Origin of the sequence: Brumimicrobium glaciale, assembly GCF_004152935.1 — a bacterium.
Lineage (GTDB): Bacteria > Bacteroidota > Bacteroidia > Flavobacteriales_D > Crocinitomicaceae > Brumimicrobium > Brumimicrobium glaciale.
The window spans coordinates 1-230,686 of the sequence record NZ_SETE01000002.1 but is presented as its reverse complement, the minus strand read 5'-3'; the positions used below and the strand labels follow the sequence as shown (position 1 = coordinate 230,686).

181 protein-coding genes, 1 other RNA gene and 1 pseudogene (1 of these 183 cut by a window edge) are annotated in these 230,686 nt (G+C 33.2%); 101 read left to right on the top strand and 82 right to left on the bottom strand.

All coding sequences use genetic code 11. The features are described from left to right. A protein-coding gene (locus tag ERX46_RS04645) for a S46 family peptidase (protein ID WP_130092677.1) crosses the window boundary here: on the bottom strand, positions 1 to 1,294 show its 5' portion. The gene continues 851 nt to the left of window position 1, outside the view; 1,294 of the gene's 2,145 nt are visible here — the first part of the coding sequence; its start codon is at positions 1,292 to 1,294; its stop codon lies off the left edge, out of view. A gap of 282 nt (positions 1,295 to 1,576) precedes the next feature. Between ERX46_RS04645 and secD the strand changes: the two genes are divergently transcribed. From secD to ERX46_RS04630, 3 genes are all read left to right on the top strand, one after another. Continuing rightward, complete coding sequence (secD, locus tag ERX46_RS04640) at positions 1,577 to 4,663, top strand: protein translocase subunit SecD (protein ID WP_130092676.1); 3,087 nt, start codon at positions 1,577 to 1,579, stop codon at positions 4,661 to 4,663. A 1,192-nt stretch (positions 4,664 to 5,855) separates the two neighbouring features. Continuing rightward, on the top strand, positions 5,856 to 7,151 hold the full coding sequence (locus ERX46_RS04635) for a DEAD/DEAH box helicase (protein WP_130092675.1): 1,296 nt from the start codon (positions 5,856 to 5,858) through the stop codon (positions 7,149 to 7,151). A 213-nt stretch (positions 7,152 to 7,364) separates the two neighbouring features. Next, positions 7,365 to 8,678: a DEAD/DEAH box helicase gene (locus tag ERX46_RS04630; RefSeq protein ID WP_130092674.1), complete on the top strand. Its 1,314-nt coding sequence runs from the start codon at positions 7,365 to 7,367 to the stop codon at positions 8,676 to 8,678. 405 nt (positions 8,679 to 9,083) lie between these two features. Here the strand turns inward: ERX46_RS04630 and ERX46_RS04625 are convergent, their stop codons facing one another. The 20 genes from ERX46_RS04625 to ERX46_RS04530 form a co-directional block, all read right to left on the bottom strand. After that, a complete protein-coding gene (locus ERX46_RS04625) occupies positions 9,084 to 10,313 on the bottom strand; it encodes a M20/M25/M40 family metallo-hydrolase (protein WP_130092673.1) in 1,230 nt (409 codons plus the stop codon). Next, positions 10,313 to 10,789, bottom strand: coding sequence for a c-type cytochrome (locus ERX46_RS04620; RefSeq protein WP_130092672.1), 477 nt, complete (start codon positions 10,787 to 10,789; stop codon positions 10,313 to 10,315). The genes ERX46_RS04625 and ERX46_RS04620 overlap by 1 nt, the downstream gene beginning before the upstream one ends. Positions 10,790 to 10,872: 83 nt before the next feature. Continuing rightward, positions 10,873 to 12,384, bottom strand: coding sequence for a DUF4153 domain-containing protein (locus tag ERX46_RS04615; RefSeq protein WP_130092671.1), 1,512 nt, complete (start codon positions 12,382 to 12,384; stop codon positions 10,873 to 10,875). 813 nt (positions 12,385 to 13,197) lie between these two features. Further along, positions 13,198 to 14,553: an NAD-dependent succinate-semialdehyde dehydrogenase gene (locus tag ERX46_RS04610; RefSeq protein ID WP_130092670.1), complete on the bottom strand. Its 1,356-nt coding sequence runs from the start codon at positions 14,551 to 14,553 to the stop codon at positions 13,198 to 13,200. A 23-nt stretch (positions 14,554 to 14,576) separates the two neighbouring features. Further along, positions 14,577 to 15,746: a C45 family autoproteolytic acyltransferase/hydolase gene (locus tag ERX46_RS04605; protein WP_130092669.1), complete on the bottom strand. Its 1,170-nt coding sequence runs from the start codon at positions 15,744 to 15,746 to the stop codon at positions 14,577 to 14,579. A 21-nt stretch (positions 15,747 to 15,767) separates the two neighbouring features. Further along, a complete protein-coding gene (locus tag ERX46_RS04600) occupies positions 15,768 to 16,961 on the bottom strand; it encodes a C45 family autoproteolytic acyltransferase/hydolase (protein ID WP_130092668.1) in 1,194 nt (397 codons plus the stop codon). 24 nt (positions 16,962 to 16,985) lie between these two features. Continuing rightward, on the bottom strand, positions 16,986 to 18,611 hold the full coding sequence (locus ERX46_RS04595; protein WP_207214122.1) for a biotin carboxylase: 1,626 nt from the start codon (positions 18,609 to 18,611) through the stop codon (positions 16,986 to 16,988). Between the two features lie 32 nt (positions 18,612 to 18,643). After that, positions 18,644 to 21,388, bottom strand: a complete 2,745-nt coding sequence (locus tag ERX46_RS04590) for an aminotransferase class I/II-fold pyridoxal phosphate-dependent enzyme (protein WP_130092667.1) — start codon at positions 21,386 to 21,388, stop codon at positions 18,644 to 18,646. Between the two features lie 3 nt (positions 21,389 to 21,391). Further along, positions 21,392 to 21,793, bottom strand: a complete 402-nt coding sequence (locus ERX46_RS04585; RefSeq protein WP_130092666.1) for a VOC family protein — start codon at positions 21,791 to 21,793, stop codon at positions 21,392 to 21,394. Between the two features lie 213 nt (positions 21,794 to 22,006). Continuing rightward, positions 22,007 to 22,951 carry a carbon-nitrogen hydrolase family protein gene (locus ERX46_RS04580; protein ID WP_130092665.1) on the bottom strand — a complete coding sequence of 315 codons (945 nt, stop codon included), beginning with the start codon at positions 22,949 to 22,951 and terminating at the stop codon, positions 22,007 to 22,009. Positions 22,952 to 22,953: 2 nt separating this feature from the next. Then, on the bottom strand, positions 22,954 to 24,267 hold the full coding sequence (locus ERX46_RS04575) for an aspartate aminotransferase family protein (protein WP_130092664.1): 1,314 nt from the start codon (positions 24,265 to 24,267) through the stop codon (positions 22,954 to 22,956). Between the two features lie 1,222 nt (positions 24,268 to 25,489). Next, positions 25,490 to 27,178, bottom strand: a complete 1,689-nt coding sequence (locus ERX46_RS04570; RefSeq protein ID WP_130092663.1) for a hypothetical protein — start codon at positions 27,176 to 27,178, stop codon at positions 25,490 to 25,492. A gap of 233 nt (positions 27,179 to 27,411) precedes the next feature. Beyond that, on the bottom strand, positions 27,412 to 28,116 hold the full coding sequence (locus tag ERX46_RS04565) for a hypothetical protein (protein WP_130092662.1): 705 nt from the start codon (positions 28,114 to 28,116) through the stop codon (positions 27,412 to 27,414). 90 nt (positions 28,117 to 28,206) lie between these two features. Further along, positions 28,207 to 28,500: a hypothetical protein gene (locus ERX46_RS04560; RefSeq protein ID WP_130092661.1), complete on the bottom strand. Its 294-nt coding sequence runs from the start codon at positions 28,498 to 28,500 to the stop codon at positions 28,207 to 28,209. 40 nt (positions 28,501 to 28,540) lie between these two features. Then, a complete protein-coding gene (locus ERX46_RS04555; protein ID WP_130092660.1) occupies positions 28,541 to 29,959 on the bottom strand; it encodes a T9SS type B sorting domain-containing protein in 1,419 nt (472 codons plus the stop codon). Beyond that, the gene (locus tag ERX46_RS04550) at positions 29,887 to 31,350 is read right to left on the bottom strand and encodes a hypothetical protein (RefSeq protein ID WP_130092659.1); all 1,464 of its coding nucleotides are present in this window, start codon (positions 31,348 to 31,350) and stop codon (positions 29,887 to 29,889) included. The genes ERX46_RS04555 and ERX46_RS04550 overlap by 73 nt, the downstream gene beginning before the upstream one ends. A gap of 345 nt (positions 31,351 to 31,695) precedes the next feature. After that, positions 31,696 to 32,544, bottom strand: coding sequence for a hypothetical protein (locus tag ERX46_RS04545; protein ID WP_130092658.1), 849 nt, complete (start codon positions 32,542 to 32,544; stop codon positions 31,696 to 31,698). Positions 32,545 to 32,722: 178 nt separating this feature from the next. Further along, on the bottom strand, positions 32,723 to 32,917 hold the full coding sequence (locus ERX46_RS04540) for a hypothetical protein (protein ID WP_130092657.1): 195 nt from the start codon (positions 32,915 to 32,917) through the stop codon (positions 32,723 to 32,725). A 361-nt stretch (positions 32,918 to 33,278) separates the two neighbouring features. Then, positions 33,279 to 35,198, bottom strand: coding sequence for a WG repeat-containing protein (locus ERX46_RS04535; RefSeq protein WP_165366150.1), 1,920 nt, complete (start codon positions 35,196 to 35,198; stop codon positions 33,279 to 33,281). A 163-nt stretch (positions 35,199 to 35,361) separates the two neighbouring features. Next, entirely contained in the window at positions 35,362 to 36,867 is a 1,506-nt protein-coding gene (locus ERX46_RS04530; protein WP_130092655.1) for a glycosyltransferase family 39 protein, read from the bottom strand. Between the two features lie 118 nt (positions 36,868 to 36,985). Between ERX46_RS04530 and ERX46_RS04525 the strand changes: the two genes are divergently transcribed. Continuing rightward, positions 36,986 to 37,843 (top strand): OmpA family protein, encoded by an 858-nt coding sequence (locus ERX46_RS04525; protein ID WP_130092654.1) that lies wholly within the window; start codon positions 36,986 to 36,988, stop codon positions 37,841 to 37,843. A 1,439-nt stretch (positions 37,844 to 39,282) separates the two neighbouring features. On the opposite strand, the gene ERX46_RS04520 is transcribed toward ERX46_RS04525, so the two are convergent. After that, positions 39,283 to 39,912, bottom strand: a complete 630-nt coding sequence (locus ERX46_RS04520) for an NUDIX hydrolase (RefSeq protein WP_130092653.1) — start codon at positions 39,910 to 39,912, stop codon at positions 39,283 to 39,285. An 8-nt stretch (positions 39,913 to 39,920) separates the two neighbouring features. On the opposite strand from ERX46_RS04520, the gene pyrE reads away from it, so the two are divergent. From pyrE to ERX46_RS04470, 10 genes are all read left to right on the top strand, one after another. Beyond that, positions 39,921 to 40,562 carry an orotate phosphoribosyltransferase gene (gene pyrE / locus ERX46_RS04515; protein ID WP_130092652.1) on the top strand — a complete coding sequence of 214 codons (642 nt, stop codon included), beginning with the start codon at positions 39,921 to 39,923 and terminating at the stop codon, positions 40,560 to 40,562. 9 nt (positions 40,563 to 40,571) lie between these two features. Next, positions 40,572 to 40,973, top strand: a complete 402-nt coding sequence (locus ERX46_RS04510; RefSeq protein ID WP_130092651.1) for a hypothetical protein — start codon at positions 40,572 to 40,574, stop codon at positions 40,971 to 40,973. A 104-nt stretch (positions 40,974 to 41,077) separates the two neighbouring features. Continuing rightward, positions 41,078 to 42,982, top strand: a complete 1,905-nt coding sequence (locus ERX46_RS04505; RefSeq protein ID WP_130092650.1) for a polysaccharide biosynthesis protein — start codon at positions 41,078 to 41,080, stop codon at positions 42,980 to 42,982. Beyond that, positions 42,979 to 43,380 (top strand): acyl-CoA thioesterase, encoded by a 402-nt coding sequence (locus ERX46_RS04500; RefSeq protein WP_130092649.1) that lies wholly within the window; start codon positions 42,979 to 42,981, stop codon positions 43,378 to 43,380. The genes ERX46_RS04505 and ERX46_RS04500 overlap by 4 nt, the downstream gene beginning before the upstream one ends. Then, entirely contained in the window at positions 43,380 to 44,468 is a 1,089-nt protein-coding gene (locus ERX46_RS04495; RefSeq protein ID WP_207214121.1) for a toxin-antitoxin system YwqK family antitoxin, read from the top strand. The genes ERX46_RS04500 and ERX46_RS04495 overlap by 1 nt, the downstream gene beginning before the upstream one ends. 25 nt (positions 44,469 to 44,493) lie before the next feature. Further along, positions 44,494 to 45,252, top strand: coding sequence for an NYN domain-containing protein (locus ERX46_RS04490; RefSeq protein ID WP_130092647.1), 759 nt, complete (start codon positions 44,494 to 44,496; stop codon positions 45,250 to 45,252). A gap of 107 nt (positions 45,253 to 45,359) precedes the next feature. Next, positions 45,360 to 47,627, top strand: a complete 2,268-nt coding sequence (locus tag ERX46_RS04485; RefSeq protein WP_130092646.1) for an aconitate hydratase — start codon at positions 45,360 to 45,362, stop codon at positions 47,625 to 47,627. Between the two features lie 685 nt (positions 47,628 to 48,312). Then, positions 48,313 to 49,005 (top strand): RadC family protein, encoded by a 693-nt coding sequence (gene radC / locus ERX46_RS04480; protein WP_207214120.1) that lies wholly within the window; start codon positions 48,313 to 48,315, stop codon positions 49,003 to 49,005. 165 nt (positions 49,006 to 49,170) lie between these two features. Further along, a complete protein-coding gene (gene parS / locus ERX46_RS04475) occupies positions 49,171 to 49,671 on the top strand; it encodes a type II RES/Xre toxin-antitoxin system antitoxin (RefSeq protein WP_130092644.1) in 501 nt (166 codons plus the stop codon). Further along, positions 49,671 to 50,138, top strand: coding sequence for an RES family NAD+ phosphorylase (locus ERX46_RS04470; protein ID WP_130092643.1), 468 nt, complete (start codon positions 49,671 to 49,673; stop codon positions 50,136 to 50,138). The genes parS and ERX46_RS04470 overlap by 1 nt, the downstream gene beginning before the upstream one ends. Positions 50,139 to 50,262: 124 nt before the next feature. Here ERX46_RS04470 and ung read toward each other — a convergent pair whose 3' ends face one another. From ung to ERX46_RS04455, 3 genes are read right to left on the bottom strand one after another with little or no spacing between them, the layout of a single operon-like run. Continuing rightward, complete coding sequence (ung, locus tag ERX46_RS04465; protein WP_130092642.1) at positions 50,263 to 50,928, bottom strand: uracil-DNA glycosylase; 666 nt, start codon at positions 50,926 to 50,928, stop codon at positions 50,263 to 50,265. Further along, positions 50,925 to 51,791: a diacylglycerol/lipid kinase family protein gene (locus ERX46_RS04460; protein WP_130092641.1), complete on the bottom strand. Its 867-nt coding sequence runs from the start codon at positions 51,789 to 51,791 to the stop codon at positions 50,925 to 50,927. Before ERX46_RS04460 ends, ung begins: the two co-directional genes overlap by 4 nt. Next, entirely contained in the window at positions 51,788 to 53,674 is a 1,887-nt protein-coding gene (locus ERX46_RS04455) for an LTA synthase family protein (protein WP_130092640.1), read from the bottom strand. Before ERX46_RS04455 ends, ERX46_RS04460 begins: the two co-directional genes overlap by 4 nt. An 818-nt stretch (positions 53,675 to 54,492) precedes the next feature. Between ERX46_RS04455 and hemB the strand changes: the two genes are divergently transcribed. From hemB to ERX46_RS04395, 12 genes are all read left to right on the top strand, one after another. After that, positions 54,493 to 55,464, top strand: coding sequence for a porphobilinogen synthase (gene hemB, locus ERX46_RS04450; RefSeq protein ID WP_130092639.1), 972 nt, complete (start codon positions 54,493 to 54,495; stop codon positions 55,462 to 55,464). A 130-nt stretch (positions 55,465 to 55,594) separates the two neighbouring features. Beyond that, positions 55,595 to 56,470 carry a T9SS type A sorting domain-containing protein gene (locus tag ERX46_RS04445; protein WP_130092638.1) on the top strand — a complete coding sequence of 292 codons (876 nt, stop codon included), beginning with the start codon at positions 55,595 to 55,597 and terminating at the stop codon, positions 56,468 to 56,470. 194 nt (positions 56,471 to 56,664) lie between these two features. Continuing rightward, positions 56,665 to 59,004, top strand: a complete 2,340-nt coding sequence (locus ERX46_RS04440; RefSeq protein ID WP_130092637.1) for a TonB-dependent receptor — start codon at positions 56,665 to 56,667, stop codon at positions 59,002 to 59,004. Position 59,005: 1 nt separating this feature from the next. Beyond that, positions 59,006 to 59,800, top strand: a complete 795-nt coding sequence (locus ERX46_RS04435; protein ID WP_165366149.1) for a DUF4249 domain-containing protein — start codon at positions 59,006 to 59,008, stop codon at positions 59,798 to 59,800. Positions 59,801 to 59,906: 106 nt separating this feature from the next. Next, a complete protein-coding gene (locus ERX46_RS04430; RefSeq protein ID WP_130092635.1) occupies positions 59,907 to 61,688 on the top strand; it encodes a T9SS type A sorting domain-containing protein in 1,782 nt (593 codons plus the stop codon). Between the two features lie 132 nt (positions 61,689 to 61,820). After that, the gene (locus ERX46_RS04425; RefSeq protein ID WP_130092634.1) at positions 61,821 to 62,600 is read left to right on the top strand and encodes an MBL fold metallo-hydrolase; all 780 of its coding nucleotides are present in this window, start codon (positions 61,821 to 61,823) and stop codon (positions 62,598 to 62,600) included. 126 nt (positions 62,601 to 62,726) lie between these two features. Further along, a complete protein-coding gene (locus tag ERX46_RS04420) occupies positions 62,727 to 63,473 on the top strand; it encodes a hypothetical protein (protein WP_130092633.1) in 747 nt (248 codons plus the stop codon). A 235-nt stretch (positions 63,474 to 63,708) separates the two neighbouring features. Beyond that, a complete protein-coding gene (locus ERX46_RS04415; RefSeq protein WP_130092632.1) occupies positions 63,709 to 64,170 on the top strand; it encodes an FKBP-type peptidyl-prolyl cis-trans isomerase in 462 nt (153 codons plus the stop codon). Positions 64,171 to 64,296: 126 nt separating this feature from the next. Continuing rightward, a complete protein-coding gene (locus tag ERX46_RS04410; RefSeq protein WP_130092631.1) occupies positions 64,297 to 64,530 on the top strand; it encodes a hypothetical protein in 234 nt (77 codons plus the stop codon). Positions 64,531 to 64,640: 110 nt separating this feature from the next. Beyond that, a complete protein-coding gene (locus ERX46_RS04405; protein WP_130092630.1) occupies positions 64,641 to 66,071 on the top strand; it encodes a tetratricopeptide repeat protein in 1,431 nt (476 codons plus the stop codon). Beyond that, the gene (locus ERX46_RS04400; RefSeq protein WP_130092629.1) at positions 66,058 to 66,873 is read left to right on the top strand and encodes a phosphosulfolactate synthase; all 816 of its coding nucleotides are present in this window, start codon (positions 66,058 to 66,060) and stop codon (positions 66,871 to 66,873) included. The genes ERX46_RS04405 and ERX46_RS04400 overlap by 14 nt, the downstream gene beginning before the upstream one ends. A 5-nt stretch (positions 66,874 to 66,878) precedes the next feature. Next, positions 66,879 to 67,778 (top strand): WD40 repeat domain-containing protein, encoded by a 900-nt coding sequence (locus tag ERX46_RS04395; protein ID WP_130092628.1) that lies wholly within the window; start codon positions 66,879 to 66,881, stop codon positions 67,776 to 67,778. Positions 67,779 to 68,736: 958 nt separating this feature from the next. On the opposite strand, the gene ERX46_RS04390 is transcribed toward ERX46_RS04395, so the two are convergent. The 8 genes from ERX46_RS04390 to ERX46_RS04355 form a co-directional block, all read right to left on the bottom strand. Next, complete coding sequence (locus ERX46_RS04390) at positions 68,737 to 69,351, bottom strand: L-threonylcarbamoyladenylate synthase (protein WP_130092627.1); 615 nt, start codon at positions 69,349 to 69,351, stop codon at positions 68,737 to 68,739. Between the two features lie 646 nt (positions 69,352 to 69,997). Next, positions 69,998 to 70,483 carry a DUF2141 domain-containing protein gene (locus ERX46_RS04385; RefSeq protein ID WP_130092626.1) on the bottom strand — a complete coding sequence of 162 codons (486 nt, stop codon included), beginning with the start codon at positions 70,481 to 70,483 and terminating at the stop codon, positions 69,998 to 70,000. Positions 70,484 to 70,634: 151 nt separating this feature from the next. Next, a complete protein-coding gene (gene yidC / locus ERX46_RS04380; protein WP_130092625.1) occupies positions 70,635 to 72,596 on the bottom strand; it encodes a membrane protein insertase YidC in 1,962 nt (653 codons plus the stop codon). Between the two features lie 48 nt (positions 72,597 to 72,644). Continuing rightward, positions 72,645 to 74,255, bottom strand: coding sequence for a CTP synthase (locus ERX46_RS04375; protein WP_130092624.1), 1,611 nt, complete (start codon positions 74,253 to 74,255; stop codon positions 72,645 to 72,647). A 778-nt stretch (positions 74,256 to 75,033) separates the two neighbouring features. Next, positions 75,034 to 75,126: signal recognition particle sRNA small type (gene ffs, locus ERX46_RS04370), an RNA gene on the bottom strand. A 53-nt stretch (positions 75,127 to 75,179) separates the two neighbouring features. Further along, positions 75,180 to 76,409 (bottom strand): 4-hydroxy-3-methylbut-2-enyl diphosphate reductase, encoded by a 1,230-nt coding sequence (locus ERX46_RS04365; protein ID WP_130092623.1) that lies wholly within the window; start codon positions 76,407 to 76,409, stop codon positions 75,180 to 75,182. Between the two features lie 111 nt (positions 76,410 to 76,520). After that, positions 76,521 to 78,827 carry a S9 family peptidase gene (locus ERX46_RS04360; protein ID WP_130092622.1) on the bottom strand — a complete coding sequence of 769 codons (2,307 nt, stop codon included), beginning with the start codon at positions 78,825 to 78,827 and terminating at the stop codon, positions 76,521 to 76,523. Positions 78,828 to 78,929: 102 nt separating this feature from the next. Further along, entirely contained in the window at positions 78,930 to 80,033 is a 1,104-nt protein-coding gene (locus ERX46_RS04355; RefSeq protein WP_130092621.1) for a hypothetical protein, read from the bottom strand. Positions 80,034 to 80,183: 150 nt separating this feature from the next. On the opposite strand from ERX46_RS04355, the gene ERX46_RS04350 reads away from it, so the two are divergent. The 3 genes from ERX46_RS04350 (at position 80,184) to ERX46_RS04340 (ending at position 82,458) form a co-directional block, all read left to right on the top strand. Next, the gene (locus tag ERX46_RS04350) at positions 80,184 to 80,720 is read left to right on the top strand and encodes a hypothetical protein (RefSeq protein ID WP_130092620.1); all 537 of its coding nucleotides are present in this window, start codon (positions 80,184 to 80,186) and stop codon (positions 80,718 to 80,720) included. A gap of 139 nt (positions 80,721 to 80,859) precedes the next feature. Next, complete coding sequence (locus ERX46_RS04345) at positions 80,860 to 81,054, top strand: hypothetical protein (RefSeq protein WP_130092619.1); 195 nt, start codon at positions 80,860 to 80,862, stop codon at positions 81,052 to 81,054. 963 nt (positions 81,055 to 82,017) lie between these two features. Then, entirely contained in the window at positions 82,018 to 82,458 is a 441-nt protein-coding gene (locus ERX46_RS04340; protein WP_165366148.1) for a helix-turn-helix domain-containing protein, read from the top strand. On the opposite strand, the gene mnmA is transcribed toward ERX46_RS04340, so the two are convergent. Next, positions 82,448 to 83,629 carry a tRNA 2-thiouridine(34) synthase MnmA gene (gene mnmA / locus ERX46_RS04335; protein ID WP_130092617.1) on the bottom strand — a complete coding sequence of 394 codons (1,182 nt, stop codon included), beginning with the start codon at positions 83,627 to 83,629 and terminating at the stop codon, positions 82,448 to 82,450. The two genes, ERX46_RS04340 and mnmA, sit on opposite strands and share 11 nt — an antisense overlap. 241 nt (positions 83,630 to 83,870) lie before the next feature. Here mnmA and ERX46_RS04330 point away from each other — a divergent pair, with 241 nt between their 5' ends. Beyond that, entirely contained in the window at positions 83,871 to 84,587 is a 717-nt protein-coding gene (locus ERX46_RS04330) for a hypothetical protein (RefSeq protein ID WP_130092616.1), read from the top strand. 1,027 nt (positions 84,588 to 85,614) lie between these two features. On the opposite strand, the gene ERX46_RS04325 is transcribed toward ERX46_RS04330, so the two are convergent. From ERX46_RS04325 to ERX46_RS04315, 3 genes are all read right to left on the bottom strand, one after another. Continuing rightward, positions 85,615 to 86,085 carry an RNA recognition motif domain-containing protein gene (locus ERX46_RS04325; RefSeq protein ID WP_130092615.1) on the bottom strand — a complete coding sequence of 157 codons (471 nt, stop codon included), beginning with the start codon at positions 86,083 to 86,085 and terminating at the stop codon, positions 85,615 to 85,617. Positions 86,086 to 86,191: 106 nt separating this feature from the next. After that, positions 86,192 to 86,926: a LytR/AlgR family response regulator transcription factor gene (locus tag ERX46_RS04320; RefSeq protein WP_130092614.1), complete on the bottom strand. Its 735-nt coding sequence runs from the start codon at positions 86,924 to 86,926 to the stop codon at positions 86,192 to 86,194. After that, positions 86,907 to 87,959, bottom strand: coding sequence for a sensor histidine kinase (locus tag ERX46_RS04315; protein WP_130092613.1), 1,053 nt, complete (start codon positions 87,957 to 87,959; stop codon positions 86,907 to 86,909). The genes ERX46_RS04320 and ERX46_RS04315 overlap by 20 nt, the downstream gene beginning before the upstream one ends. A 140-nt stretch (positions 87,960 to 88,099) precedes the next feature. On the opposite strand from ERX46_RS04315, the gene ERX46_RS04310 reads away from it, so the two are divergent. The 4 genes from ERX46_RS04310 (at position 88,100) to ERX46_RS04295 (ending at position 94,572) form a co-directional block, all read left to right on the top strand. After that, entirely contained in the window at positions 88,100 to 88,546 is a 447-nt protein-coding gene (locus ERX46_RS04310; RefSeq protein WP_130092612.1) for a MarR family winged helix-turn-helix transcriptional regulator, read from the top strand. A gap of 102 nt (positions 88,547 to 88,648) precedes the next feature. After that, positions 88,649 to 91,066, top strand: coding sequence for a TonB-dependent receptor (locus ERX46_RS04305; protein ID WP_165366147.1), 2,418 nt, complete (start codon positions 88,649 to 88,651; stop codon positions 91,064 to 91,066). A gap of 183 nt (positions 91,067 to 91,249) precedes the next feature. Continuing rightward, positions 91,250 to 92,479: an NAD(P)-dependent oxidoreductase gene (locus ERX46_RS04300; RefSeq protein WP_130092610.1), complete on the top strand. Its 1,230-nt coding sequence runs from the start codon at positions 91,250 to 91,252 to the stop codon at positions 92,477 to 92,479. Between the two features lie 8 nt (positions 92,480 to 92,487). Beyond that, positions 92,488 to 94,572 (top strand): vWA domain-containing protein, encoded by a 2,085-nt coding sequence (locus ERX46_RS04295; protein WP_130092609.1) that lies wholly within the window; start codon positions 92,488 to 92,490, stop codon positions 94,570 to 94,572. A 236-nt stretch (positions 94,573 to 94,808) separates the two neighbouring features. On the opposite strand, the gene ERX46_RS04290 is transcribed toward ERX46_RS04295, so the two are convergent. The 5 genes from ERX46_RS04290 to ERX46_RS04270 all read right to left on the bottom strand — a co-directional run bounded on the left by ERX46_RS04290 (position 94,809) and on the right by ERX46_RS04270 (position 99,581). After that, positions 94,809 to 95,996, bottom strand: a complete 1,188-nt coding sequence (locus tag ERX46_RS04290; RefSeq protein WP_130092608.1) for a vWA domain-containing protein — start codon at positions 95,994 to 95,996, stop codon at positions 94,809 to 94,811. A 12-nt stretch (positions 95,997 to 96,008) separates the two neighbouring features. Further along, complete coding sequence (locus ERX46_RS04285) at positions 96,009 to 96,824, bottom strand: AAA family ATPase (RefSeq protein ID WP_242494532.1); 816 nt, start codon at positions 96,822 to 96,824, stop codon at positions 96,009 to 96,011. 90 nt (positions 96,825 to 96,914) lie between these two features. After that, entirely contained in the window at positions 96,915 to 97,388 is a 474-nt protein-coding gene (locus tag ERX46_RS04280) for a DUF4442 domain-containing protein (RefSeq protein WP_207214119.1), read from the bottom strand. Further along, the gene (locus tag ERX46_RS04275; RefSeq protein WP_130092607.1) at positions 97,375 to 98,349 is read right to left on the bottom strand and encodes an NAD(P)H-dependent flavin oxidoreductase; all 975 of its coding nucleotides are present in this window, start codon (positions 98,347 to 98,349) and stop codon (positions 97,375 to 97,377) included. Before ERX46_RS04275 ends, ERX46_RS04280 begins: the two co-directional genes overlap by 14 nt. Before the next feature lie 119 nt (positions 98,350 to 98,468). After that, positions 98,469 to 99,581, bottom strand: coding sequence for an outer membrane beta-barrel protein (locus ERX46_RS04270; protein ID WP_130092606.1), 1,113 nt, complete (start codon positions 99,579 to 99,581; stop codon positions 98,469 to 98,471). A gap of 176 nt (positions 99,582 to 99,757) precedes the next feature. Between ERX46_RS04270 and ERX46_RS04265 the strand changes: the two genes are divergently transcribed. The 3 genes from ERX46_RS04265 to ERX46_RS04255 all read left to right on the top strand — a co-directional run bounded on the left by ERX46_RS04265 (position 99,758) and on the right by ERX46_RS04255 (position 107,616). Next, on the top strand, positions 99,758 to 101,641 hold the full coding sequence (locus tag ERX46_RS04265) for a DNA topoisomerase IV subunit B (protein ID WP_130092605.1): 1,884 nt from the start codon (positions 99,758 to 99,760) through the stop codon (positions 101,639 to 101,641). Between the two features lie 3 nt (positions 101,642 to 101,644). Then, entirely contained in the window at positions 101,645 to 104,863 is a 3,219-nt protein-coding gene (locus tag ERX46_RS04260) for a DNA gyrase/topoisomerase IV subunit A (RefSeq protein WP_130092604.1), read from the top strand. Between the two features lie 395 nt (positions 104,864 to 105,258). Beyond that, complete coding sequence (locus tag ERX46_RS04255) at positions 105,259 to 107,616, top strand: PKD domain-containing protein (RefSeq protein WP_130092603.1); 2,358 nt, start codon at positions 105,259 to 105,261, stop codon at positions 107,614 to 107,616. Positions 107,617 to 107,796: 180 nt separating this feature from the next. On the opposite strand, the gene ERX46_RS17460 is transcribed toward ERX46_RS04255, so the two are convergent. From ERX46_RS17460 to ERX46_RS04245, 3 genes are all read right to left on the bottom strand, one after another. Beyond that, a complete protein-coding gene (locus ERX46_RS17460) occupies positions 107,797 to 107,967 on the bottom strand; it encodes a hypothetical protein (RefSeq protein ID WP_165366146.1) in 171 nt (56 codons plus the stop codon). 21 nt (positions 107,968 to 107,988) lie between these two features. After that, positions 107,989 to 111,234 (bottom strand): hypothetical protein, encoded by a 3,246-nt coding sequence (locus ERX46_RS04250; RefSeq protein ID WP_130092602.1) that lies wholly within the window; start codon positions 111,232 to 111,234, stop codon positions 107,989 to 107,991. A gap of 358 nt (positions 111,235 to 111,592) precedes the next feature. Next, positions 111,593 to 113,950 carry a P-loop ATPase, Sll1717 family gene (locus ERX46_RS04245; protein ID WP_130092601.1) on the bottom strand — a complete coding sequence of 786 codons (2,358 nt, stop codon included), beginning with the start codon at positions 113,948 to 113,950 and terminating at the stop codon, positions 111,593 to 111,595. A 322-nt stretch (positions 113,951 to 114,272) separates the two neighbouring features. Here ERX46_RS04245 and ERX46_RS04240 point away from each other — a divergent pair, with 322 nt between their 5' ends. After that, complete coding sequence (locus tag ERX46_RS04240) at positions 114,273 to 114,722, top strand: KTSC domain-containing protein (RefSeq protein ID WP_130092600.1); 450 nt, start codon at positions 114,273 to 114,275, stop codon at positions 114,720 to 114,722. A gap of 234 nt (positions 114,723 to 114,956) precedes the next feature. Here the strand turns inward: ERX46_RS04240 and ERX46_RS04235 are convergent, their stop codons facing one another. The 4 genes from ERX46_RS04235 to ERX46_RS04220 form a co-directional block, all read right to left on the bottom strand. Then, positions 114,957 to 115,409, bottom strand: coding sequence for a cold-shock protein (locus ERX46_RS04235; protein WP_130092599.1), 453 nt, complete (start codon positions 115,407 to 115,409; stop codon positions 114,957 to 114,959). 174 nt (positions 115,410 to 115,583) lie between these two features. Next, positions 115,584 to 116,123 (bottom strand): glutathione peroxidase, encoded by a 540-nt coding sequence (locus ERX46_RS04230; RefSeq protein WP_130092598.1) that lies wholly within the window; start codon positions 116,121 to 116,123, stop codon positions 115,584 to 115,586. A 268-nt stretch (positions 116,124 to 116,391) separates the two neighbouring features. After that, positions 116,392 to 116,928 carry a Smr/MutS family protein gene (locus ERX46_RS04225; protein WP_130092597.1) on the bottom strand — a complete coding sequence of 179 codons (537 nt, stop codon included), beginning with the start codon at positions 116,926 to 116,928 and terminating at the stop codon, positions 116,392 to 116,394. Next, positions 116,909 to 117,817 (bottom strand): site-2 protease family protein, encoded by a 909-nt coding sequence (locus tag ERX46_RS04220; protein WP_130092596.1) that lies wholly within the window; start codon positions 117,815 to 117,817, stop codon positions 116,909 to 116,911. Before ERX46_RS04220 ends, ERX46_RS04225 begins: the two co-directional genes overlap by 20 nt. 107 nt (positions 117,818 to 117,924) lie before the next feature. On the opposite strand from ERX46_RS04220, the gene ERX46_RS04215 reads away from it, so the two are divergent. The 21 genes from ERX46_RS04215 to ERX46_RS04125 all read left to right on the top strand — a co-directional run bounded on the left by ERX46_RS04215 (position 117,925) and on the right by ERX46_RS04125 (position 139,146). Further along, entirely contained in the window at positions 117,925 to 118,575 is a 651-nt protein-coding gene (locus ERX46_RS04215) for an ABC transporter ATP-binding protein (protein WP_130092595.1), read from the top strand. Continuing rightward, the gene (locus tag ERX46_RS04210; RefSeq protein ID WP_130092594.1) at positions 118,559 to 119,341 is read left to right on the top strand and encodes a TIGR02757 family protein; all 783 of its coding nucleotides are present in this window, start codon (positions 118,559 to 118,561) and stop codon (positions 119,339 to 119,341) included. Before ERX46_RS04215 ends, ERX46_RS04210 begins: the two co-directional genes overlap by 17 nt. A 187-nt stretch (positions 119,342 to 119,528) precedes the next feature. Beyond that, complete coding sequence (locus ERX46_RS04205) at positions 119,529 to 120,686, top strand: T9SS type A sorting domain-containing protein (RefSeq protein WP_130092593.1); 1,158 nt, start codon at positions 119,529 to 119,531, stop codon at positions 120,684 to 120,686. 235 nt (positions 120,687 to 120,921) lie between these two features. After that, complete coding sequence (locus tag ERX46_RS04200; RefSeq protein ID WP_130092592.1) at positions 120,922 to 121,635, top strand: hypothetical protein; 714 nt, start codon at positions 120,922 to 120,924, stop codon at positions 121,633 to 121,635. Further along, positions 121,632 to 122,510: a hypothetical protein gene (locus tag ERX46_RS04195; protein ID WP_130092591.1), complete on the top strand. Its 879-nt coding sequence runs from the start codon at positions 121,632 to 121,634 to the stop codon at positions 122,508 to 122,510. Before ERX46_RS04200 ends, ERX46_RS04195 begins: the two co-directional genes overlap by 4 nt. A 129-nt stretch (positions 122,511 to 122,639) precedes the next feature. Continuing rightward, positions 122,640 to 122,774 (top strand): hypothetical protein, encoded by a 135-nt coding sequence (locus ERX46_RS17765; protein WP_262708078.1) that lies wholly within the window; start codon positions 122,640 to 122,642, stop codon positions 122,772 to 122,774. A gap of 122 nt (positions 122,775 to 122,896) precedes the next feature. After that, on the top strand, positions 122,897 to 123,391 hold the full coding sequence (locus tag ERX46_RS04190) for a DNA alkylation repair protein (RefSeq protein ID WP_207214118.1): 495 nt from the start codon (positions 122,897 to 122,899) through the stop codon (positions 123,389 to 123,391). Between the two features lie 110 nt (positions 123,392 to 123,501). Then, positions 123,502 to 124,665, top strand: coding sequence for a T9SS type A sorting domain-containing protein (locus ERX46_RS04185; protein WP_130092590.1), 1,164 nt, complete (start codon positions 123,502 to 123,504; stop codon positions 124,663 to 124,665). A gap of 407 nt (positions 124,666 to 125,072) precedes the next feature. Then, positions 125,073 to 126,230, top strand: a complete 1,158-nt coding sequence (locus tag ERX46_RS04180; RefSeq protein ID WP_130092589.1) for a T9SS type A sorting domain-containing protein — start codon at positions 125,073 to 125,075, stop codon at positions 126,228 to 126,230. A gap of 1,212 nt (positions 126,231 to 127,442) precedes the next feature. Beyond that, on the top strand, positions 127,443 to 128,600 hold the full coding sequence (locus tag ERX46_RS04175; protein WP_130092588.1) for a T9SS type A sorting domain-containing protein: 1,158 nt from the start codon (positions 127,443 to 127,445) through the stop codon (positions 128,598 to 128,600). Positions 128,601 to 128,871: 271 nt separating this feature from the next. Further along, a complete protein-coding gene (locus ERX46_RS04170; protein WP_130092587.1) occupies positions 128,872 to 129,573 on the top strand; it encodes a coiled-coil domain-containing protein in 702 nt (233 codons plus the stop codon). Between the two features lie 144 nt (positions 129,574 to 129,717). Next, complete coding sequence (locus ERX46_RS04165; RefSeq protein WP_130092586.1) at positions 129,718 to 130,191, top strand: DMP19 family protein; 474 nt, start codon at positions 129,718 to 129,720, stop codon at positions 130,189 to 130,191. A 350-nt stretch (positions 130,192 to 130,541) separates the two neighbouring features. Next, positions 130,542 to 130,706: a hypothetical protein gene (locus ERX46_RS17455; RefSeq protein ID WP_165366145.1), complete on the top strand. Its 165-nt coding sequence runs from the start codon at positions 130,542 to 130,544 to the stop codon at positions 130,704 to 130,706. Positions 130,707 to 130,909: 203 nt separating this feature from the next. Continuing rightward, complete coding sequence (locus tag ERX46_RS04160) at positions 130,910 to 132,670, top strand: N-acyl-D-amino-acid deacylase family protein (protein WP_130092585.1); 1,761 nt, start codon at positions 130,910 to 130,912, stop codon at positions 132,668 to 132,670. Between the two features lie 68 nt (positions 132,671 to 132,738). After that, complete coding sequence (locus tag ERX46_RS04155; protein ID WP_130092584.1) at positions 132,739 to 134,751, top strand: heavy metal translocating P-type ATPase; 2,013 nt, start codon at positions 132,739 to 132,741, stop codon at positions 134,749 to 134,751. A gap of 40 nt (positions 134,752 to 134,791) precedes the next feature. Continuing rightward, on the top strand, positions 134,792 to 135,439 hold the full coding sequence (locus ERX46_RS04150; protein WP_130092583.1) for a lysoplasmalogenase: 648 nt from the start codon (positions 134,792 to 134,794) through the stop codon (positions 135,437 to 135,439). Positions 135,440 to 135,461: 22 nt separating this feature from the next. Further along, positions 135,462 to 136,397 (top strand): alpha/beta hydrolase, encoded by a 936-nt coding sequence (locus ERX46_RS04145; RefSeq protein ID WP_130092582.1) that lies wholly within the window; start codon positions 135,462 to 135,464, stop codon positions 136,395 to 136,397. A gap of 68 nt (positions 136,398 to 136,465) precedes the next feature. Then, positions 136,466 to 136,723, top strand: a complete 258-nt coding sequence (locus ERX46_RS04140; protein WP_130092581.1) for a hypothetical protein — start codon at positions 136,466 to 136,468, stop codon at positions 136,721 to 136,723. A 195-nt stretch (positions 136,724 to 136,918) separates the two neighbouring features. Then, the gene (locus tag ERX46_RS04135) at positions 136,919 to 137,416 is read left to right on the top strand and encodes a CIA30 family protein (RefSeq protein WP_130092580.1); all 498 of its coding nucleotides are present in this window, start codon (positions 136,919 to 136,921) and stop codon (positions 137,414 to 137,416) included. A gap of 136 nt (positions 137,417 to 137,552) precedes the next feature. Continuing rightward, positions 137,553 to 138,554: a DNA topoisomerase IB gene (locus ERX46_RS04130; RefSeq protein ID WP_130092579.1), complete on the top strand. Its 1,002-nt coding sequence runs from the start codon at positions 137,553 to 137,555 to the stop codon at positions 138,552 to 138,554. A gap of 79 nt (positions 138,555 to 138,633) precedes the next feature. Further along, positions 138,634 to 139,146, top strand: a complete 513-nt coding sequence (locus ERX46_RS04125; protein ID WP_130092578.1) for a rhodanese-like domain-containing protein — start codon at positions 138,634 to 138,636, stop codon at positions 139,144 to 139,146. A gap of 255 nt (positions 139,147 to 139,401) precedes the next feature. Here ERX46_RS04125 and ERX46_RS04120 read toward each other — a convergent pair whose 3' ends face one another. The 7 genes from ERX46_RS04120 to ERX46_RS17760 all read right to left on the bottom strand — a co-directional run bounded on the left by ERX46_RS04120 (position 139,402) and on the right by ERX46_RS17760 (position 147,711). Continuing rightward, complete coding sequence (locus tag ERX46_RS04120; protein ID WP_130092577.1) at positions 139,402 to 139,965, bottom strand: REP-associated tyrosine transposase; 564 nt, start codon at positions 139,963 to 139,965, stop codon at positions 139,402 to 139,404. Between the two features lie 311 nt (positions 139,966 to 140,276). Continuing rightward, positions 140,277 to 144,776 (bottom strand): excinuclease ABC subunit UvrA, encoded by a 4,500-nt coding sequence (locus ERX46_RS04115; RefSeq protein WP_130092576.1) that lies wholly within the window; start codon positions 144,774 to 144,776, stop codon positions 140,277 to 140,279. An 869-nt stretch (positions 144,777 to 145,645) separates the two neighbouring features. Further along, complete coding sequence (locus ERX46_RS04110) at positions 145,646 to 145,921, bottom strand: type II toxin-antitoxin system YafQ family toxin (protein WP_130092575.1); 276 nt, start codon at positions 145,919 to 145,921, stop codon at positions 145,646 to 145,648. A 2-nt stretch (positions 145,922 to 145,923) separates the two neighbouring features. Further along, entirely contained in the window at positions 145,924 to 146,139 is a 216-nt protein-coding gene (locus ERX46_RS04105; protein ID WP_130092574.1) for a hypothetical protein, read from the bottom strand. Positions 146,140 to 146,425: 286 nt separating this feature from the next. Beyond that, on the bottom strand, positions 146,426 to 146,836 hold the full coding sequence (locus ERX46_RS04100) for a hypothetical protein (RefSeq protein WP_130092573.1): 411 nt from the start codon (positions 146,834 to 146,836) through the stop codon (positions 146,426 to 146,428). Positions 146,837 to 147,139: 303 nt separating this feature from the next. Continuing rightward, on the bottom strand, positions 147,140 to 147,580 hold the full coding sequence (locus ERX46_RS04095) for a hypothetical protein (RefSeq protein WP_130092572.1): 441 nt from the start codon (positions 147,578 to 147,580) through the stop codon (positions 147,140 to 147,142). A gap of 8 nt (positions 147,581 to 147,588) precedes the next feature. After that, a complete protein-coding gene (locus ERX46_RS17760; RefSeq protein WP_262708077.1) occupies positions 147,589 to 147,711 on the bottom strand; it encodes a hypothetical protein in 123 nt (40 codons plus the stop codon). Between the two features lie 209 nt (positions 147,712 to 147,920). Between ERX46_RS17760 and ERX46_RS04090 the strand changes: the two genes are divergently transcribed. From ERX46_RS04090 to ERX46_RS04075, 4 genes are all read left to right on the top strand, one after another. Further along, positions 147,921 to 148,592, top strand: a complete 672-nt coding sequence (locus ERX46_RS04090; protein ID WP_165366144.1) for a phosphoglycolate phosphatase — start codon at positions 147,921 to 147,923, stop codon at positions 148,590 to 148,592. 1 nt (position 148,593) lies between these two features. Further along, positions 148,594 to 150,027, top strand: a complete 1,434-nt coding sequence (locus tag ERX46_RS04085; RefSeq protein ID WP_130092570.1) for an FAD-dependent oxidoreductase — start codon at positions 148,594 to 148,596, stop codon at positions 150,025 to 150,027. 388 nt (positions 150,028 to 150,415) lie between these two features. Continuing rightward, entirely contained in the window at positions 150,416 to 151,459 is a 1,044-nt protein-coding gene (locus ERX46_RS04080) for a hypothetical protein (RefSeq protein WP_130092569.1), read from the top strand. Beyond that, on the top strand, positions 151,422 to 153,680 hold the full coding sequence (locus ERX46_RS04075; protein ID WP_130092568.1) for a hypothetical protein: 2,259 nt from the start codon (positions 151,422 to 151,424) through the stop codon (positions 153,678 to 153,680). The genes ERX46_RS04080 and ERX46_RS04075 overlap by 38 nt, the downstream gene beginning before the upstream one ends. Positions 153,681 to 153,951: 271 nt before the next feature. Here ERX46_RS04075 and ERX46_RS04070 read toward each other — a convergent pair whose 3' ends face one another. Then, a complete protein-coding gene (locus ERX46_RS04070) occupies positions 153,952 to 154,539 on the bottom strand; it encodes a DnaJ domain-containing protein (RefSeq protein WP_130092567.1) in 588 nt (195 codons plus the stop codon). A gap of 385 nt (positions 154,540 to 154,924) precedes the next feature. Here ERX46_RS04070 and ERX46_RS04065 point away from each other — a divergent pair, with 385 nt between their 5' ends. Together ERX46_RS04065 and ERX46_RS04060 are read left to right on the top strand one after the other, a co-directional pair. Further along, a complete protein-coding gene (locus tag ERX46_RS04065) occupies positions 154,925 to 155,908 on the top strand; it encodes an FISUMP domain-containing protein (RefSeq protein WP_130092566.1) in 984 nt (327 codons plus the stop codon). A 25-nt stretch (positions 155,909 to 155,933) separates the two neighbouring features. Continuing rightward, a complete protein-coding gene (locus tag ERX46_RS04060) occupies positions 155,934 to 156,935 on the top strand; it encodes a fibrobacter succinogenes major paralogous domain-containing protein (protein ID WP_130092565.1) in 1,002 nt (333 codons plus the stop codon). Here ERX46_RS04060 and ERX46_RS04055 read toward each other — a convergent pair. Next, positions 156,932 to 159,946: a T9SS type A sorting domain-containing protein gene (locus tag ERX46_RS04055; protein WP_130092564.1), complete on the bottom strand. Its 3,015-nt coding sequence runs from the start codon at positions 159,944 to 159,946 to the stop codon at positions 156,932 to 156,934. The two genes, ERX46_RS04060 and ERX46_RS04055, sit on opposite strands and share 4 nt — an antisense overlap. A gap of 446 nt (positions 159,947 to 160,392) precedes the next feature. Here ERX46_RS04055 and ERX46_RS04050 point away from each other — a divergent pair, with 446 nt between their 5' ends. The 6 genes from ERX46_RS04050 to ERX46_RS04025 all read left to right on the top strand — a co-directional run bounded on the left by ERX46_RS04050 (position 160,393) and on the right by ERX46_RS04025 (position 166,042). Beyond that, positions 160,393 to 161,058 (top strand): hypothetical protein, encoded by a 666-nt coding sequence (locus tag ERX46_RS04050; RefSeq protein ID WP_130092563.1) that lies wholly within the window; start codon positions 160,393 to 160,395, stop codon positions 161,056 to 161,058. A 32-nt stretch (positions 161,059 to 161,090) separates the two neighbouring features. Continuing rightward, positions 161,091 to 161,492 carry a hypothetical protein gene (locus tag ERX46_RS04045; protein ID WP_130092562.1) on the top strand — a complete coding sequence of 134 codons (402 nt, stop codon included), beginning with the start codon at positions 161,091 to 161,093 and terminating at the stop codon, positions 161,490 to 161,492. 45 nt (positions 161,493 to 161,537) lie between these two features. Further along, complete coding sequence (locus tag ERX46_RS04040) at positions 161,538 to 162,485, top strand: hypothetical protein (protein ID WP_130092561.1); 948 nt, start codon at positions 161,538 to 161,540, stop codon at positions 162,483 to 162,485. A gap of 196 nt (positions 162,486 to 162,681) precedes the next feature. After that, positions 162,682 to 163,575 carry a hypothetical protein gene (locus ERX46_RS04035; protein ID WP_130092560.1) on the top strand — a complete coding sequence of 298 codons (894 nt, stop codon included), beginning with the start codon at positions 162,682 to 162,684 and terminating at the stop codon, positions 163,573 to 163,575. Positions 163,576 to 163,607: 32 nt separating this feature from the next. Further along, entirely contained in the window at positions 163,608 to 164,099 is a 492-nt protein-coding gene (locus ERX46_RS04030; RefSeq protein ID WP_130092559.1) for a hypothetical protein, read from the top strand. Between the two features lie 479 nt (positions 164,100 to 164,578). Next, on the top strand, positions 164,579 to 166,042 hold the full coding sequence (locus ERX46_RS04025; protein WP_130092558.1) for a catalase: 1,464 nt from the start codon (positions 164,579 to 164,581) through the stop codon (positions 166,040 to 166,042). A gap of 155 nt (positions 166,043 to 166,197) precedes the next feature. Here the strand turns inward: ERX46_RS04025 and ERX46_RS04020 are convergent, their stop codons facing one another. From ERX46_RS04020 to ERX46_RS03990, 7 genes are all read right to left on the bottom strand, one after another. Continuing rightward, positions 166,198 to 167,382, bottom strand: a complete 1,185-nt coding sequence (locus ERX46_RS04020) for an ABC transporter permease (RefSeq protein WP_130092557.1) — start codon at positions 167,380 to 167,382, stop codon at positions 166,198 to 166,200. 8 nt (positions 167,383 to 167,390) lie between these two features. Continuing rightward, entirely contained in the window at positions 167,391 to 168,350 is a 960-nt protein-coding gene (locus ERX46_RS04015; protein WP_130092556.1) for an HlyD family secretion protein, read from the bottom strand. Positions 168,351 to 168,385: 35 nt separating this feature from the next. After that, positions 168,386 to 169,759, bottom strand: coding sequence for a TolC family protein (locus tag ERX46_RS04010; protein ID WP_130092555.1), 1,374 nt, complete (start codon positions 169,757 to 169,759; stop codon positions 168,386 to 168,388). Positions 169,760 to 170,151: 392 nt separating this feature from the next. Beyond that, positions 170,152 to 170,754, bottom strand: coding sequence for a Crp/Fnr family transcriptional regulator (locus tag ERX46_RS04005; protein WP_242494531.1), 603 nt, complete (start codon positions 170,752 to 170,754; stop codon positions 170,152 to 170,154). 89 nt (positions 170,755 to 170,843) lie between these two features. Continuing rightward, complete coding sequence (locus ERX46_RS04000) at positions 170,844 to 172,826, bottom strand: O-antigen ligase family protein (RefSeq protein ID WP_130092554.1); 1,983 nt, start codon at positions 172,824 to 172,826, stop codon at positions 170,844 to 170,846. Positions 172,827 to 172,851: 25 nt separating this feature from the next. After that, positions 172,852 to 173,481, bottom strand: a complete 630-nt coding sequence (locus ERX46_RS03995) for a T9SS type A sorting domain-containing protein (RefSeq protein WP_130092553.1) — start codon at positions 173,479 to 173,481, stop codon at positions 172,852 to 172,854. A 220-nt stretch (positions 173,482 to 173,701) separates the two neighbouring features. Continuing rightward, positions 173,702 to 174,259, bottom strand: coding sequence for a 1-acyl-sn-glycerol-3-phosphate acyltransferase (locus ERX46_RS03990; RefSeq protein ID WP_130092552.1), 558 nt, complete (start codon positions 174,257 to 174,259; stop codon positions 173,702 to 173,704). 294 nt (positions 174,260 to 174,553) lie between these two features. Between ERX46_RS03990 and ERX46_RS03985 the strand changes: the two genes are divergently transcribed. Next, positions 174,554 to 175,816 (top strand): YCF48-related protein, encoded by a 1,263-nt coding sequence (locus ERX46_RS03985; RefSeq protein ID WP_130092551.1) that lies wholly within the window; start codon positions 174,554 to 174,556, stop codon positions 175,814 to 175,816. A 129-nt stretch (positions 175,817 to 175,945) separates the two neighbouring features. Here ERX46_RS03985 and ERX46_RS03980 read toward each other — a convergent pair whose 3' ends face one another. Together ERX46_RS03980 and ERX46_RS03975 are read right to left on the bottom strand one after the other, a co-directional pair. Further along, positions 175,946 to 176,401, bottom strand: a complete 456-nt coding sequence (locus ERX46_RS03980) for a hypothetical protein (RefSeq protein WP_130092550.1) — start codon at positions 176,399 to 176,401, stop codon at positions 175,946 to 175,948. Further along, positions 176,401 to 176,913, bottom strand: coding sequence for a hypothetical protein (locus ERX46_RS03975; protein ID WP_130092549.1), 513 nt, complete (start codon positions 176,911 to 176,913; stop codon positions 176,401 to 176,403). Before ERX46_RS03975 ends, ERX46_RS03980 begins: the two co-directional genes overlap by 1 nt. A 217-nt stretch (positions 176,914 to 177,130) precedes the next feature. On the opposite strand from ERX46_RS03975, the gene ERX46_RS03970 reads away from it, so the two are divergent. The 5 genes from ERX46_RS03970 (at position 177,131) to ERX46_RS03950 (ending at position 182,909) form a co-directional block, all read left to right on the top strand. After that, on the top strand, positions 177,131 to 179,170 hold the full coding sequence (locus ERX46_RS03970; RefSeq protein WP_130092548.1) for a BatA domain-containing protein: 2,040 nt from the start codon (positions 177,131 to 177,133) through the stop codon (positions 179,168 to 179,170). Position 179,171: 1 nt separating this feature from the next. Then, a complete protein-coding gene (locus tag ERX46_RS03965) occupies positions 179,172 to 180,434 on the top strand; it encodes a dihydroorotase (RefSeq protein ID WP_130092547.1) in 1,263 nt (420 codons plus the stop codon). A 5-nt stretch (positions 180,435 to 180,439) separates the two neighbouring features. Next, on the top strand, positions 180,440 to 181,006 hold the full coding sequence (locus ERX46_RS03960; protein ID WP_130092546.1) for a class I SAM-dependent methyltransferase: 567 nt from the start codon (positions 180,440 to 180,442) through the stop codon (positions 181,004 to 181,006). A 225-nt stretch (positions 181,007 to 181,231) separates the two neighbouring features. After that, positions 181,232 to 182,041 (top strand): universal stress protein, encoded by an 810-nt coding sequence (locus ERX46_RS03955; RefSeq protein WP_130092545.1) that lies wholly within the window; start codon positions 181,232 to 181,234, stop codon positions 182,039 to 182,041. A 37-nt stretch (positions 182,042 to 182,078) separates the two neighbouring features. Further along, positions 182,079 to 182,909: a CvfB family protein gene (locus tag ERX46_RS03950; RefSeq protein WP_130092544.1), complete on the top strand. Its 831-nt coding sequence runs from the start codon at positions 182,079 to 182,081 to the stop codon at positions 182,907 to 182,909. Between the two features lie 118 nt (positions 182,910 to 183,027). Here ERX46_RS03950 and gyrB read toward each other — a convergent pair whose 3' ends face one another. From gyrB to ERX46_RS03925, 5 genes are all read right to left on the bottom strand, one after another. Then, a complete protein-coding gene (gene gyrB / locus ERX46_RS03945) occupies positions 183,028 to 184,989 on the bottom strand; it encodes a DNA topoisomerase (ATP-hydrolyzing) subunit B (RefSeq protein WP_130092543.1) in 1,962 nt (653 codons plus the stop codon). Positions 184,990 to 185,650: 661 nt separating this feature from the next. Next, positions 185,651 to 186,025: a hypothetical protein gene (locus ERX46_RS03940; protein WP_130092542.1), complete on the bottom strand. Its 375-nt coding sequence runs from the start codon at positions 186,023 to 186,025 to the stop codon at positions 185,651 to 185,653. Beyond that, positions 186,026 to 187,417 (bottom strand): dicarboxylate/amino acid:cation symporter, encoded by a 1,392-nt coding sequence (locus tag ERX46_RS03935; RefSeq protein ID WP_130092541.1) that lies wholly within the window; start codon positions 187,415 to 187,417, stop codon positions 186,026 to 186,028. 3 nt (positions 187,418 to 187,420) lie between these two features. Next, positions 187,421 to 188,488, bottom strand: a complete 1,068-nt coding sequence (gene aroC, locus ERX46_RS03930; RefSeq protein WP_130092540.1) for a chorismate synthase — start codon at positions 188,486 to 188,488, stop codon at positions 187,421 to 187,423. A gap of 3 nt (positions 188,489 to 188,491) precedes the next feature. Further along, positions 188,492 to 189,904, bottom strand: a complete 1,413-nt coding sequence (locus ERX46_RS03925) for a phosphohexomutase domain-containing protein (protein ID WP_207214117.1) — start codon at positions 189,902 to 189,904, stop codon at positions 188,492 to 188,494. Between the two features lie 323 nt (positions 189,905 to 190,227). Here ERX46_RS03925 and ERX46_RS03920 point away from each other — a divergent pair, with 323 nt between their 5' ends. Then, positions 190,228 to 191,064: an outer membrane beta-barrel protein gene (locus tag ERX46_RS03920; RefSeq protein ID WP_130092539.1), complete on the top strand. Its 837-nt coding sequence runs from the start codon at positions 190,228 to 190,230 to the stop codon at positions 191,062 to 191,064. 307 nt (positions 191,065 to 191,371) lie between these two features. Here the strand turns inward: ERX46_RS03920 and ERX46_RS03915 are convergent, their stop codons facing one another. Both ERX46_RS03915 and ERX46_RS03910 read right to left on the bottom strand, forming a co-directional pair. Next, positions 191,372 to 192,220 (bottom strand): transglutaminase family protein, encoded by an 849-nt coding sequence (locus tag ERX46_RS03915; protein WP_130092538.1) that lies wholly within the window; start codon positions 192,218 to 192,220, stop codon positions 191,372 to 191,374. 221 nt (positions 192,221 to 192,441) lie between these two features. Then, positions 192,442 to 192,723, bottom strand: coding sequence for a hypothetical protein (locus tag ERX46_RS03910; RefSeq protein ID WP_130092537.1), 282 nt, complete (start codon positions 192,721 to 192,723; stop codon positions 192,442 to 192,444). 127 nt (positions 192,724 to 192,850) lie between these two features. Between ERX46_RS03910 and trmD the strand changes: the two genes are divergently transcribed. The 15 genes from trmD (at position 192,851) to ERX46_RS03840 (ending at position 209,991) form a co-directional block, all read left to right on the top strand. Further along, positions 192,851 to 193,528: a tRNA (guanosine(37)-N1)-methyltransferase TrmD gene (trmD, locus tag ERX46_RS03905; protein ID WP_130092536.1), complete on the top strand. Its 678-nt coding sequence runs from the start codon at positions 192,851 to 192,853 to the stop codon at positions 193,526 to 193,528. Positions 193,529 to 193,809: 281 nt separating this feature from the next. Further along, positions 193,810 to 194,892: an MraY family glycosyltransferase gene (locus tag ERX46_RS03900; RefSeq protein WP_165366142.1), complete on the top strand. Its 1,083-nt coding sequence runs from the start codon at positions 193,810 to 193,812 to the stop codon at positions 194,890 to 194,892. A gap of 353 nt (positions 194,893 to 195,245) precedes the next feature. Then, entirely contained in the window at positions 195,246 to 196,118 is an 873-nt protein-coding gene (rfbA, locus tag ERX46_RS03895) for a glucose-1-phosphate thymidylyltransferase RfbA (RefSeq protein ID WP_130092534.1), read from the top strand. Positions 196,119 to 196,163: 45 nt separating this feature from the next. Beyond that, positions 196,164 to 197,597, top strand: a complete 1,434-nt coding sequence (locus tag ERX46_RS03890; protein WP_130092533.1) for a lipopolysaccharide biosynthesis protein — start codon at positions 196,164 to 196,166, stop codon at positions 197,595 to 197,597. 47 nt (positions 197,598 to 197,644) lie between these two features. Next, positions 197,645 to 198,433 (top strand): glycosyltransferase family 2 protein, encoded by a 789-nt coding sequence (locus ERX46_RS03885; protein WP_130092532.1) that lies wholly within the window; start codon positions 197,645 to 197,647, stop codon positions 198,431 to 198,433. 138 nt (positions 198,434 to 198,571) lie between these two features. After that, positions 198,572 to 199,804 (top strand): O-antigen ligase family protein, encoded by a 1,233-nt coding sequence (locus ERX46_RS03880; RefSeq protein WP_130092531.1) that lies wholly within the window; start codon positions 198,572 to 198,574, stop codon positions 199,802 to 199,804. Next, entirely contained in the window at positions 199,797 to 200,738 is a 942-nt protein-coding gene (locus tag ERX46_RS03875; protein ID WP_130092530.1) for a hypothetical protein, read from the top strand. Before ERX46_RS03880 ends, ERX46_RS03875 begins: the two co-directional genes overlap by 8 nt. 30 nt (positions 200,739 to 200,768) lie before the next feature. Continuing rightward, positions 200,769 to 201,908, top strand: a complete 1,140-nt coding sequence (locus ERX46_RS03870; protein ID WP_130092529.1) for a glycosyltransferase family 4 protein — start codon at positions 200,769 to 200,771, stop codon at positions 201,906 to 201,908. Between the two features lie 91 nt (positions 201,909 to 201,999). Further along, entirely contained in the window at positions 202,000 to 203,007 is a 1,008-nt protein-coding gene (locus ERX46_RS17585; protein WP_207214116.1) for a glycosyltransferase family 2 protein, read from the top strand. 3 nt (positions 203,008 to 203,010) lie between these two features. After that, entirely contained in the window at positions 203,011 to 204,225 is a 1,215-nt protein-coding gene (locus tag ERX46_RS17580) for a DegT/DnrJ/EryC1/StrS family aminotransferase (protein ID WP_207214115.1), read from the top strand. Between the two features lies 1 nt (position 204,226). Continuing rightward, positions 204,227 to 204,820 carry a sugar transferase gene (locus ERX46_RS03860; RefSeq protein WP_207214114.1) on the top strand — a complete coding sequence of 198 codons (594 nt, stop codon included), beginning with the start codon at positions 204,227 to 204,229 and terminating at the stop codon, positions 204,818 to 204,820. Positions 204,821 to 204,845: 25 nt separating this feature from the next. Further along, a complete protein-coding gene (locus ERX46_RS03855) occupies positions 204,846 to 205,400 on the top strand; it encodes a hypothetical protein (protein WP_130092528.1) in 555 nt (184 codons plus the stop codon). Positions 205,401 to 205,580: 180 nt separating this feature from the next. Continuing rightward, positions 205,581 to 206,750 carry an ATP-binding protein gene (locus ERX46_RS03850; protein WP_130092527.1) on the top strand — a complete coding sequence of 390 codons (1,170 nt, stop codon included), beginning with the start codon at positions 205,581 to 205,583 and terminating at the stop codon, positions 206,748 to 206,750. A 545-nt stretch (positions 206,751 to 207,295) separates the two neighbouring features. Beyond that, the gene (locus ERX46_RS03845; RefSeq protein WP_130092526.1) at positions 207,296 to 208,270 is read left to right on the top strand and encodes a ribonucleotide-diphosphate reductase subunit beta; all 975 of its coding nucleotides are present in this window, start codon (positions 207,296 to 207,298) and stop codon (positions 208,268 to 208,270) included. Between the two features lie 32 nt (positions 208,271 to 208,302). Then, complete coding sequence (locus ERX46_RS03840; protein ID WP_262708083.1) at positions 208,303 to 209,991, top strand: ribonucleoside-diphosphate reductase subunit alpha; 1,689 nt, start codon at positions 208,303 to 208,305, stop codon at positions 209,989 to 209,991. Between the two features lie 509 nt (positions 209,992 to 210,500). On the opposite strand, the gene ERX46_RS03835 is transcribed toward ERX46_RS03840, so the two are convergent. The 4 genes from ERX46_RS03835 to ERX46_RS03820 form a co-directional block, all read right to left on the bottom strand. Next, a complete protein-coding gene (locus tag ERX46_RS03835; protein WP_130092524.1) occupies positions 210,501 to 211,727 on the bottom strand; it encodes a DEAD/DEAH box helicase in 1,227 nt (408 codons plus the stop codon). Between the two features lie 273 nt (positions 211,728 to 212,000). Then, complete coding sequence (locus ERX46_RS03830; RefSeq protein ID WP_165366140.1) at positions 212,001 to 212,969, bottom strand: deoxyhypusine synthase family protein; 969 nt, start codon at positions 212,967 to 212,969, stop codon at positions 212,001 to 212,003. Continuing rightward, a complete protein-coding gene (gene speB, locus ERX46_RS03825) occupies positions 212,969 to 213,814 on the bottom strand; it encodes an agmatinase (RefSeq protein ID WP_130092522.1) in 846 nt (281 codons plus the stop codon). Before speB ends, ERX46_RS03830 begins: the two co-directional genes overlap by 1 nt. Continuing rightward, positions 213,814 to 215,205, bottom strand: coding sequence for a type III PLP-dependent enzyme domain-containing protein (locus ERX46_RS03820; RefSeq protein ID WP_130092521.1), 1,392 nt, complete (start codon positions 215,203 to 215,205; stop codon positions 213,814 to 213,816). The genes speB and ERX46_RS03820 overlap by 1 nt, the downstream gene beginning before the upstream one ends. A gap of 160 nt (positions 215,206 to 215,365) precedes the next feature. On the opposite strand from ERX46_RS03820, the gene ERX46_RS03815 reads away from it, so the two are divergent. After that, entirely contained in the window at positions 215,366 to 215,818 is a 453-nt protein-coding gene (locus tag ERX46_RS03815) for an Lrp/AsnC family transcriptional regulator (RefSeq protein ID WP_130092520.1), read from the top strand. 163 nt (positions 215,819 to 215,981) lie between these two features. Here ERX46_RS03815 and ERX46_RS17905 read toward each other — a convergent pair. Then, positions 215,982 to 216,101: pseudogene (locus ERX46_RS17905) on the bottom strand (XRE family transcriptional regulator); the annotation flags it as partial. A 254-nt stretch (positions 216,102 to 216,355) separates the two neighbouring features. Next, positions 216,356 to 216,526 (bottom strand): hypothetical protein, encoded by a 171-nt coding sequence (locus ERX46_RS17450; RefSeq protein ID WP_165366139.1) that lies wholly within the window; start codon positions 216,524 to 216,526, stop codon positions 216,356 to 216,358. Between the two features lie 351 nt (positions 216,527 to 216,877). Between ERX46_RS17450 and ERX46_RS03805 the strand changes: the two genes are divergently transcribed. Further along, on the top strand, positions 216,878 to 217,480 hold the full coding sequence (locus tag ERX46_RS03805) for a DUF6088 family protein (RefSeq protein WP_130092519.1): 603 nt from the start codon (positions 216,878 to 216,880) through the stop codon (positions 217,478 to 217,480). Then, positions 217,470 to 218,510, top strand: a complete 1,041-nt coding sequence (locus ERX46_RS03800) for a nucleotidyl transferase AbiEii/AbiGii toxin family protein (RefSeq protein ID WP_242494530.1) — start codon at positions 217,470 to 217,472, stop codon at positions 218,508 to 218,510. Before ERX46_RS03805 ends, ERX46_RS03800 begins: the two co-directional genes overlap by 11 nt. Before the next feature lie 268 nt (positions 218,511 to 218,778). Here the strand turns inward: ERX46_RS03800 and ERX46_RS03795 are convergent, their stop codons facing one another. Next, a complete protein-coding gene (locus tag ERX46_RS03795; protein ID WP_130092518.1) occupies positions 218,779 to 219,552 on the bottom strand; it encodes an XRE family transcriptional regulator in 774 nt (257 codons plus the stop codon). Between the two features lie 52 nt (positions 219,553 to 219,604). On the opposite strand from ERX46_RS03795, the gene dinB reads away from it, so the two are divergent. From dinB to ERX46_RS03780, 3 genes are all read left to right on the top strand, one after another. Then, complete coding sequence (gene dinB / locus ERX46_RS03790) at positions 219,605 to 220,819, top strand: DNA polymerase IV (protein ID WP_130092517.1); 1,215 nt, start codon at positions 219,605 to 219,607, stop codon at positions 220,817 to 220,819. A gap of 4 nt (positions 220,820 to 220,823) precedes the next feature. After that, positions 220,824 to 223,781 carry a DNA polymerase III subunit alpha gene (locus tag ERX46_RS03785; protein WP_130092516.1) on the top strand — a complete coding sequence of 986 codons (2,958 nt, stop codon included), beginning with the start codon at positions 220,824 to 220,826 and terminating at the stop codon, positions 223,779 to 223,781. Positions 223,782 to 224,100: 319 nt separating this feature from the next. Beyond that, complete coding sequence (locus ERX46_RS03780; protein ID WP_130092515.1) at positions 224,101 to 225,363, top strand: T9SS type A sorting domain-containing protein; 1,263 nt, start codon at positions 224,101 to 224,103, stop codon at positions 225,361 to 225,363. Positions 225,364 to 225,648: 285 nt separating this feature from the next. Here ERX46_RS03780 and ERX46_RS03775 read toward each other — a convergent pair whose 3' ends face one another. Beyond that, the gene (locus tag ERX46_RS03775) at positions 225,649 to 228,546 is read right to left on the bottom strand and encodes an AsmA-like C-terminal region-containing protein (RefSeq protein ID WP_130092514.1); all 2,898 of its coding nucleotides are present in this window, start codon (positions 228,544 to 228,546) and stop codon (positions 225,649 to 225,651) included. A 99-nt stretch (positions 228,547 to 228,645) separates the two neighbouring features. Here ERX46_RS03775 and ERX46_RS03770 point away from each other — a divergent pair, with 99 nt between their 5' ends. After that, the gene (locus tag ERX46_RS03770) at positions 228,646 to 229,380 is read left to right on the top strand and encodes an outer membrane beta-barrel protein (protein ID WP_130092513.1); all 735 of its coding nucleotides are present in this window, start codon (positions 228,646 to 228,648) and stop codon (positions 229,378 to 229,380) included. A gap of 162 nt (positions 229,381 to 229,542) precedes the next feature. Next, entirely contained in the window at positions 229,543 to 230,589 is a 1,047-nt protein-coding gene (locus tag ERX46_RS03765; protein WP_130092512.1) for a T9SS type A sorting domain-containing protein, read from the top strand. The last annotated feature ends 97 nt before the right edge of the window (positions 230,590 to 230,686 follow it).

Sequence of the window (230,686 nt, the reverse complement as noted above, 5' to 3'; positions counted from 1 at the left end):
AAGTCATCATGCGCTCCTTAAAGCTAGCATAAGCTCTATCACCCATTCCTTGTTCTAAATAACCTTCTAAAAGAACGAAACGGAATACATTTAAGTTAAGATCAACTGAGTAAATAAATTCACTTTGGTAAACATCAGCATAAACTTGTTTGTCCGTCAATTTGTATGTTTCCTCAATAGTTTTCATGATAGAAGCATATTCTGGATTTCCACTAGAGAATTCATTAAATCTTGCTTCTAATTCACGTTTCTTATCCGCTACTTTGTTGTTTTTCAATTGCTCTGATTGACCAATAAAATATTTCCAGTAGTTAGCAACTTGTGCATGTTTAGAAGAATAATTTAAACGATCTACAGTGCTTTCGTTCATGTATTTCTTCATGATATCCAACTTCACTCTACGAATTTCAACTCTTTTTGGTTGCTCAATATTAACTGCTTGTTCAACACCGAAAGAAGAAAGGTAACGATCTGTTGATCCAGGGAAACCAAATACCATTGCGAAATCTCCCTTTTCATATCCTTTAATAGAAACAGGTAAAGAGTGCTTAGGTGAATAAGGAATATTCTCTTCGTTATAAGCTGCTGGTTTGTTGTCTGAACCAGAATAAATTCTGAACAAAGAGAAATCTCCAGTGTGACGAGGATACATCCAATTATCTGAATCATGTCCAAATTTCCCTATAGATTCTGGAGGTGTTCCCGCTAAGCGAACATCTTCATAAGTTTCAGTAACGAAAATATAAAATTCGTTTCCTTCAAAGAAATCACGAACAAATGCTTTGTATTTAGAATCTCCAATTGCTTCTTTAGTTAATTCAGCAGAAATTTCTCTAATTTTTATAGCACGTTCCTCCTCAGACATATCGTCTGTAAGGTTTCTTGTAATTTGTTCTGTAACATCAGCAATAGAAATTACGAATGTTGCAGTTAATCCTGGGATAGCGATTTCTTGTTTTAAATCTTTTGCCCAAAATCCATTGTCTAAATGGTTTTCTTCTTCACTTGAAGCATCTGCAATTGCATCATAACCACAGTGGTGATTTGTCAATAAAAGTCCTTTTTTTGAAATAACTTCTGCTGTACAGAAACCTCCAAATGAGACAATCGCATCTTTAAGGGAGGAATTGTTAATACTATAGATTTCCTCTTGTGTAAGATTCAACCCATGTTTTTTCATGTCTTCATAGTTTCTACCCAATAGAAATGGTAGCCACATTCCTTCGTCAGCTCTAGCAAATCCCGAAAAAAGTAGAGTGCTAATAAAGGCAAGCGCAATAATTTGATTTTTCATAACTAATTTTACTTAATAATTTAATGGTAATTCTGAATCTATTTGAGATTTCAGATGGCTGCAAAAGTAATAAATTCTCCTTAATAATTTAATAATAGAGGTATAACTCAGTATATTCTATTGTCACAACTTACCTTTTTATCGACGAATACAGTAAAGCTTCGACGAGCGAATATTTATGTAAATTAAAATAAATGAATAACATCTTAACTTTAGGTTGTGATTAATAAATGATAATTCTATATTTGCCAGCTATTAAATAATAAACGACACTTTAAAATTATGCGTAACAAAGGATTTTTTTGGTTTTTTACTATCTTACTGCTGGTAGTAAGTATATACCAAATCTCATTTTCTTTCATTGGAGGTGGTATTGAAAAGGAAGCTGAGCAATTGGCAATTGAAAGAGTAGAAGCACTTAAAGCTAGTGCAAAAGAGGACTCTGTAAAGTTGCCTAACGGTACTTTCGTTAATTTCAATACTGATAACGAAGCTTATGCCTTGGCAAAAGCTGCTTTTATCAATGAGATTTTAAAAGAGAAAAATGATGAAGTAGTTTACTTAGGTAACACTTTCAATGAAGTAAAAGGAAAAAGCGTTTCGCTAGGACTTGACCTTGAAGGAGGGATGTCTGTGACACTTGAGTTATCAATGTCTGAATTAGTGAAAAATGCAGCTTTAAATTCTAGAGATTTGCATTTCAAAAAACCTTATGAAAGCGCATTAGATCAGTTCAACTCTAAAGGAGGTGACTTTATTGACATTTTCGTGGCTAAACACCAAGAGATGTTCCCAGATCGTTTGTTGATTCGTGAATTTTCATCTGATGATGTTGTTTCTAAAATCACCAATAAAGCAACTGACGAAGCTACTAAGGCTTATTTAAGAGGTCTTTCTGACGGTGCATTGGATGGTGTGGAAACGATTATGGAAAATCGTATTAACCAATTCGGTGTTGCTCAACCAAACATTACTAAGGACAATAATGCAAATCGTTTGTATATTGAACTTCCTGGTGTGAAGGATCAAGCAACGGTAAGACAACGTTTACAAAGTACTGCCAACCTAGAATTTTACCTTGCTTATAAAGGTGAAGAGTTAGGTGGATTCTTTAACGAATTGTTAATCGAACGTTCTGATGATGTTAGTAATGACGAGTTTGATGACCTATTTAGTGATGATGTAGACACAACAGTTACTGAAAATACAGAAATCGTTAAAAAAGAAGATTCTTCTGCATTAAGTTTAGAAGAAGAATTAGCAATTGAAGAAGATGCAGCTAAGGACACAACTTTTAAATTATCATCTTTTGGTAGAATGTTCCAAGTGAACATTGATGCTGAAAATAGATTTCAAAATAGTCCACGTTTAGGTTTTGCAAAAGCAAATGATACTTCAAAAGTAAATACTATCCTTAATGACAAGGCTGAAGAGTTGATGTTAGAAAACATTAAATTCGTTTGGGGTTCTAAAGGAGAAAATATTGGAATAGCTGATACAACGTATTATACTTTGTATGCAATGAAAATTCCACAAGCTTTAAAAGCTAGAGTAGGTGGTACTGATATTGAAAATGCACGTTTATCTTTTGATCCAAATCAATCTGATCGTGGAGTAAGTATTGAAATGAGTGACCGTGGTGCTGAAGAATGGGGTAAAATGACTTCTGAAAACGTTGGGAACTTTATCGCTATTACGATGGATGAGAAAGTGTATAGCGCACCAATCATTAACGGACCAATTACAGGTGGACAAACATTAATTTCTGGAGACTTTACAGTTGCGGAGGCACAAGCATTAACTAACTTATTGAATGCAGGAGCACTTCCAGCACCATGTATTATTGTTGATGAAGCAGTTGTAGGACCAACTATTGGTGCTGAAAACTCTCGTTCAGGTTTAATCTCATTCGCTTTTGCTCTTGCATTGGTATTGATTTACATGGTATTCTACTATGGTCGTGCTGGTTTAGTTGCTGATATCGCTTTGGTTATTAACATCGTTTTAATCGTTGGTTTCTTAGCTGCTTTTGGAGCTGTTCTTACACTTGCGGGTATTGCTGGTATCGTTCTTACAATCGGTATGTCGGTGGATGCAAACGTACTTATCTTCGAGCGTGTTCGTGAAGAATTGCGTGAAGGTAAAGGAATGAAATTGGCTATTAAAGATGGTTACGGAAACGCATTATCTTCAATTATTGATGCCAACGTTACTACTTTATTAGTGGCTATTGTTTTGAAAACATTCGGAACAGGACCAATTGAAAGTTTCGCAACGACATTAATCATCGGTATTTTTACTTCTGTTTTTGCAGCGGTTGTTATTACTCGTTTGATTTTTGAATCTCAAATTGATAAAAAGAAAACTTTTGCTTTCTCTACACCAATGACGAAAAATGCATTTACTAACGTAAATATTGCATTCATCAAGAACCGTAAGAAATTCTATATCTTATCTAGTATTTTAGTATTAGGAGGAATTATTGCAATCTCTACACGTGGTTTAAAACCATCTGTTGAATTCTCTGGTGGTAGAACTTACGAAACTGTTTTTGACAAGCCAGTTGGACAAGATGTTGAACAAATAAAATCAATACTTAGAGACGGATTACAAGTAGACGGAGCACCTGCTTCAGTTGAAGTAAAAATCAGAAATTCTGATTACCGTGTTGAAATCGCTACAGATTATTTGCAAAATGTGCCTAACTCTGAAGCAACTGTTCGCAAGGACTTGTTGAAAGCATTAGAAATAGCCGAAGCACAATTCGGAACAGCAACAATTGAAAATAGCCGTTCAGTTTCTCCAACAGTTTCTGAGGAATTACAAAGATCATCTTCTATTGCAATTATCTTGTCATTAGTAATTATCTTCGTTTATATCCTGATCCGATTCGGAAAATGGCAATATGGATTGGGTGCAATTGTAGCGATGGGACATGATGTTATAATCGTACTTGGAATCTTTGCATTATTGCACGGTGTACTTCCTTTCAATATGGAAGTTGACCAGGCATTCGTTGCTGCGATTCTTACTGTTGTAGGTTATTCCATAAATGATACCGTGGTTGTATTCGATAGAATTCGTGAATTCTTGAATAAGTACAGAAGAAAAACTCAAAACGAAATCATCAATGACGCGATTAACTCAACGTTAGGTCGTACTGTTAATACATCTTTGTCTACATTTATCGTATTGTTAACTATCTTCATCTTTGATGGTGGTGCAATTAAAGGATTCGTGTTTGCATTGATGATTGGTATTGTTGTAGGTACTTACTCTTCTGTATGTATAGCAACACCAATAGTAGCAGACTTAATGAAAAGTAAAAAACACATTCATGAGGAAATAGAGACAGCAGAGACTGTTTAATTTCTTAACTATAAAATATATAAAAGCCCAGGCATTATTGTCTGGGCTTTTTTGTGTTATTTATTTTATTAGGTTACCCACTTAAATCGCAAAACCTTTTCTTATATTTAATTGCTTTTTGTATAGGTTTATAGATCTGTTAAAATGGCAATTGAAAATTGTTAAATTCACATATTAGGGAAGTCAAATAGATCCTTCGGAAAACATAAAAACAAATTTTTATATTTTCGCATTGAAGTATTTTTTTTATCTGCTCATTAATAATTGTTTGTCAAGGTGGAGGTATTTAAATGAAAATTGAATTATATCCTGAGATTTAAATGGTAAGCATATTATTTTATATGATTCTATATGATTTTGTGTGGGTAGATTTAAAATCTATGGTTTTAATTGAAGCTAAACGATTGTTAATTTGATTCTACTTTTATTTAAATGGATACTTTCTATTAAAATACATTTCGCTTAATTTTATAAGCCCCTGTTATTTAAGCATTGATTGTTCGAAGTTCCAGAGGGACGGCATGATAATAGGGATGGACGTAAGTCCATCCGCCAAACGATACAAACCGAAACAAAACCCAACAAAATCGACCTAATTGCATGTAATTAGGTCGATTTTGTTGGGTTTTGTATTATATCTATTTGTTTTAAACCAAGGACTTACGTCCTTGGCTATTAATATGCCGTCCCGACGGGACTAACCATCTGAAATACAGACCCCCATATGCTTGCTTGTGAAAATGAAATGAATTTGGATAAATACTTTAAAATACAACTCGTGCAGGTTACAGTTAAATACGTATCATACTATTAATTTTTCAAATGATTAAAATTGATTACCCACAGTATTTCATATAGAGCCTTTTATATTTATAAAGTTGATGAAATCTTATTATATGGATTTTAAGAATTTTTCAACTGGAGGAATATATTCTGTTGGTTTCACAATCTCATGTCATTATGTAGAATGTAGCTTCAAAATATACTTCTCAGTTTTGAGCTCAAGCTTTTATTTAATCGTGATAATCTTAAACCATCGCCAACTCGATATTTATTATCCTATTTCTTATTTAGTCTTGAATTAGCGAAATTCCTGATTCATTTCATTAAAATAATAGTGAAATTTTCTAATTAAACTACCACAACCACCAATTCACAAAAAACTGTACCTATCTTTGCTGAAAAAATAGCAATGTCCAGACTTTTATCCGAATTAGGAATCAATCCACAGATTCAACAAGCATTAAACGAATTAAAAATAACTGAAGCAACAGATATTCAAGAACAAGTTATTCCAATAATTCTCAATCAAAATGAGGATATCGTAGCGCTTGCGAAAACTGGAACGGGTAAAACAGCTGCTTTCGGATTGCCATTGTTACAAATGGTCGATACGGAGAACGATAGTATTCAAACACTTATTTTATCTCCAACACGAGAATTGAGTCAGCAGATTTATACGAATCTAGTGGACTATGCTAAACATTCTCCAGAAGTTTCAATCACACTACTTTCGGGTGGAGCACCGATAAAAACGCAGGTTGAAGAATTGAAATCACCTACGCACATTGTAGTGGCAACTCCAGGTCGTTTTTTAGATTTGTTGGAGAAAAATGCGTTGGACATTAAATCTTTGAAAAACTTAGTTTTAGATGAAGCTGATGAGATGTTTCAAGCATTGAAAGATGACTTGATGCCAATTCTTAAAGCATTGCCTAAAAAACGCAGAACGCTATTGTTCAGTGCCACAATGCCGGGCGATTTGAAAGATATTGTTCATAATTACATGTCAAAAAGTGCGGTATCTGTAAATTCAGATATGGCAACAATAGGTCATGAAGGAATTGATCATCAATATTTAGTTGTTGAACCAATTGAGAAGTTGGATGTGCTTTTACATTTCTTAAGTACACAAGAAGGAGGCAGAGGAATTATATTTTGTAAAACCAAAGCAGCAGTTAACAAATTGGCAAAGAACTTAGCAATTCGTAAGATTTCTTCAGGAGCATTGCACGGGAGTTTATCGCAAGGAATTCGTGATCGAATAATGGATCAATTTCGTGAAGGTCACATTGATATTCTTGTTGCAACTGATTTAGTAGCTAGGGGAATTGACGTTAAAGAATTGGCTTATATCGTAAATTATCATCTTCCTGATACGCACGAAGCTTATGTTCACAGAAGCGGGAGAACAGGAAGAGCAGGAGCTAAGGGGCTTTCAATGACAATTATTCAAAAGGAAGAAGTTGAAGAAATTGCTGGTTTTGAAAAGGAACTTGGAATTCACTTCAAACCCGTTGAAAAAGCAAATGCGGATGACATTGAAGAAAATAATACTTTGGTTTGGGCCAAAAAAGTTTTCAAAACTAAACCCAATCGTCAAATGCCCGAAGAATTAAAAACACAGGTTAAAACTATATTTCATCATTTAACGAAAGAAGAATTGATTGAAAAGGTATTGGCGAATTATTGGAGAGAGAATAATTAATCTTCGTTAGAAAATTTAAAATCCTGCGTTATGCTCGTTTTAAAATTCAGTTGTTTATAAAGATAAACGCCTAAATATTTAAAATCCGATAGTTATCGGATTCGCAAGCCTTGTCTTTTAAACTTTCTAATTGAAGATGTATAGTTTGTTTAAAGACCAAGAAACTAGTAAAAAAAGACATTTTTCACATTATTTTAAATTAAACATATTTAAATGGCCAATATTATAAAATCGCAACAAGATATTTTAGATAAATTGAATATCAACGGATTAAATCCAATGCAACAGGATGCCAAGGAGGTGATTGAGAAGACGGAAAATACAATCGTGCTTTCACCAACTGGAACAGGGAAAACCTTGGCTTTTTTACTGCCTTTGTTTAGAATGTTAGATCCTAAAATTGAGGGACTTCAGGCATTAATTGTTGTTCCTTCACGTGAACTAGCCATTCAGATAGAACAAGTTTTTCGTCACATGGGAACAGGTTTTAAATTGAATGCTGTTTATGGTGGTCGTTCAAAATCAAAAGACAGAACTGAGCTGAAACATACGCCATCAGTACTTATTGGAACGCCAGGGAGAATTTTAGATCATTTCACAGATGAACGAATGGATACAGATACAATCAAGTATTTGGTGTTGGATGAGTTCGATAAAATTCTTGAAATTGGCTTTGAAGAGGAATTAACTCAGATTATTAGCTTCTTACCGAATTTAAAAAAACGTATTTTAACTTCTGCTACGTCAAATATCAAAATTCCGACATTTGTAAAAATGAGTGAAGCTTCAACTTTAAATTATTTAAAAGACAGGCCAAATAATAACTTAGAAATTAAAGTTGTTGAAACTTATGCTGCTCAAAAATTAGAGACTTTAGTTAAGCTTTTAAAGCATGTTGGAAATCAAAATGGGATTGTGTTTTGTAATTTCAAAGCAACTATTGACGAAGTAAGTGAATATTTAGAAACTTTTAAAATTAGTCACAGCTGTTTTTCTGGTGGAATGGAACAAATTGACCGAGAACGTTCTTTGATTAAATTTAGAAATGGAAGTACACAAGTTTTGGTTGCCACAGATTTAGCTGCACGTGGTTTGGATATTCCTGAATTAAGTTATATTATTCATTATGAGTTGCCACATGCAAACGAAGAATTTACACACAGAAATGGGCGTACAGCCCGTGTTACAGAAAAAGGAACAGCATATATTATAAAAGACAGAACCAAGAATTTACCTGACTTTATTAGAAATACAAGCGCTTTAGATCAATTAAAAACGGCAGGAATTACAACTTCATTTTTCACCACCTTATTTATTTCGGGAGGAAGAAAAGATAAGATTTCGAAAGGTGATATCGCTGGTGTATTTATGAAAAAAGGAGGTTTAACAAAAGACGAGCTTGGAATGATTGAATTGAAACAAGATTGTGCATTTGTGGCGGTTCCACTTAAAAAAGCCGATGAATTGGTTGATAAATTGAACAACACTTATTTTAAGAAAAAGAAAGTTCGGATTTATGGGATTTAAGGAAATATAAGGGAATTAAGAATTTTTAATTACGAATTGTCAACTTTTGATAAGACTTTTGGTTTAGGAAAAGATTAAGGAGTTATATTGGGTTTAGTTGGATGAAGTTTTTGGGAATAGAATGAGTTTTAATCACAAAAGGACTAAAATTTTACTTTTAGTCCTAATTGCCTTTTCAGCTAATTGTTAACTAAGATGGTAGATTGGCACAAACTGTATTTGTTCCGGAACCATTATTGAAATTACCTATTGTCAAATATTGATGCGCTTCAATTGCTATTGGTATAAACAGCTACATGAATCCTATTTTTAGTTTCCGAAATTATACTGTTAGCAACTGTTAGCGGTGTTTATTTCAAAATTCCAATAGATTGAAATAGTTAGAACCGAAAAATGCATTTAGATTTAGAACTTCACTTTAACGACCATTTCTTTTTCATCTCTAGTGAATTTAACTTTATAACTTTTGTCTGCTTTCAGTTTTGATAAAGCTTCCATGTAAGAATAAATATCTGAAACATCAGTTTTTCCAATTTTTGTAATTATGTCACCACTTTTTAATCCATACTTTTCAGCGGTTCTATTTTCGATTACTTCTTGAATGTGTAATCCATCTCCATAATTTTTATACTCTGGAAAAATACCTAATGAATATTTATAAGTCTTTGACCTTTTCTCTATTTTTAGTTTGGTTTTGGTAAAAGGTAAATTAGGAGAAAACGCCAGTGAGTCAACTATTGCTTTTGAATAATCAATAATATCATTCATTTTTGAGTAGTTAATTTTATGCTCATCATCACTCGGTTTGTGATAATCTGTATGCAAACCAGTGAAGAAAAATAGCACTGGAATGTCTTGATAATAGAATGAACTGTGGTCAGAAGGGCCAACACCGCTAGAATCTAGTTCAATATTAAAGTCTATTGGCTTTTTACTTTTCACAACATCATTTAGTATTGGAGAAGTTCCAATTCCTCCAATATTCAAATTATTAGTCGAATCCATGCGACCAATCATATCGAAGTTGATCATTAAGGATGTGTTAGGGAATTCACTTTTAATGGTTTTTGCCAAAGCATTTGACCCTACCAATCCTAATTCTTCGCCAGAGAAACAAGCGAAGATGAAATTTACAGATTCCTTTATATTATTGGAACTATAGATCTTCGCTAATTCTAATACAGCAGCAACTCCAGATGCATTGTCATCAGCTCCATTGTGTATAAATCCAGTTCCATTTGGATCTGTTGAAAGATTATATTCATTATGACCTAAATGATCGTAATGTGCTCCAAATACAAATGTATGTTTTGCTCCATTATCAATATAGGCAACAACATTTTGACCTTTTATGGTATCATAACTAATCTCATAACTGTGAGGATTTTTATTGTAAGTAAAAGAGAAATCATGTTTATAGGAATGATTCGGAAGAGGGGAGAGTTTTAATTCTTCAAATTGAGATTGAATGTAGTCAGCAGCCATTTGCTCTCCAATCGTACCAACAAGTCGACCTTGCATTGAATCAGAGGAGAGTATTTGAATATGTTGTTTTAACTTATTGTCTTGTGCCTTAGCAGGTAAATGGACAATAAAAAGTAACAAAAGAGCACTTAATTTGATTGTGTTTTTCATTACTTACCGTGTTTTTCTTCAAAATGTTCTTCAAACCATTCAGGAGATTCAATCTCGTTATTGTAGATATATTGAACCAATTCTTGAACTTCTTTTTTAGATAAAGCAGTTTTCGGCATTACTCCAAATCGTTTTACAGGACCCTTCATTAATGCTTCTTCCTTTGTTGGTGAATCAACAAACTCCGTCATTTGAGTAATGAATTCTTGTTCATTCGGATAATGCTTTTTGTATTTGTGCTTGATTCCAGCTAATGGTGGCGCAAGAATATCATCGTGAGATTCAGAGTTTGGATTATGACAAGCAAAGCAATTATTTGAAAGTCGATCAAGTGCAACTTCATTGGAAATTACAGTAATATTTTGAGTTTCTGAATTTGGATTTATATTTACCGCTGAAATATCTTTGTTTGGTTCATTGCCACAACTAAATAAGAAAATAGTGCTGAACAGACCGATAATATGAATTTTATTCATCGTTTGTGTTTAATAAGTTTGGGAAAGTTAGTATTATTCAACTTCAATTTCTGCAACAAAAGTCACATAAGCCTTATTATCAATCAATCTTTAAACAATTTCTGATAAGCTTTATATTCCGGATAATTCCATGAGAGAAATCCTTTTGATTCCCATTTGTCCCTGAAATTCTCTTTCCGCATTTCTATCACATTAAAATACCTTTCAGAAGTCATATAGTCTCTTCCAAATGGAAACTTTTCATTTTGAATTATTTCAATTTGCTCTAATTCTAAAAGTGTTTTATCCAGATAGGGCAATGATTTATCTGAAAGTGTTGACATATAATTGAGGTGTAAAAATGAAGTGTCTGAATTCCTGAAATTGTATTTAGCAATGATTGAATCCCAATTGAACAGTGAACTGATGACCAAAACCAGAACAAAAGCATTGAAGTTTGTTTTAAAAAGATAAAATCTAGATTTTCTGTGTTTAACTTTCATAAAAACAGTGTACAATCCATATAAACAAAGAATGAGAAAAATGATTACGCCAATTCTTTTGTAAGCCAATGCAAAATAATTGATGTACCAGAAATTCCTAACTGCAACAGAAATCGTCAATATTCCATTTTGAATTAACCAAATATAGCTCAGGTATTTAAGGAGCTTATTGTTTTTGTAAAAATTCAAATTCTTACGGAAATAAAACAATACTAAAACTATAGAAATAATGATAGAAAAGATGAGAAGATAAGTTCCTTCATGTACAAATTGCTTTAAATATTGACCTTCCCATTCGAAGTTAAACCAAACCCATTTGATATCAATGAAGTTCAAAACCAGAATCATTAGATTTAGAATAACCAATAAGAATACACCAGATTTGTATTCATTGATAAGTCCATTGGGTCTGAAATATTTAAGTTCTATTCTTCTTTTCCGCTGAAGTTTTTCATTTGCATTTTTATCTAGCTTAATTAGTTCCTTATTTGGAATTCTAATCAACAAGAATATGCTGATAAATAAACAAATAATAAAAGTCATGAATAATAGAAAATCAAAAGTTGCGAAGATTGAATTCAATTTATCTCCAATGAAATTCCATGTATCATTGACTAGCCCATCAAAAACAGGATTTGAATTTCTATAAATATAAACGAAGAAAAGTATGATTAAAATTGGAATAACAAAAATGCTAGCTTTTCGAGTATAAGTACTCAGTTTCCGACCTTTTATCCTTGAACTTGTTAGTTTTCTAAAGAATTGACCTTGAGATTCAAAAATATTTGAAAAAGCTTGACCAACAGAATTCAATAGTGATTTAGTTTGAGGATAAATGATCAATCCAATAAAGATGAAGAAAACTATAAAATGAAGAATATAAGAGAATAGGGAATGAGTGAAAATGGTTGCTAAGGAAGTAATAACAAATCCTATTCCCACAGAAATGGGATATAATCCTTTAAATTGGAACTGCTTAGAAAAGACTAACCAAGAAATCAATACGACTTCGGCAATGAGTAAGTTTAAACCTAATGCTTTTTGGTGAAACAGGAAGGTGAATAGAATTGAAAATAGTATTACTGCTAAAATATCTCTTTTGTTGCTCGTCATTTATCTATGGAATTTATTCCAAAACGGACATTATTTGAGAATATTCTTTTGTTGGGATTTATTGGGAATTGAGTTTAAATTCAAATGAGTAGGGTGGTGGTTCAGGGAAAGAACTTGACTAATGTAAAGGTGTAAAGTTTCTTAAATATTTAATTGAAGATACAGATATTAAGTTTTATCTGAATGTGAAAACAGAAGGATTTATAGTCTAATTGTCAAAAAGTTAATTGAATACAGGTATTCTGTCAATTTAAATCAAGTAAAGAATTCCTTGAAAAAATCATAATTAAAAAATAGGCAAGCACTATTCTTATTTGATTTTTGGTAGCTTTTCCTTCGAGTAGTTTACCAATTAGAACTTTGCTTACTCATGTATCACGTTTTTTCATACAGTCCAGCAATAAAAGAAATCCAGCTAAACATTTCCTCATCTAGCTGGATTAATAAATTCTATAAAAATTTCACCCATGAATTCTTAATTATTTGAATCTCTCAATTTTTGAATCCTTAAATCACATAATTCTTTGACAATGATAAGGACGTTTTCAAAACGTACCTACATTATCACTTCGTACAATGTTCATCCTTTTGAAATTTTGAATCTCTCAACTTTTGAATCCTTAAATCACATAATACTTTGGAAATGATAAGGACGTTTTCAAAACGTCCCTACATTATTCCTTCGTACAATGTTCATCCTTTTGAAATCTTAAATCTCTCAATTTTTGAATCCTTAAATCACATAATACTTTGACAATGATTGAACCCTGAAAAATTCATAATTCATCTCTCATAATTCATCATTAAAAAACCCTACTTCACATAAACTGTCTTCCTATTCACAAATTCCATCATTCCATCTTTTGACAATTCTCTTCCGTATCCTGAAAGTTTAGTTCCTCCAAATGGTAAACGTGGATCTGATTTTACAAGTTCGTTGATGAAATATGCACCATCGCTTACTTTGTCAACGTGGCTTAATGCTAATTCTATGTTTTTTGTGCAAACTGTAACACCTAATCCGAATTTTGAGTTTTCAGATAATTCGAAAGCATGTTCAATCGATTTTGCTTTAATCATTGCTGCTAAAGGCCCAAAACTTTCTTGATCAAAGGCATCCATTCCTGGTACAACATCTCCTAAAACTGTTGGTTCGTGGGAACAACCATTTTGTTTCCCACCGAGAATTAATTTTGCACCTTGATCTATAGAATTCTTCACTTGTTTTTGTAATTCATCTGCTAAATCTATTCTTGCTAAAGGACCTAATGTTGTATCATCATCCATCGGATCACCAGATTTTAATGTTTTTACCGCTTCTGTAAATTTCTCTACAAATTCATCGTAGACACCTTCTAGAATGATAAATCTTTTAGCAGCAATACAACTTTGGCCACAATTCATCATTCTTGCAGTTAATGCAATTTTTACGGTTTTATCAATATCAGCATCCTCCCAAACGATGAAAGCATTGCTTCCTCCAAGTTCCAATAATGATTTTTTAATGTGTTTACCTGCCAAAGACGCAACTGCAGAACCAGCTCTTTCGCTTCCCGTTAACGTAATTGCTCTTACACCTTCATGCGATACAATTTGTTCCGTAACATCGTGGTTAACAACCAAACTTTGGAATACGTTTTTAGGATATCCAGCTTTTGTAAAAACATCCTCAATCAATTGAGCACAACCAAAAACGTTTGAAGCATGTTTCAATAATCCAACATTTCCAGACGTTAGAGTAGGAGCGGCGTATCTTAATACTTGCCAAAAAGGAAAATTCCAAGGCATAACAGCAAATACTCCACCTAAAGGCTGATGTGAAACAAAACTCTTTGATGCATCACTTTCAATCACTTCGTCTGCAAGAAAACTTTCTGCATTGTCAGCATAATAATCACAAACCAAAGCACATTTCTTTACTTCTCCTCTTGATTCAGAAATTGGTTTCCCCATTTCAAGGGTAATCATTTTCGCATATTCCTCAACATTATCGCGTAAGATTTGTCCAGCTTTTTTAAGAAGGGCACAACGCTCAGCAAGTGGCACTTTTTTCCAAGATTGAAATGCAATTTGACTGTTGTCTAGTTTTTCTGCTAATTCTTCTTTAGAAATTGAATGATAAACTGCAATTTCTTCTCCGTTATAAGGATTGATACTTTTAAATTCCATATTTATTTTTAATTAGATTTTTATTATAAGATTGGTTCATTCCAATAATTCGTGATCGCATCCCAAGCAATTTCTCCTTGAGGCATAAGCTTTTCACGCAATTCTTTTTGTTTTTTTATTGAAGCTCTGCTGTCCAAACTTTTAACCAAGGAATCAACAACAGCTTCTTCCCATCTGTAGGAGATTTCTTTTGATTGTGCTAAGTTATCAGTATGACTTTTTTGATCATATTGAATCACTAGCTTTTCTTCCTTAAAATTATCAAAAGTTCTTTCTAATGAAGCATTAGGCCATAAAAGCTGCATGCTTAATTTTTCAGGATGATAAACAGCTGTATAAAGTGTTCCAAATCCTTCTTTGAATTTTGTATTGTACAAAGGAGGGTGTAGAAAAGCTTTTGCTAATTCTTCTGATCGAATGTCTTTCGAGTTTAAGTAATTCTTGATGAAATTATAACGCTTTACAGTTTGATTAAATTTAGCGTTTTCTGGCCAATAAACAGCGCCTTGGTGATTTGTAGCGAAAGCAGCTGTTGTAGTCAAAGTTTTTTTATTGGGCGCCAACATTACAGTTTTAAATTCACCAATTTTGTCTACCACTGTTACATTGTAGGACATGTGTGAAGGAATGCTTTTCAAAACCAGCACTGCTTCTTGGGTTGTATTGCAGAATTCTAGCACATATCTTAAGATCAAAGAAATACCAAATCCCCAACCTACTTCTTTTCGTCCACCAAAAGTGAGCGATAAACAAAGTCCAGCATCATTCATACCGTCTATCAAACCAATTAAACAATCGGAAGAACCAATAACTTTTCTATTGTTCCATTTGCTCAACAATAAAGTACCTTCCAATAAGTCAGGGTGATAATCATAATTTCGAACAAGTTGAATTTCGTTAGTATTGATAACCGCTTGGGCGCAAGCACTAACATAAGCTGGCGGTCTAAAACCGGTCAAGAATCGGGCAACATCCGCATCAGCATTTGTTAACTTGCACAAATGCTGATACGTTGCCCAAAATTTTGGCATAAATTGTTTAAGCGCTTCCTGAGAAGTCTTAAGGTCTGGCGTAGAAACAGAATTATTTGACAAAAACCACTCCTTATAACCAGGCCAGTAGGCATCAAATAACTTTTTCCATTTTTCCCCAGCTTTTGTAGGCTCAGAAACGGTTTTAAACTGTAATTGCATTAATTGTTTTACGTTCTAAAATTAATATGTAGTGGGTTCATTCCAGAAATTAGCGATTTCTTCCCAAGCAATAATACCATTAGGCATTAATTTCTCACGCAATTCTTTTTGTTTCGCTTTCGATTCTTTTCCAGCCATACTTTTCACTAATGAATCCACAACAGCATCTTGCCAGTTGTAAGCTCCATCTGCAGTTGCTTTTTGAGTAGGAGCAGAAATTGCTGGTGAAGTTTGAACAGAAGATTGCTCATAATAAATAGTGACTTGCTCTTCAACAAAATTATCGAAACTTTGAACCATTTTTACATTTGGCCATAAAAGTTGCATTCTTAATTTCTCTGGATGATAAACCGCAGTATAAAGCGTTCCAAATCCTTCTCTAAATTTCGTGTTGTAAAGTGGAGGGTGCAAGAATGCTTTTGCCAATTCCTCTGCTTTAACATCTTTCGATTTTAAATAGTTCTTAATGAAGTTATAGCGCTTTACTGTTTGATTAAAAACAGCATTTTCTGGCCAATCCACTGTCCCTTGATGATTCGTAGCAAAAGGAATATTAGAAACCTTAGTTTCTTTGTCTGGTGCCAACATTACAGTTTTAGTTTCTCCTGTTTTATCAACAACCGTCACATTATAAGACATGTGAGATGGAATGCTTTTCAAAACTTTAACAGCTTCTTTTGTCGTTGTACAAAATTCTAAAACATATCTTAATATGAATGGAATTCCAAACCCATATCCAACTTCTTTACGTCCTCCAAAAGTTAGAGAAACGCAAAGCCCTGAATCATTTATTCCGTCAACTAATCCGATTAAACAGTCGGAAGTCCCCATAACTTTTAGGTCGTTCCATTTGCTTAGTAGAAGAGTTCCTTCCAGTAATTCAGCTGCGTAGTCGTAGTTTCTAACCAATTGAATTTCATCAGTATTAATTACAACTTGAGCACAAGCGCTAATGTAAGCTGGTGGTTGAAAACCCGTCAGGAAACGAGCGATATCAACATCTGCATTCGTTATTTCACATAAATGGACATAAGTTGGCCACATTTTAGGCATATATTTTTTCAACGCCTCCTGAGATGTTTTTAAATCTGGAGTTAGCGCAGTGTTCTGTGACAAAAACCACGTTTTGTAGCCTGGCCAATAAGCATCAAATAAATGTTTCCATTTTGCTCCAGCTACTGATGGTTCAGAAACAGCATCAAATCGTAATTGCATCTTGTTTTTATATTTAGTTCTTAATTATTTAGTTAAACTTCCTGTAAGCGCAACTCTTTCTCTTTTATCTTCTATTAAATGAGATACATATTGTCCTCGAATAGCTTTAATCCAATTTTTCGCACGTTTGTTTAGCTTGAAATCATCAGTCATCATTCTGCCTCTAGAAACTATGATTCCCATATCTGCTCCTTCGTACAAGTAATCTCCTTTTTTGGAAATGTGCAAGAAGAATGCTTCACTTTCTGATTCAACTGCTCTTCTGTGGCTGTCCATTCTATCATATTGAATGTGTCCATTGTCAAACATTTTCCAAATTCCAGATCTTGGCGCTTCAGAAATATATTCGATTGTATCTTCAGTATGTTTGATAATCAATTGACTCCAACCATCAAGGTTTTCTTGTTTTGCCCAACGTTTATTGATTTCGTTTACATTCAAATTATATTCAACACCCATCCATTCCAAAATATGGAATATAAATAATGGAGCATCCGCTAATGCAAAAACAGCGTGGTTAGTAATAGAACTTGCACCAGTAACACGAGGATTTAATTCTCCTAGATAAATTTCACCGTTGTCTTGGTCAATTAAGAAATCTAATTCAAAATAACCTTTGTAACCTTCTTTTCTTAATTGATCACCAAATAACTGAGTGTATTTGGCTGCTTTCTTTCTAATTTGTGGTGTAAATGCATCTGGATAAATTTCATTTCCACACCAACCCCCTTTGTAAGGAGTCATTTCTTTAAAACCAACCAATTCTGTCATCAAAGGAGCAACGATTGTTCCGTGTCTAGTAACACAAGCCTCAATAGCAGAACCTTTACAGTTAATTCGCTTCATGATTTTAACTTCGTCTTCTTTTATAATCTCTTCTTCATGCTTTTTGAATTCTTCTTCATTGGTAATGAAAAAAGTAGTGTGTCCAGAATCTCCAAATGGAGTTTGAATTACTAAATCTTTTCCTAATTTCTTAGAAACTTCACTCAAATGCGCGTAGTTCTCAACTTTTGAAAGGACATAAGGAACACAAGCGACACCCGCTTTTTCAGCCAATCTATTTGTGTTTACTTTATTGTCCATCATTGTTCTCATCTTTGCAGGAGGGAACATGATTTCTAATCCTAATTTTTTTGCTAATTTCTCAGTTTCTTCATCAAACATTAAGAACATCGCTTTACCAACAGTTTTACCTTTTTTACGGATGTTAATATAATCCTGTACTTCTGGGTGTTGTAATAAATAGTTGTTAATATCCTCAATACCTGTGAAATCATCGTGCGGAATTTCTTCTTTCGGTGAAAAAACATTAGGATGCTCACCATCAAAACATTCAATATGACTTATAAACTTGAATCCTTTAATCCATTCATCAGCTCCCAACATATTAAAGTTTGTAGCGCTAATAAAATAGAGTGGTGTTTCATTTTTATGGAAAAATCTTCTAATATCTGGAATTCCATTAAGCACTTCAGGAGTATTGCTCTTTTTTGCCGCTGGTTTTTTCACAGTTACCTTTTTCGCAGTTGGTTTACTATCAGATGCTTTTTTCGCAGTAGTTTTCTTAGCTGATGCCTTCTTCACTGTTGCTTTTTTAGCAGTTGGTTTTGTAACTTTCTCTGTTAATGATGTTTTTTTTATAGCCATATTTCTTTATTTTAATCTGTTAATGCAATTGTTTATTTCTTAGTCTTACCCTTACCCGTGGACATTCCACCAATTGAGGTAATCACTTTATGTCTGTCAAGCACTTTCTCTTTAAAAACTCTAATTCCTAAGTCTGCTCGGTAACCATGAATTTCACTGACATCTAATGCAGTCATAAAATTGACGATTTCCTTACTTATTACTTGACCTGGAACGAGAACTGGAAATCCTGGTGGATAAGGAATCACAAAGGTAGAAGCTACTAAAGCTCTTCCTGTTTCCATAACTTTTAAGCATTCATTTAAAGGAACATATTCATAATTATCTTCTTCGTAAGCCAAGAAAAATGCTTCACGCAAATTTCCTCCAGGAACACCCGGTACAGCGCGGAAAGAGTTGTGGAAATAACTAAAATCGGGGAGAGGTGGAACTTCTTTTGTTAAGGAATAAATCCTTTTCTCTCTTATTTCTATTTCCTTATCGTTCAATGATTTGTATTCTTCATCCAATTCATCAGCAATTCGCAACAAAGCATTGGTTAAGTAAGTTATACTTCCTTTTGTTGTTCCAATATTGGTCATGAAAAGAACGGTATTACGTGATGTCTTGTTAATTTGGATATTAAATTTATCCATTAGATACTTATTTTTAAAAGTATCACCATCAACACCAGTTTTCCCTATGTATAATGTGATTTTAGTTGGATCTAAAACGAATTCATCACTTTTCCAAGCTTCGTACATTCTGTTCCAACCTGATTTTTGCGTATAATACTCATTGAGTCCAGTTTGGCGAAATTCATTTGGAATAAAATCACTCACTGTCAATACTTCGAAATACTTACTTAATTGAGGATTATCCGTGATTTTTGCACGCAAAACCATTGCCATTTCTATACTTTTCTCCACCAACTCAAATCCTTCGAGTTGAACTTGTCGTCTTCCAATGTCCAAAGAAGCCAACATTTGGTAATTTGGTGAGGTAGAAGTGTGCGTCATATAAGCTTCTAAGAAAGTATTCTCTGTTTTTCTTCTGAAATCTTCATCCCAAATATGAATCATAGAACCTTGTCTGAAACTACTCAATGTTTTGTGAGTACTTTGAGTTGCATATACGCGGATTCTAACTTTTTCTGGATCCGGCATCAGAGCTTGTTCACCTTCTTTTAATCCTTTAATGTGTTCAGCATATTGTCTTTTATAAGCTGGTGTACTGTATTTTTTGCGTAATTTTTTGGCAACAAACATTCCAGTTCTTTGACGATAATCATAACCAAAACCAGCGAATGCAAACCAAGCTTCATCCCATAAGAATATCATGTCAGGCTTAATGGCAAGTACTTGTTCCATTACGCGCTCAACATTGTACACTAGACCGTCAAAAGTACAATTCGTTAAAAGCAACATTTTGACTTTATCTAATCTTCCAGCATCTTTCAGCTGAAGCATTTTAGTTTTAATTTGTTCTAAAGGAACAGCTCCATACATCGAGTATTCTTCGATAGGATAGGAGTCTAAATAAACTGGATAAGCGCCTGCTAAAACCAATCCATAATGGTGAGATTTATGACAATCTCTATCAATTAACACAACATCATTGGGTTTAACCAATCCTTGCATTACGATCTTATTTGCGGTTGATGTTCCGTTAGTTACGAAGTATGTATTGCAAGATCCATAAGCATCTCTTGCCATCTCTTGCGCTTTCTTTATTGGCCCAGTGGGTTGCAATAAAGAATCAAGTCCCCCAGTTGTAGAAGATGTTTCTGCTAAGAACATATTTCGTCCGTAGAATTCACCAAAATCACTAATCCACCTAGATTTAAAAACGGAATTCCCTCTCGAAATAGGCATTGCGTGAAAAATTCCAGTTGGCTTTTTACTGTATTCTACAAGTGCAGAAAAGAACGGTGTATTGTAACGCTCTGCAATTCCTCGCATGATTGTTAAATGCAATTCTTGAATGTCCTCAGTTTGGTAAAAAATTCTTCTAAAATCTTTAATGGTACTGTCTTTAAGCTGACCCAAAGAAGTATCGGTCACATAATAAGTATCTAGTTCAGGACGAATTTCTTTTATCAATTCACCCATAATAGGGCCTAAATCAGTTTCAGATTTTAAAGAATAATCATATTTACCAATTTCCTCAATGTAAGGTTTAATTAAAGGTGAAATATTCTTTGAACGATAGGGTGGAGCATAGCGCACAACAACTGCTTGAATGTTGTGATTGAAAAGCAAAGCTATGAGTCCATCCTGAAACGATCGCTGAACGACAACGCCATAAGTGAAATTATCACTAGGATTTTGAAGCTTTTTTAGCGTATCCTTTAATTTTACTTCTTCTTTTTCAGATATATTATCAATGAAAAGCACTTCAAAATGATTTTTTCTTACGCTGTTATGCTGTTCATGATTTTCAACGGAATCCATGCTGTGTTCATCAAAATCAATGAATTCAGGATTACTTCTGTAACCATCACCAACTAATTGTTTAGTTGTTTCTTGAACTAAATTCGCCAATGAAGTAAACTCTTCATTTATATATGCTTTTTCCAACTTACTAAGCCGTTCTTTTCCTGGAGATGCAAAAAAACATTCGACACCTTTTAGATCTTTTAGAAGCTCTTTAATCCTTTGTTTGTGATCTTTTTCATTTACCGACCCTTTATTGCAACGGGAAAGTTCAGAAGTTTGGATTTTTAGTTTATTCCAAAAATCAACCCTTAGTTGTCCTATGTTGTAATAAGGAGCACTCTTTGTTTTGTTTTTAGCCACAAATTAGTTTTTAGAATGTAATGCGAGTTTATTACCCTGAGAATCAATGAAAATAGCAAAATAACCTTCGTCCTCACTAATGAGAGTTTTGGACATAATTATTCTACCACCAGCGTCTTCCACTTTATTTAAAATAGTATTCAAATCCTTTCCGCCATTTAAATAAATCAACGGTCCTTTGTCTGAAGGAATGGATCCTGGACCTGAAATAACCGCTCCACCAATTCCTGATGTTACAGGGAAAAATGCCATAGCATTCACATCTGTAATGTTTTGTGTCATTTCTATACCAAAAATTTCATTGTAGAAACTCACTGCTTGATCAAAATCAATGGCAGGTATTTCAAACCAACTCACGTAATCTTTTATTGCTACTCTCTTTTTACTAATTGATTGTCCTCCCATTGTTTATTTCGTTTTTAGTGGTTAAACTCTCTACATTTAGCTTTTCTTGCTTTCAGCTATTTCTTTTCCTTTTTCTTTGCTTTAAAATTTAAAACCTTAACTGATGCTATGATTGGAAATTTTGTCTTGCAAAAAGAAAATAAACTCATTTAATTGCTCGAAAACCTAAATGCATTGAGTACTTGTAATTTTATTTATGAATTTTCTGTGTTCTTATATTATTCCATCTCCTTTATAATGAATTGAATCTTCTTCTTTATGAATGAGCTCATTTTCTTTTATTGTTAATTCTGTTATTGTATCAAGTCGAGTTGGCTTAATTAATGGTCCTAGGGAGTCCAAATAAGGCGTTGCGACATTAGGTTGATAGATATTGAATAATCCTGTCTTCAAATGATCTCTAAAGCTCTTTAAAGGCTGACCTAATCTCAATATCCCCAATTCACGACTTCTTCTCGCTCTTTCAATATTGAGTTCTAAAGGAATAATTTCCTCTGTTCCTTCTGATTGATGTAAAACTCTTCCGTCTGGTCCACAAACAATTGAACGTCCACATCCTCCTGTATCTAAACCGTTTACATCGAATAAATAACATTGGTTGATGGATGCCATTGCTCTAACAATCGACAATTCAATATCTCTGTCAATTGTTCCCGACATCGTAGGGTGCATAATTACTTCAGCTCCCATTGTAACTAATGTTCTTATTGTTTCAGGGAACCACATGTCATAACAAATAGAGACTCCAAATCTGGCAACACCTGGCACATCGAATACACAATATTCATTACCAGGAGTCACTCCTGTTTCATAAGGATAGAATGGGAACATTTTTCTGTAACGCTTGATTATTTCTCCTTCTGGATTGATAACACAAGCAGTATTGTAAATTTTATCTTCACTTTTTTCGAAGATAGAACCCGGTAGTAACCAAATACCATATTGTTTGGCTTTGGCTTGCATTTCTGCTTCAAAATTGTTTGGAATCGCTTGTGCATGGTGCGTCAAAGGACCAAAAGCACATAATTCACTAAACATGATCATTTCTATCCAAGGATAGAGATTCATGGTAATATCAATTTTAAGTTTCATCATTTCCACATTGGAAGCGACAGCGGATACCTTCATTTGGATCCCGGCAATTGCGAATGGTTTCATAATTATTTGTTTGAAGCTTTTTTAATTTGGTTTTCGAATATCGATAACCCTTTATCTAGTTGTTCTGGAGTGATTACCAATGGTGATAATATGCGAATAATATTTTTATGTGTACCTGCACTTATCATGATTAATCCGTTTTCTGAACATCCTTTTATGATTTCTGTGCATATTTCGGCATCTGGCTGTTTAGGATCATTGTTTTTAACAAATTCAATTCCTATCATTGCTCCAACGCCACGCACATCACCAATTGAGGGATATTCTTCCTTTAATTTATTTAGTCGATCCATGATTGTTTTACCAACAACCAATGCTTTTTTGTTCAGATCGATTTCTTTCATGTATTTTATGGTTGCTAAAGATGCAACACAGCAAATTGGACTTCCGATATAAGTTCCTCCAATGGATCCACCAGCTGCAGCGTCCATAATCTCAGCGCGTCCTAAAACTGCTGCAATTGGAAGTCCAGAACCCATAGATTTCGCATAAGTACTTATGTCTGGAGTAATACCATAATGTTGCCAACTTGCCCAATGACCAGTTCTGCAGAATCCACTTTGCACTTCGTCCATGATTAACATAACTCCGTATTGATCACAAAAATCACGAAGTCCTTGCAAATACCTTTTTGGAACCGGATTAAAACCACCTTCTCCTTGAATTGGCTCTATAATTATAGCAGCAAGGCAGTTAAAGTCAACTGTGTTAAGTATACTTTCATGTAACCTGTGTAATTCGTCATCTATAAAAGTGTCTTCATCTCTTTGTCCTTTATAACGGTATACGTTTGGAAAGGGCAGGCGGTAAACTTCTGGAGCAAATGGACCACAATCTGGTTTGTAGGTTATTTTACTCGTTAAAGACATCGCCATCATTGTTCGACCGTGATAAGCACCAGTAAAGCAGATTACTGCTTGGCGTTTAGTGGCTTGTCTAGCTATTTTTATAGCATTCTCAACTGCTTCAGCGCCTGTACTCACTAACATCGCTTTGGTATGTTCTCCGTGTGGAAGAATTTCAACCAATTCTTCACATAATTCAATGTAAGGCTCGTAAGTCACCACGTTGAAGCTCGTGTGTAGAAATTTCCCAGCTTGTTCTCTAATCGCAGCAACAACTGGTTCTGGACAGTGACCAGCATTGACAACTCCAATTCCACCAGCAAAGTCTATAAGTTCATTGCCATCAAGATCTGTAATGATTGCTCCTTTAGCGTGTGCAACGGTTGCTGTATTGAATACTCCAACTCCGTTTGCTACTATCTTTTTTCTCCTCTCAAGTAATTCAAGAGAATGTGTTTTATCATTTTTCATTTATTAAATCTGTATTATAATTCATATTAAGCTTTAAATCGACAGGCCATGCTTTTTAAATGTATGGAACTAAAATGTACTTTTTAAAGGCAAAAAAAAGAGCTATTTGTATAGCTTTTCAAATGGTTTCATTTTATAATTGGATTCGGAAACTTCTATAAAATTTCGGAAGTTTGAAGTTTAATTATTTAAAAATCTGTGATTTTAAAAATTAAGCTGGAAGCCAATCTATAAGTATAGTGTTTCAGTAAATATATGATTCGAATACAATACTTTATCCCTTTAAAAGTAACTAAAATTAATTATATATTGAATATTTATTTTAAGTTTTATTCAAAAATATTTGTTTTTAACTTAAATTATAAAATTCAGTGATGGCTTAACTTATAGGAGATTTGTGATTTAAAAGTAGTCAAATAATAAGTTTTATATTTTTATTTATGAAGTCTAAAATTGTTAAATTATTTTCAGAATAAATACTTAATTTTATAGTTTATATAACTTGTCCTTTTATTTTGATTATCAATGAATAAGTGTAATTTTTGTCGCTCATTTTTTTTACTGTGAAGTGCTTTTGCGATCTTACTGAATTTACTGTCTAATTTATCTCCTTTTTCAAAATTGGTTTCAAATTCTACGGATGCTTCTATTTCACAAAATTCTTGCAGTTTCCTTTGTAATATTTAAAAGTACTAAAATGCCGAGGAATCTCCTTTTTTATCGATTTACTGGTTAAAATATCGATAAAAATTTCATTGGTACCAGAAATAGTTATAACCATGAGCACATTTGTGCATCTAGTATTAGCTTCTAAAAAGCTTTATATCTAACAATAGAATTTAGATCATAGACAAAGGACATAATATTCAATTTTCTAAAATCTAACATCTAAATATTTTGACAGTTATAGAATTTTATTCTCATTTGAACTTATGGTGATTTCAGTCCATAGTGGCTCAGTTAGTGACTCAATATTAAAAAATGAAGAAGATATATAAACTAAACTGATACTGAATTCTCAATCCGTGATTTCGATTGAAAACTTAATGCGTAAGCTTTAGTAATTTGCTTGACAGTTGCAGAAGTAATAAGTATCGTCAATAGGAGCATTTTTTTTACCTTATTATTAATCAGTTCTTTGAAGTTGGCTTTACTATTCTTGAGATAAATCAAAAACCTCGTGTTAATTACAAAATAGAATTGAAATTATAGAATCGACACTCTAATAAAATTCATAAACATATTGAGTAACAAAACCATCACTTCCTCTTTCAAAAATCTCTTCGATGCAAAGGCCCATTTCATTGTAAATGAATGTCATCGTTCCTTTATCTGATCCTTTATAGCTTTCCCATTCTTGCTTTAGTATTTTTCCTTCTGCATCAAATTGATGTAAGATTGGATTGTTTGGATTTTTATTTTCTTTGTCTGAATAAGTTAATTTCACCTCATAATTTCCTGAAGTATCATATTTATAAGTGAAAAACGCAATCATATTCTCATAGATACTGTCCGAGTAATATGCTTGTTTTGTAAGTACTGAATCTGTTGAGTTGTAATAATACTTCCAGTAGAGTCCGTTATATTGATATTCAACAAGTGATCCGTTTTCTGAAAAAGTATATGAGGTGTTTTGGTCTGCTTTTCTTGACTCCAAATACGATTTTTCGTTGATTTGGCGATTTTTCGAATCAAATTTAGCAACTGTTACTTTCTCAGGATCATTAGGATATATTCCTTCTTCTAAACAATACCTTTCTTTTGTTACAGTGTTTAATAATGAATCATAGGTCGTAATCGTTTTACATTCCCATTGTTGAAGAAAGGATTCAACTGATAATTCTAGTCTTGGGTTTTTATTAATCAAAACATAAGATCTAGATTTTTGATTCAAATCAATACGCTTTTGTCCCTGATTTTGCTTGTAACTTACTATTGTTGTGTCTGGCTTATTGAAATTGATAGTGGTTTTCTCAACCAATTCATTTACATAATTATATGTGAAATTGATTTCAGCCATCTTATAAACCTTATCTCCATTTATGTAGGCTTGAACTGATTTGATTAAATTTCCACCTTTATAACTGTGATCTATATTCATTAAGTAATTCTGATCATCTTTTTTACGGTTTATATTTGTGACAATCGAAAATGTAGTTAGTGGGGTTTCTAAATCTTTTAAAGCTTCAGCATAAAGAATAGGAGAGTACAAGTATCCATTTGGGGTAGTATAATAGATTGAAATTTTTTCGTTAATCAATTCTCCATCAATATTATAAGAAGATATAGAAATAGTGTCGCCATTCTCTGTGATTTGTGAAACAATCTTCATACTTCCATTCTCAAAATACTCAAATTCTTTTTTGAAATAATTTTGAGTTCCTTCATCACCAAAACCTAAAGTTTGAAGCGTTTTTAACTTTTTATCGGAATTGTAAGTATAATTGTATTGAAAGAGCTTTCTTTTCTCTGGAAGTTCATATACAATAATGCTTTTGTTTGAACCATCCTTGTTATAAATGTATTTTTCTGAAAATCCTTCATAATACATTGGCAGCGGGAGATTATAAATTACTGAATCTACTTTTCCAGATTGATTTAGAACTATTTCCCTTTTGAGGATGATTTCATAGTTAAGACCAGTGGCTATTTCCTTAGTTAGATATCCATTTGGGTCATAGTCTAATTCAAATTCAATAATTCTATTGTCTTCTTTAAAGTAAATTTGATTTCCTTGTTCGTCATACTTTCCAAACTTTACCAATGCATTATCACCGTCATATTCCGTTATTTTTTTAACCTTTTTTTCTTTGATTTCAAAGTTGGATAATTCAAATGGATTGGCATTGTTTTGACCGAAAGAAAAAGTTAAAAAGAGAGAGAAAAGGAATATTAAAGTTATTGATTTCATGGTAAAATTAATGTTTATAGATAATCTTCAAAATTAGCGTTTTATAACGAAAAGTAAACTAAGAATACTTGTCTATATCCCTTACAAAGTTTTTTACTTTCTCTACTTTGTTCATAGTTTGTTAGTAGTTAATGAATTGTATTTAAGTTTATTGATTTCAATTTGAACATGAATTTTTAATGTCTGCAACTAAACTCATCATATTTATACTTTCAACTCTTTAATTGCAAAGACTAAACATCATAAAACGTTTCAATATCGGGGCCATAATAATAACTATCTTCTTCAATGAGACCATTAACTACTTTCTCATCAATAGGCTTTAAATTTTCGATATTTGCAATTTCTACTGCTCTTTCTATTTGTTTAGCAATGTCTTCAGTGCTCGTAAATAGTGTATAACCTCTACTTACTTTCAAATAGGAGGCTTCTAGCTTGATTTCAGACTTTGAGACAAAGATTCCTTTGTCTTTATATTTTTCATTCAGTTTGTCTAATAGTCGAATGTCAAACGAATCATCGGAAGTCAAAAGCGGTGAAAAATAAAGCATAATGCAAATTTCTCTGTAAATATTTCTGTTTGATATTGAGGTATTCCAATCGTAATATATCTTAAAGTAATACTCTTTATAAACACCTTTCAAACCCTTGTATTTATTGTTATTCAGACGCTCAATGTCTAAATTCATTTTGTCTTTAATTTCACGAAAGACCTTACCATGTACAAAAGAGATGTGTTTCTTTTCTCCAAAATGATCGTTTAAATAGGCGAAGATGAAAACAACGATAAATATCACAAGACCAACAATCAGAGATAATTTTATATCTCCGTCCGTCGAAAACAGTAATATCACTGTAAATACAACTGCAAAAAACAAACTTACTGATAAGTAGATTCTAAGGCTTGAACTAAGAAAATATTTGTATAGAAATCCCATTTTTTAAATCATTGAAAAGGTATTTATAAAAAGAGAGAGAAAATGCTTTTGTAATTTTATTTTCATGAGTTTAGGAATAATAGTTTTCCACTAATCCCACCTGTTATAAACAACATTAATATGATCTACCATATCTCTCATGATAAAGAAAAATCCAGGCTGATTTGTAGCCACATAACAGACTTCTGAATATCTATTTGATTCATCTAGCTTTTGACATGCATATTTAGAGAATGTTACTTTATCGACATCACCTTTATAATTCAACACTTTAAGTGCTTCTTTAATAATTAATTGCACATAATCTTCGCTCCATCCATTAAAGCAATTTGGATGATTTTCAAAAATATCTTCCCTGAATGTAATTGTTTGAGTGTCTCCCATAGTTTGGATTTTAAGTTGCGACAATTATAATGATTTATTGTCATTTCAACACATTCACAAAGCCATGAATTTTATTTTCACCTTCATTCAAATCAATATATTCAATAATCCAAAAATAAGTTCCATCGTTTACATTTTGTCCATTCCAATTGATCAAAAGGTCGTCTGTTTCAAAAACAACATTTCCCCATCTGTTGACAATAACAGTCTTCATTGAAGCAATTCCTTCACTTTTTACAGGAACGAAATAATCATTAATTCCATCTCCATTTGGCGTGAATATGTTTGGAATTTCGAGGATGGATTCGCATTTATAATTAATTGTAATGTAGTCTATTGCCGTACATTCGTTAACAGTTACTTCAACCCAGTAATTACCAATTTGTGTAACATATAATATTGAATCTGTAGAATTGTCTTGCCATAAATAAGTTGCATTTGAAGTGGTAGCATCTAGCACTAATGTATCATTTTGACACATTTCAGCATCAAGGCCAAGATTGAAAATTGGTGAAGGTTTGAAGTTTATTGTTATCGTGTCTGAGACACTACAATTATCTACAGTAACTTTTACCCAATAAGTTCCTTGTTGATTTACATTAAATGTAGAATTGGTTGAATTATTTTGCCAGATGTAATTAGCGTTTGAAGTTGTAGCATCTAGTTCTAAAATTTCACCTTGACACAATGTTGTATCTGCTCCTAAATTAATAATTGTCAAAGGATTATAATTTACTATAATGGTATCTGTGGAACTACAATTATTTACAGTCACTTCCACAGAATAAGTTCCTTGCTGAGTGACATTAAATATCGGGTTTACTGAATTGTCTTGCCATAAATAGTTAGCATTTGGAGCAGAAACATCGAGATTTAATGATTCTTCGTGACATAAGGTTGTGTCGTTTCCTAGGTTTATAGCCGGTACTGGAATAAAATTCACCATCATTGTATCGATGGAACTACAATTATTTACATTTACATCAACCCAATATGTTCCAGATTGAAACACATTTAAAAATGGACCTGTCGAATTATCTTGCCATGAATAAATAGCATTTGGCGTTGTCGCGTCAAGAATCAAATTTTCTCCTTGACAAAGAACTGTATCTGTTCCTAAATCAATGATTGGAATCGGATTATAATTTACATTAATTGTATCTTTGGAACTACAATTATTTTCAGTTACTTTTACCCAATAAGTACCTTGTTGAAAAACGTTCAAAGTTGGGTTAATGGAATTGTTTTGCCATAAATATGTTGCATTTGGAGTAGTAATATCAAGCAACAAATTTTCCCCTTGGCAAAGCACTGTATCAGTTCCTAAATCGATGATTGGTGCTGGACTAACATTAATTTGGATAGTATCTGAAACTATACATGCATTTAAAGAAACTTCCACCCAATAAATCCTGTTTGGGTGATGTTTAAAGTTGAATTCGTTGAATTGTCCTGCCATAAATAAGTTGCATTTGAAATGGAAGCATCTAGAATATAATTCGATCCTTGACAAATCGTTGTATCTGCTCCTAAATCTATGAATGATGTTGAAATATAATTTACCACTATTGTATCCATGTAACTACAATTGTTTGCAGTTACTTCAACCCAGTAAGTTCCTTGCTGCGAAACGTTTAAAGTTGGGTTTGTTGAATTGTCTTGCCATAAATAAGTAGCATTTGGAGTAGTAACGTCAAGAAGTAAATTCTGACCCTGACACAAAACCGTATCTGCCCCAAGGTTAATGTTAGGAGTAGGAATATAATTTACAAGTATTGTATCAGAGGAACTGCAACTGCCTACATTTACTTCTACTGAATAAGTGCCTTGCTGGTAAACATTAAATATTGAATTACTTGAGTAGTCTTGCCATATATAATTAGCATTTGGAGTGGTTACATCTAGAGTTAAATTTTGACCTTGACATAATAGCGTATCATTCCCTAAATCTACAACCGGATAATCCTTAACGCTTACAGTTCGAGAAGCTGTGTCACTTGAACTGTAAACAAAGTATGTAGTTGTTACTAATGGCGCCACTGTAATGGAGGATGAAGTAGATATAATGCTGGAAGGATTAGAGCTATCTGCCCAGCCCAATGCTGTTCCATTTGCTACAGTTAGAGTTGTAGAGTCGCCCGTGCACAGTGAAATGTCGCCATGAATTTGTAAAGTTGGCAAGGGGATAAGCTCAACATCATCTATAAAGTAATAAGCATCTCCAACACCAGTTTTTGCTGTATTCGCGTCGAGAGCGAAATTACCAATGGTTATATAATTAGATGTATTATTTGCAATAAATGTAAATGTGTATTGTTGCCAAAAATCAGGAATAGTTAAAATTCCAGGTATTACAACTTGAGGGACAACTGGAATTGCGGCAGGTATATTTTGAATATCGGGTTGTACTAATTGTTGCTCCGAAAAATGTACTCCAAAATTGTCTGAGTTTCCTGTATGTATCGCTTGTCCTTGGGTAAGAAAAAAGCTTATTTCATATTCTTGCCCTATTATAAGTGTTGAACTAAGTTGTCTTGAAATATACTCCCGAGAATTTTGGTGACTATAGGAGTAAGTAATCATACCCATCTGACCTGCACCATTATTTGGCATACCAGTACCTAGCATTGTTACTCCCATATAACCTGAAGTGTGAAGATAATCAGGAGTTGCTACTTGTCCTATGTAAACGCCATTCACGTTATTCCATCCTGTAGCCAAGTAGGGCTGCGATAAAGAAGTTGGTATACTTGTATAAGTTTCAAAATCTCCATTTGGAATTAGATTCTGTGAGTTTGAAGAAATTGAGACAAACATGAATACAAGTAATACGTAGCTTCTATTTTTCATTGTGAGCAGTGTTTTAAGTTAAGAAAACAACAATAACAAGATGATTTTCTTTGCTTATTGCACTTTCATAAGTTACTAATCTGAGATAGTAAAATATCAAAAGTAAATTCACAAGATTAACGTGGTAAGATGAAATGAGTTGCCTTTTTGTACTTAATATTTAATGAAAATCAGAAAGTTAGAGGTAGAGTTGAAATTCGAAAAGAATAGATTTAATTTTTGTAGAATTTAATTTCCATCAACATTCAGATTATCATCGTTTCTTCGATGCAGAATGCTTTAGAATAGCAGATAAAGTGCAATGCGCCGAACGATGCTAGTAAATCTATGCGCCATAATGAAAATCTATTTAATCTCAGTAATTTGTTCAGATTTCGTTTTCACTTTCAGCTTCATTGATATTTCCTCATTGATATCCAAAGTCATATCCATTGGCAATTCAGTGATGAATTTTGTTAAAAACCCTTCTTTAATATCAAAAATAGCACTTCCTGATCCTGTTCCTTTTGCAGACATATTAAATTGTTCTCTACTCATGTCGAGTCCAACAGTTTGAACAATATCAAAAAACGCTTTTTCCTCTTTAATTTCTTTAAGGTAGTATTCAATACTAATGTTAATTAATACAGGATTCATTCCATCAATAGGAATAGACATTGGAACTTCACTTTTAAAAGTATCGCCAACTTTCATTGGTTGCTCAGGAAATTTGATTGATTGCTGAACACTTTCGATTGTGGTGATCAAGTTTCTTTTCGTTTCTACTGAAATATTTTCTCCATGTATCGAGTCAACATGAAACATGAAGTCTTTATCATATTTACCTGTAATTTTCGATCCTGAAAGTGGTAATTTTTCAGTTTTTGTTTCACCATTTATCGTATTTGTAGAAATCATCTCACCATAGTTCATTGTAGCAGGAGTTTCACCATTCTCATTTATATTGTCCGTGAAGATGTTCGATGAGATTTTCACTTCGCTATTCACAATCATTGGCATGTCAATACCATTGTCTTTTAGTGCTTTTATTATTTCTTCATCCGCAACAAAATCAACTTCAGAGAGTGAGGTTGTTGTCGTTTTAGTTATGTAATTTTTATTTGGCTTGTATTGAATTTCAAAAAGAACACTCTCTTGTGCAAAGTTTGTGAATGATATCAAAATCAATAGTATGAAAGTTAAATTCTTAGTCATTGGGTTTCTTTTTAAGTTTATAGTAAAGTGTTTCGTGTAATTTTGGACTAAATTAAGTAATTAATCTTATTTTAAGAATTTTGAGTCAAGATTGATTTAGAATCTAATTTATCATCTAAAAGGAGACCAAAAAACATCATATCCTTTCCCTGTTTTTTAAATACATCCCTTTCTAATTCTATTTTTGAGGATTTTGTGAATCATTTAAATCAAAAATTTGATTATAAAGCTCAAAGCATTGATCAGTAATATCTTTAAGGAAGAGTTGTTCCGCTTTTCTACATTTTTTATGATATTCAATGTAAGAATTTCCCTCTTGACTGTTTCCAATGCGGCTAACCATTATAAACAATAGGATAAATGCAGTTTTCATTTTCTAAATATTGTGAATTTTGGTCAATGATCTCCATTGCAAATCTAAAACCTCTTTCATCAGACGCATAATTTGTTGAGTCGTATTTTTCTTCTAGCGTTTTGAATAAGAACACCAATCCGAAATGACTCAAACTCCCCTTCGAATTTCTCTCGGTTTTTTGTTCCTATCACTCCGCATTTTGTGTCAACGTGTTCTTTCCCGCTTTTAGAATTCTCTTTTGTTTTCATAATTAGCAGTTGAAAAATGTGTTTAAGTTGTTGACAATAATTTGAGTAGGGCAGTAGTGTAATTTTTAGAATGATGATCAAATGTAAATAAATGATTTTATTTTACTTAGAATTTTTATAATCACAATATCCTATTTGTTTCCCCTTTCCTCATCACTAATCCAAGCATCCAGAGGATCATCTCCATAACTTCTTTCCTCTAAAGGAATAATTATTCTTCCATTCATATCTGCTATTCCGATTTGGTAATTATCCTCTTGGTATCCATCAATTAATTCTCCTTCAGTTAGTTTTGTTAATGAAATTATTCCAGAACAGAATTTTATTAAATCATATTCAATTGGAATTACAATTTCATTTTTAAGGTTAATTACGCCCTGAAATCCATCAAGCGTAACAGTAAATAAATTACGAGGTGCACATTGAACCATTTGAAAAAAAGATTCAGAATCTTCAACTGAATTGTAAATAATTTCATCATAGCGCATCGGAACAACAAATTCACCATTTGCATTTATGATTCCTTTGGTATAGCTGGGTAATTGAAGTGTGAGTAGTTGTATATTATAATTATTCGGGGTTTCCTTTTTGACTCCCACTATTTTAAATCCGTTCTCTAATTGTTGAACAAAGTTGTATTTATCTGATGCTACAGCTTCGTTAATTGACCGTTTTTCAAACCCTGAGAAAGGAACAAAAGTATTGTGACCCATTCTTATCACATGCGCAGAATTATGATTGTCACCAACCATTTCTATCGTTTTTGAAAATGGCGAATTTTTATTCATTAGTCTCCCAGTTGCATCAAAAGTAAAATATTCACCATTGTAAACATACCTGGGCACACCTGTATTGAGAGAAAAGTCAGATTTGTGTACGGATGCAATTCCAGTGCTGTCGTTCAATTGCATAATACCGTCATGGTTAAAAGAAAGGATTTTTTTACCTGAATAATTAACAACGCCCCATTTCTCGCCGTTATTGGTAATGAACATTCCATCAAATAGATATTTTAAATATGGATAATCGATTTTTAGTAGAATTTCTTCGTTTTCATTGATGACTCCAAAACGATTATTTTTAGCGACTATGAAATTATTATCTGGAATCATTTTAATAGATTCATAATTCATAGGAAGCAACGTATCACCATTTCGATTAACAATTCCATACTTTTCATTCTTCGAAATAATGAAGTGATTTGCATCAATTACTTTCACTGATTCATACGTACAAGAAAGAATGATTTTACCATTTTTATCTATGACACCCCATAAGTTTTTTTGTTTCACAACTGCAAATCCATTTTCAAATGGTTCAATGCGATCAAAAATAATCGGTACAACAATATTGGCATTGCTATCAATACAACCAAATTTAATCGAACCTTTAACCATATCGAAAGTTACTGCGCGGCCATCATTGAATTCAAATAAATTACAATAATCGGCATTGTCTAAAACCAAACCTGCTCCATAATGTGCATAATGAACTAAATCTCCATAGACATTTCTGTCATAGTTTTCAATCACCACTAATTCTTTTCCTTGAGGTGTCAAAAGCCCGAAGTTGTTTTCTCTTATAAATGTAAAACGACCATTATTCATAGCACTTATGTAGTCGTAAGCGAATTCATTAATGAAATTTCCTTGGGTATCAATAATTTTAGTTTCCAGATAATTGATTTTACACTTGGCAAATCCGTCAATAAAGTCTTCTATTTCATAAGCAAAAGGTTCAATGAGTTCATTTCCAAATCGGTCTATCAAACCAATTTTTCTATGAAGACTGACTTTCGCTACATCTCCTTCAAAATCATAAATTTGATCATATTTTGGCTGAATTAACACAAGTCCTGTGCTGTCCATTAGTCCAATGTATCCAGACTGATAAATCCGAGCAACACCATTTTTAAAGAAATCAATGTGATAGGTTGAGTCAGTTGTCTCAAACAGCTTATAATTGGCGTTGTAGTTTCCTTCTATTTTATTCTGACCAAAGCTTTGTAGGGCAATAAAAATAAGTGAAAGCGTGTAGATATATTTATTCATAAGTGTGATGTACAGTTGAGATTGTGATTGGTTCATTTTGGGTTGGAATGGGATTTTATGTGAACCTGAAAGCCTACACAATATTTTCTATAAATAATAACCCAAAAACGGACTTGTAAATTATAAAGACGTTTTTCTATTTACTAACCTATTGTTAATAGTGTTACTTTTTCACCTGAAATTCAGAAATTGTATAAATTTCATAAACCTCGTATTGATTTTGTTTATCGTACTTTTCATTCAGTACATTATTGATATTGTTGTTCGGATTATTAAAATCAGCAGAAGCATCCAAGTAGATAACACGCTCCCAATTTGATAAATCAATTTCATCAATAGAATTTATCCCATGAATGTTTTCCATTCTCAATCCTTTGTCAGCATTGGCATAAATGTCTTCGGTATTGTAATCCTTAAAGAGCTTTTGGTCATGATAATAAGAGAAATCTAAAATGAAATTCTTTGGAGAAATAATAACCAGCGTATTTGAATTATTAATGGATTCAACTAATTCAGTCGCTTCTTCAGCATTTCTTTTATTCGATTTGTTAGGTTTGACAGTTACAATTAGTAAAATGCAAATTATAGCGGGAATAATGTATCTGAATTTTGGTTTTTTGATGAGATAATCCATACTGATTCCAACCACAAAACAAAAAGCGATGGCTGCTGGCATTAAATAGCGATCCAAGAACATAGGAACTGCATAAGAAATTCCAAACATGAAAAAGAAGATAAATACAAACCAAAAAATCATTAGTTGAGCGGGGAGAAGTGACTTTTTATTTTTTCTCACAATAATATACTTAATCAACCCAGAAACCATTACTGTAATTGCCAATGCCGCAACAATTGGCGCATTGGTAAACTTCCAAATCATATTGTAGAGGTCAACAACGCCATCAGGTTCTTTCATCCAAGTTCCTTCTCCAGAAGATGCTATGAAGCGATTAAAAAACACGATTAGATTTGGGAGGTAAAGCATTGCAATGATTAAAGTAATCAATAATAACTGTTTCCAATATTTTGAAATTAATGAACGATTAAAAACGAAGAATAGGAATTGCACAACAAGAACAAAGAATCCAAAATAATGCGCATAAATGATGAGTGTATTGGTTAAAATCAGAAGAATCAATTTTCTAATTATTACCTTTTTAGAAAGCTCTTTTGTTGATTGATTAACACTTGAAAGCAATTTAATTATTTCCAAATATAAATACATTGACATGGTAGTCAACATTCCCAAGAGAGCATAAACACGCGCTTCGTGAGCGAATATCACATGATAATTAGAGAAAATGAATAGAATACTAGCATAAATTCCAATTCTATGATTTAGGTGTTTTCTTCCCAATTGATAAATAAAGAAAACCGTAATCGAGCTAAAAATCAACGAAGGAAAACGAACAGAGAATTCTGAAATTCCAAAGAGCTTAATCCAGAAATGCAAGAATACCTCATAAAAAGGTGGATTATTTCCTTTAGACAGCAACTCAATAATCGAAGAAACATCCATTTGAGCAAAATAGACACTGAAAGGTTCGTCGCCACCTAACGAATTGGATGCGAGGAATATTCCTTTAAGAATAAAGTTTGTTAAAATCAGGATAAATACAATAATTGCATTTTGTTTCTGAGAAGGATGAATTGTTGAAATTGAGTTCAAAATAGTGTTATCGGTATTGTTTATTCTTCAAAAATAATCAAAAACTAAAACCAATAACATTATAAAATCACTCAACTTCTTGTTAAATGGAACATTTTTTGAATCTTTGCGCTTATCCATGAAGAAAAAACTACTTTTTATCCTATTCTTAATTGCAGTAAATGCAATGGCACAAGATCTTTCTGGAACTTGGTCGGGAATATTAATAACCAACGGTCAAGAATTAGAAAAAGCGGATATCATCTATTTGAAAATAGAACAGAGCGGAAAACAGATCACTGGAATAGCTAGGGTGGAATTACTAGATGATGCTGAATTTGCAGTGAAATCCTTCGAAGGAAAACAGGATGGAAGTGCTTTAACTTTAACCGAAAAATTAGGACGTCGCTCATCGAATACCAGGAACTCTCCAATTTGCAAACTAGATTACACTTTAGAATATAACGATTCAACTGCCTATCTAAAAGGAACTTTTAAAAGCTCTGATTGTCGAAATATTCAAGGAGAAGTCGTTATCTTCAGATCTGATCACAAAGTCAACATGGAAAAAGAGTCGGCATCAACACATCTTTGGAAACACAGATTTGTAAAAGCCTACAAAAAAGGATATCCTGCTCCAGAAATCATGAAACTTGAACAACAAAAGTTCAAATTTCAACCTATATTTTTTGACCATGACATGTCTGAAATCAAACCTGAGTTTAATGAATATCTAAATAGAATGGCAAGAGTATTAGACGGAATCCATGATTTACGTGTTGAAATAACCGGTCACACCGACGCTGTTGGAACAGATCAATACAATATTGGACTTTCCGAACGCCGCGCAAATGCAATTAAAGACTATTTCAAAAAACAAGGAATAGAACCCGAAAAACTAGAAATAGATTTTAAAGGGAAAAGACAACCGATTGATACGAATAAAACGAAAGCCGGGAAACAGAGGAATAGGCGAGTGCATTTTAAATTCATCTAATTTCTGAGCTAGAAAGCTCAATAACTGCGTTGCATCTAGTTTTGAAAACAGTCACTGACAAAAGTCAGCTCCTTGGATTTCAAAACAAGATGCGCCTTGATCTAGAGCTTTCTAGCTCAGAAATACCACTTTTAATAATTAGTCTTCAAAAGAAAGTTCAATATCTGCGTTGCATCTTGTTTTGAAAACAGTCACTGACAAAAGTCAGCTCTTTGGATTTCAAAACAAGATGCGCCTTGATCTAGAGCTTTCTAGCTCAGAAATACCACTTTTAATAATTAGTCTTCAAAAGAAAGTTCAATATCTGCGTTGTACCGAGTTTTAAAAACAGTCACTGACAAAAGTCAGCTCCTTGGATTTCAAAACAAGATGCGCCACATTCGACAGGCTTAGTGCATCGCTTGCTCTAGAGCTTTCTAGCTCATAATATCTACTTCACAGAGTGAATGACTTTTTTACCTCTTTTGCAACAGCAAAAGCACTGCGACTGTTACGGACGATTTGCAAATCGTCCCAAGTACATCGACTGATCTAATGCTTTCTAGCACAGAAATATCTACCTCACAGAATGAATGACTTTTTCACCTCTTTTGCAACAGCAAAAGCACTGCGACTGGTACGGACGATTTGCAAATCGTGCCAAGTGCATCGACTAATCTAATGCTTTCTAGCACAGAAATATCTGCTTCGCAGAATGAATGACTTTTTCACCTCTTTTGCAACAGCAAAAGCACTGCGATGGTACGGACGATTTGCAAATCGTCCCAAGTGCATCGACTGATCTAATGCTTTCTAGCACAGAAATATCCGCTTCACAGAATGAATGACTTTTTCACCTCTTTTGCAACAGCAAAAGCACTGCGACTGGTACGGACGATTTGCAAATCGTCCCAAGTACATCGACTGATCTAATGCTTTCTAGCTCATAATATCTAATTTACAGTATGAATGACTTTTTCACCTCTTTTGCAACAGCAAAAGCACTGCGACTGGTACGGACGATTTGCAAATCGTCCCAAGCGCATCGACTAATCTAATGCTTTCTAGCTCATAAATATCTACTTCACAGAATGAATGACTTTTTCACCTCTTTTGCAACAGCAAAAGCACTGCGACTGGTACGGACGATTTGCAAATCGTCCCAAGTACATCGACTGATCCAATGCTTTCTAGCTCATAATATCTACTTCACAGAATGAATGACTTTTTCACCTCTTTTGCAACAGCAAAAGCACTGTGACTGGTACGGACGATTTGCAAATCGTCCCAAGTGCATCGACTGATCTAATGCTTTCTAGCTCATAATATCTACTTCACAGAATGAATGACTTTTTCACCTCTTTTGCAACAGCAAAAGCACTGCGATGGTACGGGCGATTTGCAAATCGCCCCAAACCAAATCGCCAAATATTCAAAAGACATAATCTTTTCAGAAATTTCTAATCGAGGGTGGCTGAGTGCAGCCTTAGCCATTCCTCTAAAACCTCAAGAATTGAGGCGAAAGTATTCGCTTTCACAGCTGCCAAATCATCAAAATCAAACCATTTCACCTCAGTAATTCCTTCTTCAGTTTGTGGCTCCACATTAACGTCATTTGTTTCTAAAGTAAACCAATGTGTTTTCTTGATAAAATGCTTTCCATAGGCAAAATAGATATGGTAAGTAGGGGAGAGTTCACCGGTTATCGTTAGGTCTTTTAAACCACATTCTTCTTGGATTTCTCGAATAGCACCTTCTCTGGGATTTTCACCTTCCTCAATTTTACCTTTTGGAATATCCCATAAACCATTTCTAAATATGAATAATCCTTTTTTACTTTCTTTGTTTTGAACAATTCCACCAGCTGCTTCAATCCATGTGAAATTTCCAAAAAGAGTCAGTATTTGAGCCATCGGATCAGTACTTTGAACGAATATTTGCTCTTTAACTTTTATTCTGCCGATTTCCTTTAAAAAATAATTATACTTGTTAGTTGAAATAGATGGAAAGAAATCTTGTGAAATATTACTTTTAAAGAAAATGTCTTTTTGAAAGTAAATCGAGATATTATCGACAAAAACTTTATACATTTGCGATTATGATTAATGATATTGATAACGCTGCAAAGATAGCAGAATATTTATTGCAAATTAAAGCAATTAAGCTTCAACCAAATAATCCATTTACTTGGTCTTCTGGTTGGAAATCTCCAATTTATTGTGATAATCGCAAGACACTTTCTTATCCTAAAATTCGTACTTTTATCCGTCAAGGGTTTTCCAAAGCAGTTTTAGAAGAATACGGTAAACCAGATATTATTGCTGGTGTTGCCACTGGTGGAATCGCAATGGGAGCATTGGTTGCGCAAGAATTAGGCGTTCCTTTTGTATATGTTCGCTCATCTGCAAAAGGTCACGGACTGGAAAATATGATTGAAGGAGATTATTCAACAGGTTCTAGTGTTGTGGTAATCGAAGATTTAATTTCAACAGGTGGAAGTAGCTTAAAAGCAGTTGAAGCTTTGCGTTCTGCAGGATTGAATGTGAAAGGAGTCGTGGCTATTTTTAATTACGGTTTTGAAACAGCAACAAAAGCTTTCGAAGCAGCAAATTGTCAATTGAATGTACTTTCAAATTATGATGTGATGGTTGACATTGCTTTAAAACAAGGTACAGTTACAGATAAAGATATGGGATCACTTCGTGAATGGCGAATTGCGCCTGATACATGGGGTAAATAATAGCAGAAAATGAAAATAGATAGCAATAAGTCAATCGTTAACGCACCAATCGATAAGGTGTTCGAATATTTAAAAAACACTGAGAATCTTGGTGAATTGTTGCCAAAAAATGAGGTGAAAGATTTTAAAGGAACAGCTACAGATTGCTCTTTTAAAGTGCAAGGAGGAATTACAATTTCTTTGATCCAAAATGGTTTGAGTTCAAACAAAGAAATTCAAATGGTTTCTGGTGAAAAATCTCCTTTTCCATTTAAGTTATCTATTCATTTAAATGACTTAGACGGTAAAACAGAAGGACACATCGCCTTTGATGGTGAAGTAAATGCCTTTTTGAAAATGATGGTTAAAAAACCACTTACGAATTTATTCAACCACATGACAGGTGAATTGAAAGAAGTTTTTGAATCATAATTAATGTATTTCAACACTAATTTTATATTTTAATACTCCGCCGGAAATAAATAAAATTTGGTTTTATAAGATTAAAAGGCTGCAGTCATTAATTTATTAAAAATATGAATAGAATTAAATTTACTGCTAGTATCCTAAACATTGACAATACTCCTCGTTGGGTTGTTATGATGATGGATATTTTCATCGCTATCATAGCTTTGACTTTAGCTTATTTAATTCGTTTCGATTTTTATGCTGATCAGGAAACTGTAGCAATAGAATGGAAAAATCTTAAAAACGTTCTATTATTCGTCATTCTTCTTAAACCTGTCGTATTCTACATTTTTAAAATACACAAAGGCATAGTACGGCACACTTCGCTAGAAGATGTGAAAAGAATATTTTTCGCTTTACTGGCCTACAGTTTAACTATTGCTGTTGCTAGTGTTGTTCGCTTTAACTTTTTTGATGGAAAGTTTGTGCTGCCTATTTCAATCATTATTGTTGAGTTTCTAGCTTCATTGTTATTAATGATTGGACTTCGTTTTACGGTCAAGATATTGTATTATGAACTAACCAAACCCAAGGACGAAGAGCGAAAGAATATTATTATCTATGGTGCTGGAGTATCTGGATTAATAACTAAAAGAACAATTGAAAAGGATCCAAAAATTCATTCTAAAATCATTGGTTTTGTTGATAATAACAAGAAGCTAGAAGGAAATAGACTTGAAGGAACTTCAATTTACTATACTAAAAACTTAGCTTCACTTATTGATAAACACAATGTAACAGAATTGATTGTAGCAATTCAAAATCCTGATAAAAATAGTATTACAGAAATTGTTGAATTGTGTTTAGAAAAGAATGTTGACATAAAACGTGTTCCTAGTTTCCAGAAATGGATCAATGGTGAATTCAGTTTAAATCAAATTCGTAAAATCAACATCGATGATTTGTTGGGCAGAGATCCGATAAGTTTAGAAGTTGAAGTGGTAAAAAATCAAATCAAGGATAAGGTAATATTAATTACAGGAGCTGCTGGCTCAATCGGAAGTGGAATAGCTAGACAAGTAATTAATTACAAGCCAAAAAAAATAATTTTATTGGATCAATGGGAGTCTGGACTTTACGATTTACATATTGATTTAATTTCAAATGGATTGGCCGATAATGTTGAAATCGTTATTGGTAGTGTTTATGACCACAATAGAATGAAGAATCTTTTTAAAACGCTTCAGCCTAAAATTGTATTTCATGCCGCTGCTTATAAGCATGTACCTTTGATGGAAGACAACCCGTCTGAATCGATTAAAACCAATGTGTTAGGGACGAAAACTATCGTTGATTTAGCAGATGAATATAAGGTAGAGAAGATGGTGATTATTTCTACAGACAAAGCGGTAAACCCAACAAATGTGATGGGCGCTTCAAAAAGAATAGCAGAAATATATGCCCAAAGAAAAAATGAAAATTCTGAAACGCAATATGTAACCACTCGATTTGGGAATGTCTTGGGTTCTAATGGTTCTGTAATTCCTTTGTTTAAAAAACAAATTGAACAAGGAGGGCCTTTAACAGTGACGGATATCAATGTTACCCGATATTTCATGACCATTCCAGAAGCTTGTCAATTGGTGCTAGAAGCTGGAGCAATGGGAGATGGGGGAGAAATATTTGTTTTCGATATGGGTAAACCAATCAAGATTATTGATCTCGCTAAGAAAATGATTCGCTTATCAGGCTTAGAACTTGATAAAGATATAGAAATCAATATTTCAGGATTAAGACCCGGTGAAAAGCTATATGAAGAGCTTTTAGCTGATCAAGAAAATGCATTACCGACACATCATGCTCAAATTTTAAGAGCAAGAAATCGTCCTAGTCCAGATGGTGTGATTGATGAAATAGAAAAACTAATAGTTTTATTTGAAGATCAGAATAATGAAGCGATAGTAAAACAGATGAAACATATAGTACCTGAGTTTATTAGTAATAATTCAAAATACACAAAATTAGATAAATGATTAAGCCAACAAAAATTCAAGTTAGATTTGCAGATTGCGACATGATGGGACACGTTAACAACGCGGTTTACCTCAGTTATTTCGAACAAGCAAGAATGCATTATTTTGGTCAATTAGTAGGAGCTGATTGGGATTACAAAAAGCAAGGAACATTACTCGTGAAAAATGAGGTTACTTATTTAAAACCAATTTTCTTACATGATTTTCCTGAAATTTCTCTACATTTAATTGAAATTGGAGATAAAAGTTTCACATTTGGATATAAAGTTACTGTAGAAGGCGAATTGCGCACAACAGGAGCATCAAAATTGGTTTGTTTTGATTTTAGAAGTAAGTCTAGTGTGAAAGTTTTTCCAGAATTTATTGAAGCATTTAAACAACTCGAAGAAACAGCATGATGAAAAGTAGTCTTACATTCCTAATTATTATAATATCATCAGTAGTATTTTCACAAATTGGTGATGTTAGAAGAGCTCCTTGTTTTACTAAAGCTGCCGAAAGACTAGGTAAAAAATATGTCAATTGGGAATGTAAGGATGGCGACAATATTGTAGATTGTAACGAAAACCTTGAAGTAGATCAAGATTCAAAACTTGTGCTTACACGTACATCTGGGAATCCATACTCAGGAGATTGTGAAACATGCCACATGAATGGTTTACGAGAGCGTTTGGTACATTTTTCAGGTGGAAAAGTAGACGGAATTGATACAACTTATTACCAATCTGGTTGTCCACAAGTAGTAAGAAATCATATAGTTGGTCAAGAAAATGGAAGATGGACTTTCTATAATGACACAAGCGGATTGGTTGCTTGGCACATCAACTATTTGAATGGTGCAAAACATGGACAATCTATTTTTTACAGACAGTACAAAACAGGAACTGAAAAGTTTAAAATAACCATTGATAATGCCGATAGATTTATTGAATATGCTGTCTACCAAAATGATACATTTAAAATAGAAAACTATGCAAATGGTTTATTGGATGGTTTAAAAACAGATTATTATTTAGATTCAAGAGTAAAGACTGAAATAAATTATAAAGCTGGACTTTTTGACGGTGCATATATTGAATACACTTACGAAGGGAACATTCTTCAAGAACGACTTTATAAGCAAGGTAAAAAAGAAGGGGAATGGAAATATTACTATAATGACGGAAACCTTTTAAAAACTGAAAACTGGGCTGATGACGTTAAAGAAGGTACATTCAAATCCTTTTATATCCAGGGTCACATTCAATCGCTTGAAACATATAAAAAAGGAATGAAGCATGGTGAGTTTATCGAACGTTTTCCTGACAATAAACTCAAAAGACAAGCCTATTATAAAAAAGATGAATTAATTGAAAATCATGTTTTTGATGAATATGGTAATGAAATAGAAACATTTGGAGGAGATAAATCTAAAGGTAAAACTGAAGATGATGAAGTTCCAACAACAAAATCAAAGAAATGGTGGCAATTCTGGAAAAAGGGATAAGCATTTCTAAATCAAATTAAAATATATGAAAAAAGACTCAAATTTAGCCGTACTGATAGACGGAGATAACGTACCTAGTAGATACATCAAGGAAATGATGGAAGAAATCGCAAAGTATGGAACACCATCAATTAAAAGAATTTACGGAGATTGGACAAAGCCGCATTTATCAAAATGGAAAAATCTTCTATTAGAAAATGCCATTCAACCGATACAACAATATGGTTATACACAAGGTAAAAACGCCACCGATTCAGCAATGATTATCGACGCTATGGATATTCTCTATGGCGGTAAAACGGATGGTTTTTGTATCGTGTCTTCAGATTCAGATTTCACCAGATTAGCCACTCGATTGAGAGAGTCTAGTCAATACGTGATTGGAATAGGGGAGAAAAAAACACCAGAACCTTTTATTGTCGCTTGTGATAAATTCATCTATTTAGAGATTCTAAAAGCAGATGAAGTTGATGAAAAAGATGAAAAGAAAGGAAAAGGTAAAGTTAAGGCGAAAGCGAAAAAAACAGTTCAAAACTTAACTCCAGAAGTTACACGTTTAATTCGTCAATCAATCTACGATTGTGCAGATGATGATGGTTGGGCATTTTTGGGTGATGTTGGTTCTTTAATTAATAAGAAACAGCCTAATTTTGATCCACGTAACTTCGGTTTTTACAAACTGACACCTTTGATGGATTCTATAGGAACAGTTCAAATTGAAGAACGTCAAGCACCAAATAGTCGCTCAAAACACATATTTGTAAAGAATATTCCGAGCAGCTAAAAATAATAGTTTTTCATAAAAGCACTACGTAGCTTGCTATTAAAGCCTTAATTTGCTATCTTCGCAATGCTTAAAAAAATTAAATTTTAATTATAAAATAATAGATTATGGCCTTTGATATTGATATGATTAAAGCCGTTTACGAGCGATACCCTGAACGTATAGCTGCGGCAAGAAAGATAGTAAACAAACCTTTGACTTTGTCAGAGAAAATTCTTTACACTCACCTTTGGGATGGTGCTGCAGATACAGAATTCAAACGTGGAGGTTCTTACGTTGATTTTGCACCTGACAGAGTGGCTATGCAAGATGCAACAGCTCAAATGGCTTTATTGCAATTTATGCAAGCAGGAAAAAGTAAAGTTTCTGTACCTTCAACTGCACATTGTGATCACCTTATCCAAGCCAAAATTGGAGCTGACAAGGATTTACAAGAAAGCTTAAATAAAAATCATGAGGTATTTAATTTCCTAAGTTCTGTATGTGATAAATACGGAATTGGATTTTGGAAGCCAGGCGCAGGAATTATTCACCAAGTAGTTTTAGAAAATTACGCATTCCCAGGTGGAATGATGATTGGTACAGATTCTCACACTGTTAACGCAGGTGGTTTAGGAATGGTAGCAATTGGTGTTGGTGGTGCTGATGCTGTTGATGTTATGGCAGGAATGCCTTGGGAATTGAAATTTCCAAAATTAATCGGAATTAAATTAACTGGAAAACTGAGCGGTTGGACAGCTTCTAAAGATGTTATTCTTAAAGTGGCTGGAATTCTTACTGTAAAAGGTGGAACTGGTTGTATAGTAGAATATTTCGGAGAAGGTGCTAAATCACTTTCTGCAACAGGAAAAGGAACAATTTGTAACATGGGAGCTGAAATTGGAGCAACAACTTCAACTTTTGGTTACGATGATTCTATGCGTCGCTATTTAACAGCAACTGGACGTGCAGACGTTGTTGAGTTGGCTGATAAAGTAGCTGAACATTTAACAGGTGATGCTGAAGTTTACGCAGAACCAGAAAAATATTTCGACCAAGTAATTGAAATTAACTTGAGCGAATTAATGCCACACGTAAATGGACCGTTTACGCCAGATTTAGCAACTCCAATTGACAAATTAGGAGAAGTAGCTAAGAAAAATGGTTGGCCATTAGATATCGAATGGGGATTAATTGGTTCTTGTACGAACTCTTCTTACGAGGATTTAACACGTGCAGCTTCAATTGCAAAACAAGCAGTCGATAAAAAATTAAAAACGGTTTCTGAATTAGGAATCAATCCAGGTTCTGAGCAAGTAAGATTTACTGCAGAACGTGATGGTTTATTAGGTGTATTTGAAGATTTAGATGCAACTATCTTTACAAATGCTTGTGGACCTTGTATTGGACAATGGGACAGAGCAGGTGCAGATAAGCAAGAAAAGAATACAATTATTCATTCTTTCAACAGAAACTTCTCTAAGCGTGCTGATGGAAATCCAAATACTCATGCTTTCGTTACATCACCAGAATTAGTTGCTGCAATGGCAATCGCTGGTCGTTTGGACTTTAATCCTTTAACGGATACTTTAACGAATGCAGATGGAGAAGAGATTAAATTGGATCCACCAACTGGAATTGAATTACCAGAAAAAGGATTTGATGTAGAAGACAACGGATATCAAGAACCAGCAAAAGATGGTAGCGGAATCAATGTGGTTGTAAATCCAGATTCAGATCGTTTACAATTATTGACTCCTTTCGAGCCTTGGAATGGTGAAAACATCACTGGAATGAAGTTGTTAATCAAAGCATTCGGAAAATGTACTACTGACCATATTTCTATGGCTGGACCTTGGTTACGTTACCGTGGACACTTAGATAATATTTCAAATAACTGTTTAATTGGTGCGGTTAATGCATACGGTAAAGCGACAAACTCAGTAGTGAATCAATTGACTGGTGAAAAGGGAGAAGTTCCTGCAACAGGTCGTGCATACAAAGCAGCTGGAATTCAATCAATCGTTGTGGGTGACCATAATTATGGAGAAGGTTCTTCTCGTGAGCACGCAGCAATGGAGCCACGTTTCTTAGGTGTGATTGCAGTAATCGTAAAATCATTTGCGCGTATCCACGAAACTAACTTGAAAAAACAAGGGATGTTAGGTTTAACGTTCGCAACTGAAGCAGATTATGACAAAATCAAAGAAGATGATACTTTCAACTTGACTGATTTAAATGAATTCGCACCAGACAAACAATTAACGCTAGAGGTTGAGCATAAAGATGGTTCAAAAGATCAAATCAAATTGAATCATACTTATAATGCACAACAAATTGAGTGGTTTAGAGCGGGTTCTGCGTTGAATTTAATCAGAAGAAAAGCAAACGCTTAGTTTGTTTAGAATGTCCGTTAACTTCGTTGCAATTGATTTTTAAAAAGACATTGACAAAAGTCAACTTACTTTCTAAAAATCTTCATGCGTCTAGCTAACGAAAATTCTAATTCAAACAATTAGAAATATATTTAAAATGCTGTTCCAATATGGAGCAGCATTTTTTTTTGGTTTATAGTTGTCTTTTAGGGAGCAGTTCTAATTATTCTCATCATGTTGTTGGTTTTATTTTCACTTCAATAAGTTTTTAAAAAGATGTCCTGACGTATTATAAAGCACAAGGGCTAAGTTCTCCAACAAAAGCTCTCCGTCAACTGAAGGATCCTTCAATCACTACAATCACAGATTTTTTGATTAAAGGATGACATGTCTTGCTAAAATTATTTTGCGAACTTGTTGCAAATAAATTTTAATGAGTGATCTTGCTGATATTAAAGGTTTACTCTTTTTAGGAATGAACAGAGCTTGCAGAATCGGATCATTATTTTTTTGAAGTCTTAATAATTAAAGTATCACCAATAAAAAATATGACGAGGAATAGAAATGAGCGTTTTATAGTTATAGAATGTTGTGGTTTTAAATATGTCTATTTTTTGTGAATCCACGAATTCACAAAAAAACAAATTCTCAAAAAAATTGTCAATCTCACATATTTCACTACCTTAATATAACCTAAATCAAAATTATGTATGTAAATAACACAACAATCAAGTCTTGGGCTGAGGAAGATAGGCCAAGAGAGAAGCTTCAAAACATTGGAAGAGCATCTTTAACAAATGCTGAATTAATAGCAATTGTACTGGGTTCTGGAACAAGAAACAAATCTGCTGTTGAATTAGCAAAAGAAATTTTAGTAGCCAATGATGACAGTCTTTATAAACTGGGAAAAATGAGTCAGGTTGATCTGATGAAATTCTCAGGTGTTGGAGATGCCAAAGCCATTAGTATTATCGCAGTGATGGAATTAGGTCGCCGAAGAGCTTCGGATGAAATTCCAATACCTCCAAAAGTCAGTCAGGCTATAGATGCTTACAATTACGTTAAATCAGATTTCCAAGACTTAGAACATGAAGAGTTCAGGGTTTTAGGTTTATCACGAAGCAATAGAATATTAGGAAATAAACTCGTTTCAAAAGGAGGGAGATCAGGAACAGTAGCCGATGGAAAACTAATATTTAAAGAACTCTTAGACATGAAAGCGTCTTCTTGTATTCTGCTCCACAATCATCCTTCAGGAAGATTAATGCCAAGTAGTCAAGACCTCGATTTAACCAAAAGATTAATTCAATTTGGGAAATTAATTGATTTGCCTATCATAGATCATTTGATAATCGCAGATACTGGATATTATAGTTTTGTGGAGAACGGAAAAATTTAAGGACAGGAAGATGAAAAATTTTTGTGAGTGCGGAGCCTTCGACTTCGCTCAGTCACCGCGGAATAACTTCGTTTCAAACTATTCTGTTGACTTTGGCAAACGCAGTCATTGGTATGAGCTATTAATATTGTATATTTACCACTAGATACTTGTAAAAATACAATCATGGATTCGAAATTGTCAAAATCTTCTAAGAGGCTAAGCGCTCAACGAAAAGGTAAGAAATCAAATTCTGATATCAATGCGCTTAATTTTTCAAAATTCTCACCTTCTTGGGTGGTTGAAAACTCTAAGGATTCCCCAGAATACAAATTAGAATTAATCAACCGTATTAGAGAAGGTGTGAAAAAACCGGAATGGAAGCATTTATTAGCCATAATTGGGTTATCAGAAAAAGAGCTGGAATTCATTTTGCCTACATCGATAAGTAGCATGCAGAAAAAATCTATTTATGATAAAGAAACATCTGAAAGAATTTATAAGCTAGCTCGTTTATTTGGTCAAGGTTATGAGGTTTTTGATGCTAAAGAAAACTTTAAAAACTGGTTAATGACTCCATCAAAGGCCTTAGGTAATAAGAAACCTTTTGAATTATTGGACAGTAGTTTTGGATTTGAAATTGTCGAGAATGAGATAGTTAGAATTCAATATAATGTGTATAGCTAATGATTGTATATCGAATTGCTAATGTGAAGTATAAGGAGGCGACACTAACTGGGATTGGAGCTGAAAAAGTTGGTGGGAGATGGAATGAAGTGGGTACTCGTGCTGTTTATTGTTCAGAAAACATTTCTTTAGCTTTGTTAGAATATTATGTACACTCTGAAAATATTTCAAACTTACCCAAAGAATTATTAGTTGCTAAAATAAAGTTTCCGAATGAATTTTTAATTCAAGAATTAAAAGAACTTCCAGAAAGGTGGAGTCAATATCCTTACTCTTCTAGTACTACTGAATTATTTACAAACCTTGCAAAAGATCGAAATATGTTTGCATTAAAAGTACCGTCCACTATTGTTAGCTTGGAATCTAATATTATCTTGAATCCTTTGTACAAAGATTTTGGAAAAGTTGAAGTAGTAGACTTTATTAGACTAAACGTTGATGAAAGATTAAAACGAATACAGCATTAAGTCTTTTCAAAACTTTTTTCTATTTGCCTACATTGCCTTCGACAGGCTAGTCAACGGATTATTCTTCGGTGACTAGCTTGTCGAAGGCGACGAAATCATCGGTAGCGTATTGATATTCAATTCTCTACCATTCAATCTTATCTTCTCCCAATCCCTTCAAAATTTCATTCACCTGACTAAAATGTTTGTTTCCCAACCAATATCCTCGGTTAGCGCTTAGTGGCGAAGGATGTCCGCTCATTAAAACAGGGTGTTTCTCGGAATCAATAAGTTTTGCTTTCTTTTTAGCGAAACCTCCCCAAAGTAGAAAAATCACATTTTCTTTTTCATCGGATATCGATTTTATAACTTGATCTGTGAAGGTTTCCCAACCTTTTTTCTGGTGTGAACCTGCTTCATGAGCTCGCACAGTTAAAGTTGCATTCAATAAAAGTACGCCTTGTTTTGCCCATCTTGATAAATCTCCATTGTTTGGAATTGGAACTGCAAGGTCTTGATTTAATTCCTTAAAAATATTGATTAACGATGGAGGAGGAGCGATGTCAGGATTAACTGAAAAACACAATCCGTTGGCTTGACCAATTCCGTGATAAGGATCTTGACCAATGATCACGACTTTTACTTTATCAAGAGGTGTAAAATTAAATGCAGCGAAAAGATCTTCTTTTTTAGGAAAGCAAGTGTGTAATTTGTATTCCTCGTCTATTGATTTTTCTAAAGCTTCAAAATAAGGTTTAGAAATTTCTTCACTGAGTACTTTTTTCCAAGAAGAATGTAATTTTTCTATCATACTATAACAGATAAAGAAGCCGGATTACTTTTTAAATTAATCGATAAATCTTTAAAGTCTATGGGTTCACCATCTATATGCGCAGTGCTACTTTTAACACGAATACTGGCTTCATTAGTTTGAACTAATTTCACATATTTCGATTTATGAACCGTTCCACGAATAGACGAAATAAGTAATCCAACAAATCCAAAAATAGGAGGAAGCTCTATAAAAACGATATCAAATTGACCATCTTTAATGTCTGCTTCGGGTGAGATATAAAATCCGTTACCGAATTGGGAAGTATTGGCGATACTACAAAACAATAGGTTCGAGTATTCTTCATTATCATTTAAAACCACGCTTATTCCTTCGTAATGTCTGAATTCTTTTAAAACAAGCTTAGCATAACTTAAAAATCCACGGGTATGATATTCGTCAAATCTTTTGGCAATTAAAGCATCAAAACCAAACCCCGAAACGCCAATTGCCTTTCTACTATTGAGTGATACCGTGTCAATAGTATCTAATTTATATTCATTGATGCGCTGAATCATCGACTTTAACTTCAATGATAAACCCAAGTGTCGTGCAATTCCATTACCGGATCCTGTTGGCAGAATTGCTAAGGCTGTTTTTGTGTTAATCAAAGCTGTGCCGGCTTCATTTACTGAACCATCACCACCTGCAACGCAAACAATGTCAATTCCTTTTTCAGCAGCTTCTTGGCTCAATGTCCTCGCGTGACCTCTGTGTTCCGTGAATACAATGTCGTAAGTAAACGCTGAATGATCCAAATGTTCTTGAATCAATTCTGGTAAAATATTTTTCTTACCAATCCCAGAGATAGGGTTTATTATAAAACGAATACTTTTTTTCATTTTAACTTCATGGTATTGTGAATCAAGTCGTGGTTATAACGCTGAATAATTCCTTTTAATTGTTGTGTCATTTCTTTCTTTACTTCTGGGTAGTAAGAAAGTGAATCAAATTTCATTAAGGTGTCTGATTTGTAATTGTATAATCCAGTAGGTTTATCTAAAACAAAATTCAACATATAATCACCTTTAAAAAGCATGTGAGAATTGGCAATATAATTTATTGAAAAAGGAACTTGATTATCATTGGATAAATAAGAATTCCCAAAAGTATAAGTATCCTTTGAATATCCTGTTAAATCTAAAATGCTTGGCATTATATCAATTTGATTAAACAGTTGACTATTCACTTCGGGTTGTATTTGACCTTGAGGATCATAAAAAGCAATCGGAATTTGATACATACCAATTCTTCTGTTATAGCGAACGGATGTTCCGGCTGGTGTATGATCTGCACAAATCACAAAAACAGTATTCTCATACCAAGGTTGTTTTTTTGCTTCCTGAAAGAATAAGCGCAAACTCATGTCTGCATAAGCAATAGATTTCGCCATAGGATGTTTTCCGCTCGGTAATTTAGCTCTGTATTCTTCTGGCACAAAATAAGGGTGATGAGATGACAAAGAAAATAAGCCAGCCAAAAAAGGTTCTTTTAATTCCTTGGTAATTGATTGTGCCGTCCATGGCATAAAATACTCGTCCAAAACTCCCCAAGTTTCATCTGTATGGTCTTCATTTCCGTATTCTTTTCTACCAAAATAATGATCAAATCCTAGATGAGCTGCGAAAACATCAAACTTCATTGAACCATTTGTTGCGCCATGATAAAATGCTGAAGAATATCCTTTTTCTTTTAACAATTGAGGCAATGCAGTAATAGAATTCGTTCCGTATGAAGAAGAAATATATGGATTATCCAACATACTTGGTATTCCAGCAAAAATGGCCGGAACAGCTTCTATTGACTTCTTTCCATTGGCAAATGCATTATCAAAATAAAGCGATTGATCCAATAAGGAATCTAAGAATGGAGTGAATTCTCCCCCTGTCTTTTTCCCAATCCATTCATTGCCAAAACTCTCTAGTATAATTACCATTACGTTCACGTCCTTTCGCAATTGGTGTTTGGTTGTTCCCTTGCGTATCGGTGAATATATTTTACTACTTCCTTCTTCAAAGAAGTTTTGTTCGATTAAGGAAGATTTCCCAATTGTTTTTATAATCGAAAGTGGAGTATTGGCTACAAGGGCTGTTTTATCAGGATTCGTTAATTGAGAAGCTGTTAACATATCAGCTGGTCGGTAAGCTAATCCGCCTCTTCCAACTATGAAAATAGCTGCAAAGACAATAATGAAATTCAATATATCAACATACAGATTTCTCTTTTTCTTTTCGTAGTTTATTGTTTTGTTATACAGCCAATTACTGATGAAAATCAGTGTGATAAACAATAAAATCAACCACCAAAAATCAACCATAAATGTCACAAGTAGTTGATTCATGTCATTTCCCGTTGAAACCATAGAAAATAAGTCTGCTGTACTTCTTTTTGCAGTGAATTTAAAATACTCAACATCAATCAAATTCAAAGCAATCATGATTGAATTTGTGATATGAAAGATTGTTTTTAAAACGATTTGATACCATTTTTGATGATAATAAGGAAGGGGCAAAAGAGATAATATATAAAAAGGAATGGTGTACATTCCAATTGCAATTGAGTCCATCCAAATTCCGACGAAAAAATCATATAATTTCACATCTGTAAAAGCATCTGAATTTACAAAGTAAAAGACAAGACGCGCAATGGTCATCATCAACAAAATAATCCCTAATCGCTTAAGTAGTTGTATATTCTTTGTGAGAAACAATGCGTTACTATTCATTCAAAAGGGAAATTACTTTTTTTTAGGACACTAAACTACTAAAATTGGGAGGTGTCCCCGTGAAATTATCACAAAATTAACGAATGATTTGGATTAACTCGAATAATACTTATTTAGTGTCCAGTCGTAATTGATAATTTTTACGGTTCTATATGATTTTGTGGGGTTTTGTATTATATCTATTTGTTTTAAACCAAGGACTTACGTCCTTGGTTACTAATATGCCGTCCCGCCGGGACTAACCAACTGAAAAACAGGGTGCCATATACTTGATTGTAAAAAATAAATGATGATTTTGATAAATGCTTTAAAACACAACTCGTTTAGGTTACAGTTAAATTCGTAGTAGAACTTTTAATTTTTCGAAGGATTAAAATTGATTACTCATAGCATTTCATATAAAGCTAATTTCTCAAATTGATATCTTTTGAAGGTTTTAATTAGTGTTAACTAGACTTGAAATAATTATGAAATTTATTATGAATTAAAATATTTATTTTTAAAATGCTTATCGGGCATCTTACCCCTAAAAAAGTTATACTCTTAATTATTATTTTCTTCCTACTTTTTGAATGCACACCTCTATTAGTCTGTCATCCTTCAATCGATAAAATCTTTAATTTTTCGATTGAAGGATTTCTTATGTATTCCTAAAATTGTTCAGCTTGTAAATATTTAGGGGTAAAGAAAAGGATAGGCATATTCTTTAATTCAGAAAGGAATCATTTTGAATTTCTTTACTGTTAAAACTAGTAACGATGTCTTTTAATCTTAAATTTGTAATCGAAAATAATTGTATCACAAAATAATATTTAGATATGTATCAGCGTCCACGTAGAAACAGAAAATCAGCTGCCATTAGAGGAATGGTGGAAGAAACGAATTTAAGCGTTTCTCATCTAATTTATCCTTTGTTTGTTGCTGAAAACCCAAATGAAAAATCTGAGATTATTTCTATGCCTGGTATTTTTCGTTGGGGGACGGAAAAAGTTCTAGCAGAAATCGAAGAATGTATCGAACTAGGAATACAAAATTTCGTTCTTTTTCCAGTCGTTCCAGAAAAATACAAAACGAAAAGGGGAGAATACAGTGCAGATGAAAATAATTTTTACCTTAAAGTAGCTACTGAAATTAAAAAACGTTTTCCAGAAATCGCTTTGATGAGCGATGTTGCTTTAGATCCATACAGTACTGATGGACATGATGGAATTGTTGAAAATGGAATTATATTGAATGATGAAACGCTTCCTGTTTTGGCAAATATGAGTTTGGCACAAGCACAAGCAGGGTTTGATATCATCGGACCTTCTGATATGATGGATGGTAGAATTAGAGCAATTCGTGAAATTCTAGATGACAATAGTTACGATCAAACTAGTATAATGGCATACAGTGCAAAATATGCAAGTGCTTTTTATGGTCCTTTTAGAGATGCATTAGATTCTACGCCTAAATCTGGTGATAAAAAATCGTATCAAATGAATCCAGCCAATAAAAAAGAAGCCATTCTTGAAGCGATTCTGGATGTTGAAGAAGGAGCTGACTTTTTAATGGTTAAGCCTGCCCTTTCTTATTTAGATGTTATTCATGTGCTAAGTGAAAACTTTGTTCTTCCAATTACTGCATATAATGTTTCTGGAGAATATGCTATGGTAAAAGCAGCTTCGGAAAAAGGTTGGCTAAATTATGATGCTACAATGCAAGAAACACTTTTAAGTATGAGAAGAGCAGGAGCAAATGCTATTTTGACTTACCATGCTAAGGATTTTGCACAATTGCATAAAAAGTAATTCTAGTTTTATAAACTTTCTGGTCGAAAACAGTATGGAATTTATAAAGTCCGCCTGTTTTCGATCAGAAACTATATAATTCAATTTATTGGTATTTAGTATTCTATAAATTGTTTCTTATATTTACTAAATGAAAGAATTACTACTCGCCTTAACAGTTTTATCTTCTTTTGTTGCTTATAGTCAATCTGTTTTGACCAGAGGTGAGGTTTGGGATTTTGAAATAGGGGATGAATTTCATTATAGTTTTAATAATTACCCTGGTACAATGGTCGAGCGAAACACGATTATTGATAAGCACTTCTCTCAAAATAATGACACTATTTTCTACACCCAAAGTGAATCAAATTATTCAAACGGACCAGATGGAAATGGTGGAACAGCGCATTATTATTCTTACGACACAACAAACTATTACATTACAAACCTAAATAATCCAATCTCTCAATTTGGCGGTAGTTTTGAAATCTATGATGAGTACCTAGATTCCACATATTTTTATTTTCCAGACACGATTATAGATTACGATGTCAATTTATGCAATTTGGAAATTAACGGATATGATAGCTACCCACCTGTATTCGAATCTAATCATATCATTAGACTTTCCGGCAGAGGAGTAGGAACGGTTTGGACTTATCATTATGATCCCAGCAGCCCTTTTCCCTATTTAGAAGACAGAAAACTATATTATTACAAAAAAGGAAATTTCACATGCGGAACACTGAATACTGTTTCAATCGATTTAAATGAAATGCCAAATACAGAAATTAAAGTTTATCCACTTCCAGCCAATCAACAAGTGAATATTGATTTTGGAGCGCTTGAGTTAGTTCTTGATTTTCAACTAATCGATTTAAATGGAAAGCTCATTCCTATTGAGATGAATAAAGATTTCAATACTATTTATAGCTTTAGTTCGAAAGATATTCCAAATGGAATTTACTTTATTCATGCGTCTACTAAAAACACATCATTCAAAAGAAAGGTCATAATTACTCATTAGTATTTAGGTTAAAATTTAAATAAAGAGTTCTCTATCAATAATATTGTAAAGCATTTCTGAATTTAAACTACATTTGTACTTCTTGGATTTTAGAAGTAAATCAGCATATTGACGAAATAAGGATATGTATAAATTTAATTCGACCGAACATTTTAGAAATTTAGTTGTCTCCTATATTAAATAAACATCAAACAATGAAACAAAAAAGCTTACTTATTTTAGCATTTTGTATTACTACTGCATTACACTCATTTTCCCAAAACATAACCATCAGTGGAAGTATAACTGATGGAAGAAATGGTGAAGACCTTTTTGGAGCTTCTGTAATTGTATCGGATATGAGTAATACCGGAGCAAGAACAAATATTTATGGGTTCTATTCGCTTTCCATTCCTGCAGGAAAACATCAATTGATTTACAGAAATTCAGGTTTTGAGGAACAAGTGCTAGATTTAACTTTTACACAAGACACCTTAATAAATTTGGAGCTTTTCCTGTCTAAAGAAATTCAAGAGCTTGAAGAAGTAGAAATTACATCCAAAAGAACCAATGAAAATATTACTTCAGCTCAAATGGAAGTAACGCGTTTAGATCCCCAATCAATTAAAACAATTCCTATCTTATTCGGTGAGCAAGATGTTATGAAAACATTGCAGCTTACACCAGGTGTAAAAGGTGGAGGAGAAGGAAGTACAGGATTCTACGTTAGAGGGGGAGGTGCAGATCAAAACTTAATACTTCTGGACGAATCTACTGTTTACAATGCATCACACTTATTAGGGTTTTTCTCTGTTTTTAATTCTGATGCTATCAAAGATGTTTCATTGTATAAGTCTGGAATTCCAGCCGAATATGGTGGTCGTGCTTCTTCTGTTATGGATGTTAGAATGCGTGATGGGAACAATAAAAATTTCGCAGCTTCTGGTGGAATCGGTCTAATTTCATCCCGTTTAACGCTTGAAGGTCCAATTGTTAAAGACAAAAGCTCATTCATAATTTCTGGAAGAAGAAGTTATGCCGATTTATTTTTAGTTTTTGCTCCAGATGAAGACATTAGAGATGCAAAATTGTTTTTTTATGATTTGAATGCAAAGGTTAACTATAAAATCAGCGATAAAGATAGAATCTATATTTCTGGATATTTTGGTAGAGACAAATTTGCGGTTAATGAAGATTTTGGTTTCAATTGGGGAAATAAAACAGGGACTTTAAGATGGAATCACTTGTATAACGACAAGCTATTTGTGAACACCTCATTTATTTATAGCTCTTTCGATTATGAATTCAGCATTGGACAAGGTGAAGATGGATTTGGAATAAGATCTTCCATAAGAGATTTTAACTTAAAACAAGATTATAGTTATTTCTTGAACTCAAACAATAGTTTAAAGTTTGGTTTTAATGGAATTCACCATACTTTCGAACCAGGTGTCTTGGAGAGTGGAGCCAATATAGGTTTTAATCAAATCAATTTACCCAAAAGACATGCATTAGAAATCGGAGGTTACCTTCAAAACGAACAGACTGTTGGAAATCGCTGGGCGTTTATGTATGGTTTGAGATATTCAGGTTTCAACTATATGGGAACAGGAACAGCTTATGAATTCGCTGAAAATGGAGAGGTTTTATCTGAAAAAACCTATGATTCTTGGGAATCTATAAAGTATTATCAAGGTTTTGAACCTCGACTTTCAGCAAGTTTTATAATCAACGAAAGCAATTCTATTAAGGCAGGATACAATAGAATATTTCAATACATTCATCAATTATCGAATGCTACTACAAGCAGTCCAACAGATGTTTGGGTTCCTACTTCAAATAATGTTAAACCGCAAATTGGAGATCAATTGGCCTTAGGATATTACAAAAATTTCAAAAAAGATGAGTACCAAGTTTCTGTTGAAACATATTACAAATGGTTACAAAATCAAATTGACTACAAACCAAACGCTAACTTATTGCTGAATAGTCAAATCGAAAGAGAGTTAGTTTATGGTGAAGGAAGAGCTTATGGCGTGGAGTTTCAAATAAAGAAAACAAAAGGAAAACTTACAGGATGGTTCAATTATACTTTATCTCGCGCTTTAAGATCATTTGAAGATATTGATGGAGGAACGGAGTTTTCTGCAAGACAAGATAGAATTCATGATTTGAACTTAGTATTAACTTATGACATTAATAAAAAACTTGTTGTGAGTACAAGTTTTGTTTATTACACAGGTGATGCTGTAACTTTTCCAAGCGCTTTATATGAAATGGATGGTTATGAAGTACCTTATGTTGGAAAGCGAAATGCAAATAGATTACCAGATTATCACAGGTTAGATTTAGGTTTGACTTGGTATTTGAAAGAACGCAAGAACTACAAACACAATTTAAGCTTCTCAATTTACAATGTTTACAATAGAGAAAACGCTTTCTCTATAAGGTTTGTTGATGATTTTGAAGACAATCAAACTGGGCAAACACAAGCTGTTCAAACCGCATTGTTTAAAATTATACCTTCAATTACTTATAACTTTAACTTTAAATAAGATGAAAAATATATTTTATATCTCCATTCTTTTTCTTTTGGCAACAACTTCATGTCAAAAGGTAATTGATTTAAAAGTAGACGATGCAGAACCAAAAATGGTTATTGAAGCTAAATACGACGTTATAAAACAAGAAGTTTTCGTTAAGCTTTCAAAAACTATAAGTGTATTTTCAGCTGATAATTATCCTCAAATTAATAGTGCAACTGTTGAAATAACGGATGCAAACGGAGTTACCACATTACTAAGTAATCAAGGGGATGGAACTTATCTTTTAGAAAACTATGTTCCAATATTTGGCAGTCAATACAAAATTAGGATAAATGTTGCTGGTGATATCTACGAAGCATCTGATGATTTAGTAAATGTTGTTCCATTAGATTCTTTAAATGCAGAGTTTCAAGAAGAATCACCATTTTCTGAAGAAGGTTATGTCATTTTTATGAATGCAACAGATCCCGTAGGTCCAAACTTTTATCGTGCAATACGTAAGGTAAATGGAGAATATAAGCGAGAAATTAGAGATCAGTTTTTGTTTGATGATAGTTTCTCAGAAGGAAATACGCAAAGCGTTCCAATATTCACAGAATTATATCAAGTGGATGATACTGTGAGTATAGAGTTAATTTCTTACAGTAAAAAATCTTACACTTACTTTCAAGAGTTGCAGGATATTGCATCAGGTTCAGGAGCTTCAGCCGCACCTGCAAATCCAACATCTAACTGGTCTAAAGAAGCACTGGGACATTTTACTGTTTTTGGATATGACACCAAAACAATCATCATTAAAGAGTAATGATTTAATTTATTGTTAATAACTATTGGATAAGACTTAACGTTTCCTTAATGTGATTAAGGATAAGTTATTATATTTTTGTAAAAAATCATTTAAAAAAATAACTATGAAAAAAATTTACTTATTAATGATGTTGTTTATAACATCAACCGTAATGGGACAAACTCCAATCATTACCATGATTTTGGATGGTGATTGTACAGGAGGAACTCCAAAAGTACTTGAAATCTATGCACAAGGAACTGTCGATTTCTCAAACTATACTTTAGAAAAACAAGGGAATGGTAATCCATGGGCAGATGCATTTGATTTAACGCCTCTTGGAACTATAACAGATGACTTTGTCTATTTATATGCTACCAATACAACAGCTACAAATTTTTCAACTGAATTTCCTAACGTAACTAACTCTTATGAGGTTACAGGAAGTGCAATGAATTTTAATGGTGACGATGGTGTAAGAATTATCGAAACAACTACATCTAATGTTATAGATACTTATGGTGTTGAACTTATTGATGGAACTGGTGAAATATGGGAATACAAAGATGGATACGCAAAAAGAATGGACTATACAGGTCCTGATGGAGTTTTTGTACCAGGAAATTGGACATTCGCTAACGGTGGTGTAGACGGACTTTGTGGAACAACAACTTTCGAAGTTATTGCAAACGCAGGATCTTACATTTATACTGCATCAGGAACTCCAACAGTAACTGCTTCTGCAGGTGTTGTTGCTGGATTCACTCAAATTGTTGGTGCGCCATCAGATGAAGAATCATTTGATGTATCAGGAATTGACTTGACTGCTGATATTATGATTTCTGTTAATTCAGGAGACTATGAGATTTCTTTAACTTCAGGTACTGGGTTTGGTGCTTCTGTAACAATTCCTTTTGGAACTGGTGTAGTTGCTGCGACTCCTGTTTATGTTCGTTTGAATGGTGCAGTAATTGCTAATCCATCAAATGGTGATTTATTAATTACTTCTACCGGATCTACTGACGTAACTGTTACTTTGGAAGGTCAAGTTGTTGACTTTACTGCTAGTACTGTTGCTGCTGTAACAGGTATTGATGCTGACGGTGTTGGTACTTCAAATGGTGAGTTTGTAACTTTAACTGGTGTTCTTCACTGTGATAACTTTAGAGGTACAGGATCTGGATACGATCTAACTTTGATTGATGACAACAATGATGGAATAATGGTATTTAGCTTTGATGATATCGGTACTTTCATGCCAACAGAAGGTGATGAAGTTACAATCGATGGTGAAATCAGCCAATTCAACGGAATAATTCAAATTAACCCAATCACTATCACTGTTGTTTCTCAAGGTGCTGCTTTACAAGCTCCAACTGTTGTAACAATGTTAGATGAGTCAACTGAAAGCCAATTTATTAAAATTGAAAACCTTACACTAGTAAATGGTGAAGCTACATGGCCAGATAATGGTAACATTGATGTAACAGACGGAACTACTACTTTTATGGTAAGAGTTACTTATGCTTCTTCTTTAGCTAATGCAGCTACACCATTAGGTGCATTTAACATGATGGGTATTGGTAAACAATTTGACAACAGTAATCCATTTACAGAAGGTTACCAAATCTTCCCATGTTCTGTTGAAGATGTTGTTGGTTTATCAGATAATGAGTTTACAGGTGTTTCTGTATACCCTAATCCTGTTACTGATGTATTGAACATTACAAACGAGAATGGTTTACTTGAAACTGTAGAAGTTGTTTCTGCATCAGGAAGTGTTGTTTATACTTCTTCTGTTTCTTCAGCAAACGTTACTGTAAATACTGCAAATTTAAATGCTGGTGTTTATTTCGTAAACGTTCGTACTGCAAACAGTGTGAAAACATTTAAAGTGATTAAGTAATAACTTAACCTTATATATAGAAAAGTCCAGGCGTTATCGTCTGGACTTTTTTTATGCCTAATAATTACAGTAAATGAAATTTTATCCATCAATTGAAAGATAAATTGGTATTAGTTTATAATTTTAAGGAATATGAAAGAAAAGCTTACTGTAAAAGTTTTAGGATCGGGAACCTCGCAAGGAGTTCCGGTAATTGGATGTCAATGTGAAGTCTGTACTTCAAAAGATGCAAAAGATAATCGGTTAAGAAGTTCAATTTTATTTACTTGGAATGATCAAAACTTTGTCATTGACTCAGGACCTGATTTTCGTCAGCAAATGCTCAGAGAGGACGTCCGAAGTTTGCGTGCTGTTATTTACACACATGAACACAAAGACCATGTTGCAGGAATGGACGATGTTAGATCTTTTAATTTTCTAGAGGGCAGGAGCATGGAGCTATTTTGTACCGATGCTGTTTCAGATGCTTTAAAAAACGAATTTCATTATGCTTTCGGAACCAATGTTTATCCAGGAGCGCCGCGTGTAAACATTAATATTATTGAGAACAAACCTTTTCAATTGCCAGATGGACCAATGATTACACCGATCCTGACTTATCACTATAAGATGCCAGTTTTCGGTTATAGAATAGGGGACTTTGCCTACCTTACAGATGTTAAGACCATTCCGGTTGAAGAATTGAAAAAACTAAAAGGAGTGGAGACGTTAATTATCGACTGTTTAAGAGAAGAACCACATATTTCTCATTTGAATTTGGAGGAAGCCCTAGATATTATCAACTACTTACATCCCAAGCAAAGCTATTTAACCCATATTTCTCATTTATTTGGAACCCATGAGCAGATAAAAGCTAAGCTTCCGAGGTCCGTTTCACCTGCTTTTGATGGTTTAACTATTAAGATTGAATAAATTTAAGTCTATAAGTCTATTGATTGAACGGTTATTAACATTTAGCTATTGAAAAATATGACGTAAAAAGTATGATTAAATCTAAAGTCTTGTTATCTTTAAATCGAATTATTAAAACTTATAATTATGAAAAAAGTTATTTTAACAGGTTGCCTAGCAATGTCTGCTTTATTTGTAAGCAGTGTTAACGCACAAACTTATGCAGAAGTAGAAAAAGCAACTGACGCAACTCCATTTTCTATAGAGACGACTCTAACAGAGAATTTTGGAAACGGTATTACTTGGACAACACCTGCTTTAAGAGGTCGTTATTTCGTAAATGAAAACATAGGTGTACGTCTACAAATTAGTCTAGGAGACAATTTAGGAAGTGCAATGAATACAACTACTCGTTTTTCTGAAAATGCAGATGGTACTGGAGAAGAAGGAACATTAGAAGTAGATAGAATGGCTGCAATTTTCCAAGTAGGAGCAGAATACCATTTCTTAGGAACTCAAAAATTAGATCCATATTCTTACATTGGAATTAATTTTGGTTTTGGTAAGCAAACGACTACTGGAACTGATTATAATGACGGTGCTTTAGGGGTTCCTGGTACAGGTTATAACGCTGATTACAATTACGAAGCAATGGGTGGTTACTCATTAATTGGTGGTACTATCGGTCTAGGTATGGATTTCTACTTTGTAGAGAATGTATATGTAGGTGTTGAATTAGGTGTTGGTATCACTGGTTACAACTTCAAAGACAGTGAAAGAACTGATAATTTCTTATTAGGTGGAACTCCAACTGAAAATAAATTTACTGCACTTGGTGGTAGTGAGTCTTATTTAGGTACTCAAGGTTCTTTACGTTTAGGATGGAGATTCTAATCATATAGGAATTATATTATTAAAGAAGGGATTGGCGGAAACGTTAGTCCCTTTTTTTTGGTATCAGAAATAGTTTAAACCATGCACTTTAATGCATCTAGCTTAAGCTTCTGAAAATGTCAATATCTAACATCTAATGTCTAAATTGGTGTAAATTTAGGAAAGTGCTATAATCATTTATGGAATTTTTCGAATATATCATTTAGTATTCCTTAATTTTGAAAAAAAATAAAACATGAAAAAGATTATATTATTTGCTTCTATAGGTATATTGTTATTTGGAACTTCTTGTGAGAAAAACTTAAGTGCAGAAGATCAATTTGATAAGGACACGAAAGAAATAGAAGAATATATTTCAAATAAAAAGCTAGACGCAGTTAAAACATCATCAGGATTATATTATGTAATAACTGATGATGGAACAGGAAATCATCCAGTATCAAATGACAATGTTACAGTAAGGTATAAAGGATACACGACTGATGGAAACGTTTTTGATCAAAGTGATGAAGAAGGAATAACTTTTAATTTACAACAAGTTATTAAAGGTTGGACAGAAGGAATTCCATATTTTAAAGAAGGAGGAAAGGGTGTTTTATTGATTCCTTCAAAGTTAGGCTATGGAGAAAGTGGTTCTGGTTCTATTAAGCCAAATACTGTGCTCGTTTTTGATGTAGATTTGTTAGAAATTAAATAATCGCTGTTAAATATTTCGCTTTAGACATCAGCTTAAGGTGGGGGTTTGAATCAAAACACTTTGCATTTTTTAACTTTCAAAATTTTATATTTCAGCGTATTATTTCTACTTTGATAAAAAAAAGATATGAAATATACACCACAAATGTACGAGCAAAAGTTAAATGAATTTTTTGACAGACACGATCCGGGAAATAAATATCTATCACCGAAGATCGCTCAAGATTTCCCCGACAGACAAAGGGAAGTATTTGACCATCTCACAGCGGTTTATGCAAACAGGGAAGGGACTTTAGAAGGTGTTATGAATAAAGAAACGATATTAACCATTCCACCAAAAGCAAATACAGGTGTAGGTTAGAAAAATAGAAGATGTGCTAGACTTATTTAGTGCATCTTTTTGTTTAAAACAAAGGCGTGTTTCAACGTTATTTTAAATACATTTGAATTAGAATTTCGTATCTTAGCGCTATGTTTGAAGAAGAAAATGAAGAAGATTGGTTAAACCATGATTATCAACGAAGTTTAGCCAACTTTGATGAGATGTATGAGCGAAATGAATATATTTATATAGATTCAGAAGATGTGGAATTCATCTTGGATCATTTAATGATTTCAAACCAATTAAACAAAGCAGAATGGGCCGCTGAAAAAGCGCTTCAGCATTTCCCTACTAACAGCACAATTATTATTCGTCAAGCGCAAGTGATGTCCATGACAGGCAACACAAATACGGCGTTAAAAAAATTAATTAATCTTGAGCAAATTGAACCTAATAATTTAGATGTTCTATTGTCGATTGCTTCATGTTACAGTCAATTGAAACACAGCGATCAATCTGTAAAATATTTCCGTAAGGCTTTTCTAGTTGCAACAGGTGACGAGAAAATAGAAATTGCGATTGATTTAGCGATGGAGTTAGAAAGCAAGGAAGATTATCAATCTGCAATTAATATTTTAACGAGTACCATCAAAGAAGGATTTATTAGTGATTTAATGGCTTATGAATTAGCGCATTGCTATGAAAAAATAGGCGATTACGAAAATGCTGTAAAGAGCTTTTTAAGTTATATTGATGAAGATCCGTATTCGTATACTTCTTGGTATAATTTAGGAAATACGTATTCGAAAATGGATAAAACCGAAGAAGCTATATGGGCTTACGAATATGCTATTGTTATTCAAGATGATTTTGTACCTGCACTATATAATATTGCAAATGCCTATTTAGATGCCAATAAAATTGAGTCCGCTCTAGAGTATTATAAAAAATGCCTTGAATTAGACAAAAATGATCCAATGGTATTTTGTTCTATGGGAGAGTGTTATGAAGAATTAGCTAACTATGAAAAAGCTTATGAAATGTACCATAAAAGTACAGTTCTTTTGCCTCAATTATCAGATGCCTGGTTGGGTAAAGGAATCATGAGTGATTTAATGGAAAAATATACACGTGCGGTTCAAGAGTTATTAGTAGCTGTTGATTTAGAACCGGATAGAGGAGATTATTGGAGAGCATTAGCAAATGCTTACGAAAATAAAGAACAAAATGAACAAGCGTTAAAAGCCTACGAAAAAGCCATTAACTTAGAACCTAACGATAAAGAAATAATCATTGATTATCTTTCTTTTTTAGCTGGTCAATCTATGGAATTAGTTTTTGAAGCGGTTGAAAAGAATAAAGAATTAATTAATAATAATGTAACCAAAATGGTACTTTGTTATTGTCATTGGATGGTTGGAAATCAATCTGAATCCATGATAATTTTTGATGAAGTCTTGGAAAATGATATTATTTTAGCGAAAAGTTTATTTTTACATTTCCCTGAAATGAATAAAGCGTCATATTTTATAGACCGGTTACATGAACTTGATGAAAGTAAAGACAATGAAGAATTTTAGTTTACCATTTATCCCTGAAAGACTCGACAAACCTCGGGAAAAGGGATTGACAATGATGATGGATAAAGGCTTAAGCCTTTCCCAAACAGCAGACTTTATAGAAGCCAATGAACACCTTACAGATATTGTGAAGTTTGGATTTGGTACTGCTTTCGTGACCAATGATTTGGAAAAGAAAATAGCACTATATAAAGCACACAATATTCGTCCATATTTTGGGGGAACACTTTTCGAAGCATTTTATGCTAGAGGAATGTTTGAAGACTACCTTAGGTTGGTTGATAAATATGATTTGGATTTGGCTGAAATTTCAGATGGTTCAATCATTATTCCTCACGATGAAAAATGTGAGTTAATTAGAACAATGGCAAAAGATAGAACTGTTCTGTCTGAAGTTGGTTCTAAGGATTCTGGAATTTTAATTTCACCTAATAAGTGGATTAAAATGATGAGTACTGAGTTAGAAGCTGGTTCTTGGAAAGTGATTGCTGAAGGTAGAGAGAGTGGGAATGTTGGTGTCTTTAGGCCTAACGGAACTGCGCATACTTTCTTAATTAATAAGATTATTGCAAAGATAGAACCTAATAGCATCCTTTGGGAAGCGCCAATTAAAAATCAACAAGTTTGGTTTATTAAGTTGTTTGGAGCAAATGTTAACCTTGGAAATATAGCACCTCACGAAGTTATTCCATTGGAATGTTTGCGTATTGGATTGCGTGGAGATACTTTCTTTGAAAACCTTCCTGCTGATTATGCAGATCGTTTAAAGCAAGTAAATTCTGATGATATTGATGAAGATTAATAAAAATGGAAAAGATTAAGGGGTTAGAAAATATTCAATCGATAAGTGGTCACAATGGTGCTATTTATGATGCGATATTTTGTGACCCTTTTATTTTTACTACAAGTGCCGATAAATTTGTAGCGCAATGGGATCCAAATACTGGTGAACAAACTAATTTTGCTGTAAAATTAGAACGCTCGGCATATAATATTGCTTTTTCTCCTGAATCGAAACTATTGGCCGTTGGGTCTAATAATGGTGGTATTCATGTTATTGATACTGAAAAAAGAGAAGAGGTTAGATTACTAACACAACACAAAGTTGCAGTTTTTGCGCTGACTTATAGTAAAGAAAAGCAACATTTTTACTCTGGTGATAATGATGGCGTTTTCTGTGTTTGGGATGCTAAAACTTTTGATTTACTAATTACCTTGCCTTACAATTGCGGTAAGATTCGTGAGATTTCCTTGAGTAAAAATGGAGAATTTATCGCAATCTGTGGTCAGGACGGATATATTAGAATTCTTGAAACTTCATTTTTTAATCTTATTCATGAATTTAAAGCACATAAAGACGGAGCAAATTGTGCTTTGTTTGATGGTGACTTTTTATACACCGGAGGAAAAGATGCACACATCAAAAAATGGAATTGGAAAGAAGAGAAACTTCTGCTGAGTATTCCTGCACACAATTATGCAGTTTACGATTTAGATTTTTTTGACAATAAACAAAAAATGGTTTCTGTAAGTTTCGATAAAAGCATTAAACTTTGGAATACTGAAGATATTTCAATTATTGAAAGAATAGAATTTAAAGACAGAGGTCACAGACATACAGTGAATCGAATTGTGAAAATTTCAGAGGAATCTTTTGCTACTGTTGGCGATGATCGAAAAATTAAGGTTTGGAGGTTGAAAGAATAATTTCTGTTTTAAGTAAAAGATCCTATAACGAATAAATAAAGCTTTAGGATTACTCATTTAGAGCGCAGGAATTAAACCAGCATAATACATACTTTCCAAACCGGCAATAATGGCCATAAATCAGTAATCTAAAATCGATCCTTCAATCCAAAAGGTCATAGATTTTATCGATTTTTAGGATGACCATTTCATCCACCCATTTTTTAACCCCTACCTATAACAATCACGCGTTGCACAGCGTTGCAAAGAGCTTGTCGTGGTGAGCTTATCGAAATGTCATCCTTCGGAAAACAATAAAACTTGTTTTCCGAAGGATCTATTTTATTTATGCAAGATGATTACGCACGCCTTTGACTTACTCATTTGTAAGAATTTTATCCGCATTCTAAAGGAGGCAATATTTAAAAGAAAAGGTTCTGCGATTTAAATGGATAACACTATAAAGTTTTAAGTTCTACTCTGATTTTAATGGTTTATTGTAAATAACAAGCTTTATGCAAAATGAAGACCCAAGAGCTTTGATTGATCTTTTTGGCTGCGCTGTAATGGAACGAGGATGACACGGGCCTTCGACAAGCTCAGTCACCGAAGAGCAATCCGTTGACTGAGCCTGTCGAAGGAAATGCGGCAAATGGAAAACGTTTTTAAAAGAATGAAAATTACATCAAAATATTTAGGTTATATCTTAGAATACTCAGTCACCGTTTTAGCAACGCGGATGATCGTGGATTTTTTCACCTGTGGTGTTTTCGGATAATCGCGGATTTTAAAAAAAAAGTATATTTTTAGAAAAGTCTTTAAGGTTTATTCTCAATGGCACGCGATATTCCACTAAATTCGTGGTAGATCCAAGTTTTATTATCGTAAATTAAATTAACCACACTTTTCTATATTGAACAAAAAAAAAGGGCTGCTGGCAAAACCGCCAACAACCCTTTTACATTACTAAAAAAAACATTTAATCTAATTGTCCAACACCTTGACGAATAATTTCAGGTGCATCACCAGTACAATCAATAACTGTAGAAGCTTCTAGTTTCCCAGGTCCTCCATCAATAATTGTATTTACTTGTTCATCGAATTGTTCGTATATCTTATAAGGATCAATAAAGTATTCCAACATTTCATCTTCGTTATTATTCAAAGAAGTTGTTACCAAAGGATTTCCTAAAGCTTCAACAATTGCCAAAACGATATTGTTATCTGGAATTTTTATCCCTAATTCGGTTCTATTTGTATCAAATAATTTTGTGACTTCACTTGAAGCATTTAAAATGTAGGTGAATGGACCAGGTAATGATTTTTTCATCATTTTAAACGTAGGCTGGGGCAAGTGTTTAACATATTCAGAAACCTGACTAAGATCTTTGCAGATAATTGAAAACTTAGATTGTTTAAGCTTCATACCTTTAAACTTAGCTAACTTTTCTAAAGCTTTTTTGTTTTTTAAATCACATCCAATTGCATAAACTGAATCGGTTGGATAAATAATGATTTCGCCTTTTCTCAACTCTTTTACAATGTCATCGATTAGTCGTTTATCGATGTTGTTGTTATTAATTTCTATTAACATAGATTCATTTTTTAGATTACTCAAGTAAGTTAGTCAAAAAAATGAAATGTAAAATAATTTATGGGCCAAAAATAGACAATCTTTAAAAAGATATTGGCTCTATATGAAATACTGTGGGTAATCAATTTTAATCCTTTGAAAAATTAATAGTTCTAGTACGAATTTAACTGTAACCTACACGAGTTGTATTTCAAAGTATTTATCAAAATTAACATTTAATATTTACAAACAAGGACATAGATGTCTGTATTTCAATAGATTAGTCCCGGAGGGGCGGCATATTAATAGCCAAGGACGTAAGTCCTTGGTTTAAAACAAATAGATATAATACAAAACCCAACAAAATCGACCTAATTGCATGCAATTAGGTCGATTTTGTTGGGTTTGTATCGTTTGGCGGATGGACTTACGTCCATCCCTATTAACATGCCGTCCCTCTGTGACTTCGAACAATAAACACTTAAATAACAGTAATTTATGAAGTTAAGCGAAATGTATTTTAATAGAAAGTGTCTATTTAAATAAAAGTAGAACCAAATTAACAATCGTTTAGCTTCAATTAAAAGCATAGATTTTAAATCTACCCACACAAAATCACATAGAACCGAGATATTTATTGTTCAGGCATCATTGTTTTCCTAGTATTCTAGTAATAAACCATATTGATCTGAATAGCTTGATTATTTTTTGAAAACTTAAATTTAGCTTGTTCAAAATTGGGAGGTCCAAAAGTTCCTTTTGCGTCATTACTCATTCCAATTCCTTCATTAGGAATTCCTAAAAAATTTGTTTCTAGTTTATTATTTTCATTCTCATCATGAATTATACTAACGGCATATTCACCAAAAGGCATGTTTTCTATTTCAATACGAGAAGCATTCCCCGCGATATTACCCAGAACTAAATATTTCGCTTTATTAGTAGCGTTTGGAAAACCATCAGATGAATTAAATACACTCACTCCAATCTTGCCTTTGTTATTATTGGTATTACTGACTTCAATAATTAGTTTACCTGAATTATTATTTTGTGTTAATGAAACGGAAGCAAAGAACAATCCAAATAATAAAAATAAGAAGTACTTTTTAAAGTTGAATGTTTGAAGGAGTGGAGCAGCGCCAGATTTATACATTTATAAGGAATTAAGATTTATTAATTAATCTCAATAAATATAGTAATAAAAATATTTGGAGTTTGTCCATAATTAACTAATCAGCAAAAAAAATCAGCCTTACTCAAAAATGAATAAGGCTGATCCTGTATTTTGTAAAGTAAAACAGTGTTTATTTCTTACCGTTTTTCAATTTTTCTTGTTGTGCTTTTTGCATTTGCTCCAAACGTTCTTGGAATTTTGACTTTCCTTTTTTCTTCCCACCATCTTTTTTGCTTGCCACTTGGCGAGCAGCCATTTTAGCTTTCAATTTATCTTCATTAACAAAGAAGTTTTTAATCATTACCATTGTTAAAATAGACATCAATGTAGAGATAAAGTAATAATAACTCAATCCAGATGCATAATTATTGAAGAAGAAAATCATCATAAAAGGGAAGAAGTACATGATGACTTTCATGTTTGGCATTCCAGGTTGTGATGGTTGTTGCATGTTACTACTGTTCAAAACAGTGTAGAATAAAGTAGTCACAGCCATTAATAACGTAAATAAACTTACGTGAGCTCCATAGAAAGGAATGTTAAAACTCAAGTCTAAAACAGAGTCATAACTAGATAAATCCTCTGCCCACAAGAAACTTTCTTGACGCAATGTAAATGTACTTGGGAAGAAACGGAATACCGCAAATAAAATTGGCATTTGAATTAACATAGGAACACAGCCCGCAAGTGGACTAGCGCCAGACTCTCGGTAGAGCGACATCATTTCCATTTGTTTTTTCATTGCGTCATCTTTCTCTGGAAATTTCTTGTTAATTTCTTCAACTTCTGGTTTCAAAATTCTCATTTTAGCAGAAGAAGCATACATTTTCCATTGAATAGGAGTTAAAATTAACTTTATACCTACTGTCAATAATAAAATTGCAATCCCTAAGTTCATTCCAAAAGCAGCCAACCAAACAAATAATGGTTGAATAGCATAGATATTGATCCATCTAAACAATCCCCAACCGTAGTTGATAATGTCTTCCGTTCCGTTCGCATAAGACTCTAATAAATCGTAATCGTTAGGACCAAAGAACCATTTCATCTCAGCGCTACCGTTACCAGTATTGCTAATTGCTAGATTTAAACTAGAATTGTATACTTTAATATGTGATGAATCTTTCTCAGAACCTTCAGCATAATTAGTCACTTTAAATGAAGTACCTTCTTTTTTGAATCCTTTCTCAGGCATCATGATAGAGGAGAAGTAACTTTGTTTAAAGGCTACCCAATCAACATCAGTTTCAGCGTTGAACTCATCATCAGAATGTTCAGATAAATAATCGTATGAACCATTTTTCTCTTTAAAGAATACCGTTGAAATCCTACGTTGTTCAGTTAATAAACGTTCTGTTTTTAATAGCTCAACGTGCCAGTCTAAAAATACTTTCTCAGGATTTACTTCTCCTTCAAAACCATTCATCTTTACCTCATAATTAATGTGGTATTGATCTGGAGTTATAGAATAAATTTGTTCAATTGATTTTCCTCCTTTAAAGTTAGCAATAAATGAAATGTAACTATCCGTGTTTTTCGAAATCTCAAAAGCAATTCCTGAAGTGTTTTGCTCCCCATCATCAGTGTTAAAAACTAGTCCGTTAGAAGCAACCTCTTCATTGAATAGTTGAAGTGGTTCAATCTTATCTGTCCCCTCGTTTTTTCTGAAGTCATCATAAGTTTGATGATCTTTTAAATAAACACTTTTAACACCACCACCTTTGTTCGTTAAAACAACTTTTAACTTTTCGTTTTCTAGGAAGTAAGTTTCCTCTTCAACATCTCGGGCTTTAACAATACCCTCTTTTTTGACTGGAGTTACTTCTGTTGTGTAAACAACATTTCCTAAACTATCAAGAACAGGTTCACCTTTTAAATCTAATTTCGCAATAGGTTCTGTTTTTTCAACAGCCTTTTTCTCAACTTTTTCTTTTTTGTCAGCTTTTTCAACTGCATCTTTTTGACTTTGTGCAATTTGTTCTTGCTGAGCCATTCTTTCTTTAAGCTCTTCTTCTGAAGGTTGGTTAAAGAAGGTAAAAAGTGCAAGTATTACACCAATTAAACCTAAACCAATAATTGTATTTTTATCCATTACACTTTATTTCTAAAACTATATTTCTATACCTTATTTATGTTTATTCTACTTTTTATTATCCATTACCGCCTTTATAAAACTTTTGAATAGGGGATGTGGGTTATCTACTGTACTTTTATATTCAGGGTGGAATTGAACACCAACAAACCAAGGATGATTCTCAGCTTCAACAACTTCAACAAGTCCAGTTTCAGGGTTAAATCCTGTTGCCTTCAATCCATTTTTCTCGAAATCTTCTAGATATTCGCTGTTAAATTCAAATCTGTGACGGTGGCGTTCCTTAATCACTTCCGTATTGTAAGCTTCGTAAATTTTAGAACCTGATTTCAACTCACATTTGTAAGAACCCAAACGCATGGTGCCTCCCATATCAGAGACAGATTTTTGTTCTTCCATTAAACTAATCACCGGACGTTTAGAGTCTGGAGATATTTCTGCAGTATGTGCATCTTCCCATCCCATAACGTTTCTAGCAAATTCAATAACGGCACATTGCATTCCTAAGCAAATTCCTAAAAATGGAATTTTACTTTCTCTAGCATATTGTACAGCATTAATTTTTCCAGTAATTCCTCGTGAACCAAAACCTGGCGCAACTAGAATACCATCTAAATGGCCTAGAAATTCTTCAGCATTCGTTTTAGTGATTTTTTCTGAATGGATCCATTCGATATTCACTTTACATAAATTCGCTGTTCCACCGTGAATAAATGCTTCGTTTATTGATTTATAAGCGTCTTTTAACTCAACATATTTACCAACCAATCCTATAGTTACTTCAGAAGTTGGATTTTTTAAATTGTGCAAGAATGAATTCCAAGTTGTTAAATCTGGTTTAGATTTACGAGAAAGGTTCAATCGTTTTAAAACAATCTCGTCTAATTCTTCTTCTTGCATCATTAATGGAACTTCATAAATAGAAGTAGCATCCATTGCTTCGATTACAGCTTCTGGAACAACATTACAAAATCTAGCAATCTTTTTACGAATTTCTAAATCCAGTTTATGTTCAGTTCTACAGCACAAGATATCAGGTTGAACACCCAATTCTAACAATTGCTTTACAGCATGCTGCGTAGGTTTTGTTTTTAACTCACCAGCTGCTTGAAGATAAGGGACTAGTGTTAAGTGGATTACCAGACAGTCGTCTGCAAATTCCCATCTCATCTGGCGTAAAGCCTCAACAAAAGGTAAAGATTCAATATCTCCAACAGTCCCACCAATTTCAGTGATGATGATGTCGTATTTCCCGTCTTTTCCAAGACTTTGAATATTTTCCTTGATTTCGTTTGTGATGTGTGGAATAACTTGAACTGTTTTTCCTAGATATTCACCTCTTCTTTCCTTATTAATAACAGATTGATAAATTCGACCTGTAGTAACATTATTCGCTTGAGAAGTTGTAACATTTAAGAAACGTTCGTAATGACCCAAATCCAAATCGGTTTCTGCACCGTCATCCGTCACATAACACTCACCGTGTTCATAAGGATTTAAAGTTCCAGGATCGATATTGATGTATGGATCTAGTTTCTGAATTGTTGTTGAATACCCGCGCGCTTGAAGAAGCTTGGCTAATGAAGCCGCTATAATTCCTTTCCCTAATGAGGATGCAACCCCACCAGTTACAAAGATATATTTTGTTGAATTTGACATTATAAAATAGATTTGTAACTACGGGGGGCAAAGATACAACAATACTTAGGAGTTGTATGAAATCTTTATTTTTTTTTGAATATGTTCACGGTAGTGTGGTATAAAATCCTTTATTCATGAAACATAACTGATTAACTTTTTTTTGTTTTAGGCTGATTTTAAAAATTAAAATAAAACAATACAATTATTAAAACTCACTCAAGAATAAGAAGGTTAGTTAAAATTCTTAACAGGAATGCAGTAGAAACAGGGAGTTGACATTATATAAAACAACAAGAGGAAAAAACGAGCGTCTTTTCCTCTTGCATATCAACCTAACTTAACCACCTAAATCGTTACAAAAGTACTTTATTATGTTTGCATAACCTAGGTATCTTGAATTAAATCATGAAATTTAACACTTTTAAACACTTGTATATTAAATTGTTAGAAGTTAATGGTGTGGAATAAAATTATATCAGGGTCAGTAGGAAACCGAGTAGAGCACCGCCAAGAACAATGAAGGCACTGCTCTCTTTCTTAAAAACCAAAACACATAAATTCATAGTTTTTAAAATAGTTTTGCAACTTCTTTAATTTCGTGTTTCAAAATCAGTTAAATTAATTTTAAAATTGATTTTGACGCAAATTCAAAGATTAAGAATATATAATAAAGATTGTGTAATGTAAAGGCTGTATTAAATGACGCGGTTAGATTACCAATCATTGACAGTGACTTGTTGTATTTTTGAAGCGAGAAGATTTTGGAAATGGTGGTGGAGAGGAAAAAAAAGTGGGGTAAGCTTAATGCATCGCACTGCTACAACTTCTTACCCTTGCTACGTTCCCGTCCTGGGGGGTTCAGAAGGAGCTAGTCGTACATGACTTACCCCGCCGCAAAAGTAGTAATTACATTTCAGTCTGCAAGCAATATTCTAAAAATATTTAAATATTCTTTGCTGATGCTGAAATCACTTCTTCAATTGACTTTGTATCACTGAAATACGATAGTACTTGATGCAGAACACGATCCACGACAGCGTCTGGACAAGATGCTCCAGAAGTAAGAACGATATCTAAAACATCTTTTTTTGGAAGGTATTCATGTGAAGTTTCAACTTCTTTTGAATGAATGTTGAAGTGTTTAATTTCTGTTTCACTTTTAATATCTTCCTCTGTATTGATAAAGTAGCTTGGATATTTTTCTTCTAATAATTCAACTAAATGTGTTGTGTTTGAACTATTATAACCGCCTACAATAATCGCTAAATCAGCATTTGACTCCATTAATGCATAGGTAGATCTTTGATTGTCATTGGTCGCATAACACAAAGTATCGCGGGTGTCTGCAAAATGATTCTTGATTTTATCCTCCCCGTATTTATGAATCATCGTGTCTTTAACAAAATCTGCAATTTCTTGGGTCTCTGTTGCCAACATTGTTGTTTGATTCACGACACCTAGTTTGTCTAAATGTTTGTCAACATCAAATCCTACAGTATGTTTATCTTTGAAATAAGTATAAAAATCTTCTTTTGGCTTATTCCCCAACACGATTTCCATCAAATAAACAGCATCTCCAATATCACGAACAACAACAGAAGGGGAGCTGGCCGAACTATGGGAAAAAGTAGCTCTTGTTTCTTCATGGTTGTGTTTTCCGTGAATAATAATACTGTGTTCTGTTTCTCCTAAACTTTTTGATCGGTTCCAAACTTTCTCCACAAATGGACAGGTTGTATTGTATGCTTTCACATCAACACCTTTATTTTCAAGTCGAACAATGGTTTCAATTGGAGCTCCAAACGCAGGGATAATTACAACATCTTCGGGTTTCAATTCATCAAAACTGATCAATTCATTTCCTTCTGTATCTTGTAAGAACTGAATTCCGTTGTCAAGTAAATCGGCATTAACATTAGGATTGTGAATCATCTGACTCAACAAGAAGATACGTTTCCCTCTATTTTCTACAATTGCTTTATATGAAATTTCAATTGCATTCTCTACACCATAACAAAATCCAAAATGGCGCGCTATATGGAAACGAACTGGACCGAAGTCCAATATCGTAGGGGTAAAGTCTTTTTTTCTAGGATCTGCAACTTTGCGCAGATTTTTAACTTTGGATATAATAGGAGAGCGGTAAAACTCTGGGATATCAAACTCTTTCATCTTACTATTCTATTTTACAATTCAAAGATAATGCTTATTTATTGATTCAGACATATCAATTGGATAACACCTAAATAATGTCTTTGTTTTACTTCGTTTTTAATTATTTGACTATTTACCCAACAACTCCTCATCAAACATTTTAAGTAACCTACTGTATTCGTCTGTCCAAGAACTTGTTGATTTAAAACTATGTCTTTCGAATGGGTAACTCACTAAATTCCAATTTGTTTTACCTAATTCAATAAAGCGTTGGTTTAATCTAATTACATCTTGATATTGAACATTGTCATCTATCATTCCATGAAATAAAATCAAACGATCTTGAAGTCCATCTGCATAATAAATTGGACTGCTTTTTCGATAAGCCATTGAATCTAATTCAGGTGTATTTAGAATGTTGGATGTATATTCGTGATTATAATGTGCCCAATCCGTAACAGAGCGCAAGGCACCACCACAAGCAAAAACACCTGGATGCTTCAGCAATGCCATCAAAGTGATGAATCCACCATAAGATCCACCGTAAATCCCTACTTTTTCTGGATCAATTCCATGTTCTTTAATAAGGTAAGAACGTCCATCTATGTTATCACTTAAATCTAATCCTCCCATCTCCCTGTAAATGTCGGTTCTGTGTTCTCTACCATAACCTTCACTTGCACGATAATCAATATCTAAAACTGTATATCCTTTTTCAACGAGCAGATTATGGAACATATATTCACGATAATAAGAGCTCCACCAATTGTGTGCGTTCTGCAAATATCCAGCGCCATGAACGAAGATTACAGCAGCTTTATTTCCATTAGATTCGGCTGGTTTATATACTCTAGCATTAATATTTTTTCCGTCTTTTGATGTGAATGTTATTAACTCAGGTTCAATCCATTTAGTGTTTTTAAATGAATCTTTTGTTGAAGTGGTAATTTGAGTTAATACAGCATTTTCTTTCAATGGAGCGATGTATACTTCCCAAGGTTTATTCTTGTAAGAATAACGGACGGCCATCCACTTTTCATCTGGACTTAAAGTCACCTCATGATTTCCATCTTTTGAAAGAAGTGGAGTTAATTCTTTGGTGGAAATATCCAACTTATAAAAATCTCTATTTCCAGGATGTGTTTTATTAGCTGTAATGAAAAGATGCTTTCTAGATTTACTTAATTCTACATTATGAATTTCAAAATCACCACTTGTCAATGCCTTTGTTGAATTGGATTTCATATCATAAAGGTAAAGATGACTGTAACCAGATTCCTCACTTTGAAAGTAAACTTGATACTCATTTATCCAACCCATATTTCCTTTAATGAAATTCCAGCCTGAAATTCCTGGTCCACCAATCCAAGCTTCATTGTGCTGATGTTCAATCTCTTTTAGTTTTTTTGCTTTAAAATCATAAATTGCTAACCACCGGTCTTTATTGTCTTGACTTTTTATGGAAATCAAAGCAAAATTACCCGACTTTGAAAAGTCAACTTCATGAATGACTAAGATTTTGTCATTTTCAAGCTCGCCAGTAAATCCATATTCATTTTGATAAGCAGGACGCTTACGAATTCCATTTAAAAAACTAAAATCTAGTCTATAAATGCTGTCTTTACTGATGTTGTAAATATTTAATTCTATATCAGTCAGTGTTTTTGTTCCTACTTTTGCACGGGCATTTTCTATTTGTGTGTATCCATCTTTGGCAATATAATGTGGAACTTTTGTGAATTTATCTTTTGATTTATCTGAAGTTCTGTAAACTATAAACTCTTCATTAGGGGAGATTTGAATTGAGTTTAGATTTTTATCATTTAATGAAATAGCGAAATCTTCTTTTTTAGGTAAATTTTTTAGCTTCTGTTGATCTTTGTAATAATCAAACAAAACAGATTCTTCTTTTGAATAGTAGTCATTTTTTTCTTCATTATTTTTTGACTTCATTTCAAAATTGGTGACTTGTTTCAATTTTCCAGTAGAATAAGCGTAGGAGAAGAGGTTGTTATTTTGTCTGAAGTAGACTTTCTGATTATTATTTACATGTTGTAATTCGCTTTTCTGATCTCGGGAATCAATAACTGAAATTCTCTGCTTTGATTTTGAATCGAAATAATACAATTCATTATTATTAAGTAATAAAGAAGAGTTAGCGTAATAATTCAAACCATTTCGTTGGTCTAATCCAATCAATGTGGTCTCTTTCGACTTTAAGGAATATTCATAAATCTGAGCGTAATCTGTTGAATCGGTATCTTTTGAATAAAAAATTGAATTACCATCAACAGACCATTTTATATCAAAAGGTTGGTGACCGATAAAAGAATTTCCTGACATGATTTCTTTGAGCTCAATTCCAGCTTCGATTTGAGCTAATAAATGAAATTGAAAACCCATCAATAAAGAGAGAACTAAGAATGTATTTTTCATGAACTAATGATTTCATACGAATATATCAATAGCATTGAAAATAATGGATTTATGAGTTAAAGAGTTGTCCCGACTTTTCAACAAGAATTTATCCAGGTGTTTCTAAGAAGCGTTACTTATCGAGTTAATTGACTGATCTAGAATTGAAATTGGTCGAATTTCTTTTCGAATGTTTGACCATTTTTCTGGATATTGCTGAAGTAAATAGGCGATTTTCGTTTTCTTCTTTTTAATCGCATCTGTAATGGCAGGCGGAGTAACTGGTGGATCCAATTGAGCGGCAACATTCTTACCGTTGATGACCATACCAAATGCAGAAGCACGAATTGCAGCTTCTTCATATTTGTCAAGCAGAGTAGCGGTTCTGCCATCATTTACGATTGTTGCAGAAGCAGGTTTATTTTTGATTTGTTGCAATTTATCCAATTGAATGTGATCCACTGTAATTTGAATAGAGTCTTCCGAAACGCTCAAGTTATAAGCTAGGTAAACCGCATTTTTAATCGCCAATTCTATATTTTCAATTGTCAATCGCTCTTTGGCTAATTTATAAATTACATGATTGTTAATCACAAATGTCTTGTTGAGTTGCTTTTCCAGTTTATTTTTAAAATCGTTGATAATATTACGAATCGAAGAACTGTATAATTGTTCAGTAGATTTTAAATCATCAGTCAATTGCTTAATTCGTGCGTCTTTTTTGCGATTAATATATTCCACACTAGAAAGAAACTCTCTTTCTTCAATTACCCTTTTGTGTTCAGCAGAGAAAATAGAACTTAGAATATTACTTAGAATATGTTTCTCTTGCGTACTAATTCCTTTGAATTTAGCATTCAAACTTTTAAGAAAGACATTTTGCGGAAAAGCAATTAAGATTAAGTCTTTAAAATCATCAACAGGAGAAGGGAAGTACAGTTTTAGTACATTCATAGCGTCTTCATCTTCGAAAGTCAGCTGGTTTTTCGACTTCTTTATCTCTGAAAATGGCTCTGATTGATTAGACCATTCTGAATTAAGCTTTGTATTTCTGATGTTTTGCGCCTTAACTTTTAGGTAGTCATTCAGTGAGTTAGCGTCATTTGTAGTGTAAATTTGCTTGTCAAAATCTACCCAAATAGCAGATGTGACCGTGACTCCGGGCAGAAACTCAGTTATCCTTTCTATAAGATAAGGAATGGGGTGATATGTGCCAGCAAGTCTCATGAATTAGCAAAAATAGAAAAACTTAACTTAATCTACAGCTTAATCTGCTTAATTAAGTTTAATGAATTCACTTAATATATGTATACCGCTTAATTGCTCCAAAAGTTACAGTGAACTTCAAGATATTTGTACCGAACAACAATTATAGTCATGTACATAACGATTTCACAGGAGAACAGAATTGCAATAGAAGAACTCAGGGAAGAGGCAATTCAGATTAAGCAAGAAGCTACCGAGTTAAGTATTTCATTACTTATTCAGTTAAAGACAGTTATGTTTCAGTTTTTATTAAGCTATAAAGAATATTCTTTGACAAACATTAGGGAATATGGACTTGCTGAAATATTGATGAGTCGGGCGAATAGATTCTTCAAACTAGATCAAGGAGATGAAGGACCAAAAAAATCAAAAGAAAAATCTAAATCTAAATTTCGTTTTAGAATAAAGTCAAAAACTTTAATCCATAAAACAAAAGTCAATTCTAGAGTAGAGGTAAAGTCAAAAACAAATTCAAACATTAAGTCAAAAGTAAAGTCCAGAAGAGGGTATAAGTTCATAATAAAGAGAGTATTTAAAGTCATTTTATTTCCATTTTACATCCTTATTTTAATACTTGGAATGCTCTTAGGGTCAGAAAGTAATGAGAAGTCGAATAAAAATGTAAAAAACAAATACAACCCTTACTAGTCTATTATTCAGTAATTCAGTTCCAGTTAATTGAATGAATTATTCATAAAATAATTTAAATATGTCAATTATATTTCGAAAATTGTAACCTCTTGATTAATTGCGCGTAACAAGGAGAAGTTATTTTAATCAGAAAGATATGATGAATCGATATGTAATAGCACTTAATCGTTTGAATATTGCCAAAGAGCAATTAACAAAGCACCATAATCAAGGAATTGAAAGTAAGTTAACGATATTTGAAGTAGCCCAATTAATGGATGTTGTAAGAAAATATCCATCACAAAAAATTGAACATGATGATCTATTTACTTGTGGATTCTCAAAAAACTAATTGCAATATGCTTTTGTTCAATAGTTTATAGTTTAACGTTGTTTTATTTAATCAAAGAGGAGTTATGGCTCCTCTTTTTTTGTTGAACTGTCTGGTTTCGACTCCGCTCAGCCAGCGTAACTAAGCGTTGACACAATAGGCACAGTAGACACGGTAGCTAAACTTTAGTAGCTGAAGAACCAACAAAACCAGCATAAACAACATAACTTACTTAATTTACCTTCCCAGTATTAGGTACTCAATCCATAAATTAGTATCAAAATCAGAATATATATCACGATCACATTAATTATCTGAGTAAAAGAAGTCCAAAGAGAATTTTTAGGTTCCCTAAATAGTTTAGTTATATTTTCACAACGCTATTTTTAATAGGAGTGAAGGAGTGAATCAATTCCTTAGTTTAATAACAAAGTTCTACCCTGACTTTAATGGAATTTTGAAATTACTCAGTTAAAAAAACCTAGAAATTAACATTAGAATGTACTTAACATAAAACGTAAAATCACGTTTTATGAAATAAAAGAAGGGATTCCGCCAGAGGTAGGAGAGCTTCTCAGTAGTTGCATTCTGAAATGATAAGTTTTAAGATCTATAGGTCGGGGAAAGTGTTGTTCTAGCAGAGATTGAGCAACACTGTACCCGAGAGACTCCCAAATTGACTGTCATTCCACAAAGATATTAACTGGTTAGTCGTTTAGAATATTATTCTGAAGTCTACCATTAACAACAGGGAATAACCAATTGTAATCAACTCTATTGGTTTTTAATTTTTTTCATCGTCAATACACAGGGAATACTAGCGAATACATCTTTATCGACTTGGATAATGATGTAAATACTGTTTACAAAAGTAACTATCTGGAATTTATCCAAGGTTACAAAAGTAAACCTATTCAAAAATAATATATTCACTTATGTAACTCTTAGATTAAAAAATGTTACTTTTACAATAAACAAATGTATATGTCGATAAGCGAAAGATTACAAATGGTAATAAAAATGAACGGAATGACCAACGCATCTTTTGCAGATGAAATTGGAGTTCAGCGTTCTAGTATTTCACATGTATTGGCTGGACGTAATAAACCCAGTATAGATTTTATTCAAAAGATCTTGGTAACTTTTCCTAAAGTAAACGCAGATTGGCTGGTAACAGGGAAGAGAATAGGTAAAATAAGTGGATCGACGGAAGAAATAGAAGTTAAAGAAGAACGAAACGTTACCACTGAAGTGAATGCCCCAATTCAAACCATTCATGAAGAAGAACCTGGCGAATATAAGGGTGTGTCGCGCGAGAAGCCTGTCGAAAATAGAGAACCCGACCTAGATAGTCAACGCAAGATTACAAAAATCCTAGTTTTTTATGATGATGGTACATTTGAAGAGACAGTTCCTAAACACTAATTACTCCAGAACCCAATAATTCGTCGTTATTGTCATAAAAAGCACAAAACTGTCCTGGCGTTATGCCGCGCTGTAATTCATCAAACAAAACATAAGTAAAGTCATTTTTACGTAAAACTTTCGCTTTTTGTAATGACTGACGATAACGAATTCTAACCATTACATCTGTGACCTTATTGATATTAAACTCATTATTTAGATTAGCATAAATAATAGACTCATTATCAATTTTTAAAGCAGGTTTATTCAAACCAAGATGAGTATCATTTTGTCCACTGAAAATCAGGTTATTTGTAGTATTAACTTCAAGTACAAACGACGGATTTGGTCTACCGCCAATTGCCAAACCTTTTCTCTGTCCAATCGTGTAAAAGTGAGCTCCTTGATGCTCTGCAACTACAATTCCGTCTTCCTCCTTAAAATGAATAGGAGCAACTAGCTCTTCAATATGATCAAAATCACGAGGAATTTCATGGAATTTGGTTAGAACAGGCAAACTTTCAGGTACTTCAATAACTTTACCTTTCATTACTTTAAGTTGCTGCTGTAAAAACTCTGGAAGACTGACTTTACCAATAAAACAAAGACCTTGAGAGTCCTTTTTATCAGCAGTAATTAAATCTTGTTCTTTCGCTATCCTTCTTACTTCATCTTTTTGCAAATCACCAACAGGGAAAAGTGCTTTACTCAACTGATCTTGGTTTAACTGACATAGAAAATAAGACTGATCCTTATTGCGGTCCAGTCCAGCCAACAAACTAACACTACCATCCGGATTGTCTTTGCGTCTGCAATAATGTCCAGTAGCTACGTAATCAACACCCAATTCAAGCGCGCGTTCCATAAAAACATCGAACTTGATTTCACGGTTACACAAAACATCTGGGTTAGGAGTACGTCCGGACGCATATTCATCAAACATATACTCAACAATACGTTCCTTGTATTCCTTACTCAAATCAATCACCTGAAAAGGGATTCCGAGTTTATTGGCTACAAGTAAAGCATCATTTGCATCATCAATCCACGGACATTCATCAGAAAGCGTAACAGACTCATCATGCCAGTTCTTCATGAATAAACCAATAACATCATAACCCTGTTCCTTCAACAGATAGGCCGCTACACTTGAATCTACACCTCCAGATAATCCTACTACTACACGTTTCATTCTATAAATTTAAGAGTGCAAATTTACGTAAGTTTTATGGCTAAACAAAATGAATAAATGTTACAATTGTAAACATCGTTTATCCATGTGAATTTGAGTTTAAGTTACAAATGTATATAGTTGAATTTTCTCAGACTTTATAGTTAATTACAAAAGTAAACATTTGGATTTTGTATTCTTTTAACAAGGTTACAAATGTAACATCAGCAAAGAACAACATTTTTTCAATATATTTACCAGCATGAAAAAAACAGTACTCACTTTCGGTTTAGCATTAGCGAGTTGGACAATGGTTCAAGGTCAATGTGAAGAAATCTATTTAAAAGGATCTGTCCGTGATACTGCAATGGTGCAAAGTTTTTACAACTTGATGGTTATTAATGTAACCACACAACAAGGTGTATTTGGTAGACCAAATGGCGAATTTTCTGTTTATGTACGACCTGGAGATAAGATTGCATTCTCTGTAAAAGGTTATGGGAAGAAATTTATTGATATTCCTGCTCAAAACAAATGTTCGATTGACACAATCATTTATTTAAGTCCAAATATTCAGAACTTTAAAGAAATTCAGGTATATCCGATTAAATCTTTAGAGAAAATTAAGGAAGAACGTGAAGCATTGAGTCAGAGAGAAACAAGAACAGTAACAGGAATAGATATTTTTAAGAGTCCGATTACAGCATTATACGAAAGGTTTAGTGACAAAGCGCAGTCCAAGCGACTCGTTGCTGAAATGGAGCACAAAGACAACATGACGAATGTTGTAAAAGAACTTTTGCGTACTTATGTTTCTTATGATGTTGTTTATTTGGAAGAAGAACAGTTTACTGCTTTTATAAACTTCTTAAATATTGACGAGCATTTTCTTAAAACAGCCTCAGACTATGATTTAATAGTTTATATTCAGGATAAGCTGGAGCATTATAAATTCTTACATCCAGATTTGTTTAAGTAGCGCTTGGTTTAGCTTAGAATCTGATTTTTAACTCATCTTTTAAATGGTATTCCTTTTAATAAACACGCAGTATCCGGGATAATTTTATGGCTCTTTATGAAATACTGTGCGTAATCAATTTTAATCCTTCGAAAGATTAATAGTTCTACTACGAATTCAACTGTAACCTACACGAGTTGTATTTTAAAGTATTTATCAAAATTATCATTTCATTTTCACAAGCAAGCATATGATAGTCTCTATTCCAGTTGGTTAGTCCCATCGGGACGGCATATTAATAGCCAAGGACGTAAGTCCTTGGTTTAAAACAAATAGATATAATACAAAACCCCACAAAATCGACCTAATTGCATGCAATTAGGTCGATTTTGTGGGGTTTTGTTTCGGATTGTTTCGTTTGACGGAAGGGCTTTAGCCCATCCCTATTAACATGTCGTCCCTCTGGGATTTTGAATAATAAATACTTAAATAACAGGGATTTATCAAATTAAGCCAATTGTATTGTAAAAGAAAATTTCCATTTAAATAAAAGTAGAACCAAATTAAGAATCGTTTGGCTTCAATTAAAACCATAGATTTTAAATTTACCCACACAAAATCATATAGAACCAATTATATTTTGGTGCGCTAAATCCTCGTGTAAGATAATTAGTGTTCTGTTTTTAAGATCTAGTCGTCAAAGATTAGCAAAATCATTACTTTATTAATTTTAGATGGTTTTGACTAAAAAAAAATAATTTGCTTTTTCAGGGTGCTGGATTATATTACTTATTCAGCAGGACGCGCTGTATCCTGCTGATTTGAGCTGGGCTTTCTGCCCGCATAGAAACTTAGTCTTTTCAAGAAATATATTCGAGTGCACAGTAAATAGGGATGTTCGTAAAAGAGGAATCTAATTTACAATTAATTATTAACCACATCTGTACTGAGCTTGTCGATGTGAGGTTAAACCCAAAGCATTTAAAGAATACTCAGTTTGTTGGATAAAAGATGAAAATAGATCTGATTTAGGAGTCAGGCAGAGTTATTAATCTTCTTTCTTTTTTCTCCTTGGTCTCATCACCCTTTTTTCAACGGTCTTAACTTCCTTAACTTCTTTTCTTTCCACGTTATCTTCTCTAGGTGGACGAGGAGCTCTTGGCTCTCTAACTTCTCTCGGCTCTCTAGGCTCTCTAGGTTTTCTCGTTTCTCTTGAGGTTTTCGGGGCAAAAGTTTCTTTCGGCTTTGGATTATCGATAGTTTGTGGACGCTTTTCTTTTGGAGTAGCTAGTTTCACATCTAAAACTCTTCCGTTCACATCCATTCCATTCAAAGAATTGATAGCAGTATTTGCTTGTGAAAGGTCTTCCATCTCAATGTAACCAAAGCCTTTTGACTTTTTTGTTTTATTGTCATAAACCACATGTGCGTAAGTAACTTCACCAAATTGCGAAAAAGTAGCCCTAAGGTCATCAGAAGTTATACCAAAATCTAGGTTGGCGATAAAAATATTTGTCATGTTTAAATTGTTTCTCTCAATATTATTAGCAAAATTACATTTTACATTTCAAAAATCACAATGAAATGATAATTTATACTTATAATTTGTTAAAATAATTTTTCAACTACAACATCATGATGTCCTTGAACCTTATTGTTTGTCGCCTAGAGACTTCAATTTCGATATCATCTGAAAGTTTCACTTTTAATCCTCCATTGAACCAGTTTTCGATACTTTCTATGTGATGAATGTTAATTAAATATTTTCTATTGGCCCTAAAAAAGTCTTCTGTAGATAATCTATCTTGTAAAGCATTCAAACTTCTTAAAATCATCGGACGTTCATTGTTAAAGAAGACACGAACATAATTGCCTTGACTCTCGAAGTAACGGACATCTTTCAATTCTGGGAAAAAGCACTTTTCACCATCTTTAAGAAAAATATGGTCTTGAATTGTGAGTTTTCTCTCCGACCGATGATTTTCATCAGATGAAAAGAAATCTTCTTCGCTATGATTCACTAATTTCTCTATTGTTCCCTTCAATAACTCAGGTTCAACTGGTTTTAGGAGATAATCCAAAGCATTAACTTTAAAAGCATCTAAAGCATGGTCATCATAAGCCGTAACGAAAATAACTTTAGGAATTTCCTCCAGCTGTTTCAACATTTCAAAACCATTCATTTCAGGCATTTGAATGTCTAGAAAAACCAAATCCGGTGATAATTCTTTAATTAATGCAATTCCTTCTTTCCCATTAGTAGCTTCTCCAATAACAGTGATAGTGTCTTTGTGAGCCTCCAACAAGTGTTTTAATTCCTGGCGGGCCAATCGTTCATCGTCAATTATTATTGCTTTCATAATTTGTTTCTATTAATTTGACTTTATTAATCCAAATATAAGAATGGACTTTGTTTTCCTTGTTATTTATTTCAAATCCTGCTGATTGTCCATAAATAATTTCTAATCTTCTTTTGGTGTTTTTAATACCTATTCCGGAATTTTGATTCTCATTATATTTTCCGTCGTTGATTACTTCCATGATGAGATTGTCCTTATCAAAACTAATAATCACATAGATCTCACCACCTTTAACTTTTTTTGAAATTCCATGTTTAATAGCGTTTTCAACCATACTTTGAACTAAAAATGGAGGAATATGAATTGTGTTTTTAATTTTATTTTCAAGTGTATAACTTAATCTCTCTTCGTAACGGATCTTCTCTAGTTTTAAGTATTCTTCAACAAGTTGCATTTCTTCCTGCAGACTTATAAAAGATTTTTTACCCAACAATAATGAATTTCGCAATAAACTAGAGAGTGTCGTAATTGCTGATTTTGCAGTATTCGGCTCAATTTCTATTAATGCACGAATGCTGTTTAAAGAATTGAATAAAAAGTGAGGGTTCAGCTGATCTCTTAAAGTCTTTAACTCGTTTTGCGTTTGACTGGCTTGCAATTTCAAATTATTAATTTCTTGAAGTCGGGATTTTTGAAGCAAATGATAAGTCAGGTAAACAGCACTCCACATGATTAAAAACAAGGAGTAGAGTAGGGTATTGACTAAAAACTCAGAAAATGTAAGCCAATTTTCATCATAAAAAGCAACGTTAGTTAGATTGGTAATCAACATTAACAAGGCTGAAAGAAGTAAAGAAAACGTCATTACTCTAGGGATTAAAGGAGCCAACTTGAAGTTAAGCCAATTTCTTCGAATAAAAACCCAACGAATACTGTTCGAGAAAAGAATCAGTAAAATATACAACTCAAGCAACTTGAGCCCCGTTTGGAAGTTAAATTCACCTTGAATAACAGCTGCTATTCCAATAATACCGCATAAAAATCCCCAAGCGATAAGTTGAACGATCCAATAGAGCAGTTTATGTTTTCCCATTTTTTAAAACTAATTATTAATTTTTAGAAGTCGTGTTTAACTTTTAATTAAAATCTCAATTCATAAAACTCTAATTTAGAATGATTCAATAAAAGCATTTAATTTTGAATATGTTACCAAGGTATTTATATTTGCAGAATATGAAGAAAATTGAGGAGATTATAACCGCTAATTTTAAAGATGAACACCACAAAGCAATTATCAATATTAGATATACATCTAATTACATTGGGGTTTATTACAACAATCAGTTAGAAGCTTTTGATTTAACATTAGCACAATTCAATATTTTAAGAATTCTGCGTGGAGCAAAAACAGAACTCAGTATTAAGACTGTTAAAAATAGAATGGTTGAAAAATCACCTAATACAACGCGATTAATTGATAAGTTAATTATAAAAGACTTTGTGAAAAGAGCCCGAAGCAATGAGGACCGAAGAATAGTGAATATTGAAATCACTGACCTAGGACTTGAAACCCTATCGCAACTAGATGTTCAATTTGAAGATAATTATTTCGATAAAAATTTAACCGAGGTTGAAGTAAACACTTTGAATCATTTACTGAATAAGTTTAGAGAACAATAAACAACTCTTCATTTCATCTGTTCTCACACAGACGTTACTATAACGTTAATTTAAACAATAATCCGAATGCAATTTTATAATTTCGTAGCTCAATTTTTTTCTATGCGTATTTTACTCAGTTTATCTTTAGTACTTATTGGATTTACAACATTTTCACAAGGGCAAATTTCCTTGCGGGTTATGGATGAAAATAATGATCCCATCGAATATGCAAACTTTCGTTTGTTCTCACCAAAAGACTCATCAGTTGTGTCAGGTGAATATTCCGCTGCATCAGGTAAAATAGCGATGAGCGATGTACCTCAAGGAAATTATTATGCAATTCTGTCCTTTTTTGGATTTGAAGATTTGACTCTTAAAGGCATCAATATAACGAAGCCAAATCAAAAAGAAAACCTAGGAACGATTACCATGATTTCTTTAAAAAGTCAAGAATTTGAAGAAGTTGTCATTAAAGGAGAAACTTCTTTAATGGAGTCAAGTATTGACAAAAGAACTTACAATGTTAGTGAAGACATGACTGCTGTTGGCGGTGGATTGACCGAGGTTTTAAACAATATTCCATCCGTTGAAGTAGACAATGATGGAAATGTTTCCTTAAGAGGTAGTGGAAGCGTAACAATTCTAATCGATGGCCGACAAAGTGCATTATCGAGTGGAGATGGAGCATTAGACGGAATTCCAGCAAGTGCAATAGAGCGCATAGAATTGGTAACCAATCCATCTGCAAAATACAATCCTGAGGGAACAGCTGGAATCATCAATATCGTTTTGAAAAAGAAAAAATTGCGTGGAATCAATACCAACGTGCAATTATCAGCAGCAAGTGAAAACCTATACAGTGCATCAGTTGGATTCAATATCAGAAACGAAAAAATGAATTTCTACACGAATTATTCATACCGTTACCGAGAAGGATTTAGAAATAACTTTAATGAAAGAACATCAAGAATTGGAGATACAATTGAATTTTTAAATCAAAAACGATTAGGAACTGACTTTAGAGAATCGCATACTGGAAAAGTTGGTGCAGATTTCTTTATTAAAGAGAATCAAGTAATCGGAATTTCTGCATCTGGAACCTATACAGACAGAATTAGAAATGGAAAACAAACCAATGAGTTGTATTATAATGACGAACTTTATCAATATTGGGACCGTGAAGTTTATGATCCAAGAAATCGTAATTCAATAGATTTGAATGCCAATTATAAATTAGATTTTAATGACAAAAAAGGAAATTTAATACTCGCAGCAACGCAATCTATTGGAGATGAAAGTTCGATAGGAGAGTTTGAGGAATATTATTTTAATCCAGATGGAACGCCAGCCGCAAATAATTACAGATTCCAGAATCAAATTCGTGAAGATTACAACAGCAAATTTACTTTAACAGCAGATTTAGTAAGGAACATAAACGATAAAATGAAGTATGAGACAGGACTTCAAGCAATCGTAAATAGACAAAATGAATCCAACTTTCTTGAATATTATGACACGTTAACGGGTGGCGTAATTCCAGATCCAAACGTAAATAATGAACTTCAGTTTAACGAAGACATATTTTCAGCCTATGGAATATTTGGTCACCAAGTCACTAAAAAATTGAAATACCAAGCAGGAGTGAGGTTAGAACAAGCGTTTACAGAACCTCGTTTACTCACCACAAATGAATCTTTCAAAAACGATTACTTCAGCTTTTTTCCATCAGTGCACGTAGTTTATGGAGGAAAAGATAAGGGAGAGCTTTTTGCTAGTTATAGCCGCAGAATTAACCGTCCAGGATCAAGAGAACTAAATCCTTTTCCAACTTATAGTGATCCTTTAAATTTAATGAGAGGAAATCCGGAAATCAGACCAGAATACATCAATTCTTATGAATTAGGATATGAGAAAATGTGGAAGAAAGTAAGTTTAACAAGCACATTATACTTTAAAGAAACAGTTGATAGAATTCAACGTATTCGTCAGTTTTACGAAAGTGGGCTAAGTGTAACAACTTTCGCAAACGTTGACGAAAGCTATGACTATGGAGTAGAATTAATCGGAACATATTCACCTTTTAGTTGGTGGAGAAATATGATTTCTGTAAATGCTTACGAAAGCCGTATATCAGCAAACGTAGGAGGAACACAACTGAGCAACAAAGGCGTTAGTTGGGATGCAAAATTGAATTCAACATTTTCATTCTTCGATAACACAACCGCAATTCAAGTGAATGCGCAATACATTGCACCACGTTACACAGTTCAAGGATTCTATCAAAGAAATCCAGGAATTGATGTAGGCTTTACGCGTACTTTAATGGACAAGAAATTAGTTTTAGGAGTGCGGGTTTCTGATATATTTGATCAAATGGGATTCTACTTTGAAATAAACGATGGAGATGTAGTACAAAAAACAGATTACAAATGGACAACACGTCGATTATATCTGACATTGTCTTACAAATTTGGGAATTTAACAACAAAAGATAAAGTCTTACGCGAGAAGGTTAAGGAGGCTGAAATGGATGAGTAATTTTATTTAAGAGCTCCTACCAAAAGAATAGTATTGAAAATTAGTTTAAATAATCAGAATACAGCCTTCATATACAAAGAGATATAAAGTCTTTTATCAATTCGGAAAAGACAGCATATAGTTTTCATGTAATCCAAATCCTAAAGTCGTTTTATTCTGTTATTTTTGTAAAAACACATTATAATGACAACAAAAATTGGTATCATAAAAGAGGGGAAAGTTCCATCAGACGCACGTGTCCCTCTATCTCCAGAACAGTGTCTTCGCGTTATGGAAGAGTATCCAAATGTTGAATTAGTTGTACAAAGAAGTTCTGTAAGGGCTTTTAAAGACAGCGAATATTCTGATTTGGGCGTTCCACTTGTAGACTCTTTGGAAGATTGTGATATCATAATGGGCGTTAAAGAAGTCAATATCGAAGACTTAATTCCCAACAAACAGTTCTTCTTCTTTTCTCATACATTTAAGGAGCAACCTTACAACAGAGATTTATTAAGGGCGATTATTGATAAAAGAATTCAATTAACAGATTACGAAGTATTAACCGACAAAACCGATAAAAGAATTATTGGATTTGGTCGTTATGCTGGAATTGTTGGTTGTTATAACGGTTTTAGAACATACGGACTTAAACATTCACTTTACAACTTAAAACCTGCTCATCAGTGCGCAGATCGTAAAGAAATGGAAAGTGAATTATTAAAAGTTAAATTACTAAAGGACACTAAAATAGTCATTACAGGATTTGGTAGAGTAGGACATGGCGCTTTAGAAGTGATCAATAAATTACCGATATCAGAAGTTACGCCGGAAGAGTTTTTGGAAGACTCTTTTGATGAACCCGTTTTTACGCATTTGGGAACAGCAGATTATGTTGCACGAAATGACGGAAAAGAATTTGACAGAGATGTTTATTTCGAAGATGGTTCTGGTCATCACTCAACATTCCCGCGTTATTTAAAAGAAGCAGATTTATACATTGCTTGTCATTATTGGGAAAACAGCTCACCGTTTTTAGTAACCCGTGAAGACCTCAAAAGTAAAGACATTCGTGTTTCTGTGATTGCAGACATTTCATGCGATATTGATGGCCCAGTTGCTTCTACAATTCGTCCAAGCACAATTGCAGACCCTATTTATGGATATGATCCTGAGACAGAAGAAGAAGTTGATTTCGAAAATCAAAATGCAATTGCTGTAATGGCGGTTGATAATTTGCCTTGTGAATTACCTAAAGATGCTTCAAAAGACTTTGGTAATGAGTTGATAAAAGGTGTTTTTCCAGCTCTTTTTGGTGAAGATCCACACAGTATTATTGAAAGAGGTTCTCAAACATCAAAAGATGGAAAGTTAACCTACGATTTTAAGTATTTGTCAGCTTATTTGGCTGGTAAAGAAGTAAGCCAGCATTAATCTATAAAATGACAGAATTATTTAGCGACATACCAATGTGGACGCTTCTCCCATGGGCAGTTGTGGCGGTTGCTTTATCACTTTTATTGTACAGAAAAAAATCTTGGGTTAAAGAGATTTCTAACTTCAAACGTTTTCTTTTAATCAGTTTGCGCAGTTTAGGATTATTCCTTTTGGGGGTTCTTTTATTGGGAATTCTGATTAAAGGAATGGATAGCGAAATCGATCAACCACTCATAATTACGATAGTTGATGATTCTGAATCAATGCTGAATTATTCTGACAGTGCAGAAGTCAAAAACCAAACAAAAGCATTTTTAAATACGGCTAATTCTAGTTTTAATTCTGATTATAATCATTCAATATTTACTTTATATAATGATTTAGAAAGTGTTGATTCATTGGTTTTTAATAATTCGGAAACGAATCTAAGTAATGTCCTTAATAAAGCTTATGATAATTACTACGGTAGAAATATAGGAGCAATTGTTTTACTTTCAGATGGGAATTTTAACGCTGGTTCAACACCACTTTTAGTTGCAGAGAAATTTAAGAAGACTCCAGTTTATACATTAAGTGTAGGAGACACAATTCAAAAAGTTGATCATCTTGTAAAAGGTATAGTTGCCAATGAAATTGCATTTTTAGACAATAAATTTCCAGTTGAAATAAGTATCGAAGGAAATAAAACTCCATCTACATCTTTTGAATTACAACTAAAAGAAGATGGAAAAGTAATTGCTTCAAAGTCGCTTAAACACCAAGAAAGTGAATACAGTTTAGTAAAAGCAGACTTTCTTTTAGATGCAAAATCAATTGGAGTTCATGAATATACTGTAACTATTAGTTCAATAGCCAATGAATTTAACCTTGATAATAACGAAAAGACGTTTTATGTTGAGGTTTTAGACGACAGAAGCAATGTCTTAATCATCGCAGAAGCTTTAAATCCGGACGTTGGAGCAATAAAAAGTGCATTGATTACTGAAAACAACTTAGAAGTAAAAACTGTTACAGCGAATGAATTACCTACAGATTATTCTCCTTTTGATTTAATTATTTGGCATAATCCTGGAGTTTCAAAAAATCAAAAAGCATTTGACCAAATTACAGCGGAGCAAATTCCGGCTTGGTACATTATTACAACCCAAACCTCTCGACTTGATATAGGCAAACTTCAATTGTCTGCAAATATTAACACAACAGGCTCAGCTGATAATTTTGGCGCAGCTTACAATCAAGGCTTCAGTTTATTCAAATTATCTCCAGAAACGAGAAAAATGATGGATAATTTTCCTCCGTTGAATGCACATTATGGCAATGTAAATTATGCGAACACCGCTTCAATTCTTGCATTTCAAAGATTAGGAGCGATAAAGAAATCAGATCCTTTGTTCTTTTTTGGAGGAAAGCAAGACAAAAAGTTTGCAGTTACTTATGGAAGTGGACTTTGGAGTTGGAGATTAGCAGATTATCAAACCAATCAAAATCAAGAACATTTCAATGAAATCGTTCACAAAACGGTTCAATACCTGATTCTAAAAGAAAATACATCAAGATTAAGAATTCAATTGCCTTCATTGGTGAGCAGTACAGAAGATTTGATCATCAAAGCATCGTTTTACAATGAAAGTTATGAAGCGATTACTGATCCAACAATCGATTTAGAATTAAGTAAACCCAACGGAGAAAAATTTGAATACTCGTTTCTGCCATTAGACAAAGAATACAGCTTAGATTTAGGTCAATTATCCGCTGGAAGGTATTCTTGGAAAGCTTCAACGACATACAATGGATCAACATTCGCCAAAGAGGGAACATTTGGCGTGAAGGATTTGGCATTAGAAAAACAAACCACGAAAGCCAATCACCAATTGTTAAAACAAATGGCGGAAAATGGTCAAGGAAAATTTGCAATGTTAGCCGATTACCAAGCGATTTTAGATGATATTAATCAACGAGAAGACATCGTTCCAGTGGCTTATGAGTCGAGCACTTACCACAAGTTAATTGATTATGTTTGGCTGATGTTGGTTATTGTGGCGTTGTTTACCACGGAGTGGGTAATACGTAGATATTCGGGAGCTTATTAATGTTTTAACCGCGGAGGGCGCAAAGGACACGCAAAGTTCGGAAAGAAAAAAGAGTAATTATTAAGGTTTAATTATTAATGTTTAACACGGTTGGGTATTGAATTCCTTCTTTTTCCTTCTCTGTGGGCCTCTGTAAAAAACCTCCGTGAATCTCTGTGAAAAAATACCAAATGCCGCAGGTGCTCTCTGCGTCCCAACAGCTCTGCGGAACTCAGCTCCTCTGCGAAAACTCCGCGTCACTTTTTTTTCCTCTTCAAAACATCCACTGCTTCCTCAATCCCTTTAATCGTCAACGGAAACATTCTGTCTTTCATAATCTTTTGAATCATACCAATAGACTCCGTATATTTCCATTCAGATTTTGCGACTGGATTCAGCCAAACAAAATAGGGAAATTGTGCTATCATTCGCTGCAACCAAACTTGACCTGCTTCGTCATTGTAATGTTCAACACTTCCCATGCGTGAAAAGATCTCATAAGGCGACATAGAGGCATCTCCAACGAAAACAACACGGTAATCTTCATTAAATGTGTTGAAAATGGTTTCTGTGGGTGTTTTATCATCCCAACGGCGTTCATTTTGTTTCCACACGTTTTCGTAAAGGCAGTTGTGAAAATAGAAAAATTCTAGATGCTTAAATTCATACTTCGCGGCAGAGAATAATTGTGAACACAAAGCAATGTGATCATCCATGGAACCACCAATATCAAAGAGTAGTAGCACTTTTACCACATTCTTTTTAGAAGGAACCATTTCGATTTCTAACATTCCACTGTTTTTGGCGGTGCTTTTAATTGTTTTGCCTAAATCAATTTCTTCCGTTCTTCCTTCACGACTTAAAATGCGCAACTTACGAAGCGCCATTTTCATGTTTCGGGTGTCCAGTTCCTCATCTTGACTCAAGTCTTTAAAGCTGCGTTTATCCCAAACTTTTACTGCTTTTCTGTGTCTACTTTTATCTTGTCCAATACGAACACCTTCAGGATTATAGCCGTAAGCACCGAAAGGAGAAGTTCCACCAGTTCCAATCCATTTATTTCCACCTTGGTGACGCTCTTTTTGTTCTTTTAGAAGCTCCGCCATTCTATCCAATAGACTCTCTAAATCACCTTGACTTTTAATCTTTTCCAATTCTTCACGAGAGAATAAACGTTCGCCATTCTTGCGTAACCATTCATCTGGAATGTTTAAAATATCTGACGATTGAATTTGTTCAATTCCTTTAAAATAAACACCGAATATTTGATCGTACAAATCTAAATGTTCTTCATTTTTCACCAAAACTGTTCTAGAAAGAAAATAGAAATCATCCACATTATATTCAGCAACGTTAGCATCTAAAGCAGCCAATAAATCCAAATATTCACGTAAAGTAACAGGAATACCTTTTGCCTTAAGCAATAAGAAAAAGTCTAAAAACATAGTCTTTGGGTTTTAGCGAATCATGGCTTTGTCGTGCTCATTCTTTAGCAAAGCACCTAAAAATGGAGTTGCACTTTTTCCTTCCATAACATCATCTAGCTCTTGTGCATTGATTTTTCCAACCAATAAAAGCTTAATCCAATCGATTAATTCACTTGTAGAAGGTTTTTTCTTGATGTTGCGTTGATTTCGGATTTCATAAAACAATTTCATCGCGCTTTCAACCAATTGTTCTTCTAAATCAGGATAATGAACCGCTACAATTTCTTTCAGCGTTTCACGGTCAGGAAAAGAAATGTAGTGGAAGAAGCATCGACGCAAGAAAGCATCCGGTAACTCCTTTTCATTATTGGAAGTGATAATAATTATTGGTCGGTGCTTGGCGATAACTTCTTCTCCCGTTTCATAACAGAAGAACTGCATTTTATCGAGTTCGAGCAATAAGTCGTTTGGAAATTCAATATCGGCTTTATCAATTTCATCAATCAATAAAACAACCTTTTCATCTGCTTCAAAAGCTTGCCATAATTTCCCTTTGTTGATGTAATTAGCGATGTTATCCACTTTGTCATTCCCCAATTGAGAATCACGTAAACGAGAGACTGCATCGTACTCGTAAAGACCTTGTTGAGCAGTTGTGGTAGATTTAATGTGCCAAGTATAAAGTGGCTTATCCAATGCTTTAGCAATCTCGTGCGCCAATAAAGTTTTCCCCGTTCCTGGTTCTCCTTTAATCAATAATGGCTTTTCTAATGTAATTGCAGCATTTACAGCTACTGACAAATCGTGTGAAGCTATGTAGTCGGCTGTTCCTTGAAATTTAATCATGATTCTTGTAATTTGTTGCGAAAATAGGAAATGTTTGGGGATTGTTTGCAGTAGGGTCGATTTGCAAATCGCCCTTACTGCAAACCGCCCCTACCGCACCTTCACCGAAATCTCCATATCAAAAACCGCAACAATCTCGTTGTCCGTATTCTTCGCCTCAACCTTAATCCATTTATTCACTCTTTCTTTTGTCGACATTGCTTCATCAAAAGCTTTTTTAACAATCTGACCTTCATCAGAATTAAAGTAAACATCTGACATTGCGCGTTTCAAGAACTCCGCTTTTACAGCTTTGAAGGCAAATGAAACTTTAACACCGGATTCTTCTGCAAAGTAAAAAGCATGTAATCCAGCGGCCATATCTGCTCCGACAGCTAAACTTCCAAAGTACATTGACTTTAAATGATTTTTTGTGCGTCTTTTGAGTTTGATTCTGATTTGAGAACTGTTCTCATCCAACAACATCAACTTTGGTCTGACAAAAGCAATCATAGGAATTTTAAACATTCCCATTAACCACAACAAGCGACGCATTTTGCTTAGTGAAATCTTATTTTTCTTCATGGTATTCTGCTACAAGTTGATCAATAATTTCTTTAATTGGACGAATAGATTTCACGTCTTCAATTGTTGGTCCGGCGCACCAAAGTGTCTTATATGTCGCACTAAACGCAGCTTTTTGCAATCTTTTCATTCCACGTAAGAAAGTAAAGGCTTTAAACCATTTCTTTAGACTTTTATTCTTATTTAAAACCCTTTCTAGCCAATTTTGGTCTGTACCGATTTTCTCAACATAAGGAGTTTTGATAACGGTACAAGGTGTTCCAGAAAGTTTTGTTGTCATTACGATATCATCTTTTCCATAATCGACACAAGCTTGTTTGTATTCCTGACTTACATCAGATTCATCCGTGGCAATAAAAATAGATCCGATAGAACAACCATCAGCACCTAATTCCATAACATCTTTCATTTCGTAGCCATTTCCAACACCACCAGCAGAAATTACTGGAATTTTACAATGTTTTTTCAATTCTGGAACTAAATCCTTAATCGAAATATTACCAGCGTGACCACCAGCTTCTTTGTTAACGGCTATAACAGCATCAGCACCCAAAGATTCCACTTTCTTAGCGAACTTTAGATTGGTAACATCACAGAAAACTTTGATTCCATGTTTATGCGCTTGATTTATCGTTTCTTCAGGAGAACCTAAACTTGTAATGATGAAATCAACTTTCTCCTCACAAATGACAGCCAATTGCTCCTTATAAGTAAAGTTACTTTTGTTGACAATCAAATTGATTCCAAATGGACCTCCAGCTTTTTCTTTGATTTCTCGAATAGCAACCCTGAGTTCGTCAGTAGTTCTGTAATTCATCGCAGGAACAGCAGCTGTAGCACCAGCTTTAACACCAGCGATTATCATTTTGGTATTGGATACCAAAAACATAGGCGCAATTATGATAGGGTAGCGGATGTTGAGCATTTCACTCAATGCCGCTTTGATTTCATTGTTTTCCATACGCTAAACTAATAAATGTTTTTATGTATGCATAGAAAAAAGGTGGATAATTTAGATTGTATTTTATTTTACGTATTGTAGAGACGTACGGCAGAGCGTCTCTACAATACGTAAAATAATTATTGTTTCCACATACTAATCACAACCGCGCCACCCAAATAAAAATTACTCTTCGAAGGTAAATCATTCATCATATAATACGCTTCTTTTCCGGCTAACATTCGTCCTTCAACTCTCAGTAAAATCGCTCCGCCTATTTGATAGTCTATATTCAACGAAGTTCCAAAATTTTCAAATCCATAGATATTATCAATTTTCGCAACGCTATTGCTTGGGTCTAGGAAATATTCTGCCCTTACTGCGCTTGACCATCTTTTATTGAATTTATACTTGAAAACAGCTGTCGTACTCATCCAGCTTCCAACATCATCGCGGTTTTCTACCAGTTGATCTATTCCAAAGTCGAATCCTGCTATAAAACCGTATTTATTATTTTCATATTTCGCATAAAGATTATGGAAAATTCTAAATTCTTCTCTTGTTAAAATGGGCACAATTCCAGGCAATTTAACTCTTCCAATAAATGAACTGCTATTGATTAACCAGTCATCTTTTGGTTTATATTTTAGTGTGTGTCCGACAGAAGGGAAGCCATTTACCATTTGTTGCCAACCGTTTGAGAAAAGCAATTCCATTTCCCATTTTTTATTCTTTGTGGTATATCCTAATTTTGCTGCGGTCAAATAATATGGAGAACCCTCAGCCATTAAACTTCTGGTTAAAGTAAAACATTCATTGCTTCTCACATTCTCAAAACCAATATTGGATTCCATAATTCCGAAGTCAAACCATAAAGCATGGTTTTTTAGTAATTTAACTCCAAATTTGGCTTCGTAAACATGATTGAAAAACTTAGGTTCACCTGCTAAATTTTCATTTGCATAAGTCCCACCAATGAAAGAAAGTGTAGATCGAAAATAAGTTCCACGATAATCAATACCAATAATTCCTGTATTGATGTTAATTTTATTGTGATCAGTGAAATTATACAAAACAGTGGGACGTCGATTATTTTCTGGTTGAGCAAAATCATAACCATAATACGTTTCTAAATAAGCATTTAATGCCAATTTTGGAGTAATATTTATACTGTTGCTATTTTGAGCAATCAGTTGATTACTAGTGATTAGAATAACTATATGTAAAGTAAGAATTAAAGACCTGAATTTCATAATCGAGTCGGTTTATTATTTTGAAAAAAAATCCTTATATTGGTCACTTTAAGAACATAAATTAAATAGATTTTACTATTAACTATGCATCGTGTATAACCTTAACGTAAAGGTGCTAAAATACTAAGAAATAGATAGTATATTTGCTTGCATACTCAAAAATTCGCGTTACAAATATGGCTCAAGAGAATAATTATACAGAAGATAATATACGTTCACTCGACTGGAAGGAGCATATCCGCTTGCGTCCAGGGATGTATATTGGAAAGCTGGGGGACGGAGCTTCTGCCGATGATGGGATTTACATCCTCATGAAAGAGGTTATCGATAACTGTATCGATGAGTTCGTGATGGGGAATGGAAAACGAATTGACATCAAAACCAAGAATGGAATGGTTACGATTCGTGATTACGGTCGTGGAATTCCATTGGGAAAGGTGGTTGATGTTGTTTCAAAAATAAATACCGGAGGGAAATATGACTCCAAAGCTTTTAAGAAATCTGTTGGTCTAAACGGAGTAGGTACCAAAGCTGTAAATGCTTTGAGTAGTCATTTCAAGGTTTATTCTGTACGTGAAGGAGACTTGAAAAGTGCTTCGTTTGTGCGTGGAGTATTGACAGAAGACCCTAAAATGGAAAAAACGGAGGAACGCAACGGAACTTTTGTTGAGTTTTATCCAGATGAACAAATATTTAAGAAATTCGCTTTTAAAATTCCATACATCGAGAAGATGATTTGGAATTATTGTTATTTGAATAGGGGACTTGCTATTTATTTGAATGGCGAGAAATTCGAATCAAAGAACGGACTTAAAGATTTATTAGAAAACAACCAAGATGGTGATCCTTTGTATCCAATCGTTCACCTAGAAGGGCACGATATTGAAGTGGCTTTTACGCATGGTCGAACTTACGGAGAGGATTATTATTCTTTCGTAAACGGTCAGCACACAACGCAAGGAGGAACGCATCACAGTGCTTTTAGAGAATCTGTAGCACGTGTAATCAAGGATTTTTACGGAAAGAATTACGAGTCTTCAGATATTCGTCAATCGATTGTTGCTGCTGTTGCTGTAAAGGTTGTTGAGCCAATTTTCGAATCTCAAACAAAAACAAAATTAGGTTCTCAAGAAATTGAACCAGGAGGAAAGTCAATGCGTGCTTTCATTAATGATTTCCTGAAAACAAATCTTGACAATTACCTTCATAAGAATACACAAACGGCTGATATTCTAGAAAGTAAAATCAAGCAATCTGAAAAAGAGCGCAAGGAACTTTCCGGAATTCGTAAAATTGCCCGTGATAGAGCGAAAAAATCGAATTTACACAACAAGAAATTACGTGATTGTCGTGTTCATTTAACCGATTTAAAGCATGACCGACGCGATGAAACAACTTTGTTCATCACTGAGGGAGATTCAGCTTCTGGTTCGATTACCAAATCGCGAGATGTGAATACCCAAGCGGTTTTCAGTTTACGAGGTAAGCCTTTAAATACTTATGGTTTAACGAAGAAAGTTGTTTACGAAAACGAAGAATTTAACCTTGTTCAAGCCGCCTTAGACATTGAGGATGACATGGACAATTTGAGATACAACAAGATTGTAATTGCAACAGATGCCGATGTCGATGGAATGCACATTCGTATGTTATTGTTGACATTCTTCTTGCGCTTCTTCCCGGATTTAGTCAAACGAAATCACGTTTATGTGCTTCAAACTCCATTGTTTAGAGTTCGAACTAAGAAAAAAACGAGGTATTGTTATTCTGAGGAAGAACGTAGAAATGCATTAGAGGAATTGGGGAAAACATCTGAAATTACTCGATTTAAGGGACTTGGGGAGATTTCTCCTGATGAGTTCAAGTATTTTATCGGAGAAGATATTCGTTTGGAACCTGTTATGTTAAGCAAAGGCGCTTCAATTGAAGAAGTTCTTTCTTTCTATATGGGTAAAAACACACCAACACGACAAGAATTCATTATTGATAATCTCCGCGTTGAGAAAGACATTGGGGAGGAAATCAAAAATGATAAAGAAAAAATAGAAAAAGCATCATAAAATATGGCGGAAGATAATAATCATGAAGACGAAGAGAACAAGGATGTTCCAGGTTCTGAAAATGATGATACAAATGAAGAAACCAATGACGAAATCAATGATGATAACAGTGATGTAAATGGAATCAAAAAGGTGGATGAGAATATCATTTCACTGGATGGACTTTATGAAAATTGGTTTCTAGATTATGCATCTTATGTAATCCTTGAACGTGCTGTTCCTGGGTTAAATGATGGTTTAAAACCTGTGCAACGCCGAATTCTTCACTCCATGAAGGAATTGGAAGATGGCCGTTACAATAAAGTAGCGAATATCATCGGAAATACCATGAAGTTTCACCCGCACGGAGATGCTTCAATTGGTGATGCTTTGGTTCAATTGGGACAAAAAGAATTGCTAATTGACATGCAAGGAAACTGGGGTAATACGCTGACTGGTGACGGTGCAGCTGCTCCACGTTATATTGAGGCCCGATTATCTAAATTTGCTTTACACGTTGCTTTTAACGCAAAAACTACCAAATGGCTTACGAGTTATGATGGTAGAAATAAGGAACCGGAAGATCTTCCGATGAAATTCCCATTATTACTTGCTCAAGGTGCTGAAGGAATTGCAGTTGGATTGGCTTGTAAGATTTTACCACATAACTTTATTGAATTAATTGATAACTCGATTAACCATTTACGTGGAAAGAAAGTTGAGTTTTTTCCTGATTTCCTAACAGGAGGGATGGCTGATTTCACTAACTATAACGATGGTTTACGTGGTGGAAAAGTCAGAGTTCGTGCGAAAATCAATAAGATTGACAACAAAACATTAACGATTACAGAAATTCCTTTTGGAACGAATACTTCGTCTTTAATTGATTCTATTTTACGTGCCAACGATAAAGGGAAAATTAAAATTCGCAGGATTGATGACAATACCGCTGCTGAAGCTGAAATCATGATTCACTTAGCGAGTAATGTTTCGCCAGATAAATTGATTGATGCGCTTTATGCTTTTACAGATTGTGAGGTTTCTATTTCTCCAAACTCGACTGTAATTGATGGCGATACACCTCGCTTCATGGGAATGAGCGAAATCTTAAAAGACAATACTGACAACACAGTTCGCTTATTAAAGCGTGAACTTGAAATTCGCAAAGAGGAACTAGAAGAGCAATGGCATTTCAGTTCGTTGGAAAGAATATTCATTGAAAATAAAGTCTATAGTCTAATTGAAGAGGAGGAAACCTGGGAAGGCGTTCTTTCTGCAATTGAAAATGGATTAAAACCATTCACTAAACATTTAAAAAGAGAAGTAACCAGAGATGATATCATTCGCTTAACGGAAATCAAGATAAAGCGTATTTCCAAGTTTGATAAATTCAAAGCAGATGAGATTATTTCTAAGATTGAAGAGGAATTAACTGTTGTAATTAATAATATTAAAAACATTATTGACTTCTCAGTAGATTACTTCAAGGATTTGAAAAAACGTTTTGGTGAAGGAAAAGAAAGAAGAACAGAAATTAGAGTATTCGACAATATCAATGCTTCGAAAGTAATTATCGCAAACGAGAAATTGTATGTGGATTACAAAGAGGGATTTGTTGGATATAAGCTGAAAAAAGCTGAATATATTGAAGACTGTTCTGAAATTGATGATGTAATTATCTTTTTCGATACAGGTAAAATGATGATTACCAAAGTCGCGGATAAGAAATTTGTCGGTAAAGGAATTGTGCATGCTGCCGTCTGGAAAAGAGGGGATAAGCGTACAATTTATCATGTGATCTACAAAGACGGTAAGACTGGACACGCATTTATGAAGCGTTTCTTCGTGAATTCCATTACCCGAGATAAAGAATATGATTTAACGACGGGTAAAAAAGGTTCAACTTTACTTTATTTCTCAGCGCATAAAAATGGGGAAAGAGAAGTAGTTACTATAAATTTAAGAGCAAGAACACATTTGAAAAAATTACGTTTTGACTTAGATTTAGGGGAGCAAATTATAAAAAGTCGTTCTGCGAAAGGAAATATCGTAAGTAAAGAAACAGTTTCTAAAGTTATTCAGAAAGAAGTTGGAGGTTCAACACTTGCAGCGCGTAAAATCTGGTACGACGAAATCGTTGGACGTTTAAATGATGATCAAAGAGGAAAATTCCTTGGTCAGTTTAGAGGAGACGATAAGATTTTGACCTTATATAAGAATGGAGAATACCGTTTGTCTACTTTTGATTTAACAACGCATTTTGACGATGACATGATTCACATTGAGAAATGGAATCCAGAACACGCACTTTCTGCAGTTTATTATGATGCAGAAAAAGACATGCATTATGCTAAAAGATTTGTTTGTGAAGTAACAACAGACCGTCGAGTTCCATTTATCAGTGAGACAGAAGGTTCACATTTAGATGCAGTTTCAACAGCATATCAGCCAGAAGTGAAAATCGTTTACAATAAACTACTGAAAGCAACGAAACATTTGCCGGACAGAATAGTGCGTTTAGATGAATTTATTGATGTGAAAGGAATGAAATCACTTGGTAATCAGTTAGAAAAGATGAAAACCAAGGAGATTGAATTAACACATCCTATACAAGGTAAAACACCTTGGCCAGGTGATGAAGATGATGCTACAGATGACACTGACGACGACGATTCAGACGAAGACGACGATGAGGATGATGATTCAGATGACTCTGAAGATACCGATATCACTAAAGATAACGATGACGACGAAGACGCTGATGATGAAGATTCTGAGGAAAATGACGATGATGACGGTGATGATGATGGCGATTCTCCAAAGAACGACGCACCAAAATCAGATGGTGGAAATGTAAAAGAAAAGCCAGTTTCAGAAAAGAAGAAAACGGTTAAGAAAGTTAAAAAGGTTAAAACTAAGGCGGTAAAAGAAAATATCAAGGAAGAAGTAGATTCTGCGAAGAAGGATTCCATAATAAAGGAAGATTCGATGGTTAATAAAGGATCAAATTCCGAAGCGGTTAAGGAAAAACCTGAAGCGAAAGAAGATCAGGTTCAGAAAACTGAATTAAAAGAAAAGTCGGTACCTAAGCAGAAAACAAATGAGTATAAACCTAAGGAAGAAGAAACGCCAAAACCCGAAGCTCGTAAAAGAAGTTTGTCAAGAAGACCAATTAAGGATAAACCATCACAGCAAGTAGAATGGGATTTGTTTAGTTCGCCAGATGATAAAGATGAGAAATAAAGAACATTATATTTAATACCCATAGAAGACTTAATATGTTGTTATTAAAAGAGATTCCTTATCGCATTGCGATTTGGAATCTTTTCAATTAAACCAAATTCATTTAAGAATATTTTAATTGATAAATATTTTTTTAATTCACTTGCAGTTTTAGGTTCTCTTGATAAGACATAAAACAACTCGTGGAATACCAAATTAAGTCGTAAAACATAAATATATGTGGTTAGAAAAAAAAACAATTCTGCGAGAATATGACAAATAGTTTATTTAATAATATAGTGTTAATAACAACTTGAAGTAAAAACTATTTCTTTGCGCAATGACGGAACATAAATTCATAAATCAGGACAATTTTGTTTCATTTTAAATTCGTGCGATCCAATAATTTTAAGTTTATGAAAATTCAAATAGATTACAATAGAAGGTTTTTGATAATGGTAATATATACCATTATTATTTTCTCTTCCATAACGAATCTCAATGCTCAAATCATATTTCAAGAATCATTTAACAGTGCAGACGGAACAACATCTGGAACTGCAAATGGAATAAATTGGTCATCCTCATGTCCAACATGTTTGTCGGGGGATTATTGGGAAGTTAAAGCTGGCGTTTTTGAAGGTAATGACACCAATGGAGAGGCAATTTGGGAAACTACCTCACCTATTGATATTTCAAATTGCAATAACATAGAAATTGATTTCAGTATAGAAAGTGTTGGATCGATGGAAGGTTGTGGAACGGGTTGCAATTCTGTGGATTGGGTTCGTTTTCAATACAATATCGATGGAAATGGATGGGTTGACCCTAGTAATTCATCTTATTGTAGTGGTGCTTGTGGTAATATAAATGTCGTTGCGTCTGACGATACTCCATTGATGACCTACTCAACCGGTTGTATTCCGAATACTGGAAGTAATTTACAAATTAGAATTTCTGTTCAAACTTGGGCTGGATCCGAATACTGGAGAATTGATGATGTGACTGTTAACTGCAGTTCTTCCAACGCGGGTTCAAATGGAAACTTGAATATTTGTTCAACTTCTCCAACAGTGAATTTATTTAATCAACTAGGAGGGAACCCTGCTAATAATGGAACTTGGACAGGTGCTTCAGCTTTAACTGGTGGAAATCTTGGAACATTTAATCCAACAACAATGAATGCTGGAATTTACACTTATACTGTTGGAACTGGAACATGTCAAGAAAGTTCAACGGTCACAGTAAATATTAATTCAACTGGAAACGCTGGAAATAACAACACGATTAATTTATGTGATAATTCTGCAACATTGAATTTATTTGATCAATTAGGAGGGAATCCTGATAATAATGGAATTTGGTCAGGTGCTTCAACTTTAACAGGAGGAAATCTTGGAACATTTAATCCAACAACAATGAACGCTGGAATTTACACTTATACTGCTGGAACTGGAACATGTCAAGGAAGTTCAGCGGTCACTGTAAATATTAATTCAACTGGAAACGCTGGAAATAACAACACGATTAATTTATGTGATAATTCTGCAACATTGAATTTATTTGATCAGCTTGGAGGAAATCCTGATAATAATGGAATTTGGTCAGGTGCTTCAACTTTAACTGGTGGAAATCTTGGAACATTTAATCCAACAACAATGAACGCTGGAATTTACACTTATACTGTTGGAACTGGAACATGTCAAGAAAGTTCAACTGTCACGGTAAACATTAATTCAACTGGAAACGCTGGAAATAACAACACGATTAATTTATGTGATAATTCTGCAACATTGAATTTATTTGATCAGCTAGGAGGGAACCCAGCTAACAATGGAACTTGGACAGGTGCTTCAACTTTAACAGGAGGAAACCTTGGGACTTTTGATCCAGCATCAATGATGGAAGGAATATATATTTACAACGCAATCACAGTAGAAGGATGTTTATATACAGATCAGATTGAAATTGAAGTAAACAATTTACCGTCAACCAATTTTACAGCAGACTTTTTAAAAGGTTGCGAATCTCATCTTGTCAATTTCAATATTACTTCGAATACAACTTTAGTTGATTGTTTATGGGAATTCGGAGATGGAAACACGAGTAATCAAATGAATTCGGCTTCAAATTTATATACTTCTGCTGGTATATATAGTGTAACACTGACTGTAACTGACGAAAATGGGTGTGTAGCGAGTAATTCTAAAGCGAATTATATAGAAGTTATGCCTAATCCAATAACTCAATTTTCAACTGATCCAATTACAATTCCAATTGGTGAACCTGATGTAAATTTCACTAATGAGTCAAGTTACGCGAATAACTTTACTTGGGATTTTGGAGATGATTCACCAAAAGAAAATAATTTTAATGCTTTTCATACTTTTAAAGCATCAAATGGAGATTCATTCATGATAACTTTAATAGCTTTAAACGAAAATGGATGTTCTGACACAGCACAATTTGAACTGATTACTGAAGAGAAACTCGATTATTTTATTCCTAACGCATTTACACCAAATGGAGATAAATTTAATAATAATTTCAAACCAATTTTCACATCAGAATTTGATCCTATGAACTACCAATTGCAAATTTATAATCGTTGGGGAGAAATAATTTTCGAATCAAATAATGCGGAAATTGGCTGGGATGGAAGTTATGATAATCGTATGGTTGAAGAAGGAGTTTATATTTGGATTGTAAGATTCAAAGGAATAACTAATTCAACTGGCCAAATGAGTAAAGGAATGGTTAATTTAATTAGATAAATATTAAGGAACTGGTTGATTAATACGTGTTGTTCATTATTCTAGAAAAAGGCAAGTTCTTTAGAATTCTATTGTTTTAGTAAGTGAAGGAGAAGACTATCTATTTAATTGTTTAATATTTTCAAATATGGATGATTAAAGTATAGTTTGGAGTTTTAGATTATTCTATTTAACATAATATTAATTATAAGACAATGTATTGCCACAGATTAGTTTGAAGTTAATTCCTGAAACTCCTTCACAAATTTCTTTAATTGAATTAAGAAATCCATTTTCTAGATTGACATTAGCACTTTTTTCAAAAGTATAATGCACGACCTGCATTACTGGGTTGAATTTGAAGTCTTTCATGCTTTACATTTATTTGCATTATCAATCCAACGGACTTAGTTCTGGAATATCGTCCACATTAAAATTAAACTTCTTATTCAGCATTTCTGTTACTACTTCTGTAGTTATAAATCGATGAATTTTGTGTTGTAAATTAAAACTCTCAAGAACTTGAATCGGTGTTGCTACCAAATGAATTTTCATGTTTTCGATTATCTTGGACACTGGAATTTCGATATAATTGTCTTTCTCTGGAATCTTCATCAACTCAAGAAATTTATCTCTTATTTTACGATGGAAATTCGGATCTTCAGTTGATAAATATTTGAGTGCTATTTTGGCTTTATAATCAATAATGGTATTCATTAAAGCCATAACAATTTGCCAATCCAATGCTCCTTTTTGTCTTTGCTCTTTCACAAAATCAATAAAATCTTGTTCCTCTTTAATTCTATCAAGAGTCAAGTTAGTCAAATGACTCGCTCTTTTATAGCGATTCTTTATCCATTGTAGACTTTTTTCTTTATTGTATCTATCCGAGACCAAATTATCCTCAGTGAAGACCAGGTGTTCTTTATAGTAAATAAATTCCAAATGATCTGTAAAGTTGTTTCTTTGTGATTCATTAAACTCACTTTCAAGTATTAAATCTCTAAAGCAGTTTTGATAACTCGTTAAAATGAAAAGTTTACTGATTAAGTCATGTTCCTGCATTCTGGATTGCAAATAACCTTGAAGATCTTTTTGAGGGAGTAAACTTATTTCATTAATTACACTCCAAATCTTGGCTATGAGAATTGAACTATGTCCGCGTAATTCCTGGATATCATGATGGTTAATGGATTTCAGGCTAATATTCCATTCTAATCCGTCACTATCCAAGTCTTGTTCAACTTCTATGTTATCTCCAATTTCCAAGTTAAGAACCACTTCCTTTGGAACTAAATATAAATCCGTTTTAGTAAGAGCAATTTCAGCAAGTAAAATTTGTAATACAGCAACAAATTCCTCAGCAACGACTGTATTTTCGAAGTCATTTTTAAAACGAACGCTCCATTGAGACCCAAAACATTTCCAATCAATTTCTCTCATTTCGCCTAAATCCTTTAAAGGGGTGCGAACTAGCTGTTTATTTAATCCACCTGTTTCAGAAATTCTTTTAGTTAGTTCGTCATTAATAGGTTTAACGAACTGATCATAGAACTCTTTTACGCTTCCTTCTTTATAAAACTCAATGAACCCATCAAGTTGAGGCGATCTTTCTACTGATTCCATTAGGACTGTGGCAGTTTCAAAAATTGGTTTCCAAAAATCTTCATTTTCAGTCGCTCCAGTTTCCTGAGAGCTAAATTGTTGCCAACTCCAAGCAAATACTTTAAAGTCATCTAAAACAGCCATCCATGCACCTTGTAGTATGTCTGCGTGAATTACCAATCCCATTGCTTGTGACGTTCTTTTATAATGATCAGGATTATCTTGAGTCATTGGATACCATGCAGCGCTCATAGCATAATATTTAGCAGCTGAGTACATTCCTATCGAAAGGTAGAGTTGAGAAATATTGAGTACAGCCAGAAGGAATCCTTCCATCGTTTCATCTTTGTACCAAAGTCTCTTTGATTTATGGAAATAATCGAGAGCCTTTAAAATGTTTTCAGGCTTCTTACTCTGGAGAAAAGAAAGTCCTTTTTGGGAGAATCTCTTTGCCATACTGAAATCACCTTCTCTTTCTCCGACAATAGGCAATAATTGATTTCCAAACTCTTCGAAAACCTCGATTTCGTCAGAGTCACTCGACACCGAATTAAGCATCTCGACAATAGAATCAATTCTCCAACTTAATTGTGATACCGAAAATAATTCAGCATTCGGCAAGTGCTCAAGAATCTGATCGAATGATTCTTTAACCTTGTCCATACTAACATCCTCAGGGTATCTCAGTCTTTTGTAAAAGTCGAAGAAAGCCGTGATTTCAAACAACGCGCATTTTTTGTTGTAACTCGCAATAGTTGAAATTTCATTAGTTATTTTTTCTTCAAGGCTAGCTTCCCACTCTTGGACCTGAGAGTTGTCAATATCCAAATTCGACATCTTAACTGCTGGAAGGAGTAGGTTTAGAATATTCAAAAGATGCTCAAAATCAATTGTTCTATCATAACTTAATGAGCGTTCAAAGAACTCCTTAACTCTAAGCTCTTCACCCTCAATAGAGTTCATTGGATTAGGGCCAAACCTTGGTCTAACCTTAAGCCAAATGTATTGATACAAAGCATCGCACTTGAACATCTCAGGAGTAACTGCGGAATTAATGTATTGCTCTATCAAACTTATCCAATGAGCTGAATGTTGTTCAAGATATTTACTTCTAGCACAGTGATTAGCACCACTTATTACTTCGTAAAACTCTCCTACTAGGAAGGATTGAATAGATGAAACTTCTTTCCATTCCTTATAGATTTGATTATATCTTTTATCCGCCGTATCTCCTAAGTTCAAAAGTATATCATTAATTAGCTCATTGGAGAGAACTCGATTCTCACCAACCAATTCAATTGATCTCTCTCCCACTTCTCTTAATAAGCTAGAGAATACAATATTGTAATCATCTTTACTAATGGGATATGGTAGTTGACCTATGAAGTCAAAGATTCTAGCTGAACAGTTGTTCATCTCTTCTTCAGCAGTAATATTCAAGAAGTCCCATCCAATTTTTTTAGAGAAGTCTTTCCAGACTTCTTCACCTTTACTCTGTAAGTTATCCTTTATTTGCTTCTTAGCGGCTAAGACCTCTGTGTTTTTCTCAGAATAAATATCTGCCTCCAATGCATCAAATACAACTGATTTAATTTTGGAGGCGATCTTCTCGAGTAATTCTTGACTAAGGTCATCTTGTTTCTCATGCCATTCTCTAAGTAATTCTGCATCATTTCCAGTATATGCGCCTGCTATACCTGTATTAGTTTCAAAAATAAAACTAACTTCATCGTGTAAATATTCCCCTTTCACATAGAGCATAAAGAAATGGCTAATTGTCTTTTTAATTTCATTGCTTGCAAATGAAAAGTTTTTTGAATTGTAAAGTTTAATTTGTCTGAACTTTGATTTATATTCAACTAAATTTCTTTGGAATATGTCTTCTTCAAAGTCGCAGTAAATAAATTCTTCGTTATTCTCCACTCGATTTTTCAACCAAGCTTCTAAGGTCTTTAATTCTTGATATTTATATCCTCTTAATGCTTCAGTAGCATCAGTGTCTTTCTGGAAAATATGTAATTCTGAAATATGCATTTTTGACAGCTCGGTTGAGAAATAATAGAATTTAAATAAAGGTAACTAAGATAGTTACAATATCAATAAGCATTTATACTTAATATCTCTATTGCAAAACTGCAACAATCACCTATTTTTGACTCCCACTCCTTCCCCATTTCACTCCGCAAGCTCCATTTAACAAGGTGTCCGTTCAATGACGTTTATTTACAACATCATCAAAATAAAGAAACCGTCTACCTGTTTGTTACTTTGTGACGAACAGGTCTCCAAGCTAAGAAACATAACGCAATACATTATAAGACATAAATGATATAATATGAATTACAGTGATATTTAGCTCATTTCAGAATCAATTTGAATATAAATATTATAACTAAGTACATTCTAAGTACGGAACAAGAGCATTATGTACTCTATATTTTCCATTTTGAACTTTGTTAGCTAAAACTTTTAACTTTTTAGCCTTGTCTACATCATGTTCATAACCGTACTTATCTACTTTAATTTCTCGACCAATGATTGTTAAGTTGACCAAATGATCTATAAATTCATCGATTTTATTTTCATCAATATTAAAGTTTACGTTCTTCATCATTTGAACAATGTCTTCTCTTTTGAGTATTTGATTACAAGTCATCATTTCATACATAAACTCTTCCATCTGATTGTATGAAACTCCATTTTCAACTAAAAGTGTTTTAAACACCCAACTTGAATATTCTCCATGTGCACTAATTATGTCTTTTTCTTCAATAACTGTATGGCCTCTTGAAATTGCCATTTCTTTGCAAGCCCTAATAAAATATATAATATCTCTAGGCCTTGGGAAAATACAATCAGCAATAAACTCTTTTGTTGAAATTCCATTTACTTTATCAGTTAGAAATTTATCCCATAAATCAGACTCCTTATAATCACCCTTACTTAACTCCACAAATCTGTCTTCGATTATACGAAATAATTTTTCTGGATCTTCCCAATTTAATCTAGAAACTTCAATTTTATCTGGCTCTCTGGCAAAAGAGATAATCTCCTTAAAAATATCACTTCTTAAAAAGATAGTTAAATGAAAAGAGATATTAGTATTGGTAGATTTAACATATGATAAATCTTTGAATATTCTTCCTGAAACACTTAATAGACCTAATAAATACTTGCTCAGGATTCCAATTTTTGAATCTTTTCTCCAAGATTTATCTAAATTATCAATTAGAACAATTAATTTTTCTTTTTTCGTAATCAATCGACTAAAAAATAATTTCATTTCTGCTATTGAAGCATCATGAAGAAGTTCTGAAACTTTTAAACGAAATTCTTTATTATTTCCTCCTCCAATTTTACTGATTTTATTTTCCTTTAATAATTTTAATTGTTCTTCAAGTCTTGTAGAAAAATCAGAAAGATATATCGATTCATTTGCCTGAATGAATGCTAAATATTCACGATCTGTATCATCCTGAGCATATAAAGGTTTAGAATTAACTTTATAATATAAATATTTGGCTATTTCTGTGAAAATTAAAAATTTCCATATTGATTCTATTAAAAATCCCTTCTCAAATTCATTGTTAGACTCTTCCATCAATGATATGAGTCCATCTACCTCAAAATTTATTGGTTTAATTAGGATGATATTATTACGTATATCTTGGCCCAAGTATTCGTTTAAATAGTACAGAGTAGCGGTCTTTCCTGTTCCTTTTCGACCTACAACAATATTATATTCATTTTTAATTAATTGTTTAGTATGCTGATTGTCTATATAATAATCAAAAACTTTATCACTCTCGTGTTCAGCGATAGATTCTCCAAAATTAAGATTATGTAATTCATTTTCTTTTTTTCTTTTCGATTCAACCCTTCTTTTACTAATGAGTAATTCGGCTACGCTGACTTTAAGATTTTCTAAATATTCTTTAATAATTGCAGAAAGCTCTGTACGATTCGAAAATTTCTTTAATAAATCTTTAAAATCAATTGGAATTGAATATGGTTTCTCTGCAACCATTTGAAGAGTTAAATCTAACCCTAAAGCCATTCCTGATATGAGTGAACATTTTGAATTGTGAGTCTCATAACCTGCTCTAGATTGAGACGAAAACTGAACCAAAACAGCTGGCACAGAGTACAGCTGTTCTAAGTACCATGTTATAGATTGAACAACGGATTCTGAAGCATCATCAACAACACTTGGAAAACGAAAAAAGTTTAACTGATTTACGATTTCTAAATTAAAATTTGTATCATGTTGGCTGTTCAATGCGAGAACTACTTTTTGAGATAAATCATCATTTAAACCAGACTTTAAATCTTCCCAATATTTATCAATAGGATCAAATGGTCTTTCAATTGCAAATCCCGCAACAATGTTTTTCGTGTTAGTATATGAATGATAACCTATTGTGGTTAACAGTCCTAATTCTTTATACTTATGAACGGATTCTAATTGTGTATTATCATTAATTAGGAATAGAGGCTTTCCTTTAGATAAGGCGTAACCTAGTTCAAAAAGAACGTTATCATTTAAACCTGTTAAATCGGCACAAAAGAAATCAGCTTCATCAATCTCTTTTATTATTTGAGAAATAATTGGTCTCCCATTAATAAAGATATTTCTCCAAGATTTAATTAAAACTCCATGATCTAGGTTGTTTATTATTTCAATAGCTTCTTCTACGCATTCACCACTAGAAGCAATCTGTGAACCATAAGCGAAAAATCCTTTTTGCATAATTATTAAGTTGAAATTCAAAAATAATCATATTTTCGCCTTTATTTCCAATTCTAATTAAACATTTTTAACAATTTACATTTTTAAAGAAAAGCATTCCACCAGTAGAAATTATTTTAAGAATAATCAAAAATATCATTATTCAAAATAGTCTTAAGTTATATAGTTTTCTTTGACTTAAATCATTTCTTGCTTTACCACCACCACTCCCCTTTCAACTCACCCTAAAACGGTCAAAAAACACATTTTATAAAAAAAACTTCTATTTCTTATGTCACTCAATAATAAGTGCGTATTTTTGCACACATTTTAATTTGAAACAATGAAACGTATTACACAATACAAAAAACTTTTTAATGTTGAATCGGCTATCGATTTAGCAGAACTTAAGAAAACTTACCGTTCTTTAGTTAAGGAATGGCATCCAGATAAATTTCAGGAACAGGATGAAAAAGCTTTAGAAGCTGAAGAGAAAAGTCGTGAGATTACTCAAGGATATGAATTCTTAATCAGTATTGCTCCAGCAACAAAGGAAAATAACTTGGTTGAATACGATCATATACTGGACACTTGTGGTGTTGTTGATTTCAATTGGAAAAATCAGGTATTAGAGGTTGAATTTACAAACGGAAGTACTTATGAGTATTTCGGAGTTTCAAAACCTTTGTATATCAAATTTGTCAATGCTGACAAACAATTTAGATTTGGTAAAAGAAAGATTTTCACAACTTGTCTTTATAGAAAGTCAAAGCGTGATTTAGAAACAGCTTAGAACAGTATTGAGTTAGGAGTCTTGAATCTTGAGGTGCTCTGAACTGATATTTTACTTTAATGATATATTTTGAAGAGGCTGCTAGCATTTATTGTTAGCAGTTTTTTTTGTTTGTAGAGCCACAATGCATTGTGGCTCTACAAACAAAAAAAACTGCCTCACCACCAAATCCTTTCGAATCTTCGTGTTAAGACAGTTTCAATATTATATATTAGGAAAAAGAAACCTAAGATACTAAGCTAATGCAACATTTACAGCATCCATTCCTTTTCTACCGCGGACGATATCAAAAGTAACTTTGTCGTTTTCGTTGATGTCAAATGTTACGTTGTTTACGTGGAAGAAGTATTTCTCTCCGGAGTTATTGTCATTAATAAATCCGAATCCTTTGCTGCTATCGTAAAATGCAACTGTACCAACATTTACTTCTGGTTCACCTGAATCTTCTTTCTTCGGTACACCAATTACGATGTCCTCAGCTTCGATTTCTTCACGGACTTTAGTTTCGTCTGGTGGAGTATCGGATAAATTTCCAAATTCATCAACATAAGCAATCATGTCATCTAAAGAACCGCCTTGATTGTTGTCTTCATTACGAGACTCTCTCTTGGCCATTTTATCCTTTTTCTTTTTTGCTTTTTTCTTTTCTTTCTCACGTTTACTAAACGATTCCTGCGATCTACCCATTTATATTTATAAAATATTTTGTGCTTTTAGTTACGAAAAGCGTATTAGTTGTGCATGATATTAATATCTGCGGTTGGTGCAACAAATCCAACTCTCCAAAATTAAGGAATTATTAGTGAAAAACGCAAATTATTTGAACTATAAAATTTGTTTAACCCTAATTAAGAATATATCTTACTTCTTTTCTATCCAATCGATAATTTCCTGATCAGTTGGAAGTGTTTTAGAATAGTACACTTTGTCCAATTTCCCATCTGTTCCAATCAAATATTTCTGGAAATTCCATTTTACTTTACTGTCCATTTTTCCATTCAGAGCCTCAGAAGTTAAATACGCATACAATGGCGCCATATCATCGTCTTTCACTGAAATTTTCGACATCATAGGGAAAGTCACGCCATAATTCTTTTGACAGAATGCAGCAATTTCTTCGTCACTTCCTGGTTCTTGTTTCATAAAATCATTCGATGGAAAACCTAAAATCACGAAATCATCACCTCCATATTCCTCATAAAGTTCTTGCAATTGCTCATATTGCGGCGTAAATCCACATTTAGAAGCAGTGTTAACAATCATGATTTTCTTACCCTTGTATTCAGACAAACTGATCATCTCTCCGTCGATTGTTTCAACTTTGTAATCGTAGATTGTTTTTTCTTGAGCGAATGTGAATGCTGCGCTCGCTAATAATAGTCCTAGAATTATACTTTTCATATTGATTTGTTTTTGTTTTAAAATTTATACGATGTTGATTTTATTTGAATTTCTAACATAACAATGAAATTTAAAATTTGTTCCTAGTGGGCCACACTAACTGTAATTAATAGTTTTATAACGAAATTTAGATATCAATTTAGTCTTTGATGTAATAACGTTAAAGACAAGGCTTGTGAAGTTTATAATTATATGAGCTTATGTTTATAAGTGATTGTAATTATAAACAAGCATAACGAAGTATTTGACGTTATTTACCAAAGAATAATTAGCGATAAAACAATTCAATGGCAGTCGCACCTTTTCCATATTTGCGGAAATCAGCATCATAAACTTCTATTCCTTCTTTTCCATTCAAAAAGCTTCGGATTTCAGATTTAAGAACGCCCTCACCTACTCCATGAATCACGACCAGTTTGCGGACCCCTTTTTCTCTTCCTTTTCTAAAGAAGCGTTTGAATTCAAGCAATTGATGGCTCAATAACTGTCCATTGCTCAATCCTCTTTCGCTTTCCATTAAAACATGTGTGTGCAAATCGATTTCCCAAAAATCTTTATTTCTAGTAATATCTCCAAGGTCTTTGCCATAGCTTACAGTTTCTTCAATAACATCCTTAATGTCGAAACTACTGCTTAGAATATCACTTTGATCACCCACAATTGAGTTCAAATCTTCCACTAAAAATTCGCGGTCAAAACCCGTTTCATCTTCAACAATAACTATTTGATCATTTTTGTACGATTGCACAATTCCTCCTCCAACTTCCCTCAGGAAGCCAACTTTTTCACCTATTTTGAAACGCATTGATTATTGAATTGAATTCGATTGAGGCAGCAGCATAAGCGGAAAGGAAAATTCCTCCAGCCCATAGAATCATCATAAATATTTTAAAAAATACAGATGCATCTTTCTTTGTTGGCGGAAACAAAACACCTTCTACTTGCTTGGCTACGATTTGATTATATCTGTCTTCTTGGTTATGTTCTTCTATATCGTTTAAAACAGGTGTATGTTCAATGATTATGCGTTTTATTCTAGAATAAGTCTTGTTTGAAATGTCATCATAATTGGATTCATATTGAATTTCATCATCCTTCATGTCCTTGCGAATCAAATAAAGTTTGTGCTTGTTCTTAATTCGGAATCCGAGTAACAATCCGAAAATGATCATTAACCATGAATTAAAATACAATCCAACTCCAGCAATAGCTAACGAAGAAGCTGCAGTAAAAATCAATTGTGCAAATTCATAATTATTAAAGAATAAAATGCGCATTAATTGTCCACCATCTAAAGGGTCAATTGGAATCAAATTCATGACATTCAGTAAAATAAGAATCACTCCCAACTGAATAAATAAAGACGAAGGTTCGTCCCAACCATAAAGTAAAAGAAATGCACCCAGAATAATTCCAGGTAAAGGTCCGGCAATCACCATCAATGAACTTTCAACTTGTGAATATTCTTTCTTTCGACCAGAGACCATCGCTCCCATAAATGGAATAAATAGCATGTTGAGATCTTCGTAATTGAATAATTTCATCATTAGAAAATGCCCTAATTCATGAAATAATAAAACACCTAACAATATAGCTATCAGGTAGTAATCATCTAGAATTAGCGAAAAAGTAATTGCGAAAATAACCATAGAAAGAATAGTCACAGAGATGTGACCACTGCTCTTCCGTTTCATTAAAATCGGCTTTTGGGGATATTGTTGTTCAAAATTTTCCATATCTCGTCAACAAATTTAAGTTAATTCCAGTTTATACACAAATTAAATATTATTTTCGTCCTCCTATGATTCAAGCCAAAAATATTACCAAGGCATACGACCAAGTTGAAGTACTCAAAGGTATTGATATTTCTGTTAAAGAAGGCGAACTAATTTCGATAGTTGGTTCATCTGGTGCCGGGAAGACAACTTTACTCCAAATTTTGGGTACGTTGGAACATCCAGACCAAGGATCTTACCAAGTTGGAGAGAAGTTTCCATTCGAATTATCCCAAAAACAATTGGCTCAATTTAGAAATGAATCCATTGGATTTGTATTCCAATTTCATCAGCTATTGCCTGAGTTTACAGCGATTGAGAATGCTATTTTACCTGCATTAATTCGTGGAGATCAAAAAAGTGTTGCCGAGAAACGTGCTAAAGAATTGTTCTCATTTTTAAATTTAAGAAATAGAGACGATCACAAACCTTCTGCATTATCTGGTGGAGAACAACAAAGAGTTGCCGTTGCCCGTGCATTAATGAACAGTCCAAAAGTGATTTTAGCAGACGAACCTTCAGGAAATTTGGACACGAAAAACTCGGAAGAATTACATCAATTGTTCTTTAGTTTACGTGAGAATTTCGGACAAACATTCATTATTGTAACACACAATACGCAGCTCGCAGATATTTCTGACCGCAAACTAGAAATGGCTGATGGAAGATTTATCTAAACTCAAATTCAGCGAAATAGCAGACTTACTTAATGTAAAGGTTGAACAGTTTAATACTGTCGACTTCATTAAAGACGATCCTGTTCTTCTGCCCCATCGTTTTCGTAAAAAGCAAGACATTGAAATCATCGGATTCATCGTTGCGTTAATCGCTTGGGGAAAAAGAAAGATGATTATCGACAATGGAAATAAGTTGATTGAAATCATGGATCACGCTCCGTTCGATTATGTGATGAACTACGAAACCGGAATGCTTTCCGAAAAAGCTTTTGTTCACCGGACTTTTAATACAGACGATTTAGATTTTATTCTTCGTGCTTTAAAAGACTGCTATACTAAGAATGATTCATTGGAAGCTTGGTTTGCATTAAATCCGAATGAAAGTGGCGTTAAACAAAGAATCATCAACTTCCGCAAGGCTTTTATGGAGACTCCCCATGAAAAACGCAGCGAAAAGCACATTGCTAATCCAGAGAAAGGTTCAGCTTCCAAAAGATTGAATATGTTCTTGAGATGGATGGTCAGAAAAGATGAAAAAGGCGTTGATTTTGGTATTTGGAATTCTATTGAAATGAACGAACTCTATGTTCCGCTTGATGTACACACCGGAAATGTAGCCAGAACACTTGGATTAATCACCAGAAAACAAGACGATTGGAAAGCCTTGGAAGAATTGATGGAGAATTTGAGAAAGATGGATGAAAGTGATCCTTGTAAATATGACTTTGCGTTGTTTGGTTTGGGGGTTAGTGGGGAGATGAAGTAGAGCTAGCGCTCAGGGAGAGGGGTAGAATCTAGGGAGAGTTTGGTTTTTTCATCAAAATTAATAACATGCTGACCTAAAACAGAAGAACCTTTAAACTTGTATACTTATCGTTAAACTACTGATATTAAAATTTTTATACTTCCCATAAATGTCCTAATTTTGTTGGTGAACATTAAAAAATACTATTATGAAAAATTTACTACTATTAATTTTGGCTGGGATTTCTTTTTCTTTGTACGGTCAAAACAGTTTAAAATCCTCCGTGTATGAAGAGTATAATGGTTCAACTTGGGACAAGTTAGGAGGTGTAGATTATGAGTACGTTAATAATAAACTTTCGTCGGCTACTTATTATTCGTGGAGCGGAACTGATTACGAAGTTTCTGGAAAAACAACCTATACTTACAATTCCGAAAATAAAATCTTTGAGGAAATTACAATGGTTTGGAACAATACTTTAGGTCAACTAGAAAATTGGGAAAAATGTGAAAGCTTTTATAATTCATCTGGAGAAGTAATTGAACATATAGTTTATAACCAATACGCATCTAATTGGAAGGAAATAAGAAAGTTTGACATCACTCATGTAAATTCAAATATTTCACAAGTAAACCACAGTTATCGCAGTTCAAACCAGTGGGTTTTTGATAGTAAAATAGTCAACAATTATACAGGAAACAATCTTACCCAAGCGGATTTAACTTCATTTGATGGTACGCAATGGAAAGATGATTACAGGTATATTTTATCATATGATGCTAATGATAGGGTTGAGGAGTTTATTGGCGAATCCAGTACTAATTCTGTTTGGACCGAATTTGACAGATATAATTATAATCTAGATGCTAATTTTAACCGCATTTCTAAATATGCTGGTGATGTAAATTCTGCGCATGTTAAAATAGAATATGATTATGACTTGTCTGCTCAAATGGCGAATTATGCTCATCCTTTTCAAGGAATTAAACCAAACGAATATGTGTATGAAGATTTCCCATTTGTGAATAAAATTTTAAAAGAAACGACTTTCAAATATGATACATTAACGGGGATATATAAGGAGGACAAAAAGACTACGTACAATTACAATGACTATATTGTGTTGAGTACAGATAATATTCAACAAATTCAAAAAGTAAGCCTCTACCCTAACCCGGCCAATGACTTTATTCAAGTTAAAGGAATTTCAAAACACGAGAATGTTTCTGTTTATTCAGTTTTGGGGATGAAGGTTTTCGATTCTGTTATAAATGAGAATGAAAAATTAGATATTAAAGGTTTGAACAATGGAATGTATCTATTGAAATTTGAAGATGGAACTGCGTTGAAGTTTTTAAAGAAATAATTGTTTTACTTGAGAAAAGCATTCATTCCTAGGATTGAATGCTTTTTAATTTCTATTAAAGGAACATGGAAACATTTTAAATCGAATCTTGAGAAGGCCATAATCATACAAATTGTAAATACATCGATAGTATACTTTTAATCATATCATTTACCGTTTATACTTCTCTAATCAAAGATACAGAAATAAAATAGTGTTATATTTGAGAATCAGAAACAACTAATTAGCGTTTTCAATGAGTATATTCTCCTATCATCTTGTGAAAACATCTTACTACAAAGCGTTTAGAATTCTTGTTTTTTCTCCACAGCCAAAGAATATTTCGGGTTTAATTCATATTGAATGCATGTCATTTATGACTTTAGGTTCAAAAGTGCTCTCTCCTGCTCGATTTTTTAGTCGAAAGATTATTGTTTTTGCTCAATGGAAAAGTGAAGAGGATTTACTTAATTATTTAGAGAATGATGGATTTGGAAAAGTTCTATCAAAAGGGTGGCACACAAGATTGAAGTTTTTACGTCAATGGGGAGAGTTTGAAGGATTTAAAATTCCAATGGAAAATGATGAATTAAATGATCCAAGTGCTCCTGTTGTTGCGGTAACAATTGCCCGAATGAAGCTTTTTCAAGTTCCTCGATTTATTCATTGGGGAAGGCCAGTTGAGCGATTGGTTCGAGATCATCCTGGTAGTACACTTTCTTTGGCTTCAATTAAATTGCCTAGAACAGTTTCAACATTCTCTGTTTGGAAATCTCAGAAAGAAATGACTGATATGGTTCATGGGCACAGTTCTGTTCCTCAGCCTGAACGTCACATAAAAGCGATGAAAGAAAGAAAAAGGAAAGATTTTCATATTGAATTTACTACACTTCGTTTTAAATCATTGTCGGAACATGGCGAATGGGATGGCCGAAAAAACATTATTCCAATTATAAAAGTAAACAAATGAGTTTAGCTTATCCGAAGCAAAATTTAAAAGATTGGTTTACTCAACAATGGGTTATTTTGTGGGGTAAGAAAATTGATGCAGTTGAAGAATCTTGGTTAATGGGTCCATTTGGTGATTTAGGCTCTATTTCCGACGATTTCATTGTTCAATTCGCTAAATCTGAAGGTTTAATCATCCAAAGAAACACAACTTCTCATGGTTTAATTTCTCCTTTTATGAATTTGAATTTGTCAGAAAATGAGTTCAATACTCTTTCTACAAAGGTTATTGATTTTTATGAAAAGACAGCAGATTACAACTTGAAATTATCTGTTAAATGGAATCCTCTGTTTAAATTTTTCGGTGTACTCGTCAATAAATTATTTAGCCGTAGAATAAGCCAATTGAACATTCCGACTGGAAATTTAAATGCTTCAAAAGCACTGAGCAGTGAAATAATTACCTTAGTTGATCCCAAAACAAAGCTTGTGAAGCATACAATTTGGTTCAGAACCATTAAATCCAGTGGTCAAACAGTGTATTCTGGCGTTTATAGCACCTGTAAGCTACCTTCTGGAAATACCTGTGTAAAAGCAGTATTCCCTTTACCCAAAGGAAACGCTACTGTGATTATGACGCCAAGTGTTGACGAAAAGGGAGCGCTAATTTTGAATTCATCAGGACGGAAATTTGGCGATGCTGGATTCTATTTTTTACTCACCGACTCAAAAGGCAATCTTTGGTCTCAATACTTAATGTCATTTCGAGACAAGTTAATTGTTTCTCCAAATCATGAAAGCATCATTGCAGAACAGAGTTTAACATTGTGGCACCTGAAAGTTTTGCGATTTAATTATGAAATATCCTTGAAATCAGACTCAATTGATGTTGAATAATCAAAGAGCTCCTTATGGATTTAAAACTTATTACATAATCTCCTTTTATCTGTGAAAGTAGTTAGAGAAAAATCATTTGAGGAAATGATTGAAAATGCATTTTGAAGAAAAAAATGAAACAAACTAAGAATGGCATTTAAAAAACTTAAATACTGGTTTGATAAGGATTTAGCAGAAATGCTAGCAGATAAAATTGGATTTGTTCATTCAACATTCGATAAGAAATCTTTTGTGATGGCAATAGATGAAAAAATCCAAATCTAGAATTAAAAGATCGAATAGAAGTCATAGCGGATGAATTAGCCAATTATTTAACAAAGGAATTCAATGTAAATACAAATATTCTATCTCAGATATTAGGCCCTGAAAATGAACAAGAAACTGGAATGTTTACCAATTATTATTGGATAATGCCAATTGCAAAATATGTTGAGAAATATGGATTAAATGATTTCGAGACTTCAATGCATTTAATTGAAGAAATTACGAAGAGAAATACTGGAGAATATGCGATTCGTCCATTTATTGAAGCAAATCCTGAGAAAACAATGGAGCAGATGCTAGAATGGTCAAAGAATTCCAATAAACACATCAGGCGTTTAGCGAGTGAAAGCGGCAGACCCAGATTACCTTGGGCTACAAAGCTTAATTTATTTATAAAAGATCCTGCGCCTCTACTTCCAATATTGAATAATTTGAAAGATGATAAATCCAAATACGTTCAGAAATCGGTGGCCAATTGTATAAATGATATCTTAAAAGACAACAAAGAAATTGGAATTCAACTTATTGAAAGTTGGAAAGTGGAAAATATGAGTAAAGAAAGGACTTGGATAATTAAACATGCGTTGAGGAACTTGATTAAAAAAGGCGAAATTTGAGATATTAAAAAGTTGTAAGATAAAACTAGCAGAAATGAATTTAATTAGCTAGATTAGTAATGATTTAGAAGTTTTTAAAAAACTAAAAACACTTTTTAAAATCCATAATTATGAAGAAAACACTACTCCTTTCATTTACAATGCTAGCCTGTAGCCTATTTGGTCAAAATAAAATAGAATCATCAATTTATGAAAAACATCATGGCTCATCTTATGAAACAATAAGAGGGAAAAACTATGAATATGACAGCAACGATAATCTTATTAAAGAAACGAACTACGATTGGGTAGGAAATAGTTGGGCGAAAAATTATATACTTTTTTTTACCTATGACAATGATAACAAAGTGACATTAAAAAAGAGGAAAGGTTGGAACGGAATTGTTCAACAATATCTTGATGGCAGTAAGACTGAGTACACTTATAATGCAAACGGTTTACCGACCCAATTTCTAGACATAATGATGAATACAAGCGGTCAATATGTTGTTTCTGGAAAAACGGAATTTACCTATAACGGTACAAAATTAGCGACCAGTCTATTAAGTCATTACAATGGAAATCAATGGTATCTTAAAGAGAAATCTACCTTGACATATATAGGGAATAGGTTAAATCAAGTAATAATCGAAGATCACAATGGTACGGATTGGGAATTATCTTGGCGAATTTTATTTTCTTACAATTCAAATAATCAAATTTCAAGTGTTATTTCAGAGTCTTTTGATGGAACTGGATATGTTGAATATGAAAAGGTTAATTATGATTTCGACAATAATTTGAATCTATTAAATGAAATCTCTTTTGAAGAAGGATATTTTGATTTTGATTCACAATACAACTATGACTTCACGGCGCAGCTCTCAGATTATCAACATCCTTTTAAGGACAAAACAGGAATAGATTATATTTTCGAAACCTTTCCCTATGTAAGTAAAATTTTAAACAATACTACCTATGGTTTTGATACACAAACCAATTCAGCTTATATTATTGATAGAGTAAGATATGACTATACTGATTCTTTATTTCTAAGCACAAAAAGCAATATGGAAATTCAAAATATCAATCTCTATCCTAACCCTGCTAACGAATACATTCAAATTTCTGGAATTACCAATTCAGAAAACGTTGCTGTTTATACTGTTTTAGGAGTTAAAGCTTTTGATACTGTAACTAATGAGGGTGATAAAATAAATATAGAAGGATTATCGAAAGGACTTTATCTATTGAAATTTGAGAATGGAGTAGCTTTGAAGTTTTTGAAAAAGTAAGAATTCTAATTTTTTTTAGAAATACGCATTACTTCTATTTGGATGGATTTCTTTCTATAATTATAACTTTAGGAATGATTTGATTCATAATTAATCGGAAGTTTTTAACGGTATTTTAAAAAGAACTCGAATTGTTTTACTCCTTATTTTTAAGAAAAATAAAGGTCAGTTTATAAAATCTTCTACTCATGAAATTTTAATTATTGGAATAATAATAATTAATTGTAATTTCGTTTAAACAATTGAAATAAAAAGATGTAAAACACTACTAAACAAAGCATAACCATTTTTAAAAAATGATGTTATGCAAGCTTATTATAAGAAATAAGCAAGTGAATTAAAGCCTAAGGCAGGTAGCTTTCACTAAAAAACAAAACCTTTAAAAAAACGTAATTAAATCAAATACTATGAAAAAATCTATACTTTTTATTTTAGCAATTCTTTCCTTCACGGTGAATGGACAGACAAAATTAGAATCTTCCGTAGAGGAATATTTCGATGGTGTTTCATGGGAAAAATCTTATGGAACTGACTATGAATATGACAACAACAAGAATCTTTTAGCAGCGACAAATTTTCAATGGACAATTTCTGGTTGGTCCGAAAATTCTAAAACCACTTACACTTATAACTCAATCAATAAAGTTTCTGAGCAGATTGAAAGTGATTGGGACGGAATAAGTCAATTCGAAGAGACGCAAAAAACAACTTATACTTACAATTCTGAAGGAAAAGTAAGCCAAACAATGATTCAATATTGGAATGGATCGCAATGGGAAAACTCAGAAAAAGAAGATTATACTTATACTAATTCTAGAATCTCAATGGTTGAGTTTAGTGAATTTGATGGCTCACAATGGGAAAGTGACACAAGGTTTACAACAACTTATACAGGAACTAACCTTAGTAAGGTTTCATTAGAATTATATTTTGGACCACAATGGGAAGAAGTAATGAGAATTATGGTCACTCACAATTCAAGTAACAAAATCGTCTCCACTAAACTAGAAGAATTTGACGGTTCAATATGGACAGAGTTCGAATTAATAAATTATGATTTAGATGCCAATTTTAACCGCTTGAAAGAAACTGATATTTATGATGGATTAATTGAATCTAAGACAGAGTACACTTACGATCTATCAGCTCAATTATCTAGTTTTGCACATCCTTTTAAAGAGGCTTCTCCATTAGAATACTTCGTTGAAGAATTTCCTCATGTGAATAAAGTTTTAACGGAAACATATTTTGAATATGACACTCAAACTAGCGCCTTTACACCTGGAGATAGAACGACGTATAACTACAATAGTCAAATCGTTTTAGGAGTTGAAAAAGCAAAAGAAATTCAAGCAATAAACCTCTACCCTAACCCTGCAAGTGACTTTATACAAATAAATGGAATTACAAAATCAGAAAATGTTTCTGTTTATACTGTTTTAGGAGTTAAAGTTTTTGATGCAGTTATTAAAGAGAATGAAAAATTAGATGTTCAAGGTTTAAATAATGGATTGTACCTATTGAAATTCGAAAATGGAACAGCTTTGAAGTTTTTAAAGAAGTAAGATTTTTTGATTGATAATTTTGAAAAGCATTCACTCTTTGGGGTGGATGCTTTTTTGATTATAGCAAGTTGTTCTGGCATAATTAAAGGATGTCTAATTCAATAATTTCGTTCACATAGAACTGTCCATAAATTATTTTTCATCACCTCAAATTTTAGGCTCTATATGAAATACTGTGGGTGATCAATTTTAATCCTTCGAAAAATTAATGGTTATATTGCGAATTTAACTGTAACCTAAACGAGTTGTATTTTAAAGTATTGGGTTACCAAGCTAAGTCGTAATTATTTAAAAAGAGATTCCTCGTTGTTTTACTCCATCGGAATGACAGGTTTTCGTTGGCTTGGGTGGGGTAAAATTTGCTCAAGCTTCGCTTGAGCAAATTTTACCCCAAAGACTTCTCTACGAACTGTCATTCCGATAGTTGAGAAAATCTTAGATTTTAACAATTGTGGAATCCCTTCTTCCTTTTTGCTAAAGTTTAGCTCTAGATAAAATTAATTAATGCGATTATTGGCTGTATTATTGAAAAAACACATCGTTAAAATTAGGGATTAACGACCTATATTGGTAGCCTAATTAAAGTATTTATCAAAATTATCATTTCATTTTTACCAGCAAGCACATGGTGGTCTGTATTTCAATTGATTAGTCCCAGCGGGACGGCATATTAATAGCCAAGGACGTAAGTCCTTGGTTTAAAACAAATAGATATAATACCAAACCCCACAAAATCGACCTAATTGCATGCAATTAGGTCGATTTTGTGGGGTTTGGTTTCGGTTTGTATCGTTTGGCGGATGGACTTACGTCCATCCCTATTAACATGCCGTCCCTCTGGGACTTAGAATAATAAATGCTTAAATAACAGGAACTTATAAAGTTAAGCAAATTAGATTTTTGATAGAAAGTTTCCATTTAAATAAAAGTAGAACCAAATTAACAATCGTTTAGCTTCAATTAAAACCATAGATTTTAAAACTACCCACACAAAATCATTTAGAACCAAATTTAATTGATTGAAATAAGAATTAATATAAGTAGATTCGCATATTATTCAAATAAGACTTAGATAGAAATCAATACTAAACAAGATAAAGCCATTTATTAAAATTGTGGATAATAAAGCTTGTATAAATTGATGAAATAAGCACCTAAGGCAGGAGCATTTTCGAAAGTTAAATTCTTATTTAAAATTTTAAATCTAATACTATGAAAAAAATTCTATTACCTATTTTATGCGCATTTGCATTCTCTTTAAACAGTCAAGTTAAAGTTGAATCTTCAATAGATGAATATTATGATGGCTCCACTTGGACTAAAAATTATGGTTCCGATTATTATTATGATGCCAATAAAAACCTGATTAAAGAATCCAACTATGAATGGACAGGATCGGATTGGTCACCCAATTATATAACATTGTGTTCCTACAATATGAATAACCTAGTGACCGAAGAAATTGAAATGGGTTGGGACGGAGTTAGTCAATTTACTAATCTTGATAAAACGACTTATACTTATTTCTCATCTGGTTTATTAGCTAATATTGTTACCCAAGAATGGGACGGCTCTGCATGGCAAAATTTTGATAAACAAAGTTTTACTTATGAATTCGGTGTTTTAGAAATGATTGAATACGCTGGATATGATGGTACGCAATGGGAAGTTGAAAGTCGATTCTTAACCACATATACCGGCAATAATCTCACGACACTTGTTACTGAAGAATTAAATGGGACGCAATGGGAATCTGAAGATAGAATTATGTTTTTCTACAATTCAGCTAATAAAATGACCTATTCATCATTTGAGAGTTATGATGGATCTAGTTGGTCACAAGATTATAAAATAGATTACACTTTGGATAATAATTTCAACCTTATAAAGAAGAGTTTAAGTTTCCCAGGAACTGAAGAGTTCTATGCAGAATATGAATACGATTTAACAGGTCAAATGGCTAACATTGCTAATCCATTTTCATATTTGAGAGGTTTGGAAAGTATTCTTGAAGATTTTCCTTATACCAATAAAATCCTCAATTACACGGGTAATCAATATGATGATGTAACAAATTCATTCTACCCAACAGAAAGAACAACGTTTAATTATACTAGCCAACTTGTATTGAATCTTGATGAAGCTAAAGCGTCTCCAAATATCAGTCTTTACCCTAATCCAGCAAACAATTTCATTCAAATAAATGGAATTACAAAATCAGAAAATATATCCGTTTATACTGTTTTAGGAGTTAAAGTTTTTGATGCAGTTGTTAATAAAGATGACAAATTAGATATTCAAGGCTTAAATAATGGATTGTACCTATTGAAATTCGAAAATGGAACAGCTTTGAAGTTTTTGAAGAAGTAAGATTTTTTAGTTGATAATTTTGAAAAGCATTCACTCTTTGGGGTGGATGCTTTTTTGGTTTTAAATAATCTTAACTGTAATGATATTTTGTCATTTAACCATCTTTTACAAAACTTTCACATTTATCCAAACAATTGCATATCAGTATTTTGTTATTTCTGAATGCTATTTACCCAAAATCATAATTTGATTTATTGGTAATAATTTATTACTTTGATAGAGATATATTAATTATAAATCATAAGGAGAGTTTCTCCTCAAATAAATCAAAATGATAAAGACAAATTATTTTAAATTTTTAATGCAATTAAGTTTTGTTACACTAATAACACTAGGCTTTAATAACACAGTAAAAGCACAAAATGTAGTTCCACAAGATGGTAAAATTGAGCACAACGACAGTGAAAGACCATGTATTTTTGTTAACTTAGATCCAGAGCCAAAACCTTTAAAAAAAGCTTGGAAAGATTTTCTAAAGGACAATTATGACTTTAAAATCAAAGGGATAGGATTTTTATCAAATAAAGACCTCTTGTACAAAGAAGATGTTATTATTCCAAAGATTTCTTCAAAACGCATGAATTTTTATACAGAAATAGTTGAAGATGAAGTTGGATCAGAAATGAAAGTTTTTGCTTCATTTGGATATGACATTTATATTGACAAGAATGAAACTCCAGAAGAATACAGAATAATGACAAGAATGTTGAATGAATTCTTGAAATCGTATTTGCCAGATTATTATAATGACCAAGTAAAAGATACAGAGAAAAAGGTTAAAACATTGTCTAAAGATGTGAAAGGTCTGAATAAGGATATTTCTAAAAACAATAAAAAAATAGAAAACTTAACAGAAGAAATAGAAGAATTGACCAAAGAATCAGAAGAACAATCATCAGCATTAGAAATAGCCAACACCAAGTTGAAAGAACGAAAAGAAAAATTAGAACGAATAAACAGTAAGTTGAAATAATATTTTTCTAACTTGAATTAAGAAAGCATTTACTCTCAGAAGTAGGTGCTTTTTTTTATATAGCAATTGTGAGTTCAACTTCGGGAAGCTCAAACACCATCCGCATTGTGGATGAATAAATAAAAATCCTTACCTTCGCCACCCATGGAAAATATCACAAACAGAGCTTTAATTAGTAGATTATTCAGATCAGCGGAAGAACAATTAGAAGATGCTAGACTAGATGGCGAAAGCTGGTCAAAATCTTATGAAGCGGTTCAAGATTTGACAGTTCCTGAAAAGATGGTTTATATAATTGTAAAGTTAAATCAATCCGTTACTAACGGTGGATTTTCTGAATTTTATGAAGCTTCATTAGGAATATTTACGCCGGAAATAATTCATGTTTTAAACGAAATTAAAGCGGTTGAAACTGCTGAGATTGTTTCAAGTTCCTTGGCTATTGTAAATCTTATCGGACTTTTGGATGATTCTTACAAAGCATTTGTTTTCAATATCAAACTATCAGAACCACAACGAATGCAACTTTATACTTGTGATGTTAGATATGATCAATTGCAAGACAAAGAGAATTTAGAAGATTTGTTGGGTGATTATCTACAGGATACAATTAGATAAAACTCTGGGAATATGCCGATTGACAGCTGATAAGATGCTCGTTGTTACAATCAATTAATCCGTTCTATATCGTTTTCTGCATAAAATTAGCTGTTTATAAAGGTTAAAAACCATTTGTCTTCTTCCTTTCAATCTGCCAAAATTTAATTCAAGAACAAACGCAATCGCGCAGATTTCTTGACCACTACTCTATTTTCACAAATCATATTATAAAAAAAGTGAATAGAATTTATTTTTAGTTTAATTATTTGCATTTTTACTTTAGAAATTCATGAATTTTATATAATCATGGAATTTCTCGAGCTTTATGGAAGCTTTAAACTATTAATTCAAAACTAAAAAACAACACTATGAAAAAAATTCTTGTAATATCACTTTTGGTTATCGTAGCAATTGTAATTGCTGTACTAACATTTATTGTAGGCGCTATTAAATTGGTTCTTGGTGGAATCTCTTTAGGAGCAATGATTGTTATTCTTTTAATTGTTTGGATAGCTTGGAAAGTCAATGATTAATTCTCTTTTATTGTAATTCTTTTTTAGGATATTTCAATTTGATGTTCCTTTATGGATAGGTTATCATATCTAAATACACTGATTATTAGCGAAATATTTGGTTGAATAAATCATTCGATCTTCTCTGCTATTCTCACAAATTAAGCTATCTTTAATCAAGCGCTTTGGTGATTTGTTTAACGTTTTAATCTATTATTTAGATCATGGGAATAATTATCAAAAATGGATTGTTTTTTTCTGGTATGCTTAATGAAAAGGCTATCAAACAAGATATATTAATTGATGATGCAGGTCAAATATTAGAAATAAGCTCTTGCAATTCAATTTTTGATGAAGGTTTAGAGATAATTGATGCAGAAGGAAAGTGGATTGTTCCTGGATTTATTGATTCACATACACATTATGACGCAGAGCTTCTAGCTTCTCCTGGACTTAAGGAATCGGCTAGACATGGTGTTACAACTATTATTTTAGGAAGTTGTTCTGTTTCGGCGGTTTTTAATTCTCCTGAAGACACAACAGATTCCTTCGCAAGAGTTGAAGCAATTCCAAGAGATGTCATGCTTCCTTTATTAGAGAATGAAAAAACATGGAACACTCCCAAAGAATGGAAAGCATACATCAATAAATTACCTTTAGGAATCAATATCGCTTCGTTCATTGGTCATTCTGATATACGCATGAAAGCGATGGGCATAAATCGGTCTTTGTCAGATAACGTTTCCGCTACAAAGCAAGAGGAAGAAATAATGCTCACCATGTTAAATGAGGCATTGGATGCGGGTTTTGTTGGAATGTCAACCATGGATAATCCTTGGGATAAAATGGATGGCGACAGATATTGGTCACACAAAACACCTTCCTTCTACTCTTCTTGGAAAGAAAGGAAAAGTCTAATCAATTTATTGCGAGAAAGGGAGGCTATTTTGCAAGGTGCTCCAAATTTGGTAACCAGAGTGAATGCTTTTAATTATATGTTTTCTAGCACTGGAATTTTCCGAAAACCATTAAAAACCACAATGATTGCAATGATGGATTTAATTGGTGATAGATATATTTATCCAGTCATTGCATTGGCTTCAAGAACTATAAATGTCTTGGGAAAAGCAAATTTCAGAATGCAATCTCCACCTTGTCCATTTACTGTTTATTATGATGGAGTAGATTCCGTAATGTTTGAAGAATTCCCAAGTGGAGAAGCGCTTAGACACCTTGCAAAAGAATTAGATACAAGAGATGAGCTGATAAATGATCCTCAATTCAGAGCCAATTTTAAAAAGGAAATAAAGAAGAAATTTGCTCCAAAAGTATGGCACAAAGATTTAAGTAAAGCAGTTATTATCGATTGTCCGGATACAAGTATGATTGGTAAAAACTTCTATGAAATAGCTGAGGAAAAAAATCTTCATCCTGTTGATGTTTTCTTAGACACTATAATTGGATATGATAAGAAAATCAGGTGGACAACAACGATTGCCAATGATAGAAAAGAGAAATATAAAAAGCTGTATAATTTCCCATACAATTTAATTAGTTTTTCAGATGCGGGTGCTCATTTAAACAATATGGCTTTCTACAATTTTCCTTTAAAAATGATAAAAACAGTTCAAGACGCAATAGATCATGGAAATCCAATAATGACAATGGAGAAATGCATTTGGAGATTGACCAAAGAACAAGGAGATTGGTTTGAATTGGACCGTGGATACTTAGCCAAAGGAAAAATTGCGGATTTAGTGATTATTGATCCTAGAAAGTTTGATAACATCACAGAACAAGTTGAATTGGATGTTATTGAAGAATTTGGAAACTATGAAAGATTAGTCAATAGAAATGAAGGAGTTGTTTCTAGAGTAATGGTTGCAGGAAAAACAATTTTTAAAAATGAAGACTTCGTCCCTGATTATGGTAAATCATATAAATATGGCAGATTTTTGGAGAAAAATGACTACAATAGCGTTTAGAATAAAAGATAAAAAAGTATTCACAATCTAGGGTTTTTATTCAGCATGATTAACAAGGTTTCAACAACATGAATAGTAATAAATTAAGCAATTCACCGCAATCAAAAAAAGATGGAGATGACTGCTCATCTCACTCACATTCGCACTCAAAACTGCAGGTATTAGGCGAAAATACTGAACTTTATTTTGCTATAATAAGTGGTGTTTTCTGGATTTCTGGAGCTATATTTTCATTTACTTCAGCTTCTGAATATGTTGCCACTACCCTATTTATAATTGGTGCTCTTTTCGGAGCAGTATTCACGCTATTTACTGCTGGAATTGATTTATTAAAAGGTAGATTTCGAATAGATTTCTTAATGTTATTTGCAGCAATCGGTGCAGCAGCTTTGGGTAAATGGGGAGAAAGTGCTTTATTGCTGTTTTTGTTTAGTTTGGGACATGCTTTAGAACATTATGCGATGAAACGTGCAAGGAAATCTATTTCTGCACTGTCAGATTTAGCTCCTCCTACGGCGCTGGTTAGACAAAATGGCGAATTGAAGGAAGTACATATTGAAGAGCTTAGAATCGGAGATATTATTGTTGTTAGACCTAATTCAAAAATCGCTGCTGACGGAATTGTGATTAAAGGTACAAGCCCTGTGAATCAAGCAGCAATAACAGGTGAAAGTATTCCCACCACCAAGTATCCAAGTCCAGATTGGCAAAAAGAAAAAGAAATAAAAAGCATTCCATCTGAACACCGCGTATTTGCAGGGACAATTAATGGTAACGGAGCACTGGAAATCAAAGTCTTAAAAGAAGCAAAAGACAGCACGCTTTCCCGATTAATATTTTTAGTAAAAGAAGCAGAAACTCAAAAGTCACCAACACAACATCTCACCGATAAGTTTGAGAAATACTACGTTCCCTCTGTTATACTTTTAGTAATATTCTTATTGTTTGCTTTTCTTGTAATTGACGAAACCTTTCAGCAAAGTTTTTACAGAGCCATGTCTGTTTTGATTGCTGCTTCTCCTTGTGCTTTGGCTATTTCTACACCAAGTGCGGTTTTAGCTGGAATTGCTAGAGCAGCTCGTCAAGGCGTATTAATTAAAGGTGGTCGTCCTCTTGAAGACTTAGGAAGAATTAAAGCCATTGCTTTTGACAAAACAGGAACTTTGACAGAAGGAAGACCTACTTTAACTCATGCTATTCCATTTGGAGATGTCACAAAAGAACATCTTTTAAAAGTTGCTATTGCTGTTGAAGCTTTGAGTGATCACCCTTTGGCAGCGGCAATCGTAGAAGGAGCGCGAAAGGAATTGGGTAATATTGATATTCCAGAAGCTGAAAATTTAAAAGCATTAACAGCCAGAGGAATTCAAGCGGAATGGAAGGAAAGTATTGTTCACATTGGTAACCGCAGACTTTTTGAAGAATTAACCGGAAAAGCTGTCCCAGAGGAAATTGACCTAAAAATGTCGGAGCTAGAAACCGGTGGACATACTGCTATGATTGTTCACCAAGGAGATGAATATATAGGAATTATTTCTGCAATGGATGTTGCGCGTCCAGAAGCCATTTCGACTCTCGCTGCTTTAAAGAAAATTGGAATTAAGAAAATGGTTATGCTCACAGGAGATAATCAAAAAGTGGCCAATGCCATTGCTAAAAACATTGGAATTACCGATCCAATGGGCAGTATGCTTCCAGAAGATAAAGTGAAAGCAATAGAATTACTCAAGAAAGATGGCGGCGTTGCTATGGTTGGAGATGGCGTAAATGATGCGCCTGCAATGGCAAAAAGCACTGTCGGAATTGCAATGGGTGCTGCAGGTTCAGATGTAGCGTTGGAAACAGCAGATATTGCTTTGATGGCAGATAAATTAGATAATCTTCCGTTTGCAATTGGACTGAGCAGAAAAGCGAATCAAATCATTAAGCAAAACTTATTCATCAGTTTGGGAATGGTAGTAGTTTTAGTTCCCCTGACTATTATGGGAACAATAGCGATTGGACCAGCTGTGGTTGGACATGAAGGTTCTACGGTACTTGTTGTTCTAAATGCTTTAAGGTTATTGAAATATAAATTGTAAATACTGGAATGTTAAAGGCAATTACTTAGTTTTAAAAGACATGATACTAGAAGCGATAAGTTTAACGATATTATTTTCTGCAATAATTGCAATCTTTTTCAGACAACGTAAGAACAACAAAATGTTCTCTATTTTCAAGCCACTGACGACTATTCTGATTATTTCATTAGCAGCAATTATGCATCTTGAATCACCTACCACCTATTCCACTTTGCTGATTGTATCGCTAATTTTCGCATTAATTGGTGATATATTTTTAATTGGTGAAAAGTACTTTCTGCAAGGTCTTTCTTCATTTCTTATTGCGCACATTATATTCACAGTAGCTTTTACAGACCTTTTTGGTTTTAGTTGGGAAATACTTCCTTTAGTAATCTTAATAATTATTGGTGCGCTTTTTTTTAATTCGCTGAGGAAATATTTACATAAATTTACAATTCCAGTATTGGTTTATCTAATTGTCATTCTTATCATGAATTGGCAAGCGATTGGATTACTTTATCATAATCAATCTTTTGCGATTATAGGATTAGCAATTGGTTCAATATTTTTTACATTTTCAGATGCTATTATTGCTTTCGATAAGTTCAAAAAACCAATAAAAAATGCCGAAATCTTAATTTTATCAACTTATTGGATCGCTATATATACTTTTACCATTGTAGGTTTGTATATTGACAAGCTATAGCATATTTACATTATCAAATCAGATGGATTTAAACAAAGATTATTCAAGTCAAACCATTCAATTAAAGCCAGATTATGAAGGTGAAGTGACAGCCACGCTCATTAGTTCAAAATTTAACCGTGGAAATAGAAAGAGCGTTTTATATATTCATGGGTACATCGATTATTTCTTCCAAGCGCATTTAGGAGAGGAATTTAACGCGCATGATTTTGATTTTTATGCAATCGATCTTCGTAAATATGGTCGCTCACTTCTAAAACATCAACATCCAAATTACTGTAAAGACATAGCAGAATATTTTGAGGAAATTTCAATTACAATTCGTCAAATTAATGAATCCAGTGATGGTGATATTTTCTTGTTAGGACATTCAACTGGAGGTTTAATTGCTTCAAATTATATGAATTATGGTCAGGAGAAAGATTTAATTAAAGCACTTATCTTAAATTCTCCATTTTTAGATTTTAATTTGACCAGTATTGAAAAAAATCTAGCGCTTATAATTTCCAAACCAATTGCAGGCTTCTTTCCTTATGGAAAAATAAGTGGAGCTTTATCTCCTGCTTATGCTGAAAGCATTCATAAAGATTTTCATGGGGAATGGAACTTTAATTTAGATTGGAAACCAATAAAGGGTTTTCCAACTTATTTCAAGTGGATTTTAGCAATTAGAACGGCTCAAAACAAATTAAAGGAGTCGAATATCAAAGTTCCGATATTGGTAATGCATTCCAGTTCATCTGCTAGATTGTCAAAGTACTCGGAAAAAGCTACGCATCAAGATATTGTTCTCAATATTAATGACATTAAAAGTCGAGGAGTAAATTTGGGAGATAAAATGACAATGTTAGCAATAGAAAATGGTTTACATGATCTATTTCTATCCGCTGAAAATGTGCGTAATAAAACTTTTAAACAGATGTTTAGTTGGTTAAAAAGTATAGATCACAAAGAATAAAAACTGTGTTACAATTGTTACGCTAATGTCTGCTCTAACCAAGTACTTTTAGCTTTTAAAATTAAACCATGAAAGAAAGACTTCTTACCAACTGGACATTAGCTCGTGTACTCTATTTAGTGATGGGAATTATGATTATTGTTCAAACTATAATGAGCCGACAATGGATTGGCGTTGCATTTGGGGGTTATTTCGCTTCAATGGGCTTGTTCGCTTTTGGTTGTGCTTCTGGAAATTGCTTTGGTGGAAAATGTGCTACTGATTCAACAGCTAAATCAGAAAATAGTATTCAAAACATAGAGTTTGAAGAAGTGAAATCAAAATAAATATTACCACGCAAAGTATACTTCCCTTGATTATATAGAAGACTTATAATTCTTATGTTTTTTATGTTAATTAATTACGCTTTGAAATCCCCAACTTCACATTAAGGCCTAAACTATATTCACTTTTCTTTGTTTTATATTCTCAAGGTATTGAATATGTTGACTAAATTAATTTCGGTAATTATAATTTTTGTCATGGCAAGTGAAACAATGAGTATTTTCAATTTTTCAAAAGAGTCTCCAATTAAAGATTGGCGAATTGTAAATGATGGCGTAATGGGTGGTTTATCAAAAAGCGCTATTCAACTTACCGCTGAAAATCACGGAAAATTCTTTGGTCATGTATCTTTAGACAACAATGGTGGTTTTGCATCCGTACAATTACCAACTGATATTGATTTAGAAAAATCACATACAGGGCTTGTTTTGAGAATTAAAGGTGATGGTAAATCCTATCAATGTCGATTAAAAGGCACTATAAATCAAAGAGAATCTTATGTACAAGTCTTTGAAACCAATGGAGAATGGCAAACAATTCAACTTCAACTAAAAGACTTTTATCCACAGTTTAGAGGTAGAAAATTAGATGCTCCAAATTTCAATTTTGAAAGGATTGAGCAATTTAGTTTCTTGATAGCGAATGGAAAAGCAGAGGATTTTGAGTTGTTGATTGATTATATAGAATTAGAATAAAGCGTTTAGCGTTTTCTTAAGAAATAATGAATCTTTTAAGATTTCGTTATTCCACCAGTTTTCAAACGATAATTATTTATTTTTTATAAAAGAACCACTATTTTTAGAATCCTTAAAAATATCTATTCGAATTAACATGAAGAAAGAAAAACTCAAACATATCGACGATACCGCGCTTTGTATTCAACGAAAGAAAGTGGGTCGTGGCTATCAATTTATTGATGAAAACGGCACTAAGATTATTGATAAAAAGATATTAAAACGGTTGAAAGGACTTGTCATTCCTCCGATGTGGGATCAAGTGATGATTTGTAAATTCGACGATGGACATGTTCAAGCCATTGGCCGAGATGCTAAAGGAAGAAAACAATACATCTATCATTCACTTTGGGAGAAGATTAAACAAGAAGAAAAGTTTGAGCGCATTGAGAACTTTGTCAGCAAACTGCCCGAAATCAGAAAGATTTGTCAAGAAAATATTGAGTTAGAAGAATGGAATAAGGATAAAGTTTTGGCATTATTAGTTATGATATTAGACGAATATGGAATTCGTATAGGAAATCAATATTATGCCCAAGAAAATGAAACCTATGGCTTAACAACTCTTCGCAGAAAACATTTAACAATTAGTAAATCGAAATTAATATTCCAATATAAAGGAAAAAGTAATCAAGAAAGAGAAGTTTTAATCGATGATGCTGAGTTGATTAAAAACATAAAGAAAAGCGCTGAATTACCTGGCTATGAAATTTTCAGATATCAAGATGAATCAGGGGGTTTTCAAAATATAGACAGCAGTGATGTCAATGAATTCATCAGTGAAATAATTGGTTCTGATTTCTCGAGTAAAGACTTTAGAACTTGGGTTGCCTCAAGGCTAGCGGTTGAATTATATCCGCACGCAATAGAACAAAGCAGTCAGTTTCCAAGGAGAAAATTCAGTAATATTCTCATTAAAATGGTTGCTGAATCACTAGGAAATACACCAACAGTTTGTAGAGATTATTATGTTCATCCAGCTATTTTTAAGTCTGCCGATAATCAAGAGATTCCGCTTAAAAATCCTTTTAAAGAACCGAAAAAGAGTTATGAATTATCAGCATCTGAGCAATTGGCTTTGAGTATTATTCAGAAATAAAGTAACTTGGCATTAAAAATGATTTGAATTCATTAGTTCATCCATTTTTTAGTAAAACTAGAACAACAATTTTTTATTCATGAAGAACATTTTTCTATTCATAGCTTTATCATTTTTCATTTCGTCTTGCGCTGCACAAAAAGTTCAAAGCGGAGCCTACAATACGATGTTGAAATCAATGCTCAAAAACGATGTTCCAGAACTCACCGTTGACCAAGCTGACAGTATTCAGCAAGCAAATTCAAACGTAATTTTTATAGATACCCGTGAAAAAAAAGAATTTGAAGTGAGTCACATTAAAGATGCTGTTTGGGTTGGATATGATGATTTTGAATTATCAAGAGTTGAAGAAATAGATGAAAACACTAAAATTATCGCTTATTGCTCTGTTGGTGCAAGAAGTGAGGATGTTACAAGAAAATTGATTGAAGCCGGTTACACTGATGTCAGTAATCTTTATGGAAGTATTTTTGAATGGGTAAACCAAGGAAAACCAGTTTATGATTCTGAAGGCGAACAAACGTTAAAGGTACACGCCTACTCGAAAACTTGGGGAGTTTGGTTAAAAAAAGGCGAAAAGGTTTTTGATTAGGAAGATTTCAATTGATAATTAACAATTAACAATTGATAATTGATAATTTTTGGAGAGCCAAGGTCACGAGTTGGACTTCGGCTAAGCTCAGTTACCATTCTCGCGGCAGCTTGGTAGAGCTTTCTTTTTACTAATATTAGAAAAACTACTTAGTATTAAAACGATATATTATTTATAGCGCTGCCGTGAGCTTGTAGCTTGTGCTGCGCTAGAAATAGATTCCAAAAGGACAAACCTCAATTATTCGGGGAAATTTTACCAGAGCAACGGCACAACCACCACTCCATTTATTAATCCTTGTTCGCCGCTATAATCTACCGCACTGCTATATAAATAATCCTCAGGATTAAAAACCATTCCCTTCTTTAAAGGGTTATTGTGAATATATCTAATCTTTTGGGTTATTACTTTATTACTCCATAGTTCGATAGGCATATTGTTTTGTTGCCAAAATTGAAAATTCTTGACATTTGATCGATATTTTCCATGACGTCTAAAAGTTTCCATGAAAAATCGTCTATTTTTCTCTTCATAATTTTCATTTATCAACTTAACAATTTTCTTACTGGTGTGTGATTTAAATTCTCCAAGCAATCTTCCAGGAGTTGTTTCAGTCGTGCTACGAAACACTAAATGAACATGAGTTGGCATTATAACCCAAGCGTAAATTTCCATACCTTTCTCTTTTTGACAATAATTAAGATTATCAACTAGAATATCCTTGAATTTATCTTGATCGAAAACATTCAGCCATTCAACAACAGCAAAACTTACGAAATATGGGGCATTTGGATTGTGGAATCTATAATTTCTACTCATGTGATTTAGTTTGGTAAGATTAAGATAGTGAAATAGTTGAGATATCTTTACAAATAATACTTTTAATAATTGGCTTCTTCTTAAGAACAGAAAGTAACTCCAAGACCATCCTGATAAATGCGGGACGGGCTAAGCTGCAAGCTCGGGGCAGCTTGGAGTTACTTTCTCGCTAGCCTTTAAAGATAACTTAGTATTAAAAAAAAATCTCTTTATCAAATACTACTAAGTATTAAAACAATAAAGCTATTTAAAGCGCTACCGCGAGCTTGTAGCTCGTGGTAGCGCTTTAAATAGACTCCAGAATCAAAAACCTACTTCAAAACCATCCCAACCCCTATCCTACCCAACAAATACAAATTATGCTCAACCACCAACACATCATTTTCCTCACTTAATTCCTCCAACATCGAAAAAAGCAAATCAATATCAGCATAATGCAATCCTATACTTGGTTCATCCAAAATAAACAACTCATTTTTTGGTTCATCTTGAAGCCAGTTCAATAACAACAGCCTTTGTTGTTCGCCTGATGATAAGGATTGAACAGTTTGATCTAAGGAAAGATGTCCTAGTCCAATTTGGTCTAATCTATCCAAGAATTTAATCATCTTAATTGATACTTTAAATTCTCTAAGCCATTCTTTTACCTCGCTTAAATTCATCGAAAGTACATCTGCAATGCTTTTAGAATCAATTTGATGTTCCAGAATATGCTTTTGATAACGTTTTCCATCACAAACTTCACATTGCTCAATGTGATTGGCGGCAATGTCTAAACTCGTTTCTAGAAAGCCTTTACCTTTACAATTCGGACATTGACTTGACTTAGTTTTATAGGAATAGTCTTTGGCTTTAAGTCCTGTCTCTGCTGCGAAGATCTTTGTTATTTCATTGAGTAATCCCAAATAATCCACCAATAAAGTAGCTGCATAAGTTCTCAGTTTCTTGGATTCGAAATAATGAACTCCTTCGTATTGCTTTGGAAAGTCAATTGATTCACAATTAACTGGTTTGCCATTTTGAATAGTTGGAATCAAGATTTCCTTTAACAAAGTCGTTTTTCCAACTCCTGACTTTCCTGTTATTGCGGTAATTCCGCCAACTGGAATTTCTAATAGGTCTTTTTCAAGCGTATGTTTCTTTAATTTATGAATTGAAATGTGTTCTTTTCCTGGTTTTAGATTTATAGAATTCGATTGCTCTTTAAGAAATGGATGACTATCAGGTTGTTCAATAAATACTTCCGGTGAACCTTGATAAGTAATTGCTCCTCCATACTTTCCTGCTTTAGGGCCAATCTCAATAATGTTTTCTGCTGCTAGAATAATTTCTTTGTTATGCTCTATTACAATTACCGTATTTCCCTTTTCGATAAGTTCATTTAGAATCTGAATCAAGTCTGGAATATTGTCATTTGATAATCCTGCGGAAGGTTCATCGAGTAAATAAGTAATTCCTTTGAGCGGACTATTGAGTTGCTTAATCAGTTCAACACGCTGATTTTCTCCGCCAGAAAGCGTTGCAGATTTTCTTGTCAATTGAAGATGATCAATGTGTAATTGTTTCGCTCTGTCTATTATACTGGAGATATGCGGCTGAATTTGATTAATTAGCTTTGCATCAATAGAATCACTTTCGCTGTTTTTATTCAACCAATTTTCCAATGCTTTGAAATCCATTGACTTTATATCGAAAATCGATTTTCCCGCAATTTTAATTTCTAATCTTTCTTGCTTTAATCCACTACCATGACAAACGCTACATTCTTTTTGGGACATTAGCGAAAGCAGATTGTTCGTGTATTTATTCTTTCGGGTTAAATAGTATTCGTTTTTCAAATAATTGAAGATTCCCTCCCACTTCATCGATAAAGCTTGAGTTCCTTCATTTGTTTTCGTTTTATAAATCCAATCCGTTTTCCAAATTGTTTCAGCTGTTCCTTTAAATATGATTTCTTTCTGATCGTCGTTAAGAGCTGTAAACGGCGTTTCAAGTGTGAAACCATATTGTGTACCAACTTCCTTTAAAATCGCCATGTATTGACTTCCTCGTTGACCATAGTAATCAAGTACTTTGTTGTGTTCAAACAATCCTTCAGAAATACTTAACGCTTGATTTAAAACCACCTTATCAACATCAGGCAATAACTCCTCTCCAACTCCTTCACATACTGGACATCTGCCTAATTCATGATTATTTGAAAAATGACTGGCTGATAATTCCAATCCTTCGAACTGAGATTTTCGGGAGAATGCAAAACGCAAAATCTTTTCAATTCCTGTTTGCTTAGCTATATCAGAACGTTGAGAATAATTCTTTTGCTTTCTTGTAATACAAATTGTCGGCGTTAATCCAGTAATACTGTCTACATCGAATTGAAAACTAGCACCAACTCGTGACTGCTGATAACTGGAAAATTGCTTACTCATTTCTTGTAATCCATAGCCATGCAGCGTATCAATTACCAAAGAAGATTTTCCAGAACCTGAAATTCCAGTCACGACAGTCAATTGATTCTTAGGTAAATCTAGATTCAAATTTTTTAAATGATGCGTCCTAGCTCCTTTTATAGAAATCAAATCTCTTCGTTGATCTTCCTCTTTTTTGAAATCTATTGGTTCTACTTTTATAGCATTGTCAACCCATACATCACATTCAGATTGAAAAAGCGGATGATTTTCAAAGCAAATAATTCCTGCGGTACTGCTTTTCAATTGATGAAGTGCTTCTATTAGTTGACGGACATTCTGATAATGCAATCCAATACTCGGTTCTTCGAGTAGTAAGAATGTTTTTGTCGATTTTTTAGCGAAATACTTTGTCAATTTTATCCGTTGTGCTTCTCCACCAGACAAAGTGTTTGATGGCTGTCCGAGCTTGATATAGCCTAGACCCAACTGTATCATCAAAGACAATATTTCAGTAATTTTCTTTTCAGTTTTAAAGAATTTAGATGCTTCTTCAATACTTAAATTATAGATTTCAGCAATATTCTTGTTGTTCCATTTTACTTGTAGAACTTTTAGTTTAAAGCGTTTTCCATTACAAGTCGGACAAATCTGATTTATATTTCCTAAAATACTCATTGAAAGCGTGATTACTCCAGCACCTTCGCAGGCTTCACATCTTCCCGTTTTATTATTGAACGAAAAAGCACCTTTTACTAATTTTAAAGATTTAGCTTCAGGAGTTTTAGCTAGTAAATCACGTATTTTATCCGCTAAACCAACATAAGTGGAAGGATTACTTCGTGGCGTTTTACCAATCGGTTGATCAGAAACTGTAGTTACATTCAATTCATTCTTTTCACAGAAATCATTAATGTTCTGAATTACTTCAGGCGTTTTCCTAGTAATTACAGTCAATTGCTGCGAACTCGGTTGAAATGAATCTGCCTTTAATAACTTAGGCGTTTTGGAAGCTTTCACAGCCTTCTCAGATTCTGATTTTAACGCTGATAATGTCGGACTTTCAAGGTTTTCAGCATTCAAAAACGCTGCAATCGGTCCATTATAAACCACTTCACCTCCATTTACGCCAGATTCCGGTCCTAATTCTATAATCCAATCTGCAGATTTTATAAAATTCAAATCATGTTCAACCACCATAACGGTATTTCCACGGAGAATCAATCTGTTCAGAATATGAAGTAAATAACTTTGGTAAGCTGCTGATAATCCAATGGATGGTTCGTCAAAAACATAGAGAATTCCTTGTAAATTACAGTTTACTTGATTGATCAATTTTATTCTTTGCGCGTCTCCAGAAGAAATATCCAAACTTGGAGAACTCAATCGATATTCTCCCATTCCTAAACGAGTTAAGTCGAATAATTGATTGCGAATTTTATCAACTAAAACCTTTTCACCTTCTGTTAAGTCTTGAATAGCTAGCTTTTCAGACAATTCATTCAAGGAGTAATTCATCCACGAATTAAAGTTCAATCCTTGCCATTTATACTTTAAATGTTCTGCTTTTATTCTAGCGCCTTGACAACTTGGACACAATCTAGAACTCACAAATTTCAAGATATTTACGTTTCTATCTCGCTTTAAAATGTCTTGCATAATGGGAAGAACACCTTTGTAAAAGCCTTCTTCACGCGGTTTAGCTTTAAATCCTGTCCACCTCAAGCGCGATTCTAAAGTGTGCTTTCCATAAAAGACTTTAATGCGTTCGCTTCCATTTAAAACAACATCTTTTTGCTCTTCAGAAAGGTCTTTCCATGGAATGTCTACACTAAATCCATGCGCCGTACACAACTTATCTAACTCTTCAACTGTTACTTGAGAATAAACAATATAACCATTTGGTAAAGTGGTGACTATCGCCCCTTCTCTTAATGTTTTATTTTCGTCACCTACTAATTTATTGATATCAATAAATTCCTGTTGACCAATACCATTACACACTTCACAAGCTCCTTTTGGATTGTTAAAAGAAAAGAGCGATTTACTCATTTTTTCACCAGCTGAATAGCGAGCAAACAGAATTCTAAAAACATCCGTTAGCTCTGAAAGCGTCCCAAAAGTGGTATTTGTAGACTGAAAACGCTTTGACTGTTCCACTTTAATAACTGGAGGAAGTTCAGAAATTTCATCCACTTCAGCAGTTGGAATTAACATTCCATTTTGTTGATTATAAGCCGGTAAACTCTCCAAAAAGTAACGGTATCCTTCATTCGCAATAACGCCCATTGCTAAAGATGACTTCCCAGAACCCGATAATCCAGTCACCACAATCAATTGATTTTCAGGAATGGATAAATTGATGTTTTTAAGATTGTTTTGATGGGCGTTTGTAATTTTCATAGAGGGTATTTCGTTTTTGAAATGGAAAAGTTTAAATATAGGGATTTTGGAAGGGAGAGCAAGAAGAAATTGCTTGCGTTTTGTCCCAAGGCCAAGAGAAGCTTCGCTAAATCTTGCGGCAGCTTGGGGTTTAAATTATCTGTACTGTGATTGTTTTGATTTTTAGGATTACTTTGATTTTGAAGTTCTTTGTTTTTGAAGTTTGGGTAAAAAAATAAATTAAAAAAAGAGTTTTGGATTGAAATGTTAAGATTTAATCAATTGCGACTACTTGTGAATCATGATTCTTAAAGGAGATTTTTGTATGGAAATCAAGCTACCACGAGAAGCTTCGCTATATTTTGCGGCAGCTTGGAGATAAAATTGTTTGAAACACTAATCTATGTTTCATAATAAAATTAATAACACTAATAAAATTGTTAAAATACTAAATATCTTAATCGGGATTAAAACAAAATCATAACTATTTAATGATTTTTGATATTTGACAAACTTTTTTTTATTGATCTTTTTTTTAGTGACATGGATTAACATATCAATAGAAAAGTAACCTATAGCTCCAGCTAAAACTAGAAAATAATTTATAATTTCAGGTATGATTAAGAAATTCAGAAAAAATTTGGATAATAGTACAAATATAAATGTAGAATTTATACGTATACCATTTCTAACCTTATAACCTAAATTCCAAGTTATATGCAGATTATAAATAAAATTGTTATTTTTCAAGAAACAGTACATTTGAATTGGAAAAGCTTAAATATAAGGGTTTTGAGGTGGAGACCAAGACGAAATTGGTTGCATTTTGTCCCAAGGCCACGGGAAGCCTCGCTAAATCTCGCGGCAGCTTGGGGTTTTAAATATCAATATTAAGTAAAAAGATCTGAATGCTTACCTGTTCTTGATAAATATATGATCTTGTTTTTACTATCTAATTTCCATATTAGCAACCAATCGGGTTGAATATGACATTCCCAAAAACCTTTATAATTTCCTTTTAATTTGTGTGGTTTGTATGATGATGGTAAACTGCCTTTCTTTCTTAGCAGTAGTAAAACCTCTTCGAGTAAATCAAGATTTCTCTTATTTTTCTTAGCCTTCTTATAATCTTTTTTGAAAGTTGATTCGAATTCAATTTCAAACATAATTATGTGTTAAGTTTGTTCATCAAATCTGAATGATTTTCAGTTTTAGTCAGCTCCTTTTTAGAATTAATATTTTCGATGGATTCAATAGTAGTTTTGTTTGGTGCTGATATCAGCTGGATTCCTTTCTCCTCTGAAACACCCATTTTAATCATTTGCAACACAATCTGACCAAACTTTGAACGTTCATCTATCCTTATTGTTATTTCTTTAGCCATTACTTTTTTATTCAAATATAATTTAAATATCTGAAGTAAAAAAAATGCTAGCCTGCGGACTTTCAACATTTTTCAAATATGCTGACCTTGTAGGTTATCAAAAATTAAAAAAAAAGAAAAGTAAACATCGGCCACCAAGGCCACGAGAAGCTTCGCTAAATCTTTCGGCAGCTTGGGCACGAGTTGGGAAAGATGTGGTTGGTTGGGGGTACGAATTAACATATTATTGCTCCCCTCCTTCATAGTAACATACACAGTTATTAGGATTCTACTAAAAATATCGAATTTATTCTTCAACCCGAGTTAAAATCATCCACCCATACATTTCTTTAATAGATTCAAAAGGAATTTTTTCATCATGTGGTAAAAACATCAATTGATCAGCTTCAAAATAGAAATAAGCATACATAAATCTATTTTTTCTTTTACGAGAAGAAACAGAATATTTAATTCTGTAATGACTTTCAAAAATACACCATTCATTAATAATAAATTGCTCTTTTCTAGTAGACTTAGGTGTGATTACATTCACAACAAAAGAATCTTTATAATAGGAAAACTCAGGCTTAAATATAAGCGTGTCATAATCAACTATTAACTCTCTCGTATTAGTCCATTTTGTTCCTATTAAATCATTTTGTGCAAAACAAAGTTGAGCGATTAAACAAAAAATCACCGATGATAAAATTTTTCTCATTATTCGTTTAGTTGTTTCTAGAACTTCATTTTGATAACTTCCTTCCTTTAGAATTTCACCATTTCTATAAGTATGTAAACCTTACTTTATTGCTCATTAGACCTGCCAGATGGAATAGTTAAAGCAAAATCAAGCAGCAGTATGGATTCATCTTGTGATTGACTGAATAAAAACTAATTATTTCTTAAAGATAGAAATAATTTTAAAAGAAAATAGCAAGAATTAATATTACACTGATTTCTAAAAAGATACGAGTTTCAGTAGGTCTTTTTTAGGAAAGTCTTGGAGGTCGCGGGAGTAAAATTATTCGCCTTCGTCATGGTCATCGGGAGCGATGCAACTTGGAGAACTTGGAAGTATTTCTAAATCAAATATAAGTACACCACTATGTCCGTTACAATTGAGTCCATTAAATATCAATCCTGGTACATTAGAATAATTGCCATTCCCTATTTTAAACATGAAATATTCACTTTCAAGGTCTTTTTCTATTTTCCATTTTCCTTTTAAATTATTTATACAACAATTAATATCTGTATAAATTTCGAAAGTTTTATTACTGAATAGTTTTAAATAAATATTCTCAGTTCCAATCTTATTTAAGAAATCACCAGTCAAGTGTGAATCACTAATAACTTTATGGCATCCAATCATGTTTTTCCCTCCATAAGTAGTTATATCTTCGCATGAACTACAAAATAACAAGACTAGGATAAAACTAAAATATAATGACCTTTCTCTCATCTTAATAATTAATTGTAAATGTGTAAACTTGAGACATATTGCTGAATTACCCAAGTACTGAACAATCCAACAACTGTATGGTTCCAACCTAGTGGTAGTCTGAAATCTCCATTCCACTTTCTCTCTGACATAAACTTTAACTTTCTACTAAAATCTCTCTGATTTCAATCCTTATCAATACTACTAGCAATTCTATTACTACAAAAATAACAATATAGAAGTCTTTGGAATTATGAAATTTAAATTTTCTAATCATTTGATCAATACGTTAAGTTAATTCTAAGATGAGAAATCACCCTCTAACCCCAATAAATCTATATCTTTACACCAAAAAAACAAAGTGAACTTCACAAACAAAGAACTAATCATTTTCGATTTTGATGGAACGCTCATCAACAGTATTCCAGATCTTACTTCGGCTATAAATAACATGTTATCGCATTATAATTTATCACCTTTAACAATAGAGCAAGTCACTCCTTTTATCGGGAATGGCGCAAAACCTTTGGTTAAAAGAGCTTTAGAGGCGGCTTTAGAAAATCAAAGTACAGTTGTGATAGATTTTGATGAAGCTTTTGAAATCTATTTGTCGGCTTATAAAAAAATCACTTGCAAAGATACTTTCTTGTATCCTGGAGTGAAAGAAACTTTAAAGTATCTAGATAAAAAAGGTTATAAAATGGCGATTTGTACAAATAAACCTTTTGCCTTTATCGAGCCTATTTTAAGCACTTTAGAAATTAAACAATTCTTTAAAATTTGGATTGGCGAAGATTCTTTGACAGAAAAAAAACCAAATGCCCTTCCACTTGTTCATTTAGCTAAAGAACTGAATTCGACAATTGAAAAAAGTATTATGATAGGAGATTCTAAAAATGATATTCTTGCTGCTCAAAATGCTAAAATGGAAAGCATTGGGGTAAGTTATGGATACAATTACAACGAGAATATTGCCGATTATAATCCAACATTAGTTGTTGATATTTTTTCGGAATTAAAAACTTTATTTTAGGATGAACAAAGTGCATAAGGTTGGAATTATTGGTGGAGGTGTTTCTGGAGTGGTTACGGCTTTAGAATTATCTAAATACGGAATTGATAATGTATTGTTTGAACAGGAAAACAGCGTTGTCAACGGTCCACCTTTTTGCCATTTGCACGCTGGTGGAAATCTTTATCCTGACATTTCGGATGAACAATGTAGAATTTTGATGAAGCAATCCATTGAAATGGCACGTTTATTTCCGCAATCTATTGATGAAAGACCAACTTTTATAAGCATCCCAAAAACACAGAAATATAGTGTCGAAAATATTCAAAGTCGATTGGATATGCTGGTTGACTATTATAAATCTTTGATTGCTGAAGATGCTTTAAATGAAATTTTAGGCGAACCCGATCAATATTATAAAACCTACTCGGAAGAGGATTTAAAAGAATTATCCGGAAAATCAAGTGTTCAGAATCCATCGACACCAGACCAATGGCTGATTAACGCAATAAATCTAATCGATTACAAAAAATTAAAAACTCCAATCATTATTGTTCAAGAATATGGCTGGAATATGTTTAGACTAACAGCTCAGGCTCAATTGGCGTTAAATAAAGCCGAAAATTGTGATTTAAAAATAAATACTAAGGTTCTTGATATTAAAGACCTTAGAGACCAAGATTTAGATTATAATTGGGAAATCCATACCGAGAAGGAGATTTATAAAGTCAAATATTTAGTCAATTCGTGTGGATTTAAAACAGGTGAGATTGATGATTCTCTGCATATAAATTCCGAACGATTAATTGAATTTAAAGCAGCTTATGTTTCCAAATGGCAACCCATTGAGGGATTAATTCCTGAACTTATTTTTCATGGAGAGCGCGGAACGCCGGGTGGAATGGTTCAATTAACGCCTTACAGTGGAGATTATTATCAGATTCATGGTATGACAAAAGAAATCACTTTATTTAAAGATGGACTCATTCATTCCAATGAAAATGAAGCACAACCAAAGTTTAATGAGGACATCAATCAGAAGTTATTTCAAGGTTGGGAAAAAGTAGATGTTATTTCGCGAACTGAAAATGCAATTCATTCCGTTTCTCATTTTGTACCTTCATTTAAAACGGCAACTGTTGGCGGACCTCCCCTATTTGGTGCGCAACAAATCCCGGGTGATGATGAAACTTTAAGAGTTGGCGAAGTGAGTTTCCCTCATGAATCTTATGCAAGAAGTGAAATTGTTAAAGCTTCATCTGCATTAACCGTTGCGAACCAGATTATAGATAAAATTCAAGAAGAGAATATTGTTTCTATTATTGAAAACAGAACAAATAAAAATGCTTTGTTGGATGCCATTTCTAAAGACGAAATTGACGAATTGGCTGCGGAATTGACTATTGAACGTGGTTACCCGAAAGCTATGTCGAGATTGATTATTGAGCGGGAATAATTAAAATAATTACGAATTTGTTAATTACGAATTACGAATTTAATTCGGAAATAGATTGGCACTTAATCTTTTCTTTTGGGGCTGCCCCATTCAATTCTTTAACTAAAATAGCTCCATTTAAAAAGCCATTACAAAGAATTGAATAGGTCGGGTCATTCGCTATATCTCTGACTAAAACGTCAGAGGATGCCGCTGCTACCCCTCAGCCGAGATTTGCGCTGGAGAGAATAGTTTTTCCTTAAATTTCATATATGAAATTTCCCTGCGCATCGTACGGACGATTTGCAAATCGTCCGCACCATTACAGCTGCTTTTTCACAAACGAAAAAGAAGGAAAGACCTTTGAATTTAAATATTTCCACTACCTTTAAAACATAAATCATTACTCTTGAAAACTCTTTTAAAATATTTCCTACTTCTTTCACTAGTACTTCTCATTACTAGCTGCTCTAAAACAAAAGTAACCCGAGGATTTTACGCTTGGCAATCGGGTTCTAATGTGGTCGACACTATAAATCAGAAAATATTTCAATCTTTTAATGCAGAACGTTTGTATCTCAAAATGTTTGAAGTGACTTACGATGAAACAGAGGGCGCAATTCCTATTTCAAAAACAAATTTCAAATTGCGCAATCAATTTATGTCGAATGCAGAGATTGTTCCTTGTGTTTTTATTGAGAATGAAGTTTTAAGTAAATTAAGTGCTATTCAACTGAATGAATTAGCCGATAATATCGTTTTTCTGATTGATAAATATATTGATGAACGTGTATTTGAACCCTCTGCAAAAAATCGAGATTATAAAGAAATTCAATTGGACTGTGATTGGTCAAAAGGAAACCAAGAAAGCTACTTTCAGTTGATTAAGCTGGTCAAAGAAAAATCTCAAAAGACAGTTTCTTGTACCATGCGTTTGTATCCTTATAAATATAGAGAACAAATGGGAACTCCTCCAGTTGATCGGATTATGTTGTTGTGCTATAATCTATTGAATCCATCAAAAAACACCGATAAAAATTCAATTCTGGAAATCGAAGAATTAAAGAAATACATAGATTTTGACACACCTTATCCGGTCCCTGTTGATGTTGCATTTCCAACTTACTCTTCTGGGTATAGATTTGACCAACAACGGTTCGAAGGTGTTTTTCATGCCGTTCCAGAAGATCTTGAAAGAATAACTTTGTCAACGGAAAAACACTTGCATTACGTCGTAACAAAGGATACAACTTTGGGAAATCTATTTTTCAAAAAGGGAGAAAATATTAAAATTGAAAGAGTGAGTGAAGCCGTTTTGATAGAAGCGGCAAAATTATTAGCAAATCATATTGATCAATCTGAAATTAATGTGGTTTTGTACCATTTAGATCACGAAGAATTAAAACAATACAATCATGAAGTACTGGATAGCGTTTTTGATATTTTTAAGTAGTTCCACACTTGCAACTGCTTGTGGCCCCTGGTATCCTTATGGAGAGGAAACTCGATTTTCTTTGCTTTATCCTGGCTGGTTTGACAATGGCGGACTTTCTGAATTTTATTATTCGGCGGATGTTACAGCTGAATATTATGAAATCTCATCCGAAAATGATAAAAACACGCTGGATTGGTGGAACTTAATTGACCAAGCAGTTGATAAAGAACTTGTATTTCATACCATTTATAGTTTAAGCAGCAAAGAAGTTATTGATGGAGAAAATCAACCAATGATTAAGGCATTACTTGATAAAAAAGGAAAGCCTTATATCGATTACCTCGTTTTTGCTAAATCTTATTCTCATCTTAACAATAGCGGAAACTATTGGGAAAGGAATGATAAACAAGAAGATTCTTTGCGAAATGTAGCTGCACAAATAGCTGTAAAAAATGCAAATAACACAACGGATGAATGGCTCAAAAGACGTTACGCTTTTTTGGCTTTAAGATTTCATTTCTACAGTAACAATAAAGCAAAAGTCATTGAATTGTATGACCGCTATTTCGATGGGAAGTCTGAATGGGCAATTGACCGTTGGGCAGAATACCACCGCCTCCACTTTAAAGAAGATTCATACCAAAGAAATTATCGAGTTGCGCAATTGTTTTCTTCTGTGCATTCAAAACGAAACGGATTATGGAATTTGTATAATACTAAGATTAATCAAGAAAGAGTGCTTGATTTGGCAGCTACCAATCATGAAAAGGCCAATGTTCATGCTATGTATATTTTACGAGAAACGGGTAAAACCTTAAATGAGCTCAAAACAATCTATCAGTTAGACCCATCCAATGAGTTGCTCAGCTTTTATGTTATTCGAGAAGTCAATAAATTGGAAAATTGGGTTTTAGGACCTGAGATTACTGCTTATCAACCTGTAATTCGAGATTATGATTATGATTATAACATCAATGATAAAATCATGAAAGAGCGAATAGAAGAAGATCGTTTGTATGCAAAAGAATTTTTGGATTGGCTTTCTGTTACTGCGATAAACATGAATTCAGAAGTTCGTTCTGCAAGTATTGCCATATTATCATTGATCGTGAAAGATCCTAAAAATGGAATCAAACAATTGGAAAAGGAAACTTTTTCATCGGTAGAACTTAAGAATTGGAAATCCAACATGTTAACGCTATTAAAAGCAAGAGATTCGAAATCTCCAAAACTCGAATCTTATGATTTGGAAAGCTTTTTAAAGACTGATTATAGAAATAAGAATGCTTTTATATTTGCTTTGGGAAGAGAATTTGAATTCAATGGAGATTTATCAGCTGCCATAATGCTTTACAGTCACTTGAATGATAAAGGTAATTATGACTCATTCACTTGGCATGAATCAAATGGTCGAACAGCTTATAATTTGGATTTTTACTATGACAGTTTCGATTATTTTGATGCGAACTACTCTGCTTCTGAAATTGAAAACAGCTGGAAGAAAATAGAAAATCATAAAGACTCTTTATTGTCTGAACTCGTTTTAAAAGACAAATTGAATTGGCTAGACATGATTGGAACTAAGTATTTACGTGAGGAAAATCTAGAAAAATCAATTGCAGTTTGGGAAATCATACCAAATGAATACTGGTTTTCAGAAGCAAGAAATTATGATGATTACCTTCAAGCGAATCCTTTTTATGCGAATTTCTATTCTGGTCATGAAGAAACTGTTGGAGATACCGTTTCATTTACGAAACTTGAAATCGCTCAAGAATTACAAAGTCGAATCAAACAAAGTAAACGTCTCAAAGGCGATGCAAAAGCAAAGGTTTTGTTCGGAATTGCGAATTGTTATTTCAATATGACGCAACACGGAAATTCGTGGATGATGAAACGATATTATTGGTCCATAAACTTTGAAAACACTATTTACGCTGATGATTTAGATTACAATACCTGCATAAATGCTAAAAAGTATTATCTCTTGGCAAAAGAAGCAGCGAAATCTAAAGATTTTCAAGCCCTAACTTTGAGAATGGCCGGCAGATGCGAGTCTATTAGGATAAAATTCGAATCCAATAGGAATTTCGATAGAGATAAATATGATTCTTACGCTGATTTCGTCTATTACAGCAATAAATATTACAATCAGATTAAAGCGAATTATCCTGATGTTCAGGAGGAATTACTTACAAATTGTCTTTCATTTGAAAGGTATTATCAATCCATAAAGTGATTTGTTTTCGTTGGCTTGGGTGGGGTAAAATTTGCTCAAGCGAAGCTTGAGCAAATTTTACCCCAAAGACTTCTCTACGAACTGTCATTCCGATAGTTGAGAAAATATTAGATTTTAACAACTGAGGAATCCCTTCTTCCTTTTTGCTAAAGTTTAACTCTAGATAAAATTAATTAATGCGATTATCGGCTGTATTATTGAAAAAACACATCGTTAAAATTAGGGATTAACGACCTATATTGGTAGCCCAATTAAATATTTCTCTTTCCTCCTATACTTCTCGTTTAGGCCTACCTACTACCAAATACCTCACGAAATATTCATAGAGATAAATCAATCCAATCAAACTAAAAATATAAACTGTGGACAGAATATAAGCACTCGAATTTTGTCCCCATTTTTCGGATGTTGGTCCGTATAGTTTTAAACCAACCTGATAAAAAAGGAACATTAAAAGTCCACCAAAAACTATTGTAAATATCGTTTTAAAGATGATAGCTGCAAAAGAGGTTCTAAATAATTGATCTCTTTTGTATTGCTGATAACTCATTTTTGAATGCGATTGTGCCCGACGAGTTCCTGTCCTTGTTTTACGATTTACATCTTGTTGATATTTTTGTTTAACTCTTGGATTAGCACGTTCCATTCGTTGGAGCTTCAATAATCTATCATAAGCCAATCGTGTCTTACTGTCAGACAAACAACTATAGGCCACTTCTACTTCGATGAACTTTTCTTTTGCATTTTCAGCCGAATTGAGATCTGGATGATACTGTTTAGCTAGTTTTCGAAAAGCCTTCTTCACCTCTGCTGCATCAGCATTTTCAGTAATTCCTAATATTTCGTAGTATGTGGACATGAATTAAAAGTAGAGTTTTATTTTCCGTTATCAAGAGGATAAAAATAACAATACAATTAATAATTTCACTGAATTTCGGAAATTGCAAAAAGTTTTAAAATCATTTTGATCATTTTAATCTGCGTAAAAAACAGGTAGCACGCTGATTCAAATTGATCAAAGGATTCGTTTGATTTACTTTTATTCATACATGTTCATCAATATTTAATGTATTCGCATTTTAAATTAATAATACTTTTTTCAAACGCTACCCTCTATTTTTTACATCAATCAGAATTGCGCTAATACTTCATTTTTGAATATTTTATGTTACTTTAGAACCATAAACACTCAGTTTGCCCTAATTTTTAGCAGCAAACTTAAATTCAATTTAAAATACTACAAAATGAAATTACACCATCTTCTATTGACTTCCTTAGTTTTTATATTTCTGTTTTCTTGTAAAAAGAAAGAAAAAGCCAGAGTTACAACCGTTGAAGTTGTAAATATTACAGATAATTCCGCAGTGGTAAAGGGAGAAATTACTGATGATGGCAATTCTAAAATTAAAAACAGCGGTGTTGCTTGGTCGCTTAATCCAATTCCTACAAAAGATGATAATTTCGTTTTAGATGATGAGGATAATTCAATTTCAGTTCAACTTTCAAATTTAACACCTGGAACAACTTATTATGTTAGGGCTTTTGTTGAAAATAAAACTGACATCTCCTATGGAACGGATTTAAATTTCACAACCACCTACTCTATTGTTTCAAATCCTGGACAAGGTGTAACGGATATTGATGGTAATAATTATTCAACTATTATTTTAGGGAACAATCAGGAATGGATGGCAGAAAACTTGAGAACGTCGACATGTTCTGATGGTACTCCAATTCCAAATATTACTGATGTAAGTCAATGGTCAAATACGATTACGCCTGCTTGGGCATTTTATGATAATGATCAACAAAATGAGGTTCCACACGGCAAACTATACAATTGGTATGCTGTTAAAGATTGTGCCGTTTGTCCTGATGGTTGGAGAGTGCCAACAAATGAAGATTGGAATAAGTTAGTTGTTTATCTTGATCCAATTTCAGCAGTTGAAGGTGGAAATGATGCAGGTGACAAATTGAAAGTTACTGGAAATCAATATTGGAATGGTGCAAATGAAAATGCTACTGATATTATTGGTTTTTCAGCACATCCAAGTGGAAAAATAAGTGGAGGATTTCTTGGTCTGACATTCTCAGGAATTTGGTGGACGCAAACAGAAGCAACAGGTAATTTCACTTATGTTAAGGAGAATACTTGGAGTAATTCTCGACTAAATGGTGTAACTCAATCTAAAAAGGATGGTGTTTCTATACGTTGTTTGAAGAATTAAATAACAAATTCAATAATTTTAAATAATGAAAAAAATTGCATTTCTGCTACTAATAATAGTCTCCTTTTCTGCTTGTAAAAAAGAAGAATATATCAAAACATCAATCACTTTTTCTGATGTTGAAGTCACTATGTATAGTGAGTTAATCGCTATTATTAAATACAATGTGATCGTGGAAGGAAGTCCTTTGGTTCGGGAAAGCGGAACAATTGTAACGGTTGATCCAGAAGTTTCTTACTTTAACTTTAAGGTTGTAAATGATGAAAAATTATTAAAAAACGTATCTATCAACCTTGGCGTAGACGCAGAAACACAGTTTTTTGTGCGGCCTTATGTGATTACTTATGAAGATACGCTTTATGGAGAAATTCAGTCATTTATGTCCGGTTCTTATTACAAAGTCGGAAATGGAGTTATAGACGCATCTGGTAATAATTATGAGACAATAATTTTAGGGAATCAGGAGTGGATGGTTGAAAACCTAAAAACTTTTAAGTATTGCAATGGTGATTCAATACCGTTGTCAAATGATATCACTCAGTTTTTAGACAGAAATGATGAGCCTCAGTCCTTGTACTATGACTTTGATATCAATAATTATGACACCTATGGATTATTATATAATGGATACGCCATTTTTGACCAAAGAAACATTTGTCCTTGTGGTTGGAGAGTGCCAACAGATTATGACTGGAGTGAACTTATTATTTATCTTGGAAATAACAAATATACAGGTAGCAAAATGAAAACTACTGGAACTCTGGAAGAAGGAACAGGATTATGGAAACAGCCCAATGGTTTTGCAAATAATTTATCTGGATTTTCAGCACTACCAGGCGGGTATCAAGAATATGGTCCAAGTTATTTTTATGGTAAAAACACTTATGCAGTTTTTCCATATATAAACACCCAAGGAACTGAAAGCTTCTTACAAATGCTATCCATTGACTATGTTAGAGGCAGTATAGAAATATTAGGAAATAGCAATGACAGAGGAATGTATACCAGATGCGTTAAGAACCTTTAAAGTTTAATCAACTTGGCTGTTTTACTTTCGTTAGCTCCAAAAACTTTAATGAAATAAACTCCATGTCTCTGGTCACTTAAATCAATTTTCAAAAAGTTTTGGTCTAAAATATTTCCTTTTTTGATTACCTGACCCATTGCATTTGATATTTCATATTTCTCAAATTGCATTTCTATGTCTTGGAAGTTAATTTCGAAAGTTGATGTAAATGGATTCGGATAAACATTGATTCCTAAATCAGCATCGATATTTCTAATGTCCATTGGTCTTATTGTTTGAGGTGTTAAATCCCAATCATTAATCTCAAATTTTAAAATAGAAAGTACATCAGAATGTCTCCAAATATCTGCAATTGGATAGTTTTTATCTGCCGAAAAATTTGAACCGATCAATACAAACGAGTTATCCTTCACATCAAAGGTAGCCTGGTATGCAATTTGGTTTATTAATTTTTTCCCTTTATAATTTCCTTCTAAATCATATCGTTGAATCATCACTTTTCCAGAATGAAAATCTTCACCCATAAAGTATATAAAATTAACATCCTGCTTTACAAGCAATGGAATCATTCCATTGTTATCAGTCGTCACATTTGCACTGACTACTCTATTTTGTAATGGATCATAAATAATAGAGTATTCTGAGACCTCATAACAATCATTTCTGAAATCATTTTGAAATTCATAAATGTCTGAACGAATTGCACCACTCGAAAGTCCTTTAACAAGTATTTTATTGTCACTTAGTTGTGTTGCTAAGCCATTATAATGAAGGCTATTTCCTGAAAAAACCAACCTTTGTTTTTCATTTCCATCAAAATCATAAACTAACAAAACCCCTCCCCAACTGTCAGTAGTGCATGACCAAGTTTTATTCTGGGAACAAAAAACAAGAATCTCTTTTGTTTCTTCATTCAGTTCAATACTTCTGATCTCACCAATAAAGTCATTCCAATTGGTTAAGACATTTCTAGCCCAAATTAAGTTTCCTTCATTATCATATTTCGCAATAAAACTTTGATGATCCCAATCACTTATGAGCACTGTATCCACTAAATCTAATTCATAACTATTGTACTTTCCTGTAAGATAAAAATTATCCTCTTTATCAGCTTTAACTTTAAAAAATTCAGGGTTATCTATGAATGTCGTTTCATAAAGGGACTTTACATTGAGCACTTCACCTGTTTCACCATTGAGTTTCGCCCAATATCTATTAGATCCATCTTTTTCGATTGTATCTTGTCCGAAATATCCATTTTTAAAAAAATATCCAAATATATTAACATCTCCATTGCTATCTAAAGTAAACTGATCGTAGATATAGAATAATTTATTTGTGCTTCCTATTCCTTGTAACCATTGAAGTTCTCCATATTTATCGTATTTCGCATAAACATCAGAAAACCTATTTTTTTCAGATTTTCTACTGGCAAAGTCATAAACCACGTTATCAAAAGCTGCACCAGACCAATGAAGGTTTACATAACTAAGGTAGGTAGAACCATCATCACCAATAATAGTATTTTGAGAATGTAAGCCGTTCTGATAACTTGAACATGGTCTAGTTTCTCTATCATTCCCAATTTCGGTATACCAAGTTAGGGAATCAAATGATCTTTCTGTCGGTTGAGTGTCTATAGTTGAATCGAATTTCCATCGGTAAACCTGATTTAATTGGGTAAAATTGTTTTCGGTTATGTAATATACATAGTCATCATAAAGTAAAATCCTTGTTTGTGCAGAATTGTAATCAGGAGCTTTGCTTAATGAAATCAATGTGTCTGGACGAACTTCGTATAGATAAATGTAATTATCATTGCCATTGCTCAAAAAAGCATAATCTTTTTGATTGTGCGTAAAAACTTGTACTGAATAATTAGGATGTCCTCCTGTTTCACAAGAACGAAATGGAACACCAGAAAACTTTCCCTCATTTAGATCAGTAATTCTTTGAATTGAATCTTCCTGATTAACAACACCTAATTCAATTCCGTATATTATATCAGCCATACTGAAAATTCCATTTTTAGCAGATTCTAAATTAAATGAGCTTAAGGTTGATTGTTGCTCATTTACAATTACTTTGGGATCTCCTAAAATGAGAGAATCATTTACCATTTCAGCGTTTAAAAAATTATTTGTGTTTGTTCTGATCACAACATTGAAACGATTTGAAGTTGTTGGATGAATTTCTACAATGTTTGAAGCGCTTATGATGGATGTTTGCAAAGTACTTTTATTTATCTGTATGGTTTTAGATGTTGAATCACTGTCTACATTTCTAAAATACCAATTGAAATTGTCGCTCGATTCAATTAACTCAGAACGCAGATAGGGATTGCTCCTTTCTCCGAATACTCCCTGATATAAAACCACTCTATTGCCTGTTTGATCTAAAAATATTAGCTCGACCAAGTTACTAAACTGTCTTTCAGAAAATAAAATTCCATTATCATTTACATCGAGCAATACCAAATTTTTATTACTTTGATACACCGTGTCCAATTCTTTTAAATCTGTATTGTATTTGAATATTTTATTTGAGTTATCCTGTTTCGTGCGATAATAAAGATTTTCATTGTGTTGCTGAAAATCTCTCATTCCTTGATCTACATATTGACTGTAAATCTCTGTTACCTCTTGATTTTCATTACATTTAAACAACCTCAATGGCCCAGGGAAATCATCTTGTGTAAAAAAATATACATTTTCACCGTAACTATAAAAAGTAGAGTAAATTTTATCGTATCCAAAGTCCTTGACAAGTTTTGGTTCCTTCTGTCCTTCTTTTAGTGCGAAAAGCTGTCTTTGATAATCTCTTGATAGATAATATAAAGCTGAGCTTGTCTTAATAACAGAATTGCTCTCATTCAAATGAAAATTACCTCTTTTGTCGTTAGGAATTGTACCCATAAACTCAAATTGAGACAAACAAGTCTGAGTTATTAAAACAAATAACAAACTCAAAGTAGTCTTGAGTTTAAAGATGTAAGTTTTCGAAGTAGTCATTTTATAAAAATATAGAATTTTTATTTATAAATGGTTTGCTTTGATCAAATTCGTGTAAATTGATCTGTGTTAACTAGTGAATCGTCGATTTTGCCAATATTTAAAATTTTTAGATGGATTTAGTAAAAATAGAAAAAAAAATTAGTTTTTGAATCGTAGATCCAGGCCATGTTTTAGAAAAGAATAATGAAATACTTTTATTAATTGAAACTGATGATACGTTAGAACTAATAAAAAGTCAAAAACGCCAACTTTACATACAAGAGATGGATGCTGTATTGGTATATTTTGAAATTTTACAACACGGATTTAGAAGAAAGAACTTGCGTTGCGGAGTATTTTGATAATCTTCAGAGAATACATTTGATGATTATATAAAAGTGAGTTTTATGAACAATTATATTGGAATCACTACCTTTCAAATTTGAATTAAAACATACTACTCCATGGAAATAAAACTAGCGAATAATAATTCCTACACTTATGAGGAAGTCAAGGCAGCAGAAAACAATGGCGGTTCTTTTGTAACTTATCAATGGATTATACCTCTGCCTCTATTTTATCCTGTGCGCAGATTGTCTAAAGTTTACTTTATTCCAAAGGATGGAAACCAAGCGAAATATGCCAAGAAATACAATATAATTTCATTAATCATTGGTTGGTGGGGACTTCCATTTGGACCCATCTTCGTTAATCGTTCTGTCCGTTTGAATAATAATGGAGGTGTTGATGTCACAGAAGATATCTACTTGAACCTAGACAGAACGGGCTACGATAATGGAAGACTCGAAATAGTAAAGCATTTCACTAAATTTATTCATCCATCTAAATCAGAAATTCCGGAATACAAAAAGGTCTTTAAAAAACTAATTGATGAAGGAATATTGAAATCTCAACCTGTCATTGGGTTGTTTGTGGATACCGAGAAAAACGTTGAACCCTACATAATAATTGGATTCAATGAAGAATTAAAGGGAAAAGAAGAATTAATTTCTAAGGCTATTTACAAACGTTTCTACAAACAATTGAAATTTGAGTTAGTGGATTTAAATTCTGATTTTGAATTCAAAGAAGCTTTATTGACCCAAGGTTTAAATCTAGAAAGTATTTAAAATTAAATTCTTAAATTTCACCAAAATACATCATGACAATAAATAACAAAACAATTACCAAAGGATTTGTACTTGCTGGACTAATGAATAGTTCTGTGCTTGTTTTCTCAAAATTCTTTACCAATCCAACCATCGCAGAATTTGATGCTACGGTTATGTCAAATTTTGGATTATTAATGATTTTCATTTGGGGATTGGCTTATATCTCGATTTCCAAAAATTATAATCAAGTGAAATGGCTCGTTGCAGTTTTTGCCATTGAGAAATTCATTTATGGTTTCATCTGGACAAATTGGCATTTGAATAATTCAATTGCTGATGTTTTTGAAAAGGATTTAATGGCTGGATTGTTCTATTCTATTTATGGAATTAACGATTGGCTGTTTTTTGTATTTTTCACTTTTGTGTTTGTTCGTTTAGTGAGAAATAAATAGTGATTTTAAAAAACAAATAATCAAAAAGAACACTTCTAATATACTATGAATCAAGATATAATCTATATAGAAAACACCGGTTTTTTAGATATAAGAATTACTTTAGAACAATGGATTGAACTCTATTTGGATGATTTAGATTCAGATTTAAAATTCAAGCTTTTCAAATATGATAAATCACATACCGTTATAGAATTGAGTAAGGAAATTGAAAATAAACTTTTTAACTTTTTAATGAATTACCTCACTTACCCCGATAACAAAAGAGAAGCATCATCTGTAAAAGGCTTTACGCAAATTAGAGATAAAAAAATATTTCCATCAAGTTTACTAGGTCAACCTGTTCAAATTTATGTTTCTAAAAACGACTCAGAATATGATAATGTAAATGGTGTCATACCTTCTGGAGATACTTACAAGATAGATTTCGGTGGAAAAATTATTCAAATGGACACTGAGTTATCTTATTCAAAACCAGCAGTCAGCTATACCAGTTCTAAATTAGAAATCATTGGAATTAATAAAGAAAAGATTTCAAAAAAAAACGATGATGTTGATTTAGCCAAATTTGAAAAACGATTCTTGTGGATTTCCATCATATACTTCTTTAGTTTTTTGATTTCAATTTACATAACTCAAAACACAAGTGATTTTGATACTACAATAAGTGTTTTTACTTTCGCACTAGCTTTTTGGGCAATACTAGAAGAAAAATTATTGAGATTTGATACGGTTTACTTTAAACTTTTGGTTTTATCCATTTTTGTTGGTGGTTTAGGTTATTATTTATCTTTTGAATTGCAAGAAAATTTTTGGTCAGTAATAACCAGACTCCCCTTCTTCTTTCTCATTTCATTTCGTTTTCTAAGATTTTTATATGTAAAAAGATATAATAGAGAGCCTGTTTATGAAAAAAACGCAAAACTTATTGAAGACAAAATTTTCTCTATTCTATTAACACTAGTAGCTTTTCTTTTAACTTTTTTGATATAAAATAAATTTGAAAATGAAAAATAATTTAAAATTTATTACAACACCCTGTTACTCAATTAATTTTCTACAAAATGAGTCAAAATCTTAAATACTAATATTTCACAATAAATACAACTATTCAAACGTTACTCGAGAAATGCTAATTAGACTCTTTAAAAATGACTTTAAAGAAAACTATCAACTAAAAATTATTAACATGAAAACTTTCAAATTATTAACTTTTTTTGCTCTTATAATTTTCTCTTTTAATTCATTTTCTCAAGAAACAGAACCTATAAAAAGAGTCAAATTTGATGATATTCATATACATTTAGGACCACTATTTGAACGTTATCAAAAAGGAAATATTAACGATTTTCAAACATTAGCTCCTCAATCAGATTTACTTGAAGAATATCCCCAAAACTTTTCACAATCAAATGGTTATGGAATTTCAGGAAGTGCAGCACTTTCAGTAATGGTGGGAATAAAATTCAGCAATAAGGAAAAAACATCCTATAAGTCCAATCCACTTTTGCGTTTAGGATTTAGCTATTCTTCTGGAACACATATTTCCTCAAATTACTCTGAAGATACCCGATATCCATTCGACACGCTAACATCCTCTCAAACAGGAGCTCAAACTTTTGTTGATTCTGTTTACACGCAGCATTCTGGAGCCAATTATTCTTCTGATCAGCTTCGTTTTAATGCGGCTTTAATATTTAGAACAAATCCAGAAGCACGTTGGTCTTTATACTCAGGAATCGGTCTAACAGCGGGAGTTTCTATCAATGCGAAAACGCAGATTTATTATTCTACGTTTGTAAGCACGGAGTCTCAAAACAACGATGTTTCTATTAACAACAGCAACTATAATTCTGATGAAAGAGTTACAGAAAATTACAAAAACGAAATGAATTATGGATTCTCCGCATACATACCATTTGGAGTTGATTTCAGAATAGGAAATAAAAGAGAATTTTGGAAAAGAACACATTTATTTTATGAGATAAAACCAGAATTAAATGTTGTTTCAATTCCAGAATTGTACACAATAACAAATACCAGAATTAGCCAAGGAATTGGTGTTAGGGTTACTTTTAATTAAGGTTTGTAATATTTTAAAATTTAACTTTATTGATGAAAAGCATCGTCCTATACTTATTATTCATTAGTTGTATTTTTCTCTCTTGTAATTCAAATGAGAAAAATACAACTGATGATGATTTGGAAAAATTAGCCCTTAAATCCAAAGTAAAATACCCAGAAAACTATCAAGTTAAAGAGTATTCAGATTCAGCTCACAGATATATTGAAACCGATAGCGCTGAATTTAGAATTATCAAAAAATATTTTCTAAATAATGAGGGATTATTCGCAATACACAGAATCAATTTGGAGCAAAAAATGGACTCGGTTACTTATTTTAGAAACAATAAATTAAGTTATGGTGGCTTAGCAATTTATCCAAACAACTCACCTATTGGCCAATGGACATCGCATGACTCAACAGTTCCATACATTTTCAGAGACTACGACACATTGCAATATACTTATTGGAAAGCATTAGAAATTGCGAATGAAAATGGGTTTAAACTCCCTCATATTGAAGCAGTGGAGGTTTCCGATTAGGAGGCTAAGTATTGGGGGTTTTATAGAGTAAATGATGACTCAACACCACAAACATTATTGGTGAACATGCACAACGGAAAGACTAAAAAATTAGAATACAATATTAAGACAGATACCAATAAAAGAGCTGGGAGATTATGGTAATTTTAAACAGATAAAAAAACATTGAATATTTCATAAAGGTTAGTGAGTTTATTCTTTCAACTGCCTTAATGTAAATAAAGTAAGTACAATTAAAAATGTAGTAACTTAATAAAAAGGTTCTGCATTACAAAAAAAAAAGTAGTCTCCCTCTATTAATAACTTCATTCCTTTTATCTAAAATCAAACACCAATTTAACTCCTCCTATATAATTTATTATTCTTAAATTGGCGAAGGAGACGATTTTAAAAAATCTAATTCTGAATCACTGATTTCAGCATTTGAATGGTCCTCAGCATTAAAAACGATAAAAGAATTATATAAAATTATATTTATTATGGAAGACAAAAAGAAAAAACTAACCTCCGTTTCTGGAAGACCAATTGCAGAAAATCAAAATGTTAAAACAGCAGGGAAAAGAGGTCCTATGTTGATGGAAGATTTCTGGTTTTTAGAAAAACTAGCACATTTTGACAGAGAAGTTATTCCTGAAAGAAGAATGCATGCAAAGGGTTCTGGAGCTTTTGGAACTTTTACCGTTACGCATGATATCACAAAATATACGAAAGCTAAAATATTCTCTGAAATCGGTAAGAAAACAGAAATGTTTGCTCGCTTTTCAACTGTTGCAGGAGAAAGAGGTGCTGCAGACGCAGAAAGAGACATCAGAGGTTTCGCAATGAAATTTTACACCGAAGAAGGAAATTGGGATTTAGTAGGAAACAATACACCTGTTTTCTTTTTGAAAGATCCTTACAAGTTCCCTGACTTAAATAAAGCTGTAAAACGTGATCCTAAAACGAATTTAAGAAGCCCAAATAACAATTGGGATTTCTGGTCTCTCCTACCTGAAGCTTTACACCAAGTGACAATTACGATGAGTGATAGAGGAATTCCAAAATCGTTTAGACACATGAATGGTTACGGAAGTCACACTTTCAGCATGTTAAATTCAAATAATGAACGTTCTTGGGTGAAATTCCATTTCAAAACAGCTCAAGGTATTGAAACGATAACAGATCAAGAAGCTGAAACCTTAGTTGGAAAAGACAGGGAAAGTAATCAGCGTGATATGTTTGATGCTATTGAGAAAAGCGATTTTCCAAAATGGAATCTAAAGATTCAAATCATGCCTGAAGAAGATGCGAAAGACTACCGTTTTAATCCATTCGATTTAACGAAAGTTTGGCCTCACTCCGATTATCCTTTGCATGATGTCGGTGTTATGGAATTGAACAGAAATCCAGAGAATTACTTTGCAGATGTTGAGCAAGCTGCTTTTAATCCAGCGAATGTAGTTCCAGGAATTGGATTTTCTCCGGACAGAATGTTACAAGGAAGATTATTTTCCTACGGAGATGCACAGCGTTATAGATTAGGTGTAAATCATTATCAAATTCCGGTGAATAAACCAAAATGTCCCTTCCATAATCCGCACAGAGATGGTTCAATGCGCGTGGATGGAAACGAAGGTTCAACTATACATTATGAACCAAACAGCTACGGACAATGGGAAGAAAGTAAAGAATTTGCAGAACCTGCTTCACAATTAGATGGCGATGCTTTCCATTATGATCACAGAGAAGACGATGATTATTATACTCAACCAGGAAATCTATTCAGAATAATGTCACCAGAACAGCAACAAGTTTTGTTTGAAAATACTGCTAGGAATATTGGTGGAGCTGAACAATTTATCCAAGAAAGACATATTGGAAATTGCTACAAAGCAGATCCAGCCTATGGAAAAGGTGTTGCTGATGCTTTGAATATTGATATTAATACTGTTGATGTGACTTAATAGTTTATTTACAACTTTAAATAACGAACTCCGCTCAATTTGGGCGGAGTTTACTATTTAAAACAAAAAGTAGAACCTAACTTTACTTTACGTTCCGCTAGATTCTACTCAACTCAAGGAACTAATTTTTTGAATTATTAAAACTTATCCCTTAATTATCTTTCAACTACAGCACTACCCTTTTTCGCTTTCTTATTGAACAAAAAAATCTTTACTTGCAATAAAACCACCATCGCAACAAATGCAACGATTGTGATCAATACTAACATGTTAATTTCAGTTCGTATCGAAGCCATGTCTCCACCATAGAAAGCGACTTTTCTAAATCCTTCTAGGAATTGTGTCAATGGAATAAACTGAGCAATATTTGTAATCGCTGCAGGAATAGCCATTGTTGGCCAAGTGAATCCACTTAAGATAAACGCTGGAGTGGAAATCACCATTAACAGTTCCGTCGCTTTTAATTGACTTGGAATTGCAATTGAAAACAACATTCCGATAAACATTGAAGCTAGCGTTAAAAGCGTTGCTAACACCAACATAGGTGAATTGAATACCGCAGCATCCACACTAAAATAAGGTAAGAATAAACTTACAGCCAACCACATTATCGGAAGCATTAACCAAAATGGTGTTGCTTTTAATAAAATGTGATACAGTGATGATTTACTGTGACCAATCAAAGTTCCAAAATATCCATCTTCAAAGTCACGTGAAAATACTAGCGCCATTGCCAATAAGATAATTTGTTGCATTATCCCAGCCAATAAACCGGGCAACATAAATGTCACGTAGTTTCCTGTGGAATTATATAGTTTATTGAAATTAATTTTGAAGCTTTCATAAGAGGTCATCGCTTGATCTGGATGCATTCCTTGCTTTTGTAATCCTTCAATTTCTATTCCTGCGTTGATTGTCATGAGTACAGATTGAATACTTTTACTCGCCGTATTTGCGTTTAAAATATTCGCCATATTCAGGTCCACACGCACTTCAGGATGTTTTTTCTGTAGCAATTGAGCTTCAAAGTCACTAGGCAAAGTTATCACTGCTGCATATTGCTCTATCGGCATTTCTGCGATGATGTTTCCAGCGGTAAATCTTACGTCTTTCACCAATAAACCTTCATTGTCTTGAAAAGCATCAATAATCTTGTCTGACATTGGACTTCTGTCCTGATCGACAATAACGATTGGTAAATCAACTACTTTCGCTTGTTGATAAACATATCCGAATAGGAATCCATAAACAATGGGTGCTCCAAAGAATATTGCTAACAATACACCATTCGAAAAGATACGTTTAAACTCTACTCGGAGTAATTCTATAAACTTTTTCATAGTAATTATTATTTAATAAGTACTGTACTGTTTAAGTAAAATGGACGGTCCGAAACTTCAGTAACAGGAACAACTTTCAATTCATAAATGGATTCATCCAATTCATACAAAGGCGATGTACTTGTGATATCAGCATATTGCGCCAATTGTTTTATTGCTACAATTCTACCTACGTATTCTTCTTTGGTATAAGGATTTACAAGGTTCAGTTCTTGTTCTACTTTATAGTCGTAAATCTTAGATTCAGGGATTGTAAAACGAAAATACACGCTGTTTCTTTTGTAACCGTTAAACAATGTGTATCCAGGTGTCAACAATTCCCCTTCTTCTAAACTGATTGTTTCAATCGACATATCGATTGGTGCAATCAAGTATTTTTCATTCGATGCCACAGCAACTTCTTCTTTCGCTCCTAAAGCCCGATTTAATTGACCTTTGGCTTGGCTAATTTGTTCTGAACGTGTTCCCTTAGTGACTTCTTGTTTCTTTGCTTCAACAGCATCTACTTGTGCTTTTGCCATTGCTAACTTCATTTTTACTTCGTCGAATTGTTGCTGACTCACCAATGAATCCTTGTACATTCCTTCCAAACGATTGAAAGATTCTTGTGCGAAGTCTAATTGTGCTTTAGCAGAGATTAGTTTTTGGTTTACCTGACTCAATTGCTCTGCAGTTGCTCCATTAAAAGCCATTTCTAACTGACCTTGCGCCGACATAATTGCTCCTTCAGCCTGCATCATTTTCGCTAAAACTTCAGGTACATCAATGAAAGCCAACGTATCGCCTTTCTTTACTTGCTGTCCTTCTTCAACATATATTTTTGAAATTCTTCCCGCGATTTTTCCGCTGATAGAAATTGTTTCAAACTTTACTTTACCTCTATTTGAGGTGATTTTCTCGTTTTCACTGCATGAACTCACACTGAATAAAACAAGGCTGCTCATAATGAGTATTTTTATTGATTTCATATTTTCTCTCTTTTTATAATTTTGGTTATAGTTTTTTAATAGTTTAATGTTCCGTTGGCATGCAACAATTCTGTTATGGCTCTTCGCTGATTAAATACAGCTTCTTGATATTTAAAATTTGATTTTTCTAATTCCGTCAAAGCATCCAAAACATCATTGATCGAAGCCAGGTTACTCTTGTATTGTTGATTCACCATATCGTAAGTGTCCTGTGCCAATTCAATCTCTTTCTCAACTATCTTAACCGATTGAACTTTAGCAGAATAATTCATCTCAGCTTTAACAACACTTAAAGCAATCATTTCTTCAGCTTCTTCAATTCTTTCACGATATTTCAAGCTTTCTAACTCTGTTTTCTTTGCTTTTAATCGCGATTGATTTCCATCAAAAACATTCCATTTAATTCCAACTCCTACGTACCATTTTGGATCAAGAAGCGATAGATTTTCTTCGATAAATTCATAGTGACCTTTCACTGCAACTTTAGGAATGAAGTTACTTTTTTGCATTTTCGCTTTGTATAAAGTAGCTTGCTCTGCTTCTTCTAAAGCTTTAACTTCATTGCGTTTTTCGGTTTCAACGACTGCTCCGATTCCAATCATTTGGAGTTTTGGCGCCATCATTTGCAAACGCTCTCTACTCTCTCCAGTGAGTTGATTCAAATGTTCAATTAGCAATGTCTTGTTGTTCTGAAATTCAAGCTTCTTCCCTTCCAATTGTTGTTGCGCTAATTCAATTTTTTTACGTCCAATTGGCGTTGCTAAACCTCTTTCAATGGCCTTTCTCACAAACAACTCTTGCTCTCTTAAATAGTCTTCCGAGGTTGTTAAAACTTTCTCTGAAGCATAAACCAAGGCCAATTGATCGTAAGCCGTTATAATTTGAATTGCGATTTTATCCTTTTCCGCCATTCCTAAATAATTCAATGAAGAAGCTTTGTGTTTACTCGCTTTTATTGCGTTGGTTGCTTCCATTCCACTGAATAAAATCCAATCTACATCAACAGAGGATCTCAATATATTTTTATCTTGAAGATTTGGAGATTCTCTCAAAGGAATTCCATCTGGGAAGGGCATATTAAAAGGCAATCCTGCCGCTTCTTTAATCAACAGTTTTTGCGTTGCCATCAAAAGGTCTTGCGTTTCTTGGTCAAATGTAATGTCATCATCTAAACGTGTAAAGCTTCCGTTTAAGGTGACTTTAGGAATAAATGTTGATCTTGCCAATCGTTGATCGAGAACTGCTTGCTCCTCTTCGATACTGTTGATTTTAACAGTTTGACTTTTGTTTATTCCTTTGCTGATTAACTCTTGTAGATATGGATCTAATTCCTGAGATAATCCAGAAAGTGAAACAAAGCTTACAATTGGAATGACCAAAAGGATTTTTATGAATTTATGTATTTGCATTGTTTTGGTTTTAATAGTTACACTGCAAATGTCAGGAGATTGAAAACCTATTCCTTTGACATAAATCAAAAACTGTTTTATTTTGGAATTAGTGGAGTAAAATTGATGGGTGGTTTTGGTTTGAATTTTCACATGTCAGCCCTCTGGGGTTTTGTGTAATTGCTATTTGATTTTCTAATAACATTTTGACACTCTGTGGCTGGTAGGATTAAAATCGTTCTATTGTCTAGGCTATAAATTATTTTGTCAATCAATTAAATAAAGACTTTTTTCACTTTTTCAATTCAAAACCAACATCTTCGTCTCTTATAATTAGATAAAGAAAATTGATTTCACCTCTTTACTCTAGACTCCCTGTGCCCATTTATCTGGAACACTCCCTAATGAAGTTACTATCGTCTGATGCGACTTAAAGTCTCTTGCGTCATTCCTAAATAGGACGCAATATGTCCAAGTGCCACGCGATAAGAAATGTCTGGAAACTCTTCCAACATGTATTCATATCTTTCTTTGGCAGTTTGAAACTGGATGGCATTCAACTTATTCACCACTTTGGTCAACATTTCAATCGACACCAATCGACCTAATTGTTCCATTTTCTGGTAGTTAGAAAATAATTGGTCTAACTTTTCTTTTGTAATCGAAAAAACAACAGAATCTTCCAATGTTTCTAAATAATAAAAGCTTGGCGATTGTTGGAAAAAGCTGTCTACGCTAGACATAAATTTTCCGCTTCCAAAAAACCATTGAGTAATTTCCTTACCATCTTTTTTTAGATAATAACTTCTTCCCATGCCGCTTTCAGTGAAGTACAGCCTCTTACTTATCTCTCCTTCAGCAATAAGCATGGTGTTTTTTGGAATATCCTCCTTTTCAAAATGAGATAAAATGTCCTCCAATTCTTCGGTGTCTAAAGGGATTAAGGAAAGTAAGAAATCAGCTAAACTCATTTTGGAAATGGATATTGGAATTTGAAATAATACTAGAATTTTCAAATATAATTCTTTTAATACTTGATTTCAATAAATCGATTTGGAAATGAATCGATTTATAGACTCAAATAACTTACATGAATTAATGAAAATCATTCTATATCCATCGTAAAAGTATTCAGAAGTGCTGTTTTTGACTTCTCCTTAAACTGATATTCGAACAGAAATACAATTTTTAGACTGTCACTTTTTTGAATGTTATTTAAGCTCTTATGATTGTATTTATTGGGTTCAAATTGCTTTAATCCTTCTAGATATTTATTAAAAATAACTTTCATTGCATGATGGTAATTCTCAGGATGTTCTTTTCTATATTCAAGCTTTAAAAGATTATCGAAAGCAGCCTCAATCTTGTTTTCTGAATATAAAGCAACACTTTTATTAAGTAATATTTCAGCATTAAAGGAAGATATAGCCAATGCTTTGTCATAAAGTACCCTTGCTTTATCATGTTCGCCAATAGTATGATAAAGTCCAGCCAAATTATTTATCACATGAACTTGATAGGGCGCTAAATGATATGCTTTTTCAAATGCATCTCTTGAACTGTCCAGTTCACCCAAGGAAAAAAATGCAACACCTCGGTACCATTCTCTTGGTATTGAAAAATTATCAATTTCATAAACTGAATGATTTGATTTGTTTTCTTCTTTTAACATCGCCTTCCAATCCTCTGTTCTATGCGCAATTAAAACCTTTAAATGCAATTTTTCTTGATGCATTCTCAATAAAGTATTGTCAACGGAATAGGCTGAAATAAATAATAAAGGAAATAATATGAGCAAAAGCTTCGAGTCTTTTTTTCCAATATAGCTTTTTTGAGAAACAGGAATAGAAAACACTAAAAGTAAAATAAACATAAACACATGCTCACTGCGTTCCAAAGGGAAATCAAACATAGAAATAATCAAATAAGCTATAATACCAAGTCCAAAAAGTAGCGGAATAATTTTTTCAATATTGGTATTTGATTTTTTATAAGATGTAGAAACGCCTATAAATCCAGCTACAAAAATTGAAATATAAGCTATAATCCCTAGTAATCCAGCCTCTGAAAAAACCCATAGAAAATCATTATGAGGACGCTGAAACGTTTGATAACCTAAATGTATTTTCTCATTAACTGTGTGAAATGAATTTAGTCCATATTTAGGGAAAAACAATTGCCAATTCCCACCTCCAACTCCAGTAATAGGGTTTTCACGAATCATATTTACTGTATTCTCCCAAACCAATACGCGTTCTTTAACAGAAGCTGTTTGGAAAAGTAATGAGAAATGTTCTTGAAAAATAAAAACAACCAAGAGTGAAGAAATTAGCAGGAAAGTACCACCAATTAAGAGAATTCGAAAGATATTTTTATTCTGGTTTCGGAAATTAAGCAAAACCAGAGGCAAGAGTAGCGCACTACCAACAAGAAGTCCAAGAATTGCTGCTTTAGCTTGAAGCACCATAATAGTCCCTAGTCCAATTAACAAAACAAAAATGTAAATTAAGCGCTTAAACTTCTTATTCGTGAGTATCAAAAAGCTAAGAAAAGGCAGACAAATTACGAGATAAGAAGCATATAGATTTTTATGCCCAAAAGGACTTGATAAAGCATAAAGATTTTTGTCAATCAGAGTAGTGGTTTTTAGTAACTGCTTTTCATTTGCCTCAAAAACAAACAAGAACAATCCTATAAACACACTTATCACAACTGCCTGAGCTATTATTTTTGTATTCAAAAGTCCATTGAATCGGAGTAAAAGTAAAACTGTGAATAGAGAAAAGTACACCCCTATTTTACCCATCCAGAAGTTGGCTTCGGGAATATTAAGAGAAAAGTAAGAAGAGATAAAATAGGCTGTGAAGAGAGCAAAGAAAGGTAAACACCAATAAATATAACTTTTATGAATTGCGATTTTTTTAACATTCACAATAGAGAAAACAATCAACAGGATTGCCAAAATACCAATCAATAAATGTCTTGAAGTTAATTTCGGATCTATTAAATTATCAAATGAAAATAAAGGTATAAAAACCACCGTTATGGCTATAAGCCAAGACGGTAGCTTTTGAAAAATAATATTCATAAATTTATTAAAAACCAATCAGTAACTAGTGCTTTACAATCTTAGTACTAAATCGTTTCCCATTGGAATAAGCTACTTGAACAAAATATATACCTGGTTGTAAATTAAGGTTATCCAATTCAAAAGTATTTTGACCGTTTATTAGGTTTACGGTTCTTGATTCAAAAACTTTTCCAGCGATATCAATTAAACTCAAATTAGCGCTTCCATTTTGGTCGTTTGAAACTTCAATAGATAGTGTGTTATTGAATGGATTAGGATATACTTTTAAAGAAGAATTTGTATTGTAAGTTGTTAGTCCAACCGAACTGTTTACCTTGAAAGAAGAAGGTGAATATATAAATCCATCAACATCATTTTCAACTGAATAATCATACCATCCATTTAACGTGTTTATTGGAACAGTAAGGTTTGCTACTATTTTTTGATTATTCTGAATAGTAAAAGAATTTGGAAGCGTCGCCGTAGTCGTTGAAGCAGTGAAGTAAAATTTAATTACTGTGCTTGTTGCCTGATTAAAAGAAGTATTCGCTCCAGTGATAGTAACGTTTAATGTTTCACCATTGTCCGCTTCATTTGGAGAAATATCATTAATGTATTGACCAAAAAGTGAAGAAATGGGTAAAAGTGATAAAATAAGTAGAAATGATTTCATAATTCAATAGTGTTAATTTAAACAAAAGTAACTTTTATTTAATTAAAACCCTAACTCTAGAATTTGTTATGTCACATTAAAAATCGTAAAACACCTACTTTACAGACACATACAAAAATAGGACTATCTTTTACAGTATTGAGAAAGCTCTTATCTGTCTTTCATTTTATTCAGAAACAAATTTGTGATTTTTGAGTTTATTCCAAAATTTTATAATGCTTCAGCTCAAGTGTCTTAAATCATATTCTGGCTTCGCTCCTTCTATAGTTGAAAAAAACGCAACAACTTTCTTGATATCTGCGTCTTCATTTTCACTTGCATAAATAGGATCTGCTAATATCACTTGTCTTTTTTTATAGTCGAAACCAACCAAAACTATTGGAATATTTGCGCTTTTAGCTATATGGTAAAATCCTGTTTTAAGCTTATCCACTCGTTTTCGCGTTCCCTCAGGAGAAACTCCAACAATAAACTCATCATTGTCAGCATAATACTTCGCTATTTGTTCAACAATTCCAAGTTTTCCTTTACGATCAATCGGAATCCCTCCCATCCTTTTCAGAAAGCCACCAAAAAAGCCTTCAAACAACTCCTTCTTCCCTATGAATTTCGCGTGTTGAATTCCTAATTTAGAGCGTGAAGCAAAACCAATTAAAATATCAACCCAACTGGTGTGTGGAGCTATAACGAGAATCATTTTCTTGAGTTCTGAAGGAATTGTTCCAACAATTTTCCAACCGAATATTTTCCAATAAAATTTTGAGACTAATGTTATCATTAAATGGTTTTTTTAAGCTTTTAGCAGTGATTTATATCTTGGTGAGTAAATATATCACAATTATTTAATAAGGCTTGTATTTATAGGAAACTCTATATTCGGAAATTATTAAGTTCTATATTTTTAGACTATGAGCGCCATAACTAAATATTGAATAATTCTTTTATTTCAACCCATTAGTATAACCGGATTTTTTATTTTACTTTTGTTGATAATGAATGAGTTAATCTGAATATTTTATTTGGACTTTCTTTTTAAATCATCAAAAAAAAAATTAAATTTTACACTACACAAATGAAAATTATATTATTTATCATCGTTATTTTATCTCCACTATTTTTGTCTGCACAATGGAACATTGTTCGCTATACACCAAGTCCCAACCAAGCATATGCGATGACAGTTGTAAGTAATGATTCATTATTTTACGTCAATGGTCAAGGGGGAATTTTCAGCTCAATTGATGGAGGTCAAAATTGGTCATACTTTCAGACAATTTTCAATACTTCGTGGTTTTTAGATATCGACTTTCCAAGTAAATTAGTGGGTTATACATGCGGTGGAACAAACTTCGGTACTCATACCAATGTAATAGCTAAAACAATTGATGGAGGAGCAAGCTGGGATTCACTCACATCAAATGCATATTCAGGCTATAATTTTGAGCATATCGAATTTTTAAATGAAGATCTTGGTTTTGTAAGTGGCGATATTCCCTTTATATTAAAAACTACCGATGGCGGATCAAGTTTTACCCAAATAAACTTACCCACTAATTCATCAGTAACCAATATCTCATTTAATTCCGTTTCAAATGTAATTTTGAGCACGTTTAAATACAATGGACAGAACAGTAAGATTTATTCCATGATTCGATCGACAGATTTAGGTACATCCTGGACAGAAGTTTACACAGATACAATGACAGGAGTATCTGGATTGAATAGACGAAGAATAAACGAAATGTTTTTTGTTGACGATAATTATGGCTTTGCAGTTGGAGGGAATGGACTTTTTCTAAAAACTTCAGATGGAGGAGTTTCTTGGGTTAAATCTTTTATTCATCCCTTCAATAATCTAAGTGGAGTTCATTTTATTACAAAGGATATCGGATACATCAACAATGCTGGTGGAATTTATAAAACAATTGATGGAGGCGAAAATTGGACAGTACAAAACATTTCTCCATTATCCATCATTGGTAAAATTAATTTTGCTAATGATACTATTGGCTACGCTTTAGGTGGAATTGGAATTTATAAAACTACTAACGGTGGCGAAACTGCGGGCATTAAAAATTTAAGCAACAGTTTTAATACGATAATTTTCCCTAATCCATTTTCTAATCAGACAACTTTAGAAACCGAGATTGCTTTAAAGAATGGAAAAGTTACCATCTTCAATTCCTATGGTCAAGAAGTAAAAAAGATAGAAAATATTTCAGGAAAACAAATTACAATATTTCGTGACAAGCTACCAAGCGGAATTTATTTTGCTCATTTGTCAGAAGGAAATGAGGTTATTGCAGTTAGAAAACTGATTGTTAGTGATGAGTAATCAGTTCAGGTTTTAATAATGTAAGCTCATAAAAGAATGTTGATTTAACTTTATAAAAATGACTTATAAAATTATTAAGTTGATTTTAAGTTTGAATTACTCTTATTTTGTAAACATGACTTGCTTACATTAGAATGTATAATTTGTTTCAATATTTTCGTTTTCTAATCTTGGAACTATCCAATTCTTTACATTTAATAAATATTGCTTCGAATCTTTCAGTCTACCTTTAACTAAAACTTTACTGATTTTGTCAGAAAAACAACCGTCATACCTAACATGATAAGATAAACTTCTCAAATTTATATAATCTTGTCTTATTTTTCCATCAATTATCAATATTGGAAAAATACCATCACCTTGAGACAGAGTTTTAGTATTAAAATCTTTATGATCGGATAATCTAACTCCTTTTGAGGCGACAAATGATTTCATATAATGTAAACCGCAATAGAATACTATAGTAATTTTCCAATCGTAAAATGAAGATGGATTATTATTTTCAACTATTTCTAGAAAATTATTATTTGAGACTGCTTGTTTACAATATTGACATTCAGATTTATTATTTGATGAATCTGACATTAAATTTGATTTATGATTTCAATAACATCATCAGAAATAACATCTTCTTTTGTAATTTCTTCAGGAAGAAAATCAATGCTAACCTCTAAAATATTGCTATACGGCTTGATACTAAATTTTTCATGAACTTCATTTCTAAAAGAATCTCTATTCTCAAAAGTGTTATTCTTGAGTTTTAACACATAGTAATTAAGATTATTCTTTGATAAAAATAAAAGTTCTATCTCTTTTTTCCTTTTGGAGAAAATCTCTTCAATCATTTTTCTATGGATTAGATTCCCTAAATACATTTTAGAAATAGATGCCATTTTATAATTTGACTCAATTGGATGATTGTGAATTTGTTCAATCTCTTTTGCTATTTCATCTTTTTCTCCCTTGTAATCTAAAGTAACAACGCTGTTTTGTATTTCACCAAGTAAATCTCTAACTTTTTCACCGTATTGCTCTGCTAAAAAAGCAATTATGCTATTATTGTTTTCAATTTCGATGTTTTTTGTTGTTGTATTCATTTTTCTAAGAGTTAAAAATAACTGCTAATTAATTTAGATTTAATAAATTAACTGTATGATTTACAATACAAATCTAGCTATTTATTCACGAAAAAAATCATTTCTTATTCAAACTTAACGAATTATATAAGTATATGATTCCATCTCTCCTAACTTTAAAAAAAATAAATCCTCCTAAACCTACCCCAAACGACTGAATTCTATTAATTTTGAAAGGATGAATTTTGTGTACCCAAATATCCTTTATTTACTGTTGTTGCTAATCATTCCGATTATCATACATCTGTTTAATTTTAGACGATACAAAAAGCTTTATTTCTCAAGTCTGCAATTCATAAAAAAGGTTGAGAAAGAAACCAATGCAACGAAGAACCTAAGGCATTACCTTATTCTAGCTTGTAGAATGTTGGCTTTTGCAGCCTTGATATTCGCTTTTGCACAACCTTATATTCCAACTTCAAATCAAACAAAGTCTTACGAAAATCTTATTCCTATATATTTAGACAACTCTTTTTCGATGTCGGCTAAAGGAAGTAATGGGAATTTATTGAATCAAGCGAAAACAACTGTACAACAAATTGCAGATGCTTACCCAAAAGGGCAGCGTTATTTATTGGTGACGAATGCATTGGATGGAACAGAACATCGAATTATCACACGTTCAGAATTGGAAGACAAATTAGAATATGTTAACCTCTCGCCTATTTCTCGCTCTATCACCAATCCTTTGGAAAGTATGAAGGAGTATTTGAACTCTATCGCTTATGATGGAAACTTGCATTATTATGTGATTTCAGATTTTCAACAACGCAATATAAAAGAATCCAAAGCAGCCATTGATACCAGTGCAAATTATTCATTCTTGCAGCTTGCTCCACAGATCAATCGTAACTTATACATCGATTCTATTTGGTTTGAACAGCCTTTTCAGCGTGTAAACAGTAACAATACGCTAAATATTCGTGTTCAAAATACAGGAGATGAAAAATTGACCAACGTTGAATTAAATTTGAATGTAGGTGGAAATAAACGTCAAACATTAACGGATTTAGAAGCGAATAATAGTACGGTTGTCGCAATGAATTATACCGATAAGTCAAATGGAATTAAAGAAGGAATAATTGAAGTAATTGATGAAAACCTATTCTTTGATAACCGTTTCCACTTTAATTATAATGTAGAAGAATCAATCAATGTATTAATCATTAACGATGAAAAAAGTACACCTTTCCCAGGAATGGTATATGCGACGGATGATTTTTATACTGTAGAACAAACTTCAGTAGCACAATTGAAAAGCAATTCCTTAAATGAGGCTGATTTGATTGTGCTCAATGGTTTAAATACAATTAGCTCTGGAATTCAAACACAGTTAAATCAATTGGCTGGAAATGGAATTCATGTTTTAATTATTCCATCTGCAGATTTTGACAGTAAATCTTACAACAACTTACTGAGTTCATTTCAACTTCCACTATTTAGAGAAGCTGCTGAACAGGAAATTAGAATTGGTAAAATATCATCTGATCTAGATTTCTTTAGCGGAATGTTTGATGGGAATGTCGACAATATCAGAATGCCACCTTTAAAAAGGTACATCTCCTCTTCAACCTATACGAACGCCAATTACAATCTTTTGATTCAATATGAGAACGGAATGCCTTTATTGGTTGAACAAGCCAAAGGAAAAAACGTTTATGCGCTCTACTCTCCTATCAATCCTGAATTTAACAACTTTGGGAAATCGGCTTTATTCTCTTCTTTAGTATTAAGAGTTGGAGAAAAAAGTCAAGGTCAATTGCCTTTATCTCTAACGATTGGCTCGTCTGATGAATATAGAATTCGCATGGCTGGTCAAAACGAAAGTGCACTTATTTTAAAGCAGGATGAATACGAATTTATACCTGAAATGAGTAAAAATGGGGGCTTCACCTCTGTTTCTGTACGTAATTCTATCGATAATCAATCAATAAATGATGGTGTTTACAGTGTTTTAAATAGCGGAAATGAGATTGGGAAATTGGCTTTAAATTACAATCGTTTTGAATCTGATATGGATTATGCCTCTGAAAATGAAATAACAAGCTATTTTAAGAATTTAAATGTTACAAAGCTCAACACAGAGGGAATTTCAACACTCTCGGATATTCAACAATTAACACTGAAAAAACCGAATGAATTTTGGAGAATTCTCTTAATTTTGGCATTAACGTTTTTTCTTTTAGAAATGTTAATACTCATCTTTTGGAAAGTATAAAATGAAGATTTTACTCAAACAAGCAACTATTTTAGACCGTGCTTCTGCTCATTTCAATCAGCGAAAGGATATCCTTATTGTAGAGGGTAAGATTTCGAAAATAGCAGACTCTATATCTGAGGAAGCTGCTAAAGAAATATCCAGCAAGGAACTTTATGTTTCTCAAAGCTGGGTGGATTTAAAAGCCGACTTCTGTGACCCTGGTTTCGAATACAATGAAGATGTTCAAACTGGTTTAGCAGCAGCTACAGATGGCGGATTTGGTCATGTTTTCGTGGTTCCAACCACTTCTCCTGTTATTGATAGCAAAGGTCAAGTAAATTACCTAAAAGCAGAAAGTTCAAATCACATTACGGATCTTTATCCAATGGGCGCAATTACAAAAGCGGCAAAAGGAGAAAGTCTTTCTGAAATGTACGATATGTACAAAGTGGGAGTTCGCTTATTTACTGATAATACACACTTCATTTCTGCTGGGATTTTATTCAGGGCCTTACTATATGTCAAGAATTTTGGAGGTAAAATTATTTCTTTCCCTCAAAATGAATCCATAAGTGCTGGTGGACAAGTTAATGAAGGAACAGCTTCTCTGAAAACAGGATTAAAAGCTATTCCTGCAATTGGCGAACAAATTCAAGTTCAACGAGATTTAAGTTTATTGGAATATACAGACGGTGAATTACATTTTTCTGGAATTTCTTCTGCTGCTTCTGTAAATTTAATTCGTGAAGCGAAAGCAAAAGACGCAAAAGTAACTTGTGATGTTCACGTGCACCAATTACTTTTCAATGAATTAGACACTTTAAATTACGATACAAATCATAAAGTCTTCCCTCCTTATAGAAGAGAAGAAGATAGATTAGCACTTTGGAAAGGTATAAAAGATGGAACGATTGATTGTATTGTTTCAAATCACCAACCTAAAACGATAGAAGAAAAAGACATTGAATTTGATAATGCTAAATTTGGCAGCATTACTTTACAAAGTTTTTACGCTTCTTTAGTAGAAAAAAACTTGAATGATCAAATTGATTTTATTGATAAAATCTCTGTTCAACCAAGAAAAATCGCTTCTTTTAGTCAAGATACTAGCATAAATGAAAACAATGCAGCAGACTTAACTATTTTTGATCCTACGATAGAATGGAAACTAGATAAGGATACAAATTTGTCAAAAAGCGAAAACTCACCTTTCTTTGGTCAAAAGCTTAAAGGAAGAGCAATCGGAATCATCAAAAACAACACACTTACTTTAAATAATTAGACACCTTGGATAAGAAAAAAAACAATTTTCTAAAAGAATTCTTTAAAGAACGTAAAACAGTAGGAGCAATTCGTCCTAGTTCAAAGTCTTTGGCAAATAAAATGCTGAAGAATGTTGACTTTAAAGAATCAAATGTAATTGTGGAATTTGGTCCAGGAACAGGAGTTTTTACGCGTCGTATCATTGAAGAAATGAATCCTAATGCAAGTCTTTATGTTTTTGAATTACACGAACCGTTTTTTGTTAAACTTCAAAAAGAATATGAAGACGACGATAGGATCCAAATAATCAATGACAGTGCTGCTGATGTTAGAAAATATTTAAAGGCTGATGGTAAAGATTTTGCAGATGTTATTATTTCCTCATTACCGCTTACGAATTTTGATCAGAAATTAACAATGCGTATTTTAAAATCAGCAGAAATTGCATTGAAACCAGAAGGTCAATATATTCAATTTCAATACTCTTTAAACGCTAGAAAATTGTTGGTTAAAATATTTAATTCGATATCTATACAATTCACAGCAAATAACTTACCTCCTGCTTTTGTATATACATGCAAAAAAAAATAAGCCCAATTTCTTGGACTTATTTTTAAGCTTTCATTAGTAGTAGTGTTAATACCTGCAACATAGACGCCCATTGTTTTATAGAGGTTGCCTTAAAATGTTTAAATTTTTAAGTTAATTTAACAACCACTCCTAACCTACTGATTATCTATCAATTAATATGTAAATATATTTTCAACTTATTATATCATTTTATTCTTATATTTGATTACACAAATTTTTTCACTTATGAGCGCTAATTTATATATTGTACCGCATGATTTTACAAGCGTTGGAGACGATGCATTGAAATATGCTATATTTTTGGCACAACCCAGAAGAACTTCAATCATGCTAATGCACATAGTAAGCAATAAGAGCGATGAGGAGTCAGCATATAAAAAATTAAAAACCATCATATCAGATTTACAATTGCCTCCAGACGGAATTTCAATTGAATCTAAGGTCGTTGAGGGAAGTATTTTTGAGGATATTTCTGAAATTGCCAAAGAAAACGATGCTCGATTAATAATAATGGGAACGCATGGAGCAAAAGGAATGCAAAAACTATTTGGATCTTATGCAATGAAAGTTGTCAGTAATTCTTCTGTTCCTTTCTTGGTTGTTCAAGATGGTGTTGAAAGAAAAACACTCGACAATATTGTAGTTCCTATTTCGACTTCTAAAGAAAGTTTGCAAATCATTCATTTTGCCGGTGAAATAGCTAAAACTTTTGACAGTAAAATCCATGTTATTGCAGAACATCAGTCTGATCAAAGATTATCTCAGCAATTAAAGGTGCGTATATCTTTAGTAAAAAATCAATTTGAAGAAAAAGGTATTGATGCAGAAGTACATATATTAAAAGATAAAAAAGCTTTTCATACCGTAGTTATTGAATATGCCAAAGCAAATCATTGTGATATGATTGCTGTCTCCCACCATTCTGCAAGTCTTTTCTCACAGTTTGAAAAATACACTCAAAATTTAATTACCAACGAAGGAAATTTCCCCTGTTTAATTGTCAATGCTAAGTTACTCTCAAAACTGTATTACTAAAAAAGTTAGATTAACTTTGCAATAGCAAAAATTGATTATGGTTTATATTGGAGAATACGCAGACTTAAGAATTGATCGTTTCACAAGCGTTGGAGCATTTTTAGAGGATGATGAAGGTTTCGAGGTTTTGTTACCCAACAAATACCTTACTGATGACATGGAGGAAAATCAAACCATCAATGTCTATATTTATAATGACTCAGAAGATCGTCCGGTTGCTACAACTGAAACTCCAAAGATTTTACTCAATGATTTTGCTTTCTTAAAAGTAAAAGCTGTAAGTAATTTCGGAGCATTCCTTGATTGGGGTTTAGAAAAAGACTTATTGGTTCCTTTTAAAGAACAAACTGCCAAAATGGTTGAGGATGGAGTTTACTTAATCCGTCTTTACCGTGATGATCAAACCAATCGTTTAGTTGGTTCTGCAAGAATCAACCGTTACCTTGAAGACGAAGTTACAGATTTAGAACAAGGTGATGAAGTAGATTTATTTGTGGCTGAAATTTCAGATTTAGGAAGAAAAGTAATCGTTAACGAAATATATAGCGGACTAATTTTCAAAGATCGCTTAGTTCGTCCATTAAGAAATGGAGAACGCACAAAAGGTTTTGTTGAGTTTATTCGTGAAGATGGTAAAATTGATATTTCACTTGTTCCAATCGGACTTGAGAAATTTGATGAGTTCTCTGAACAATTGCTCTCTTATTTGAGAGATAACAATGGCGTGAGCACAGTTACTGACAAATCAAGCCCTGATTTAATAAGAACAGAATTAGGAATGAGTAAAAAATCATTCAAAAAGGCAGTTGGGAATTTATACAAAAACAAAAAAATAAATATGACCGATTCAACAATTGAATTGGTTTAAACTAGATTGGATAGAGATGCATTAAATTGCAACTTTGAAAATCTTCTTTCAAAAACATTATCCAACAAAAAAGCCCAGTCAAAGTTGACTGGGCTTTTTTTATATCATTCAAAACCTACTAGGTGTCAATTTTCGCATATTTTGCATTTTTCTCAATAAATGCTCTTCTTGGCGGAACATCATCTCCCATTAAAGTTGAGAAGATACTGTCTGCTTCAGCAGCATTATCGATAGTAACTTGACGAAGCGTTCTGAATTCAGGATTCATAGTTGTATCCCAAAGTTGAATTGCATTCATCTCCCCAAGACCTTTATAACGTTGGATTCCAACTGAAGATCGAGGAGCATTACCTCTTAATTTTTCTATAATCACATCACGTTGGTTATCATTCCAAGCATACTCAGATTTTGCACCTCTTTTTAATAAATAAAGTGGTGGAGTAGCGATATAGATATAACCTTGATCAATCAATTCTTTCATATAACGGAAGAAGAAAGTCAAAATTAAAGTTTCAATGTGCGCCCCATCGACGTCGGCATCACACATTATCACAATCTTGTGATATCTTAATTTCTCAGTATTCAATGCTTTCGCATCATCTTCTGTCCCTACCCTAACACCAAGTGCAGTGTAGATATTTTTAATCTCTTCGTTTTCGAAGATTTTGTGTTGCATTGCTTTCTCAACGTTCAAAATCTTACCACGCAAAGGCATAATCGCTTGGAAAAATCTATCACGACCTTGTTTTGCAGTTCCACCTGCCGAATCTCCCTCGACAAGGAATACTTCACAAAGTGCAGGATCTTTTTCTGAACAATCGGCTAGTTTACCTGGCAAACCACTCCCTGACATAACGCTTTTACGTTGAACCATTTCACGTGCTTTACGTGCAGCATTTCTTGCACGCGCAGCGATAATGATTTTTTCAACGATTTTCTTCGCATCAGCAGGATGTTCCTCTAAGTAATTGGTTAACATTTCTGAAACCGCTTGAGAAACAGGAGCCTGAACTTCTCTGTTTCCTAATTTTGTTTTCGTCTGACCCTCAAATTGTGGTTCAGCAACTTTAACAGAAATAATTGCTGTTAGTCCCTCACGGAAGTCATCACCAAGAATTTCAATTTTTTCTTTGGTTAATAATCCAGATTCATCAGCATATTTTTTCAAAGTATGCGTCAATCCACGACGGAAACCTGACAAGTGAGTTCCTCCCTCATGCGTATTAATGTTATTCACATACGCAATGATGTTTTCAGTATATGACATATTATACATCATCGCTACTTCAACAGGAATACCATCTTTTTCACCTTCCATGTAAATAACCTCTTCAATAAGCGGTTCTCTACTTTTATCTAGGAATCTAACAAATTCTCTTAATCCTCCTTCTGAATGAAAAATTTCTACCGGAGAAACTCCGTCATCATCTTTTGATTTTTCACGTAAATCAGATATTGTGATAGTAAGCCCTCTATTCAAGAAAGCTAATTCTCTCATTCGTGCTCTTAACGTATCGTAATTGTAGTTGACTTCATCAAAAATTGATCTGTCTGGACTAAAAGTTACGATTGTTCCATGCAAATCAGATTCACCAATTTCTTTTACATCATATTGGGGAACACCAATTTTATATTCTTGTTGATAAACTTTACCATCTCTATGAACAATAGCTGATAAATCAGAAGATAAAGCATTCACACACGAAACACCAACACCGTGGAGTCCACCAGACACCTTATAAGTATCTTTATCAAATTTCCCTCCCGCATGCAGGACAGTCATTACGATTTCAAGTGCTGATTTCTTTTCTTTTGTATGCATCGCAGTTGGAATACCACGACCATTATCTTCAACAGTGATTGAGTCTCCTTCGTTTATTGAAACACTAATTGTGTCACAATAACCTCCCATAGCCTCATCAATTGAGTTGTCTATTACCTCATACACCAAATGGTGTAATCCTTTTACTCCAACGTCTCCGATATACATCGCAGGACGCTTTCTTACAGCTTCTAATCCTTCAAGTACCTGGATATTATCCGCGGAATAATCGTCTTTCTTTTTTTCTGCTTCACTCATTTGTTTACAAATAATTTAAAAATGTAATCCTATGTCTCGTAACATTTGAGACAATAACAAATATACGAAATTTACCCCGAAATATTGCCCTAAATGAAAGGTTTATTAACGTGGTTATTAACAATTGGTGGGATATTGTTCGTATTAAAAATGAGGTGCGATTAGAAACACTGAATAAATATCTATAATCACTGATTGACTGTTAGTTAGCAAGAGTTATTCTTAAACTAATTTGTTCTTCTTAGTGCATTATAAATTAAGAGTATTTTGATTAAAACAGATCTAATTTTTAGAACCTAAACCATTTTCTTTTTTTATATATTAATGCACTGATTTGATCATTAAAAAATTAAATTTTTGATTTTAATGAGTAAACCTTTAGTCTTCTTAGTGAATCATCCAGAGAAAAGAACATTAAGCGCCGATATATTGAAGTAGCAAGTTTTGAATATGGGGTTTAAAAAAAGATGACCACGAGATAAAATCTCGCGGTAACTTTTTTTTTGGGAATATGTGTTTTCAAAAGAGAGGGTTAAAAAATAATGACGCCGCGGCGTCATTATTTTTTAACCCTCTCTTTTGACTACCGACCTTATATAAAGTGTTACCGCGAGATTTTATCTCGTGGTAACACTAAAAATCTATACGAAATAATAGAATATTAAAAATCTAAGTCCACCTCTCCTCTACTTTTCAATTTAATCATTTCAAACATTGAGGTGAAAAAGTAGAAAACTATGATAATGATAGAAAAAGGTTTGAAATAGAAATTCAAGCGAGGAATTGTTGTTCCTGTAAAATAGGAAGCCACAAAAATAATGGACAAAACAAGTAAAAACAGTGTGGAGATAATTCTTAGTAAATGAACTGGTTTTAAATAGATTAAATTAAAAATCATGCTAATGACAATCCAGAACAATAAGAATACATTGATCCAATAGAAATAACCTTCCGCATCAAATACCATTAACAATATCAAACTGCTTAAAAAAGTAGTTCCCTGAATTGCTGTATCCAATAACTTAAATGCAAACATTTATACTGCTTCCTTCTGATAATTATCGTCCCAGTCTTTTACTTTAGGATCTCCAAGTTTACCGACAGATTTTGCAATTAGCATTGAAACTGCTGCGTCTCCTGTAACGTTAACCGTTGTTCTCAACATATCCAAAGGTCGATCAATTGCGAAAATTAAAGCCAATCCAGCTTCCGGAATACCTGCTTGCGCTAAAACAATCACTAACATTACCATTCCAGCTCCAGGAACAGCTGCTGAACCAATACTGGCCAATGTAGCTGTGACAATAATTCCTAGCTGCGCGTATAAATCTAAGTCCATACCAAATGCTTGAGCAATAAATATTGCGGCTACGGCTTGATACAGACTCGTTCCATCCATATTTATCGTTGCTCCAATTGGCAATACGAAACTGGTAACTTCTTCATTTACGCCAAGGTGCTCTTCCACCCTTTCCATAGTTACGGGAAGTGTGGCAGCAGATGAACTGGTACTAAAAGCCAATAATTGTGCTGGAGAAATTCCATTGATAAAGAATTTTGGAGATCTTTTTGTGAAAACCCAAACCAAAAGAATATAAATAAGAATCATCAAAAGTAATCCGATGACTACACTGATGGCATACCAAAGCAGCGCAACAAATAAATCTTGACTTGGTGATTCCACAACTAATCCAGCCATTAAAGCGAAAACTCCAATGGGTGCAACCAACATTATAAGGTCAATGAGTTTTAGAATTACTTCATTAAATCCATCAAAGAATGCTTTTACTGGACCCGATTTATCAATCGGAATAAGGATTAATCCAACTCCGAAAAAGATAGCAAACACAATTACTTGCAGCATATTTCCGTTATCAGAAGCAGCTGAAAAAATATTATCTGGAATTAAATCTTCTAAGGCTCTTAATGGCCCGCTTTCTTTCTGTTCTGCAGCGCTTGAAATTCTCTTGTCAGCTTCTCCACTGTAATTCTCAATTAAATTATCTCTGGTTTCTTGCGTAATGGTCTTTCCTGGTTGAACGATATTTACAATCAATAAACCTATTGAAACAGCGATAATTGTTGTTGCTAGATAAGTCAAAATGGTTCGTATACCCATTTTTGACAATTTAGAAATGTCTTTTAAATCGGAAACTCCTTTAATGAGTGAACCTAAAATCAATGGAACGGCTATCAATTTTAAAGCATTGATAAACATGTTTCCAAAAGGTTTTATCCAATTGCGAACAAAAAGCTCTGCATTTGAAATAGGATGGTCAACTCCTCCTGCTTTAATAGTCGTCATTGAACTTCCCCAAGAAGTACTTAATAAAAGCAAACTGAACAAAATCCCAAACCCCATTCCCATGAGGATTTTCCAATGCAATGCGAGTTTCTTTTTCTTCTTCTCCTTAGTTTCCTTCGACATATTCTAAATTTGTGTCATTTTATTGCGTAAGTAATGGTCAAATATCGTAAGCGCTGCCATGGCTTCTACGATTGGAACAGCGCGTGGAACAACACAAGGATCGTGGCGACCTTTTCCTTCTACATTCACTTTTTCCATTTTGGAATTTACTGAATCTTGGTCTTGCATTATTGTAGCAACTGGTTTAAAAGCAACACGGAAATAAATTGGTTCTCCATTAGAGATTCCGCCTTGAATTCCGCCACTGTTGTTCGTTAAAGTTGTCCCGTCTGGTTGAATAATATCATTGTGCTGACTTCCTTTCATTTCAACTCCAGAAAATCCTGAGCCATATTCAAAACCTTTTACGGCGTTGATGGACAGCATTGCTTTTCCTAAATCGGCATGCAGTTTATCGAAAACTGGCGCACCCAAACCCATTGGAGCTCCAGTAATTCGAGCAAAGACAACTCCACCAACGGTATCGCCTTCTTTGCGAATGGCCTTGATGTAGGCTATCATTTCTTGAGCGACTTTACTGTCTGGACAACGCACATCATTCTCCTGTTTCGGTAAAGCAATTTTCGTTAAATCACCTGCTAGCTTTATTGTTCCCACTTGTGAAACAAAAGCGTTAATTGTAACTCCTAAATGTTGTAAAAACTGTTTAGCAATTGCACCCGCTACAACTCTGCTCGCTGTTTCTCGTGCACTTGAACGCCCTCCACCTCGATAATCTCTGTGTCCATACTTTTTATCGTAGGTTAAATCAGCATGAGAAGGACGGTAAACATCTTTTATGTGGCTGTAATCTTTCGATTTCTGATTTTCGTTTTCAATCACAAATCCAATTGGAGAGCCCGTAGTTTTTCCTTCAAAAATTCCTGAAAGAAATCGCACTGTATCCGATTCTTTGCGTTGTGTAACGATATCTGATTGTCCAGGTTTTCTTCTGTCTAACTCTAATTGAACAGCTTCTAAATCTAGTTTAAAATTAGAAGGAGCTCCATCTAAAATACCACCGATGGCTTCTCCATGAGATTCGCCAAAGGTGGTTAATTTAAAAGTATGTCCAATCGAGTTGCCGGCCATCTACTATTTCTTAAGTAATGTCGCTTCAGTAGCACTTAAAATTCTGCGCACTTCATCTAAATCGATTGCTTCTGCATAAACTCTAAGTACTGGCTCCGTTCCAGAAGGACGAATCATCACCCAGCTGTCATTCGGAAGGAAAAATTTGAAACCGTCAATGGTCTCCACTTTCTCCACGTTATATTTTCCAAAAGATGTATAAACGTTGTTTTCACAATTCGCTATAATTTCTTGTTTCAATTCTTCATTAATATGTAAATCGCTTCTTTCGAATTTGAAAGCTCCAACGATTTCATACACTTCATCAATTAGCGATTCAAGAGATTTCCCTGATTTCGCCATGAATTCCCAGATGATCATTCCCATCCAAATTCCATCACGTTCTGGAATGTGTCCTTTCGTTGCAATTCCACCAGATTCTTCTCCACCTAATAAAACATCTTCTTCAATCATGATTCCAGCAATGTGCTTAAAACCAATTTTTACCGTTTGGTGATCTAAACCATAATGTTCACACATTTTAGCGATTTTAGGAGAACAACTAAATGCTGTTACAACCTTTCCAGTCATTCCTTTATATTTCACCATGTAGTGAATCAAAAGTAAAATGATGTGGTGCGAATCGATGAATTCACCATCTTTTCCGTACAATCCTATTCTGTCTGCATCACCATCCGTTGCTAAAGCCGCGTCGATATTTCCATCCGCTTTGATGAATGCTTCTAATTCTTTTAAATTCTTAGCAATTGGCTCTGGAGCTTGCCCCATAAATCCAGGATTATTCTCACAATGCAACATTGCCATGTCTGGAAATAATGGTTTCAATACATTTTGACCTGATCCGTACATTGCATCAAAAGCCAATCTTAATCCTGACTTCTTAATTGCTTCAATATCGAAATTTGCCTTTACTGCATCAATATAAGTTTTTTCTAAATCAACTTGAATTAATCTTTTGTCTGCAATTGCTTTATCTAAATCAATTGACAAAATTTTATCGTCAGTTGTATCTGGAATTAAATCTTCAACTTCTTGAATTTTGTCTGGCAAAAGTGGTCCACCAAAATTAGATTTCAATTTATATCCTCCGTAAGATGGTGGATTATGAGAAGCAGTTAAAACTACTCCGATATTTGCGTTGTATTGTTTTGTTCCCATAGAAACCATAGGAGTCGAAACGAATCCATCAGCAAAATACACCTTGATTCCATGATGCAGGTAAACTTTAATTGCTGTTTCCATGAATAATTTACCGTTGAAACGACAATCATGACCAATAACTATGCTTGGTTCATCTGACTGACTTTTTACCCATTTTGCAGTTCCTTCTGCAACACGCGCAACATTTCTAACTGTATAAGTATCTCCGATAACTGCTCTCCAGCCATCCGTTCCGAATTTTATTTTATCTATCACGTTTCTTAATTTTTATTTGATTATTAATGATTAGGAATGCTAAAATAATAATGTTTGGTCAACTCTAGAGGTTTATTCCTTCAAATTCTTTAATTTATCCAAGGATTCAAGGATTATTCAAGGATTATTCAAGGATTTAAAGATTTAAGAATTTGTTATTATTACACTTATTTTTATTGGTTCTATATGGGACTAGCCAAAATAAAACCAGACGACGGTAACTAATTTCTTCTGGAGGGTGAGTTCAAAAGAAAAGTTATTTTATTTATCACTGTAACAAATCAAATAGTTAATCGTCCTACTAACAAACAAAACTAAAAATCATGAAAAGAACAATTACATTTATTTTAGCACTTTCAGTTGCGACATTTTCATTCTCTCAGAAAGAGGAAGAAGAAAATAAAAAAGAACAGGAACAAGAAAAAACTACAATTTCATTTAAAGGTAAAGTCATTACTATTTCATCTGGAAATGATTGCGACTCAATTTCAACAATTAATGGGGATTTTGAAAATGATAAAAAGTGGGATGTAAACCAATGGAGAGGATTAGAATTTGGAGTAAATGGATATTTCACTGATAATAATTTTGGAATCAACAATGATCCTGCTAACGTATATTTAGAATTAGATTACGCGAAAAGTTTTCTATTTAATCTTAATCTATTCGAATTCAACACACGTATTGGAGGAACAGAAAAAGTTAGATTCTATACAGGATTAGGTTTTCGATTTAATAGATACGCCTTCAAATCAACGAATTCAACCTTATCGTTCAATGACACAACAATTTTCAACTCAATTGACAGTTTAAAGTCATTCGATAAGAATTATTTTAACACATCATATATTTCTGTTCCATTATTTTTGTCCATCATGCCAGGAAAAGATCCTAATAAAAGTTTCCATGTTTCTGTTGGAGCAATTGTAAATTATAGAATTGGTTCTCGATTAAAACAAAAATATGTCTCAAAAGACCAAAAAAGAAAAGACATTGAAAGAGGACATTATCATTTGAATCCTTTCCTTATAGATGCTAGTGTTCGCGTAGGAGTTGGAGACTTTAACGTTTTCGCTAACTACGGACTAAATGGATTATTTGAGTCAGGTAAAGGCCCAGATTATATGCCGTTCTCAGCAGGTTTGAGCTGGACTTTTTAGTATCCTGAAAAATTGTAATATTAGAATGACGATCGAATTGGTCGTCATTTTTTTTTGGTTTAAATAAGTTATGTTTGAAATTGATAAATCAAGTTGGAATTATTGATGAATATATAAGTTTTGATAAAAAAAATCAGATTATAAAGCGTTAATTGAATCTAGATAGGACGCTGTATTGAAAGGCGGAATATTGTCCCGTATTTCAATCGGAATGACGCTGATCTTCGAACGCAGATTTACACTGATTTTTATAAGTACTGATTGTAAATCAATTCGAATAATTCGTAATTGAGAATTCGTAATTGTCTTAAAACAATTCCAAAAGTTCCTCCAAATCTCTCAACTTGTATCTAAACTGAGCCTGATTGGAATAACTTCTTTTAATATCCTTTAAATATTTCTTAATGATCATTGAATTTGGTGATGGTTCAAATTGCGCTCTATTTTGCGGTAACCCTTCAGAAAGATAAGCTTCTTTCAATTGTTTAGGATCAATAATCAAACCTTTAGTACCAACACCAATGTAGAATAAGACACCATTATTTTCAATTCCCCAATCCAAAATAGGCAACAAATTATCTTTATCCATAAATGCCAAGAGAAATGGTGCTCTATTGTTCATGGTGGTCACGCCATAGATCGGAATATCTAGTGATTGAGCAATCAGACTATAAATCAATCCCAAAGAAATATCTGTCCCTTCTCTACTTTCCATAACAGAATTTACAAAAATCTCAAATGGTGAATGAGGAACTTCGTTAACTCTTACAAAATCGAAAACATCAAAAAACACTTTATTAATCGCATCAACTTTCTCAAAACTTGTTTGTCTAGAGTTAATTTCCATCCAGCATTGATGTCTTAAGTTTTGAAAGTTTGAAGTAAAATCTTCAATTGTTAAATCTGGATATTGATATGTACAAATTGTGTAAACGGCTTGCATTAAACTTTTATCCTCTGATTTCAACCAAGAATGTAAAGAATTTTTAATACGTTTAAAACGCAAGGCATCCAAAACAACGGAGATGTTTTCCAATTGAATTGGATAAGTTAAACAATCGTCTTCTAAGTGTTCAAGATTTGGAATGATATCTTCCCCATACTCTAATAATCTTCCCCTCGCATGCTCCACAACCATCTGGTCAGGATCATCCATCAGCTTAATTAAGGCGTGTATCGAAGTTTTTGTTATCACATTACAAAGATAAATCAGAATGCCCTTCAATATTTCAAAATGAAAAGTTGTTATAAAAAACCAAATGTTAATACTCCTTAAAAGTCAATTACGAATTGACAATTGACAATTACGAATTATTACTAAAAGTTAAAAACTAATCTCTTTTATTATTTGTGAATCTGAAAGCCTTAAACATTTCTTCATTTTAAATTCTTGCTTTGCGAAACCTCCACAACAAAAATCCGCGTAATTCTTTTTCTTCCTCTTACACATCTCCTCAAACCTTGACACATTTCTTCCTTTCCTCTTCTTTGCGAATCTCTGCTCCTCCTGCGAACCTCTGCGTAATTCTTCCTCTTACACATCTCCTCAAACCTTGACACATTTCTTCCTTTCCTCTTCTTTGCGAATCTCTGCTCCTCCGCGAACCTCTGCGTAATTCTTTTTCTTCCTCTTACACATCTCCTCAAACCTTGACTCATTTCTCCCTTTCCTCTTCTTTGCGAATCTCCGCTCCTCCGCGAACCTCTGCGTAACCCTTAATTACCTCTTTCTAGCTTCTCTAAAATTAATAGTCTTTGATAATTCATAATTCCTTACTTTTGCATCATGAGAATCGATATTTTAACTGTTGTTCCTGATTTATTGGAAGGTCCATTCAGTCATTCAATTTTGCAACGCGCTAAAGATAAAGGGCTTGCCGAAGTACATATTCATAATATCCGTGATTATTCTACCGACAAGCACAAAAACGTAGATGACTATCAATATGGTGGTGGCGCAGGAATGGTAATGTCAATTCAACCCATTGCAGCCTGTATAGAAGAACTTCAATCTCAAAGAGAATACGACGAAATCATTTATATGACCCCAGATGGAGAACTTTTTGAGCAAGCAGCTGCCAATCAACTGAGCAGAGTTAAAAATATAATTTTACTTTGTGGACACTATAAAGGAGTTGATGAACGCATCAGAGAATTGTTTATTACTCGTGAGATTTCAATTGGATCTTATGTCCTTTCTGGTGGCGAATTAGCTGCTGCAGTTGTCGCTGATAGTATCATTCGTTTATTGCCTGGTGTATTAAATGACGAAACTTCCGCTTTAACCGATAGTTTTCAAGACAACTTACTTTCTCCACCAATTTATACACGTCCAGCAGAGTATAAAGGGCTAAAAGTACCTGAGGTTTTGCTTTCTGGAAACTTTAAGAAAATTGAAGAATACCGCGAGCAGGAAGCTTACCGAAGAACAAAAGAACGTCGTCCTGATATATTAGATTTTTAATTAGAATCATTAAAAATTGTTGTAATAAGTGAAAATTGTAATAAAAGCAAAGAATAAAATACTTTTTTAGAATAGTTTATGCTACTTTTGTTTAATCTTAAATTGAAAATATACTGATGATTAACGTTTTAGAATTTTAATAAATAGAATGAAAACAGATAAAAGACTTAAACTATACAGTATTTAAAGTAACGATAATGAACTTTTTAATTTATTCCACCCTTCTTTTTATTTGTTCTTTTTTAGTTTGTAACTACTTAACACCTAAAATTAGAACATTAATGCTAAGTAAAAATCTAGCTGCAGAACCTAATAATCGTTCTTCTCATGATGTTCCAATTCCAAACTTAGGAGGAATAGCTTTCTTTGTTGTACTCATGATTTCATTTTACTTTATTGCATCTACAGAATATTTAGGTCTAGATGCAAAAAATGATGTTTACGACCCTAGTAATATTATAATCGCGCTTATTCCTGGTTTAACAATTCTTTTTATTGTTGGACTAAAAGATGACATCTTAGTTATAGCACCACTTTCTAAACTTCTCGCTCAAACAATTGCCGCAGTTCTTTTTGTTTATCATTACAGTAAAACCATCAATACATTATATGGTTTTATGGGAATTGAAGATCTGAATCCTATTTTAGCCGGTGCGATTGCTGTATTTATTCTTGTCGCTGTCATTAATGCAATTAACTTGATTGATGGAATTGATGGTTTGGCTGCATCTGCATCTATTATAATGTTTGCGGCTTTTGGATTTGCCTTTTATGTAATTAATCACATTTTCCTATTTTCTGTTTGTATCGTAATGATAGGAACACTATTAGCATATTTAAGATTCAACTTATCTTCTACCCAAAAGATTTTCATGGGTGACACAGGGTCAATGATTCTTGGTTTTATGCTTGGGGTAATGGCTATATCATTTTTAGCACTTGATCCTTCTGACATCGCTAGATTGCCTATTAGAGGTGAGAATCTTCCAATTGTAACAGGTGCCATTTTGATCATTCCATTTTTTGATACTGTTCGTGTTTTCATGATACGAATCGTTAAAAAGAAAAATCCATTTAAGCCCGACAGATCACATATACATCACATTATAATTGATAAGTTTAATATCTCACACAGAAAAGCTAGTTTCGTCTTAGGAGTTTCTAACTTCTTAGTCATTATCTTAATCTCTTTTCTTGCGATAACAACCAGTAACTGGATTTTATTGACTTTCTTTATTCTACTTCTGATTCTTCTGACTTTGTTTTTCTTTATTATCAACAAATCAAGTTGGTTCTTGAGAATAAAACTTCGCAATATTAGAAAGCAAAGAACTGCTGCACAACAAAGTAATTCAGAAGCATAGTTAATTTTTCTAGGTAAGTATTTCGACTTTTTTCATCCCTCTTGTTAATTCTCATTTTGCAATTGAACGCTTCAATGAATAGCAAATTCCAACCTTATTTTCTGGTTTAAATAGTGGTTCAAATCACTTTCTAGTTATTCTCAAATCAATAGATCACAGTTTCTTTCAAAAAAGCATTCATAATAATCAAAATTACGCCATTCAAACCTAGGCTTAAATTGTTGGTACAGCTAATTTCTTTATATTCGCAAATGTTATTTTAAGCCTTTGCGATGCATTCCAATTGGGACTCGTGAAGGCGAAGCCATGCCAGTTTTTAATGAAATTGGTTCACTTTATTAAATATTTACCTTATGAAAGGAATTATCCTAGCCGGTGGATCTGGAACGAGATTGCACCCCCTAACTCACGTTGTAAGTAAACAGTTATTACCTATCTACGACAAACCTATGATCTATTATCCGCTATCTGTATTGATGTTGGCGGGAATTAAAGAAGTGTTGATTATTTCTACACCGCATGATTTACCCAACTTTGAACGATTATTAGGTGACGGAAGTAAATTCGGAATTAAATTAGAATACAAAGAACAACCGAGTCCTGATGGTTTGGCACAAGCTTTTATACTTGGCGAAGATTTCATTGGAAATGATGATGTATGTCTTGTTTTAGGTGATAATATATTTTATGGAGCTGGTTTAAACAAGCTTTTAAACGAAGCAGTTGAAACAGTGAAAACAGAACAAAAGGCGGTCATATTCGGGAATTATGTAAATGATCCTGAAAGATACGGCGTTGCAGAGTTTGATGAAAACAAGAATGTAATCAGTATCGAAGAAAAACCAACAAATCCAAAATCTAATTTTGCTGTTGTTGGACTCTACTTCTACCCTAACTCAGTAATTGAAGTGGCCAAGCAAGTAAAACCTTCAGATAGAGGAGAACTTGAAATTACTTCTGTGAACCTAGATTATTTAAAGCAAGAAAATTTAAGAATGCAATTCTTAAGCAGAGGATTCGCATGGTTAGATACAGGAACGCATGAAGCTTTAACAGAAGCAACTGAATTTGTAAAAGCAATAGAAAAACGAACAGGTTTGAAAATCGCTTGTTTAGAAGAAATCGCTTATAACAATAAATGGATCTCAAAAGAGCAATTATTAAATCAGGTTTATGGAATGAAAGGTAACTATTTTGAATACCTAAGAAAGCTGATTAAAGAGTAAGTTATTAAATTATAAATTAAAAAATTCAATATTCTTAATTTCTAAATGAGCTTAAAAAAACAAGCAGTCAGCGGTGCAATTTGGACATTCTCTCAGCAATTTATTGTTCAGTTTATTTCCTTTGGAGTTCAAATAATTCTGGCGCGTTTGCTGTTGCCTGAACTTTTTGGTCTGATCGCCATGTTGAGTGTTTTCGTTTCTATTGGCCAGACTTTAATGGATGGTGGAATGACTAGTTCTTTAATTCGTACTAAGAATCCAGATCAACTTGATTACTCTACTGTTTTCATCACTAATTTAATGGTGAGTACGTTTGTTTACGGATTAACATTCATTGCAGCGCCTTATATTGCCGAATTTTATGGTCAAGAAATTCTAAAAAACTTACTTCGCATTTATGCGCTTTCATTTGTAATTCTCTCTTTAGTTGCTGTTCACACAGCTAAACTCACTAAAGAAATGAATTTTAAAATACAAATGAAACTTCAGATTCCTGCTGCAGTTTCAGGTGGAATCATTGGAGTGACTATGGCGTATTCTGGATACGGTGTCTGGAGTTTAGTTTTTGGAAACATAGGACAATCAATGATATACGTTGTATTGAATTGGGTTTTTATTAAATGGCGACCTTCATTAGTTTTCAATAAACGCCGATTTAAATACCATTTAAACTTTGGTTATAAATTGACGCTTTCAGGATTATTAGACACTATTTACAACGATTCTTACCGTATTGTTATTGGTAAGTTCTTCTCGCCCGCATCGGTTGGATTTTTTAATCAGGCCGAAAATATGCGTCTTTTTCCAGTGAAACAGATTTTTCACGCTATGGGGAAAGTAACATATCCACTTTTCTCAAACATAAAGAACGATGTACAGCTAAAATCTGCTTACCGAATAACATTAAAACTAGTCCTGTTTGCTGTGATACCTATAATGTTAATACTGATGATTGTAGCAAATGAGTTCTTCATGTTTCTCTTTGGTGAAAAATGGCTTCCAGCTGTACCCTACTTTCAAGTTTTAGCAATTGCTTCTATAATTAGACCTATCAGCTCATATAATTTAAACATTCTAAAAGTAAAAGGACGAAGCGATTTGCTACTAAAAATTGAATCCGTTCAAAAAGTCTTTGGAATTATAATCATTATTATTGCGCTTCCATTTGGAATTATGGCTTTAGTAGCTTCATTAACTTTCGTGACTTTCGTTTTTACATTGTCCAATATGTGGTTTAGTGGTCGATTAATTAATTATCACTTAACAGAACAAATAAAAGATGTCTCAAAACTTTTCATAATCGGATTCTTTGCTGCTGTAGTGAGCTATTTTACACATCAATACTTATTCTCTTCAATTAATAGTGGGTTTTTAATGATGGGAATTATAAGCCTAGTATTTGGAATTATATATTTTGGAGCTATATACCTTTTTGAAAAAAACATGGTTGAAATAATTAAAAAATTAGTTGAAAAGTAGATTGAAATTATTACATCAATATTCAAATCTTCTATTTAAATTAAAACATGTTTTCAGTTGTAATCCCTCTATACAATAAAGAATTAAGTATTAAAAATACAATTCAATCTGTTCTTGATCAATCATTTCAAGATTTAGAAATTGTCGTTATTAATGATGTTTCTACAGATAACAGCGTTGAGGTTATGAATGTATTTAATGATGAAAGAATCCGACTAATTCATCAACAAAACCAGGGAGTATCCGCAGCTAGAAATAGAGGGATTGAAGAAGCTAAATTTGAATGGATTGCTTTATTAGACGCAGATGATTTATGGAAACAAGACCATTTAGAAACATTTGTAAACCTTATAGAAAAGTATCCAAATCATTTGTTTTTTGCTTCTAGTTTTGAATATTCAACACCTCGAGAAAGTATCATTAATCGTCCAGGTGTTGAAGATTATGAAATTGAAGACTATTTCAAAGAATCACTTACAGAACATCTAGTGTGCACAGATGTCGTGGTAATCAAAAAAAAATGTTTCGAAACGGAAAAATATAATGAAGATTTTGTTCGCGGAGAAGACATTGATTTGTGGACCCGGTTAGCTAGAAAATATAAAATTATTAAATCGAATAAAGTCACTGCAATTTACAGAACTGAAGCTGAAAATAGAAGTGATTCAAATGTTTTAGATATTCGAAAGACTTTTTTTAGAGATGTGGATCTTTCCAGAATGAAAAATAAGTTTGAAAAAAAATATTTCAAAAAACTCATGTTTACTAAATTGAAATATTACGCTGTAAAGAAAGAATGGAATAATTTTTTCTATTTATTGAGGAAATTTATTTAATAGGAACCATTTAGAAATCTAACTAAATTGATTCATTCTAAATAAAATGATGACTCCAATAAAAACTCAATTATTGTTACTTTTGATCGTTTTTATTACGAAATCAGATTTAATCTTACAAAATACTACTTTACCTATATGAATCAATCATCCGCCGAAGCTGAATTAAAAAACAATAAATACGATCATTTTTTAGTCATTTTAATATGCTTGGTTGCTTTTGGAATGTATGGTGGAGCAATGCAACCGATTAGAATGGTTTCGCTGGCTTCCCTCCCTTTTTTGTTTATTCAATTTATAAAATCTAAAAGAAATCCCTTATTATTTAGGGCTTACTTAGCTTGTGTCTTTCTATATTTATGGATTGCACTTAGTTATTTCTGGTCAACAAACATAGAAGAAGCAACCAAAGAAGTGGTATATTATTTTGCTCATTTTTCGATTTTCTTATTAATTATAACACTATACTCCAAAGCAACAAACCCTTTAAAATCATTAACTAAAGGTTGGTTTATACTGATTGTACTTACGGCTTTCATCGCTTTTATTGAAATATTTTATGGTCTACACATGAGTGTAAATCTTATTCCTGATGATTTTCATATTCGTTATTACGATCTAAACGTTTTCAAAAGATATGCTTCCGTTACTTTTGGAAATTACAATACCTATGTAATGGTTATCACAATGGCGCTTCCATTTTTGTTTACCTATCTTTATTTACATAAAAAGTTTATTACTCAATTTGTTGCGATTTTAATCATCTCATTTTCTTATTTCGTACTGATGATTAATGCATCAAGAGGTGGATTAATTGCTGGTGGAATAATACTCTTCATTTGGATCCTATTTGTTCAAAAACAGAAAGTTCATCACATTCGAAATAAATTGATTTTACTTATTCCTATTGCGATTTTTGTAATTAAATATCATGTTCATACATTATTTGATCAAGTTACTAATCGTTCTGCAGCTGGAGTATCTGTAGTTGAAGATCAAGGAAGAATAGAACTTTTTACTAGTGCAATAAATGCATTCTTGCAAAAGCCATTTTTTGGTTCAGGTATTGGAAGTATTCAGACAGAAATGAAAAATGTAACTATTTTTGTTCCTCACAATTTAGTCCTTGAATTTTTAGTTCAATTTGGCGCTGTATTAGGTATAATTGTAGCATTTTTATTTTTCAAAATGTTTATTAAAATCCCGAAAATTGAAGTTTTACCGAAAGCCATATTAATATCCCTCTTGCTTTCTACTCCATTCATATTTATTATAAACAGTATTTACTTGCTTCACCCTGTTTTATGGGTTTTCTTTGCTAGTATATACTGTGTAAGCTGTTTCAAAAAACAAAATTATAGTTATGATTGATTTTTTCTCTAGAATCTATTCATCAATCGAAAACAAAAACCCATTTCTTTCCAAGATTAAATTCTATGGAGCACAAAGAACTATTATTAAACTTTTAGCTAACTTTTTTGTACCGGTTTATTTAAGGACTTCTAAAAGTAAATCTTACAAATTGGTGAATAATCAAAAGTCAGATCTAATTGTTTCTTTGACGACATTTCCGGCTCGAATCAATAAGATTTGGATTGTTATTGAATGCATGTTAAGACAAACGCATACACCTGATAGAATTATCCTTTGGCTTTCAAAAGAGCAATTCAAAGATTTGAATCTTCTGCCTAAAAGGTTACTAAAATTAAGAGAGCGTGGACTAGAAATCGAACTTTGTGATGGTGATTTACGCTCACATAAAAAATACGTTTACACCTTAAGAAATTTCCCTGATAGCCATTTCATTACTGTTGATGATGATTTTCTCTATCCTTCTAGTCTCATTGAAGAGTTAATGATAGAACATCAAAAGAATCCTTCATTTATCTTATGTCACCGTGCTCACATGATGACATCGAACAATGAAAAACTAGATAGCTACAATAAATGGACTAAAGAATATAAAGGTTCCAGTACTTCCAAAAATGTCCTTTTCACAAGTGGTGGTGGAACTTTTTTCCCTGCACATTCTTTAGGTAAAGAGGCTGCTAATGAGAATGTTTTTATGGATATATGTAGACTGGCAGACGATGTTTGGCTAAATGCAATGAGTAAATTGCAAGGCACAACTATTTATAAAATTGAGTCAAAATACAATGTGAATATTCCAATTATGATAACTAGCAACATTTCTTTATCAGCTGAGAATGTTGATGACAATCAAAATGATGTGCAAATAAATGCTGTTAGAACTCATTATTATAAAACTGTAAATAAAGGCATCTTTACAGGTGTTGTTGACTAATTTAATTTGAACAATAGAAATAATCCCATTATGATTCTTCATATTACAAATGATTATGCAAACTCTGCAGTTTATAAGAACTTGATTTCAAATTTAGATCAAAACGGAATTGAGCAAATTATATATACTCCTGTTAAAAGCAAAAAAAGTATTGGCGGAAATTTAATTGAATTAAAGGAAAAAGAATCTAAGATTATCTATAGCAATATCCTGAATATGCATGTCGATAGGGTTTTGTTTAACGTTAAAATAAATAAGATTTATAAGGATATTCAATCAAAAGTTGACTTTAAAAAGGTCACTTGTATTCATGCACATACATGGTTTAGCGATGGAGCGATTGCATTGAAATTACATGAAAAATACGGAATTCCATATATTATTGCAGTCAGAGGAACTGATTTAAACCAATTTTGGAAGTTACCTCATTTAAAAAATCAAGGAATTGAGATTTTGAGTCACGCAACAAAAATAATTTTCATAACACCTCGGTATCAAGAGCGCTTTCTTGAATTAGAAAAGATAAAAAAGCTTGGAAATGAAATTGTTAAAAAAACAGTCGTTATACCAAATGGCTTAGATCCTTACTGGTTGAAAAATATCGAAGCCAGGAAAACGAAATTGAGCTCTCCTTATATGCTGCTCTATATTGGTGTTTTTACAGAAACAAAAAACGTAATTAAACTAGTAAAATCAGTTAAAAACATAATTGAACAAGGCATAGATTGTAAATTAACATTTGTCGGTGGTGGCGGTAGTCAGGAAAAAGAAATCTTTAAACTGATCGCTAATAATCTACACTTTGAATTTCTTGGAAACGTATATGACAAGAATGAGTTAAAAAGTATTTTCAATGAAACTGATATCTTCACAATGACTTCCGTAAAAGAAACGTTTGGATTAGTATACGCTGAAGCGCTATCCCAAGGAGTACCCGTACTTTATTCAGAAAATGAAGGAATTGACGGGGTTTATGACGAAAATATTGGTGTTGCTGTGAATCCACGATCAATAAAATCAACCGCCGACGGAATAAAAAAAATGATTGATAATTATGGCCAATTTAATTTTGAGCCTAAAGAGATTGTAGCAAAATTAGATTGGAAGAAAATTGCACTTAAATATGCAAATCTTTATAAGGAAGTTCTAAATAATGAAACTACTCCATAATTTAACAATAGAGCATTATCAAACCAATAAGAAATAGTAAATTTGTTATTGATTCAAAACATATTATATAAAACAAAAAGTCACGTTATTCATGCCTAAGATTTCAATAATTTGTCCAACGTATAACGAAGAAAAGTACATTGAAAAATGTATCGAATCTATGCTTTCACAAGATGTTGATAAGGCGGATATTGAATTGCTTTTTGTGGATGGAAGAAGTACGGATAAAACCCGTGAAATTATCTTGGGCTTTCAGAAAACTCATCCTTTTATTCAGATTATTGACAATCCTGAAAGAACGGTTCCTTTTGCAATGAATTATGGAATTGATGCTTCTCAAGGAGAAATTATCGTTCGAATTGATGCACATTCAGAGTTTCCTCCTAATTATATTAGCGTTCTAAAAGAACAGTTATATAAACTCAATGCAGATAATGTTGGACCAGTTTGTTTAACATTACCAGCGAATCAAACTACAGAAGCCAAAGCAATTGCAACTGCTTTGAGTAGTTCATTTGGAGTCGGAAATGCTTATTTCAGAATTGGAGCCGATAAAATCATGGAGGTTGATACAGTTCCATTTGGTTGTTTTAAAAGGGAGACATTCGATAAAATCGGGAAATACGATGTCGAATTAACAAGAAATCAAGATGATGAATTCAACGCCCGAATCATCAAAAATGGAGGGAAGATTTTCTTAATTCCAGATCTAGTCGTTAAATATTATGTTCGAGATACAATTAAGAAAACGCGGAAAATGTATTACCAATATGGTTTATTTAAACCTTTGGTGAACGAAAAAATTGGAAGTCCAGCTACAACCAGGCAGTTTTTCCCAATGCTATTCGTTTTGGGACTTATTTTCGGATTAGCTTTGAGTTTTGTTCATCCCTTTTTTCTATATTCATACATTAGCGTAATTAGTTTTTACATTACTGCTGCTTTAGTTTTCAGCTTTAAAGACGCCAAAGAGAAAAAAGAAATAATTTATTTACCTTATATATTTTTGACTATTCACTTGGCTTATGGCTGGGGATATTTGGTTGGAATATCAAAAATAGTTACCGGTAAAAATTTTAACGCACAAATTAATCGATAAAAAATGAAAATTTCGTTTGCACCGCCTTACATCAATGAAGATGTTATCAATGAAGTGACTGATTCACTAAGATCTGGTTGGATTACGACTGGACCAAAGGTGAAAGCCTTAGAAGAGGAAATCAAAAAATTCTCTGGTGCGCAAGAAGTACTTTGTGTGAATTCTTGGACTTCTGGAGCAATTATGATGTTGCGCTGGTTAGGAATCAAAGAAGGCGACGAAGTAATCGTTCCAGCCTATACGTATAGTGCAACAGCACTTGCGGTTTATCATGCCGGTGGAACTCCAGTTATGGTAGATTCAAATGAAGATTTTAATATTTCAGTTGAAGCCATTCGCAAAGCAATTTCACCAAAAACAAAAGCCATTATTCCTGTCGACATCGCTGGTTTTCCTTGTGATTACGACGAAATAATGAAACTGGTTAATGCTTCAGAAATTAAAGAAATGTTTACTGCTGAATCTCCTATTCAAGAAAAACTAGGTAGAATTTTAGTATTGAATGATGCTGCACATTCTTTAGGTGCCTCTTATGCTAACGGTGTCAAAACTGGAAGCGAAACAGATGTTGCTGTTTTCTCTTTACACGCTGTAAAAAACGTTACAACAGCTGAAGGTGGTGCAATTTGTATGAACTTCCATGCTCCTTTCGACAATGCAGAATTATATAAGGAGTTGAGACAAATGACATTGAATTGTCAAACCAAAGATGCTTTCTCAAAAAGTAAAGCCGGTGGTTGGAGATATGACATTACAGATTTAGGAATGAAAATCAACATGGCGGATGTTAACGCTGCGATTGGATTAGCTCAAATGCGCGTTTATCCTGATTTAATCAATGATCGAAAAAGAATTTTTAACAGCTATAATGATTCATTTAGTCAAGAAAAATGGTCAATTGTTCCTCCTGCGATTCATGATGGAAAAGAAAGTTCTTATCACATTTATGCTTTGAGAATCAAGGATGTATCAGAAGATCAGCGTGATGCAATCATTGATGAAATTGCTAAGAAAGACGTAGCAGTCAACGTACACTTTATTCCAATGCCAATGTTGACTTTCTTCAAGAATCAAGGATTTAAAATTGAAGATTACCCACAAGCTTATGCGAATTATAAATGTGAGATTTCATTGCCTATTTATCCTCAATTAACTGAAGAAGAAGTAGAATATGTAATCGAAACAGTTAAAAATGCCTACAATACAGTAATGAAATAAAATGCTGAAAAGACTTTTCGATATTGTGAGCAGTGCAATTGGACTTTTGTTTTTAAGTCCGGTTTTTTTGGTCGTATTTATATGGATAAAACTTGATTCAAAAGGCCCTGTTTTCTACAAACAAGTCAGAGTAGGAAAAGGTGGAAAGGATTTTAAAATTCTAAAATTCCGCTCCATGCACCAAGATGCCGATAAAGGAAGTTTAATTACAATTGGTGGAAGAGATCCAAGAGTAACGAGGTCTGGATATTACATTAGAAAGTATAAACTAGACGAATTACCGCAATTAATCAACGTTCTAAAAGGCGACATGAGCATTGTTGGACCAAGACCAGAAGTGAGAAGATATGTTGATTTATATTCCAAAGAACAACTCAGGGTTCTCACAGTAAAACCAGGAATAACTGACATTGCATCAATAAAATATAGAAACGAAAACGAGCTACTAGAAAAAGCAGAAGATCCTGATAAAGTTTACATAGAAACCATCATGCCTGACAAACTAAAATACAATTTAGAATACATTGATCAGCAATCTTTTATGTTTGATATTAAGTTGATTTTTAGGACTTTTAAAGAGGTAATCCTGAGATAATTGATAATTTTGTTTGGATTAAATGATGGTGCATAAATCGGTTGACAAAACAAACTATGTATTAAGAAGGGAAGCATTATTATCTAGGATAATTGATGGTATAAATTCATTTGAAGATTTAATAGTAACAGATAAATTTACAATTAGAGAAAAATACAAATTAAAATTAGCCTATTTGTATTTAGCATTAATTTTAGGACTATTTGTCAATTTCACTTTTTTTGATTATCAATTCATAATAAGCATTTTGACAGGAATACTTTCCACAATTCTATGTGTTGGTGCAGTTTTTCATTATCTTAATTCAAAATACAATTACGCTCAATTTGATTTTTTGAATAAAAAAATCGTTTACAGAAGTCGATTTTTTGATAAAGAAAAAGAATTAGTAGTTAACCAAGATTCTGATATTAAATTCAATATCGAACAAATTGGTTCTGGTTCTCCTCGATTCTTCAATATGCAGTTACGCATCAATAACCAGTTGATTTTAGACTCTGGGAGTGAATACGAATCTAATTGTGAAGACTTAAAAAAAGTACTACTGAAGTTTTTTAGAGAATTCTATGAAATAAAGTAGGAAAACTCATCTTAATTATAATTGATTTTTAAATCCTTTGGCATTATTGTCAAAGGATTTTGTGTTTTATAGCATTACTTCTTTCAATATTCTATGCATTTTGCACTATGTGAGTGCAAATATTTTCAAAAAATGCACTATGACAGTGCAATTTTATTAATTTTACGTAAAAAGTATATTATGGAGTCATTATTCAAATATTCGAATAAACTTATTTCTGAGACACAAACAGACTTTACTCGCTATATGTTTCATAGAATAAATTGGAAAAATAGATTCTTAGGATTAATTGGTCCAAGAGGTGTTGGAAAAACAACAATGATTCTTCAATACATCAAAAAAAATCTTCCACAAAGTCAAACATTATATGTAACCATGGAGGATTTCTATTTTGCGAAAAATCGATTATTGGATTTGGCTGATTCTTTTGCAAAGAAAGGTGGTAAGTATTTATTTATTGATGAAATTCATAAATACTCAGATTGGTCTAGAGAATTGAAATTAATTTATGACTATCACAAGGATTTAAACGTAGTATTTACGGGCTCCTCAGTGCTAGATATTAAAAAAGGGAACGCAGATTTAAGTCGACGAGCAGTAATTTATTCGATGCAAGGTTTATCTTTCAGAGAATATTTAATGTTATTTCATAGTATACATGTTCCTGAATTCACCTTAAAGCAAATTCTAAATCATGAAGTTGAAAATCAAGATATTCTAAATCCATTGTCTCTATTTGATGATTATCTTAAAAATGGATATTATCCTTTTGCTATAGAAGAAGATTTTAATTTGAAATTGCAACAAGTGGTTAACCAAACACTCGAAATTGATATTCCAACCTATGCCGATATGAACGTGGCAACAGGTAGAAAATTGAAACAATTATTGGCGGTTGTAGCAGAGAGCGTTCCATTTAAACCAAACATGAGTAAAATTGCTGAGAGGCTAAATATTAGCAGAAACAATATTGCCGATTACTTCTTATATATGGAAGAAGCAGGAATGGTAGCGCAATTAAGAAATAATACAGAGGGAATTAGAGCATTAGGGAAAATAGATAAAATATACCTGGACAACACCAATTTAGCCTATTCTCTTGCCAAAGAAAATCAGAATGTAGGGAATCGCAGAGAAACTTTTTTCATAAATCAGTTGAAAGTAAATCATGAAATCACATCATCAAAAATTGCCGACTTCAAAATTGATGAAATAGAATTTGAAATAGGTGGAAAAAATAAAGGGCAAAAACAATTAGATAATGCAGAAAAAGGCTTTATCGTGAAAGACAATATTGAAAAAGGGTATTTAAATACAATCCCCTTATGGCATTTTGGCTTGATGTATTAATAAAATAGATAAAGATCCTTTGGCATAATTTCAAAGGATCTTTTTTGATTTAAAACATCACTTCTTTCTTTTCTTCTACATTTTGCACTATAACAGTGCAAATTTCTTATTTTATAATAGAAATAACTAAATTCACTTTTGCAACTGATAAGCATCCCACCAATAGTAATTATTGAATTCGTAAATTACAACCCAACAATATCCTGTTTAACAATTACTTACCCTATTCACAAATACCCTTTGTTAATAACTACGGAAAAGTTTAATCTCCTCACCTCACATTCTTCTCTATATTTGACAAAAATCCATTTGTTAGGACATATTGATATTACGAATACTTAATATCAAATGAAAATTAGGGGAATCATGTTAAACTCATGAGCTGTTGCGCAACTGTAAGTGGTTAAAACCATAAGCCAGATTACCTAAAACTTAACAAGTAGAATTTTGTTTTCGCATGAAAAACAAGGTTCCGAAGCGAGTTAATTCTCCATCTTCTCTCCTATTTTTTATGCCATTGTTTTATTTAATAAAAACTATTTGCAATGGGCATTTTCGACAAACGTATTAATTACAAACCATTTGAATATCCAGAAGTACTGGATTTTATTGACAACATCAACAGGACTTTCTGGGTTCATTCTGAAGTAGATTTTACTGCAGATACGCAAGATTTCCATTCTCATCTCGAAGAGAAGGAGAAACAAGCGATCAAGAAAAGTTTATTGGCAATTGCACAAATAGAAGTTTCCGTAAAGTCCTTTTGGGGAAACCTTTATCAACACATGCCTAAACCGGAATTCAATGGTTTGGGTAGTACTTTTGCCGAGTGTGAATTCCGTCATTCTGAAGCGTATTCGAGACTTTTAGCCGTATTGGGTTACGATGAAGAGTTTGAACATGTGATTGAAATTCCAGCCATCAAAAAAAGAATAGAATATTTAGAAGAAGCATTGCAACATTCTAAATCCGATGACAAAAAGAAGTATATTTTCTCGCTTATTCTGTTCTCTATCCTTATTGAAAACGTTTCTCTTTTTAGTCAGTTTGCTATTATTCTGTCTTTCACAAGATTTAAAGGATTGATGAAAAATGTCAGCAATATCATTTCTTGGACTTCCATTGACGAACAAGTTCACGCAAAAGCTGGAGTTTTTCTTGTCAATAAAATTAAAGAAGAATATCCTGACTTTTTTGACGAAGAAACAATAGAGGAAATCAAAACTATCGTTCGACAATCTATTAGCGTTGAATCAGAAATCTTAGACTGGATTTTTGAAGATGGAGAAATCGATTCAATCAGTAAAGAGAATTTACTTCACTTTATGAAATTTAGAGTCGATGAAAGTCTAGAAGAAATTGGCTTAGAAAAATTGTACCATATTTCAACAGAACAGTATCGACCAATGGCTTGGTTTGAAGAAGAGATTTTCGCGAATTCTTTGGATGATTTCTTTGCTAAGCGTCCAACAGAATATACAAAGCACGACAAGAGTATAAGTGCAGCGGATTTATTCTAATTCATGTTAATTAAACGATAATACTTTGATCAATTAGATCTTTTAACTGGTCAAAGAAAAGATATACAATTATGGAAAACTTATGGTGGCTCAATGATGAAAGTGAGCAAATTCTAAATCGAGGATATTTATTAAAAGGGGAAACAGTTAAAGGAGCTATAGAAAGAGTTGCTACTGCTGCGAGTAAACGCTTGTACAAACCTGAATTAAAAGAACCATTTATCGACCTTATCGAAAAAGGATGGATGAGTTTGAGTTCTCCAATTTGGGCGAATATGGGAACAGAACGTGGATTGCCAATTTCCTGTTTTAACGTTCACGTTCCTGATGGAATTGAAGAAATTACGCACAAACTAGGTGAAGTAATCATGCAAACCAAGATCGGAGGAGGAACTTCTGGCTATTTTGGTGAGTTAAGAGGTCGAGGAAGTGCAGTGACTGACAACGGACAAAGTAGCGGTGCTGTTTCTTTCATGAAACTATTCGACACAGCAATGGACACAATTTCTCAAGGTGGAGTTCGTCGTGGAGCTTTTGCTGCTTATCTAGACATTGATCATCCAGATATAAAGGAATTCCTTCAAATTAAAGACATTGGAAGTCCATTGCAAAACCTATTCTCGGGAGTTTGTATCTCTGATTATTGGATGCACGAAATGATTGAAGGAGATATGGAAAAGCGTGGCATTTGGGCGAAAGTACTGGAATCACGACAACAAAAAGGATTGCCTTATTTGTTCTTTACGGACAACGTAAACAAAAATAAACCTCAAGTTTATAAGGATAAAAGCATGAGCATTAATTCGAGTAATTTGTGTTCTGAAATTATGTTGCCTTCAAGCGAAGATGAATCATTTATTTGCTGTCTTTCTTCAATGAATCTTGAGCTCTACGACGAATGGAAAGATACAAATGCTGTTCAATTGGCTATCTTTTTCTTAGATGCTGTTTTACAAGAATTCATCGCTAAAACAGAAAACAATTACTATCTAGCTTCTGCTAATAGATTTGCAAAACGTCACCGCGCACTTGGTTTAGGAGCAATGGGCTGGCATTCTTACCTTCAAAAGAACAGGATTCCATTTGAAGGAATGGAAGCCAAACAATTAACGACTTCTATTTTCTCTCATATCAAGAAGGAAGCTGAAATTGCATCAAAAGAATTGGCTGACATATATGGAGAACCAGACTTGCTAAAAGATTACGGAATGAGAAACACAACGCTTCTTGCCATCGCTCCTACTACATCTTCTTCTGGCATTTTAGGACAAACCTCCCCAGGAATTGAACCATTGAGCAGTAACTATTACAAAGCTGGGTTAGCGAAAGGTAACTTTGTAAGAAAAAACAAATACCTCAAAGAACTACTCATCGAAAAAGAGCTAGACAATGAAGAAACTTGGAGAAGCATTATGCTTAATCAAGGAAGTATTCAACATTTAAAAGAATTATCAGCTGAAGAGAAATCTGTATTCAAGACATTCAAAGAAATTAGTCAATTAGAGATTATTCAACAAGCTTCAATTAGACAGAAATTTATTGATCAAGCTCAAAGTTTAAACCTTAATATTCCATCAAATCTTCCGGTAAAAGACATCAATAAATTAATTATTGAAGCATGGAAACTAGGAATAAAAACCTTGTACTACCAAAGAAGCCAAAGCGTAGGAAAAGAGTTTGTGATTAAGAACTTGGTTGAATGCGTAAGCTGCGAGGGATAAAGATAATTGATAATTACGAATTGACAATTAAAAATGACTCGCTGAAAAATCGATGAACAATTGGAAAAAGAGATTCCTCGTCGTTGCACTTCATCGGAATGACAACAGACTTTGGTTGGTTTCGGTGGGGAAAATTTCCTCAAGCTCCGCTTGAGGAAATTTTCCCCACAAGAATCTCTATGAACTGTCATTCCGATTGTTGAGAAAATCTGTGATTTTTATAACAGAGGAATCCCTTTTTTCTTTTCGTAAAGGGTCAGTTTAAAATAAAATTAATTGATATGTTTCTTGGATGTTATCGGTGAAATAGTTCATCATTAAAATAAGTTATTTGCGACCTAACTTAGTAACCCTAAACTCTTACTTTAAACGAATCAATTTGAAGTCAATCTCTGATGTATTCCTAATTAAACTGTTCCACCAATTCGTAATTGAACGCTCCACAAATTCATAATTCAACATTCATCCCTCATAGTTATCAATTGTTAATTTTCAATTATCAATTGACTCTACCATTCATTCCCTTTACCAGTTCTCTTCTCCTCTTCCGCCATCAATTGTTTCCAATCGTTGCTTCCGTCTTCTGAGTCACTAATAATTGCACTGTAATCTTGTTTTGAAAGGTCGTAAACTGCAATTTCAGTTCCGTTATAAGCTTCGATTGATGCCAATAAGATCTTTTCATCTTCACTACAAAATGAAATAGCCACACCTTTCTCTTTTCCACGTCCTGTTCTACCTACACGGTGAACATAATTTTCTGGTTCGTCTGGTAAATCGTAATTAATTACCGCTCCAATTCCAGGAATATCAATTCCTCTCGCAGCAACATCTGTCGCTATTAAAATAGAAACTTCATCGTTCTTAAATTTATTCAGAACTATAAAACGGTCTTTCTGTTCCACATCTCCGTGAATTGTTACCGCTTCGATTCCAACGCGTTCTAATGCTTTTACAACACGTTCTGCACGGACTTTCGTACGCACAAAAACCATGATTTTTAAGCCTTCGTTTTCTTTAACGATATTCTCTAAAAAGAAACGTTTATCGTCCATTTCAACAAATGTAACCGCGTGCTCAATATTCTTAGCAACTGGATCTTTTGGTGAAATTTGAATACGAATCGCATTTCTAACCAAATTATAAGCGATTTTCTTAATGTTCTTGTCAATAGTCGCAGAAAAGAACAAAGTTTGACGTTTTTCTGGAATGTGACGCATCAAATCTTGAATGTCCTTGATAAATCCTAAATCTAACATGTGATCGGCTTCATCTAACACCAAAGTTTGTAAACGGTCAACTTTTAATACACCTTGTGAAATCAAGTCAAACATTCTACCAGGAGTTGAAATAACAACGTCTATTCCATTGTCTAAATCAGCTATTTGATCATCTTGAGAAACTCCACCCATCAAAGAACGAGAACGAACTTTAATTCCTTTTCCAACTTCGGCAAAAACTTTCTGAACTTGTTCCGCCAATTCTCTTGTAGGAACCATCACCAAAGCACGCACATAATGCTCTGATTTTTTCTCTAACTGATTATGAATTGAATTCAAAATAGGAATAACAAAACTCGCTGTTTTCCCAGTTCCCGTTTGTGCAATGGCCAAAACATCCTCTCCATTAAGAATAGGTTGAATCGCCTTAAACTGAATGTCCGTAGGACGTGCCCAACCTAAGTTGTGAATTTCAGTCTTTATTACTTTCGCTATTTTATAATCTTCAAATTTCATGGTGCAAAATTACGATTTAAAGTTGGGATTGGGATTGTTGGGTGAATATAAATATAGTGGCGCTGTAATGGAACGCGGATGACGCGGATGCAAGCAGCGCGGATATACGCGGATTTAAAAAAAATGTATTTTTAATTATAAAAAATCAGCGGAAATCAGCGTTCGAAGATCCGCGTCATCCGCGTTCCGTCATCCCAAACTCGATCACCACCCCAAACAAAAATAGCGCAGAACCTACGTCCCACGCTATCCTTAAAATATAAATCCTCTACCCTACTGATCCAACAAATATGCAAACACCAACGGCGCTACAATCGTTGCATCGGATTCAATAATGAATTTCGGTGTATCAATACTTAATTTACCCCACGTAATCTTCTCATTTGGAACTGCTCCAGAATACGAACCATAACTTGTTGTAGAATCTGAAATCTGACAGAAATAACTCCAGAATGGTGTGTCTTCACGCTCTAAGTCTTGTGCTAACATTGGAACAACACAAATTGGGAAATCCCCTGAGATACCACCACCGATTTGGAAGAAACCAATTCCATCTTCACCAGCGTTATTTGTGTAGTAATCTGCTAACCACATCATGTATTCAATTCCTGACTTCATTGTAGAAGCTTTCAATTCTCCTTTGATGCAGTACGAAGCGAAAATATTTCCTAAAGTTGAATCTTCCCAACCTGGAACAACCATAGGTAAGTTTTTCTCAGCTGCTGCAATCATCCAAGAGTTCTTAGGGTCAATCTCGTAATATTGCTCTAAAACTCCAGAATTCACTAGCTTAAACAAGAATTCATGTGGGAACATACGTTCTCCTGCATCCTCAGCGTCTTTCCATACTTTGAAAACGTGGTCTTGTAAACGACGGAATGCTTCTTCTTCTGGAATACATGTGTCAGTCACACGATTCAAGTGATTCTCCAATAAATCCCACTCATCTTGTGGTGTTAAATCACGGTAATTTGGAATTCTCTTATAACTATTGTGTGCTACTAAATTCATTAAATCCTCCTCCAAGTTTGCACCTGTAGTTGAAATCATGTGAATTTTGTCTTGACGAATCATTTCCGCTAAAGAAATACCTAATTCTGCCGTACTCATCGCTCCAGCAAGTGAAACCAACATTTTCTTTCCTTCTGAAAGGTGTTTTTCGTAACCTTTTGCTGCATCTACAAGTGCTGCAGCGTTAAAATGTCTGTAATTGTATTCAATAAACTCTCTTACTTTTCCCATTATGAATTAAATTTATAAGATAATATTTTATATAATAATTTCGCTGCCATAAAATCTGGCGCTGGAACTCCTTCAACGGGAGCCAATTCAACAATATCAAAACCTACTAAGGTTTTCTCTTCTACTACTCTTCTCACCAATGTGATCACATCGTACCAATACATTCCACCTGGCTCTGGCGTTCCTGTTGATGGCATAATTGACGGATCAAAAACATCTAAATCAATTGTCAAATACACTTCTTCTCCCAATTGATTAAGCACTTCGTCCATCCAGTCTGGAGTAGAATTAATGCGGTACATATCGAAGAAATTCTCTTCCTTCACAAAAGGCAATTCCACAGCATCCATACTGCGAATTCCTACTTGAACAAGATTCGTATTTTTTGATGCCGCATGCATTGCACAAGCGTGATTACAAGCCGAACCATGAAATTCTGGACGTAAATCTGAATGCGCATCTAACTGTAAAACAGAAAGATTCTCGTATTTCTTTTTGAATGAACGAATCGCTCCAATTGAAATGGAATGCTCTCCTCCAAATAAACTTACAAATTTTCCAGTTTCTAAATATACGTCAGTCGTTTTCTCTACAGCATTACACATCGCTTCTGGTGAAGTAGCTTCTATTACTGCTGGAGCAACAAAAATTCCTCTTTCGTAAACTTCAGAGTTCGTTTCTATGTCATACAACTCCATGTTTTCTGAAGCATCCATTAACGCTTCAAATCCTTTATCGGCTCCTTTCCCGTAAGTAGAAGTTCCGTCATAAGGCACAGGGATAATTACTATCGCTGCATTTTCTTCTTTCCCTAATTCTTCAGGGATTCCTGCAAATGTTCTCATTAGTATCCTAAAATTTTAAGCATTTGTTCACTCGTTTGTTGTGGTGCGAATAATTCATCTACCAACTCACCGTTTTCATCATGACTTAACAAAATATGTTTTGGACTTGGAATCAAACAATGTTTAATTCCTCCGTATCCTGAAATTGATTCTTGATATGCTCCACAGTTGAAAAACCCAACATGCATTGGTTCTTTCTTATTGTAAACAGGTAAATAAATTGCGTTTGTGTGTTGTTCTGAGTTATAATAATCGTCACTATCACAAGTCAATCCACCCAAGAAAACACGTTCGTATTTTTCCTCCCAACGATTAATTGGCAGCATAATAAAACGCTTATTTATTGCCCATGAATCCGGCAGTGTCGTCATGAAAGAACTGTTAATCATGTTCCACTTCTCTCTGTCGTTTTGCTTTTTCTGATCCAAAATAGTGTACACCATCCCTCCTGCTTCAGCTACTGTGAAAGAACCAAATTCTGTAAAAATATCTGGGTGACGTGCACCAACATGGTCTGCAGACATCTTAATTTGACCAACAATCTCATCTACTAAATATTCGTAATCGAAGTCAAAAGCCAATGAGTTTTTCACTGGGAATCCTCCTCCTACATTTAAGTAAGTAATATCTGCGTCATTCTTAATCAAGTTTTCGTAAACGCTTAAGAATTTATGTAATTCGTTCCAGTAATATGCGTTATCACGAATTCCTGTATTCACAAAGAAATGTAACATGGAAAGTTTAAATTTCTTGTGGTCTTTTAATTTCCAGTTATAGAATGAAACGACATCTTTATACCCAATTCCTAAACGAGAAGTATAAAATTCAAATTTTGGATCTTCCTCCGAAGCAATTCGAATTCCTATTTCTAATTCTTGATCAATTTGTTCATCAAGAATATCAAACTCTTGGAAGTTGTCGATTACAGGAATGACGCGTGTAAAGCCTAACTCCAATAATTCTTTAATTTTTTTAATGTAAACTTCTGTCTTGTATCCGTTACACAAAACATAAGTGTCTTTATCTAATTTCCCTTTCTTGTGTAAAGCAATAAGGATATCAATATCAAAAGCAGAACTCGTTTCGATATTGGTATTGTGTTTTGTACATTCTTCTAATACAAAATTGAAATGTGAACTTTTCGTACAGTAACAATATTCATATTTCCCTTTGTATTCCTGTTTTTTGATACTCGTATTAAACCAATTGCGACAACGTTCAATTTGTTTTCCAATTACAGGAAGATACGTAAATCGAAATGGGGTTCCGTATTTTTCAATCAATGCATTCATGTCGATACCTCTGTATGACAATTCACCATTTTCAACACTAAATTCCTCTTGCGGAAAGTCGAACGTTTGCTCTATAAGATCTTGATATTTGTTTTTCATTTTTTATTATTGGAAAATAAACTTCGATGAAGAAGTTTTGATTTTTATAAAAGATTAAATCGCTGCAAATTTGCTTCAAAAAAGCGATATAAAATACTATTAGATGAAAATTAGTATTTTTTACTGCTAGTTGTTATTTTTACAGTTAAAAAAGCTAAATATGGATAGTATTGACCAAAGAATCCTTGAAATTCTCCAAACTGACTGTTTAAAGACAGCTAAAGAAATGGCTTCAGAACTCTCGCTAACCACTACTCCAATTTACGAACGTATAAAGAAACTAGAAAAAGCTGGATATATCAAGGAATATGTCGCTTTATTAGATGCTGACTTGCTTGGAAAATCAATCGTTGTCTTCCTAAACCTTACTGTTAAAGACCACCACGCCTCAAAACGAAAAGAATTTATCAAACAAATGGAGTCCTTAGACTCTATCACTGAATTTTATCATATCTCTGGTTCTTATGACTTCTTGGCCAAAGCAAGATTCTCAAGCATTAAAGAATACCGTGACTTTCTGGTGAATGATGTAGCTTCGATTTCTAATATCAGTGATATTGAGTCTCAGATTGTGTTGGAGGAGTTGAAGTATACTACGAAGATTATTATTTGATGATTCCCCAAAATGTAGAGACACACGGCCGTGAGTCTCTACATTTTGGGGAATCGCTTTAAAACCCGCGAGTATCCGAAACCACCAAAAGCAAAAAAATCCGCGTTCATCCGCGTTGCTTGCATCCGTGTCATCCGCGTTCCATTACAGCGCAACCTCCATATCAAACCAAACACTTCTTCAAAGCCTCCAACTCTACCCCCAAACCTTTAAACATCTGAATTATACTACTTAATTTCAACTCATGTTCTTCATATTCTTGTGTGTTGATACTACACGTAAATACTTGTCAGTAACACTGACAAATTCCATCTATTCCGAAAGAATTCTATTAATCTTCTAAAGATTTGTCAAAACAACCTTCTTCTTGAATTGAAATTCCAATGGAATATTGTACTTCTGAGGTTTTAATTATCAACTGTCAATATTTATTTTAACCTCTCTTTTTTTTCAAAATCGTCTACCTTGTTATCCAAATAATTCGCTAGATATAGAAATTCACCAACTTGATCTGAATCTACTTTAAGTTGTCTACAATCATCCGCGGTGAAGAAGGGCATTAAACTCATATTGAGAGGTATTAAACATTTTAGTTTTCATTTGACTATGAAAAGCTTCTACTCTTACTATTGATTCAGCAGTAGAAAAAAAATATTCTATTTCCTTTTTAAATTCTGCTGAAACCTTCTTTAAATTTAAATTACTCATTATTAGATATTTTAGATAATCAACAAATATCTAAATATTGCATAAGTCATGCAACATTGTAGAGTTTTTGTGTGACCATTTTGGAGGTCTTACATTTTTTTATTAAAAGAGCCAAACTTTCTTACTTAGTTAGTCTTTTAGAAAGTATCAATCCAGAGAATTGTCCAGTCTCCTAGCGATTTCTTCAGAACTTGGTAAAAGCCCTTTCATTTCTTTGGGTCGTTCGATTTCAGTTTTTATCGTAGAATATTTTTGTTAAATACTTGAGGTTTAAAGATGTGTTATTTAATAATTTTGTTTTTTTGTCGCAAATATTTACTAAATTTGCGACATAGCAAATAGATTAAACGAATGCAAAGCGTTGAAAATAAAATAATAAAATCAATTAAAAGCAAACCAACAGGCACACTGATGTTTCCTAGTGACTTTTTGCAATACGGCACATCTAAGGCTGTCCAAAAATCACTAGAGCGTTTAGAGGACAAAAAAGTAATTGTAAGAGTAGCGCATGGTATTTATGTCCGTCCAAAAATAAGCGAATTAATTGGACCTATTCTTCCTACCGCAGAAGAAGTTGCCGAAGCTATTGCTAAACGTGATAAAATTAGAACTGTGCCTACAGGAAGCTACGCATTAAATGCTCTTGGATTAAGTACACAAATTCCTTTAAACATTGTGTTGCTTACTGATGGGTCACCTAGGGTCATAAAGATTGGAAAACGTACTATAAAATTAAAAAAAACTACTCCTAAAAACCTAATGGCAAAAGGAAAAGTAAGTCGATTAGCCATTCAAGCACTTAAAGAAATAGGAAATGGAAAAGTAAGCGAGCAAGAAGAACAAAAAATTGTAACGCTCTTAAAAAAAGAGAATCAAAAACATTTGCTTCACGATATAGCTTTGGCTCCAGTATGGATTCAGATAATAATGAAAAAAGCAATAAATGATGAGTGAAATAAAATTTTACAATACAAGCAATCTCGAGAAAGAGGCCATATTTAATTCGATAGCTAATGAAAAGGGCATGACGCCATTTGCTGTAGAAAAAGACTGGTGGGTGAGCCGAACTTTAGATATCATATTTAAAATGGATATTGCCAAACATTTGGTATTTAAAGGTGGGACTTCATTGAGTAAAGCTTGGAAGTTAATACATCGATTTTCTGAGGATATTGATTTAGCTATTGATAAACAGTTTTTTGAAGGTTATGATGGAGATATTTCTAAATCTCAAATAAAAAAACTAAGAAAAGAAGCAGGAAAATATACAACTATCACCTTCTTTGAGGAGCTTAAAGAAGCGTTTAAAGAGAAAGGGTTAAATGAGTTAGAATTTCAAGTTATTGAAGCACAAGACAGTGATCAGGATCCAAGGATTTTAGAAATATATTATCCCAATGTAATAGAATCTAACTCTGATTACATACTACCTAGAGTTCAAATAGAAATAAGTTGCAGATCTTTAAGAGAGCCTTTTACTGAAAAAACATTTGGTGCGCTAGTAGACGAAGTTTATACCGACAAACCTTTCGTTGAAGATCTCTTTAAAATTCCTACAGTAAATCCAGAGCGAACTTTTTTAGAAAAACTATTTTTACTTCATGAAGAATTTCATCGTCCAGAAGAAAAAATAAGAGTAAATCGACTAAGTCGTCATTTATATGATATTTATCAAATGTCTAAACAAGGTATTACAGCAAGCGCATTTAATGATCAAGAACTATATGAAACCATCGTTGCACATAGATACAAATACGCAAAAGTCGGACATGTAGACTATAACTTGCACAATCCTAAAACATTGAATCCTACACCTATTGAACAAGTGCGTAAGGCGTGGGCTGATGACTATTCAAAAATGAAAGAGGATATGATATATGAAGAGACTAAACCGTCTTTTGAGGATTTAATCAATAATCTAGAATACTTAAGGAAAAAACTTCAAAATGCTGAATGGGAATTTAAATTAAAGTTCCCCTGTTAAACTAAAAAAAACACCCAGATTACTGTGAGATATTATTTCTAACTACCTGAATAAATGATTATTACTCGATAAAAGAAGAGATGTTTTCACAATCCCACTACAATTACTCAATTTAAAATACCTCTTTCAGCATCATTGTATACTAAACTAAACGCAATAACTTCTTTTTCCAAATCCGCAAATATCCGAATACACCACCAGCAAAAAAAACCGAGATCATCCGCGTTGCTTGCATCCGCGTCATCCGCGTTCCATTAAAGCGCAACCATCAAACCAAACACTTCTTCAACCCCTCCAACTCCACTCCCAACCCTTTAAACATCTGAATTACACTACTTAATTTCAACTCATGCTCCTCATATTCTTGTGTGTTGATACTACACGTAAATTTCCACAATTCCAAAACTTCTGAAACAGGCACTTCATAAGGTGGGTAACTTGAATTATCAGGCTTCAATAGAAACGTTTGCTTCTCTTCTACCAAATTTTCCAATCTTTTATACGTCATTCCATCGTCTTTTGTGACTACAATATAAGACAGTCCACTTTTCGCTGCTTTGATGTCTTCCACAAATTCTGCCACTACATAGGAACCATCTTTCATAGGCAACATGGAATCTCCCTTTATTGGAAAAGCCCTGTGTTTTCCTGTGGGTAAAAACGGCAATTTTATCTTCTCCAATTGCTCAATATATTCAGGGTCATCATATCCTAGTAAATATCCTGCAGATGTTTTCGAAGACACAATTTCAATCAGATTCTCATTATCACTATCTACAGTAATTGGAAACAAAACTCTTTTATTTCCCACTTCGATAAATGAAACATCTTTCGCTTTTGTTAAATCATTTTTAATGATAATATCGATTGGAATTTTAAAATAAGTCGAAAAATCAATCAAAAACTCAATGGTTGGTGAAGATCTGTTTTCTTCATAAGAACTTATTCTCGATCTTGTTACAGACAATTCCTCAGCCAAAACTTCTTGTGTTAGCTTCTTTAACCGTCTTAAATGTTTTATGTTTTTTGATAAATGACTCATAATGCTACAATATTGAGCAACGAATGTACGTATTTGTAGCTAGTTTTACACTATGAATAAGAATATTTTACATCTCGATTTAGACACTTTTTTTGTTTCCTGCGAACGCTTAATTGATAGTCGTTTACAGAAAAAACCACTATTGGTTGGCGGAACGGGCGACAGAGGTGTTGTTGCAGCTTGCAGTTATGAAACAAGAAGATTCGGTGTGCATTCTGGTATGTCAATGAAAATCGCTAGAAGATTATGTCCAGAGGCAATTATCATTCGAGGAAATACAAGTACCTATTCTAAATACTCCAATATAGTTACAGATATCATCAAAGATAAAGTACCCATTTTTGAAAAAGCAAGTATTGATGAATTTTACGCCGACCTTTCTGGAATGGATACCTATTTTGGAAGCTATAAATATGCTTCTGAATTACGTCAGCAAATTATCAAAGAAAGTGGATTGCCTATTTCTTTTGGGATGTCTCAAAATAAAATTGTTTCTAAAGTAGCCACTGGTGAAGCAAAACCAAACAATCAATTACTCATCAATGCTGGTTTTGAAAAAGACTTCTTAGCGCCTTTATCTATTAAGAAAATACCTTCTGTGGGTACAAAAACCTATAATATTTTAAGAAATCTTGGTGTAGATAAAGTAAAGGTAATTCAAGAAATGCCTTTAGAAATGATGATTAGTGTTTTAGGTAAGAATGGAAAAACGATTTGGAAACGAGCAAATGGAATTGATATTCAACCAATTATTGCTTTTCATGAACGTAAATCTTTATCCACCGAAAGAACTTACAGTAAAGATACGATTGATATGGAAAAACTAAAAACAACCATTTTTGCAATGGCTGAAAATTTAGCTTATCAATTGAGAAAAGGGAATAAACTAGCAGGAACAATTAGTGTAAAAATCAGATATTCGGATTTCAACACCTATAATAAGCAAATAAAAATTCCATACACAAGCGCAGACCATATTATCATTCCTAAGGTTCTAGAACTGTTTAAAAACCTATATCAAAGAAGATTACTCATTCGATTAGTAGGTGTTAAGGTTTCTGATATTGTAAGCGGAAATTATCAAATTAATCTCTTTGATGATACGGAACAAATGCTCAAACTTTACAATGCTATGGATGCTGTTCGCGATAAATATGGTGAATTAAGTATCATGAGAGCATCTTCCATGGGTGCGAAATCTATAGGGAGATTTAATAATCCATTTAATGGAGAGCCACCTTTAGTTTTAGCACATAGAAAACAATAATGGCATGTATATCAATTGTCATACATATTATTCTTTGCGTTACGGAACATTCTCCGAAACTGAATTGTTGCAGCTTGCAATCGATAATGATATTGATTCAATTGCGTTAACAGATATCAACAATACGTCTGCTTGTATGAATTTCATACAGGAGGCAAAAAAGGTGAATATAAAACCTGTTATTGGTGTCGATTTCAGGAACGGTAACGATCAGCAATTTGTGGCACTTGCAAAAAGCAATACTGGCTTTGAAAACATAAATCGCTACTTGTCTTCTTTTTTAGAGTCTAAAACTACTATTCCAGAAAAACCCAAAAAATTAGAAGATGTTTTTATCATTTATCCTTTCGAGAAAGTTCTAGAACTCAATCTCACTACTTTTTCGGAGGATGAATTTATTGGGATTTCTATTGCTGAAATAAATAAACTTCGGTTTTCTTATGTGAGAAAATTTGAAGACAAATTAGTCATTCAGCAACAAGTTACGATTAGAGATAAAAAAGATTTTAATGCACATAGACTGCTGAGAGCAATTGACAACAATACTTTATTGAGTAAGCTGTGCACTTCAGAAGAATGCTTTCAAACCGATAAAATGCACGCTAAATCAGAATTAAAGGAGTACTTTAAAGAGTTTCCAACTATTATTTCAAATACTGAAGCACTACTCAAACAGTGTGACGTCAATTTTGGATTTAACGATGAACGTGAAAATCAAAACAAAAACTTATACCTGAATAGTTTTGAAGAAGATTGCGCAATGCTATTGGATTTATGCGATCAAAAAATCTACGAACGCTATAAAAATCCGACTCAAAAAGTACTTGATCGACTTCAAAAAGAACTAAAAGTGATAATCGAATTAAAATTCGTTTCCTTTTTTTTAATCAATTATGATATCATTCAATATGCGAAAAGCAATAACTTTTTCCATGTAGGTCGAGGAAGCGGTGCAAATAGTATAGTCGCTTACATTATGGGAATTACAGATGTAGATCCCGTAGAACTAGATTTGTATTTCGAGCGATTCATTAATCCTTTTAGAGCTTCCCCACCCGACTTTGATATTGATTTTTCATGGAAAGATAGAAATACCGTTACCCAATATATTTTTGATCGCTTTGATAATGTAGCATTAATGGCAACTTACGTTACTTTCAAATATAGAGCTGTAGTAAGGGAATTGGGAAAAGTGTTTGGCTTGCCTAAAGAAGAAATCGATAAATTAAGCAAAGGCGTTGCAGAAGGCCAAATAGATGACGTTTCTAAACTTGTTTTAAAATACGGAAAGTTAATTGAAGGTTTTCCTAATTATGTGAGTGTACATTCTGCAGGAATTCTGATTTTAGACAAGTCAATTCATTATTATTCAGCCACTAGTCTTCCTCCAAAAGATTTTCCTACTGTTCAATTTGACATGAATATTGCTGATGATGTGGGTATTTTCAAATTTGACATTTTAGGTCAACGTGGTTTGGCAAAAATTAAAGAAGCTTTAGAGATAATTAAGGAAAACAATCCAAATGCACCTGAAATTGACATCACAGATATTGAACGTTTTAAAAAAGATGAAAAAATAAATAATCTTTTAAAAACGGGTGGAGCAATTGGAGCGTATTACGTAGAATCTCCAGCAATGCGCGGATTAATGCAAAAACTAAAAACAGAAAATTATATTGGTTTAGTCGCTGCGAGTTCTATTGTTAGACCAGGTGTTTCTGGTTCGGGAATGAAAGATGAATTCATAAAAAGGCACAGATATCCTGAAAAAAGAAAAGAAGCCAATCCTATTTTATTGGGAATTATGCCTGAAACTTATGGTGTAATGGTCTATCAGGAAGACGTTATGAAAGTAGCCAATCAATTCGCAGATTTAACTTTAGGTGAAGCAGATGTACTCCGAAGAGGAATGAGTGGTAAATCACGTTCGGCTTCTGAATTTAAAGCTGTGGAGGATAAATTCATTTCTAACAGCAGAAAAAAAGGACATGAAGACAAGCTGATTTTTGAAATTTGGAATCAGATTAAAAGTTTTGCAGGCTATGCATTTGCTAAAGGACACTCGGCATCTTATGCAGTAGAAAGCTATCAAAGTTTATTTTTAAAATGCTATTATCCAATTGAATTTATGGTAGCTGTATTAAATAATGGCGGTGGATTTTATTCAGTTGAACATTATATTCATGAAGCAAAAATGCGTGGTGCCAAAATTGAATTGCCTTGCATTAATACAAGTGAACATGTAAATAGAGTCATCGGTAAAACTATTTACTTAGGTTTTGGATACTTAAAGAGTCTAGAACAATTGGTCATTCAACGGATTTTAACTGAGAGACAACTGTTTGGAAAATTTAAGTCTTTGGAAGACTTCATGGACCGTGTTACTATATCTATTGAGCAAATAACCATTTTAATTCGCATTAATGCTTTTCGTTTTATCTTAAAACCGAAAACAGAACTCCTTTGGAAAGCGACTTTTAGATTAAATGCTACAAAACAGCGTCAAGTTCAAGAACAAGTACAATTATTCCGTGTGCAGCATCAAAACTTCACCATTCCGAAATTGAATTCACATTGGTTAGAAGATGTTTACGATGAAATGGAGTTGTTAGACTTTACCATCCATGATTATTTCTCTTTGGTCACAGAGGAATTTAAACCTCATGCAAAAGCCAGTGAAATGAATCTGCATATAAATAAGAATGTGCTTTTATATGGCAAGTTAGTGACTACCCGTTTCAATAAAACATCACAAGGAAAATTAATGCGATTAAGTACTTTTATTGATCAAGATGGAAATTACTTTGATGCAGTTCATTTTACCAACGTAGTTCATCAATATCCTATTATCGGAATGGGGATTTATGGTTGTTTTGGCAAAATCACAGAACGTTTTGGATTTTGCAGTATGAATGTAATCCAATCTAAGAAAATGAGTATCGCAGGTGATCCAAGGTTATGAAATAACTCACTACAAATTAAGGATATTTAGTGGCCATAAAACCCACCAGAACAAAACGCGGAGAGATTATAAATTTTGGAACCTTCCAAGATTATGGAGGAATTTTTTTTGAAACTGTTCACTTTCCTCCAAGCATTAAAGTCTATCCTTTTCTAGAAAGAGGAATTTATTAACTGCGTGGAAAGGTTGCGCAAGGATTTGGGATTCCAGTTTGGGGATGATGCAGCGAGTGAAATTGAAAGGAATGGATGACAGGAGGTTGCAATAACTAAGCTTAAGAAAAAATAAGTGTATTTAAGAAGAATTAAAACAAACTATTATGAAAATCTTTTACCTTTTAGGATTAATATCCGTGTTATCAACAAGCATAACTGCGCAAGTAATCAATCCAAGCTTTGAAAACTGGACTACTGGAGAACCAGATGATTGGTTAAACTTTAATGGTGTAGGTGACATTACAGATGAAAACGGTAACACAATTATTCCAGCAAAAGAAGAAACAACAGGAGCAACAGAAGGGAATAGCTATATAAAACTGACATCATTTAATTTAGCGAATACAAATGATCCTGTAAATTTACCAAATGGAATTAGAGGCTCAGTTGCTTATCAAAGTTTCAACTCTACAGACAAGTTTTTAAACTTTGAATTAGATATAACGTACGATATCAAACCAAATGATACAGCAGTAATTTTGATCGATGCATTCGATAATAGCGGTTCAAGAGTTGGCAGTGGAAAGGTATATTTAGGAGGTTCTCAAACGACATTAGCAACAGTAACGGTAGACATGAGTTATGACCCTTTCAATGTTGCTAGTTATAAGATTAATATAGCTAGCAGCGAAGGTCAAGTTCTTGCTTCAGTTAATTCTACAATTGCACCAGGTTCTTGGTTAGCGGTAGACAATATAGTTGAAGGAATAATTTTACAAGACGCTCCTAATGTGACCAATGTTATTGCCAGTGACGTTAACGATAATCATGATGGATCTGATTTAGAAGTATCTTTTGATATCCCTGATGAAACAAAAGTCTCTAATTATTATGTTATCGCAATGTCGGGTATTACTCCTGCAGATTTAGGAAACGGAGCAGGATTCATTTTGAATAGCGGAAATCAAACTACAACAACGGGCTCGGATCAAACATATAATTTCACAACAGCTGGGGTATACTGGAGAACCGATCCAAAAACATTTATTATAGAACCCACTCCAATTGTTGAGAATGTTGAAATGAAAGTTTATATTTTAGTAGAAGGCGCAAGTGGCTATATGAATGTTTATGAAGCATCAAATCTAATTACTTTAACTTCACCATTGTCTTTGTCTGATCAATATAAAGAAATCAGTATCTATCCTAACCCAGCAATCAATTTTGTTAATTTCAAAATTGATGGTCTAGAAAATGGTTCCGTCTCGATCATTTCTGTTACTGGGCAAGAGCTTGTAAAACAAAATTTTTCAAACGGAACGAAGCAAGTTGATATTAGTAAATTAAATAGTGGAGTATACTTTTATACAATTCGAAATAAAAGAGATGAAATTATCAAAACGAACAAATTAGTTGTTCGCAAATAAATAGAAATCTATAAATAAGAATGAAGGAGATCAGCTAAATAGTTGGTCTCTTTTTTATTAGGAATAACCGCTGAAAATATTTCCCTTTCCTCCTAGCGTAAAAGCTTATCCTTTTCAAGGAAGAGGAATTTATTAACTGCGTGGAAAGATTGCGCAAGGATTTGGGTATTATACTTATGGAAAACATTGCTTTAAAACTGACATAGAGAAATCAAAACTTTTTCATCCATAAAAAAGAGGAAAGCTCTCACTTTCCTCTTCTCAATTCGTTATAATCAAAGTCTATTACAGACTATTCGCTTTATCACGTGCTTTATTCATCACATCATCTGCTCTAGACTTCGCTTCACTTTCAATTTTCTGAGCAGCTTCCTCCCCTTTTTCTCTTAATTTTTTCCCTGCTATTTCAGCGCCTTTTTTCTTTAAAGGATTCGATCCAGCTTCATCCATCAATTTCTTTGCATTTTTATCTGCTTCATCTCTTGTGGAATTTGCTAATTTCTTTCCTTCAGCTTTGATATTATCCGCTTGTTTTTGTGCAGCATCTAATATTTCTTGCTTTTTCTTTTCAACAGCTGCTTTCGCTTCATTGACTTTATCATCAACTATACCTTTAATACTGTCTTTGGCTTTGTCTACAGTATCGTCAATTAAGTCTTTCACTCCACCTTTAATATCCCCACCCAATTCCATCAATTTCTCCTTCATATTCGTTTTCACTTTAGGATCTTTAATTGTATTTGTAACCAAAGCGGTAATTGGAATATTGGCTGGTAATTCCTTCATTTTAAATCCTGGAATCTTCTTCGCTTGTTCAATCGCTTGTTCTGCAATTTTTAAAAGTTCACCCGGAATTTCTTCTTTAGGAATATTCATCTTGATTTCATAATCAATTTCTTGCAAGAAAGATGTCGTCCCTCCTACTGTAGTATTGATTTTCCCCATTTTAATATCAAATGGTTTTACCAATACTTTTCCTTCCGAAAATTCAAATGTCGCTCTTATATTGTCCAAAGTTTGCTTACTTAATTTCGGGATTTTAATAGTCTCCGCCAATTTCTCTAATGGACCAAATCCTGAAATTGTAACTCTATTAGAAAACAATGAACCGTTTCCAGCTAGTGTTTCAAAAATTGGTTCTAAAGAAGGCTTTAAGCTTGTCGTCATTGCGAAATCTGAAGATATTTTTCCAGATGTATATTTCGCAACTGGTGCTAACTTATCTATTGTAATGAAGTTTTTCGTTAGCTCTTGAATATCCAAATCCTTTAAACTGTATCTAAACTCAATTTTTGGAACGGCTTTATTTTGGGTATTGTATTTCCCATTTAATGCCACAGTACCTCCTAAAGTTTGCATGTTCAAATCCTCTAAAATAGCTTCTTCATTTCTTAAAATCACACGCCCTTTAACAGCATTGATATCCATTCCGTCGTATTTAATTTTATTGATCGTTGTATTCAAAACAAAATCAATTTTCTTAGGAACTGGAATTCCTTCTTCCTCTCCTGCTGGAGCATCAGTTGTTGCTGTCGTTTCTTCTGTTGAAGCTGTTTCACTTGTCGTTGCTGATGGAGGCATAATTTCATCAATATCTAATAAATTAGAATGGTAGTTGAAAACACCTTGTAAATCTCCTTCATTGAACATATAACCAATGTAGTTTTTTACTTCTCCATTTAAAGAGAAATCACTTTTACCCATTGTAGCTTTCAAATTAGCCAACTTCAATTGTTGTGGCGAAAATTCAAATAGTAAATCTTCAATATCAACTGGAGCTGGTAAATCTACTGATGCATAATGGAATCCTTTTAAATTAAGTGTTCCTGTTGCATTGAATTTATCATATTCTTCTTTTTCTATTGTAGACATTTTCCCTTCAATAGAAATATCAGAAGTTAATTTACCAGTATATTGCTCGCCTTCAGCCAATGGATAAACTTGTCCTATCGTTGCTAAATCTATATTTGCATGAATTTTAGACTTCAAATAAGGATCTGTCATTGGATTCTTCATGTAGAAATTTGCATCAATTGTATTTCCTACGAAAGTTGCTTTAAATTGATCAATATCAACAGTTGCTTTATCTAGTTCTGTTCCTCCTGGGAATTTAGAACCACCAACAATACTAATGTTATCAATAGAAGCTGGCATATCTGGATAAACTATTGAAGCGCCATTTACTTTCGCAGCAACATCCCAAGCTGGGTAATTTACGTCGTCATATTTACCTTTCACAAAAGCATTTAAGCTCAATGTTCCTTTCGCCACCATACTTTCATAACCTGTGTGGTAAAAAGCTGGAATTAAAGAAAGTAAATCTTTGAAGCTCGTTTTATCAGCTTTCAATTTTAAATCCATATTGTCGTATCCTTTGAACATTTCATAGAATCCGTCAAATGATAATTTCAATGCATTTAAAGTCAATTCATTTTGCTTCAAAGTAAATTTATCACTTCCCTCTTTCGATTCAATCAAGATATTCATCACAAGGTCAGTTTTCACTTTAGACAAATATGTTGCACCGGCCATTTTATAAGTCAGCTCATCAATTTTCGTTTTAGTTTCAAAATCGATAACATCTGCTGTCATATCTCCAGAACCTGAATGATTGATGTTTTTGATTTCAGCAAACATATTTCCTAAACGATCATCATATTTGATGTTTCCGTCTTTGATTTCATAATATTCTAATGAAAATTTAAAAGGTGAAGAAGTTGTATCGATATCTTCTTCGGCCATTTCTTCGGAAGTTTTCATGATATCGTAATTCGCTAATCCAGATTCTAGAATTTTTACGTGAATATTTGGTTGAACCAAAACTACTGAACGAACAGCGATGTCTTCCATATTAATCACACTCCAGAAATCAAGTTTCGCTTCAAAGCTTTTCATGTCGATTAGCTTCACGCCTTCAAATTCGTCTCTTCCTGTTACTGAAACATCATCAAATGCTAATTTCATTTTAGGAAAGGAAGAGAAAATCGTTAAATCGAAATCACCAACGGCAACATTTGCTTTCAGCATTTTGTTGGCTTCTTTCAATGCCATTTCTTTAATTTCATCCTTGAAGAAAATGGGGATTAAAATAATAGCGATAATTAATAATAGGAAGGTTATTCCGGTGATTTGAAGAATTCTTTTAAGTACAGATTTCTTCTTTTTATCTTTCTTTGTTGACATAAAACAGTTTTATAGGTATTTAATTTTAAAATTATCCTTTAATTAGCTAAATATACGTGAAATATCCAATTATTAATTGCCAAGATATACTAAAACATTATGAAATACATTTTAATTCTCTTACTCTCAACAACAAGCATTTTTGGAACTGCCCAAATCATTACGAATGACAAATCTCCCGAAGAAAAAGAGGTGGTCAAAGTTGAAAAAGAAATCAAACCAAAAACAGGAACAGAATTGTATTTCGGAGTAAGTCCAGCCTATACATTTCGCACCTTAGAAATCAATGATGGAATATTTGGACAACAGTTGGGTTATCGTGAAAACGAAGTTGGTGAATGGACAACTGGTTTTAATGCTGGCGTTAGAAGTCAATTGACCAAAAATTTCAAGCTAGAAATCGGAGTTGGCTATGCTACAAATAGAGAATCGTATGATTTTAAAGAAACTGATTCTGTGTTTAGTTATGTAAATACATACCGCCACATTTCCTTCCCTATCCGCCTGGCTTATTCTTACGGTGACGAAATTTCATTCTACGGAGGAATTGGAGTAATTCCAAAAGCATTCTTATCCATGAAAAATGAATTGACCACTTTGGATATCAATAATAATGAAAACACTGTTGAAACGATAGAAACAGATAAGTTTAATTTCTTTTTAATGGATGCTGTTGCGACTGTTGGAACTCAGATTAAATTTTCAGAGCATTACGGAATTTATGCAATGGTTGAAGGACGCAGACAATTGATGAATAATTATAATTCGCAGTCGGCTTATGTTAGAAAGGCATTTGCGCTTGGGTTTAATGTAGGGATTGAGATTTATTTGTAGGTTGGGGTTAATTGATGATTTGTAGATTTATTTCTATTATATTTACAGATATAAACACACTAAAACTGTACAATACTTCTAATTATGGAGTCTATTGTGCAGTTTTGTTGAATATATAATAAGTTAGCGTTAATTGAATAAAAATACCTAAATCGAAAAAACATGAAGTATCAAATGCAATCTGCAAAAAACTATAGATTAAGTGTTATATTAATTGCAGCTATATTATTCGTTAGTTCAAATAGTAGTGCTCAAACTGTCACAAATGGCGCTTTTACCTCAGCCGCATTAGGGTGGGGCTGCTCGCCAGAAACAAATCCGGAGTCCGTTTATGGAGGTACTGGTTCAAATCGAGTGGCAGAGGTGGATGCCGCAGTTGGGCTATGTCAAACGATATCTGGCTTTACTATTGGTTCATTGTATCAAATTACTTTTGATTGTTCAAGAAGAACAACTTGCGGTCCGGCAACCCAAACATTAGACTTTGGTATTGATGGTGGTGCGCTGGCAACCCAAAATATTTCAAGAACGGGAGTGTTTAACTTCACAGCCGAAATTTTTAATTTCACTGCCACAGCTACAAGTCATACTATTGATTTTAATGGGACTTCTGCGGGAACATGTGGTTTAATAATTGACAACATTGTAGTTTCATTGGTAAGTGCACTTCCAATAGAGCTATTAAATTTTAATGCCTCTCCAATCAATAATGAAATAGTTCAACTACAATGGCAAACTGCTTCTGAAAATAACAACGACTACTTTACAATTGAACGTTCGAAAAATGGAACTACTTGGGAGGAATTAGCCTTAGTAGACGGAGCAGGAAACTCTTCATCTTTATTAAGTTATTCTACAAGTGATACTCGCCCTTACATTGGAATATCTTACTATCGTTTAAAGCAAACTGATTTTGACGGACAATTTGAATACTCAGAAATAAGAAGCAGCAATATTGAAAGACTGGAAAATTCACAAATAGAAATGTACCCAAACCCCTTCAAAAATCAGATTACAATATTAGCTAATTCAACTGAATTGGCTGAGATTACCATCTATAATGCGCTTGGGCAAGATGTCACTTTATTAGCTCTCAAAATTGAACAGCTTAGTGGTAAATTGGTACTTGATGTTTCGAGTTTAAGCTCTGGTATTTACTATATAAAAACAAAAACTACCGCTAATCGAGTAGACGGCTCCGCCAGATAAACTGACGGAGTACGCCTCTCACACCACCGTACGTACGGGTCTCGTATACGGCGGTTCGTATCTTGGTGGATTAAACGACAAATGAAGTTCCAACATT

What these genes read in the sequence shown, in the direction of transcription:
- ERX46_RS17585 (WP_207214116.1), top strand. Translation starts at nt 202,000, where the DNA reads ATGCCTAAGATTTCAATAATTTGTCCAACGTATAACGAAGAAAAGTAC.
- ERX46_RS04170 (WP_130092587.1), top strand. Translation starts at nt 128,872, where the DNA reads ATGATAAAGACAAATTATTTTAAATTTTTAATGCAATTAAGTTTTGTT.
- ERX46_RS04585 (WP_130092666.1), bottom strand. Translation starts at nt 21,793, where the DNA reads ATGGGAGGACAATCAATTAGTAAAAAGAGAGTAGCAATAAAAGATTAC.
- ERX46_RS04000 (WP_130092554.1), bottom strand. Translation starts at nt 172,826, where the DNA reads ATGAATATTATTTTTCAAAAGCTACCGTCTTGGCTTATAGCCATAACG.
- ERX46_RS04605 (WP_130092669.1), bottom strand. Translation starts at nt 15,746, where the DNA reads ATGCAATTACAGTTTAAAACCGTTTCTGAGCCTACAAAAGCTGGGGAA.
- ERX46_RS04520 (WP_130092653.1), bottom strand. Translation starts at nt 39,912, where the DNA reads ATGTATAAAGTTTTTGTCGATAATATCTCGATTTACTTTCAAAAAGAC.
- ERX46_RS04045 (WP_130092562.1), top strand. Translation starts at nt 161,091, where the DNA reads ATGACAATAAATAACAAAACAATTACCAAAGGATTTGTACTTGCTGGA.
- ERX46_RS03900 (WP_165366142.1), top strand. Translation starts at nt 193,810, where the DNA reads ATGCTAAGTAAAAATCTAGCTGCAGAACCTAATAATCGTTCTTCTCAT.
- ERX46_RS04340 (WP_165366148.1), top strand. Translation starts at nt 82,018, where the DNA reads ATGTCGATAAGCGAAAGATTACAAATGGTAATAAAAATGAACGGAATG.
- ERX46_RS04160 (WP_130092585.1), top strand. Translation starts at nt 130,910, where the DNA reads ATGGGAATAATTATCAAAAATGGATTGTTTTTTTCTGGTATGCTTAAT.
- ERX46_RS03910 (WP_130092537.1), bottom strand. Translation starts at nt 192,723, where the DNA reads ATGAGTCAAGGTTTGAGGAGATGTGTAAGAGGAAGAAAAAGAATTACG.
- ERX46_RS04330 (WP_130092616.1), top strand. Translation starts at nt 83,871, where the DNA reads ATGAAAAAAACAGTACTCACTTTCGGTTTAGCATTAGCGAGTTGGACA.
- gyrB (WP_130092543.1), bottom strand. Translation starts at nt 184,989, where the DNA reads ATGAGTGAAGCAGAAAAAAAGAAAGACGATTATTCCGCGGATAATATC.
- ERX46_RS04240 (WP_130092600.1), top strand. Translation starts at nt 114,273, where the DNA reads ATGAAACGTATTACACAATACAAAAAACTTTTTAATGTTGAATCGGCT.
- ERX46_RS04485 (WP_130092646.1), top strand. Translation starts at nt 45,360, where the DNA reads ATGGCCTTTGATATTGATATGATTAAAGCCGTTTACGAGCGATACCCT.
- ERX46_RS04355 (WP_130092621.1), bottom strand. Translation starts at nt 80,033, where the DNA reads ATGAGACTTGCTGGCACATATCACCCCATTCCTTATCTTATAGAAAGG.
- trmD (WP_130092536.1), top strand. Translation starts at nt 192,851, where the DNA reads ATGAGAATCGATATTTTAACTGTTGTTCCTGATTTATTGGAAGGTCCA.
- ERX46_RS03855 (WP_130092528.1), top strand. Translation starts at nt 204,846, where the DNA reads ATGGTGCATAAATCGGTTGACAAAACAAACTATGTATTAAGAAGGGAA.
- parS (WP_130092644.1), top strand. Translation starts at nt 49,171, where the DNA reads ATGGATTCGAAATTGTCAAAATCTTCTAAGAGGCTAAGCGCTCAACGA.
- ERX46_RS04580 (WP_130092665.1), bottom strand. Translation starts at nt 22,951, where the DNA reads ATGAAACCATTCGCAATTGCCGGGATCCAAATGAAGGTATCCGCTGTC.
- ERX46_RS04210 (WP_130092594.1), top strand. Translation starts at nt 118,559, where the DNA reads ATGGAAGATTTATCTAAACTCAAATTCAGCGAAATAGCAGACTTACTT.
- ERX46_RS04035 (WP_130092560.1), top strand. Translation starts at nt 162,682, where the DNA reads ATGAAAACTTTCAAATTATTAACTTTTTTTGCTCTTATAATTTTCTCT.
- ERX46_RS04625 (WP_130092673.1), bottom strand. Translation starts at nt 10,313, where the DNA reads ATGAAAAACACAATCAAATTAAGTGCTCTTTTGTTACTTTTTATTGTC.
- ERX46_RS04225 (WP_130092597.1), bottom strand. Translation starts at nt 116,928, where the DNA reads ATGCGTTTCAAAATAGGTGAAAAAGTTGGCTTCCTGAGGGAAGTTGGA.
- ERX46_RS03800 (WP_242494530.1), top strand. Translation starts at nt 217,470, where the DNA reads ATGATGAGTGAAATAAAATTTTACAATACAAGCAATCTCGAGAAAGAG.
- ERX46_RS04095 (WP_130092572.1), bottom strand. Translation starts at nt 147,580, where the DNA reads ATGAGAGAAAGGTCATTATATTTTAGTTTTATCCTAGTCTTGTTATTT.
- ERX46_RS04315 (WP_130092613.1), bottom strand. Translation starts at nt 87,959, where the DNA reads ATGGGAAAACATAAACTGCTCTATTGGATCGTTCAACTTATCGCTTGG.
- ERX46_RS04505 (WP_130092650.1), top strand. Translation starts at nt 41,078, where the DNA reads ATGAATAGAATTAAATTTACTGCTAGTATCCTAAACATTGACAATACT.
- ERX46_RS04185 (WP_130092590.1), top strand. Translation starts at nt 123,502, where the DNA reads ATGAAGAAAACACTACTCCTTTCATTTACAATGCTAGCCTGTAGCCTA.
- ERX46_RS03805 (WP_130092519.1), top strand. Translation starts at nt 216,878, where the DNA reads ATGCAAAGCGTTGAAAATAAAATAATAAAATCAATTAAAAGCAAACCA.
- ERX46_RS04300 (WP_130092610.1), top strand. Translation starts at nt 91,250, where the DNA reads ATGACAACAAAAATTGGTATCATAAAAGAGGGGAAAGTTCCATCAGAC.
- ERX46_RS04130 (WP_130092579.1), top strand. Translation starts at nt 137,553, where the DNA reads ATGAAGAAAGAAAAACTCAAACATATCGACGATACCGCGCTTTGTATT.
- ERX46_RS04030 (WP_130092559.1), top strand. Translation starts at nt 163,608, where the DNA reads ATGAAAAGCATCGTCCTATACTTATTATTCATTAGTTGTATTTTTCTC.
- ERX46_RS04060 (WP_130092565.1), top strand. Translation starts at nt 155,934, where the DNA reads ATGAAAAAAATTGCATTTCTGCTACTAATAATAGTCTCCTTTTCTGCT.
- ERX46_RS04260 (WP_130092604.1), top strand. Translation starts at nt 101,645, where the DNA reads ATGGCGGAAGATAATAATCATGAAGACGAAGAGAACAAGGATGTTCCA.
- ERX46_RS03990 (WP_130092552.1), bottom strand. Translation starts at nt 174,259, where the DNA reads ATGATAACATTAGTCTCAAAATTTTATTGGAAAATATTCGGTTGGAAA.
- ERX46_RS04395 (WP_130092628.1), top strand. Translation starts at nt 66,879, where the DNA reads ATGGAAAAGATTAAGGGGTTAGAAAATATTCAATCGATAAGTGGTCAC.
- ERX46_RS04105 (WP_130092574.1), bottom strand. Translation starts at nt 146,139, where the DNA reads ATGGCTAAAGAAATAACAATAAGGATAGATGAACGTTCAAAGTTTGGT.
- ERX46_RS03975 (WP_130092549.1), bottom strand. Translation starts at nt 176,913, where the DNA reads ATGAATACAACAACAAAAAACATCGAAATTGAAAACAATAATAGCATA.
- ERX46_RS04155 (WP_130092584.1), top strand. Translation starts at nt 132,739, where the DNA reads ATGAATAGTAATAAATTAAGCAATTCACCGCAATCAAAAAAAGATGGA.
- ERX46_RS04565 (WP_130092662.1), bottom strand. Translation starts at nt 28,116, where the DNA reads ATGGGATTTCTATACAAATATTTTCTTAGTTCAAGCCTTAGAATCTAC.
- ERX46_RS03965 (WP_130092547.1), top strand. Translation starts at nt 179,172, where the DNA reads ATGAAGATTTTACTCAAACAAGCAACTATTTTAGACCGTGCTTCTGCT.
- ERX46_RS04360 (WP_130092622.1), bottom strand. Translation starts at nt 78,827, where the DNA reads ATGAAAAATACATTCTTAGTTCTCTCTTTATTGATGGGTTTTCAATTT.
- ERX46_RS17760 (WP_262708077.1), bottom strand. Translation starts at nt 147,711, where the DNA reads ATGTCAGAGAGAAAGTGGAATGGAGATTTCAGACTACCACTAGGTTGG.
- ERX46_RS03845 (WP_130092526.1), top strand. Translation starts at nt 207,296, where the DNA reads ATGGGCATTTTCGACAAACGTATTAATTACAAACCATTTGAATATCCA.
- ERX46_RS04595 (WP_207214122.1), bottom strand. Translation starts at nt 18,611, where the DNA reads ATGGCTATAAAAAAAACATCATTAACAGAGAAAGTTACAAAACCAACT.
- ERX46_RS04600 (WP_130092668.1), bottom strand. Translation starts at nt 16,961, where the DNA reads ATGCAATTACGATTTGATGCTGTTTCTGAACCATCAGTAGCTGGAGCA.
- ERX46_RS04440 (WP_130092637.1), top strand. Translation starts at nt 56,665, where the DNA reads ATGAAACAAAAAAGCTTACTTATTTTAGCATTTTGTATTACTACTGCA.
- ERX46_RS03835 (WP_130092524.1), bottom strand. Translation starts at nt 211,727, where the DNA reads ATGAAATTTGAAGATTATAAAATAGCGAAAGTAATAAAGACTGAAATT.
- ERX46_RS04085 (WP_130092570.1), top strand. Translation starts at nt 148,594, where the DNA reads ATGAACAAAGTGCATAAGGTTGGAATTATTGGTGGAGGTGTTTCTGGA.
- ERX46_RS04205 (WP_130092593.1), top strand. Translation starts at nt 119,529, where the DNA reads ATGAAAAATTTACTACTATTAATTTTGGCTGGGATTTCTTTTTCTTTG.
- ERX46_RS17450 (WP_165366139.1), bottom strand. Translation starts at nt 216,526, where the DNA reads ATGAGTAATTTAAATTTAAAGAAGGTTTCAGCAGAATTTAAAAAGGAA.
- ERX46_RS04320 (WP_130092614.1), bottom strand. Translation starts at nt 86,926, where the DNA reads ATGAAAGCAATAATAATTGACGATGAACGATTGGCCCGCCAGGAATTA.
- ERX46_RS04275 (WP_130092607.1), bottom strand. Translation starts at nt 98,349, where the DNA reads ATGGAAAACAATGAAATCAAAGCGGCATTGAGTGAAATGCTCAACATC.
- ERX46_RS03770 (WP_130092513.1), top strand. Translation starts at nt 228,646, where the DNA reads ATGAAATACATTTTAATTCTCTTACTCTCAACAACAAGCATTTTTGGA.
- ERX46_RS04325 (WP_130092615.1), bottom strand. Translation starts at nt 86,085, where the DNA reads ATGACAAATATTTTTATCGCCAACCTAGATTTTGGTATAACTTCTGAT.
- ERX46_RS04490 (WP_130092647.1), top strand. Translation starts at nt 44,494, where the DNA reads ATGAAAAAAGACTCAAATTTAGCCGTACTGATAGACGGAGATAACGTA.
- ERX46_RS04460 (WP_130092641.1), bottom strand. Translation starts at nt 51,791, where the DNA reads ATGAAAAAAAGTATTCGTTTTATAATAAACCCTATCTCTGGGATTGGT.
- ERX46_RS04295 (WP_130092609.1), top strand. Translation starts at nt 92,488, where the DNA reads ATGACAGAATTATTTAGCGACATACCAATGTGGACGCTTCTCCCATGG.
- ERX46_RS03860 (WP_207214114.1), top strand. Translation starts at nt 204,227, where the DNA reads ATGCTGAAAAGACTTTTCGATATTGTGAGCAGTGCAATTGGACTTTTG.
- ERX46_RS04310 (WP_130092612.1), top strand. Translation starts at nt 88,100, where the DNA reads ATGAAGAAAATTGAGGAGATTATAACCGCTAATTTTAAAGATGAACAC.
- ERX46_RS04255 (WP_130092603.1), top strand. Translation starts at nt 105,259, where the DNA reads ATGAAAATTCAAATAGATTACAATAGAAGGTTTTTGATAATGGTAATA.
- ERX46_RS03850 (WP_130092527.1), top strand. Translation starts at nt 205,581, where the DNA reads ATGGAGTCATTATTCAAATATTCGAATAAACTTATTTCTGAGACACAA.
- ERX46_RS04115 (WP_130092576.1), bottom strand. Translation starts at nt 144,776, where the DNA reads ATGAAAATTACAAACGCCCATCAAAACAATCTTAAAAACATCAATTTA.
- ERX46_RS04015 (WP_130092556.1), bottom strand. Translation starts at nt 168,350, where the DNA reads ATGAAATCAATAAAAATACTCATTATGAGCAGCCTTGTTTTATTCAGT.
- ERX46_RS04545 (WP_130092658.1), bottom strand. Translation starts at nt 32,544, where the DNA reads ATGACTAAGAATTTAACTTTCATACTATTGATTTTGATATCATTCACA.
- ERX46_RS04445 (WP_130092638.1), top strand. Translation starts at nt 55,595, where the DNA reads ATGAAAGAATTACTACTCGCCTTAACAGTTTTATCTTCTTTTGTTGCT.
- ERX46_RS03820 (WP_130092521.1), bottom strand. Translation starts at nt 215,205, where the DNA reads ATGAAAAACAAATATCAAGATCTTATAGAGCAAACGTTCGACTTTCCG.
- ERX46_RS04385 (WP_130092626.1), bottom strand. Translation starts at nt 70,483, where the DNA reads ATGTATAAATCTGGCGCTGCTCCACTCCTTCAAACATTCAACTTTAAA.
- ERX46_RS03815 (WP_130092520.1), top strand. Translation starts at nt 215,366, where the DNA reads ATGGATAGTATTGACCAAAGAATCCTTGAAATTCTCCAAACTGACTGT.
- ERX46_RS04425 (WP_130092634.1), top strand. Translation starts at nt 61,821, where the DNA reads ATGAAAGAAAAGCTTACTGTAAAAGTTTTAGGATCGGGAACCTCGCAA.
- ERX46_RS17765 (WP_262708078.1), top strand. Translation starts at nt 122,640, where the DNA reads ATGGCATTTAAAAAACTTAAATACTGGTTTGATAAGGATTTAGCAGAA.
- ERX46_RS04390 (WP_130092627.1), bottom strand. Translation starts at nt 69,351, where the DNA reads ATGTTAATAGAAATTAATAACAACAACATCGATAAACGACTAATCGAT.
- secD (WP_130092676.1), top strand. Translation starts at nt 1,577, where the DNA reads ATGCGTAACAAAGGATTTTTTTGGTTTTTTACTATCTTACTGCTGGTA.
- ERX46_RS04285 (WP_242494532.1), bottom strand. Translation starts at nt 96,824, where the DNA reads ATGATTAAATTTCAAGGAACAGCCGACTACATAGCTTCACACGATTTG.
- ERX46_RS04010 (WP_130092555.1), bottom strand. Translation starts at nt 169,759, where the DNA reads ATGCAAATACATAAATTCATAAAAATCCTTTTGGTCATTCCAATTGTA.
- pyrE (WP_130092652.1), top strand. Translation starts at nt 39,921, where the DNA reads ATGATTAATGATATTGATAACGCTGCAAAGATAGCAGAATATTTATTG.
- ERX46_RS04270 (WP_130092606.1), bottom strand. Translation starts at nt 99,581, where the DNA reads ATGAAATTCAGGTCTTTAATTCTTACTTTACATATAGTTATTCTAATC.
- ERX46_RS04550 (WP_130092659.1), bottom strand. Translation starts at nt 31,350, where the DNA reads ATGAAAAATAGAAGCTACGTATTACTTGTATTCATGTTTGTCTCAATT.
- ERX46_RS03775 (WP_130092514.1), bottom strand. Translation starts at nt 228,546, where the DNA reads ATGTCAACAAAGAAAGATAAAAAGAAGAAATCTGTACTTAAAAGAATT.
- ERX46_RS04050 (WP_130092563.1), top strand. Translation starts at nt 160,393, where the DNA reads ATGGAAATAAAACTAGCGAATAATAATTCCTACACTTATGAGGAAGTC.
- ERX46_RS04495 (WP_207214121.1), top strand. Translation starts at nt 43,380, where the DNA reads ATGAAAAGTAGTCTTACATTCCTAATTATTATAATATCATCAGTAGTA.
- ERX46_RS04350 (WP_130092620.1), top strand. Translation starts at nt 80,184, where the DNA reads ATGTACATAACGATTTCACAGGAGAACAGAATTGCAATAGAAGAACTC.
- ERX46_RS03985 (WP_130092551.1), top strand. Translation starts at nt 174,554, where the DNA reads ATGAAAATTATATTATTTATCATCGTTATTTTATCTCCACTATTTTTG.
- ERX46_RS04055 (WP_130092564.1), bottom strand. Translation starts at nt 159,946, where the DNA reads ATGACTACTTCGAAAACTTACATCTTTAAACTCAAGACTACTTTGAGT.
- aroC (WP_130092540.1), bottom strand. Translation starts at nt 188,488, where the DNA reads ATGGCCGGCAACTCGATTGGACATACTTTTAAATTAACCACCTTTGGC.
- ERX46_RS03780 (WP_130092515.1), top strand. Translation starts at nt 224,101, where the DNA reads ATGAAAATCTTTTACCTTTTAGGATTAATATCCGTGTTATCAACAAGC.
- ERX46_RS04250 (WP_130092602.1), bottom strand. Translation starts at nt 111,234, where the DNA reads ATGCATATTTCAGAATTACATATTTTCCAGAAAGACACTGATGCTACT.
- ERX46_RS04630 (WP_130092674.1), top strand. Translation starts at nt 7,365, where the DNA reads ATGGCCAATATTATAAAATCGCAACAAGATATTTTAGATAAATTGAAT.
- ERX46_RS03915 (WP_130092538.1), bottom strand. Translation starts at nt 192,220, where the DNA reads ATGGATGATCCTGACCAGATGGTTGTGGAGCATGCGAGGGGAAGATTA.
- ERX46_RS03995 (WP_130092553.1), bottom strand. Translation starts at nt 173,481, where the DNA reads ATGAAATCATTTCTACTTATTTTATCACTTTTACCCATTTCTTCACTT.
- ung (WP_130092642.1), bottom strand. Translation starts at nt 50,928, where the DNA reads ATGATAGAAAAATTACATTCTTCTTGGAAAAAAGTACTCAGTGAAGAA.
- radC (WP_207214120.1), top strand. Translation starts at nt 48,313, where the DNA reads ATGTATGTAAATAACACAACAATCAAGTCTTGGGCTGAGGAAGATAGG.
- ERX46_RS03970 (WP_130092548.1), top strand. Translation starts at nt 177,131, where the DNA reads ATGAATTTTGTGTACCCAAATATCCTTTATTTACTGTTGTTGCTAATC.
- ERX46_RS04065 (WP_130092566.1), top strand. Translation starts at nt 154,925, where the DNA reads ATGAAATTACACCATCTTCTATTGACTTCCTTAGTTTTTATATTTCTG.
- ERX46_RS04195 (WP_130092591.1), top strand. Translation starts at nt 121,632, where the DNA reads ATGAGTTTAGCTTATCCGAAGCAAAATTTAAAAGATTGGTTTACTCAA.
- ERX46_RS04120 (WP_130092577.1), bottom strand. Translation starts at nt 139,965, where the DNA reads ATGAGTAGAAATTATAGATTCCACAATCCAAATGCCCCATATTTCGTA.
- ERX46_RS04470 (WP_130092643.1), top strand. Translation starts at nt 49,671, where the DNA reads ATGATTGTATATCGAATTGCTAATGTGAAGTATAAGGAGGCGACACTA.
- ERX46_RS03795 (WP_130092518.1), bottom strand. Translation starts at nt 219,552, where the DNA reads ATGAGTCATTTATCAAAAAACATAAAACATTTAAGACGGTTAAAGAAG.
- ERX46_RS04555 (WP_130092660.1), bottom strand. Translation starts at nt 29,959, where the DNA reads ATGGCAGGACAATTCAACGAATTCAACTTTAAACATCACCCAAACAGG.
- ERX46_RS04345 (WP_130092619.1), top strand. Translation starts at nt 80,860, where the DNA reads ATGATGAATCGATATGTAATAGCACTTAATCGTTTGAATATTGCCAAA.
- ERX46_RS04220 (WP_130092596.1), bottom strand. Translation starts at nt 117,817, where the DNA reads ATGAAACGGAAGAGCAGTGGTCACATCTCTGTGACTATTCTTTCTATG.
- mnmA (WP_130092617.1), bottom strand. Translation starts at nt 83,629, where the DNA reads ATGAAACGTGTAGTAGTAGGATTATCTGGAGGTGTAGATTCAAGTGTA.
- ERX46_RS04235 (WP_130092599.1), bottom strand. Translation starts at nt 115,409, where the DNA reads ATGGGTAGATCGCAGGAATCGTTTAGTAAACGTGAGAAAGAAAAGAAA.
- ERX46_RS03885 (WP_130092532.1), top strand. Translation starts at nt 197,645, where the DNA reads ATGTTTTCAGTTGTAATCCCTCTATACAATAAAGAATTAAGTATTAAA.
- ERX46_RS04145 (WP_130092582.1), top strand. Translation starts at nt 135,462, where the DNA reads ATGGATTTAAACAAAGATTATTCAAGTCAAACCATTCAATTAAAGCCA.
- ERX46_RS04290 (WP_130092608.1), bottom strand. Translation starts at nt 95,996, where the DNA reads ATGTTTTTAGACTTTTTCTTATTGCTTAAGGCAAAAGGTATTCCTGTT.
- ERX46_RS04570 (WP_130092663.1), bottom strand. Translation starts at nt 27,178, where the DNA reads ATGAAATCAATAACTTTAATATTCCTTTTCTCTCTCTTTTTAACTTTT.
- ERX46_RS04525 (WP_130092654.1), top strand. Translation starts at nt 36,986, where the DNA reads ATGAAGAAAAAACTACTTTTTATCCTATTCTTAATTGCAGTAAATGCA.
- ERX46_RS04025 (WP_130092558.1), top strand. Translation starts at nt 164,579, where the DNA reads ATGGAAGACAAAAAGAAAAAACTAACCTCCGTTTCTGGAAGACCAATT.
- ERX46_RS03950 (WP_130092544.1), top strand. Translation starts at nt 182,079, where the DNA reads ATGGTTTATATTGGAGAATACGCAGACTTAAGAATTGATCGTTTCACA.
- ERX46_RS04125 (WP_130092578.1), top strand. Translation starts at nt 138,634, where the DNA reads ATGAAGAACATTTTTCTATTCATAGCTTTATCATTTTTCATTTCGTCT.
- ERX46_RS04365 (WP_130092623.1), bottom strand. Translation starts at nt 76,409, where the DNA reads ATGAAAGAGTTTGATATCCCAGAGTTTTACCGCTCTCCTATTATATCC.
- ERX46_RS04020 (WP_130092557.1), bottom strand. Translation starts at nt 167,382, where the DNA reads ATGAAAAAGTTTATAGAATTACTCCGAGTAGAGTTTAAACGTATCTTT.
- ERX46_RS17455 (WP_165366145.1), top strand. Translation starts at nt 130,542, where the DNA reads ATGAAAAAAATTCTTGTAATATCACTTTTGGTTATCGTAGCAATTGTA.
- ERX46_RS04265 (WP_130092605.1), top strand. Translation starts at nt 99,758, where the DNA reads ATGGCTCAAGAGAATAATTATACAGAAGATAATATACGTTCACTCGAC.
- ERX46_RS03890 (WP_130092533.1), top strand. Translation starts at nt 196,164, where the DNA reads ATGAGCTTAAAAAAACAAGCAGTCAGCGGTGCAATTTGGACATTCTCT.
- ERX46_RS04150 (WP_130092583.1), top strand. Translation starts at nt 134,792, where the DNA reads ATGATACTAGAAGCGATAAGTTTAACGATATTATTTTCTGCAATAATT.
- ERX46_RS04375 (WP_130092624.1), bottom strand. Translation starts at nt 74,255, where the DNA reads ATGTCAAATTCAACAAAATATATCTTTGTAACTGGTGGGGTTGCATCC.
- ERX46_RS03875 (WP_130092530.1), top strand. Translation starts at nt 199,797, where the DNA reads ATGATTGATTTTTTCTCTAGAATCTATTCATCAATCGAAAACAAAAAC.
- ERX46_RS04230 (WP_130092598.1), bottom strand. Translation starts at nt 116,123, where the DNA reads ATGAAAAGTATAATTCTAGGACTATTATTAGCGAGCGCAGCATTCACA.
- ERX46_RS04435 (WP_165366149.1), top strand. Translation starts at nt 59,006, where the DNA reads ATGAAAAATATATTTTATATCTCCATTCTTTTTCTTTTGGCAACAACT.
- ERX46_RS04535 (WP_165366150.1), bottom strand. Translation starts at nt 35,198, where the DNA reads ATGAATAAATATATCTACACGCTTTCACTTATTTTTATTGCCCTACAA.
- ERX46_RS03940 (WP_130092542.1), bottom strand. Translation starts at nt 186,025, where the DNA reads ATGTTTGCATTTAAGTTATTGGATACAGCAATTCAGGGAACTACTTTT.
- ERX46_RS04455 (WP_130092640.1), bottom strand. Translation starts at nt 53,674, where the DNA reads ATGAATAGTAACGCATTGTTTCTCACAAAGAATATACAACTACTTAAG.
- ERX46_RS04200 (WP_130092592.1), top strand. Translation starts at nt 120,922, where the DNA reads ATGAGTATATTCTCCTATCATCTTGTGAAAACATCTTACTACAAAGCG.
- ERX46_RS04400 (WP_130092629.1), top strand. Translation starts at nt 66,058, where the DNA reads ATGAAGAATTTTAGTTTACCATTTATCCCTGAAAGACTCGACAAACCT.
- ERX46_RS04215 (WP_130092595.1), top strand. Translation starts at nt 117,925, where the DNA reads ATGATTCAAGCCAAAAATATTACCAAGGCATACGACCAAGTTGAAGTA.
- ERX46_RS17580 (WP_207214115.1), top strand. Translation starts at nt 203,011, where the DNA reads ATGAAAATTTCGTTTGCACCGCCTTACATCAATGAAGATGTTATCAAT.
- ERX46_RS03830 (WP_165366140.1), bottom strand. Translation starts at nt 212,969, where the DNA reads ATGGGAAAAGTAAGAGAGTTTATTGAATACAATTACAGACATTTTAAC.
- ERX46_RS04075 (WP_130092568.1), top strand. Translation starts at nt 151,422, where the DNA reads ATGAAGTACTGGATAGCGTTTTTGATATTTTTAAGTAGTTCCACACTT.
- ERX46_RS03785 (WP_130092516.1), top strand. Translation starts at nt 220,824, where the DNA reads ATGTATATCAATTGTCATACATATTATTCTTTGCGTTACGGAACATTC.
- ERX46_RS03765 (WP_130092512.1), top strand. Translation starts at nt 229,543, where the DNA reads ATGAAGTATCAAATGCAATCTGCAAAAAACTATAGATTAAGTGTTATA.
- ERX46_RS04610 (WP_130092670.1), bottom strand. Translation starts at nt 14,553, where the DNA reads ATGGAATTTAAAAGTATCAATCCTTATAACGGAGAAGAAATTGCAGTT.
- ERX46_RS04560 (WP_130092661.1), bottom strand. Translation starts at nt 28,500, where the DNA reads ATGGGAGACACTCAAACAATTACATTCAGGGAAGATATTTTTGAAAAT.
- ERX46_RS04410 (WP_130092631.1), top strand. Translation starts at nt 64,297, where the DNA reads ATGAAATATACACCACAAATGTACGAGCAAAAGTTAAATGAATTTTTT.
- ERX46_RS04420 (WP_130092633.1), top strand. Translation starts at nt 62,727, where the DNA reads ATGAAAAAAGTTATTTTAACAGGTTGCCTAGCAATGTCTGCTTTATTT.
- ERX46_RS04190 (WP_207214118.1), top strand. Translation starts at nt 122,897, where the DNA reads ATGTTTACCAATTATTATTGGATAATGCCAATTGCAAAATATGTTGAG.
- ERX46_RS04070 (WP_130092567.1), bottom strand. Translation starts at nt 154,539, where the DNA reads ATGTCCACATACTACGAAATATTAGGAATTACTGAAAATGCTGATGCA.
- ERX46_RS04305 (WP_165366147.1), top strand. Translation starts at nt 88,649, where the DNA reads ATGCGTATTTTACTCAGTTTATCTTTAGTACTTATTGGATTTACAACA.
- ERX46_RS03870 (WP_130092529.1), top strand. Translation starts at nt 200,769, where the DNA reads ATGATTCTTCATATTACAAATGATTATGCAAACTCTGCAGTTTATAAG.
- ERX46_RS03955 (WP_130092545.1), top strand. Translation starts at nt 181,232, where the DNA reads ATGAGCGCTAATTTATATATTGTACCGCATGATTTTACAAGCGTTGGA.
- speB (WP_130092522.1), bottom strand. Translation starts at nt 213,814, where the DNA reads ATGAGAACATTTGCAGGAATCCCTGAAGAATTAGGGAAAGAAGAAAAT.
- ERX46_RS04100 (WP_130092573.1), bottom strand. Translation starts at nt 146,836, where the DNA reads ATGAGAAAAATTTTATCATCGGTGATTTTTTGTTTAATCGCTCAACTT.
- ERX46_RS04180 (WP_130092589.1), top strand. Translation starts at nt 125,073, where the DNA reads ATGAAAAAATCTATACTTTTTATTTTAGCAATTCTTTCCTTCACGGTG.
- dinB (WP_130092517.1), top strand. Translation starts at nt 219,605, where the DNA reads ATGAATAAGAATATTTTACATCTCGATTTAGACACTTTTTTTGTTTCC.
- ERX46_RS04615 (WP_130092671.1), bottom strand. Translation starts at nt 12,384, where the DNA reads ATGACGAGCAACAAAAGAGATATTTTAGCAGTAATACTATTTTCAATT.
- ERX46_RS04110 (WP_130092575.1), bottom strand. Translation starts at nt 145,921, where the DNA reads ATGTTTGAAATTGAATTCGAATCAACTTTCAAAAAAGATTATAAGAAG.
- ERX46_RS04245 (WP_130092601.1), bottom strand. Translation starts at nt 113,950, where the DNA reads ATGCAAAAAGGATTTTTCGCTTATGGTTCACAGATTGCTTCTAGTGGT.
- ERX46_RS04635 (WP_130092675.1), top strand. Translation starts at nt 5,856, where the DNA reads ATGTCCAGACTTTTATCCGAATTAGGAATCAATCCACAGATTCAACAA.
- ERX46_RS03980 (WP_130092550.1), bottom strand. Translation starts at nt 176,401, where the DNA reads ATGTCAGATTCATCAAATAATAAATCTGAATGTCAATATTGTAAACAA.
- hemB (WP_130092639.1), top strand. Translation starts at nt 54,493, where the DNA reads ATGTATCAGCGTCCACGTAGAAACAGAAAATCAGCTGCCATTAGAGGA.
- rfbA (WP_130092534.1), top strand. Translation starts at nt 195,246, where the DNA reads ATGAAAGGAATTATCCTAGCCGGTGGATCTGGAACGAGATTGCACCCC.
- ERX46_RS04140 (WP_130092581.1), top strand. Translation starts at nt 136,466, where the DNA reads ATGAAAGAAAGACTTCTTACCAACTGGACATTAGCTCGTGTACTCTAT.
- ERX46_RS04175 (WP_130092588.1), top strand. Translation starts at nt 127,443, where the DNA reads ATGAAAAAAATTCTATTACCTATTTTATGCGCATTTGCATTCTCTTTA.
- ERX46_RS04510 (WP_130092651.1), top strand. Translation starts at nt 40,572, where the DNA reads ATGAAAATAGATAGCAATAAGTCAATCGTTAACGCACCAATCGATAAG.
- ERX46_RS04575 (WP_130092664.1), bottom strand. Translation starts at nt 24,267, where the DNA reads ATGAAAAATGATAAAACACATTCTCTTGAATTACTTGAGAGGAGAAAA.
- ERX46_RS04415 (WP_130092632.1), top strand. Translation starts at nt 63,709, where the DNA reads ATGAAAAAGATTATATTATTTGCTTCTATAGGTATATTGTTATTTGGA.
- ERX46_RS04040 (WP_130092561.1), top strand. Translation starts at nt 161,538, where the DNA reads ATGAATCAAGATATAATCTATATAGAAAACACCGGTTTTTTAGATATA.
- yidC (WP_130092625.1), bottom strand. Translation starts at nt 72,596, where the DNA reads ATGGATAAAAATACAATTATTGGTTTAGGTTTAATTGGTGTAATACTT.
- ERX46_RS03880 (WP_130092531.1), top strand. Translation starts at nt 198,572, where the DNA reads ATGAATCAATCATCCGCCGAAGCTGAATTAAAAAACAATAAATACGAT.
- ERX46_RS04500 (WP_130092649.1), top strand. Translation starts at nt 42,979, where the DNA reads ATGATTAAGCCAACAAAAATTCAAGTTAGATTTGCAGATTGCGACATG.
- ERX46_RS17460 (WP_165366146.1), bottom strand. Translation starts at nt 107,967, where the DNA reads ATGAAAGACTTCAAATTCAACCCAGTAATGCAGGTCGTGCATTATACT.
- ERX46_RS04620 (WP_130092672.1), bottom strand. Translation starts at nt 10,789, where the DNA reads ATGAATAAAATTCATATTATCGGTCTGTTCAGCACTATTTTCTTATTT.
- ERX46_RS04280 (WP_207214119.1), bottom strand. Translation starts at nt 97,388, where the DNA reads ATGAAGAAAAATAAGATTTCACTAAGCAAAATGCGTCGCTTGTTGTGG.
- ERX46_RS04165 (WP_130092586.1), top strand. Translation starts at nt 129,718, where the DNA reads ATGGAAAATATCACAAACAGAGCTTTAATTAGTAGATTATTCAGATCA.
- ERX46_RS03935 (WP_130092541.1), bottom strand. Translation starts at nt 187,417, where the DNA reads ATGTCGAAGGAAACTAAGGAGAAGAAGAAAAAGAAACTCGCATTGCAT.
- ERX46_RS04540 (WP_130092657.1), bottom strand. Translation starts at nt 32,917, where the DNA reads ATGAAAACTGCATTTATCCTATTGTTTATAATGGTTAGCCGCATTGGA.
- ERX46_RS04135 (WP_130092580.1), top strand. Translation starts at nt 136,919, where the DNA reads ATGGCAAGTGAAACAATGAGTATTTTCAATTTTTCAAAAGAGTCTCCA.
- ERX46_RS03920 (WP_130092539.1), top strand. Translation starts at nt 190,228, where the DNA reads ATGAAAAGAACAATTACATTTATTTTAGCACTTTCAGTTGCGACATTT.
- ERX46_RS04405 (WP_130092630.1), top strand. Translation starts at nt 64,641, where the DNA reads ATGTTTGAAGAAGAAAATGAAGAAGATTGGTTAAACCATGATTATCAA.
- ERX46_RS04430 (WP_130092635.1), top strand. Translation starts at nt 59,907, where the DNA reads ATGAAAAAAATTTACTTATTAATGATGTTGTTTATAACATCAACCGTA.